General features: G+C 68.0%; 226 protein-coding genes (2 of these 226 only partly in view). 129 read left to right on the top strand and 97 right to left on the bottom strand.

What is annotated here, in order from left to right:
• Positions 1–4 carry the 3' end of an MmpS family transport accessory protein gene (locus ACZYYX_RS19495; protein ID WP_463816242.1) on the top strand. The gene continues 422 nt to the left of window position 1, outside the view, so the window shows 4 of its 426 coding nt (coding positions 423–426); its start codon lies off the left edge, out of view; it ends in the stop codon at positions 2–4.
• On the top strand, positions 1–2,892 hold the full coding sequence (locus tag ACZYYX_RS19490) for an MMPL/RND family transporter (RefSeq protein WP_463816241.1): 2,892 nt from the start codon (positions 1–3) through the stop codon (positions 2,890–2,892). The genes ACZYYX_RS19495 and ACZYYX_RS19490 overlap by 4 nt, the downstream gene beginning before the upstream one ends.
• A gap of 47 nt (positions 2,893–2,939) precedes the next feature.
• A complete protein-coding gene (locus tag ACZYYX_RS19485) occupies positions 2,940–3,383 on the top strand; it encodes a DUF5078 domain-containing protein (protein WP_463816513.1) in 444 nt (147 codons plus the stop codon).
• Positions 3,384–3,432: 49 nt separating this feature from the next.
• Positions 3,433–4,263, top strand: a complete 831-nt coding sequence (locus ACZYYX_RS19480) for a helix-turn-helix domain-containing protein (protein ID WP_463816240.1) — start codon at positions 3,433–3,435, stop codon at positions 4,261–4,263.
• On the opposite strand, the gene ACZYYX_RS19475 is transcribed toward ACZYYX_RS19480, so the two are convergent.
• The 3 genes from ACZYYX_RS19475 to ACZYYX_RS19465 all read right to left on the bottom strand — a co-directional run bounded on the left by ACZYYX_RS19475 (position 4,238) and on the right by ACZYYX_RS19465 (position 6,938).
• Complete coding sequence (locus ACZYYX_RS19475) at positions 4,238–5,146, bottom strand: aldo/keto reductase (RefSeq protein ID WP_463816239.1); 909 nt, start codon at positions 5,144–5,146, stop codon at positions 4,238–4,240. The two genes, ACZYYX_RS19480 and ACZYYX_RS19475, sit on opposite strands and share 26 nt — an antisense overlap.
• A 126-nt stretch (positions 5,147–5,272) precedes the next feature.
• The gene (locus ACZYYX_RS19470; protein WP_463816238.1) at positions 5,273–6,193 is read right to left on the bottom strand and encodes an alpha/beta fold hydrolase; all 921 of its coding nucleotides are present in this window, start codon (positions 6,191–6,193) and stop codon (positions 5,273–5,275) included.
• A gap of 118 nt (positions 6,194–6,311) precedes the next feature.
• Complete coding sequence (locus ACZYYX_RS19465) at positions 6,312–6,938, bottom strand: TetR/AcrR family transcriptional regulator (RefSeq protein ID WP_463816237.1); 627 nt, start codon at positions 6,936–6,938, stop codon at positions 6,312–6,314.
• A gap of 97 nt (positions 6,939–7,035) precedes the next feature.
• On the opposite strand from ACZYYX_RS19465, the gene ACZYYX_RS19460 reads away from it, so the two are divergent.
• The 5 genes from ACZYYX_RS19460 (at position 7,036) to ACZYYX_RS19440 (ending at position 12,680) form a co-directional block, all read left to right on the top strand.
• On the top strand, positions 7,036–7,779 hold the full coding sequence (locus ACZYYX_RS19460; protein WP_463816236.1) for an SDR family NAD(P)-dependent oxidoreductase: 744 nt from the start codon (positions 7,036–7,038) through the stop codon (positions 7,777–7,779).
• Between the two features lie 117 nt (positions 7,780–7,896).
• Positions 7,897–8,529, top strand: a complete 633-nt coding sequence (locus ACZYYX_RS19455; RefSeq protein ID WP_463816235.1) for an NADPH-dependent F420 reductase — start codon at positions 7,897–7,899, stop codon at positions 8,527–8,529.
• Positions 8,530–8,549: 20 nt separating this feature from the next.
• Positions 8,550–9,062 (top strand): stage II sporulation protein M, encoded by a 513-nt coding sequence (locus ACZYYX_RS19450; protein WP_463816234.1) that lies wholly within the window; start codon positions 8,550–8,552, stop codon positions 9,060–9,062.
• Between the two features lie 28 nt (positions 9,063–9,090).
• Entirely contained in the window at positions 9,091–10,719 is a 1,629-nt protein-coding gene (locus tag ACZYYX_RS19445; protein ID WP_463816233.1) for a glutamate synthase-related protein, read from the top strand.
• A 29-nt stretch (positions 10,720–10,748) separates the two neighbouring features.
• Entirely contained in the window at positions 10,749–12,680 is a 1,932-nt protein-coding gene (locus ACZYYX_RS19440; protein WP_463816232.1) for a thiamine pyrophosphate-binding protein, read from the top strand.
• Here the strand turns inward: ACZYYX_RS19440 and ACZYYX_RS19435 are convergent.
• Positions 12,677–15,484, bottom strand: a complete 2,808-nt coding sequence (locus ACZYYX_RS19435; protein ID WP_463816231.1) for an ATP-binding protein — start codon at positions 15,482–15,484, stop codon at positions 12,677–12,679. The genes ACZYYX_RS19440 and ACZYYX_RS19435 overlap by 4 nt on opposite strands.
• 170 nt (positions 15,485–15,654) lie before the next feature.
• On the opposite strand from ACZYYX_RS19435, the gene ACZYYX_RS19430 reads away from it, so the two are divergent.
• The 6 genes from ACZYYX_RS19430 (at position 15,655) to ACZYYX_RS19405 (ending at position 20,012) form a co-directional block, all read left to right on the top strand.
• Positions 15,655–16,215, top strand: coding sequence for a TetR/AcrR family transcriptional regulator (locus ACZYYX_RS19430; protein ID WP_463816230.1), 561 nt, complete (start codon positions 15,655–15,657; stop codon positions 16,213–16,215).
• Between the two features lie 190 nt (positions 16,216–16,405).
• Entirely contained in the window at positions 16,406–17,098 is a 693-nt protein-coding gene (locus ACZYYX_RS19425) for a cutinase family protein (RefSeq protein WP_463816229.1), read from the top strand.
• Between the two features lie 69 nt (positions 17,099–17,167).
• Positions 17,168–18,136, top strand: a complete 969-nt coding sequence (locus ACZYYX_RS19420; RefSeq protein ID WP_463816228.1) for a pirin family protein — start codon at positions 17,168–17,170, stop codon at positions 18,134–18,136.
• A gap of 25 nt (positions 18,137–18,161) precedes the next feature.
• Positions 18,162–18,551: a pyridoxamine 5'-phosphate oxidase family protein gene (locus tag ACZYYX_RS19415; protein ID WP_463816227.1), complete on the top strand. Its 390-nt coding sequence runs from the start codon at positions 18,162–18,164 to the stop codon at positions 18,549–18,551.
• Positions 18,552–18,732: 181 nt separating this feature from the next.
• Positions 18,733–19,335, top strand: coding sequence for a TetR/AcrR family transcriptional regulator (locus ACZYYX_RS19410; RefSeq protein WP_463816226.1), 603 nt, complete (start codon positions 18,733–18,735; stop codon positions 19,333–19,335).
• A 194-nt stretch (positions 19,336–19,529) separates the two neighbouring features.
• The gene (locus ACZYYX_RS19405; RefSeq protein WP_463816225.1) at positions 19,530–20,012 is read left to right on the top strand and encodes a Clp protease N-terminal domain-containing protein; all 483 of its coding nucleotides are present in this window, start codon (positions 19,530–19,532) and stop codon (positions 20,010–20,012) included.
• 46 nt (positions 20,013–20,058) lie between these two features.
• Here ACZYYX_RS19405 and ACZYYX_RS19400 read toward each other — a convergent pair whose 3' ends face one another.
• The gene (locus tag ACZYYX_RS19400; protein ID WP_463816224.1) at positions 20,059–20,850 is read right to left on the bottom strand and encodes a phosphodiesterase; all 792 of its coding nucleotides are present in this window, start codon (positions 20,848–20,850) and stop codon (positions 20,059–20,061) included.
• Positions 20,851–20,942: 92 nt separating this feature from the next.
• Between ACZYYX_RS19400 and ACZYYX_RS19395 the strand changes: the two genes are divergently transcribed.
• Both ACZYYX_RS19395 and ACZYYX_RS19390 read left to right on the top strand, forming a co-directional pair.
• Entirely contained in the window at positions 20,943–21,092 is a 150-nt protein-coding gene (locus ACZYYX_RS19395) for a hypothetical protein (RefSeq protein WP_463816223.1), read from the top strand.
• An 85-nt stretch (positions 21,093–21,177) separates the two neighbouring features.
• The gene (locus ACZYYX_RS19390) at positions 21,178–21,585 is read left to right on the top strand and encodes a hypothetical protein (RefSeq protein ID WP_463816222.1); all 408 of its coding nucleotides are present in this window, start codon (positions 21,178–21,180) and stop codon (positions 21,583–21,585) included.
• 78 nt (positions 21,586–21,663) lie between these two features.
• Here ACZYYX_RS19390 and ACZYYX_RS19385 read toward each other — a convergent pair whose 3' ends face one another.
• A complete protein-coding gene (locus ACZYYX_RS19385) occupies positions 21,664–21,993 on the bottom strand; it encodes a hypothetical protein (protein ID WP_463816221.1) in 330 nt (109 codons plus the stop codon).
• Positions 21,994–22,218: 225 nt separating this feature from the next.
• On the opposite strand from ACZYYX_RS19385, the gene ACZYYX_RS19380 reads away from it, so the two are divergent.
• From ACZYYX_RS19380 to ACZYYX_RS19345, 8 genes are all read left to right on the top strand, one after another.
• Positions 22,219–23,511 carry a cytochrome P450 gene (locus ACZYYX_RS19380; protein WP_463816220.1) on the top strand — a complete coding sequence of 431 codons (1,293 nt, stop codon included), beginning with the start codon at positions 22,219–22,221 and terminating at the stop codon, positions 23,509–23,511.
• A 57-nt stretch (positions 23,512–23,568) separates the two neighbouring features.
• Positions 23,569–24,864 (top strand): PucR family transcriptional regulator, encoded by a 1,296-nt coding sequence (locus ACZYYX_RS19375; protein WP_463816219.1) that lies wholly within the window; start codon positions 23,569–23,571, stop codon positions 24,862–24,864.
• A 111-nt stretch (positions 24,865–24,975) separates the two neighbouring features.
• Positions 24,976–25,935 (top strand): fumarylacetoacetate hydrolase family protein, encoded by a 960-nt coding sequence (locus ACZYYX_RS19370; RefSeq protein ID WP_463816218.1) that lies wholly within the window; start codon positions 24,976–24,978, stop codon positions 25,933–25,935.
• Between the two features lie 16 nt (positions 25,936–25,951).
• On the top strand, positions 25,952–26,647 hold the full coding sequence (locus tag ACZYYX_RS19365; RefSeq protein WP_463816217.1) for a VOC family protein: 696 nt from the start codon (positions 25,952–25,954) through the stop codon (positions 26,645–26,647).
• Positions 26,648–26,650: 3 nt separating this feature from the next.
• Positions 26,651–28,468: an FAD-dependent monooxygenase gene (locus ACZYYX_RS19360; protein WP_463816216.1), complete on the top strand. Its 1,818-nt coding sequence runs from the start codon at positions 26,651–26,653 to the stop codon at positions 28,466–28,468.
• 23 nt (positions 28,469–28,491) lie between these two features.
• Complete coding sequence (locus tag ACZYYX_RS19355) at positions 28,492–30,825, top strand: transketolase-like TK C-terminal-containing protein (RefSeq protein WP_463816512.1); 2,334 nt, start codon at positions 28,492–28,494, stop codon at positions 30,823–30,825.
• Positions 30,826–30,989: 164 nt separating this feature from the next.
• Complete coding sequence (locus tag ACZYYX_RS19350) at positions 30,990–32,228, top strand: cytochrome P450 (protein ID WP_463816215.1); 1,239 nt, start codon at positions 30,990–30,992, stop codon at positions 32,226–32,228.
• Between the two features lie 2 nt (positions 32,229–32,230).
• The gene (locus ACZYYX_RS19345; protein ID WP_463816214.1) at positions 32,231–32,428 is read left to right on the top strand and encodes a ferredoxin; all 198 of its coding nucleotides are present in this window, start codon (positions 32,231–32,233) and stop codon (positions 32,426–32,428) included.
• 405 nt (positions 32,429–32,833) lie between these two features.
• Here ACZYYX_RS19345 and ACZYYX_RS19340 read toward each other — a convergent pair whose 3' ends face one another.
• Both ACZYYX_RS19340 and ACZYYX_RS19335 read right to left on the bottom strand, forming a co-directional pair.
• Positions 32,834–33,187 (bottom strand): VOC family protein, encoded by a 354-nt coding sequence (locus ACZYYX_RS19340; protein WP_463816213.1) that lies wholly within the window; start codon positions 33,185–33,187, stop codon positions 32,834–32,836.
• 106 nt (positions 33,188–33,293) lie between these two features.
• On the bottom strand, positions 33,294–35,528 hold the full coding sequence (locus ACZYYX_RS19335; protein WP_463816212.1) for a catalase: 2,235 nt from the start codon (positions 35,526–35,528) through the stop codon (positions 33,294–33,296).
• 108 nt (positions 35,529–35,636) lie between these two features.
• On the opposite strand from ACZYYX_RS19335, the gene ACZYYX_RS19330 reads away from it, so the two are divergent.
• Positions 35,637–36,350 (top strand): helix-turn-helix domain-containing protein, encoded by a 714-nt coding sequence (locus ACZYYX_RS19330; protein WP_463816211.1) that lies wholly within the window; start codon positions 35,637–35,639, stop codon positions 36,348–36,350.
• Here ACZYYX_RS19330 and ACZYYX_RS19325 read toward each other — a convergent pair.
• The 4 genes from ACZYYX_RS19325 to ACZYYX_RS19310 form a co-directional block, all read right to left on the bottom strand.
• Entirely contained in the window at positions 36,287–36,682 is a 396-nt protein-coding gene (locus ACZYYX_RS19325; RefSeq protein WP_463816210.1) for a VOC family protein, read from the bottom strand. The genes ACZYYX_RS19330 and ACZYYX_RS19325 overlap by 64 nt on opposite strands.
• A gap of 74 nt (positions 36,683–36,756) precedes the next feature.
• On the bottom strand, positions 36,757–37,779 hold the full coding sequence (locus ACZYYX_RS19320; RefSeq protein ID WP_463816209.1) for an LLM class flavin-dependent oxidoreductase: 1,023 nt from the start codon (positions 37,777–37,779) through the stop codon (positions 36,757–36,759).
• 64 nt (positions 37,780–37,843) lie between these two features.
• Positions 37,844–38,536, bottom strand: a complete 693-nt coding sequence (locus ACZYYX_RS19315; protein ID WP_463816208.1) for a helix-turn-helix transcriptional regulator — start codon at positions 38,534–38,536, stop codon at positions 37,844–37,846.
• Between the two features lie 19 nt (positions 38,537–38,555).
• Positions 38,556–38,960, bottom strand: a complete 405-nt coding sequence (locus ACZYYX_RS19310; protein WP_463816207.1) for a nuclear transport factor 2 family protein — start codon at positions 38,958–38,960, stop codon at positions 38,556–38,558.
• 109 nt (positions 38,961–39,069) lie between these two features.
• Here ACZYYX_RS19310 and ACZYYX_RS19305 point away from each other — a divergent pair, with 109 nt between their 5' ends.
• Together ACZYYX_RS19305 and ACZYYX_RS19300 are read left to right on the top strand one after the other, a co-directional pair.
• Positions 39,070–39,774: a VOC family protein gene (locus ACZYYX_RS19305; RefSeq protein WP_463816206.1), complete on the top strand. Its 705-nt coding sequence runs from the start codon at positions 39,070–39,072 to the stop codon at positions 39,772–39,774.
• A gap of 32 nt (positions 39,775–39,806) precedes the next feature.
• Positions 39,807–40,157, top strand: a complete 351-nt coding sequence (locus ACZYYX_RS19300) for a nuclear transport factor 2 family protein (protein ID WP_463816205.1) — start codon at positions 39,807–39,809, stop codon at positions 40,155–40,157.
• Here ACZYYX_RS19300 and ACZYYX_RS19295 read toward each other — a convergent pair.
• From ACZYYX_RS19295 to ACZYYX_RS19285, 3 genes are all read right to left on the bottom strand, one after another.
• Positions 40,150–41,043, bottom strand: a complete 894-nt coding sequence (locus ACZYYX_RS19295; RefSeq protein WP_463816204.1) for a helix-turn-helix transcriptional regulator — start codon at positions 41,041–41,043, stop codon at positions 40,150–40,152. The genes ACZYYX_RS19300 and ACZYYX_RS19295 overlap by 8 nt on opposite strands.
• 26 nt (positions 41,044–41,069) lie before the next feature.
• A complete protein-coding gene (locus ACZYYX_RS19290; protein ID WP_463816203.1) occupies positions 41,070–41,864 on the bottom strand; it encodes an SDR family oxidoreductase in 795 nt (264 codons plus the stop codon).
• Between the two features lie 122 nt (positions 41,865–41,986).
• Positions 41,987–42,136, bottom strand: a complete 150-nt coding sequence (locus ACZYYX_RS19285) for a hypothetical protein (RefSeq protein WP_463816202.1) — start codon at positions 42,134–42,136, stop codon at positions 41,987–41,989.
• A gap of 164 nt (positions 42,137–42,300) precedes the next feature.
• On the opposite strand from ACZYYX_RS19285, the gene ACZYYX_RS19280 reads away from it, so the two are divergent.
• From ACZYYX_RS19280 to ACZYYX_RS19265, 4 genes are all read left to right on the top strand, one after another.
• Entirely contained in the window at positions 42,301–43,110 is an 810-nt protein-coding gene (locus tag ACZYYX_RS19280) for an LLM class F420-dependent oxidoreductase (RefSeq protein ID WP_463816201.1), read from the top strand.
• A gap of 124 nt (positions 43,111–43,234) precedes the next feature.
• On the top strand, positions 43,235–44,506 hold the full coding sequence (locus ACZYYX_RS19275) for a sensor domain-containing phosphodiesterase (protein WP_463816200.1): 1,272 nt from the start codon (positions 43,235–43,237) through the stop codon (positions 44,504–44,506).
• A gap of 42 nt (positions 44,507–44,548) precedes the next feature.
• Positions 44,549–45,388: a bifunctional hydroxymethylpyrimidine kinase/phosphomethylpyrimidine kinase gene (thiD, locus tag ACZYYX_RS19270; RefSeq protein ID WP_463816199.1), complete on the top strand. Its 840-nt coding sequence runs from the start codon at positions 44,549–44,551 to the stop codon at positions 45,386–45,388.
• 110 nt (positions 45,389–45,498) lie between these two features.
• A complete protein-coding gene (locus tag ACZYYX_RS19265; RefSeq protein ID WP_463816198.1) occupies positions 45,499–46,776 on the top strand; it encodes a S1C family serine protease in 1,278 nt (425 codons plus the stop codon).
• Here ACZYYX_RS19265 and ACZYYX_RS19260 read toward each other — a convergent pair.
• Positions 46,773–47,813 (bottom strand): zinc-dependent alcohol dehydrogenase family protein, encoded by a 1,041-nt coding sequence (locus ACZYYX_RS19260; protein WP_463816197.1) that lies wholly within the window; start codon positions 47,811–47,813, stop codon positions 46,773–46,775. The genes ACZYYX_RS19265 and ACZYYX_RS19260 overlap by 4 nt on opposite strands.
• A 31-nt stretch (positions 47,814–47,844) precedes the next feature.
• A complete protein-coding gene (locus ACZYYX_RS19255; RefSeq protein WP_463816196.1) occupies positions 47,845–48,309 on the bottom strand; it encodes an SRPBCC family protein in 465 nt (154 codons plus the stop codon).
• A gap of 61 nt (positions 48,310–48,370) precedes the next feature.
• On the opposite strand from ACZYYX_RS19255, the gene ACZYYX_RS19250 reads away from it, so the two are divergent.
• The gene (locus ACZYYX_RS19250) at positions 48,371–48,928 is read left to right on the top strand and encodes an FKBP-type peptidyl-prolyl cis-trans isomerase (RefSeq protein ID WP_463816195.1); all 558 of its coding nucleotides are present in this window, start codon (positions 48,371–48,373) and stop codon (positions 48,926–48,928) included.
• 9 nt (positions 48,929–48,937) lie between these two features.
• Here ACZYYX_RS19250 and ACZYYX_RS19245 read toward each other — a convergent pair whose 3' ends face one another.
• The gene (locus ACZYYX_RS19245; RefSeq protein WP_463816194.1) at positions 48,938–49,237 is read right to left on the bottom strand and encodes a DUF1905 domain-containing protein; all 300 of its coding nucleotides are present in this window, start codon (positions 49,235–49,237) and stop codon (positions 48,938–48,940) included.
• Between the two features lie 10 nt (positions 49,238–49,247).
• Positions 49,248–49,979, bottom strand: a complete 732-nt coding sequence (locus ACZYYX_RS19240; RefSeq protein ID WP_463816193.1) for a TetR/AcrR family transcriptional regulator — start codon at positions 49,977–49,979, stop codon at positions 49,248–49,250.
• Between ACZYYX_RS19240 and ACZYYX_RS19235 the strand changes: the two genes are divergently transcribed.
• Positions 49,973–51,982 carry an amidase gene (locus ACZYYX_RS19235; RefSeq protein ID WP_463816192.1) on the top strand — a complete coding sequence of 670 codons (2,010 nt, stop codon included), beginning with the start codon at positions 49,973–49,975 and terminating at the stop codon, positions 51,980–51,982. The genes ACZYYX_RS19240 and ACZYYX_RS19235 overlap by 7 nt on opposite strands.
• A 50-nt stretch (positions 51,983–52,032) precedes the next feature.
• On the top strand, positions 52,033–54,918 hold the full coding sequence (locus ACZYYX_RS19230) for an aminotransferase (RefSeq protein WP_463816191.1): 2,886 nt from the start codon (positions 52,033–52,035) through the stop codon (positions 54,916–54,918).
• Between the two features lie 7 nt (positions 54,919–54,925).
• Here ACZYYX_RS19230 and ACZYYX_RS19225 read toward each other — a convergent pair whose 3' ends face one another.
• On the bottom strand, positions 54,926–55,795 hold the full coding sequence (locus ACZYYX_RS19225; RefSeq protein ID WP_463816190.1) for a MurR/RpiR family transcriptional regulator: 870 nt from the start codon (positions 55,793–55,795) through the stop codon (positions 54,926–54,928).
• Between the two features lie 5 nt (positions 55,796–55,800).
• Positions 55,801–56,595 (bottom strand): class II glutamine amidotransferase, encoded by a 795-nt coding sequence (locus ACZYYX_RS19220; protein WP_463816189.1) that lies wholly within the window; start codon positions 56,593–56,595, stop codon positions 55,801–55,803.
• A 127-nt stretch (positions 56,596–56,722) separates the two neighbouring features.
• Here ACZYYX_RS19220 and ACZYYX_RS19215 point away from each other — a divergent pair, with 127 nt between their 5' ends.
• From ACZYYX_RS19215 to ACZYYX_RS19190, 6 genes are read left to right on the top strand one after another with little or no spacing between them, the layout of a single operon-like run.
• Positions 56,723–58,051 carry a type I glutamate--ammonia ligase gene (locus ACZYYX_RS19215; RefSeq protein WP_463816188.1) on the top strand — a complete coding sequence of 443 codons (1,329 nt, stop codon included), beginning with the start codon at positions 56,723–56,725 and terminating at the stop codon, positions 58,049–58,051.
• A gap of 16 nt (positions 58,052–58,067) precedes the next feature.
• A complete protein-coding gene (locus ACZYYX_RS19210; protein ID WP_463816187.1) occupies positions 58,068–59,570 on the top strand; it encodes an APC family permease in 1,503 nt (500 codons plus the stop codon).
• The gene (locus ACZYYX_RS19205) at positions 59,567–60,874 is read left to right on the top strand and encodes an aspartate aminotransferase family protein (RefSeq protein ID WP_463816186.1); all 1,308 of its coding nucleotides are present in this window, start codon (positions 59,567–59,569) and stop codon (positions 60,872–60,874) included. Before ACZYYX_RS19210 ends, ACZYYX_RS19205 begins: the two co-directional genes overlap by 4 nt.
• On the top strand, positions 60,861–62,036 hold the full coding sequence (locus tag ACZYYX_RS19200) for an amidohydrolase family protein (protein WP_463816185.1): 1,176 nt from the start codon (positions 60,861–60,863) through the stop codon (positions 62,034–62,036). Before ACZYYX_RS19205 ends, ACZYYX_RS19200 begins: the two co-directional genes overlap by 14 nt.
• 5 nt (positions 62,037–62,041) lie before the next feature.
• Positions 62,042–63,496 (top strand): aminotransferase class I/II-fold pyridoxal phosphate-dependent enzyme, encoded by a 1,455-nt coding sequence (locus tag ACZYYX_RS19195; RefSeq protein ID WP_463816184.1) that lies wholly within the window; start codon positions 62,042–62,044, stop codon positions 63,494–63,496.
• A 3-nt stretch (positions 63,497–63,499) separates the two neighbouring features.
• Complete coding sequence (locus tag ACZYYX_RS19190) at positions 63,500–63,979, top strand: P-loop NTPase family protein (RefSeq protein ID WP_463816183.1); 480 nt, start codon at positions 63,500–63,502, stop codon at positions 63,977–63,979.
• On the opposite strand, the gene ACZYYX_RS19185 is transcribed toward ACZYYX_RS19190, so the two are convergent.
• Positions 63,966–64,403 carry a VOC family protein gene (locus ACZYYX_RS19185; RefSeq protein WP_463816182.1) on the bottom strand — a complete coding sequence of 146 codons (438 nt, stop codon included), beginning with the start codon at positions 64,401–64,403 and terminating at the stop codon, positions 63,966–63,968. The two genes, ACZYYX_RS19190 and ACZYYX_RS19185, sit on opposite strands and share 14 nt — an antisense overlap.
• 36 nt (positions 64,404–64,439) lie before the next feature.
• On the opposite strand from ACZYYX_RS19185, the gene ACZYYX_RS19180 reads away from it, so the two are divergent.
• Positions 64,440–65,210: a hypothetical protein gene (locus ACZYYX_RS19180; RefSeq protein ID WP_463816181.1), complete on the top strand. Its 771-nt coding sequence runs from the start codon at positions 64,440–64,442 to the stop codon at positions 65,208–65,210.
• On the opposite strand, the gene ACZYYX_RS19175 is transcribed toward ACZYYX_RS19180, so the two are convergent.
• On the bottom strand, positions 65,197–65,814 hold the full coding sequence (locus ACZYYX_RS19175; RefSeq protein WP_463816180.1) for a dihydrofolate reductase family protein: 618 nt from the start codon (positions 65,812–65,814) through the stop codon (positions 65,197–65,199). The genes ACZYYX_RS19180 and ACZYYX_RS19175 overlap by 14 nt on opposite strands.
• A gap of 138 nt (positions 65,815–65,952) precedes the next feature.
• Between ACZYYX_RS19175 and ACZYYX_RS19170 the strand changes: the two genes are divergently transcribed.
• A complete protein-coding gene (locus ACZYYX_RS19170; RefSeq protein WP_463816179.1) occupies positions 65,953–67,137 on the top strand; it encodes a lycopene cyclase family protein in 1,185 nt (394 codons plus the stop codon).
• Between the two features lie 6 nt (positions 67,138–67,143).
• Here the strand turns inward: ACZYYX_RS19170 and ACZYYX_RS19165 are convergent, their stop codons facing one another.
• Positions 67,144–68,586, bottom strand: a complete 1,443-nt coding sequence (locus ACZYYX_RS19165; RefSeq protein WP_463816178.1) for an HNH endonuclease signature motif containing protein — start codon at positions 68,584–68,586, stop codon at positions 67,144–67,146.
• A 266-nt stretch (positions 68,587–68,852) separates the two neighbouring features.
• The gene (locus ACZYYX_RS19160; RefSeq protein ID WP_463816177.1) at positions 68,853–69,650 is read right to left on the bottom strand and encodes a YhjD/YihY/BrkB family envelope integrity protein; all 798 of its coding nucleotides are present in this window, start codon (positions 69,648–69,650) and stop codon (positions 68,853–68,855) included.
• Positions 69,651–69,653: 3 nt separating this feature from the next.
• Between ACZYYX_RS19160 and ACZYYX_RS19155 the strand changes: the two genes are divergently transcribed.
• Entirely contained in the window at positions 69,654–70,385 is a 732-nt protein-coding gene (locus tag ACZYYX_RS19155; protein WP_463816176.1) for a CDP-alcohol phosphatidyltransferase family protein, read from the top strand.
• Here the strand turns inward: ACZYYX_RS19155 and ACZYYX_RS19150 are convergent.
• Together ACZYYX_RS19150 and ACZYYX_RS19145 are read right to left on the bottom strand one after the other, a co-directional pair.
• The gene (locus tag ACZYYX_RS19150; RefSeq protein WP_463816174.1) at positions 70,288–71,832 is read right to left on the bottom strand and encodes a phytoene desaturase family protein; all 1,545 of its coding nucleotides are present in this window, start codon (positions 71,830–71,832) and stop codon (positions 70,288–70,290) included. The two genes, ACZYYX_RS19155 and ACZYYX_RS19150, sit on opposite strands and share 98 nt — an antisense overlap.
• Positions 71,829–72,962: a glycosyltransferase family 2 protein gene (locus ACZYYX_RS19145; RefSeq protein ID WP_463816172.1), complete on the bottom strand. Its 1,134-nt coding sequence runs from the start codon at positions 72,960–72,962 to the stop codon at positions 71,829–71,831. Before ACZYYX_RS19145 ends, ACZYYX_RS19150 begins: the two co-directional genes overlap by 4 nt.
• 73 nt (positions 72,963–73,035) lie before the next feature.
• On the opposite strand from ACZYYX_RS19145, the gene ACZYYX_RS19140 reads away from it, so the two are divergent.
• The 3 genes from ACZYYX_RS19140 (at position 73,036) to ACZYYX_RS19130 (ending at position 76,560) form a co-directional block, all read left to right on the top strand.
• Complete coding sequence (locus tag ACZYYX_RS19140; RefSeq protein ID WP_463816171.1) at positions 73,036–73,875, top strand: carotenoid biosynthesis protein; 840 nt, start codon at positions 73,036–73,038, stop codon at positions 73,873–73,875.
• Positions 73,868–75,418: an FAD-dependent oxidoreductase gene (locus ACZYYX_RS19135; protein ID WP_463816170.1), complete on the top strand. Its 1,551-nt coding sequence runs from the start codon at positions 73,868–73,870 to the stop codon at positions 75,416–75,418. The genes ACZYYX_RS19140 and ACZYYX_RS19135 overlap by 8 nt, the downstream gene beginning before the upstream one ends.
• A 182-nt stretch (positions 75,419–75,600) precedes the next feature.
• Positions 75,601–76,560 carry an esterase family protein gene (locus ACZYYX_RS19130; protein ID WP_463816169.1) on the top strand — a complete coding sequence of 320 codons (960 nt, stop codon included), beginning with the start codon at positions 75,601–75,603 and terminating at the stop codon, positions 76,558–76,560.
• A gap of 48 nt (positions 76,561–76,608) precedes the next feature.
• Here ACZYYX_RS19130 and ACZYYX_RS19125 read toward each other — a convergent pair whose 3' ends face one another.
• Together ACZYYX_RS19125 and ACZYYX_RS19120 are read right to left on the bottom strand one after the other, a co-directional pair.
• Positions 76,609–76,890, bottom strand: coding sequence for a hypothetical protein (locus tag ACZYYX_RS19125; protein ID WP_463816167.1), 282 nt, complete (start codon positions 76,888–76,890; stop codon positions 76,609–76,611).
• A 72-nt stretch (positions 76,891–76,962) separates the two neighbouring features.
• The gene (locus tag ACZYYX_RS19120; protein ID WP_463816166.1) at positions 76,963–77,229 is read right to left on the bottom strand and encodes a hypothetical protein; all 267 of its coding nucleotides are present in this window, start codon (positions 77,227–77,229) and stop codon (positions 76,963–76,965) included.
• Between the two features lie 129 nt (positions 77,230–77,358).
• On the opposite strand from ACZYYX_RS19120, the gene ACZYYX_RS19115 reads away from it, so the two are divergent.
• A complete protein-coding gene (locus tag ACZYYX_RS19115) occupies positions 77,359–77,703 on the top strand; it encodes a DUF3253 domain-containing protein (protein ID WP_463816165.1) in 345 nt (114 codons plus the stop codon).
• 4 nt (positions 77,704–77,707) lie between these two features.
• Entirely contained in the window at positions 77,708–78,253 is a 546-nt protein-coding gene (locus ACZYYX_RS19110) for a class I SAM-dependent methyltransferase (protein ID WP_463816164.1), read from the top strand.
• Here ACZYYX_RS19110 and ACZYYX_RS19105 read toward each other — a convergent pair.
• A complete protein-coding gene (locus tag ACZYYX_RS19105; protein WP_463816163.1) occupies positions 78,236–78,619 on the bottom strand; it encodes a SpoIIAA family protein in 384 nt (127 codons plus the stop codon). The two genes, ACZYYX_RS19110 and ACZYYX_RS19105, sit on opposite strands and share 18 nt — an antisense overlap.
• 83 nt (positions 78,620–78,702) lie before the next feature.
• Here ACZYYX_RS19105 and ACZYYX_RS19100 point away from each other — a divergent pair, with 83 nt between their 5' ends.
• Complete coding sequence (locus tag ACZYYX_RS19100; protein WP_463816162.1) at positions 78,703–79,098, top strand: tautomerase family protein; 396 nt, start codon at positions 78,703–78,705, stop codon at positions 79,096–79,098.
• Between the two features lie 27 nt (positions 79,099–79,125).
• Here the strand turns inward: ACZYYX_RS19100 and ACZYYX_RS19095 are convergent, their stop codons facing one another.
• On the bottom strand, positions 79,126–80,007 hold the full coding sequence (locus ACZYYX_RS19095) for a TIGR03854 family LLM class F420-dependent oxidoreductase (protein ID WP_463816161.1): 882 nt from the start codon (positions 80,005–80,007) through the stop codon (positions 79,126–79,128).
• Between the two features lie 65 nt (positions 80,008–80,072).
• On the opposite strand from ACZYYX_RS19095, the gene ACZYYX_RS19090 reads away from it, so the two are divergent.
• On the top strand, positions 80,073–80,825 hold the full coding sequence (locus ACZYYX_RS19090) for an alpha/beta hydrolase family protein (RefSeq protein ID WP_463816160.1): 753 nt from the start codon (positions 80,073–80,075) through the stop codon (positions 80,823–80,825).
• Between the two features lie 51 nt (positions 80,826–80,876).
• Here the strand turns inward: ACZYYX_RS19090 and ACZYYX_RS19085 are convergent, their stop codons facing one another.
• Complete coding sequence (locus ACZYYX_RS19085; protein WP_463816159.1) at positions 80,877–82,265, bottom strand: hypothetical protein; 1,389 nt, start codon at positions 82,263–82,265, stop codon at positions 80,877–80,879.
• A 197-nt stretch (positions 82,266–82,462) separates the two neighbouring features.
• Between ACZYYX_RS19085 and ACZYYX_RS19080 the strand changes: the two genes are divergently transcribed.
• On the top strand, positions 82,463–82,900 hold the full coding sequence (locus ACZYYX_RS19080; RefSeq protein WP_463816158.1) for an MOSC domain-containing protein: 438 nt from the start codon (positions 82,463–82,465) through the stop codon (positions 82,898–82,900).
• A 3-nt stretch (positions 82,901–82,903) separates the two neighbouring features.
• On the opposite strand, the gene ACZYYX_RS19075 is transcribed toward ACZYYX_RS19080, so the two are convergent.
• Entirely contained in the window at positions 82,904–83,407 is a 504-nt protein-coding gene (locus tag ACZYYX_RS19075; RefSeq protein ID WP_463816157.1) for a hypothetical protein, read from the bottom strand.
• Positions 83,408–83,586: 179 nt separating this feature from the next.
• Between ACZYYX_RS19075 and ACZYYX_RS19070 the strand changes: the two genes are divergently transcribed.
• A complete protein-coding gene (locus ACZYYX_RS19070; RefSeq protein ID WP_463816511.1) occupies positions 83,587–84,117 on the top strand; it encodes a YdcF family protein in 531 nt (176 codons plus the stop codon).
• A gap of 13 nt (positions 84,118–84,130) precedes the next feature.
• Here ACZYYX_RS19070 and ACZYYX_RS19065 read toward each other — a convergent pair whose 3' ends face one another.
• From ACZYYX_RS19065 to ACZYYX_RS19050, 4 genes are all read right to left on the bottom strand, one after another.
• Entirely contained in the window at positions 84,131–85,948 is a 1,818-nt protein-coding gene (locus ACZYYX_RS19065) for a fatty acyl-AMP ligase (protein WP_463816156.1), read from the bottom strand.
• Positions 85,949–86,003: 55 nt separating this feature from the next.
• Entirely contained in the window at positions 86,004–86,624 is a 621-nt protein-coding gene (gene ripD / locus ACZYYX_RS19060; RefSeq protein ID WP_463816155.1) for an NlpC/P60 family peptidoglycan-binding protein RipD, read from the bottom strand.
• 198 nt (positions 86,625–86,822) lie between these two features.
• Positions 86,823–87,320 carry a thiol peroxidase gene (tpx, locus tag ACZYYX_RS19055; protein ID WP_463816154.1) on the bottom strand — a complete coding sequence of 166 codons (498 nt, stop codon included), beginning with the start codon at positions 87,318–87,320 and terminating at the stop codon, positions 86,823–86,825.
• A gap of 42 nt (positions 87,321–87,362) precedes the next feature.
• Positions 87,363–88,052 (bottom strand): DUF899 domain-containing protein, encoded by a 690-nt coding sequence (locus ACZYYX_RS19050; RefSeq protein ID WP_463816153.1) that lies wholly within the window; start codon positions 88,050–88,052, stop codon positions 87,363–87,365.
• Between the two features lie 87 nt (positions 88,053–88,139).
• On the opposite strand from ACZYYX_RS19050, the gene tenA reads away from it, so the two are divergent.
• Genes tenA through aceA form a run of 5 tightly spaced genes read left to right on the top strand, consistent with a single transcriptional unit; the run spans position 88,140 to position 94,341 of the window.
• Complete coding sequence (tenA, locus tag ACZYYX_RS19045) at positions 88,140–88,874, top strand: thiaminase II (RefSeq protein WP_463816152.1); 735 nt, start codon at positions 88,140–88,142, stop codon at positions 88,872–88,874.
• Between the two features lie 50 nt (positions 88,875–88,924).
• On the top strand, positions 88,925–90,160 hold the full coding sequence (locus tag ACZYYX_RS19040) for a GTP cyclohydrolase II (RefSeq protein WP_463816151.1): 1,236 nt from the start codon (positions 88,925–88,927) through the stop codon (positions 90,158–90,160).
• Positions 90,157–91,374: a URC4/urg3 family protein gene (locus ACZYYX_RS19035; RefSeq protein ID WP_463816150.1), complete on the top strand. Its 1,218-nt coding sequence runs from the start codon at positions 90,157–90,159 to the stop codon at positions 91,372–91,374. The genes ACZYYX_RS19040 and ACZYYX_RS19035 overlap by 4 nt, the downstream gene beginning before the upstream one ends.
• Entirely contained in the window at positions 91,375–92,016 is a 642-nt protein-coding gene (gene upp / locus ACZYYX_RS19030) for a uracil phosphoribosyltransferase (protein WP_463816149.1), read from the top strand. It begins immediately after the preceding gene.
• A 36-nt stretch (positions 92,017–92,052) separates the two neighbouring features.
• Complete coding sequence (gene aceA / locus ACZYYX_RS19025) at positions 92,053–94,341, top strand: isocitrate lyase ICL2 (RefSeq protein WP_463816148.1); 2,289 nt, start codon at positions 92,053–92,055, stop codon at positions 94,339–94,341.
• A gap of 4 nt (positions 94,342–94,345) precedes the next feature.
• Here the strand turns inward: aceA and ACZYYX_RS19020 are convergent, their stop codons facing one another.
• Positions 94,346–95,128 (bottom strand): O-succinylbenzoate-CoA synthase, encoded by a 783-nt coding sequence (locus ACZYYX_RS19020; RefSeq protein ID WP_463816147.1) that lies wholly within the window; start codon positions 95,126–95,128, stop codon positions 94,346–94,348.
• Positions 95,129–95,163: 35 nt separating this feature from the next.
• Between ACZYYX_RS19020 and ACZYYX_RS19015 the strand changes: the two genes are divergently transcribed.
• Positions 95,164–95,901: a glutamine amidotransferase gene (locus ACZYYX_RS19015; protein WP_463816146.1), complete on the top strand. Its 738-nt coding sequence runs from the start codon at positions 95,164–95,166 to the stop codon at positions 95,899–95,901.
• Here ACZYYX_RS19015 and ACZYYX_RS19010 read toward each other — a convergent pair.
• From ACZYYX_RS19010 to ACZYYX_RS19000, 3 genes are all read right to left on the bottom strand, one after another.
• The gene (locus ACZYYX_RS19010; protein WP_463816145.1) at positions 95,898–96,191 is read right to left on the bottom strand and encodes a Dabb family protein; all 294 of its coding nucleotides are present in this window, start codon (positions 96,189–96,191) and stop codon (positions 95,898–95,900) included. The two genes, ACZYYX_RS19015 and ACZYYX_RS19010, sit on opposite strands and share 4 nt — an antisense overlap.
• A 20-nt stretch (positions 96,192–96,211) precedes the next feature.
• Positions 96,212–96,901, bottom strand: coding sequence for an Rv0518 family GDSL lipase (locus tag ACZYYX_RS19005; protein ID WP_463816144.1), 690 nt, complete (start codon positions 96,899–96,901; stop codon positions 96,212–96,214).
• 65 nt (positions 96,902–96,966) lie between these two features.
• Positions 96,967–98,178 carry an acyltransferase family protein gene (locus tag ACZYYX_RS19000; RefSeq protein WP_463816143.1) on the bottom strand — a complete coding sequence of 404 codons (1,212 nt, stop codon included), beginning with the start codon at positions 98,176–98,178 and terminating at the stop codon, positions 96,967–96,969.
• Between the two features lie 262 nt (positions 98,179–98,440).
• On the opposite strand from ACZYYX_RS19000, the gene ACZYYX_RS18995 reads away from it, so the two are divergent.
• From ACZYYX_RS18995 to yaaA, 6 genes are all read left to right on the top strand, one after another.
• Entirely contained in the window at positions 98,441–99,613 is a 1,173-nt protein-coding gene (locus ACZYYX_RS18995) for a PP2C family protein-serine/threonine phosphatase (protein ID WP_463816510.1), read from the top strand.
• Complete coding sequence (locus ACZYYX_RS18990) at positions 99,610–101,220, top strand: sensor histidine kinase (RefSeq protein ID WP_463816142.1); 1,611 nt, start codon at positions 99,610–99,612, stop codon at positions 101,218–101,220. The genes ACZYYX_RS18995 and ACZYYX_RS18990 overlap by 4 nt, the downstream gene beginning before the upstream one ends.
• Positions 101,217–101,657 (top strand): response regulator, encoded by a 441-nt coding sequence (locus tag ACZYYX_RS18985; protein WP_046364196.1) that lies wholly within the window; start codon positions 101,217–101,219, stop codon positions 101,655–101,657. Before ACZYYX_RS18990 ends, ACZYYX_RS18985 begins: the two co-directional genes overlap by 4 nt.
• 2 nt (positions 101,658–101,659) lie before the next feature.
• Positions 101,660–102,802, top strand: coding sequence for an alkaline phosphatase family protein (locus tag ACZYYX_RS18980; RefSeq protein WP_463816141.1), 1,143 nt, complete (start codon positions 101,660–101,662; stop codon positions 102,800–102,802).
• Positions 102,803–102,963: 161 nt separating this feature from the next.
• A complete protein-coding gene (locus ACZYYX_RS18975) occupies positions 102,964–103,494 on the top strand; it encodes an NlpC/P60 family protein (RefSeq protein WP_463816140.1) in 531 nt (176 codons plus the stop codon).
• Positions 103,495–103,518: 24 nt separating this feature from the next.
• Positions 103,519–104,265: a peroxide stress protein YaaA gene (gene yaaA, locus ACZYYX_RS18970; RefSeq protein WP_463816139.1), complete on the top strand. Its 747-nt coding sequence runs from the start codon at positions 103,519–103,521 to the stop codon at positions 104,263–104,265.
• 28 nt (positions 104,266–104,293) lie between these two features.
• On the opposite strand, the gene ACZYYX_RS18965 is transcribed toward yaaA, so the two are convergent.
• Positions 104,294–104,791 carry a hypothetical protein gene (locus ACZYYX_RS18965; RefSeq protein WP_463816138.1) on the bottom strand — a complete coding sequence of 166 codons (498 nt, stop codon included), beginning with the start codon at positions 104,789–104,791 and terminating at the stop codon, positions 104,294–104,296.
• A 127-nt stretch (positions 104,792–104,918) separates the two neighbouring features.
• On the opposite strand from ACZYYX_RS18965, the gene ACZYYX_RS18960 reads away from it, so the two are divergent.
• From ACZYYX_RS18960 to ACZYYX_RS18945, 4 genes are read left to right on the top strand one after another with little or no spacing between them, the layout of a single operon-like run.
• Positions 104,919–105,170, top strand: coding sequence for a hypothetical protein (locus ACZYYX_RS18960; protein WP_463816137.1), 252 nt, complete (start codon positions 104,919–104,921; stop codon positions 105,168–105,170).
• Positions 105,167–105,505 (top strand): hypothetical protein, encoded by a 339-nt coding sequence (locus tag ACZYYX_RS18955; protein WP_463816136.1) that lies wholly within the window; start codon positions 105,167–105,169, stop codon positions 105,503–105,505. Before ACZYYX_RS18960 ends, ACZYYX_RS18955 begins: the two co-directional genes overlap by 4 nt.
• 47 nt (positions 105,506–105,552) lie before the next feature.
• Positions 105,553–107,019 carry an amidase gene (locus ACZYYX_RS18950; RefSeq protein ID WP_463816135.1) on the top strand — a complete coding sequence of 489 codons (1,467 nt, stop codon included), beginning with the start codon at positions 105,553–105,555 and terminating at the stop codon, positions 107,017–107,019.
• A 31-nt stretch (positions 107,020–107,050) separates the two neighbouring features.
• Entirely contained in the window at positions 107,051–107,977 is a 927-nt protein-coding gene (locus ACZYYX_RS18945) for an alpha/beta fold hydrolase (protein ID WP_463816134.1), read from the top strand.
• Here ACZYYX_RS18945 and ACZYYX_RS18940 read toward each other — a convergent pair whose 3' ends face one another.
• Genes ACZYYX_RS18940 through ACZYYX_RS18925 form a run of 4 tightly spaced genes read right to left on the bottom strand, consistent with a single transcriptional unit; the run spans position 107,978 to position 113,072 of the window.
• On the bottom strand, positions 107,978–108,202 hold the full coding sequence (locus ACZYYX_RS18940; protein ID WP_463816133.1) for a hypothetical protein: 225 nt from the start codon (positions 108,200–108,202) through the stop codon (positions 107,978–107,980).
• A gap of 10 nt (positions 108,203–108,212) precedes the next feature.
• On the bottom strand, positions 108,213–109,481 hold the full coding sequence (locus ACZYYX_RS18935; protein WP_463816132.1) for a competence/damage-inducible protein A: 1,269 nt from the start codon (positions 109,479–109,481) through the stop codon (positions 108,213–108,215).
• Positions 109,482–109,503: 22 nt separating this feature from the next.
• Entirely contained in the window at positions 109,504–112,287 is a 2,784-nt protein-coding gene (locus ACZYYX_RS18930; RefSeq protein ID WP_463816131.1) for a glycoside hydrolase family 2 protein, read from the bottom strand.
• 38 nt (positions 112,288–112,325) lie between these two features.
• The gene (locus tag ACZYYX_RS18925) at positions 112,326–113,072 is read right to left on the bottom strand and encodes a glucose 1-dehydrogenase (RefSeq protein ID WP_463816130.1); all 747 of its coding nucleotides are present in this window, start codon (positions 113,070–113,072) and stop codon (positions 112,326–112,328) included.
• A gap of 80 nt (positions 113,073–113,152) precedes the next feature.
• Here ACZYYX_RS18925 and ACZYYX_RS18920 point away from each other — a divergent pair, with 80 nt between their 5' ends.
• Positions 113,153–114,226, top strand: a complete 1,074-nt coding sequence (locus ACZYYX_RS18920; RefSeq protein WP_463816129.1) for an NAD(P)H-dependent amine dehydrogenase family protein — start codon at positions 113,153–113,155, stop codon at positions 114,224–114,226.
• Positions 114,227–114,229: 3 nt separating this feature from the next.
• On the opposite strand, the gene ACZYYX_RS18915 is transcribed toward ACZYYX_RS18920, so the two are convergent.
• A complete protein-coding gene (locus ACZYYX_RS18915) occupies positions 114,230–114,676 on the bottom strand; it encodes an ATP-binding protein (protein ID WP_463816128.1) in 447 nt (148 codons plus the stop codon).
• Between the two features lie 45 nt (positions 114,677–114,721).
• The gene (locus ACZYYX_RS18910) at positions 114,722–115,108 is read right to left on the bottom strand and encodes an STAS domain-containing protein (protein ID WP_463816127.1); all 387 of its coding nucleotides are present in this window, start codon (positions 115,106–115,108) and stop codon (positions 114,722–114,724) included.
• Between the two features lie 201 nt (positions 115,109–115,309).
• On the opposite strand from ACZYYX_RS18910, the gene ACZYYX_RS18905 reads away from it, so the two are divergent.
• The 4 genes from ACZYYX_RS18905 (at position 115,310) to ACZYYX_RS18890 (ending at position 120,170) form a co-directional block, all read left to right on the top strand.
• The gene (locus tag ACZYYX_RS18905) at positions 115,310–116,065 is read left to right on the top strand and encodes an HAD family hydrolase (protein ID WP_463816126.1); all 756 of its coding nucleotides are present in this window, start codon (positions 115,310–115,312) and stop codon (positions 116,063–116,065) included.
• Positions 116,066–116,118: 53 nt separating this feature from the next.
• Positions 116,119–117,252, top strand: coding sequence for a nitronate monooxygenase (locus ACZYYX_RS18900; protein ID WP_463816125.1), 1,134 nt, complete (start codon positions 116,119–116,121; stop codon positions 117,250–117,252).
• 78 nt (positions 117,253–117,330) lie between these two features.
• Positions 117,331–117,924, top strand: a complete 594-nt coding sequence (locus tag ACZYYX_RS18895; protein ID WP_463816124.1) for a TetR/AcrR family transcriptional regulator — start codon at positions 117,331–117,333, stop codon at positions 117,922–117,924.
• Positions 117,921–120,170, top strand: coding sequence for a molybdopterin-dependent oxidoreductase (locus ACZYYX_RS18890; RefSeq protein ID WP_463816123.1), 2,250 nt, complete (start codon positions 117,921–117,923; stop codon positions 120,168–120,170). Before ACZYYX_RS18895 ends, ACZYYX_RS18890 begins: the two co-directional genes overlap by 4 nt.
• A 44-nt stretch (positions 120,171–120,214) precedes the next feature.
• Here the strand turns inward: ACZYYX_RS18890 and ACZYYX_RS18885 are convergent, their stop codons facing one another.
• Positions 120,215–120,715, bottom strand: coding sequence for a hypothetical protein (locus ACZYYX_RS18885; protein WP_463816122.1), 501 nt, complete (start codon positions 120,713–120,715; stop codon positions 120,215–120,217).
• A gap of 172 nt (positions 120,716–120,887) precedes the next feature.
• Between ACZYYX_RS18885 and ACZYYX_RS18880 the strand changes: the two genes are divergently transcribed.
• Complete coding sequence (locus tag ACZYYX_RS18880) at positions 120,888–122,144, top strand: cytochrome P450 (RefSeq protein WP_463816121.1); 1,257 nt, start codon at positions 120,888–120,890, stop codon at positions 122,142–122,144.
• Here ACZYYX_RS18880 and ACZYYX_RS18875 read toward each other — a convergent pair.
• The gene (locus ACZYYX_RS18875; RefSeq protein WP_463816120.1) at positions 122,111–123,433 is read right to left on the bottom strand and encodes an FAD-dependent oxidoreductase; all 1,323 of its coding nucleotides are present in this window, start codon (positions 123,431–123,433) and stop codon (positions 122,111–122,113) included. The genes ACZYYX_RS18880 and ACZYYX_RS18875 overlap by 34 nt on opposite strands.
• Before the next feature lie 56 nt (positions 123,434–123,489).
• Between ACZYYX_RS18875 and ACZYYX_RS18870 the strand changes: the two genes are divergently transcribed.
• A complete protein-coding gene (locus tag ACZYYX_RS18870; protein WP_463816118.1) occupies positions 123,490–124,134 on the top strand; it encodes a TetR/AcrR family transcriptional regulator in 645 nt (214 codons plus the stop codon).
• Here the strand turns inward: ACZYYX_RS18870 and ACZYYX_RS18865 are convergent.
• Entirely contained in the window at positions 124,131–124,415 is a 285-nt protein-coding gene (locus ACZYYX_RS18865; RefSeq protein ID WP_463816116.1) for a hypothetical protein, read from the bottom strand. The genes ACZYYX_RS18870 and ACZYYX_RS18865 overlap by 4 nt on opposite strands.
• Positions 124,416–124,500: 85 nt before the next feature.
• Between ACZYYX_RS18865 and ACZYYX_RS18860 the strand changes: the two genes are divergently transcribed.
• Positions 124,501–125,277, top strand: coding sequence for an MmyB family transcriptional regulator (locus ACZYYX_RS18860; RefSeq protein ID WP_463816115.1), 777 nt, complete (start codon positions 124,501–124,503; stop codon positions 125,275–125,277).
• A 65-nt stretch (positions 125,278–125,342) separates the two neighbouring features.
• A complete protein-coding gene (locus ACZYYX_RS18855; RefSeq protein ID WP_463816114.1) occupies positions 125,343–125,768 on the top strand; it encodes a lipoprotein LpqH in 426 nt (141 codons plus the stop codon).
• Here the strand turns inward: ACZYYX_RS18855 and ACZYYX_RS18850 are convergent.
• From ACZYYX_RS18850 to ACZYYX_RS18830, 5 genes are all read right to left on the bottom strand, one after another.
• Positions 125,753–125,917: a hypothetical protein gene (locus tag ACZYYX_RS18850; RefSeq protein WP_463816113.1), complete on the bottom strand. Its 165-nt coding sequence runs from the start codon at positions 125,915–125,917 to the stop codon at positions 125,753–125,755. The two genes, ACZYYX_RS18855 and ACZYYX_RS18850, sit on opposite strands and share 16 nt — an antisense overlap.
• 75 nt (positions 125,918–125,992) lie before the next feature.
• Entirely contained in the window at positions 125,993–126,730 is a 738-nt protein-coding gene (locus ACZYYX_RS18845; protein ID WP_463816509.1) for a L,D-transpeptidase, read from the bottom strand.
• A 116-nt stretch (positions 126,731–126,846) separates the two neighbouring features.
• Positions 126,847–127,455: a Pr6Pr family membrane protein gene (locus ACZYYX_RS18840; RefSeq protein WP_463816112.1), complete on the bottom strand. Its 609-nt coding sequence runs from the start codon at positions 127,453–127,455 to the stop codon at positions 126,847–126,849.
• 4 nt (positions 127,456–127,459) lie between these two features.
• Entirely contained in the window at positions 127,460–128,665 is a 1,206-nt protein-coding gene (locus ACZYYX_RS18835) for a DUF7159 family protein (protein WP_463816111.1), read from the bottom strand.
• A gap of 57 nt (positions 128,666–128,722) precedes the next feature.
• Positions 128,723–129,670, bottom strand: coding sequence for a threonine ammonia-lyase (locus ACZYYX_RS18830; RefSeq protein ID WP_463816110.1), 948 nt, complete (start codon positions 129,668–129,670; stop codon positions 128,723–128,725).
• A gap of 35 nt (positions 129,671–129,705) precedes the next feature.
• On the opposite strand from ACZYYX_RS18830, the gene ACZYYX_RS18825 reads away from it, so the two are divergent.
• Entirely contained in the window at positions 129,706–130,137 is a 432-nt protein-coding gene (locus ACZYYX_RS18825; RefSeq protein ID WP_463816109.1) for an acyl-CoA thioesterase, read from the top strand.
• Between the two features lie 16 nt (positions 130,138–130,153).
• Positions 130,154–131,209: an agmatinase gene (gene speB / locus ACZYYX_RS18820; RefSeq protein ID WP_463816108.1), complete on the top strand. Its 1,056-nt coding sequence runs from the start codon at positions 130,154–130,156 to the stop codon at positions 131,207–131,209.
• On the opposite strand, the gene ACZYYX_RS18815 is transcribed toward speB, so the two are convergent.
• Entirely contained in the window at positions 131,210–132,094 is an 885-nt protein-coding gene (locus ACZYYX_RS18815; protein ID WP_463816107.1) for a cyclopropane mycolic acid synthase family methyltransferase, read from the bottom strand.
• Between the two features lie 207 nt (positions 132,095–132,301).
• On the opposite strand from ACZYYX_RS18815, the gene ACZYYX_RS18810 reads away from it, so the two are divergent.
• From ACZYYX_RS18810 to ACZYYX_RS18800, 3 genes are all read left to right on the top strand, one after another.
• Entirely contained in the window at positions 132,302–132,511 is a 210-nt protein-coding gene (locus tag ACZYYX_RS18810) for a hypothetical protein (protein WP_463816106.1), read from the top strand.
• 74 nt (positions 132,512–132,585) lie between these two features.
• A complete protein-coding gene (locus ACZYYX_RS18805) occupies positions 132,586–132,981 on the top strand; it encodes a hypothetical protein (RefSeq protein ID WP_463816105.1) in 396 nt (131 codons plus the stop codon).
• A gap of 17 nt (positions 132,982–132,998) precedes the next feature.
• On the top strand, positions 132,999–134,303 hold the full coding sequence (locus ACZYYX_RS18800) for a cytochrome P450 (RefSeq protein ID WP_463816104.1): 1,305 nt from the start codon (positions 132,999–133,001) through the stop codon (positions 134,301–134,303).
• Here the strand turns inward: ACZYYX_RS18800 and ACZYYX_RS18795 are convergent, their stop codons facing one another.
• The 3 genes from ACZYYX_RS18795 to ACZYYX_RS18785 all read right to left on the bottom strand — a co-directional run bounded on the left by ACZYYX_RS18795 (position 134,304) and on the right by ACZYYX_RS18785 (position 137,031).
• Positions 134,304–134,810, bottom strand: a complete 507-nt coding sequence (locus ACZYYX_RS18795; protein ID WP_463816103.1) for a hypothetical protein — start codon at positions 134,808–134,810, stop codon at positions 134,304–134,306.
• Positions 134,811–134,899: 89 nt separating this feature from the next.
• Entirely contained in the window at positions 134,900–136,006 is a 1,107-nt protein-coding gene (locus tag ACZYYX_RS18790; RefSeq protein WP_463816102.1) for a glycosyltransferase, read from the bottom strand.
• 92 nt (positions 136,007–136,098) lie between these two features.
• Positions 136,099–137,031 carry a dienelactone hydrolase family protein gene (locus tag ACZYYX_RS18785; protein ID WP_463816101.1) on the bottom strand — a complete coding sequence of 311 codons (933 nt, stop codon included), beginning with the start codon at positions 137,029–137,031 and terminating at the stop codon, positions 136,099–136,101.
• A gap of 106 nt (positions 137,032–137,137) precedes the next feature.
• Here ACZYYX_RS18785 and ACZYYX_RS18780 point away from each other — a divergent pair, with 106 nt between their 5' ends.
• Together ACZYYX_RS18780 and ACZYYX_RS18775 are read left to right on the top strand one after the other, a co-directional pair.
• The gene (locus ACZYYX_RS18780; RefSeq protein ID WP_463816508.1) at positions 137,138–138,928 is read left to right on the top strand and encodes an N-acyl-D-amino-acid deacylase family protein; all 1,791 of its coding nucleotides are present in this window, start codon (positions 137,138–137,140) and stop codon (positions 138,926–138,928) included.
• Positions 138,918–139,361 (top strand): nuclear transport factor 2 family protein, encoded by a 444-nt coding sequence (locus ACZYYX_RS18775; RefSeq protein ID WP_463816100.1) that lies wholly within the window; start codon positions 138,918–138,920, stop codon positions 139,359–139,361. The genes ACZYYX_RS18780 and ACZYYX_RS18775 overlap by 11 nt, the downstream gene beginning before the upstream one ends.
• A 4-nt stretch (positions 139,362–139,365) precedes the next feature.
• On the opposite strand, the gene ACZYYX_RS18770 is transcribed toward ACZYYX_RS18775, so the two are convergent.
• Genes ACZYYX_RS18770 through bfr form a run of 5 tightly spaced genes read right to left on the bottom strand, consistent with a single transcriptional unit; the run spans position 139,366 to position 142,635 of the window.
• Positions 139,366–139,851, bottom strand: a complete 486-nt coding sequence (locus tag ACZYYX_RS18770; protein ID WP_463816099.1) for an SRPBCC family protein — start codon at positions 139,849–139,851, stop codon at positions 139,366–139,368.
• A gap of 2 nt (positions 139,852–139,853) precedes the next feature.
• Positions 139,854–140,210: an ArsR/SmtB family transcription factor gene (locus ACZYYX_RS18765; RefSeq protein WP_463816098.1), complete on the bottom strand. Its 357-nt coding sequence runs from the start codon at positions 140,208–140,210 to the stop codon at positions 139,854–139,856.
• Positions 140,211–140,259: 49 nt separating this feature from the next.
• Positions 140,260–141,612 (bottom strand): type I glutamate--ammonia ligase, encoded by a 1,353-nt coding sequence (locus tag ACZYYX_RS18760; protein WP_463816097.1) that lies wholly within the window; start codon positions 141,610–141,612, stop codon positions 140,260–140,262.
• Positions 141,613–141,641: 29 nt separating this feature from the next.
• On the bottom strand, positions 141,642–142,124 hold the full coding sequence (locus ACZYYX_RS18755) for a carboxymuconolactone decarboxylase family protein (protein ID WP_463816096.1): 483 nt from the start codon (positions 142,122–142,124) through the stop codon (positions 141,642–141,644).
• 19 nt (positions 142,125–142,143) lie between these two features.
• The gene (gene bfr, locus ACZYYX_RS18750) at positions 142,144–142,635 is read right to left on the bottom strand and encodes a bacterioferritin (RefSeq protein WP_463816507.1); all 492 of its coding nucleotides are present in this window, start codon (positions 142,633–142,635) and stop codon (positions 142,144–142,146) included.
• A gap of 212 nt (positions 142,636–142,847) precedes the next feature.
• Here bfr and ACZYYX_RS18745 point away from each other — a divergent pair, with 212 nt between their 5' ends.
• Positions 142,848–143,048: a (2Fe-2S)-binding protein gene (locus tag ACZYYX_RS18745; RefSeq protein ID WP_463816095.1), complete on the top strand. Its 201-nt coding sequence runs from the start codon at positions 142,848–142,850 to the stop codon at positions 143,046–143,048.
• Here the strand turns inward: ACZYYX_RS18745 and ACZYYX_RS18740 are convergent.
• Together ACZYYX_RS18740 and ACZYYX_RS18735 are read right to left on the bottom strand one after the other, a co-directional pair.
• On the bottom strand, positions 143,032–143,781 hold the full coding sequence (locus ACZYYX_RS18740; protein ID WP_463816094.1) for an enoyl-CoA hydratase/isomerase family protein: 750 nt from the start codon (positions 143,779–143,781) through the stop codon (positions 143,032–143,034). The genes ACZYYX_RS18745 and ACZYYX_RS18740 overlap by 17 nt on opposite strands.
• A complete protein-coding gene (locus ACZYYX_RS18735; RefSeq protein ID WP_463816093.1) occupies positions 143,778–144,488 on the bottom strand; it encodes an EthD domain-containing protein in 711 nt (236 codons plus the stop codon). Before ACZYYX_RS18735 ends, ACZYYX_RS18740 begins: the two co-directional genes overlap by 4 nt.
• A 32-nt stretch (positions 144,489–144,520) precedes the next feature.
• On the opposite strand from ACZYYX_RS18735, the gene ACZYYX_RS18730 reads away from it, so the two are divergent.
• From ACZYYX_RS18730 to ACZYYX_RS18700, 7 genes are all read left to right on the top strand, one after another.
• Positions 144,521–146,497: an FUSC family protein gene (locus ACZYYX_RS18730; protein WP_463816092.1), complete on the top strand. Its 1,977-nt coding sequence runs from the start codon at positions 144,521–144,523 to the stop codon at positions 146,495–146,497.
• A gap of 84 nt (positions 146,498–146,581) precedes the next feature.
• Positions 146,582–148,060 carry an FAD-dependent monooxygenase gene (locus tag ACZYYX_RS18725; protein WP_463816091.1) on the top strand — a complete coding sequence of 493 codons (1,479 nt, stop codon included), beginning with the start codon at positions 146,582–146,584 and terminating at the stop codon, positions 148,058–148,060.
• A 32-nt stretch (positions 148,061–148,092) separates the two neighbouring features.
• On the top strand, positions 148,093–149,463 hold the full coding sequence (locus ACZYYX_RS18720) for an HNH endonuclease signature motif containing protein (RefSeq protein ID WP_463816090.1): 1,371 nt from the start codon (positions 148,093–148,095) through the stop codon (positions 149,461–149,463).
• 80 nt (positions 149,464–149,543) lie between these two features.
• Positions 149,544–150,227, top strand: a complete 684-nt coding sequence (locus ACZYYX_RS18715) for a GntR family transcriptional regulator (protein WP_463816089.1) — start codon at positions 149,544–149,546, stop codon at positions 150,225–150,227.
• Positions 150,228–150,303: 76 nt separating this feature from the next.
• Positions 150,304–151,704, top strand: a complete 1,401-nt coding sequence (locus ACZYYX_RS18710) for an allophanate hydrolase (RefSeq protein ID WP_463816088.1) — start codon at positions 150,304–150,306, stop codon at positions 151,702–151,704.
• A complete protein-coding gene (locus tag ACZYYX_RS18705) occupies positions 151,701–152,390 on the top strand; it encodes a cysteine hydrolase family protein (RefSeq protein WP_463816087.1) in 690 nt (229 codons plus the stop codon). The genes ACZYYX_RS18710 and ACZYYX_RS18705 overlap by 4 nt, the downstream gene beginning before the upstream one ends.
• A gap of 9 nt (positions 152,391–152,399) precedes the next feature.
• Positions 152,400–153,995 (top strand): SulP family inorganic anion transporter, encoded by a 1,596-nt coding sequence (locus tag ACZYYX_RS18700; RefSeq protein WP_463816086.1) that lies wholly within the window; start codon positions 152,400–152,402, stop codon positions 153,993–153,995.
• On the opposite strand, the gene ACZYYX_RS18695 is transcribed toward ACZYYX_RS18700, so the two are convergent.
• Positions 153,989–154,393 carry a cupin domain-containing protein gene (locus tag ACZYYX_RS18695; protein WP_463816085.1) on the bottom strand — a complete coding sequence of 135 codons (405 nt, stop codon included), beginning with the start codon at positions 154,391–154,393 and terminating at the stop codon, positions 153,989–153,991. The two genes, ACZYYX_RS18700 and ACZYYX_RS18695, sit on opposite strands and share 7 nt — an antisense overlap.
• A 38-nt stretch (positions 154,394–154,431) precedes the next feature.
• On the opposite strand from ACZYYX_RS18695, the gene ACZYYX_RS18690 reads away from it, so the two are divergent.
• Genes ACZYYX_RS18690 through ACZYYX_RS18680 form a run of 3 tightly spaced genes read left to right on the top strand, consistent with a single transcriptional unit; the run spans position 154,432 to position 157,892 of the window.
• Positions 154,432–156,093, top strand: a complete 1,662-nt coding sequence (locus ACZYYX_RS18690) for a tetratricopeptide repeat protein (protein WP_463816084.1) — start codon at positions 154,432–154,434, stop codon at positions 156,091–156,093.
• A gap of 9 nt (positions 156,094–156,102) precedes the next feature.
• Positions 156,103–156,582, top strand: a complete 480-nt coding sequence (locus ACZYYX_RS18685) for a nucleoside deaminase (RefSeq protein ID WP_463816083.1) — start codon at positions 156,103–156,105, stop codon at positions 156,580–156,582.
• On the top strand, positions 156,579–157,892 hold the full coding sequence (locus ACZYYX_RS18680) for an alpha-amylase family protein (protein WP_463816082.1): 1,314 nt from the start codon (positions 156,579–156,581) through the stop codon (positions 157,890–157,892). The genes ACZYYX_RS18685 and ACZYYX_RS18680 overlap by 4 nt, the downstream gene beginning before the upstream one ends.
• Positions 157,893–157,911: 19 nt before the next feature.
• On the opposite strand, the gene ACZYYX_RS18675 is transcribed toward ACZYYX_RS18680, so the two are convergent.
• Positions 157,912–158,355 carry a DUF1810 domain-containing protein gene (locus ACZYYX_RS18675; RefSeq protein ID WP_463816081.1) on the bottom strand — a complete coding sequence of 148 codons (444 nt, stop codon included), beginning with the start codon at positions 158,353–158,355 and terminating at the stop codon, positions 157,912–157,914.
• A 192-nt stretch (positions 158,356–158,547) separates the two neighbouring features.
• Between ACZYYX_RS18675 and ACZYYX_RS18670 the strand changes: the two genes are divergently transcribed.
• Together ACZYYX_RS18670 and ACZYYX_RS18665 are read left to right on the top strand one after the other, a co-directional pair.
• Positions 158,548–159,543: an esterase family protein gene (locus tag ACZYYX_RS18670; protein ID WP_463816080.1), complete on the top strand. Its 996-nt coding sequence runs from the start codon at positions 158,548–158,550 to the stop codon at positions 159,541–159,543.
• 168 nt (positions 159,544–159,711) lie between these two features.
• Positions 159,712–159,843, top strand: a complete 132-nt coding sequence (locus ACZYYX_RS18665; RefSeq protein WP_463816079.1) for a hypothetical protein — start codon at positions 159,712–159,714, stop codon at positions 159,841–159,843.
• Between the two features lie 6 nt (positions 159,844–159,849).
• Here ACZYYX_RS18665 and ACZYYX_RS18660 read toward each other — a convergent pair whose 3' ends face one another.
• Complete coding sequence (locus ACZYYX_RS18660; RefSeq protein ID WP_463816078.1) at positions 159,850–160,587, bottom strand: SDR family oxidoreductase; 738 nt, start codon at positions 160,585–160,587, stop codon at positions 159,850–159,852.
• On the bottom strand, positions 160,584–161,507 hold the full coding sequence (locus ACZYYX_RS18655) for an NADP-dependent oxidoreductase (RefSeq protein ID WP_463816077.1): 924 nt from the start codon (positions 161,505–161,507) through the stop codon (positions 160,584–160,586). The genes ACZYYX_RS18660 and ACZYYX_RS18655 overlap by 4 nt, the downstream gene beginning before the upstream one ends.
• 62 nt (positions 161,508–161,569) lie before the next feature.
• Here ACZYYX_RS18655 and ACZYYX_RS18650 point away from each other — a divergent pair, with 62 nt between their 5' ends.
• The 7 genes from ACZYYX_RS18650 to ACZYYX_RS18620 all read left to right on the top strand — a co-directional run bounded on the left by ACZYYX_RS18650 (position 161,570) and on the right by ACZYYX_RS18620 (position 168,271).
• Positions 161,570–162,040, top strand: coding sequence for a nucleoside deaminase (locus ACZYYX_RS18650; RefSeq protein WP_463816076.1), 471 nt, complete (start codon positions 161,570–161,572; stop codon positions 162,038–162,040).
• Between the two features lie 118 nt (positions 162,041–162,158).
• Positions 162,159–164,480, top strand: coding sequence for an endopeptidase La (gene lon / locus ACZYYX_RS18645; RefSeq protein WP_463816075.1), 2,322 nt, complete (start codon positions 162,159–162,161; stop codon positions 164,478–164,480).
• An 86-nt stretch (positions 164,481–164,566) separates the two neighbouring features.
• Entirely contained in the window at positions 164,567–165,592 is a 1,026-nt protein-coding gene (locus tag ACZYYX_RS18640; protein WP_463816074.1) for an LLM class flavin-dependent oxidoreductase, read from the top strand.
• Between the two features lie 30 nt (positions 165,593–165,622).
• Complete coding sequence (locus ACZYYX_RS18635; RefSeq protein WP_463816073.1) at positions 165,623–165,982, top strand: TfoX/Sxy family protein; 360 nt, start codon at positions 165,623–165,625, stop codon at positions 165,980–165,982.
• 9 nt (positions 165,983–165,991) lie between these two features.
• A complete protein-coding gene (locus tag ACZYYX_RS18630; RefSeq protein WP_463816072.1) occupies positions 165,992–166,624 on the top strand; it encodes an HhH-GDP family DNA glycosylase in 633 nt (210 codons plus the stop codon).
• 40 nt (positions 166,625–166,664) lie between these two features.
• Positions 166,665–167,258: a hypothetical protein gene (locus ACZYYX_RS18625; protein ID WP_463816071.1), complete on the top strand. Its 594-nt coding sequence runs from the start codon at positions 166,665–166,667 to the stop codon at positions 167,256–167,258.
• A gap of 14 nt (positions 167,259–167,272) precedes the next feature.
• Positions 167,273–168,271, top strand: coding sequence for a malate dehydrogenase (locus tag ACZYYX_RS18620; RefSeq protein WP_463816070.1), 999 nt, complete (start codon positions 167,273–167,275; stop codon positions 168,269–168,271).
• Here ACZYYX_RS18620 and ACZYYX_RS18615 read toward each other — a convergent pair whose 3' ends face one another.
• Together ACZYYX_RS18615 and ACZYYX_RS18610 are read right to left on the bottom strand one after the other, a co-directional pair.
• Complete coding sequence (locus tag ACZYYX_RS18615) at positions 168,272–169,747, bottom strand: acetyl-CoA acetyltransferase (protein ID WP_463816069.1); 1,476 nt, start codon at positions 169,745–169,747, stop codon at positions 168,272–168,274.
• Positions 169,748–169,750: 3 nt separating this feature from the next.
• Positions 169,751–172,096, bottom strand: a complete 2,346-nt coding sequence (locus tag ACZYYX_RS18610) for a CaiB/BaiF CoA transferase family protein (protein WP_463816068.1) — start codon at positions 172,094–172,096, stop codon at positions 169,751–169,753.
• Between the two features lie 136 nt (positions 172,097–172,232).
• Between ACZYYX_RS18610 and ACZYYX_RS18605 the strand changes: the two genes are divergently transcribed.
• Together ACZYYX_RS18605 and ACZYYX_RS18600 are read left to right on the top strand one after the other, a co-directional pair.
• Positions 172,233–174,695: a phosphoketolase family protein gene (locus ACZYYX_RS18605; protein ID WP_463816067.1), complete on the top strand. Its 2,463-nt coding sequence runs from the start codon at positions 172,233–172,235 to the stop codon at positions 174,693–174,695.
• 42 nt (positions 174,696–174,737) lie between these two features.
• Positions 174,738–175,505: a lysostaphin resistance A-like protein gene (locus tag ACZYYX_RS18600; RefSeq protein WP_463816066.1), complete on the top strand. Its 768-nt coding sequence runs from the start codon at positions 174,738–174,740 to the stop codon at positions 175,503–175,505.
• 26 nt (positions 175,506–175,531) lie between these two features.
• On the opposite strand, the gene ACZYYX_RS18595 is transcribed toward ACZYYX_RS18600, so the two are convergent.
• Positions 175,532–175,843 carry a GlsB/YeaQ/YmgE family stress response membrane protein gene (locus ACZYYX_RS18595; RefSeq protein ID WP_463816065.1) on the bottom strand — a complete coding sequence of 104 codons (312 nt, stop codon included), beginning with the start codon at positions 175,841–175,843 and terminating at the stop codon, positions 175,532–175,534.
• Between the two features lie 116 nt (positions 175,844–175,959).
• Positions 175,960–176,967 carry an APA family fibronectin-binding glycoprotein gene (locus ACZYYX_RS18590; RefSeq protein ID WP_463816064.1) on the bottom strand — a complete coding sequence of 336 codons (1,008 nt, stop codon included), beginning with the start codon at positions 176,965–176,967 and terminating at the stop codon, positions 175,960–175,962.
• A 319-nt stretch (positions 176,968–177,286) separates the two neighbouring features.
• On the opposite strand from ACZYYX_RS18590, the gene ACZYYX_RS18585 reads away from it, so the two are divergent.
• From ACZYYX_RS18585 to ACZYYX_RS18575, 3 genes are all read left to right on the top strand, one after another.
• The gene (locus ACZYYX_RS18585; protein ID WP_463816506.1) at positions 177,287–177,958 is read left to right on the top strand and encodes an SDR family oxidoreductase; all 672 of its coding nucleotides are present in this window, start codon (positions 177,287–177,289) and stop codon (positions 177,956–177,958) included.
• Positions 177,959–178,060: 102 nt separating this feature from the next.
• Positions 178,061–178,990, top strand: coding sequence for an LLM class F420-dependent oxidoreductase (locus ACZYYX_RS18580; protein ID WP_463816063.1), 930 nt, complete (start codon positions 178,061–178,063; stop codon positions 178,988–178,990).
• 122 nt (positions 178,991–179,112) lie between these two features.
• The gene (locus ACZYYX_RS18575; protein ID WP_463816062.1) at positions 179,113–180,480 is read left to right on the top strand and encodes an NAD(P)/FAD-dependent oxidoreductase; all 1,368 of its coding nucleotides are present in this window, start codon (positions 179,113–179,115) and stop codon (positions 180,478–180,480) included.
• Here the strand turns inward: ACZYYX_RS18575 and ACZYYX_RS18570 are convergent.
• The 9 genes from ACZYYX_RS18570 to ACZYYX_RS18530 form a co-directional block, all read right to left on the bottom strand.
• The gene (locus tag ACZYYX_RS18570) at positions 180,477–181,334 is read right to left on the bottom strand and encodes an LLM class flavin-dependent oxidoreductase (protein WP_463816061.1); all 858 of its coding nucleotides are present in this window, start codon (positions 181,332–181,334) and stop codon (positions 180,477–180,479) included. The genes ACZYYX_RS18575 and ACZYYX_RS18570 overlap by 4 nt on opposite strands.
• Positions 181,331–181,957 (bottom strand): urease accessory protein UreD, encoded by a 627-nt coding sequence (locus tag ACZYYX_RS18565; RefSeq protein ID WP_463816060.1) that lies wholly within the window; start codon positions 181,955–181,957, stop codon positions 181,331–181,333. Before ACZYYX_RS18565 ends, ACZYYX_RS18570 begins: the two co-directional genes overlap by 4 nt.
• Positions 181,958–182,644 (bottom strand): urease accessory protein UreG, encoded by a 687-nt coding sequence (ureG, locus tag ACZYYX_RS18560; protein WP_463816059.1) that lies wholly within the window; start codon positions 182,642–182,644, stop codon positions 181,958–181,960. It abuts the gene before it with no gap.
• A gap of 15 nt (positions 182,645–182,659) precedes the next feature.
• Positions 182,660–183,298 carry an urease accessory protein UreF gene (locus tag ACZYYX_RS18555; protein WP_463816058.1) on the bottom strand — a complete coding sequence of 213 codons (639 nt, stop codon included), beginning with the start codon at positions 183,296–183,298 and terminating at the stop codon, positions 182,660–182,662.
• Positions 183,298–185,019 (bottom strand): urease subunit alpha, encoded by a 1,722-nt coding sequence (locus ACZYYX_RS18550; protein ID WP_463816057.1) that lies wholly within the window; start codon positions 185,017–185,019, stop codon positions 183,298–183,300. Before ACZYYX_RS18550 ends, ACZYYX_RS18555 begins: the two co-directional genes overlap by 1 nt.
• Before the next feature lie 101 nt (positions 185,020–185,120).
• Positions 185,121–185,435, bottom strand: coding sequence for an urease subunit beta (locus tag ACZYYX_RS18545; RefSeq protein WP_463816056.1), 315 nt, complete (start codon positions 185,433–185,435; stop codon positions 185,121–185,123).
• Positions 185,432–185,734, bottom strand: coding sequence for an urease subunit gamma (locus ACZYYX_RS18540; protein ID WP_463816055.1), 303 nt, complete (start codon positions 185,732–185,734; stop codon positions 185,432–185,434). Before ACZYYX_RS18540 ends, ACZYYX_RS18545 begins: the two co-directional genes overlap by 4 nt.
• 52 nt (positions 185,735–185,786) lie before the next feature.
• On the bottom strand, positions 185,787–186,197 hold the full coding sequence (locus tag ACZYYX_RS18535) for a PaaI family thioesterase (RefSeq protein ID WP_463816054.1): 411 nt from the start codon (positions 186,195–186,197) through the stop codon (positions 185,787–185,789).
• Positions 186,198–186,350: 153 nt separating this feature from the next.
• Positions 186,351–187,112, bottom strand: coding sequence for an iron reductase (locus tag ACZYYX_RS18530; RefSeq protein WP_463816053.1), 762 nt, complete (start codon positions 187,110–187,112; stop codon positions 186,351–186,353).
• A 210-nt stretch (positions 187,113–187,322) separates the two neighbouring features.
• On the opposite strand from ACZYYX_RS18530, the gene ACZYYX_RS18525 reads away from it, so the two are divergent.
• The 4 genes from ACZYYX_RS18525 (at position 187,323) to ACZYYX_RS18510 (ending at position 191,738) form a co-directional block, all read left to right on the top strand.
• On the top strand, positions 187,323–187,739 hold the full coding sequence (locus ACZYYX_RS18525; protein ID WP_463816052.1) for a BlaI/MecI/CopY family transcriptional regulator: 417 nt from the start codon (positions 187,323–187,325) through the stop codon (positions 187,737–187,739).
• Positions 187,740–187,753: 14 nt separating this feature from the next.
• Positions 187,754–188,689, top strand: coding sequence for a M56 family metallopeptidase (locus ACZYYX_RS18520; protein WP_463816051.1), 936 nt, complete (start codon positions 187,754–187,756; stop codon positions 188,687–188,689).
• A gap of 44 nt (positions 188,690–188,733) precedes the next feature.
• Positions 188,734–190,194, top strand: coding sequence for an NADP-dependent phosphogluconate dehydrogenase (gene gndA / locus ACZYYX_RS18515; protein ID WP_463816050.1), 1,461 nt, complete (start codon positions 188,734–188,736; stop codon positions 190,192–190,194).
• A 98-nt stretch (positions 190,195–190,292) separates the two neighbouring features.
• Positions 190,293–191,738: a GuaB1 family IMP dehydrogenase-related protein gene (locus ACZYYX_RS18510; RefSeq protein ID WP_463816049.1), complete on the top strand. Its 1,446-nt coding sequence runs from the start codon at positions 190,293–190,295 to the stop codon at positions 191,736–191,738.
• Here ACZYYX_RS18510 and ACZYYX_RS18505 read toward each other — a convergent pair.
• From ACZYYX_RS18505 to ACZYYX_RS18495, 3 genes are all read right to left on the bottom strand, one after another.
• The gene (locus tag ACZYYX_RS18505; RefSeq protein WP_463816048.1) at positions 191,691–192,758 is read right to left on the bottom strand and encodes an ABC transporter ATP-binding protein; all 1,068 of its coding nucleotides are present in this window, start codon (positions 192,756–192,758) and stop codon (positions 191,691–191,693) included. The genes ACZYYX_RS18510 and ACZYYX_RS18505 overlap by 48 nt on opposite strands.
• A complete protein-coding gene (locus ACZYYX_RS18500; RefSeq protein ID WP_463816505.1) occupies positions 192,751–194,136 on the bottom strand; it encodes an ABC transporter permease in 1,386 nt (461 codons plus the stop codon). Before ACZYYX_RS18500 ends, ACZYYX_RS18505 begins: the two co-directional genes overlap by 8 nt.
• A gap of 143 nt (positions 194,137–194,279) precedes the next feature.
• Entirely contained in the window at positions 194,280–195,284 is a 1,005-nt protein-coding gene (locus ACZYYX_RS18495) for an iron ABC transporter substrate-binding protein (protein ID WP_463816047.1), read from the bottom strand.
• Positions 195,285–195,665: 381 nt separating this feature from the next.
• Here ACZYYX_RS18495 and ACZYYX_RS18490 point away from each other — a divergent pair, with 381 nt between their 5' ends.
• The 7 genes from ACZYYX_RS18490 (at position 195,666) to ACZYYX_RS18460 (ending at position 206,233) form a co-directional block, all read left to right on the top strand.
• Positions 195,666–197,036: a hemolysin family protein gene (locus ACZYYX_RS18490; RefSeq protein ID WP_463816046.1), complete on the top strand. Its 1,371-nt coding sequence runs from the start codon at positions 195,666–195,668 to the stop codon at positions 197,034–197,036.
• Positions 197,036–198,097: a hemolysin family protein gene (locus ACZYYX_RS18485; RefSeq protein WP_463816045.1), complete on the top strand. Its 1,062-nt coding sequence runs from the start codon at positions 197,036–197,038 to the stop codon at positions 198,095–198,097. Before ACZYYX_RS18490 ends, ACZYYX_RS18485 begins: the two co-directional genes overlap by 1 nt.
• Positions 198,090–199,004 carry a 3-methyladenine DNA glycosylase gene (locus tag ACZYYX_RS18480; RefSeq protein WP_463816044.1) on the top strand — a complete coding sequence of 305 codons (915 nt, stop codon included), beginning with the start codon at positions 198,090–198,092 and terminating at the stop codon, positions 199,002–199,004. Before ACZYYX_RS18485 ends, ACZYYX_RS18480 begins: the two co-directional genes overlap by 8 nt.
• Before the next feature lie 68 nt (positions 199,005–199,072).
• The gene (locus ACZYYX_RS18475) at positions 199,073–201,271 is read left to right on the top strand and encodes a malate synthase G (protein WP_463816043.1); all 2,199 of its coding nucleotides are present in this window, start codon (positions 199,073–199,075) and stop codon (positions 201,269–201,271) included.
• A gap of 45 nt (positions 201,272–201,316) precedes the next feature.
• Positions 201,317–203,242, top strand: a complete 1,926-nt coding sequence (locus tag ACZYYX_RS18470) for a vWA domain-containing protein (protein WP_463816042.1) — start codon at positions 201,317–201,319, stop codon at positions 203,240–203,242.
• A gap of 40 nt (positions 203,243–203,282) precedes the next feature.
• On the top strand, positions 203,283–204,887 hold the full coding sequence (locus ACZYYX_RS18465) for a peroxidase family protein (protein ID WP_463816041.1): 1,605 nt from the start codon (positions 203,283–203,285) through the stop codon (positions 204,885–204,887).
• A 167-nt stretch (positions 204,888–205,054) separates the two neighbouring features.
• Positions 205,055–206,233: an alkane 1-monooxygenase gene (locus ACZYYX_RS18460; RefSeq protein WP_463816504.1), complete on the top strand. Its 1,179-nt coding sequence runs from the start codon at positions 205,055–205,057 to the stop codon at positions 206,231–206,233.
• Here ACZYYX_RS18460 and ACZYYX_RS18455 read toward each other — a convergent pair.
• The 3 genes from ACZYYX_RS18455 to ACZYYX_RS18445 form a co-directional block, all read right to left on the bottom strand.
• The gene (locus tag ACZYYX_RS18455; RefSeq protein WP_463816040.1) at positions 206,216–207,061 is read right to left on the bottom strand and encodes an SDR family NAD(P)-dependent oxidoreductase; all 846 of its coding nucleotides are present in this window, start codon (positions 207,059–207,061) and stop codon (positions 206,216–206,218) included. The genes ACZYYX_RS18460 and ACZYYX_RS18455 overlap by 18 nt on opposite strands.
• A 29-nt stretch (positions 207,062–207,090) precedes the next feature.
• On the bottom strand, positions 207,091–208,422 hold the full coding sequence (locus tag ACZYYX_RS18450; protein WP_463816039.1) for a PE-PPE domain-containing protein: 1,332 nt from the start codon (positions 208,420–208,422) through the stop codon (positions 207,091–207,093).
• A gap of 958 nt (positions 208,423–209,380) precedes the next feature.
• Positions 209,381–209,566, bottom strand: coding sequence for a hypothetical protein (locus tag ACZYYX_RS18445; protein WP_463816038.1), 186 nt, complete (start codon positions 209,564–209,566; stop codon positions 209,381–209,383).
• Between ACZYYX_RS18445 and ACZYYX_RS18440 the strand changes: the two genes are divergently transcribed.
• The 5 genes from ACZYYX_RS18440 to ACZYYX_RS18420 all read left to right on the top strand — a co-directional run bounded on the left by ACZYYX_RS18440 (position 209,565) and on the right by ACZYYX_RS18420 (position 215,291).
• Positions 209,565–210,632 (top strand): PE-PPE domain-containing protein, encoded by a 1,068-nt coding sequence (locus tag ACZYYX_RS18440; RefSeq protein ID WP_463816037.1) that lies wholly within the window; start codon positions 209,565–209,567, stop codon positions 210,630–210,632. The two genes, ACZYYX_RS18445 and ACZYYX_RS18440, sit on opposite strands and share 2 nt — an antisense overlap.
• Positions 210,633–210,837: 205 nt before the next feature.
• Positions 210,838–212,319 carry a flavin-containing monooxygenase gene (locus ACZYYX_RS18435; RefSeq protein WP_463816036.1) on the top strand — a complete coding sequence of 494 codons (1,482 nt, stop codon included), beginning with the start codon at positions 210,838–210,840 and terminating at the stop codon, positions 212,317–212,319.
• 59 nt (positions 212,320–212,378) lie between these two features.
• On the top strand, positions 212,379–213,041 hold the full coding sequence (locus ACZYYX_RS18430) for a cutinase family protein (RefSeq protein WP_463816035.1): 663 nt from the start codon (positions 212,379–212,381) through the stop codon (positions 213,039–213,041).
• 234 nt (positions 213,042–213,275) lie between these two features.
• Positions 213,276–214,439 carry a PE-PPE domain-containing protein gene (locus ACZYYX_RS18425; RefSeq protein WP_463816034.1) on the top strand — a complete coding sequence of 388 codons (1,164 nt, stop codon included), beginning with the start codon at positions 213,276–213,278 and terminating at the stop codon, positions 214,437–214,439.
• Positions 214,440–214,466: 27 nt separating this feature from the next.
• On the top strand, positions 214,467–215,291 hold the full coding sequence (locus ACZYYX_RS18420) for a class I SAM-dependent methyltransferase (RefSeq protein WP_463816033.1): 825 nt from the start codon (positions 214,467–214,469) through the stop codon (positions 215,289–215,291).
• Here ACZYYX_RS18420 and ACZYYX_RS18415 read toward each other — a convergent pair.
• The 4 genes from ACZYYX_RS18415 to ACZYYX_RS18400 form a co-directional block, all read right to left on the bottom strand.
• Positions 215,288–216,658: a cytochrome P450 gene (locus tag ACZYYX_RS18415; protein ID WP_463816032.1), complete on the bottom strand. Its 1,371-nt coding sequence runs from the start codon at positions 216,656–216,658 to the stop codon at positions 215,288–215,290. The two genes, ACZYYX_RS18420 and ACZYYX_RS18415, sit on opposite strands and share 4 nt — an antisense overlap.
• Before the next feature lie 25 nt (positions 216,659–216,683).
• The gene (locus tag ACZYYX_RS18410; protein WP_463816031.1) at positions 216,684–218,168 is read right to left on the bottom strand and encodes a flavin-containing monooxygenase; all 1,485 of its coding nucleotides are present in this window, start codon (positions 218,166–218,168) and stop codon (positions 216,684–216,686) included.
• Between the two features lie 56 nt (positions 218,169–218,224).
• Positions 218,225–219,730, bottom strand: coding sequence for a cell envelope integrity TolA family protein (locus ACZYYX_RS18405; RefSeq protein WP_463816030.1), 1,506 nt, complete (start codon positions 219,728–219,730; stop codon positions 218,225–218,227).
• A gap of 346 nt (positions 219,731–220,076) precedes the next feature.
• Entirely contained in the window at positions 220,077–220,859 is a 783-nt protein-coding gene (locus tag ACZYYX_RS18400) for an alpha/beta hydrolase (protein WP_463816029.1), read from the bottom strand.
• Between the two features lie 84 nt (positions 220,860–220,943).
• On the opposite strand from ACZYYX_RS18400, the gene ACZYYX_RS18395 reads away from it, so the two are divergent.
• The 3 genes from ACZYYX_RS18395 (at position 220,944) to ACZYYX_RS18385 (ending at position 224,443) form a co-directional block, all read left to right on the top strand.
• On the top strand, positions 220,944–222,125 hold the full coding sequence (locus ACZYYX_RS18395) for an LLM class flavin-dependent oxidoreductase (protein WP_463816028.1): 1,182 nt from the start codon (positions 220,944–220,946) through the stop codon (positions 222,123–222,125).
• Between the two features lie 326 nt (positions 222,126–222,451).
• Positions 222,452–223,753: a hypothetical protein gene (locus ACZYYX_RS18390; RefSeq protein WP_463816027.1), complete on the top strand. Its 1,302-nt coding sequence runs from the start codon at positions 222,452–222,454 to the stop codon at positions 223,751–223,753.
• A 48-nt stretch (positions 223,754–223,801) separates the two neighbouring features.
• A complete protein-coding gene (locus tag ACZYYX_RS18385) occupies positions 223,802–224,443 on the top strand; it encodes a LysE family translocator (protein ID WP_463816026.1) in 642 nt (213 codons plus the stop codon).
• 16 nt (positions 224,444–224,459) lie between these two features.
• Here ACZYYX_RS18385 and ACZYYX_RS18380 read toward each other — a convergent pair whose 3' ends face one another.
• The 3 genes in view from ACZYYX_RS18380 to ACZYYX_RS18370 are tightly spaced (at most 2 nt apart) and all read right to left on the bottom strand, a layout consistent with a single transcriptional unit that may run on beyond the window.
• Entirely contained in the window at positions 224,460–225,170 is a 711-nt protein-coding gene (locus ACZYYX_RS18380) for a nitroreductase family protein (protein WP_463816025.1), read from the bottom strand.
• 2 nt (positions 225,171–225,172) lie between these two features.
• The gene (locus ACZYYX_RS18375) at positions 225,173–225,682 is read right to left on the bottom strand and encodes a DUF2505 domain-containing protein (RefSeq protein ID WP_463816024.1); all 510 of its coding nucleotides are present in this window, start codon (positions 225,680–225,682) and stop codon (positions 225,173–225,175) included.
• Positions 225,683–225,684: 2 nt separating this feature from the next.
• On the bottom strand, positions 225,685–226,335 hold the 3' portion of the coding sequence (locus ACZYYX_RS18370; RefSeq protein WP_463816023.1) for a flavodoxin family protein. Its footprint extends 24 nt past the window's final position; 651 of the gene's 675 nt are visible here — the last part of the coding sequence; the start codon falls outside the window, past its right edge — the gene reads right to left on this strand; the stop codon is at positions 225,685–225,687.

Raw genomic sequence — 226,335 nt, 5'->3', positions numbered from 1 at the left:
ATGACAACGGATACGGATACCGACGAGGCGCGCACCGATGTGCTGCCTCGGCACGCGGCCGTCAAGCGCCCGGTGCTGCCACGTGTCATCCGGATGTTCGCCATCCCCATCGTGCTGGGCTGGATCGCCATCGTCGGCTTGCTCAACACCGTCGTGCCGCAGCTCGAGGAGGTCGGCAAGCTCCGCGCCGTCTCGATGAGCCCCAACGATGCACCCTCGCTGATCGCGACCAAGCACGTGGGCCAGAAGTTCGAGGAGTACGACACCAGCAGTTCGGTGATGATCGTCCTGGAGGGCGACAACAAGCTGGGTCCGGATGCACACACCTATTACGACGAGATCGTCCGTAAGCTCGACGCCGATTCCACGCATGTGCAGCACGTGCAGGACTTCTGGGGCGACACGCTCACCGCCGCAGGCGCTCAGAGCATCGACGGCAAAGCGTCCTATGTGCAGGTCTACATCGCCGGTGATCAGGGCGAGGCGCTGGCGAACGAGTCGGTGCAGGCCGTTCGCGACATCGTCGACCAGACGCAGGCACCGCCGGGCGTCAAGGCGTACGTCACCGGGCCTGCTGCGCTGACCACCGACCAGAACATCGTCGGCGACGCCAGCATGAAAACCATCGAGGGCGTGACGATAGGCATCATCATCGTGATGCTGCTGATCGTCTACCGGTCGGTCGTCACGATGCTGGTCACGATGTCGATGGTCATCGTCGGACTGCTGTCGGCGCGCGGCATCGTGTCCTTCCTCGGGTTCCATGACGTCTTCGGACTGACCACCTTCGCGACGAGCATGGTGGTGACGCTGGCCATCGCCGCCGCGACCGATTACGCGATCTTCCTGATCGGCCGATATCAGGAAGCCCGCCGTTCCGGCATGGACAAAGAGTCCGCCTACTACGACATGTTCCACGGCACCGCCCACGTGGTGCTCGCATCCGGCATGACGATCGCCGGCGCGACACTGTGCCTGCACTTCACCCGGTTGCCGTACTTCCAGAGCATGGGCATCCCGCTGGCGGTCGGCATGTCTATCGTGGTCGCGGCCGCACTCACGCTAGGCCCAGCACTGATATCGATCGTGACCCGCTTCGGAAAAGTGCTGGACCCCAAAGGCAAAGGACGTGCCAGGGGCTGGCGCCGGCTCGGTGCAGCCACGGTCCGCTGGCCGGGCGCCATCCTCATCATGGCGATGGTGACGTGCCTGGTCGGCCTGCTGGCACTGCCCGGGTACCACACCACCTACAACGATCGGATCTACCTGCCCGGTGACGTGCCCGCCAACATCGGTTACGCCGCTGCTGACCGGCATTTCTCCGACGCCAAGATGAACCCCGATCTGGTGATGGTCGAAGCTGATCACGACATGCGCAATCCGGCAGACTTCCTGGTCATCGAGAAGATCGCCAAAGCGCTTGTCGGCGTGCATGGTGTCGCGTCAGTCACCACGATCACCCGCCCGGACGGCAAGCCGATCAAGCACGCTTCGCTCGCCTACACAGTGAGCCAGAGTGGCAACGGCCAGATCATGAACAACGATTTCCAGCAGAAGGTTCTGGACAACACCCTGCAGCAGGCCAACGAGATGCAGGTGACCATCGATTCGATGACCAAGATGCAGGGCATCACGCTGGAGCTCGCCGATGTGACGCGCCGGATGGCCGACAAGATGAAGGACACGTCTGCCAACCTCAACGAAGTCCGGGACCATCTGGCTGATTTCGACGACCAGTTCCGGCCGTTGCGCAACTACTTCTACTGGGAGCCGCACTGCTACGACATCCCGATGTGCTGGGCTCTGCGGTCGATCTTCGACAGCCTCGACGGCATCAGCACGATGTCCGACGACTTCAGCGAACTGGTCCCCGACATCGAGCGGATGGCGCAGCTGACGCCGCAGATGGCCGCTCTGATGCCGGCGATGATCCAGACGATGAAGAACCAGAAGCAGATGATGCTCAACCAGTACCAGGCGCAGAAGATGCAGCAGGATCAGAACATCGCCATGCAGGAGGACAGCACGGCGATGGGCGAGGCGTACGACACCGCACGCAACGACGACACCTTCTACCTGCCGCCGGAAGCCTTTCAGACCGCGGATTTCCAGCGCGGTATGAAACTCATGATGTCGCCGGATGGAAAAGCAGTGCGATTCACCGTCTTCCATCAAGGTGACCCCCTGACCGAGGTCGGCACGGCACGCATCGAGCCGATGCGCGTCGCCGCCGCGGACGCCATCAAGGGCACTCCGTTGGAAGGGTCGACGGTCTATGTCGGTGGCAGCGCGGCGATGTACAAGGACATGCAGCAGGGTGCCAACTACGACTTGCTGATCGCTGCCGTCGCTTCGCTGATCCTGATCTTCCTGATCATGGTGATCCTCACCCGGGCCGTGGCGGCGGCTGCCGTCATCGTCGGCACCGTCGTCTTGAGTCTGGGCACCTCGTTCGGGCTGTCAGTCCTGGTGTGGCAACACATCATCGGTATCCCTCTGAGTTGGATGGTGCTGCCGATGACGGTGATCGTTCTGCTCGCGGTCGGGGCGGACTACAACCTCCTGCTGGTGTCACGCATGAAGGAGGAGATCCATGCCGGGGTGAAGACCGGCATCATCCGGTCGATGGCCGGCACCGGATCCGTCGTCACTGCAGCTGGATTCGTCTTCGCGTTCACGATGATCGGCATGATCGTCAGCGACATGATCGTCATCGGACAGGTGGGCAGCACCATCGGTATGGGCCTGCTCTTCGACACCCTGATCGTGCGGTCGCTGATGACCCCGTCGATCGCGGCGCTGATGGGCAAGTGGTTCTGGTGGCCGACACATGTGCGCCCGCGGCCCAAGCCGAAACCCTGGCCACGCGTCGCGCGGGAGGTGACGGTGTGAGAGACACTGATCACGCTGTAACGAGCGCGCGGGACCTCCGATGGGTGATGCGGGCAGTGATGTTGATCCTGGCAGCGGCGATGGTGGCGGCGTTGGCTGCGCCGAGGGCTCTCGCTGATTCCACCGATGACTATCCGATTCCGAGTCGCATCATCCACACCACTTGCGACGTCGAGCAGTACCTGGCCGCGGCGCGCGACACCAGCCCTGTGTACTTCGAGCGGTACATGATCGACCGGAGCAACCGGCCGGCCGACATCCAGCAGATGGCCTTCGATCGCATCCACTGGTTCTTCTCGCTCGATCCGGTCGGACGTCGCCAGTACTCCGAAGACACCGCGACCAACGTGTATTACGAGCAGGTCGCCACACGGTGGGGCAACTGGGCCAAGATCTTCTTCAACAACAAGGGCGTCGTCGCCCACGCCACCGATGTCTGCATGAACTACCCCAAGGGCGACATGTCGGTGTGGAACTGGGTCGCTCGCTGAAGACGGGTGCCGCCTTGCCAGCTCCAGGGTGGCGGCGCAGGATGACTCCATGGCAGATCGATCGGCGGAGCTTTCGTCGTTCTTGCGGGCGAGGCGCGAAGCGGTCACGCCCCAGGCCGCCGGCCTCGTCCCCGGCGACGGTCGACGAGTTCCGGGCCTGCGGCGAGAGGAGCTGGCGCTCCTCGCCGGACTGAGCACCGACTACTACCGAAGGCTCGAACAAGGCCGCGAGCACCGGCCGTCGCTACAAGTGCTCCGTGCCCTCGCGCGAGCGCTGCTGCTCGATGCCCATGCGACTGCCTACCTCATCTCGCTTGTCCATCCCATCCCTGACGCGATGCCGGCTCGCGCGACAGCCGTGTCGGCAGGGGTCCGGCTTCTGCTCGATTCCGGCCTGAGAGTGCCGGCATTCGTCGTCGATGTCGGCCTCAACATCCTTGCGATCAATGCGGCCGGTCGTGCCATGTACAGCGGTTTCGGCGACACGGACAACTTGGCCCACATGGTGTTTCTCGACCCTGCGGCCGGAGACTTCTACAGAGATTGGCACCACGTCGCGACACAGGTCGTCGGCAACCTCCGTTCTGGCCTGACCCGGTTCCCGAACGACCGCCGTGTGGCCGAGGTGGTCGATGAGATCTCCACTCGCAGCTCGGCGTTCGCGGAGCTATGGGCAACCCACGACGTTCGCCCGCGCGCCAGCGAGGACAAGGTTTTTCACCATCCGCAGGTCGGCGAACTCCACCTCCACTTCGAGGCGCTCGAGGTAGCCGATGCGCCCGATCAGCGCCTGTTCGTCTACTGTGCGCTCGAGAACGGCCCGTCTCCCGACGCTGTCGCCCTGCTGCAATCGCTCACGACGCAGGCCGCATCGGCGTAGCAGCGCTGAGTTGGTCGATCTCTTCGGGTGTCAACTGCACGCCAGCGGCAGCCAGGTTCTCTTCCAGGTGGGCGCGACGCGATGTGCCGGGAATGGGGAGCATCACCGGTGAGGCCTGCAACAACCACGCGATCGCCACCTGGCCCACCGTGCATCGGTGCGCCCGAGCGATGTCGGCGAGAGCTTGGTGAGCCGCGGCGAGGCCACCCTGGGCCACCGGCGCCCACGGAATGAAGGCGAGACCGTCGCGTTCGCAGACTGCAAGGATGTCGTCGGCGCTGCGGTCGATGACGTTGAATCTACTTTGAACGCTGACGATCTCGGTGATCTCTCGCGCCTCGTCCAGCTGCTCCACGGTGCATTGCGACATGCCGATGTCACGGATCTTGCCCTCATCCTGAAGCGCCTTGAGCTCACCGATCTGGTCTGCCAACGGCACTTTGGGATCGACCCGGTGCAGCTGCAGTAGGTCGATCTGATCGACCCCCAAGCGGCGCATGCTCATCAGTACTTGCTGCCGCAGGTATTCGGGTCGTCCGACCGGTGGCCACGCCGCCGGGCCGAGGCGCTTCGGACCAGAGTCGGTGTCGATGACATCGGGTCCGTTTCGCGTCAGGCCCGCCTTCGTCGCGATCACGACGTCATCGGGGTACGGGTGCAGGGCCTCGCGCAGGATCTGCTCCGCGACGTGCGGTCCGTAGGAGTCGGCGGTGTCGATGAACTGCACGCCGAGGTCGACCGCCCGACGGGCCACGGCGATGCACTCGTCGCGGTCTTGGGGTTCACCCCAGATTCCGCGGCCCGTGAATCTCATCGACCCGAAACCCAAGCGCGACACCTCCTTTCCGGCGATTCTGATCGTCTGCGGGTTCATCTTCACCATGGCGACTTCCTCACTTTCTCTGCGTCTCTTCGTGATTCGCAGCGCCTCGGACTTCCGCCCGGATCTGCGTCACCGAGACCACGCTAAGAGCCATCCGGGGGTTTTCGGGGGGAGCGTTACACCCCCTCACTGCGGGAATGAGCCGGCTAGCCCCCGGGCCGCGGTGTCGAACTCGCAGAACATCCTGGTGAAGTACTCGGGCTGCTCCTCGGCAACCCAATGGCCGCAGTCTGGAACGAGATTTTCGGTCACCGAATCGGCGACCTCTTCACACATCGCTCGGAAGTGGCTGCCCAGGGGCCCGGAAGCACCTCCCGAGGCCAGTACCGGGACAGCGAGCTTGCCGTGTTGTCGCAGCGCTGCGCGATTGTCCTCGGCATCGCGGTCCAGTTCTCGGTAGGTCTCACACATCGCGCGCATGGCACCCGGAGCTTCGAACGCCCGGGCGTACACGTCCAGGTCGTCGTTCGAGATCGCATCCGGTTGATAGGTCAGTTCCTCGAAGAACCGGTTGATGTACCACCGTTCACGTCCGTGCGTGAGGTACACCGCGATGTCGGGGTTGGCGTGAAAGGAGAACTGCCACGCCGACTTCTGAGTCACGCGCCAGTCGTAGTAGGCAGTGCCCGGCAGTGGAGCTTCCATGAAGGTGACGCTTGCGACGTCATCGCGATACCGCAATGCGTAACCCAGAGCCAGAGTCGACCCGAGATCGTGGCCGACAAGGGAGACAGGCTCGGCCACGCCGAGGGTCTCGCGCACGAGACCGTGAATGTCACCGGCCATGGTCCATTTGTCGTAGCCGTCACGAGGTTTGTCGGACGCGCCGGCACCGCGATAGTCGGGCATGATCACCCGGTAGCCGGCGGCGGCCAACGGCATCATCACTTTGCGCCACTCGTATCGCGTCTGGGGCGCACCGTGGAGAAGCACCACGGTCTTGGTGGGTTCCGGCGGCGTGACGACCGTGTAGCCGATGCGAACCGCAACATCCGTGCCGACCCAGGCCCGACCATGGTGGATATTGACATCGCGCGCTGTGGTCATGGTGGCCAGTGTTGTCGAGGCGTCCCCGCGCATGGGGGGAACACGTCGCCCCCCCGGCGCGCTTGACTCGACGCTAGGGCCGGGTCGCGATAGTCGAGAGCCACGCCGGGGGTCTACGTCAGCGGCCACCCGGATCAGCAGGTCCGCGGCTGAGTAACAGCGCGAGGCCATTGAGTGCCACGTCGACAGCGGCGTCGAGCCGGGGCTGCGACACTCCCCCGGCCGCATCCACCGCGAGCCCCTGTCCGATCGTGACGGCGAATCCGGCAAGCGAGGCGGGGTCGATGTCGGACGCATCCTGCGCTGCGGCAAGTGCTTTCGCAATGACGTCTTCGATTCCGTGTCGATAGTCGGCGAGCAATTGCGGTATCCGTGCGTTGTTCGGGCCACAGGAGATGCCGCCCTGGATGGACAGGCACCCCAGCGCGTCGCCGGCCCGCACCGCCGTCGCGGTGTCGCGCAGATAGGACTCGAGGATGTCGTAGGCGCGGGGTTGAGACAGCAACTGACTCAAGTGCCCGTGGTAACGCTGTCCGTAACGTTCGAGGGCGCGAGCGAAGAGTTCTTCCTTGCTGCCGAACACGGCATACAAGCTCGGCTTGTTGATGCCCATGGCCTCGGTGAGCTCCGCCAGTGATGCCCCTTCGTATCCGCGACGCCAGAACACCTCGATCGCGGCATCGAGCGCCGCCGTTGTGTCGAAGGCCCGCGGCCGGCCCCCAGCGTGCCGTTGCGCTGCGCCCATTTGCCGATTGTAGCCTCGCGACGCGCCACCTATACCGAACGGTACAAAACTGCTATGGTCGCGCTGTAACCGATCGGTACAAAACTGGAGGATCATCATGCCCCGCCTGACAGGGAAGAACGCGCTCGTGACTGGAGCGACATCCGGAATCGGGCTCGCCGCAGCGCGAGCACTCGCGCAGGAGGGCGCTCATGTCTTCCTCGTCGGGCGGCGCCAGGACGCCCTCGACGACGCCGTCGCCGGCATCGGCACCACCCAGGCGACCGCCATCCGTGCCGATGTGACCGTGCCTGCGGATCTGGATCGTGTCGCCGCCATCGTCGATGCCACTGGACGCCGTCTCGACGTCGTGTTCGCCAATGCGGGCATCAACGAGTTCGCGACACTGGGCGCTCTCACCTGGGAGCACCACAGGAAGATCTTCGACACCAACGTCGGCGGAGTGACCTTCGCCGTCCAGGCCACGCTCCCCCTGCTGCGTGACGGTGCGTCGATCATCTTGTGCGGTTCCAACGGTGACGTGAAAGCGGCCCCGGGAGCGAGCGTGTACGCGGCGTCCAAGGCCGCGATCCGGTCTCTGGCGCGCAGCTGGGCCGCAGAACTCGTCGAGCGCGGAATCCGCGTCAACGTCATTGCCCCGGGACTCACCCAGACACCCGGTCTGGCCGATCTCTTCTCCGAATCCGGCGACGCTCTGGACGATTTGACCGCCACCGTGCCCATGAAGCGCCGTGCCAGCCCTGAGGAGATCGCCACCGTGATCGCGTTCCTCGCCTCCGACGACAGCTCCTTCATGACGGGCTCAGAGGTCTACGTCGACGGCGGGGTCAGCCAGTTCTGATTAAGGGATGTCTACCGACGCGAACAGAGTCCGGCGCAGCGAGTCTTGTGATGCGCAGAAGGTGGCCCCTTCCGGCCTTCCCGCCACACCTACATCATCGAGATTGAGGCAATCAGTATGAGCAGCATCAGCATCATCGGTCTGGGCCACATGGCCACCGCCCTGGCCGGACGGGCACTCCGTGCCGGCAACACCGTCGAGATCCTGGGGCGTGATCCCGAGAAGGCGAAGGCGTTGGCGGGCACGCTCGGCGGCGCCACCGTCGGGACATTCGGTGAGCTCCCGGCAGGAGACATCGTGGTTCTCGCCGTGCCCTACGCGAGCGCCGCAGCTGCGGTCGGCGCCTTCGGCGACGCACTGGCCGGCAAGATCCTCGTCGACATCACGAACCCATTCGCCCCTGATCTGTCGGGCCTCGTCACCCCCGACGGCAGCTCCGGTGCGCAAGAAACCGCGAAAGCCGCTCCCGCAGATACACGTATCGTCAAAGGATTCAACACCGTGTTCGCCGAGATCCTCGCGACTCCCCCGGCCGCGGATCGACCGCTCAGCGTCTTCCTTGCCGGCGACGACGCACAGGCGAAAGCAGAAGTGTCGGCGTTCGCCGAGAGCATGGGATTCCGTCCCCTGGACGCCGGTCCCTTGTCGATGGCACGAGCCCTGGAGTACGCCGGTCTGTTGGAACTCAACCTCAAGACCCACGGGCTCGAGCAGACCGACTTCGTGCTCGGTATCACCGTCGTGAACTGACCCCGCATATTCGGCACATCATGACTGCACTCGGCATCGTGCGCACCAACGTCCGTGCCTACCTCGTCCTGAACGCGCTCGCATACGGCGTCTGCGCTGTCGGCTTCGCCGCCGGATTGCTGTTCCCCTCCCTCAACGAGGCCGAGGTATCACGATTACACGACGACGGCACAGTGGATCTCGTGCAGTCGCTGATCCGGAATCCGTGGCTGTTCGCTGTGACGATTCTCGGGGTGAACACCGTGACGATCGGCGCTGCGACCATCGTTCTCCCGTCGATGATCGTGCCCTTCGCCGGCATCGTGTTGTTCGCCTCGTGGGCGCTCACCACGGGTGTGACCCTCGTTCCGTCCACCGACGCCGGCTGGCCGCGCGCTGTGGGAGCCGCCAACCGCCGAAGTGCTTATGTCACAGGTCTGCGCCAGCTCGGCTGGCAGTCCTTGGCAGCCATCGTCTTGCTCGTCGCGGGCGCAGTGTACGAAGCGTTCTCCCTGCGCTACTTCGTGCATCCATTGATTCAGTGGCTGCAATGAACACCCTCTCGATCAACAAAGGATTCTCGTGAAAGCCGTTGAGCCCAGGGCAACACCCGTGGTGTCCTTCACCGACCTGACGTCCGAGCGGCCATTTCCCGTCGTGGTCGATGGTGTGGACATCGCCCTGGTACGACGGGGCGAGAACGTGTCGGCGCTGTCAGGGCGGTGCCTCCATCGTGGGGTGCTCCTGAGCGATGGGCACATCGACGGCGATGTGCTCGTCTGCGGGGTCCACGGCTGGCGCTACGATGCCACCACGGGAATCTCGCCAGTGAACCCGTCGGCCGCTCTCACCACGTTTCCGGCGTGGGTGTCAGACGGAGTCGTGTACGTCGATGCGACGGCGGTCGCTGACTTTCGACGAAAAGGTGCGGTGATCTACAACGACGACGGATACCAGGGTCGGTGGATCACGCCGGCCGACTCCGCTGAGGAGCCCTTCGTCACCCAGATCCATGAGGTTGCGGCACACGGGCTCGACAGGGTCGGCCATCACGGACCCATGGCAGCCATGGGTGTGCCCAGGGATCAGCTACCGACATGGGAGTCGATACAGCTCGTGACCGGGCAGCTGGCGCGAATGCCGTTGCTCGAGGCCGAACCGGTCGACACGGCAACCGTGATCGGTCCGGGAGCCAGACGGCCACTGCGGCTGGACATTCCGTTGTTCGTCAGCGATATGAGCTTTGGGGCGCTATCCGAGGAGGCCAAGGTCGCTCTGTCCGCGGGGGCGCAACTGGCGGGCACCGGGATCTGCTCCGGCGAGGGAGGCATGCTTCCAGACGAGCAACGGCGCAACTCGCGGTACCTCTACGAACTGGCCTCGGCCCGCTTCGGGTGGAACGTCGACCACCTGCAGAAGGTGCAGGCCTTCCACTTCAAGGGCGGCCAGGGCGCGAAGACCGGAACAGGCGGTCACCTACCCGGAAGCAAGGTCATCGGCAAGATCGCCGAAGTGCGGGGCCTTCCCGAGGGCACCGCGGCGATCTCCCCGGCCCGCTTCCCCGACTGGACCTCGGTCGACCGATTCCGTGATTTCGCCACGCTCGTCCGCGAGGAGTCGGGCGGAATCCCCGTCGGTTACAAGATGAGTGCCCAACAGATCGAACGCGACATCGACGCAGCGCTCACCATCGGCGTCGACTACATCATCCTCGACGGTCGCGGCGGTGGGACCGGTGCCGCGCCACTGTTGTTCCGCGACAACATCTCCGTCCCTACGATCCCTGCGCTCGCCAGGGCTCGTAAACATTTGATCGCATGCTCAGCCGACGACGTCACGCTCGCCGTCACCGGGGGTATCCGCACAGCGGCGGACATGGTCAAGGCACTCGCGCTGGGGGCTGACGCCATCGGATTGGCCACTTCGGCGCTGCAGGCCATCGGCTGCGTGGGCATGCGCGCCTGCAACACCAACGCCTGCCCCGTGGGGATCGCCACCCAGCAGCCCCACCTGCGGGCGCGGTTGCCCGTCGACCGCGCCGCTGCGCGGCTGAACCGCTTTCTGCAATCGACCGTGGAGCTGATGACGGTCCTCGCCCGAGCGTGCGGTCACCGACGCCTCTCCGATTTCACCGTCGAGGATCTGGTCACGTTCGATCGCGACCTCGCCTATCTCAGTGGGGTCCCCTACGCGGGGGTGATGCCGCTGTGAGTATCGGTGGGCACGAGAAGGACCGGGACATGCACTGGCACAGGGCAATTTCCACCGACTCTCTCGACGAAGGAGAAGTGACGGTGTGCCCGGTCGGTGTGAAGTCCGTCGCGCTCACGAAGCTGCGGGGTGAGTACGGCGCGATCGACAACCGCTGCCCGCACCAAGGCGGTCCCCTGGGCCAGGGAACCCTGGAGAACGGCAAGATCCGATGCCCCTGGCATGGCTTCGATTTCGATCCGTTCACCGGCGAGGCGGCCGGCGGACCGGATTTCAACGTTGCCACTTATCCCGTCGAGGTCCGCGGTGACGGCGTCTACGTAGGCACGCCCCCGCCCACACCACATGTTCGCACAGTCAGCGACGCGCTCGTCGAGACAATGACGAACTGGGGTGTCGACACAGTTTTCGGAATGGTCGGGCACTCGAATCTCGGTATGGCGGAGGCGCTGCGTCGCGCTGAGGCCGAGAACAAGCTTCGCTACATCGGCATCCGCCACGAAGGGACGGCGGCGTTCGCGGCATCGGCCTACGGAAAGCTGACCGGCCGGCCCGCCGCGTGCTTCGGCATTGCGGGGCCAGGTTCCACGAACCTGCTGACCGGGCTCTACGACGCGAAGGCCGACCGCGCTCCGGTACTTGCCTTGTCGGGCAACGTGGACTCCTCCGTCGCCGGCAAGGGCGCCTTCCAGGACATCGATCTCCTCGCCGCCTTCGCCGACGTCGCGACGTACTCGACCATGGTCCGCTCGGGCTCCGATCATGCGGAACTGATGGCGCTGGCACTCAAACACGCCATCCTGGGCCGGGGAGTCGGCCACCTCGTGCTACCCGATGAGGTCCAGGTGCTCCCGGCGCCGGATCAGCCCGCCGTCGGCCCCGCCGGGCGCATGCCGGACCTCAGCATGGGCCCGCCCGCAGAGGCGCTCGCTGACGCACTCGATCTCATCGCAGCGGCGAACCGGCCGGTGATCGTCGTCGGATACGGCGCCAAAGTGGATATGGCACAGGTGATCTCGTTGGCGGACCGGATGCACGCACCGGTCGTCACCACGTTCAAGGCCAAGGGGCAGATTTCCGACAGGCATCCGCTGGCCTGCGGCGTTCTCGGCCGCTCCGGGACTCCCGTGGCATCCTGGATGATGAACAAGGCCGACCTTCTGCTGGTGTTCGGCGCATCGTTTTCCAACCACAGTGGTATTTCGCCCTACAAGCCGACGGTGCAGGTCGACACCGATCCGCTGATGCTCGGCCGGTTCCGTCCCGTCACGGTTCCCATCCTCGGCGATGTCGGTGTCACCGCACGCGCGTTGACAGAAGCGCTCCGCGTTGGGCCGGCAATCGTCGACCAGCGTCAGGAGATCGCCGAACGCTGGGCTGTGTGGCGTGTGGAAAAGGCTCGACGGGCGGCGGTGGTGCCGGCCGTCGGACGCGTGTCGGCGGCCAGGATATTCCACGAACTGAGCCGGGTGACACCCGAAAATGCCATCTTGACAGTCGATGTGGGCAATCACGCGTATTCCTTCGGACGGTACTTCGAAGCGACGACGCAGGACGTTCTCATGTCCGGCTATCTCGGCTCGATCGGCTTCGGCTTCCCCGCTGCCCTGGGCGCGAGTGCGGCGGCACCGGGCCGTCCGGTCGTCGCCATCACCGGCGACGGCGGATTCGGCCAGTACCTGGCGGATTTCACCACGGCGGTGAAGTACGACATGAACATCACCCACATCCTGCTCAACAACGGGGAGCTCGCGAAGATCAGCGAGGAGCAGCGCAGCGCCGAGTACGCGGTGTGGCAGACGTCGCTGCTGAACCCGAACTTTTCGGCGTTCGCGCGCGACTGCGGTGCCCACGGCACGCGTGTGACCGATTCATCTGACGTCCGGTCGGCCATCGAGGAGGCGCTGAGCCGGCCGGGAACGGCCTTGGTGGAGATCATGACCGACCCCGCGTCGCATTAGATCGGCAGCTCCCTGAGTTGTCGGCGCGACGTGATTCCCAGTTTTCGGAAGATGTTTCGAAGGTGGGCTTCGATCGTGCGGGGGCTCAAGAAGAGTTGTGCACCGACCTCTCGGGAGGTCGCTCCGGTCGCGACCAGGCGTGCGATGGTCAGTTCTTGAGCGGTGAGGGCGTCGGTGGGTTGGGCGCTCCGTTTGCGCGGATGTTCGCCGGTAGCACGCAGTTCGCGGGCGGCACGAGCGGCGAGCGGCTCTGCGCCCATATCGGCGAGGAAGTTGTGTGCGATGCGGAGTTGTTCGCGTGCCTCGTGGCGGCGACCCGCGCGGCGCAGCCATTCGCCGAAGACGAGGTGAGTGCGGGCGAGGAAGACGCGCATGCGGCAGTTCTGCAGTCGCTCGATCGCTTCGCGGTAGTGCCCTTCTGCGTCGGGTGATTCGGTGGTGAGCGCGCGGGCGTGTGCGGCGACACCGAGCGCCCATTCGGTACCGCTGGCGCGCGCTCTCGCGCTGAGTTCTTCCATCGCGCCCGAGGCGGTGCCGGGATCGCCTGCACGCGAAGCAGCCTCGACCAACTCGTAGAGCGCCAGTCCGCGGATCGACAGTTCATACGTGTCGCACGCTTGCGAGGCCGCCTTCTGCGCCGCCGGATAGTTGCCGCGACCGTTGTGGAGCACTGCCATGGCAAGGGTGGACACCGTGGCTTCGATCCCCCGCGTGCGCTCTGGCCTCCGTGAGTCCCGGGTATCGCGACCGGTGGTCGCCGCCACATCCAGTCCGCGCCACGCGTCCAGGTAGGTATGGGCGTAGGTCAGAGGCATAGCGCCAGACGCCTGCGATATCGCGGCGGCCTCGTCGGAGAACTCGGTGGCACGGGCGAGCTCACCGGTGTAGACCCACGCGAAAGCCGATACGACCAAGGCTGCGGGCAGTGTTGCGAGCGCGCCGACGTCGCGCGCTCGTCGCACGTATCGGTCGGCCAACTCGATGGCCAACTCGTCCTCGAACAGCGCTATCGCTGTTCGAGTGGCCAGCCACAACCAGTTGCCGGCGTCCCCGACTCCGACGGTCTCGACCGGGAACTCGTGATCGCGGAATGCCTCCAGCGCTTCCCGCAGGATGGCGGCACCGGCTTCGTATCCACTCACGTGGACGGTCACGAGGCCGCCGAGTAACAGGTCTGCCGGTCCGTGCGGCGCAGGTGCTGCCTGGACGGCGTCGGCGATCTCGACCAGCGCGGTGTCCAGAGCCAAGCTGCCTGTGATCGTCGCTGCATCGAAGGCCTGCAGGTAAGTCTCGCGAGCGAGCGACGGATCCAGCGGCGTCAGCATCCGTGCCGCGCCCATGAGAATTCCCGGAACCTCGCTGCCGTGGCCGAGATGGAACGTGATCTGTGCGCGAAGCAGCTCCAGACGTGCGCGCTGTAGCTCGTTGAGGTGCTGTGCGTCAACGCTTTCCAGCACGCCAAGCGCAGCTTCGGGTGCCCCGGCGCAGTGGGTGGCATTGGCGGCATCCAACGCACGTCTGGCACGGTTCGCGGGGTCCATGGTCAGATCGGTCGACCTCTGAAGAAACGCGGCCGCGGCGCCGAAGCCGCCGCGGGCCAGCGCACGGTCGGCGCAGCGCTCCAGGTCGGCGGCAGCGTGTTCATCGGTGCCGAGCACTGATTGCGCGTAGTGCCACGCGCGGCGGTCAGGGTCGACCTGCGGGTCGGTCGTCGAGGCCAGAGCGGCATGAGCCTGACGGTGTTCGGGTGCTGTCGCGGCGCGGTAGACCGCCGAGCGCACCAAGGGATGGCGAAATCGGATGTGAGTGTCGATCTCGAATAGCCCCGCAGCTTCCGCGGGTGCTGCTGCTTCGCGACCGATCCCCACGTGCTTGGCTGCGCGCCAGAGCAGTGCCGCATCGCCGGTCGGGTCCGCGGCGGCTACCAACAGGAGCTGTCGCGTCTGCGCCGGAAGGTTGTTCGAGCGCTGTTGGTAGGTGTCCTCGATCCGTCGCGGAACGCTTCGGAGGTCAGCGGATTCGAATCCACCGGCAAGGTGCACGCCGGAGGGCAGCTCCAACAGTGCCAGCGGGTTGCCGCGGGCCTCAGCGACGATGCGTTCGCGGACCCCTGGATCGAGCGATGGTCCGACTGCGGTGGCCAGCAACGCCCGCGCGTCGGTGTCTCCGAGCCCCTCCAAGCGCATCTCGGGCAATCCGGCCAACGGGTCGGCGCCGCTGTCACCGGAGTCGCGCACGGCGAACACGAAGGCCAGCCGATCGGCTGCCACTCGGCGCGCCACGAACGAGAGGACCTGCGCTGACGCTTGATCCAGCCACTGTGCGTCGTCGACGAGGCAGAGCATCGGTCCCCCGTCGGCGAGGACGTTGAGGACGGCGAGCGCCACCAGGAATCGGTCCGGCGGGTCGCCGGTGACGCGGCCGAGCGCAACGTCGAGAGCGGTGCGCTGTGGATCCGGAAGAGACTCTGCGCCGTCGATCAGCGTCGCGCACAATTGGTGCAGACCGGCGAAAGCGAACTGTGCCTCCGCCTCCACTCCGAGTGACGATTCCACCCGAATCCCCGCCGAGATCGCGCGGTTTCGCGCGTAATGGAGCAGCGCGGACTTTCCGATTCCCGCTTCACCGCGCAGAACCAGCACGCCGCTGCGTCCCTCCGACGCCTCGGCCACGAGCCGATCGATGGTTGTGCACTCCAGACGCCGGCCCAGGAGATCCGCGTCGATCCGCTCTGCCGTGGCCCCCGCGGGGAACGGTTGCTGGTTCGGAGTCGCTTCGCCCGGATCGACCAGTGGAACGGACAAGGCTGGCTTCCTTCCTTCGCGGGCGCCATATCCCCGCGGAGCCATGGTCATCAGGCCGCGATGGGCGACGCCTCGCCCCCTCACAAACCGTAGGAGACGACCTGCGATTCGTCAATACGGACCGCTCCGTATCGCAATAACGGCGTGTTGTCTCGTTTACGGTGAGGACCATGCCCGCCAACCGCAGTGAGCAATCGCGTCGGGCCATCCTCGATGCCTCCGTCTCGATGATCGGAGAACTCGGCTACGACAACATCTCGATCGAAGCCATCGCCCGACGGGCCGGCGTGAGCAAGCAGACGATCTACCGCTGGTGGCCGTCCAAAGGTGCGGTGATTCTCGAAGCTGCTACCGAAAGCCTCGGCGCCGTCGTCACCATTCCCGACACCGGCGACCTCGTAGCCGACCTGCGCACCCAACTCACCGCCATCCTGGATCTCATTTCCACGACGGGCTTCGGACCTGCGTATCGTTGCCTCATCGCCGCCGGCCAGTCTGACCCCGGCCTTCTGCACGCGCTTTTCCAGCAGATCATCGAGCCCAACATCGAGGACTTTCGCGCCCGCACCGGTTTGGCGCAACAGCGCGGTGAGCTGCGTGCCGACGCCGATTGGCAGACCATGCGCGACATCCTCTACGGGGTGATCGAGTACCGGCTGATTCACGCCATGCCCTTGGAACCCGCCCACATCGACGGGGTGCTGTCGATCGTGTTTCAGGGAGTGCGTTGAGGTGATGGCACCCGGAACCGGGTTGTATAAGGGAATCTCACCGACGCGAACGTGACAGCGGTGCTGCAACCCTCATCGCACAGACCAGCCGATTGTGTCGACGGGAAACCGTGACCCGAGCACAGGATGTGTCGCGATGACGAGATCGACATGTGAACAACTCTTTTCACCCCGACCGGAGCGGACCGCAGTGCGCCTGCCGCTCTGTGCGATGGCCGTCGGCGCTGCGATCGCGGCACTGTTCAGCAGTACGACCGCGGGTCAGGCCCACGGTGACCCGGCGTCTGTCGCCGTCACAGCGTGCGCCGACGTCGAGGTCGTCTTCGCTCGAGGCACGTTCGAGAGTCCGGGAGTGGGCAAAGTGGGCGAACCGTTCGTCGCGGCACTGCGTCAACGTCTTCCGAACCGCGAGGTGGCCGTCTATGCCGTCAACTACCCGGCGTCACTGGAATTCGGTCGCGCTGTCGACGGCATCCTCGATGCCGACGGGTACCTGGCCCACCTCGTGGCCACGTGCCCCGCGACCGAGATCGTCCTCGGTGGCTACTCACAGGGCGCCGCCGTCACCGGTTACCTCACCAGCGCAACAGTTCCCGCCGGATCTGCGCTGACTCCCCTACCTCAGGACATTGCCCGGAAGATCGCGGCCGTGGTTCTGTTCGGCACACCCTCACCGGGGCTGCTCGGGATGCTGCACCACGGCGCCCCTCCCGTCGACATCGGCCCCGCCTTTGCCGCGAAGACGCTCAGCCTCTGCGCCCCAGGGGATCCGGTCTGCGAGCCGGGCGGCCTCGACCGCAACGCCCACAGCGCCTACGCGGTCAACGGCATGGCCGACGAGGCCGCCGACTTCAGCGTCGCCCTTCTGCGTGTCAGCCCGTAATCGTCGCGAGAGCCTGTCCCCCGAATCGTTCGAACCCAGAGCTTCAGTCAACCTTCAAGGAGGCCACCGATGCCAGCCATCACCGCAGACACACTCACACTGCCCCGAATCCCTCTTCCTGACCCCGCTACAACCACACAGCGACCAGTGGAATCCGTGACCACCGCGCCGAGCGCGTGGGAGGGTGAGGGGTTTCCCGTGCGGCGCGTGTTCGCCTGGGTGTCACCTGAGGCGTTGGATCCGTTCATCCACATGGACGAGATCGGCGCAATCGATTGGGCCGCAGGCGAACCCAAGGGAACACCATGGCACCCCCACCGTGGGTTCGAGACGGTCACCTACATCATCGACGGAGCGTTCGAACACACGGACTCTCACGGCGGCGGCGGAACGATCACGAACGGCGACACCCAGTGGATGACCGCAGGGAGCGGGATCCTGCACATCGAGCAGCCGCCGGAAGGCCTCGTCGTGTCCGGCGGGCTGTTCCACGGTGCGCAGCTGTGGGTCAACCTGCCGCGAGCGAACAAGTTCGTCAGCCCCAGATATCAGGACATTCGTGCTCAGCAGGCCGAGCTCCTGTCATCGGCGGACGGCGGCGCGCTCCTGAGAGTGATCGCTGGAGACATTGCCGGTCACACGGGGCCGGGCATCACCTACACGCCGATCACCTACGTGCATGCCACCATCAGTCCCGGCGCGCGCCTGACAATTCCATGGCAGGCCGATTTCAACTGCCTGGCCTACGTGCTCGCCGGTAACGGCACCGTCGGCACTGCGGCGCAACCGATCCAGAAGGGTCAACTCGCTGTCTTCGGCGCCGGGGACTCCTTCACGATGGCTGCGCGGGCACGGCAGCGCTCCGCGGAGCCGAACTTGGACGTGCTACTGCTTGGCGGTCGGCCGATCCGGGAGCCCATCGTCCACGTGGGCCCGTTCGTCATGAACACTCTCGCAGAGGTCTACCAGGCCCAGCGGGACTATCAGGCGGGTCGGTTCGGTGCCATCCCGTCCGAGCACCTGCCCCGCCCCGAGTGACGATTGGGAAGGTAGGGCATACACCTTGGCAACACACACGTTCCACGCTCTGTTGCGCCGGGACACGCACGTCTTCATCACCACGATCATGAGTGACGGCTCGCCGCACACCACGATGACATGGGTGGACACCGACGGCGAACACGCACTCGTCAACATCCCTGCCGGAACACTCAAAGCGCGCAATGTTCTTCGTGATCCCAGGGTTAGCCTGGCCATCGCCGATCCAGACAACCCGCGGCACTACTTCGCCGCGCGCGCAACAGTGGTGGCCATCGTCGAGGACCATGGCATGGTCCACTTCGACCAACTCGCGAGGAAATATCTGGGCACGTCGTTGGCCGAACTCGGTGGGCCCGTTCACACCAGGCTTATCGTGACGATCCGAGTGGACTCGATTCACGAGGCTCCATGACCTCCGGCATTGATCCCCAGACTGGCCGATCGCGAATCTCCGTGTGGACGTCGACGAGCGACTGGCTGGGAGCGACAGCGGGTCGACCGGTTCGCCGTGGGGCTCGCCGTCCGCCGCGTGACCCCGGTACGTAGCGAACACGAACTCGCACACGCGCGCCGGATGCTATATATGAGCCGAGATGGCGGATGACAGCGGCGGCGGCTTTACGAGTCACGAGCGCATTCGTGATGCGGCACTCGAGTTGTTCTCCAGACACGGGGCTTCATCCGTGACGTTGCGCGATGTCGCCCAGACTGCCGGCGTGTCCGTGGGTTTGGTGCAGCACTACTTCGGCTCCAAGGACCGACTCATCGAGGCCATCGACGGCCACGTGTTGACCGTCGTCGCCACAGGTCTGTCGGCGGCGTTGCCTGAGTCGGCGCCACAGGCGGTGGACGAACTCGGCCAGAGGGTGCACTCCCTGATCGCGAAGCACCTGCGCGAGGTGGACTATTTCGCGCAGATGATCGTGACGCACTCCGACGCCGGATCGGCATTCTTCGATGCGATGGTCGAGATCATCAGGAGCCATTGGCAAAACGTTGCTGATTCCAGCGAACACGGAGCCGAACTCGATGTCACCTGGGCAGCCCTGAATCCCCTCATGCTGGCGCTGGGTGCCATCATCCTACGTCGACACATCGACCGCCAACTTCCCGGACCGTTCACTACCGAAGCGCAACTGACCCGTTGGGAAACTGCCGTTAATCGCCTGCTCAGCCGCGGTCAACTGCCCGACTGAGACTGCTCGTCCGGCCTGGAGGAACAGCCGGCCCCGAGGGCTGCTCCGCAGAATCCGCACCCGCATTCGAGTGCGCGACGAGCCTCATGGCGCGCCAAACCGTGCCGCCAAAGCAATACGGCGATATTGTTGCTGAAGGCCCCGCGATGCGCCGAGTCGGCGTGCACCACGACGGGGTGGAACGAGGTCTTCGCATGCAACAAGCTCTCAGCAGGTCATCACTGCCGCCGGACGACATCACGATCGCAGATCTCGCTTGGGCGCTGTCGTGCCTCGACCCTGCGGCAGAGCTGGCCGTGAATCGCGCACATGACGAGGCGCACCACCGTCACAGCGACCACATCGGCAGCCTTCACCTGCTGCTGGCGCTCGTGACCGACGACGCTGACCCTGTCGTGGGTGCTCTGCGATCCCGGGGAATCGATCTTCAGAAAATGTTCGCGGACATCGATCACGCATTGGGGTCACGTCAGGACCCGCGGTTCGTCCACCTCATGTACGGCCCCAACGCCAAGGCCATCATTTTTCACGCCGCTCGTCGCGCCCAGAACAGCTCCGGCGCCCACGCCTCGCCCCTGCACCTGTGGTGGGCGCTGAGCCGAAGTCCCCACTCCCGCGCAGGAGCACTGCTCTTCAGCCTGGATCAGCTCGACTATGTGCAACGACGAACCCATTAGCCCATCTGCAGTCGATGTGGCGAATGTCGTTCTCTCTGAGTGGTCGTCAGGCGAAGGGATACGGGCCGTCGTAGTCGCCGATGTGGCTGCTGTGGCTGATCAGTCCGTGTCGGGCGTCCCACAGATGCAGCATGCATGCGCGGGGTCCGACGTGACTGCTGGGCTCCGCGCCTGCCAGGTTCAGATCGATCTGCGTCACAGTGCTCGGACTGGTGCAGATCACTGTGTTCGCCCATCGCTTGACCATCGGTCGATGCACGTGTCCGCAGAGCACGATCTCGATGTTGTCGAAACGCTTTACCACTGAACGCAATTCGCCTCCTTCGACATAGCGGTACTCGTCCATGTAGGAAATCCCGCTGACGAACGGGGGGTGGTGCAGCATCAGGATCGTCGGTGTGATCGCGTCATGGGCGAGCACCTCGCCGAGCCATTCGAGTCCATCACGATCGATGTGGCCGTGGTGTTCGCCAGGCAGGGTGGAGTCGAGTCCGATGACCCGCACCGGATAGTCATCGACGCAGTAGTGAAGCGGTCCGGATCGCGGAAGATAGGTGTGGTCTGAGAACGCCGTTCGAAGGTTCTCGCGGTCGTCGTGATTTCCCGGGATGACCAGGTACGGAATGGTGAGTGTCGCCAGGATGCGCCTCAGGGTTGCGTACTCCTCCGGCTGGCCCTCGTCGACTAGATCGCCGGTAAGCAGCACCAGATCCGGTCGGCGGTCCATGGCGAGCAGGTGATCGATGGCCTCGACGAGCGCCTGGTTCGAGTCGGTCACGCCGTGATACAGGACTCCGGGCGGACGGACGTGCAGGTCGGAGAGCTGAGCTATCAGCACGTCAGTCTCCCGGCGTTTCCTTTCACCGCGCAAGGATGACGCGTCGGACTGCATTCCGCCTCTCGGGCTCGTCGAAGGTGGACAATGGCGACATGTCCGCCGCAGTCTGGATCGTCATCGGGGTGATCGCTGTCGGCACCGTCGCGGCGGGTTTGGTGCGGATGCGGGCGTGGCTACAGAAGCCGGTTCCGCCGGAGGTCATCGAAGCCGCCCACCGCGACGACGACAAAGACGCCACCTAGTTCCCGTCGGGCGACAGCTCTCCCGATATCGCACCTCGGACCGTTCGCTCTGCGCCGCCGCCTCGATGCTGCCAGAGTTAGGGGAATGTCGGGTCTACGAGCCGTCTCCGCGGTCTGTGGGCGGCGGCTGTGCGCGGCAGTTGCCGCCGGCTCTGCAGTCCTTCACGCGATGATGGTCGTCCACGCACGCAGCTCAGCGCTGGCTGTGCTCATCGTCGCGATGGCCGGAGCGTGTCTGTTCTGCGCCTACGAGATGTGGCGAGCCTGCGGCCCCCGGACATGGGCCGTGGTGGCCGTCATGAATCTGGGCATGATCGCTGTGCACTGGTCCACGCCCGTTCATCACCACGGCACCCCGGTGATGCTCCCCGACCAGTCCATGCCCGCGCTCATGGGGCTGACGACGGTTGTGTCCCTGACTGAGGCCGTTATCGCCGCCTCGGTGCTCTACGCGATCACGCGACGACGGGACCCGTCAGTTTTCGGTAGGTAGCCCACGTCGTTCACTCGAGCCCGAGTGCAGCTGCCCCGTACAGCACGGTGCTGGTGTTCAGCCGGGTCGGGTGGGACGTCAGCATCTGTTGGACGAAATCGGCGGCGGTCGGCTCGCTGGCCAGGACTCGATCCGCATGTCGAGGTAGTCGATCGTCTCCGTCAGGACACGGGCATCGTTCGGCGCGTCGGGGCGCCGATGCGAGGCCACGACGATGTCCGGTTGCCACGCTTGCACTTCCCTGATCGTGTCGATCCACTGCCTGCGTTCCTCGTGTTCGCGGCTGCCCATCAGCGCGCAATGCACGTCGTTGTAGGCGATGTCGCCGACGACGGCGGCATTGAGTTCTGGCAGGCGAACGTACGACGAAGTGGCGTGATCGGATTGCCCCGCGGCAACGACGATCACGTCGTGGCCCTCCAATCCCAGCCGATCGCCGGGGAGGATCTCAGGAGAAGAATCCGGTCGCCGAACCCCATCGTGCGCTCTCGGATCGCCGCGTAGAGAGACCCTTTCCCGACCTCATCTTCACGGCTTTGGCGGATCGTCCGTGTGGTTCCCGATACTGTTTCACGCCGTTCCGTTTGGACTGTGATCCATGTGGATGGAACCTGAGTCTCCTATCCTGAACGGATGACCGCCCGACAACGCCTGCATTGGTTGACACTGCACGGCGTGATCCGCGCGCTGACCACACTCGGTGCCCGCCGCGGGGACCTTCAGGGGCGACTGATCGCAGATCCCGCCGCCCGCGCCAACCCGGGCGAATTCTCCGACGAGATCCGCCGTCACGGCAGGGTCGTTCGGGCCCGCGCGGCGTGGCTGACGGCAGATCACGCCGTCGCCCATCAGGTGCTGCGATCCGACGATTTCGCGGTGACGGCGAGCGGGAAGTCGCTGCCCGCGTTCCTGGGCAGGATCGAGGAGCGCCTGCGCGTCAGCGGTCGCGTCCACCCCCTGCTCCCGCCGTCCCTGCTGTCGGTGGAGCCGCCCGACCACACCCGCTACCGCCGCACCGTCTCGTCGGTCTTCACCGCCCGCGCCGTGTCTGCTCTCGAAGAACGCATCGAGTCGGCTGCCAAGGTTCTGGTCGACGAGATCGCCGAGGGGCCGGGAGTCGTGGACATCGTCGACCGGTATTGCTCACGGCTGCCGGTCACGGTTATCGGCGACATCCTCGGCGTGCCGGAGGAGGATCGCCCCAAGATCCTCGAATTCGGGGAACTCGCGGCTCCCAGCCTCGACGTCGGCCTGTCCTGGCCCCAGTATCTTCGCGTCGAAGAGGGCTTGGAGGGATTCACCGAGTGGCTGACCGATCACATCCGCCAGTTGCGGCAGGCCCCAGGTGACGACCTGATGAGTCAGCTCATCGAGGCGACCGATGAGGGCGCGCGCCTCGACGACCAGGAGCTCCTTGCCACCGCTGGGCTGGTATTGGCTGCGGGTTTCGAGACCACGGTGAATCTCCTCGGAAGCGGCATCGATCTTCTGCTGCGCCACCCCGACCAACTCGAACTGCTGCGTGAACGGCCGGAATTGTGGCCCAACGCCGTCGAAGAGATCTTGCGGTTCGAGTCTCCCGTGCAACTGACGGCGCGCCATGCCGTGCAGGACACCGAGGTGGCGGGCCGAACGATCCGGGCCGGCGACGCGATGGTGCTGCACTTGGCGGGCGCCAACCGAGATCCTGAGGTGTTCTCCTCCCCCCACACCTTCGACGTGACGCGCGACAACGCCGGACGGCACCTCTCGTTCTCCGGCGGCCGGCATTTCTGTCTCGGTGCAGCCCTCGCCAGGTCGGAGGGAGCCGTCGGCCTGCGCGCGTTCTTCGCGCGCCATCCGCACTCCGAGCTGACCGGTGGCGGCCGACGCCGCGACACCCGCGTGCTGCGCGGATGGGCGACGCTACCGGTCAGCCTTGCCTAGGAAGCGTCCGCTGGATCGGCGGCCGCCGACCGCCGGAACGTCGGCACGTACCCGGCGATGAGACCCTGGTTCGCCGAGCTGGAAGCCTCGGCACCCGAGGCATTCCCCGCGAACTCCGTGTTGCCTGAGCGCGCCCAGATGCTCGCCGCGCAGTTGGGTCCCGGTCCGGTCGGCTGGGCTGTCGAACTGGGCGCATTCATGGCGGCGCGCGTCACCACCGCGATCCCGGAGCTGGCAGTGGACGTGATCGCCAGCGAGGTCGCAAAAGGGTGCGAAGCCGTGGCACTCGGTGCGCTGTCGTTGATCGCGCTTGACGACGACGTGTCTTTCGCGCAGATGCCCGAAATCCTCGCGGGGCCCACGGAGGTCGTGGCGCGCGGCATCGGCATCGAGCACATGCTCCGCAGCATTCATCTCGCCCATTCCACCGCGGTCGGCGTGCTGCTCGACGCTGCCGAACGTGTGGTACCGGAGGCGCAACGGTTCACCGAGATGCGGCGCATCAACGAGGCGCTGTTGGGCATCGTCGACGTCCTCACCACGCGCATGGCCGAGGAGTACACGCGCGCGCACGAGGAATGGATAGCGGGTTCGGCAGCTCTGCGCACCCAGATCGTCGAGGACCTGCTGGCCGGCAACGCTGTGCCCATGGACCGTGCCACCCGCATTCTCGGCTACGACCTGACTCGCTGGCATCTCGGAATCGTCGTGTGGACCGGGGCTGCGGCAACCGCGGAACCGACGCACCTGAAAGCCGTTGCGGCGCAGATGCTCTCCGCCGCCGGGTGTGCGTCGACCCTCGTACTCCCCGTAGGCGCGCAGCGGGTGTGGGCGTGGGGCTCGCGGACATCGACACCGCCTGAGCCCGTCATCCCCGCGATCTCACCGCCGCCGGGCGTTCGTGTCGCAATCGGAACGGCAGGGTCCGGTGTCGACGGTTTTCGGCAGAGTCACCGACGGGCCGCGGAGGCAGCGCGGCTCGGCTCGATGTCCACACGGCAGGACTGGGCGTTCCGTTATGAAGACGTCGACATCGTCGCGATGCTCAGCGCCGACCTGCCCGCCGCCCGGGAGTTCGTTCTGCGCGAACTGGGAGAACTGGCCGGCAGCGCCGATTCGACCAGAACAGTGCGTCACACGCTCAAGTGCTACCTCGATCGGGACCGGAGCCTGGCCGGTGCCGCAGCCGACCTCCAGATCGCGCGCAACACCGTCGCCTACCGGGTGCAACGCGCTGAACAACTCCGAGGTCAGCCCGCAACGGTGCGACGACTCCAGCTGCACGCCGCGCTCGCCCTTGCCGAAGAACTCGGTGACGCGGTGCTGCGGCCGGCGCCACACCCCTTGGACTGAGAGCTCAGCCTGCCCCGCCGAATCTGGATTCGAGCACAGGATTCGCCGGGTTGACGCGCAGTTGACTGGTCGTCGAGCCGGTCGAACGACCGGCAGACCCGGGAGTTGTCGATGGTCGTCCACCTCGTCCGATACGAGCTCGACAAGCGCGCTTCGTGGGGAGTACTCGACGGTGGTCACATCGCACCGCTGAGCGGTGACTACCCGCGCACCGCCGACCTGATCCGCCACGGCGAATCGGATTGGACGGCAGCGGCTTCGCGGCCCGCCGAGGTGAACGTGGCCGATGTCGCCCTGCTCTCCCCCGTCACCGTTCCGTGCCGGGTGATGTGCCAGGGCGCCAACTACCGTCAGCATGCCATCGAGTCCGGGATGGACCCCGACGCGCGCGAGTTCAATCTGTTCTTCGACAAGACCGACGCGGCCGTCACCGGACCGTGTGACCCGGTCACGCGGCCCGCTCATGTGAGCCTGCTCGACTACGAGATCGAACTCGCGCTGGTTCTGCGCGGTGGAGTCGACGCACCGGTCACCGTCACCGCCGAGAATCTGCACGAGTACGTCTTCGGAGTCACCATCGCCAACGACCTCTCCGCCAGAGACGTTCAGCTGCCGCAGGGACAATTCCTCAAGGGCAAGAGCTATCGCGGATTCTGCCCCCTGGGGCCGGTGCTGGCGGTGCTGGAGCCGGAAGACTTCCCGCTGTTGGACGATCTCGAGTTGCGACTGGAGGTCAACGGTTCGTTACGCCAGACCGACAACACCGCGAACATGCTCTACAAGCCCGCCGAAACGCTGCGCGAGCTGAGCGAATTCTGCAACTCCGACCCCGGAGACGTTCTGCTGACCGGCACCCCGCACGGCATCGTGGCGGGCTCGCCGCCGGCCGTGGTCCGACGCCTGGCCACCGCACTGCTTCCCGAGAACAAGCTATGGGCCGCATTCGTCAAGATGAACCAGCGCAAGCCGTATCTACGGCCCGGAGATGTCGTGACCGCCTCCATCCGCAACGCCGCCGGAACACTCGACCTGGGCACCCAGCGCACCACCATCACCGCCGCCAATCGCTGACAGGAGAACTCGAATCATGAGCGCGACACCTCATCCCTTGCAACATCCGTCGCAACCTGCCAAGGACGAAGACGACACCGTCCACGCGCCGGACCTCGACGAGCTGCCCGACCGCCTGGTGCCCGACTTCATCGCGCACTGGGTGGTCAAGACCGCGCGAAGCGCCGAGATGATCGAGTGGTACGGCCATGTCTTCGGCGCCCGTGTTGTTCACGAAGACAGTCAGATCGCCTTTCTCACATGGGATCACGAGAGCCACCGATTGGCATTGGTGAAACTCCCCCCACCGCTGCGTTATGTCTTCCCTCTGTCCCGGTGGCGCCGCAAGACCTACGGCATCGACCACCTGGCCTTCACCTTCGTCACGGTGGAGAAGTTGCTGCTGACCTACGAACGCCTCAAGGGCGTCGGCATCACCCCGGTGTGGGCCATCAATCACGGGCCCACGACCAGCCTCTACTACGAAGACCCCGAGGGGATCCGGCTGGAATTCCAGACCGAGAACTTCCCCACGGCGCAGCAGACGGCGGATTACTTCAACAGCAGGGACTTCGACGACAACCCGATCGGCACCAACATCGACCCGGACTATCTGCTCGAGCAGCTTCGCGGCGGTGCCGACCGACAGCAGCTCCTCACCCGGGGCGCCGGCACCCGTCCCGGCACCAAGCAGCGGTCCAACAAGCGCGCCATCACCTGGAAGACGCTGTGACACATGGCCAATGAACCAGTAATCATCGTCGGTGCCGGCGCCGCGGGGTCCACGATGGCGCTACTGCTGGCTCGCTACGGCGTCTCCAGCACGCTCATCGAAGAGCGTCACGACACGCGCCTTCACCCGGCTGCGCACGTCATCAACGCACGGACCTTGGAAATCTGGAATCAGGCCTCCCCTGCCTTGGGCGCCGCCCTGAACACGATCACACCACCGATCGACAGCGTCAACATCATCCGCTGGTGCACCGACGTCCGTTCTGATCCGATCGGGGAGATCGATCTGCTCTCCCAACCGGACCGACTCGCCGAGGTTCGCACCCACAGCCCCCATCTCATCTCGCACATCGGTCAACATCTGCTCATGCCGCAGCTGTGGAACGCCGTGGACAACGAGCCCCTCATCGATTTCCGCCGCGGCACCCGCGCGGAACTGGCCGGCAGAAGGGTGATTCTGCGGTCGGCGGGCAGCGATCCTGTTGTCGCCGTGCCCCGAATCGTCGTCGCCGCGGACGGCGCGAACAGCTCGTTGCGCGACGCCGCCGGTATCACCATGACCGGACCTGTCCTGGCCAATATGGGAAGTGTGTTCTTCCACGCACCCGGCCTCTACCCGACTGGCACGAGCCGACCGCTACTGAGCTGGATCTACCATCCGCGCTTCAGCGGGGTGATGATCGCCCACGCGGACGACGACTACGTGTTGATGACTCCGTATCTGCATGCCAGTCAGGCGATCGCGAGTGCGAGTCGTCGATACTGGAACGCGATCCTTCCCGACGTGATCGGATCCGAGGACTACCGAATTCGTTCGACCGGAACCTGGACCATGACCAAGCAGATCGCCGACCGATTCCGCCGGGGGCCGCTCCTCCTCGTCGGAGACGCCGCGCACCGATTCCCCCACACGGGTGGCTTCGGGCTCAACAGCGGCGTTCAGGACGCTCACAACCTCGCCTGGAAGGTTGCCGCTGTGCTGTGCGACGACGCACCGGACTCCTTGCTCGACACCTATGAGGCCGAACGACGGCCCGTCATCGAGCGGTTCGCCACGCAGAGCACCCACAACCACTTCACTCTCGACCAGGTCACCGCACCCCTGGGAATCACCAACCGATCGCTGCACCGCGCGACCGAGCTCATCGGCAAGCTGCCCTTGAACTGGGTCCCCCATCGGGTGATCGCGCGTGTCGCGGACGCACTGACCACGGCTCAGACGTCGCGAACTCGGCGTCTGCTCAAGGAGAACGCGCGCAGCACGCGACTGCGACGTCGGATGGCGGAGGCGATACCCGGGCAGGAAGAACACTTCGTGGCCAGCGGTCTGGAGTTCGGCTATGCCTACCGGAGTGCGCTGATCGACACCGCGGAAGGACCGTGTCCCGAAGGAGACGTCGCCCTGTACCACCCGACCACGCACCCGGGTGCGCGCCTACCACACGCGATCATCACCGACGAGAACGCGGCCGAATGGTCGACTCACGACAGGATCAGGCCGCGAGGACTCACACTGTTCACCGCCGACCCACACGGCTGGGCCGAGGCCCTCGCCGGCGCACCAGTATCCGCGCCGCTGTCGATCGTCGCCGTGGTCCGCACCGAGGCCGAAGGCCGCGCCGTCGACCTGCTCGAGGTCGGCGAGCACGGCGCCGTCGTGGTGCGACCCGATGGGCACGTGGTGTGGCGCTCCCGCACCGGCCCGACGTCGGTCGACGCACTCCGGACGTTTGTCGAGCGCTCGTGGAGTGAGGTCTACCCCCATGCGAGCACCCATTCCGGAGAACACTCCGCCGAGACCGAAGGACAGGTGACACAGTGACGCTCGCCCATCCGCCCGCGTCCGTGCCCGCTGCCACGGATCCGGCATTCGTGTCGGACCTCGACGAGATCGCCACGCGTGTCCTGTGGTTGTCGACGGCAATGGTGCACCACGCCAATCGGATACGCCCGAACCCGAGTGGCTTGAAAGTCGGTGGCCATCAGGCGTCGTCTGCGTCGATCGTGGGCATCATGACCTCGCTGTACTTCGGGCAACTCGAGGCCGGAGACAGGGTGTCGGTGAAACCCCATGCCTCCCCAGTGCTCCACAGCATCAATTACCTGCTCGGGTTACTCGACGAGCGCCACATGACCACCCTGCGAGAGTTCGGTGGGCTGCAGAGTTACCCGAGCCGGACCAAAGACCCCGACCCGGTCGACTATTCGACGGGGTCGGTGGGTATCGGAGCTACCGCGCCGATTTGGGCCACCTTTGCTCGACGCTATGTCGAAACTGCTTTCGGTGGAGCCGCATCCGGCCGCCAGTACTCTCTCGTCGGCGACGCGGAACTCGATGAGGGCGCGATCTGGGAAGCAGTACTGGATCCGGTGGTGCCGGAACTCGGCGAGATCGTCTGGATCGTCGACATGAATCGCCAGTCCCTGGACCGAGTGGTTCCCCACATCGCCTCGGGACGACTGGAGGCGATGTTCGCGGCCGCGGGATGGCAGGTCATCACCGTGAAGTTCGGAACTCTGCTCGAGACGTTGTTCAGCCGCCCGGGCGGCGACGACCTGCGCTCCCGCATCCTGACCATGCCCAATCCCGAATACCAACGCCTGCTGCGGTGTTCGGCCGAAGAACTGCGCACCAGGTTGCCCGGCGACGGGAAGGAATCGGCCGGAGTGGCCGCGGTGATCGCCGACCTCGACGATGCCACCCTCGTTCGGGCGATCGCCAATCTCGGCGGCCACGACCTCACGACGATGCTGGACGCCTACCAGCAGATCGACGACACCCGCCCCACAGTCATCCTCGCCTACACCATCAAGGGTTATGGCCTGCCCGTTCAAGGACATCCCCAGAACCACTCGTCGCTTCTGACCGACGAACAGTTCGCCGAGCTGGCTCACACCGTGGGCGAGGATCCGCAGCAGCCCTTTCGCCGGTTCGATCCTCAGTCGGCACACGGCCGGCTGTGCCGGCGGGTCGCCGAACGCTTACGTCGGGAGGACGTTCGCCGCGTCGAACCACCACGGGTGCCGACTGACATCGGGCGCACCCCGCCGGCACTGTCCAATACCCAGAGTGCACTGGGACGTACGCTGCTCGACCTCACCCGCGACGCGCCGGACGTGGCACGGCGCGTGGTCACTGTGAGCCCGGATGTCAGCTCGAGCACCAACCTGGCGGGCTGGCTGAACAAGGTGGGCGTGTGGTCGCCGTCGGAGCGGCCGGATTGGTTCGCCGATGACGCCGACACCATCATGCACTGGCGTGAACGACCGACGGGCCAACACATGGAGCTCGGCATCGCCGAGGTCAATCTGGTCGGCCTACTGGGCGAGCTGGGTGCCACGTGGAGCCGATGGGGTCAACCCCTGTTTCCCATCGGCGTGCTCTACGACCCGTTCGTCGAACGCGCACTGGAACCCTGGTCCTTCGGGATCTACGCCGGTGGGCAGTCCATCCTGGTCGGCACCCCGTCCGGGGTCACGCTGGCTGCCGAAGGTGGCGCGCACCAGTCGATCACGACGCCGTCCATCGGTCTCGAGCAGCCTGGCTGCATCAGTTACGAGCCGGCTTTCGCCACAGAAGTCGAGTGGATCCTGCTGCATTGCATCGCCCATCTGGGCAGACCCGACGGAACATCGTCCTACCTACGGCTGTCCACTCGTCCGGTGCGTCAGGAGTTGGCCGGAATTCCTTCAGATCCCGCCGCCCGGGACCGCCGTCGCCGCCATGTCCTCGCCGGTGCGTACACCTTGCGTCCGGCCGTCACGCCCGCCGTCTGCATCGCGGCCGTGGGTGCCTTGGTCACCGAAGCCGTGGACGCTGCGAACCGGCTCGCGGATCTGGGCGTCGAGGCAGAAGTCGTCTGCGTGACGAGCCCCGACCTGCTCTACCGCGCCCTTCGTGCTCGCGATGGGCTGGCCGAGGAGCCAGCGTGGATTCTGGATCAGGTCTTCCCGGCCGAGCGAGCCGCACCGATGGTCACGGTGCTCGACGGGCACCCTCACACCTTGGCATTTCTCGCGACGATCAATCGGGTGCGGTGTAAGTCGTTGGGAGTCAGCTCATTCGGGCAGGTCGGGGACCTCGAATCCGTGTACCGCTATCACGGCATCGACACCGACAGCATCGTCGTTGCGGCGCTCGATCTGTGCGCCCACCTCGGTGGAAAGACAGGGACATGAGCGCGGGGCTGCCGTCGTTGCATCCGAGGGCAACCCGGTGCGACATCCCTGGTCTGCAGTCCAGGACATGACTGGCACGTTCCCTGTTTGCTGAGACGGTGACCCGAGAACAGCGCGACGAACACGCCACGCGGTGCCCGCACTCGCTTGCGTCGCTTACGGAAATGCAATCAGCGCACTCACTTTCGAGCCAGCCCCTACCTGTCTACGACCGCGATGTCTTCTCGGCGTCGGCGATCGCGGATCCGTACCCGCACTATGCGGCACTGCGTGAGCTCGGTTCTGTGGTGTGGTTGAGCAGGCACCGGATGTACGCCGCTGCGCGCTACGATTCGGTGCGCGCCGCACTCGCCGATGACGATTCGTTTCGGTCAGGGAATGCGGTTGCGATGACCCGCCTCGCCCAGCTGACCGGTCGCAAGACGACCATCGTCAGTGACGGCGAGCCACATCGAGCGCGCCGCGCGTTGGTCACCGCACGCCTGACACCGCGGGCTCTGAGGTCGCTGAAGCCCGATATCGAGTCGATGGCTGCTGACATCGTCGACAGTGCGATCCGAAAGGGTCGAGTCGACGGTGTGGCCGACATGGCCCTGGCGATGCCGATGACCGTCGTGCCCGACATGATGGGATGGCCGGCCCGAGGTCGGGACAATCTGCTGTCCTGGGGAGTCGCCGCCTTCGACTACGCCGGGCCGGCCAACAGGCTGTTCCTGCGGTCCCTGCCCGGGGTCATCGCAATGCGGCTGTTCGTCGCGAGGTTGGTGCGCACGGGCGACGTCGCGCCCGGTGGCATCGCCGACGAACTGCTGCAGGCCGTCGAGACCGGCGCCCTGACGAAGTCCCAGTGCGCCTTGCTGCTGATCGATGTGCTTGCACCCTCGATCGACACCACCGCCAGCATCATCGCCGCTGCTGTGCAGCTCTTCGCCGACCATCCCGAGCAGTTCGAAGACCTGCGCCGCGACCGCACGCTGATGTCGAACGCCGTGAACGAGGTGGTTCGGCACGCGTCCCCGTTGCGGGCCTTCACTCGACGCGTGAACGGTGCGACCTCGCTTGCGGGCCACGTCATCCCGGGTGGTTCGCAACTGCTGGTCCTCTTCGCTTCGGCGAACCGCGACGGAGCCGTGTTCGGTGAGGCGGACAGGTTCGACATTCACCGCGACACGACAGGACAACTCGGCTTCGGGCACGGGACCCACACCTGCGGCGGTCAGGGCCTGGCCCGGATGGAGACCGCGGCGATCCTGTCGGCGTTGTGTGACCGGGTCGAGCGAATCCGTCGCATCGGCCCTGGGGTACGAGCGATCAACAACATCATCTACCGCTGGGAATCGCTGCCGGTGGAACTCATCCCACGGCGACCGAAGGCCGCCTCATCTCAAAAGAAGGAGAGCTGATCGTGCACATCGACGTCGCATGGGATCTCTGTGAGGGCCACGGCCTGTGCACCGAACGGGCCCCGGAGTTATTCGAACTGGACGACGACGGTCAGCTGATGTTCAGCCACGAGAACGAGTCGATTCCCGATCATCTCCAGAATCACGCCGCGTCGGCGGTCACGGCCTGCCCGCTCGCCGCGTTGCGGGCACGGGACTGACGTCCAGCGTCCTCGCGAAAGACGGCAACGCTGACGGTTGGCCGGTGCACGCTTCCGACGACATGACGCCGCGGCTCGTCCTTGAGAGCGCTCGGGTGAGCGGACCGCGCTGGCCGACGGTCTCCGACAACTGATCAGCGCGTTCGACAATCCCGACTTCGTCGATGTGGTGATCCACGCATATCGCCACAACTTCGGTACAGCACAGGGTGATCCGCGGTATGCGTTCATTCGCGTGTCACTCGCGCGCCGGCCGGTCATCCCCCTGCCCGTCAGGACCCTGGACGGGGTGCACGATCCCATCACACTGGGCGGGACCGCGGATCACGTGCTGACTGTGGCCGGGTGGTCGGGTGTCACGTAACGACCCGCGCTTCGGGGGACCTCGAGCTGAACTGTAGGTGCCTAGGACGGCGGCTCGTACACCTGAAGATCGTTGCCCTCTGAGTCCCTGAAGGAGGCAATCCGGCCCCACGGGTGATCGCTGATGTCACCGACGAACGACACACCTTCGGCCTTCAATCGCGACACCTCATCGTCGATACTGCCGTCTGGCTGGAACGTCAGCAGCGCGCCACCACCGCCGTCCGCTCCGGTCGACTCGCGAGCGTTGAGGCCGATCATCAACCCGTTGGCGTCCAACTCGGACCACTCGTCCGTCTCTTTCTTCACCTCGAGACCGAGGGTGTCGCTGTAGAAGCTCAACGCGCGCTTCATGTCCTTGACCGGTAACCACACCGTTGCCACGCCTGACGCCATGTCCTGCACCTCCGTTTATCGTTCACTGACCCCCGTGCGATACCCCCTGACAGCGCCGTGAGTCCCTGCCATTTCTGACATCTCGACTCATCGGCGCCGTCCGGGTTCAGACTGCGACGTCGCGGCTCCACACCCGGTGCTCGCCGAGACTCTCGATCAGTGAGGCGGCGAGCGCTGAGGCCTCGGACCCGCTCAACACACCCTCAGCGCCGTCGGTCACCCCAGCTCGCGTCAGCAGGTCTGTGCCCTGCGGCAGGACCGCGATGCCCTTGAAGTGCCGGAACACCTCGTCGACGAGGATCTTGGCCTGGACAGTGCCGGGCGAGCCGGCGACGACCAGGGCATCGAATTCGATCGACCGCGCGGTCGCATACGTGCGAGTGATCGGTACGCTGCCGCCATCGTGGGCCAGCGTGCCGCCGTGCGGCGCGATCACCAGGGGTACCAGCTTCGCCGCCCCGAGCGCGTCGACCACGGTCGAGACGTCGCTGACGTCGGAGTCGGGACCGACGAGTATGCCGATGTTGCGGCCTTCCACCGGCCACTGCCGGCCCACCTGACTCACCGCCGGGCTCAGCACAGTCGGCTCGGCGGGCGGCACGGTGGGTGCCGGCGGCTCGAGACCCAGCCCCGCGGCGACCGTCGCGCACAGCTCGGTGTCGATGTTCGCCAGCACCGCCAGCTGCCGCTCCTTGACCGCCTGCTCGTAGCACTTGCCCAGTTCGAACGTGTACGCGTCGGCCACATGGGCCTGCTCGACAGGACTGAGGCTGCGGTAGAACATCGTCACCTGGCTGAAGTGGTCATCGTAGGAGGCCGGGGCCGCACGGACTTTCGTCGATTCGGTCACCACGGCGGGCGCCTCGATGAACGCGCCGGTATCGGCGCCGGCGAAGAACGGGCATCCGCCGTCGAGTGAATTCGGGTGGTAGGGCGCAACGCCCGGATGCACGCCGTGTTGGTGGAAACCGTCGCGGAGCATGTCGTTGACGGGTGCGTGCGGACGGTTGATCGGGATCTGCCCGAAGTTCGGGCCGCCCAGCCGGCTGAGTTGAGTGTCCAGGTACGAGAAGAGTCGAGCCTGCAGCAGCGGATCGTCGGTGACGTCGATACCCGGAACGAGGTGTCCGGGATGGAAAGCCACCTGCTCGGTCTCGGCAAAGTAGTTGGTGGGATTGCGATTCAGCTCCATGGTCCCGATCACCTGAACCGGCGCCAGTTCTTCGGGCACCAGCTTGGTGGGGTCGAGCAGGTCGATGCCCTCGAACATCTGATCCGGGGTGTCCGGCATGACCTGCACACCGAGCTCCCACTGGGGGTACGCGCCCTTCTCGATAGCATCGGCGAGGTCGCGGCGGTGGAGATCGGGATCCATTCCGGCCGCGATTTGCGCCTCCTCCCACACGAGCGAGTGCACACCGAGGCGCGGCTTCCAGTGGAACTTGACCAGAGAGGTCGAACCATCTGGACCCGTGAGCCGGAACGTGTGGACGCCGAAGCCCTCCATCATGCGATAGGACCGCGGAATTCCTCGGTCGGACATGTTCCACATGGTGTGCGCCTGGGCTTCGGTGTGAAGGGACACGAAGTCCCAGAAGGTGTCGTGCGCGCTCTGGGCCTGAGGTATCTCGCGATCGGGGTGGGGTTTGGCGGCATGGACGACGTCGGGGAATTTGATGCCGTCCTGGATGAAGAACACGGGAATGTTGTTGCCGACGAGGTCGAACGTGCCCTCGTCGGTGTAGAACTTCGTCGCGAAACCGCGGGTGTCGCGGACGGTGTCCGCTGATCCGCGAGACCCAAGCACCGTCGAGAAGCGCACGAAGACATCGGTTTTCGCGCCCGACGTCAGGAAGCCAGCGGCAGTGATCTTTTCGGCGGCGCCGTTGGCCTGGAACACGCCGTGTGCGGCCGCGCCGCGGGCGTGGACCGCGCGCTCCGGGATTCGCTCGTGATCGAAGTGGGTGATCTTCTCCCGCAGGTGATGGTCCTGCAGGAGTGTCGGCCCCCGCCGTCCGGCCTTCAGAGAGTGGTCGGTGTCGTACAGGCGCGCGCCCTGGGCCGTGGTGAGGTACTCCCCCTGCTGTCCGCGGGCGGTCTGACCGCCACCGACGGCCGTGCCTGTCGCAGTCCGGAGATCGGGTCCGCCCTGATCCGGCTTCGGCGGTAGCGGCTCGCGCGCAGATGTCGGCTCATCGAAGGGAGCCGGCTCCGGTCCCGGTGCGCCGGGAATGTAGCTCGGACTGTGCTGCTGCATCCGTTCGGCGACCTCTACCACTTTGTCTTTCGCGTCCTTGACGACGCTCTTGATGGTTTCCTTGGCTCCGCGGTCTGCGGCCATTGCGCCCCCTCTGTCGTGGGCGGGCACCACTGCATGTGCCCACTCAGGTCGACCGCCCGGCTTCCCGCTCCGGTGCCGCCTAAACGCCGGGTCGCTAACCTGACGGTGATGAGTTACTCCGAGTTCGCGGCACCAGTGCCGCTCGAGAATCTTGCGGAGTGCCGGTGGGTGGCCGAAGCTGCCGGCGCGGCACGCATCCTGCCCGACGGATGTATGGATCTCATCGAGATGGATGGCGACGTGGTGATCGCCGGACCGGACGCCACCGCTCATGTCACCGGTCACCGCAGTGCGGGCGCCACCGGAATCCGGTTCCGCCCTGGTGCGTTACCCCGCCTGCTCGGGATTCCCGCTTCTGAATTCGTCGGCGCCCGTGTGGTACTCAGCGATGTGCGATATGACGTTCCGCGCGGCACGATGCTGGATGTGGCGACGCATCTGCTGACCCGAGATGCCGTCGCCGACACCGCGCCGTGGCCGGCGGCACAACTGGCCCATGTCACGGCTCGGTTCGCTGCAGGTGCGTCGGCCACGTCGGTGGCACAGGAGATCGGCTGCTCGACACGGACGTTGCACCGGCACTGCACGGCTGTGTACGGATACGGCCCATCGACGCTGCGGCGCATCCTGCGGTTCCGTGCAGCGGTCCACAAGCTGAGAGCCGGTGATACGGCCGCGGACGTGGCGCAGGTGAGCGGGTACGCAGATCAGGCGCACCTCTCGCGGGAGATGCGCGAGTTCGCGGGCGTCTCCGTTCGTCAGTTTGTCAGTGCCGCAAACAAATCGACCGAGGTTCCGTCGGGATCCAGCACCGTCGCATAGCGCTGCCCCCACGGGGCGTCGAACGGCTCCAACGATGCGGGATGTCCGGCTGCGGTCAGCCGGCTGAACACCGCATCGACGTCTGCAGGCCGGTCGAATCCGAACGCGAGGGCGACGCGCCCCGCCGACGTCGGCGGGGCCCACCCGGGGTGCATGCCCGCGATCGTGTCCTCCGTGTCGAGCATCAGACGGTTCCCACCGGGAAGTTCGATGTCGATGTGAGGGCCGTCGCCGGCAGGGACGACCAGACCGACCAAGCGGTAGAAACGGACGGACGTGTCCAGGTCGGCGGTCACGATCTCGACGGCGGCAGCAAGGGGGCGAATGTGCATACGCGTGACGTTAGATCGCCGTCACACCACTGTCTTGAACGAATCGGACATGACAGCGGCGCCCCTCGAATCCGTCACCGCCACCCGAGTTCTGGCGCGACATGGGTGAGCACGCTCTCGATCACGTGCGCGTTGTAGTCGACGCCGAGCTGATTGGGGACCGTCAGCAGCAGAGTGTCAGCCGCGGCGATCGCCTCGTCCTCGGCGAGCTGGGAAATGAGCTTGTCGGGCTCGCCCGCATAGGTTTTACCGAAGCGGGCTTTGCCGCCGTCGAGAAACCCGACCTCGTCGGCGCTGTTGCGGTTGTGCCAGAACAGTTGCTTGTCCAGGTCGTTGACGATCGGAAAGATGCTGCGGCTCACCGAGACACGCGGTTCGCGCTGGTGACCTGCCGCGCGCCATGCGTCCCGGAAACGCTGAATCTGCTCGGCCTGCAGCTGATGGAAGGGCACGCCCGTGTCTTCGGTCAGCAGCGTGGAGCTCATCAGGTTCATCCCCTGCTGGGCCGTCCACTCCGCAGTGGATCGACTGCCTGCACCCCACCAGATCCGTTCTCGCAAACCGGGCGAGTGCGGCTCGACTCTCAGGAGACCGGGCGGGTTCGGGAACATGGGGCGGGGATTGGGGTGCGCGAACCCTTCCCCCTTCAAGACCTCGAGGAATACCCGCGTGTGTTCGCGCGCCATCGCGGCGCCGTCGGTGTCGTCATCGCCGGGTTGGTAGCCGAAGTAGCGGTAGCCGTCGATCACCTGCTCGGGCGATCCACGGCTGATGCCGAGTTGGAGTCTGCCGCCGGAAATCAGATCAGCAGCACCTGCGTCCTCGGCCATGTAGAGCGGATTCTCGTATCGCATGTCGATGATGCCGGTGCCGAGTTCGATGCGATCGGTGCGGGCAGCCGCTGCGGCGAGCAACGGGAACGGCGAGCCGAGCTGCCTGGCGAAGTGGTGCACGCGGAAGTACGCACCATCGGCACCCACCTCTTCGGCGGCCACTGCGAGTTCGACCGACTGCAGCAGGGCGTCCGCTGCGGAGCGCACCTTCGAGTGAGGGCTGTCTGACCAGTGCCCGAAGGACAAGAAGCCGATCTTTTTCACAGCTCCCTCAACCACCTCGAGACGGGCCCAATTCCCCGGCGGTGTGCTGCCCAGCCCCGCACACTCACCCGAGCCGACGAGTGCGCCACCGCGACAGGTCGGCATCGAGCACCGCAGGATCCCGTTCGGAAAAGACTTCGTCGGTGATCTCCAGGTGCCGGATACGGTCGAGGTGGAAACCTCTGATGCCTTTGCGCAAGCGACACCACCCGACGAATACCCAGGCATCACCACCGCGTAGCAGCCCCATCGCCTCGACGTCCCGCTTGGTGCGAGTGTGTCCGTCTTCGGCGACGTATTCGAGCCGAACCACCCTGCGGGCGGCGATCGCTTCGGGAACGAGCGCGATCGCCGCCTCCGTCGGAGGTTCGGCGTCGATGACGAACATCGATGCCAACGCCTCGTCGACCGGCGCCAACTGATCCTCTCTGCTGATCGCGAGGACCTTCGCCCGAGCCCGCCGGGCCGCCGCACCGTACGGCGAGGTCTCGAGGAGGGCGAGCCCAGCCAGCGCCGCCAACGACTCCGTGACCGTCAGATTCAACGGAGGTAGGGAGTGTTCGCGAAGGATCGAGTATCCGCCCGAAGCCCCGCGATCGGCATAGATCGGGACGCCCGCCAGCTGAAGTGACTGGATGTCACGCTCGATCGTGCGCTTGGACACCGCGAATTCCTCAGCGAGCCGTGCAGCAGACATCGGTCGGCGTGATCCCCGCATGAGGTCGACCAGCGCGTACAACCGCTCCGCCCGCCTCATGACGCAAGTCTCCCCGATCTCAGGCGCGGTGCGGCCGCGTTCCGCCCACCGACCACACCTGTCTGATCAACCCGTCGTCCGTGAAGTCGAAGACATCGACCCCTCCGGCACGGACGTCTCCGGTTCGCACGTCCCACAGCAGTCGCCCGTGCGCACCGTCCACGGCCCGGCTCACCTCGGTGAAGACCACGTCTGGATGGCGCCCGCGATACACATCGAGGTATCGGGCGAAGCTCTCCGCGCCGAGGACGTCGTCACCCGGGTTCGAGCCGTCGATCTCGGAGTTCAGGAAGTGAATCCGGAAATCGTCACTGCAGATGCGGCGGGCGATCTCGCCGCCGCTGTTCCACATCGTCAGCCACACTGCGAGCGCCGCATCCGCGGTCGCTTCGATCGTCGTCATCGTGATTGCGTTCTCGGTCATACCGACAGCATCGGGCAGCCCCGCGACAACGGTATGTCGGCATTCGAAGAGAAACCACATCTGCTGCAGCACTGCCGAGTCCAGGCAGGGGAAGCGCTACCGTCGGGGCGTGGGCGTCGACCGCATGACCGTGGTGGTGGAATCACGGAATCCGCAGCTGCTGGGCGAGTTCTGGGCGCAACTGCTCGGGTGCCGTCTCCGCGCCGACGCCGGTAGCTGCGTGATAGAGGTCGCCCACCGCACTGTCCTCCTGTTCCTCCCGTCGGCGGCGTTGCACCACGAACCCCACCGCCAGCACCTGGACGTGGCCTCGGCATCGCTGACACACCAGGCAGCGTTGGTCGCGCGAGCACTGGCCCTGGGCGCCCAGCATGTCGACATCGGTCAGGGTGACGTGCCGTGGCGTGTGATGGCCGATCCCGAAGGCAACCTTTTCTGCGTCCTGGAACCGCGCGAGGAGTATCTCGACTCCGGTCCTCTCGCGGCGGTCGTCACGCAGGCGAGGCAACCGCAGACCGTCGGCCGGTTCTGGGCTGCGCTCGTCGACGCACCGGTGACCGGGAGCGATTCCGAGCTCACGTCCGTGCAGTGCGGCTCGTCCGGGCCGGCGTTGGAGTTCGTCAGGCACTCGAATCCCCCAGACGGAAGAGGTCGCCTCCACCTGCGGTTGGCACTCACGGGTCGGCCTCCCGATCCGTCGGCCCGAACCGATGCGGTGGACCCCTGCCCCCTCTGCGGAGGCTCGTATGAGGCTGCGACCGACCCGGAGCAGAACCATCTCTGCGTGTCCGGTCGCCAACCGGAAAAGCAGTAGACGGCGCCATCTTCGGCTCGTTAGCGTGCCGCATGGGGATCGATGCCGAGACGTTCAGCCAGCAGTGGGTCGACGCGTGGAACGCTCACGACGTGGACGCAGTCCTCGACCACTTCGACGACGCGGTCGTGTTCACCTCGCCGGTCGCCGCGCAGGTGCTCCCGGCGACCGGCGGCCGGGTCGAAGGCAAAGCGGCGTTACACGACTACTGGGTCCGTGCGCTGAGTCTGCGCCCCGATCTGCATTTCACCCTCGAGGCCGTCTACCAAGGCGTCGACGTCATCGTCATCAACTACCGAAACCAGCGGGGCGGGCTCGTCAACGAAGTCCTGCGCTTCGCCGGCGATTTCGTCATCGAGGGGCACGGAACGTATCTCATCTGACAGGTGCGCCGATTCCTGTCGCGGCAGACTGCCCGCGAGCCCATGCAGCCAATTCCGCAATCTTCGCCGCTGCTTCTCCGACAGCCGGCACCGTGTAGACATTCAACTGCAGTCCCGGATCGCTGGGCAGATCCATGGATTCGTAGTTCAACTCGAGCCGGCCCACCACCGGATGGTTCACGCGTTTGGACCCCGAGCCGTGCAGCCGGACATCCTGCGAAGCCCACTGCTGCCGAAACACCGCACTGCCGGCGGATAATTCGCCGATCAGCGCATCGAGCTGCCCGTCGTGTGGATTGCGCCCGTACTCCAACCTCAGCACCGCCGCCATGTTGTGCACCACCTTGTCGTAGTCGACGAAGAACTTCTGTGCCTCAACGGAGTCCAGGTACACGAAGCGGGCGGTGTTGGCGGGTCGTCGGGGATCGGACAGAACCGGCGAATACAGCGCGCGCCCGAGATCGTTCATCGCGAGCACATCGTGGCGAGCATTGCGGATCCACGCCGGGGCGCCGGTAAAGGCGGCGAGCATCTCGTGCAGCTCCGGACGTACGGAGACGCACGATGACGGCAGGGACCGATCACCCGGTGTTCCCGATCGGCGCGCGAGGCGGAACAGGTGCTCGTGCTCCGCGGCGTCGAGTTGCAGCGCCGTGGCGAGCGCCTCGAGGACACCGTCGGAGGTTCCGGCCAGACTCCCGCGCTCGATGCGTACGTAGTACTCGACCGAGACGCCCGCGAGCATCGCGACCTCCTCCCGTCGCAGGCCTTTCACACGACGGCGACGCCCGTACGCAGACAAGCCGGCCGTCTCCGGAGCAATGCGGGCTCGGCGCGACGTCAAGAACTCTCGGATCTCGGCGCGTAGATCCAGGCTGACCTCCATCCGCCCCACTGTAGGTCCGAAGGACGTCACGCCGTCGTCGCGATGCCTCCGTCGACGGGGATGACAGCACCGGTCAGGTAGGCGCCTGCCCTGCTCGCGAGAAACACCGCGACGCCCGCCATGTCGTCGTCGCGACCGATGCGGCGCAGCGGAGCCGACGCCGCGATCGACTCCCCCAGTGCATCCAGCGTTTCGGCCATCATGGCCGACGGGAACGGTCCCGGGGCCACCGCGTTCACCGTGATGTGCTGTGGCCCCAATTCGAGGGCGAGCGCCCGGGTCAGCTGATGCAGAGCGGCCTTGCTACTGGAGTAGGAGTAATTGGGCCGACGTGGGACGTGGATGGCGGCGATGCTGCCGATGTTGATGATCCGTGCAGGATCGTCGGCGGTCCCGGCGCTCCGAAGTGCCGGTAGGAGACCCTGCACCAGCCAGAACGGGGCCTTGAGGTTGAGATCGATGACCGTGTCCCAGGCAGCGTCGGGGAAACTGTCCAGCGGTTCATCCCACAGGGCGCCCGCGTTGTTGACGAGGATGTCGAGTCGTCCGCCTTCCGCAGTGACGATGTCGACCAGCCGCGTGCACTCCTCGTGCATCGACAGATCGGCTGGCACGGCGCTCACCTCGCCGAATGCGGACAGGTCCGCCTCCGCACGAGCGCATGCGTCGTCGCTACGGGAACTGACGACGACCGCGGCGCCCGCCTGAAGCAGGCCGCGCGCGATCATCAGACCGATGCCCTTCGTACCCCCCGTGACAAGCGCGCGCTTGCCCGTCAGATCGAAGAGATCGTGATGCGCCGAGAACTGGTTGATGACCACGTGTCGCCTTTCCGCGCTTGCCGGCACCGCTGGATCGATGCCGCTTCGCACGCTAGGCGGTAGGCCAGACGTCAGGCAGATGCCCGCGATACGGGTACTGCCAGGCCCCCTCTTGGTGCGGGTCAGCGTTGCTCGTTGGCATCCCCCGGGTGGGGAACGTTGTTCTCGTCGACGTAAGCGGAGTGCTCGGTGTCGACCCCCTCGTGATCGCGCGGCCCGTCATTGGAGCCTGCCGGCTCGACGGCGTCGGCAGCGTCGCTGGGCATCGTCATGTTCGCGGAGTCCTCTCTGGGGGCAAGATCGCCGACTCGGCGATTCGTGCCAGAGTGCCCAGTCTGTGCGGCGCTGAACCCGCATCGCCGCTCGGGTCGGAATAAACGAGCCGGCTTCGGAATTGGCTCAAGAGTCGCCCCCCTCCCCCGACTCAGGAGCACCCATGACCCGTCCCGTCCGTGTAGCCGTACAGATTCAGCCCGGCGGAACGCCTGACTACCGCAGCTGGCGCGATGCCGTGGTCGCTGCCGACGATCTCGGGGTCGACGTGATCTTCGGCTACGACCACTTCCACCGCCCGGTGATGGACGCCCTGGTCGACGGCAAGCCCGTGCTGTCCGAGGTGCAACCCGACGTCGCCAACTTCGAGGGATGGACGGCGCTGGCGTCGTGGGGCGAGATCACCTCGCATGCCGACATCGGGCTGCTCGTGACCGGCGTGGGTTACCGCAACCCTGACCTGCTGGCGGACATGGCGCGCACGGTCGATCACATCAGCGGCGGTCGTCTCATCCTCGGCCTCGGCGCCGGCTGGTACGAAAAGGACTACACCACTTACGGATACGACTTCGGCACCTTCGGATCCCGTTTCGACCTGTTCGACGAGAGCCTGATCCGCATCGAGAATCGGCTCGCCGCGCTGATCCCGCCGCCCGTGCGCAAGCTGCCGATCCTCATCGGCGGCACGGGACCCAAGCGCTCTCTCCCCGCCGTCGCCCGTCATGCCGACATCTGGCACGCATTCGCCGAACTCGACACGTTCCGCCGGCTCAGCGACCGGGTCGACGAGCTGGCCGCAACGTTCGGCCGCAGCGGCGCGGACATCGAACGCTCGACGCTCTGGCAGAACAGGCACACCGCGGACAGCTTCCGCGAGGCCGGTGTCACGTTGTTCCAGACCGAGCTCACCGCCGACGACGGCTACGACCTCGGTCCGCTCAAAGACGTGCTCGCCTGGCGCGACGACAAGTGATTCGCGTATCGGCACACCTGGCGAGCGCTCGCTGATACGTTGGCTGCAGCCAGCGCAAGCTGCGGGGAGGAAGTCAGAAATGGGCATCAGCCACGAGAATTGCGGACGTCGCTAGGGTCCGACGTTGCAGAATCTCGTCGCGGCGATCAACGCGTCCATCGATCCTTCAGCGCTCATGCAGAGGATCGCCGAGCAGATGTGCCTCCTCACGCCCAAAGCCGACGGAGCGGCGGTCAGTCTGTTGACGCCCGAGGACCGGTTCGTGGTCGTCTCGGCGCACGGTCTGGTCGCACCGCTACTGGGGCTGACTCTGCCCCGGGAGGGAACGTTCCAGGGGCGGGCCATCGAAACCGGGCGTCCGCAGATCAGTCTCGACCCGCTGGCGGACCCTGATCTGACAGACGAGGTCCGCACCATCGGTGCGCGCCTCGGTATCGGGTCCCTCGTCGTGATCCCGCTCCTGCACCGTGGCAACGGGATCGGGGCACTGAGTCTCACAGCTGTCGACACGTGTCGATTCACCGAACGCGACATCTCGGCGATGGAGGCGACCGCCCGCTTCATCTCGGCTCTGATCGGGTCACACACCGAACTCGCGTCGATGCTCGACGACTTCCTCGGCGATCCCCACCACGAGGGTCGCGACCTGGCCGCACAGTTCCTGGCGTCCGTTCTGCTGCCCGACATGGCGCGTGAGGATGCGCTGCACCAGCACGTGAACGACCTGCTGGCGGCGCCGTCGCCGCTTCGGGCCGCATACCAGCCGATCGTGAACCTGGCGTCGGAATCCGTCGTGGGATTCGAGGGTCTGTGTCGTTTCCCCAGCGGCGCAGAACGGTCCCCTGCCTACTGGTTCGATGTCGCCCGCCGTCTCGGACGCGGTGTTCCCCTCGAATTGGCTGCGCTGTCCACGGTGCTCGCGGAGGTCGGAAGTGTCCCTCCCGACTGCTTCCTCGCCGTGAACGCCAGTCCCTCGACGGCTATGGACGCCCGGTTGCACGATGCCTTGCTGGCTGTGGGTGCGCCGCTGGTGCTGGAGATCACCGAGCACGAGCCGTTTCCTGATGGCCTGGCTGACGCTCTGAAGCCATTGCGGGACAGAGGTATTCGTTTGGCGATCGACGACGCCGGAGCCGGTTACGCCAGCTTCAAGCAGATGCTGCAGCTGCGGCCGGACATCATCAAGATCGATGGATCGCTCACGTCGGGTATCGACCGCGATCCGGCCAAACGTGCCCTGGTGATCGCCATCGTCCGGCTCTGCGCAGAGATGGGCGCCATGACGATCGCCGAGGCGATCGAGAAACACGACGAACAGGCGACCTTGTCAGAACTCGGCGTCACGTGGGGTCAGGGCTATCTCTTCGGCCAACCGGGAGCGCTTCGCCCGTCGTAGATCAGCGTCCCGGCGCCGAACAGCCATTTACAATCACCCGTGATGACGAACCGTCTCCCGCTGACTTCGCCCGGACAGACGCCGCGCCGCGTGATGACGATCGCGGGTTCGGACTCCGGTGGCAGCGCCGGCCTGCAAGCCGACATGCGCACGTTCGCGATGCTGGGTGTGCACGGCTGCGCTGCGGTGACGGCTGTGACGGTGCAGAACTCGTTGGGTGTCAGAGCTTTTCACGAGATCCCAGTAGAGGTGGTCGCCGCCCAGATCAGCGCAGTGGCCTCCGACATCGGGATCGAAGCAGCGAAGACGGGCATGCTCGCCTCGACGGCGATCATCCAGGCGATCGTGGCCACCTGGACGGCCGAGAAGCTTACCGGCACAGTCCCTTTCGTGGTCGATCCGGTGTGCGCATCCAATGCCGGTGAGCCGTTGCTGCACCCCAGTGCGCTCGATGCGATGCGCGACGAACTGATTCCGTTGGCCACGCTGGTCACGCCGAACCTCGACGAAGTACGACTTCTGGTGGGCATCGATGTCACCGACGCCGACACCCAGCGCGCCGCGGCCCGGGCGTTGCATGCGCTGGGACCGCAGTGGGCTCTGGTCAAAGGCGGCCACCTCCGAACCTCCCACGTGAGCTCGGACCTGCTCTTCGACGGTTCGGAATTCCACGAGTTCGCTGCTGCCCGGGTGGACACCCGAGACGACCACGGCGCCGGCGACACCCTCGGCGCGGCGATCACGGCGGCGTTGGCACACGGCTATTCGGTTCCCGACTCGGTCGCGTTCGGCAAAATGTGGGTGACCGAGTGCATCCGCGAGGCCTACCCCCTCGGTCACGGCCTCGGTCCCGTCAACGGGATGGCCAGCCTCTACCGCTGAGCGCAACCTTCTCGGTGTTTGCTGAGCGTGCTCTCAGTCGGGTCTCAGTTGCGGTGGGCAGGTTGGAGACAACCGACCTTTCATGCCCATCTTCGAAGGGAACACCACCGATGGCGACCACGCCCCCACCTGCCCCGCACAGTCACGACTGGGCGCGCGGAAGCTGGCCTGCCCCCCACACCCCGGTGCCCGGCAGCCCGACACCGTGGCCGCAACCGCCCGCACCAGGTGGGCCGCACATGCCGCGCCGAAACCGGCAGTCGCGCACCCCGCGTGCTCTGGTACTCGCGGGCGCGGCGGCTGTGGCCATCGCCGGCGGCGGCATCGGCGCGGCGGCTGCGGTAGCCGTGAACGACCACCAGCAGTCCGCCGCTACGACACCAGCAGCGATTCCTGCCCAGCCGGTGAAACCCGCTGCCAACGCCGCGCCGGGCTCGGTGGAGGCTGTCGCCGCCAAGGTGATGCCCAGTGTCGTCAAGTTGCAGATCGTCGCAGGTCAGGGGATGGCCGAAGGATCGGGCATCGTGCTGAGCCCCGATGGACTGATCTTGACCAACAACCACGTGGTCGCGCCTGTCGCTGCGGGCGGCACGGGTGCGCAGCCCGCGGCTTTCGACGGAGGCGAATCCCCGGCGACGGTCACGTTCTCCGACGGCCGCAGCGTGCCGTTCACCGTCGTGGGCACTGATCCCACCGGTGACCTGGCTGTTGTGCGCGCCCAAGGCGTCAGCGGCCTCACGCCGATCACGATCGGCTCCTCGAAGGGCGTCAAGATCGGCCAGGAGGTCGTCGCCATCGGATCTCCGCTCGGCTTGCAGGGCACGGTCACCAAAGGCATCGTCAGCGCCCTGAACCGGCCGGTGGCCGCCGGTGACGGCGAGGGCAGCTCCCCCGTCGTTCTCGATGCCCTGCAAACCGATGCCGCCATCAATCCCGGCAACTCGGGCGGCCCGCTGGTGGATATGAACGGCGACCTGATCGGCGTGAATTCGGCCGGCGCCAGCATGGGGTCCGGATCCGGCGGCGGCTCGATCGGACTCGGGTTCGCGATCCCGTCCGACCAGGCCAAGCGCATCGCCGACGAGTTGATCTCCTCCGGAAAGGCCAGCCACGGCTCGCTGGGAGTGCAACTGGGCACCGACACGGGTGGCGACACGGGTGGCTCAGACGGCGCGGCCGTCGCACAGGTGGCCGCCGGAAGCCCCGCCGCTGCGGCCGGTCTGTCCAGCGGAGCGGTGATCACGAAAATCAACGACCAGGTCATCGACGGGCCGGAGGCACTGGCTGCGGCCGTGCGCTCCAAGGCGCCGGGTGACCAGGTGTCTGTCACCTATCGCGACGACAGCGGCGCGACGCGGACCGCACAGGTCACGCTGGGTTCGGCTTAACGTCGAACGTTCGGCTCGATGATCGTGATGCCGGCCGGCGACGCGCTGTCGACGGCAGGCAGGGCCTCCGCTGCTTGCTCGAGGCTGATGGTGCGTTCGATCAGGTCCTGCGGTCGCAGGTCGCCGTGTTCGATCATCGCCACCATCGGCGGGTAATCCGCCGCCGCCATTCCGTGGCTGCCCAGCACGGAGAGCTCCCACGCGATCACCCGATCCATGGGAAGGCGTGGATGCCCGTCGACAGCAGGCAGCAAGCCGACCTGCACGTGACGACCCCGTCGGCGAAGGCTGAGGATGGACAGCGCGCACGCCGATTCGGAGCCCACCGCGTCTACTCCCACATGACTTCCGCCGCCAGTGATCTCGTGAATCCGTGCCGCTGTCTCGGCGCCGTCGGCGAGCGTGTGATCAGCACCGAGAGCCGTGGCGGCGACCAGTGCGCGGGCAGTGCGGTCGACCGCAATCACGTTGGCGCCCAGCGCTTTGCCGATCATCACCGCGCTCAAGCCGACCCCTCCGGCGCCGACGACCGTCAGCCACTGTCCGCGCTCGACACCGCCCACGGCTGTCAGAGCGCGGTATGCGGTCGCGAATCGGCATCCCAGTCCGGCCGCGGCAGCGAAAGAGACAGAGTCGGGAAGTCGCACGAGGTTGGTGTCGGCGGCGGGCAGCGCGACGTACTGCGCGAACGATCCCCAGTAGGTGAACCCGGGCTGCTCCTGGTGCGGGCACACCTGTGAGTTCCCGGATCGACACCACGTGCAGATTCCGCACCCGCACACGAACGGCACAGTCACCCGGTCGCCCACCCCCCAGCAGCGCACGTCCGGGCCGACCGCCTGCACGACGCCCGCCAGCTCATGGCCGGGAACGTGCGGGAGCGTCAGATGCTCGTGTCCTGCCCAGGCGTGCCAGTCGCTGCGGCACAAGCCGGTGGCCCGCACCGCGACGACGACGCCGTCGGGTCGCGGACTCGGATCGGGGACGGTCCGGACCGAGAGCGGGCCGCCGATACTGTCCATCACCAGTGCGCGCATCAACCCAGTCTGACGTGGGCCGGCGGACGGCTCAGGACGAGGTTTCGGCCGCCAGCCGAGAGAGGGTGTCGCTGAGCTGATCCTCGGTCACCAACGGGAACTTGACCTTCTTCAGCAGATCCTTGTCGGTGACCTTGGACCAGTCGTAGGTATGGCGTACCAGTGTCGCGTTGGGTCCCTGAGCCTCGATCTCCCACAACCATTCCCAGCCGGGAGGCTCGGTGCCGGCGGGAGCGGTCTGCCATGCCAGCAACTTGTCTTTGGCGTAACCGGTGACATGGTTGTCGGTCTTGTACTCGCCACCCATGTGATCGCCGGCCATGTTCATCGTGAACACGTCGCCGACCTTCTGGATGCGGTCGGCATGGTCGACACTGCGGATGAATCCGGAGCCGTCAAGGGCCGCATGCCGATGTGGATTGGACAGGACGTCGAAGACAGCGTCGGCGGACGCGTCGATGGTCCGTTCCACTATCACCTTGTTGTCGTCGCTCATGTGTTCCTCATTGCCCAGACCCACCACGTCCTCAAACCTGCGGGCCGGTAGCGTGGCACGAATGCTTCTGCGCCGTCTGCCGTCCTCGCTCGCTGTCGCCGTCTGTGTCGGGTCGACCCTGGCCCTGACCGCCTGCGGTTCCTCTGAGGCTCAGGCAGCAGCGTGTCCGACAGCCGCTCCGAGCAGCGCCACCGCCGCCGAATGGACCCTCCCCGGTGCCACCGGCAGTGTCGCCGTCACCGGCTCGACCGACTCCACGGCTCCGCTCGTCACTGTGACCCCGCCGTTCACCGTCGCCGAAACTCAGGTGCACACGCTGCAGGCCGGGTCCGGTGCCGTCGTCGGCGACGACGCGACGGTGTCCGTCTGCTACCAGGGTGTCAACGGACGCGACGGCTCCGTGTTCGACAGCAGCTACCAGCGCGGCACCCCCGTCGACTTCCCGCTCAACGGCGTGGTGCCGGGCTTCCAGAAGGCCATCGCCGGTCAACGCGTCGGCTCGACCGTCGCCGTGGCGATGACGTCGGCGGACGGCTACCCCAATGGTCAGCCCGCCGCCGGCATCCTTCCCGGTGACTCCCTGGTCTTCGCGATCAAGATCCTCGACGCCACCGCCTGAGCCGGCGCGTCAGTTCGTCCTAGCGGTTCCCACCCGTAATCGGATCTGCACCCGATCGCCGTCGTCGACGTCCTCGGCACGACGCAACGCCACCTTCAGCGGGACCAGGTAGACGTCGTCGCGCGGGATCAGCGACGTCGTCACCTCGGTGCTCCCGATGCGCACCTGCGCCGGGATGACACCCCACCCGTAGGTCAGTTCGCTCGACTGCGCGTGCAGGAAATCGTCGACGTCCGGCGGGGTTTCGACGAAAAAGTACGGTGCCGGGCCGCGCCATTGGAAGACGTCGGCATCGAACTCCCACTCCACGCCGATCAGACTAGGACGTCGGAGGTCTCGCCGAGGCCACCAGCATCGCCAGCCCACGCTCGAATGCCCGTGTCGCGACAGGGTCGGCGACGTCGTGGTCGGCCAGCGTCGCGTAGGCGGCAGTGAAGCGGGGGAACCGTTCCTCCTGCCCGGTCGGGTCGAACAGCACGGTGGGGCCGGACATGTCGAGCACGCTGCCGAGGATGAACGATTCGAACGCGGTCAGCAGCGGAAGGATCTCGTCGGTCGGCCAGCCGGCCGCCTCGGCCGCGACCACGAAATCCTCGTACTCGGCGAGCAGGACCGGTGCGGAGGCCCGGGTGGTCATCAGCAGGGGGATGGCGCGGGGGTGGCGCGCGAACGCGACGCGGTAGGAGCGAGCCCACTCGAGAAGGCCCTCCTCCCACGGCCGCTCGCGCAGCGGTCGCGAGTCGATGTGCGCCGATACCAGGGCGCGGACGTCTTCGATCATGGCGGCCCGGTCCGGTACGTGGTTGTACAGCGACGTCGGATTGACGTTCAGCTTCTGCGCCACCCGCCGCATGCTGGCTCCGTCGGTGCCATGACGATCGATGAGCGCCAGGGCGGTGCGGGCGATCAGGTCCCTGTGGAGAAGCGGACGAGATGGTCGAGCGATGGCGTTCTCCTCTCGGGCCGGAACGACGAATCCGCCCCGAGCATAAACCGACAGTGTATGTTTTATCGCGTGTCGGTCGAATACACAGTGCCCACCACATGACATCCGGTGATTTCACGGTCGTCGATGCCGACCTCGGGGTCTTGCGCAGCGCTCTGGAGCGCGGGGCTGTGACGAGCGTCGAGCTCGTCGCGCGGTACCTCAACAGGATCGGCCACTACGACCGCTCCGGAATCCTGCTCAATGCGGTTCCGGTACTCAATCCCGAAGCCTTCGACGAGGCGCGAGCCTCAGACTTGCGCCGGGCGCGTGGACAGACCCTCGGGCCAATGGACGGCATCCCGTTCACCGCCAAGGCCAGTTTCAAGGTTCGCGGTTTGCCGGTGACCGCCGGTTCGCCGGCGTTCGCCGATCTCGTCGCCGATGACGACGCGTTCGCGGTGGGCCGACTGCGCTCGGCTGGGGCCATCTGCCTCGGGCTGACCAATATGCCCCCGATGGCGGCCGGCGGCATGCAACGCGGGCTGTACGGTCGCGCCGAAAGTCCCTACAGCGCAGATTATTTGACCTCTGCCTTCGGTTCGGGATCGTCGAACGGCTCGGGAACCGCCACCGCGGCGAGCTTCGGCGCCTTCGGCCTGGCCGAGGAGACCTGGTCATCAGGGCGTGCTCCCGCGTCGAACAATGCGCTCGTCGCTTACACCCCGTCGCGGGGCATGATTTCCATCCGTGGTAACTGGCCGCTGGTGCCGACGATGGACGTCGTTGTCCCCCACGCGCGTTCGGTGGACGATCTGCTCCAGCTCCTCGACGTCGTCGTCGACGACGATGCGGTGCGCGACGGGGACCTCTGGAGGATGCAGGAATGGGTCGACATCCCTGCCGCCTCGGCCGTGCGACCGCCATCGTTCACCGACCTCGCAGCGCTGCCCATGCAGGGGTTACGCCTGGCGGTGCCCCGGCTCTACATCAACGGCGATCCCGACAGCGCTTTCCCGATCCGCACCCGCGACTCGGTGATGACACTGTGGCGATCCATGCGCGACGACCTGGTCGCTGCCGGCGCCGAGATCGTCGAGACCGACTTCCCCGTCGTGGAGAACTACGAAGGGCTGCATCCGGATTCGCGCACCATGGTCGAACGCGGTCTGGTTCCAGCCGAGTTCCTCGAACGCGAGGTGTGGGATCTGTCGATGTGGGCTTTCGATGCCTTCCTCCGGTCGGTGGACGGTTCGGGGCCTGATGATCTCGCAGCCGCGGACGGGCCGCTCATCTTCCCCGCACCGACAGGAGCCCTGCCGGACCAGTACGGAGTCTTCCCGTTCGACATCGCCTACGACCTCGCGGAGTACGTCGATCGGGCTCGCGCCGGCGTCGTGCCCTTCGACAGGATCCCCTCGGTGGAAGCGGGAATGCGGGGCCTGGAGGAGACCCGGCGTGTCGACTTCGAGAACTGGTTGTCCGACAACGGCTTCGACGCTGTCATCTTCCCTGCGGCAGCCGACGTCGGCCGAGCCGACGCCGATGTCGACGCCGGCTCGGCCGAGATCGCCTGGCGCAACGGTGTCTGGGTGTCCAACGGCAACCTGGTGCCCCGACACCTCGGCATTCCGACGGTCACCGTGCCGATGGGCACGATGGAGGACACGGGCATGCCGGTCGGTCTGACGGTCGCGGGTGCGGCGTACTCGGACACGACGCTGCTGCGACTGGCCCTCTCGGTCGAGGGGCTTCGGACGCGCCGCACTCCCCCGCCGCGCACCCCGGCGTTGCCCGACGAGGGAGTGTTCGAGAAGCCGTGCCGCCCGGGCGGCGGTGAACTGCGCATCCACGTGTCGGACGTGACGACCCACCGCGACGTCGACGGCCGCATCATGCTGAACTTCCACGTGGACGCTGACGGCGACTCCGCTCTGCAGATCACCGCGTTCGTCGACGGCGAGCGGGTGCCTGTGAACGAGGGCACGTGTGTGGTGCCCGTCGGTCGACACGACCGCGCGCACAGCGAATGGCGCCCGCCCTACGGCCCACTGATCGTCGCCGTCGCTCGATGCAATGACGGAGCCGTCGCGGGTGCGATGGCGACCACCGTAGGCTCACCGCTCTGAAACCCCATCGTCGCCTCAGGCGGCGACACCCCGTCGAGACGAGGCATCTGATGATCGAGACCGAGGTGTTCGACTTCTTCGCACACGCCGAGTTGCCCGCCCCGGGTCTCGCCGTCGACGAGGTCCGCCGTCATCTGCAGGAGTCCTTTTCCGCGACCTGCGACCTCAAAGAGCTGGGGAGTCAGCAGGATCAGAACTTTCTGCTCACCGATCCGGACACCGGCGAGCCGATCGGCGTGCTCAAGCTGACCAACCCTGCCTTCAGCGAATCGGAGATCGACCTGCAGAGTCTGGCCGCCGACACCGTTGCCGAGCGCGAGCCGAGCCTGCGTGTTCCCCGCGTCGTCCTCGGGTCCGGCGGCCCCATGTCCGCATGGTGGGACACCACCGCCGGTCGCCTGCACGCACGTGTTCTCGAGTTCGTGGGCGGCACGACGCTGACGGGATCGGGCTACCTCTCCCCCGCGACCGTTGCACGTATGGGCGAGCTCGCGGCGAAGGTCAGCGTGGCGCTGTCCGGCCTGACGCACCCCGCGTCAGGCCGCGTGCTGCAGTGGGATCTGCGCCACGCCGACCGGGTGATCGATACGCTGCTGCGCGACGAACCGGACTCTCGCATCCGCGATCTCGCCGTCTCCGTCGCTGACGCCGCCCGCAGCCATCTCGCGCCCGTCGCATCCCGACTTCCCCTGCAGCTCGGGCATTTCGACCTGACCGACGACAACGTCGTCGTCCCGCACGGGCCCTGCGCACTGCCGGACGGCATCATCGATTTCGGCGATGTCAGCGAATCATGGGCGGTCGGCGAAATCGCCGTGACCGTCTCGTCGCTGCTACACCACGATGGGCTGAGCCCGGTCGACGCGCTGCCCGCCATCGGCGCGTTCCATGCGCGGCGCCCCCTGACCGAGGACGAGGTCGACGCGCTCTGGCCGCTGGTCGCGCTGCGCGGCGTGGTGTTGGTGCTCAGCGGTCGGCAGCAGGTCCGCATCGATGCACAGAACGCCTACGCCGATTCCGCGCTCGATCGCGAACTCCTCATCCTCGAGCAGGCGATATCTGTTCCTTTCCCGGTGATGAACACGCTGATCCGCGACGCGGTGGACATGCCGGTCCGCCCCGGGCCGGTGTGGAGCGCAGGGCCACTGATCGCCGGCCTCGCCGGTGCGACGGTTCTCGACGTCGGCACGACGGCCGTGATCAACGACGAGGGACGGTGGACCGACGAGGCCACGCTGGGCCAGGTTGCGCTGGCCGCGCTCTCCGAAGGCGCTCCCGCCGCGGTGATTCCGGCGTGGCGCCCGCGGCTCACCGGTGCGCCGATGCGTACCCCCGCCGTCCCCATGACCGTGCCCACCGCGCTCACTGTCTGGCTGGCGCACGACACCTCCCTCGACATCCCTGCGGGCGCGCGACTGGAGGACACCGACGACGGGGTCGTGGTCTCGACGGCTGACCACCATGTGGTGCGCGTGACGGGCTTCTCTCCCAACGGAAGTGCACTGCCGGCGCGCACGCCGATCGAGATCCAGCACACCCGCGCGAACCAGGACCCGGTCCCGCTGCTGGTCGACGCCCGCTCCGCCGGCGGTTGGCGCCGCATGGCCGGTGACCCGGCTCCCCTGATCGGACTGCCACCGCAGGCGGGCGAGCGGCGCGACGACACGCTCGTGCGCCGACACCGGGTACTCGCCGACGTACAGGAGCATTACTACGCCGAGCCTCCCCGCATCGAGCGCGGCTGGCGTGAATACCTCGCCGACACCGACGGCCGGGTATACCTGGACATGGTCAACAACGTCGCGTCCGTCGGGCACGCCCACCCACAGGTGGTGGAGGCGGCCAACAGGCAGATGCGACTGCTGAACACCAACTCGCGGTTCAACTACGGCGTGATCACCGAGTTCGCCGAACGGGTCTCGGCCACGCTGCCCGACGAACTCGACACCGTCTTCTTCGTCAATTCCGGTTCCGAGGCAACCGATCTCGCGATTCGGATCGCGATGGCCGCCACCGGCCGCCCGGACATCGTGGCGATGCGGGAGGCCTACCACGGCTGGACCTTCGCCAGCGACGCGGTGTCCACGTCGATCGCGGACAACCCGAACGCGCTGGCCACGCGGCCGGCTTGGGTGCACACCGTCGACGCCGCGAACGGCTATCGCGGAGTGCATCGCGGCGCCGACGCCGACAGGTATGCACCAGAGGCCGTGTCGGTGATCGATGCGCTCGCCGATGCGGGCACACCGCCCGCGGGATTCATCTGCGAATCCTTCTTCGGCAACGCCGGCGGCGTCGCATTGCCCGACGGATACCTCGATCAGGTGTACACGGCGGTGCGCCGGCACGGCGGCATCGCGATCGCGGACGAGGTGCAGGTCGGCTATGGGCGTCTCGGCGAATGGTTCTGGGGATTCCAGCAGCAGGCGGTCGTGCCCGACGTCGTGGCCGTCGCGAAATCGGTGGGCGCCGGACAACCGATCGGCATCGTCGTCACCCGCCGAGCGATCGCGGCCCGCTACCGGACCCAGGGGTACTTCTTCTCCTCCACGGGCGGCTCACCGGTGTCGTCGGCGATCGGCCTCGCTGTCCTGGATGTGATCCAGCGAGAGGGCCTGCAGGAGAACGCCCGTGTCGTCGGCGCGCATCTGAAGAATCGGTTGGCTCAGCTCGCCGAGTCGCATCCGATCGTCGGAACCGTGCACGGCTCGGGTCTCTACCTCGGGCTCGAATTCATCCGCGACAGAGAGACACTGGAGCCTGCCACCGAAGAGACGGCGGCGATCTGCGACCGCCTTCTGACGCTGGGGGTGATCATGCAACCCACCGGTGACTACCTGAATGTGCTGAAGATCAAGCCGCCCCTGTGCGTGTCGCGCGAATCGGCGGATTATTTCGTGGACAGCCTCGACCGTGTCCTCACGACGGGCTGGTGACGGCGGGTCAGGTTTGATCCAGCACTTCGCCTCGCCGCCGCTCTTCCCACAGCGCCATGCGCGTGCGCGCCGGCTCGCCGATCGCGTCCATCACCAGCGGGATCAAGAGTTCGGTGAGCAGGAAGCCTGCCGACATGCTCTGGTACACCGTGCCGACCGTGCTCGAGGCGGCCAGCACGACTTCGGCGTCGGGCGCCACCGGGCAGGCCATGTCGTCGGTGATGAGCAGCAGCGTCGCCCCGGCCCGATGAACGTCGTCGGCGAGTTCTGCGGCGCTGCGGTGATAACGGTGATAGTCGAAGAGCACCACCACATCTCGCCGGCTGAGGTCCATGATCGTGCCGAGATCGCTGCCCTTCGGATCCGAGAGCAACCGCACACCCGGCCGCAACTGCTCCAGATGTGCCGCCAGATAGACGGCCAAGAGGTGGGAGAACCGGCCGCCGTGAAGATGCAGTGGCCGCGTGATGTCGGCCATCAGCGTCACCGCGGCCTCGAGCGTCGTCACCGGCAGCTGCGCCAGCGTCTGCTCGGCGCGCTCGTTCTGCGCACGCGCCTGATGCAGTAGCCGCTCGAGGTGACTCCCGGCAGGGGGAGGCGCATCGGCGAGCCGGGTCAGTGGCCCGCTCGACTGCCGGGTGAGTTCTGCACGCAGTGCCACCTGCAGGCCGGCGAACCCGTCGTAGCCCAGTGACTGCGCGAAGCGCAGCACCGTCGGCGGGCTCACCTCAGCTCGTTCGGCGAGCCGGGCGGCGCTGCTCAGGCCGGCGCTCGGATAGTCGGCCAGCAGTGCTCTGCCCACCCGACGTTCTGCACGGCTCAGCCCGGCCAACGCGGCACTGGTCCGCGCTGCCACCGACTCGCTGTGTTCGGTCATGCAGGTCAATCTGCCATGATCGGCCGCACCGTCATCGACAGATCGTCGAGCACGACCTCCGCCACGCTCTCGGGGGGCAGCGGCAGCCACGGCAGATCGCCGAAACCGGTGGAGCCGATGACCACCGTCCCGTCGTCGAGGCGGGCAACGCGCAACGAAAAGTAGTCCTCCAGATGCTCGGCGGGTAGATCGGTTGCGCTGATCTCCTCGATGTCCTCGTCCAGCAACACACTTCGGGCATGCGCGTGCACCGCGATGAGTCGACCCTCCCCCAGCACCAGCGCGTTGAGGCTGGCATCGGGATAGATGCCGCGCAACTGGGCGACCGCCCGCCGCACGGCCTCGGCGAGATCGGGGGCCGTTGGCCGGTGCTGGCGAATCAGTGCGAAGTAGCGCTCGCTGTCGGTGCTGCCCTGCAACGCGGCCACCATCGAGGGGTCCAGCAGCTGGTCGAGCGCGGCGATCGGCTTGATCGAGCCGTTGTGGGCCATCGCCAGCCCATCGGCCCCGAAGGGGTGAGAATTCTCCGGCCTGACCGCCAAGCCATTGGTCGCCCACCGCAGGTGGACCACTGACGCGCGCGCCGACTCCTTGACCGCCGTGCCGAACCGGGGATCGCCGATCGCGCTGTCGGGTGAAACCTCGACTCGCGGAACGTCATCGGGCTCGATCACAGAGGCCACGCCCCAGCCGTCGCCGTGGATCTTCGTCAGCGCGAGGAAGTCGGTGAGTACCGCCTCGCCCACGACGTCGGCCACCGAGGTCGGTTCGGCCGACGCAACGCCCAACAGCCGGCACATCGGCATCCCCGTTCGTCGAATCTAATGAATCGATCATAAACAGACAAAGTTAAAGACTCTGAAACATTTATGACATAGCGTGAACGTGACCGCCACCGCCTGAGGAGTTCCGAGGAGTTCGTTGCCCATGGAGGACCCCGACCTGACCGCCTACGTCGACGCTCTGCGTGAGGAGGGCGTCGCCATCGTCGCGGGCTCGGTCACGGACCTCGCCGGCGTGACTCGAGCGAAATACGTGCCGACGTCACGGCTCGGGGCGTTCACCCGTTCCGGGATGGGGGTGTCCCCGTCCTGGAGCGTGTTCTGTGTGGACAGCGGTATCGCCTTCACACCGACGATCGGGGTCGCCGGTGATCTCCGGATCCGGATCGACCAGAACGAGGTGCGGGTGGTCGAGAACGGGGTGGGTTGGGCGCCGGGCACTTTGACCGATCAGCAGGGTCGACCGGCACCCCTGTGCACGCGGACCCGGCTCGTCATGGCCGAGCAGGCAGCCGCCGAGCATGGCCTGCAGGTGCGCATGGGTGCAGAACTGGAATGCACGATGCTGGCCGCCGATGCCGGCCCCGCGACCACCGAGCCGTGGTCGCCCTACGGAATCAGGACATCACTCGACCGGTCGGGATTCCTGGTCGATCTCGCCGTGAGCGCTCAGCGCGCCGGCCTGTCCGTCGAGCAGCTGCACACCGAGTACGGACACGACCAGCTCGAGATGTCCCTGGCCCCAGACACGCCCGTGGCCGCAGTGGACGCCGTCATCCTGGCGCGGATCGTGCTCAGCCGCGTCGCCGCCCGCCACGGTCTACGAATCTCGTTCTCGCCGGTGCCTTTCGACGGCGCAGCCGGCAACGGGGCGCACCTGCATCTCTCACTGTCCGATGCGCAGGGGCCGGTGCTGTCGGGAGGTAGCGGTCCCCACGGCCTGCGCACATCCGGCGGGCACGCCATTGCCGGGGTCATCGACACCCTGCCGGATCTGATCGGCGTCTATGCCGGCTCGGTCGTCTCGCCGCTGCGGCTCAAGCCCGGCAACTGGGCGGGCGCCACCGCATGCTGGGGACTCGAAAACCGGGAAGCAGCCGTCCGATTCGTCGCCGCCACACCCGGTAATCCGCACGGCGCGAACATCGAGTGCAAGCTCATCGATCCGAGCGCGAACCCTTACCTGGCCGCCGCCGCGTTTCTGGGCAGCGCACTCCGCGGGATCGATCGCGCCCTTGACCTGCCGGAGGAGATCCCGGAGAACCCGGCACACTCGGACATCGAGACCCGACCGCTACCGCTGGCCCAGCGGGAGGCGCTCGACGCGATGGAGACCTCTCAGGTCGCCGCCGAGCTGCTGGGCGCCGACGTCGTGGACGCACTTCTGGCCGTACGTCGATACGAGCAGAAGACCTATGGAGACCAATCGCCGGAACAGATCTGCGACGCCGTCCGGCTCGCCTGGACCTGCTGAGATGAAGGAGACATCCGTGACCGCAGGAACATCTGATGCGCCCGATCAGATCCCGCACCGCCGACTCCCGTTCTGGGTGGCGCTCGCGTTGTCCGTCGCGCTCGTCGGCCCGACACTGGCCATGTCGGGCAACGGCCAGGGATTGATCGGGACCGTCGGCAAATCGATCCCGCTGGTGTTCCTCATCGGCCTGGTCGGCGTCTCCCTGGTCGGGTACAGCTTCGTGCGCCTGACACGGCACCTGAACCACGCCGGATCGGCCTATGGGCTGGTGGGCGGCACGATCGGTCCGCGCACCGGATTCTTCTCCGGCTTCGCAATGCTGGGAGCCTACTGGGGTTTCTCGATCGGGACGCTCGCGCTGACCGCGGCGTTCGTGAACTCCTTCATCGCCGCGCTGCAGCCCGGCGTCGACGATCCCTACCAGGTGCCCTGGCTGATCATCGTCGTCATCGGCGCGGTCATCTCGTTCCTGTTGTCTGGCCGTGACATTCAGCTCCTCGCCAAGATCCTGCTGGCGATCGAGGGCATCGGCATCCTGGCGATGATCGTGCTCGTGATCGCCATCTTCGCCAAGGGTGGCGCGCCCACCACGGGGATCGACTTCTCGGTCTTCTCGTTCTCCGGTGGCGACGTCTCCGGATCCGCGGTGCTCGCCGGTGTAGTGGCCGCGTTCCTGTCGTGGGCGGGTTTCGAGGCGTGTGCCTCCATGGGTGAGGAGACCGACGACCCGAAACGCAACATCCCCCGCGCACTGGCCGGGACGCTGATCCTCACCGGGGTGCTGTTCGTCGTGGTGATGTTCGCCCAGGTCGTCGGATTCGGCACCGACGCAGCAGGTTTGGAAGCCTTCCAGAGTTCGGGTAACACCCTCGGCGACCTCGGCGGAAGCTACATCGGGCAATGGTTCTCCCTGGTCATCATCTTCACCGCGGTCGTCTCCGCATTCGGTTGCCACCTCGCCACCTCGGCGACCTCGGGTCGGATGCTCTACGCCTTCGGACGTGACGGCTTCGGCCCGAAAGCGCTGGCGCACATCCACGCCGACACCGGCGGCCCTCGGCGTGCCACCTGGCTGGTCGTCGTCGTCGCTCTCGTCGTCGACCTGATCTGCGGCGCCACCGGCTGGCCCGACATGGGCACCGGCAACGACGCGATCGACGCGTACTTCCTGTTCGCCGTCGCGGGCTCGGTGTGTCTGATGGTGTGCTATCTGCTCGTCGAACTCGCCGCCGCCTACTTCATGGGAGCGCCGGAGTTCATGCCGGTGCACAACGGCACGGGCAAGATCGCGGGCTTGGTCCTGCCCCTGCTCGGCGCGCTCGTGATCGTCACCGTGCTGTGGTTCAACGTCAAAGACGCCGAAAGCTGGTCAGCTGCACCCCTGCTCGGCCTGTACTGGTGTGCACTCGGTCTCGTCATCGCGATCGCCCTGTCGGGGATCGCCAAACGTGTCGGTGAATCGCTGGCGATGGAACTGAACATGACGCCCACCGCTGATTCGACCCGGTCGGCGTGAGCACGCTCTACGCCCGCGATGAGGCCGTCATCGCCGGCATCGAGAAGCTGCGCTTCTTCCCGCTGGAAGTGGAGTCCGGGCACGGCTGCATCCTCGTCACCCCCGACGGCCGCGAACTGCTGGATCTGTCGGCCACATGGACGGCCTCCGGGCTGGGACACGGCCATCCCGCCATCGTCGACGCGGTCAGCCGTGCCATTCGCACCGCACCCGGTTCGGGGGGACTTTCTGCGGTTCACCCCGACTCCGTCGGCCTGGCCGAGGACCTGCTCGCCCTGGTGCCCGGCAGCGGCGAGCGGCGGGTCTACCTCGGCCACGCCGGGTCCGACGCCAATGACGTCGCGCTGCGTGCGTGCCGGCACGCCACCGGACGGCCGACCGTGGTGGCCTTCGAGCACAGCTACCACGGCGGCGTCGGTGTCGCGATGGGTGTGTCCGGCGTGCACGTCGACGCGGGTGTGCCCGCCGATCCGGAGGCAGTGTTCCTGCCGTATCCGAACCCGTTCCGGCCCGGCCCGCAGGGTATCGACGCCGATGTCGCGAACTGCCTTTCGCTGGCCGAACAGCACCTCGCGGGCGGACGGGTGGCCTGCCTGATCGTCGAGCCCATCCTGTCCGACGGCGGGCTCGTCGTGCCGCCGGACGGGTTTCTCGCCCAGCTGCATCAGATCTGTCGGCGCCACGACGTCCCGCTGATCTGCGACGAAGTCAAGATGGGACTGGGCAGGCCCGGCACTCTGCACGCGTTCGAGCACGACGGTGTCGTGCCCGACATCGTCACCTTCGGCAAGGTACTCGGCGGTGGGCTCCCCCTGTCCGCCGCGGTCGGGCCGGCCGCGATCCTGGACGAGCCCCCGGCCGCCGCGCTCCTGACCACCGCGGGCAACCCGGTGTGCACCGCGGCCGGACGCGCCGTGCTCACAACGGTGGTGGAGGACGGGCTCATCGAGAACGCAGCGACGGTGGGTGCGATGCTGGCCGGCGCCCTGCGCGACCTCGCGGACATGCCCGGCGGCGACCGCATCGGCGACGTTCGCGGTCGTGGGCTGGCCATCGGGCTGGAGCTCGTCGATCCTGCTACCGGTGACCGGGACCCCCGGCTGGCCGCCGCGGTGGTCTACCGTGCCTGGGAGTTGGGTGCGGTCGTTTACTACGTCGGTGGGAACGTCCTGGAGATCACCCCGCCGTTGGTGCTGACCGAAGCGCAGGCAGCAACGGCGGCAGACATCCTCGGGACAGCCATCGCCGATGCGGCTGCAGGGAGGGTCGACGCCGAGGAGGTCGCGAAGTATGCCGGGTGGTGAGCTGGACGACGTGTTCGGGGGAATCGAGGCGTCGGTTCCCGAGGGACTCGCCGACCACCTGCGCACGGTGTCACTGATCGACCACCATGTGCACGGCACGTTCAGTGCGGACATCGACCGAGCGACGTTCGAGTTCTCCATCAACGAGGGGTCCAACGACCCGGTGCCGCCGTGGATGACGAACTTCGACTCGCCGCTCGGGCTGTCGATACGACGTTGGTGCGCACCACTTCTCGGACTGCCAGCGAGAGTCGACGGGGAGACGTACTGGAGGCGGCGCTGTGAGTTCGGTGCCGACGAGCTGGCCGCCACGATGCTGCGTGCCGCCGGCGTCTCGCACTGGATCGTCGACACCGGGTTCAAGGGCGACCAGATCACCACCCACCGTCGACTGGCCGAGCTCGCGTCGGGACGAACGTCGGAGATCGTGCGGCTGGAACGGGTCGCCGAGGATCTCCTCGACGGCGGCACCTCCGCGCAGGACTACCCCGACGCGATGCGCGCGGCGCTCGCGGGCGCATCGGCCGATCCGACCGTGGTGGGCGCCAAGACCATCGTGGCCTACCGGACCGGATTCGACATCGACTGGACCCGCCCCAGCGACGCCGACGTCGTCACCCACGCGCAGGCACTGGCGGCGCGCCCCGGTCCCACACGCGTCGACGATCCGACACTCATCGCGTTCGGCGTGCACGAGGCCGCCGCCCACGGACTCCCTGTGCAGGTGCACGTCGGGTTCGGTGACCGCGATCTCGATCTGCACCGGTGCGACCCGTTGCTGTTGCTGCCGCTGCTGCGGATCATGCCACCGGTGCCGGTTCTGCTGCTGCACTGTTACCCCTTCCACCGCCACGCCGGTTATCTGGCACAGGCGTTCGACCACGTGAACTTCGACGTCGGCCTGGCGATCAACTACCTGGGTACGCGGTCCACCGGCCTGGTCGCCGAGGCGCTGGAAGTTGCCCCGTTCGCCAAGCAGCTCTACTCCTCGGACGCGTTCGGTCCGCCCGAGCTGCATGTGCTGGGCTCGGTCCTGTGGCGGCGCGCCGTGGGTGTGGTGTTGGGCGACTGGATCCGGTCCGGTGACTGCGCCGAATCCGACGCGATCCGCATCGTCGACATGATCGGTATGACCAACGCGCGACGCGTCTACGGGCTTTGACGGCGATGAGCAGTGACCACAGCCGGGCGCCCCTGTTCGAGTCGCTGCGGTCGTTTGTCGAGCGCGATCAGGCGCCGTTCTACTCCCCCGGTCACAAAGGGGGCCGCACGTTCGATCCGTGGTTCCGGGCTAACATCGCTGCCCTCGACCTGAACAACCTGCCCGACACCGACACCCTGCACTGCCCCGAGGGGCCGATCCTCGCGGCGGAGCAGTTGATCGCCGACGCCTGGGGCGTACCGCAGAGTTTCGTGATGGTCCAGGGCTCCACCGGTGGCAACATCGCCGTGGCGCTGACCGCGCTGCACCCTGACGAACCGGTGCTCGTCGCGCGCAACGCCCACAAATCGGTGCTTGCCGGGCTCGTCCAGGTCGGCGCCCGACCGATCTGGCTGGAACCGCGTTGGGACGATCGGTTCGGCGTCGCCCACGGGCTCGACCTCGCCGTCGTCGAAAAGGCACTCGCCGAGACCGATGCGCGCGCGCTGTGGGTGTTGCATCCCACGTACTACGGCACCACCGGCGACATCGTCGCCCTCGCGGCGCTGTGCCGGGAGCGTGGAGTGCGTCTGCTGGTCGACGGAGCGCACTCTCCACATTTCGCCTTTCACCCCGAATTGCCCACCAGTGCAGAGTGTTCGGGTGCCGCAGCCACGGTGCAGTCGGTGCACAAGATTCTCTCCGGGTTGAGTCAGGCCGCGGTGCTGCACGTCGACACGGCGCAGCTCGACGAGGCGTCGGTGCGGCGCTCGCTGCAACTCGTCCAGACGACGAGCCCGCACTTCGCGATCATGGCGTCGATCGACCTGGCGCGCCGGCAGATGGTCACCGACGGGCGAGCCTTGCTGGACGACGCGCTGGGCCGGGCGCGTGTCGCTGCGGACAAGCTCCTGCGTGTTCCGGGGTTGACAGTGCTGCGACCGCAGGACCTGGCCGGGGCCGGCACGGGACTTCACCAATTGGACGAGACCAAGCTGTTGATCGGTGTAGCCGGTCTCGACGCCGACGCCCGCGAGATCCTCTCGCGGCTCAACCGGGTGCATGGCGTGCAGCCCGAACTCGCCGGAACCGGACATGTGCTCTGCATCAGCACGATCGGAAACACTGATGCCGATTTCGACCGGCTCACAACCGCTTTCGCCGAAGTCTCCGGGCATTTCGGACAGCGGCACGGCGAGGTCGCCGGTACGTGGACCGGCGACCTGCTGGCCGTGCGGCCGGAGGTGGTGCTCACCCCACGCGAGGCCTTCTTCGCTGCCCGATCGACTATCGCGCTGGCCGAGTCCGTCGGCCGTATCGCCGCCGAGGCCATCACCCCGTATCCGCCCGGCATCCCGCTGGTGATGCCCGGTGAGCGGCTCAGCGCCGAGGTGATCGGTCTGCTGAGTTCGCTTCGGGCGGCGGGCAATCCGATCAGCGCCTCGGACCCGACGCTGGACTACGTGACGACGGTGCGCTGAGCGGTGCCGGTACGCGCCGCGGTCCTGATCACCGGAATGTCGGGCGCCGGCAAGACCACGGCACTGAACGGCCTGGCGCTGCGCGGCTTCGCCACCGTCGACACCGACGACGGACCGTGGATCGAACTCGTCGACAGCGAACCGTTGTGGCGTGAGCCACCCATCGATGCGCTGCTCGAAAGGCCGCGTACAACAGCACTTTTCGTGGCGGGCACAGTGGCCAACCAGGGTGTGTTCTACGAGCGCTTCGATGCCGTCGTCTTACTGAGCGCGCCCAGCGCGATCACCTTCGAGCGCATCGCGACCCGAACCGACAATCGCTTCGGCAAGAACGAGTCCGAGCGTCGACAGATCGCGCGTGATATTGCCGAGGTGGAACCGCTTCTGCGGCAGGCGGCGACGCACGAGATCGTCACGGTGTGTCCTCCCGAGGAGGTCGTCGACAGACTGGTCGCGATCGCGGCCGCGGTCACCCGCCGGTGAGTTCCTGGGCGAGCATCACGAGGATGCCGCTGGGGCCTCGGACATAGGTCAGTTTGTAGACGTCCTGATAGGTCGCCACACCGCGGAGGGGATGGCACCCGTGCCGCGCCGCGATGGCGAGCGCCTCGTCGAGATCGTCGACGGAGAATGCCACGCGGTGCATGCCGATCTCGTGGGGCAGCGTCGGCTCTGTCGCGATCGCGATCGGGTGGATGTACTCGAACAGTTCGAGCCTGCCGTGCCCGTCGGGTGTCTGCAGCATTGCGATCATCGCGTGGTTGCCGTCGAGACCGACCGCTGTATCCGCCCACTCGCCGCTGACGGTGTCGCGACCGATGAGCGACAGACCCAGGTCGGTGAAGAACGCGATGGCCGCATCGAGATCGGACACCGCAATGCCGACGTTTTCGAGCCTGATCGCCATGGTAGGCATGCTACGACGACCGGGAAGGGAGAGTGCGTGCGCCGCATCGTGATCCTGGGCGGTCTCGCACTGATCCTCCTTGCGGCGTTTGCTGTCGTGCCGGCGCTGCTGGTCGGTGGCGGACTGGCCACGGTGAGCGACAACGCGCCCCTCACCCGCGCGTTCGCCATCGAACTCACCGCGTTCTGGAATGCACAGGCATCCGGTGTGACGCCCGGGCTCGCCGATCTGATCGACCTCTGGCGACGGTGGCACGCCCTCAAAGTACTGATCTCTCTGCTGTTCACCGCGACGATGCTCGCGCTGTCCGCGGCGTTGTGGAGGCAGTCTCTCGTGGCCGGGGCGTCCTGCGCGCGACGCTGGGGCGGCGGCGCGGCCGCTGTGGCGGCAAGCCTGCTGATACTGGGCGGACTCGTCGCGGTGGCCGCCAACATCCAGGCGACCGCGGCACCCCTGTCTGCGCTGTTGCCGCTGCTGCCCTCCGATCCGCCTCCCGGCGATCTCCGGATGGCCATGAGTCAGATCCACGACGGACTTGCCCACGCCGACAGCGCTTTTGCCGGTAAGCCGGCGCTCGTGGTGATGATGGACAGTCAGCGCACGTATCTCACAGCACTCGCGCTCACGGTCACCGTGATGGCGATCGGCTGTGCAGTATGCACCGGGTACGCCGCGCGCCGACTCCCGCGCGGTGCCGGGGTCGCCGGGGCGACGGTGACCGCTGCCTTCGTGGCCGCCGCGGTGGCGGCGTGGATGCCGGTCGCCGACCCCGTCGAGTCGCTGCTGGGTGTCTTCAGCGTCGGGTGACTCCGAATCGGAGGTGGACCACTCCCGGCGCCTCGAGCACCCGCTCGAGCCGCAGGTCGGGAGTGCCGAGCGGGAAGCCGTCGAACAGTCGCTCCCCGGAGCCGAGCAGGACCGGGTTCAGTTGCAGGTCGATTTCGTCCACCAGACCGGCGCTGATGGCCTGCCGCGCGCACGACGCACCGCCCGCGATCGAGATGGCCCGATCGCCCGCGGCCGCCTCGGCCTGCGCGTATGCCGCCTCGATCCCCTCGGTTACGAAATGGAACGTGGTGCCACCACCCATCTCGATTGGGTCGTGTGCATGATGCGTCAGCACGTACACCGGACAGTGATATGGCGGCTCATCTCCCCACCACCCCCGCCATCCGGAATCGTCCCAGGGGCCGCGAATCGGGCCGAACATGTTGCGGCCCATGATCACTGCGCCCATTCCGTCCATCATGTCGGACACCACCTGCCGATTGGCCGGGTAATCCTTCTCCGGTCCGAGGTGCCATCCGTGCAACCGTTCACCACCGATCCCGAGTGGATGGTCCCGGCCCTGGTGCGGGCCGGCGACGAAGCCGTCAGCGGAGATCGACATCGACAGATGAGTTCGGGGCACGGCTCCTCCGATCAGAGTGCGGGCAGTCGCCATAGTGACTCACACGGCGGGCTGAACTCATCGTCACCGGGGAAATCTCGCCGACGCGTCACCCGTTGCGGCTGACAGCGCGGTGGCCGGACCGGCACGATGGGACCAATGGACGTGTGCGTGGTCGGGGCCGGCCCGGCGGGAGTGGCACTGGCCGGGGCGTGTCAACGCCTCGGCCTGACCACGGGCCTGGTCGACGTGGCACCTGAGCGGCCCTGGACGGCGACCTACGGCATGTGGGCCCCCGAATTGCCGCCCGAGCTGCCGGCCGAGGTCGTCGCCGCACGCGCGGCGGGCAGGGTGGTCGCGCTGACCGACCGGCTCCTGGGCTGGGAGTACGCCGTCCTCGACGTCCCCGCCCTGCAGTCCCATCTCGTAGGCGGCCTGACCGGAGTGCGCGTGCAGTCGGGTCGCGTTGTCGGGTCCCCGCAGCCCGGCGTCGTGGCGCTCGCCGACGGCGCGGAGATCCGGGCTTCGGTCGTCGTCGACGCCGGCGGCCAGGCCCGACCGCTGAACACGCGGCGCAGAGGACGGGAACGCGCCGCCCAGACCGCCTACGGGATGTTCCTCGACGAACAGACCGCGGCGCCGCTGATCGCCCCGGGTGAAGCTCTGTTCATGGACTGGCGCCAGGAACACGGCGAAGACGGCTGGCCGACGTTTCTGTACGTGATCCCCCTGGGCGGCGGCCGCGTGCTGGTCGAGGAGACGTCGCTGGCCCGGCGGCCGGGCCTGCCGCTGCCCGTCCTTCATCGCCGCCTCAGCGCCCGCCTGGCCCGCTACGGCATCGCCCCGCCCGCCGACGCGCCCGTGGAGCGGGTGGCATTCACCGTGGACCATCCGCGACACCGTGCTCCCGGTGTCCTGGGGTTCGGTGCCGCCGCGCCGCTGATCCACCCGGCGACCGGCTTCAGCCTCGCCGCGGCGCTGCGCCTCGCGCCGCAGGTGGCCTCGGTGGTCGCGACCCACTTGCCACGCGGAACCGATCGCGCGATCGCCGCCGCCCGCGACACCGTGTGGCCGCGCAGCGCCCGGATCGTCCACCATCTGCGCCGCGTCGGGCTGGAAGCACTGCTTCGGATGCCGCCCGCCGACGTGCCCGCATTCTTCGAACAGTTCTTCGAGCTTCCCGAGCGGCACCGCTGGACGTACCTGACCGCGCGCGACGACGTCGCGGGCAACGTCGCCGCGCTGACCCATCTCTTCCGGGAGTCCAATCGACAGCTGCGCGGTCACCTCGTCAGGCCCGCGCTGCTGCCCCCACTGCCGAGCAACGAGCGCGTCCTCAACTAGCGGCCCTCAGGCAACTTGGTTGTCGGGTGGTGCGGGTCCGCCGGGTTCTGCGGGGTCGACGGCTTTTCCCGATACTTCCTCCTGTTCGGGTGGGCGGAGGAGGCGTTCGGGGGTGTGGTGGGTGTTGACCCGGGTTTGTCCGGTGTCTAGGTCCGGTGGTGGGGTCCATTCGACTTCATGGCGGGCGTTCATCGACGTGGTCCAGCCGCCGGGTGCGACGGCGCGGTTGTCGGGCGGGCAGGCCAGGCCGAGGTCGTCGATGTTGGTCAGCCCGCCCGCGGCCCAATCCTGTGTGACGTGGTGGACCTGGCAGCCGTACGCCCCGACCGGGCAGCCGGGTTTCGTGCAGCCACCCTCGCGGCCGATCAGCATGATCCGCTGGGCTGGTGATGCGGTGCGGCGGGTGCGGAACAAGTCGAGCGCCGCGCCGGTGGCGCGGTCAAAGATCGCCAGGTAGTGGGACGCGTGCGCCCCCATCCGGATCACGTCCTTGATCGGGAGGCGGGTGCCACCGCCGGTGACCCCGATCCCGGCGCAGGACTCGAGGTCCTGCAGCGTCGTGCGGACGATCACCGTGACCGGTAACCCGTTGAGCTGACCTAACTCCCCGCTCATCAGGGCGATGCGTCCGACCGCGAGTAGGGCGTCGTGTTGGCGTTGGGCCAGGCTGCGGTGATCGTTGTCGATCTGCGCCTGCGTCGGTGTGCCGGAGATACACGGTTCGGGGTCGTCGGGGTTGCACATCCCGGGGGCGGCGTACTTGGCGAAGATCGCCTCCCACACCGCCGCAGCCTCCGGCGTCAAATCCGCCCACCACGCCGTCATCCCGTCCCGACACTGCCGAGACTTCTTCAAACCCCGCTTACGGACACGTTCCGCATCGTCGGGTTCAGGGCCGTCTTGGTCGAGCAGGAACAGGGTCAGATCTGCGGCGTCGCGGGTTTCTTTGGGGCCGGCCCCGACGGCGGTGCGCACGAGCTGGACTTCGAACTGCTCGCGGGTGGCGGTGTCGCAGAAGCCGGGGAGTTTGTCGATGGCTTTGCGGATCTCGGTGACATGCTCGCCGGTGATCAAGCCCTGTTCTTGCGCGATGGCGGTCGCGGGCAGCACCGGCGGCAAGGGGGGTCCGGTGATGGGTTGACGGGGTGCCAGCAGCGCCGCGTCGGTCAACCGACGGTGTGCTTCCGGGCCACTGATGCGGTAGCGGATGGCGAGGACGTCTTTCCAGTTCTTGGCGCCCATCTTCTGCGGGGTGGTCTCGATCTGCAGCCGCGCCAGGCCGCGATTGCGGGCCGCCGGCAGCCGACACCCGGCTGCTTCGATCTCGTCGAGCAGCTCGACCACGTCCGCGGCGGTCGCGAGGTCCAGATCGGCAGCGAGCACGCCGTCGACCGCGGCCCGTAGGACCGCCACCGCCTCCCGCACGCCAACCATACTTCGAACATACATTCGACCACCGACAAATCTTGATGTCGCTCGACGTCACCTCTGAAGACATCGTTGACGGTTCGGAGAATCATGTTGGTTTCACTGCTGCCGTGCGCGGTGCCGATCTTCTGCACCAAGCACGGCGTCTCTCGATTCCTCGTCGAGCACACCTGCCTCGAATCCGGTGTCAGCTGCGGCGGCAACGGCCGACCCCGCAGCGCGCGCCCCAACCGTCATCGAAGGTCCTGAACACATCGCACCCAGCGTCAGCTGTCCCGCTGAGACGACTAGTTCATCTGGTCGAGCACGACCGTGGCCCGGAACCCGCACAGCACCAGGATGTGCATGATGTAGAGCCACAGCGCCAGCGCGGTCACCGCGCCCACGATGGGCAGGCCGCCGAACGGCGCGGACCACGGGATCGGGATCGCGAGGAACAACACGAAGCCCTGCAGGAAGCCCGACAGGATCGACCCGGTGGCGAACGCGCCGATCGCCAACGCACGCCAGCCGATACGGCCGGGCCCGATGAGCCCGAACACTCCGAGCAACGCCGTCGACACGGTGACCCACACGATGTGGAAGGCCACGACCACTCCCCACACCAGCGACCACCCACCCGCTGTGTACAGCGGGGCGATATAGGGAGCCGACAGCAGCACGGCCAGGACCAGGAACGGCGCCACCGCCGCCACACCCAGCAGGCCGGCCCGCCCCCGCCACCCCGTCAGCGAATCCGGCTCCGCCGACATCTGCACGAACGCGCGGCGCAGCCCCTCCCCGTACAGACTCGCGGGGAACAGCACGACCAGCGCCTGGACCCATGACATGGACAGCGCCACCCGGGTCAGGGTGCGCAGCGCCTCCGGCGTGCCATGCCCGCCCGGCAGCCCGTCGATCGCCGCCGTCATGGCCGTGGTGACCGTGTCATGGCCCGCCAGCGCGCCGACGGCCCACAGCGCCGCGAGCGCCAGCGGCACCAGACCGATGACCCCGAAGTACGTGGCGCCGGCCGCCCACAACGCGAGATCGCTGCCCGGAAACGTCGTTCGAACGCCTGCGGCGAACTGCCGCAATCGACTCACGGCATGTCCTCCTCCGGTCGCGGGCTGCGCTGGCAGGCTGACACCATGTGCCCTGACATACCCGCCAGACCCGGCGGCGACGACGCGGGGTGGTCGCATCTGCATGGCGGTGTGCAGCCGTCGCCCGTGGTGCGCGGCTGGTTGCGCATCATGCGTGCGCTGTCCGCCGGGCCTGTCTCCCGCGTTCCGCCGGACGTGCTGTCGCTGGCCGGCGTGCTCGCCCTGGCCGCGGCCTGGGCCGTTGTCGTCGTGCTGGGGTGGCCGGGTGTGGTCGTTCCCCTGGTGCTGATCGCCGGAGTGCTGGACGGACTCGACGGCGCCGTCGCGCTGGGCACCGGCCGGGCCCGCCCGATGGGCGCGCTCGTCGACTCGGTGGCCGACCGCATCGGTGATCTGCTGCTCGGCGCTGTGCTGTACGGGCTGGGCGCTCCGCTGGGCTGGGTGCTCGCCGCGGTGACGTCGGTGCTCCTGCTCGAGTACGTGCGGGCCCGTGCCCAGGCGATCGGGATGCCGGGTGTCGGCGCAGTCACCGTCGCCGAGCGCCCGACCCGCCTCATCGTGGTCGCGGTGGCGGCGGGCGCGGTGGCGGTGTTGCCCGGTGGGACGCCGGGGCCGGGCTGGCAGTGGGCAGCAGTGTTCACGATCGCGTGGATCGCGGTCGGCGTGGTCGGGATGGCCCAGCTGCTCCACGGGATTCGCCGGTCGATGCCTGCGACGTTCCCGCCGGACCGATGAGACCCGCCACGATCTCGGCCGACATCAACACCAGGGGGATGCCGCCGCCGGGGTGAGCCGACCCCCCGACCAGGAACAGGCCGGGGATCGGGCTGCGATTGGCAGGGCGGCGCAGCGCGGCCCGCGGACCGTGGGAAGCGGTGCCGTAGATCGCGCCGCCGGGAGCGCCGGTGCGGCGTTCCAGGTCGGCCGGCGTGATGACCTCGACGAAACGCAGCCGGGGCCGGACGTCCACACCGCGTTCGGCCAGGACGTCCAGGACGTGCTCGGCGTAGGTGTCGGCCAGGCCGTCGGCGTCCCAGTCGATACCACCCGCCGGATCGTGGGCCGGAGCGTTGACCAGGACGAACCATCCCTCGGCATCGTCGCCCGGCCGCAGCGCCGGGTCGTCAGGGGCGTGCACGTACACCGTCGGATCGGCGACCGGATGCGGCCGCCGGCCGAAGATCGCATCGAACTCGGCGCCGTAGTCGCGGGGAAAGAAGATGCGGTGCGCCGCGCCCGGCTCTCGACCGGACAGTCCGAGCATCATCACGAAGCCGGCCATCGAGCGCGGGGTTCTGCGCAACCGCCTGGTCAACCGAGCCGGCGCAGGCACCAGCCTGCCGTACAGCTCGCCGGCGTCGGCGTCGCTGACCACCACATCAGCGGTCACCGTCGTGCCGCCGCAGCGCACGCCGTACACCCGGCCGCCGCCCGTCATCACCTCGTCCACCGGACAGTCGGTCCGGATCTCGACGCCGAGCTCGGCGCAGCGCCAGGCAACCGTCTCGACGATCCGACGCAGCCCCCCGGAGACGTACCAGGCGCCGAACTCCTGCTCGACGAACGAGGTGACCGCCAGGACCGACGGGGTGCGCCTCGGATCCGAGCCGGAATAGGTCGCGTAGCGGTTCAACCACATCCGCAACCTGGGATCGGCGAACGCGGCGCGACCCAGCCCGTCGATGGTCCGCCACGGAGCGACCGCCTTCAGATCGGCCGGCCGCACGCTCATCCGCACCAGTGCGGGCAGCGAAATCGGTTGCCGCAGCACGGGATCACCCACGAGCTCCCACAGCCGCCGGGATCGCTCGTGAAGACGGCGCCAGGACTCCCCCGCGTCCAGGCCCAACGCCTCGTCGATCGCAGGCCCCACCTCAGTCGGGTCGTGAGGCAGCGTCAACTCGGTGCCGTCGGCGAAGCGGTAGGCGCACGCCGGGTCCACACGCTCCACGGGCAGCTCGGACGGACCGCCTGTGGCGGCGAACAGCTCGCTCAGCAGGCCTGGCATCGTCAGCAGGGACGGTCCGGTGTCGAAGGTGAAGCCGTCGCGCTGGAACATCCCCAGCTTGCCGCCGACGGTCGAGGCGGCCTCACACACGGTGACCTGATGACCGAGCGCGGCGAGCCGGGCGGCGGCGGCCAATCCGCCCAGGCCGGCCCCGATCACCACCACGCGGCTCATACGACCCGGCCCTTCCACCGGAGGGTCCCACGCCGTCGGCCCATCCACGACGAGCCCAGCAACCCCAGCAGAGCCACCACCGACGCCGGATGGCCGGCGGCGTCGAGCAGATCCCCCGCGCCGCCGCGCCCACACCATCGGCGTACCGGGATCCGACCCGCGACGGCCGCTGCGTAGCCGAGCGCTCCGACCCGCGAACCGGTCACGGCCGCCGCAGGCGGCACGACGTACACCAGACACAGGGCAGCCCCGACGGCCGCGGCGCCGAGGGGAGATCCGAACGCGGCCCACAGCGACTTCCGGTAGCCGGCGCTGAGTTCGCGGCCGGTGGCATACATCTGACAGGTGGCGACGCCGGACCCGTCGGCGACGCCGGTGCGTCCCCCGCTGATCCGCACCGCCCGCGCGAGCCCGATGTCATCGAGTACTGCGTCGGCCACCGCGGCCCAGCCGCCCGCGCGGGCCAGCGCCTCGGCGCGCATCGCCAGGAACTGTCCGTTGGCGACCGCCATGGATGGCCGCCGCGACCGTTCGGCGAATCGCAACGGCACCGTCGTCAACCACGACCAGGCCAGCAGCGGCTGTACGAGGTGTCCCAGCACGCCCGCGGCGACCTGACGCGGCCACACGCTGACGAGATCCGGGGCCTGGGGTCCCAGCAGCATCGCCGCCGCACCCGCGACAGCGGTCGGCGCGAGCACCACATCGGCGTCGACGTAGACCAGGACGTCGCCGCGCGCCGCGGCGGCCAGCTGCGCACACGCGTGCGGCTTGCCCAGCCAGCCACGCGGCAGCGCAGACCCGGTCAGGACCTTCACCCGGGGATCGTCACCGGCGGCACGCCGGACGACGTCGGCCGTACCGTCGGTCGACCCGTCGTCGAGCACCAGGATCTCGGCGTCCGGCAGACCGCGCTGCGCCAGCACCGAGCAGATGGTGGGTGCGATCCGGTGCGCCTCGTCGCGGGCCGGAATCAGCACCGACACGGTCGCCACCACCGGGTTCGGCCGCTCGTCCGGCCGGCGCAGCAGACGCAGATTCACCAGCTCATGCAGGGTGCCCAGGCAGGCGAGCGCCGATCCGACCGCCGTCGCGGCGCGTAGGATTTCGACAAGGCGCGCATCGGGCACCTGCAAACTCTACGCAGTTCGGCGATGGCGCAGCGCCGGCGGCACGGGCCGTACGGCCAGACAGACTCTCGAGGTGGAGGTTCTGCCGGTGGCGGTTGCGGTACGCAGCGCCGACACTGCCGCGGTGCGCTGGCGCCCGGTGGTGTGGGCGCTGGTGATCTCCGCCGTCGTCGTGCAGATCGTCTATCCGTTGATGCCCGAGGCGTGGCGCACCCCGGTGACGGTGTGCAGTGTGGCGATCTTCTTCCTCGCCTCGCTGGCCGACGTGGGGCGCGTCCACGGGCCGCGCGGGGCGCTCACCCTGGCAGCCGTCGCGGGCGGTGGCGGTCTGGTCGCCGAAGCGATCGGCGTCTCGACCGGGATTCCGTTCGGGGACTACACCTACACCGGCACGCTGGGCCCCGAGGTGCTCGGCGTTCCGGTGATCGTGCCGATGGCGTGGGTGATGATGGCCTGGCCGGCGCTGATCGTCGGGCGCACCCTGGCCCGGCGGGGACCGGCCGTCGTCGCCGTCGCCGCGTATGCGCTGACTGCCTGGGACGTCTTTCTCGACCCGCAGATGGTCGCGGCGGGTCACTGGAGGTGGTTCGACGCCACCCACACGCTGCCCCTGATACCCGAGATTCCGTCGACGAATTACGCTGGCTGGCTGCTTGTTTCGACCGTGATGATGGTGGTCCTGCATGCGGTGCTGCCCTCGCGTGAGGAGTCGTCGTACTCCGGTCCCGCCGCAGCGCTCTACCTGTGGGTGTACTTCTCGTCGGTGCTGGCGCACGCGGTGTTCTTCGGTCTGCCCGGCTCGGCGATCACCGGCGGGCTGCTGATGGGGGTGGTTGCGCTGCCGTTCGCGGCCCGCGTGTTCGGCCATATCCGTGCCGACCGATCGACGGCGAGGAGCCGCACTGATGAGTGATGTCCTGACCAGTCGCGCCGCACCGTTGCGCATGCGGCCGCGCCGTCTCGTGGTGCCGGATCCGTTGCAGCCCAAGCAGGTACCCGCCGGCAGCGAGGCTGTCGTCGTCGGCGGGGGAATCGCCGGCGTCTCGGCCGCGGTGGTGCTCGCTGAGCGCGGTGTCGCGGTGACTCTGCTCGAGGCGGCAGGCCATCTGGGCGGCAGGCTGGGCGCGTGGCCGGAGCGCCTGCCCGACGGTGCCGACCAGATCATCGAGCATGGCTTCCATGCCTTCTTCCGGCACTACTACACCTGGCGGGCGATTCTGCGGCGCGCCGACCCGACGCTCTCGTTTCTCGCGCCGGTGAAGAGCTACCCGGTGATCTCCGCCGAATGGCCCGCCGAAGACCTCTCCGGGCTGCCCGCCGCTCCCCCGCTCAACCTGCTGGCTCTGGCGGTGCGCTCGAAGAGTCTGACGCGCCGGGAACTGCTGCGGGCCGACGCCGACACCGGCCGGGCGCTGCTGGCCTATGACCGCGCGAGCACCTATGCCGAATTCGACGCCGTCGACGCCGCGGCATTCCTCGACGGGTTCGGGATGACCGAGCGCAGTCGCAGCATGCTGTTCGAAGCCTTCGCGCGGTCCTTCTTCTGCAATCAGGGCCAGCTGTCGGCCGCCGAGCTGATCGCGATGTTCCACTACTACTTTTTGGGCAACCCGGAGGGCATCGGCTTCGACGTCCCGTCCACCGATTACGCCACCGCGATCTGGGATCCCCTGCGACGTCATCTGCAGCAGCACGGCGCGGAGGTTCAGATGGGCACCGGGTGCGTCTCCGTCGAACCGCAGGGCCACGGTTGGCGGATCGCCACTACGACGGGAGTGATCGACACCCGCCACGTGATCATGGCGCTCGATCCCGGGGCGCTCAAAGGTGTCCTCAGTCGATCGCCCGGCGCCGCGCAGGCCGCCCCGCGGCTGGCGCAATCTTGCGAGAATCTCTCGGTGGCACCACCTTTCGCTGTCAGTCGAATCTGGTACGACCGTGACGTGGCCGTGGACCGGGCGCCGTTCTGCGCCGTCAGTGGACAGCCGACTCTCGACTCGATCGCCGTGTACTCACGCATCGAGGAGCCGAGTGTGCAGTGGGCGCGCGCCACCGGCGGGTCGATCGTGGAACTGCACTCCTACTCGTGCCGGTTGCCGGACGCCGCGACCGCCGCGACGGCGCTGCGCAAGGAATTGGAAAGCCTGTGGCCAGAAACCTCCGCGGCGCGGATTCTGCACACCCACGACCGACTCGAAGCCACCGCGCCGGCGTTCCCGCCCGGCTCGGCGGGCACCCGGCCCACGGTGCGCACCGACGCGCGGGGCCTGCGGGTGGCCGGCGACTACGTCGACACCCCCTATCTGTCGGGGCTCATGGAACGCTCCGCGATGTCGGGCGTGCTCGCGGCCAATGACGTGCTCGCCGAACTCGGGGCGGCGGCGGAACCGATCCTCGGTGTGCCGCAGCGCGGCTTGCTCGCGGGGGTGCCGCAGTTCGGTCGCAAGCCCAAGTAGCCCGCTCACCACAATCTGTGACGAAATTGTCAGGCCGGTAACGCCGATACGTCACGTGACGAACTAGTCCACGCGGGCGCGGTGTGAAGCAACAGCATCGCCACGGCTTCCAGGCCGACCGTTGACAGTTCCCGTGACGCGCGCCGTGACGGCGCGTGGTGGAGAGGACGGCACACACAACCATGAAGTACTTGCTCGCATTGAGACGCCGGCTGATCGCCGGCGCGATGGTGGCGCTGCTGCTGCCGGGGCTCGTTGCCGTCGTCGGCGGATCAGCGACTGCCGCGGCCTACTCCCGGCCCGGACTGCCCGTCGAGACGCTGATGGTGCCCTCGGCGGCGATGGGTCGCGACATCCCGGTCAAGTTCCAGGGCGGCGGGCCCAAGGCGGTCTATCTGCTCGACGGACTGCGCGCCCGAGACGACAACAGCGGCTGGGACATCGAGACCGCGGCCTTCGAGAACTACTACCAGTCCGGTCTGTCGGTGGTCATGCCCGTCGGCGGCATGTCCAGCTTCTACACCAACTGGCAAGGTCCCGCAGTCGGCAACGGGCAGACGTACAACTACCAGTGGGAGACGTTCCTGACCTCGGAGCTGCCCGCCTACCTCGCGGCCAACAAGGGCATCTCCACGACCGGCAACGCCGTCGTCGGCCTGTCGATGTCGGGCAGTGCCGCGCTGATCCTCGCCGCCTACCACCCCGGCCAATTCAGTTACGCCGCATCACTATCGGGCTTCCTCAACCTCTCGCAGGGCATCTGGCCGACGCTGGTCGGCTTCGCGATGCGCGACGCGGGCGGCTTTGACGCCACCGCGATGTGGGGGCCCGGCGGCGGGCCGGCGTGGCAGCGCAACGACCCGACCCTGCAGGCGGGACGGCTCGTGGGCAACGGCACGCGGCTGTGGATCTACACCGGCAACGGACGCCCGGGTGACCTCGGCGGCGGCGGTGACATCCCCGGTCAGGTGCTGGAGAGCATCACCGGCGACAGCAACCGGGCCTTCCAGAAGGCCTACACGGCTGACGGCGGACGCAACGCGACGTTCAACTTCCCGGCCAACGGAACGCACGGCTGGGGTTATTGGGGGGCACAGCTGAACGCGATGAAGCCCGACATCCAGCGCACCCTCGGCGCCTGATCAATTAACGCGTCCGGCCGCAACGAATCATGTTGCGGCCGGTTCGCGCTATTCGGGTGCCGGCACCGGGGTCTCCCAGCGGGCGCGGCGCTCGTCGTCGGACTGCTCCCACCATGGCGGTGAACCGCGTTCCCCGAGAGCCACTTTGGCCGCCTGCACGCCCGCCCGCGATGCGGCTTCCTCTGGCGTGCCGCGGGTGCGTCGCACTTCCCGGCGCCACGCCATCAAGACGCGGGTCAGCTCGTCGCGGCGCTGTTCGGGGATGGCGGGATCGGTGGCCCGCCATCGTCTGCCCTTGATGACGATGTAGTGCTCGGCGTCGGCGCTCATGGGCACTCAGGGTCACTCATGACACACGGCCGCCGCGGACCCGGTGGATCCGCGGCGGCCGTTGCACATCGATCAGTAGGTCGGAACGAAGACGCCATTCAGCCATACACCCCAGTGCTGCCAGCCCTCGTCCCACACCTGCGGGTTGCCGGCGGCCCAGGTGGGATCGACGGGCTTGGGCGGGGCCCATGCCGGGGCGGTTCCCGTATTCGGCCCGGCGGGCGGAACCGGCGGCGGTGTCCAGCCGGGCTGCGCGACCGCAGAACCGGCGACACCCAACGCACCGGCGGTGAGGCCGCCGAACACGGCTGCGCTGGCAAGAACCTGAGTCAACTTCATCGGTGAAACTCCCCTTTCGGGCCTGGTCGGCCCACGGTCGTTGAGTACTGCTAAGTACTAACCGGTCCGTGTCGCGGATAAACGCACGGTGTGGCACACCTCACAGCGTCGGGCTGCTTCACTGGACCTGTGTCCGACCGCCTCCGCACCGAACTCGAGACGATCGCCGACGGCCCGGGCCCGCACGCCGGTACCGCCCGCGCCGCGTTGGGTGATGGTCCGCTCGAGCAGCGACTCGACGCGGCGATCCGCGCGCTGGCCGGACACCGCGGAGCCACCAGCAGCACCTGTCCCTCGGACGCCGCCCGCGCTGTCGGCGGCGCGGACTGGCGGGCCTCGATGGACACCGCCCGCGACATCTCCCGCCGCCTCGCCCGGCGCGGCCTGGTCGAGATCACCCAGCGCGGTGAGGTCCTCGACCCTGACGGCGACTGGCGCGGCCCGATCCGTATCCGCGCGGCGGACCTACCATGACGGCGTGTCCGACGACGACCGTCTCCGGTGGGAGGAGCGCTACCGATCGCTGCCCCCGGGAGACGACGGTGCCGTCGGCCTCCCCGCGCCCTTTCACCCGTTCGCCGACGTGATGCCTCGGCGCGGTCGTGCGCTCGATCTCGCGTGCGGGCGCGGCGGCGCCGCGGTGTGGCTGGCGCAGCGGGGGGTGACCGTCCACGCCTACGACATCTCCCCCGCCGCGGTGGATGCGGCGCGGGCACTGGCCGACACGAGCGGCGTTCTGCCGAGCTGCCACGTCGCGGTAGCCGACCTCGACGACGGTCTGCCCCTCGGTGAGCCGGCGGATGTGTTGCTGTGCAGCATGTTTCGCGCACCTGCGCTGTACCGATCGATGATCGAGCGGGTGGTGCGCGGCGGGCTGATGGCCGTCAGCGTGCTCAGCGAGGTCGGCGCGGGACCCGGCCGCTATCGCGCACCGGCCGGAGAACTCACCCGGGCGTTCGCCGCTCTCGACGTGATCGCCGCCGGCGAGGGAGACGGACGCGCGTGGCTACTGGGCCGGCGCTGACCCGGCCGCCCAGCTGACCGCCGCGTCCAGCGCGGAGAGGGAGAACAGCGCAGCCTCGCCGGGTACCAGCCAGGCAAAGGCGTGCAGCGCGTGGATCACCCAGTCCTTGTCGGTGACCACGGCGATCCGGCGGAACGCGCCATGGTGATGCCTCAGCACATCGAGCCCGAGCCGGAGGTCCTCGGCCAGGCCGCCCGGGCCGAACCCCTCGTAGTCGTCGGCGATCACCTCGACGAGCCGGATCTCCCCCGTCGCGAGCATCTCCTCCACCGAGGGCTGGAACTCCCGCAGATCGGCACCGTCGAGGCGGCCGGACACCCGGAATCCCGCGACGCCCGGCGGCAGGTCCGACAGCATCTCGATCATGGTTCGCAGTGTGGCACGCGCGGCTGATCCGCTGCGCCGAAATCCAGCTGACCGTCAGCCGGACCGTGTGTGAGGATGCTGCGATGCCCAGCACTGTGATCGAAGTTCGGCAGCGATACCGCGTCGATGAGGAGATCGCGATCATCGACGCCGTACACGAAGCCCTGGTGGTGGCGTTCCAGATTCCCCGGGAAGACAAGCACGTTCGGCTCGTCAGTCACGAGCCGCGTCGGTTCGCGCACAATCCCACGTTGGCTCAGCCGGAGCTGTACACGTTCGTGGCCGTCGACTGCTTTGCCGGTCGCTCGGTGCAGGCCAAGCGCAGGTTGTATCAGGAGATCGTGAATCGCCTGAGCGCGTTGGGCATCCCGCCTGATCACGTGACCATCGTCGTGCGTGACAGCGCGCTCGAAAACTGGGGCATTCGTGGTGGCAGGGCTGCCTGTGATGTGGACCTGGGCTTCCCCGTCACCGTCTGACGATCGTGCTCGCGTTGTCGTGCGAGATCAGTTCTGCCGCGGCAGAAGCTCTTCGACGAACCTGTCCAGGAACTCACCCGTGTCGGCCGAGCCGAGTGGGCGGATGACGAACTTCGTCAGGCCCGCGTCGATGTAGCCGTCGAGCATCGCATGCAGCGAAGTCCAGTCGCGAGCTAAGAGTTCCGCGGCGTCGACGTCGGGCCGTCGAGCGTGGACCGCCGCCCGCACCGCATCAGGCAGATCGCCGGCGCCGACCGCCACGTTGATGCCGAAGTGGTCGTCGGGGACGTGCCGGCCGGCCTTGGCGGCGGCCGCGCGGATCTCCTCCACCGCGCCCCGGGTCTCGTCAGGGGTGAGGAAGCTGCCCAACCATCCGTCGGCGTAGGTCCCGATGCGCCGATACCCCGCCGCCGAGGAGCCGCCCAGCCACACATCCAGTCGCGCAGCGGGTTTCGGAGTGATCGCGGCGTCGCGCACCGAGAAGAACTCCCCGGTGAACGTCACTGAGTCCTCCCGTAGCACACGGCGCAGCAGCGTCAACGACTCGTCGAACACCGCACCGCGCTTGCCCTCGGGCACGACGAACAGATCGCGCTCGGCCGGCAGTGCCGAGCGCAACCCGAACACGGGTAACACCCTTTTGGGCGCCAGCGTCGCCAGCGACAGCAGCTGTTTGGCGACCAGCACCGGGTGCCGGCCGGGAAGCACCGCGACCGACGTTCCCACCTTGAGGTGCTCGGTGCGCGCCAGCGCGACAGCCATGCCGACGGTCGGGTCGATCGCCGGCGAGTACACGAGCTCGGAAAACCACAGGGAATCGACCCCCTCGGCTTCGAGTCGGTCGACGACATCGCCCAACCCGTCGGGGCCTACATCCGTGCCCAGGCTGACTCCGAACCGCACCTTCATCGCCACATCTGCTCCCGTCGCTCCTCACCAGGATGCGCCACGGGGAGAACTGAGAGGATGACGGCGTGGCAGAACGCGTGAAGTTCCCCAGCAGCAGCGGTCCGGCGTTGGCCGGCCTGATCGACACCCCGGACGGCGAGATCCGCGGCTGGGGCGTCTTCGCACACGGCTTCACGCTGGGCAAGGACTGCCCGGCCGCCAGCCGCATGTGCAAGCAACTGGCCAGCGAGGGCATCGGGATGCTGCGCTTCGACAACCTCGGCCTGGGCCACTCCGAGGGTGACTGGGGTGACGGATCGTTCTCCCACAAGGTCGCCGACACCGTGCGCGCGGTCGAATTCATGAACGACTCCGGGCGCGAGGTACGTCTGCTGGTCGGTCACTCCTTCGGCGGTTCCGCCGCGATTGCGGCGGCCCACGAGTGCCCGACGGTGACCGCGGTGGCCAGTGTCGGCGCGCCGTTCCAGCCCGCCCATGTGGAGCACATCTACGACGCACTGGTCGAACGCATCGAATCCGACGGGGAGGCACCGCTTCTCATCGGTGGCAAGGCGCTCACACTGCGGCGGCACTTCATCGAGGACGTCCGCGACGCTGACCTGCGCGAGCGCATCAAGACGCTGCGGCGCGCACTGCTGGTCATGCATTCGCCCACCGACAACACCGTCGGCATCGGCAATGCCAGCGACATCTTCCGCGCCGCGCGGCACCCCCGCAGCTTCGTGTCGCTGGAGGGTGCCGACCATCTGCTGACCGAGAAGAATCAGGCCGCCCGCGCGGCCCGGATCATCAGCGCCTGGGCCGACCCCTACCTGTGAGCGTGGCTGCGGGTGGGCTGCGCGTCGCGGCGCAACCCACCCGCGCCGCACTCAGTCCTCGGAACCGCCCTTGCCCGAGTCGCTGCTCTTGCTGGCGCTCGTGCTGCTGCTCGACTCGGTGGCCTTCGGCTTCTTCGAGAGGCTGTCGGTCACCTTCGAGACGCTCGCGTTGATCGAGTCGCGCACCTGCTTGATCGCCGTGCTCGTCGCGGTGGGCTTGCGGTGCTTGGGTCCCGACGTGGTGCTCGTGTTGCCTGTGGTGTCGGAGACGGCCTCGTCCGCGGCGGAGGTCTTCACCTCGGCGGGAGTAACGGCCTTCTCGTCGGTCTTCGTCTCAGGCGTGGCCTCGGGCGCGGCGGTCTTCTCGTCGGCGGCCAGCGTCGTGGCAGTCGAGCTGTCGGGATCGGTGAACACCGGTCCCGGAATCGGCTTGTTGTCCGGGTTGGGCACGAACGGCGCGCACACGGTGCACTGCGTGCCGAGGACGAACGGGTTGAAGTCGGTGTTGATGCCGTTGGCGAGGCTCGTCAGGCTCCCTGCCACGAATTGCGGTGTCACCGGCTTGATCTCGGAGAAGTCGGGCGTCTTGGTGAGGCTGTTGTAGAAGCTGGTGAACGGCGCTGTCGGGTCGAGCTTCACGGTCTCACCGGACCACGGCACCTCGGGACCGTCCTCGTCCTTGACGTAGCACTGGCCGTCCGCGCTGCACGTGATGCCGGCACGGGTTTCGGGATACGTGTAGCCATCGGGCGAAAACAGCGACACCACGTGACGAAGATCAAACATTTTGCTGAGAATTGCCTCGGGATGGTCACACGCGCCGGGGCCGGTTCCGGTGCACCCGACGTCCATGGGTAGCTGTGAGGCCGCGATCGCCGCGACCATGTTGCCCAGGGGCACCGACAGCGCCGGGAACGGCACGAGCACGTTGGTCAGCGCCTGATACCGCGACGGATCCGCCGGGTCGGTGCCCAGGATGTTGGTCTGGCTGTACACCCACCAGTTGCCGGTGTAGCGGAGGTTGCGACCGAGGCCGACGACGCTGCCCTCCGGTTGGGTCAGCGTCACCCCCTCGTAGGTGGGCTGGAAGCTGAAGTCACCGTTGGGATCGGAACCGAGCGCGACGTTGCCTTCGCCGAGGGCGTTGAAGAAGTTGTACGGCGTATTGGCAAGTGCGATAAAAAGGTTCGCCGGAATGTTGAGAATGTTCGTGCTGTCTGTGGTGGTCGCGAACGGGGCCGCCGAGGGGAGGCTCGTCGTCGGGGGCGCGCACAGGGCGCTCGTGCTGCCCGCGGCGCAACTCTGCGTGGCGGCGACCAACCCCACGTCATAGCTCTTCATCTGCAGGTCGAGGTTCGGGGTGACCGGTGTGGCGGAGATGACTCCGGCCCCCATCAGGGCTACGCCGGCAGTGACATAAGAACGTGCGGTAGTGCGCATGACGCGACCCCTCCATGTTGCTGTGTGGCCCCGACCGCGTGAAACGTATCCAGAATGTGATGAATTGTCCACCGAAACGCGAGGAATTGTTTGTGTCGATCGATTTGCTGACGGGCACGTCAGTTAATTCGGCCACCACATGTGAGCAAATTCTTACGCCATTCCGTCAGCTCCGGCGATGAGTAGGCTCGCCAGTCGTGCACATCCTTGCGATCCACGTGGCGCCCGGCCGGCGCATCCCGACGCGGTCAGTGGAGTCGGTGATTGCCGAAGAGGGCAAGGGATTGGTGGGCGATCGGTACCACGGCACCCGCCACCGGCACGTGACACTTCAGTCCCGAGAAGCGCTCGACGCTGCCGCCGCTCAACTCGGCCGACCTGTCGATTCCGGCGCGACGCGCCGCAACATCACCGTCGACCGCGGAGACGTCCCCACCAAGCCCGGCACCCGGATCCGCATCGGCGACGTCGATCTGGAGGTGGTGCGACTCAGCGCCCCGTGCCGGCTGCTCGACGACTGGATCGGTCCCGGTGCCGCTGCTGCGATGTCACGGCGCGGCGGGTCGGTCTGTCGGCTCCTGAGTTCAGGAACCTTGCGCGTGGGCGACGAGGTGACGGTGCAGCCGGTGCAGTGACCGTCAGCTCCCGTCGCCGCCGACCTCGGCAGGCAGTGGGGGCGGAAGCGGGGTGGTCGACGTCTTGGGTGTCTGGGCATTGGGTGTCTGCGGCGCGGCGGCGCTGCCCGGCCGGTGGAAATCGAGCATCTCTTCGTCGCGGATGACCTTCTCGGCGGCACTGATGACCAGCGCGTCGGAGGTCACCATGTACTCGATGCCGTCCCGGGTGGCGGTGAAGGCACCGTCAGCGGACTGAGTCGCCGGAGCGATCAGTTTGGCGCCGTCGCGCACCCTTACCCCGCGGTACTCGAGTTCCCCGTCAGTGCCCTTGCAGATCGCCACACGTGAGCCCGACGTGCTGCCGAACACGACCACGGTCGCCGGCGCAGCGCACCGCGCGGTGGAATCGACATATCCCTGACTGTCCGATGGAGGGGTCGAGGCGGCCGACGGAGCGGCGGCGAGCAGGGCTGCAGCGCCGGCGGTCACGGCCAGCGCCGCTCGGATGCGAATGTGGGAAGACATCGAGGAAGACATCATCTTCCACCAGACCACGTCCGCGTCGATCGCGCCAACAACGACGGCGGATACTCCCGCATCGTTGAGTCTTCGAGACCGGACCGTAATACGCGGCGGCTGTGCGGCGATGAACAATCGTGACCCAATCCGGTACCGCGGCGCGGCTGGTGTACGCGCTCACGGCCATGCTCGCGGTGCTCGTCGGTGTGGCGCCCGCTGCACAGGCGGCCCCTCCCCTTGCGGCCAAGGACTTCTCGAAGCCGGCCATCGTGATCCTGGGATACGGACTCAAGGACAACGGCACCATGCGGCCGATCCTCTACACCCGCGTGCTCACCGGGCTCGCGGTGGCGCAGATGTTCCCGCAGTCGCCGGTCATCGTGACGGGCGGCAATCCGCACAACGGACGCACCGAGGCCGGCGAGATGCGCAAGACGCTGCGCGTTCTCGGGCTGCCCGACGACAGGATCATCGTCGAAGATCGCGCCAACAGCACCGTGCAGAACGCGCAGTTCTCGGTGCCGTTGGCCCGCGACGCCGGCGCCTCGGGCATCATCCTGGTCACGTCGTCGTCACACCAGGACCGCGCGGACGGCAACTTCGCCGATGCCGGTGGCAATGTGCTTGCCACGGTGAGCTTTCCGGACAGCAATCCCAAGACCAACGTGACGCAGTTCGTCAGGGACGTGCTGAGTCCGTTCGTCTCTGTGACGTGACGGTGGCGGTCACCTAGTCGAAAGTGCCGGCGAGGTATGCATCGCGGCATGCTCGCCGTGCCAACTTGCCACTGGTGGTGCGCGGGATCGTCCCGGCAGGGACGATACGGACGTCACTCACCGTCGCTCGATGACGTTGCCGGACAGTGTCGGTGACGGCTTCGGCGGCGACAGCCGGATCGCTGCGCCCGCTGCCCGTCGCACGCTCGGCGACGATGACCAGGCGATCGCCTACCGCGAACGCCGCGACGTAACCTCGGCGCACCATCGGTGAGGCGTCCGCAGCGGTCGACTCCAGATCCAGCGGCGAGTAGCGCTGCTCGCCGAGCACCACGACATCGGCGATCCGGCCGACGATGTACAGCTCGCCGTCGAGATGGAACCCGAGATCGCCGGTGCGCAGCCAGGGTCGACCAAGGTCAGCACCCGTGGCGTGGCTGCCGTCATCGAGGCGAGACACCAGGCGCGTGCCGAAGGTGCGGCGTGTCTCGTCGGCGCGGTTCCAGTAGCCGCGGCCGACGTTGTCCCCCTGTAGCCAGGGCTCGCCCACTTGTCCGTCGGGGACCTCACTTTCGGTGTCCGGATCGACGATGGCGCACCACTGGCTGCGGGCGACCTGCCCGCATGACACGTGTGCCACCGCGCGCTCGTGGCCGGGCGGGACCGGAATCGCGACGCCGCGGGCCAGCTCGTCACGATCGACGTGGAGTACACGCGGGGCGGCTGTGGGCGCTGTCGTCGCGACGAGCAGTGTCGCCTCGGCGATCCCGTACGAGGGTTTGAACGCGGTGGGAGGCAGGCCGAACGGGGAGAACGACGCGGTGAAAGCATCGATGGCGTCGAGGCTGACCGGTTCGGAGCCGATGATCAACACGACGTTGGCGAGGTCGACGGCCGAGTCGGCGGCAGGAACGCCCCGAGCCGCGGTCCACTCGTAGGCGAAATTGGGAGCGGCGGTGACCACGCGGCCGGCCGCTGACCCGGCCGACAGCGCCTCCACCCAGCGAAGGGGCCTGCGCAGGAACGCCGTCGGCGACATCAGTGTCGAATGGCCGCCGTAGACAGCCGGGAACCCGATCATCGACAGACCCATGTCGTGGTAGAGGGGCAGCCAGCTGACCCCGTGGGTGTTGCGGTCCAGCAGGTCGATCGACAGGATCATCTGCACCAGGTTGGTGCCGACCGCCCGGTGGGTGATCTCGACACCGACCGGCGCGCGGGTGGCGCCACCCGTGTACTGCAGATGCGAGACGTCGTCGACGTCGAGCCTGGTCGGGACGAACTCGGTTGCCGCGCCGTCCGGTACGTCGTCGACGGTGACGATCGGCGGCCGGTTCAGACCCGTCATCTGATCGAGGAACGCCACCACGGATTCCCGCGCGGCGCGCGTCGTCAGAATCGCGGCGGGGCGTGAATCGTGTAGTGCGACGTCGAGACGTTCGGCGTGGCCCGGCAGTTCGGGCGCGAACAGGGGGACCGCGATCGTGCCGGCCTTGATCGCGGCGAAAAACCCGGTGATGTAGTCGATTCCCTGCGGTGCGAGCACCGCGACGCGCTCCCCCGCGGCCGTCAGGCTCTGCAGCTGGGCGGCGATCGCGGCCATCCGCACACCGAGCCGGCTCCACGTGATGTCGCGGGTCGTCGTGGCGGGACCGGAGAAGTCGAGGTAGCGGTAGGCGACCTCGTCACCGACATGGGCGATGTTGCGGTCGATCAGCGAGACGAAGGTGGTGCCGTCGGGCAGATCGATGTGACCGTCGGCGGCCAGACAGTCCTCGATCTGCAGCAGCCCTGACTCGATCGGGACGCGCCGTCCGGCTCGAAGGCTCATGCCCGCATCCTAGAAGGCCTGGACGCGGGCATGAATCCCTCTGTGGCGCAATCGGTCAGGCGATGATGCGAACCAGGTAGGGGGTCATGTCCTTGGTTCGTACCTCGGACACGGCGACGCCGGAATCGGTGGTCTCCACCATCTTTCCGTTGCCGATGAACAGTGCGACGCTCTGGGTACCGTCCGGGCCGTAGAACAGCAGGTCACCCGGCAGCGCCAGCGACGGCATCACCTTCTGGCCGACCTTGTACATCTCGCCAGAAGAGCGCGGCAACTTCACGCCCACTCCGGCGTAGGAGTAGACCATCAGACCGGATGCGTCGAAGCCCACCACCTCGACCCGAGGAGCCGGTGCCGGTGTCGGAACGGCAGCGGGCAGGTTGAGCCCGGGAGTGGTCAGGTCGAGGGCGGAGGCATCCGAGGCCGCCTGATCCGGCTGTGCCGGATCGGCGGGCGCGGCGGCCGTGCCCTTGCTGGGCCCGGACGCGCCGCCACCGCCGTAGGCGAAGGGGACGCCGCGCTGGGACAGCGCGCGGGCGATGACGATCTCGACGGCCTTCTGGTTGGTGGCCGAGCGCGTGGGCTGAGCGCCCGCGAGGCCGGGCGCCGCGACCATCAGGGCCAGGCTCAGCGCGAACCCGAGAACCAGGACGACAAACCCACGAACCGCTCGCATGGCACTTCCACCGCTTTCTGTCAGCACCGCCGAGGCGCTGATCTCATCGACACCAGATCACAACAGTCACTATGACCACTTCTACACCACCTGAGCGGGTGTTTTTACGTCGTCGCAGGACTGCGAATCAATCAGATGCCCGACCGGGATCGAACGGTGACCTATGCCGGCGCGTCGGCCTCTAGGGTGTGTCGCGCATCACGCGCCCAGGGCAGCCAGCGCAGCGTCGTAATCGGGCTCCTGGCCGATCTCGGGCACCAGTTCGGTGTAGGAGACGGTGCCATCGGCGCCGACCACCACGACCGCGCGCGCCAGCAGGCCGGCCATCGGGCCGTCAGTGATCGTGACGCCGTAGTCGTCGCCGAAGCTGTCCCGGAACGCCGAGGCCGGGGTCACGTTCTCGATGTCCTCGGCGCCGCAGAATCGCTTCTGGGCGAACGGCAGATCGTTCGACACGCAGAGCACGGTGCCACCCGCCGCGGCCGCGCGCTCGTTGAACGTGCGCACGCTGGCCGCACACACCGGGGTGTCGACGGAGGGAAAGATGTTCAGCAGCAGGGGCTTGCCGCGGAACTGATCGTCGCCGACGGTGCCGAGATCGGTTCCGACGAGCGTGAACCCGGGTGCCGACGATCCGACAGCGGGAAGCTCTCCAACGGTGTTGATCGGGTTTCCACGCAAAGTTATCTGTGCCATGCGCACAGTGTGCCAAGCGGCGACGGTTTCGTCGCGCCCGGGTCAGGCCTCCGGATCGCCGTAGATGCGCGCGATGTCGGGCGAATCCAGCCACCCCGAATACGTCGGGCGCTGAGGCCAGCCCTGCGGTGAGTCCTGCCAGACCTCCTGGCGGCCCCACGGCAGGATGTCGAGCAACGCGAACGAGTGGCTCAACTGCTCGGTGCCCCGGCCGTTGGTGTGCCAGGTGCGATAGACGCGGTCCCCGTCCCGCACGAACACGTTGACCCCGAAACCCGTTCCCGGCGCGGCGTCGACGTCGGCGGCGAACGAACTCTGCGACGATGAGTACCACTCCATCTGGTTCCCGACCCGCTTTTTGTAGGCCAGCGCCTCCTCGATCGGGCCCGCAGTGACGATGACGAACCGGGCGTCGTAACTGTCGAGGAAATCCAAGCGGGTGAACTGCGAGGTGAACCCGGTACAGCCGCCGCACTGCCACGTCTGGCCGTCGCTCCACATGTGGTTGTAGACGATGAGTTGGCTTCGTCCGTCGAAGATGTCGGCGAGCCGGACCGGGCCGTCGGCTCCGATCAACGTGTAATCACCCATCTCGACCATCGGCAGCCGACGGCGCTGCGCGGCGATCGCGTCGAGTTCGCGGGTGGCGGCCTTCTCGCGGGCGCGCAGCTCGTCGAGCTCCGCGCGCCACGTGGCGGAGTCGACGACGGGGGGAAGGGCGGACTGGCTCATTCGGACCATCCTGTCAACGGTGGGGCAACGGGTCGTCAGTTTTGACCGGACGGGCACACAGAATTCATCGCTGACAGGATGATCGGCATGACATTGCGCATCGGGGTCGCGCCCCGCATCGGTTCTGGCCGCACCGATTCCTGGAGCTCACGACTGTGGCGCGACATCGCCCCGATCTTCGACGCGATCACCGCCCACCCCTTTCTCACCGGGCTGACCGACGGCACCCTCGACCCCGCGGCCTTCGCCCACTATGTGGCACAGGACGTCCACTACCTGCGGGCTTACGCCCGGGCGCTGGCGGTCGTCGGCGCCAAGGCGGGCACGCTCGCCGATACCGCGATGTTCGCCCGGCACGCGGCCGAGGTCTTCGACGTCGAGCTCGAACTGCATTCTGCGCTGCTGCCCGTGCTCGGTCTGTCCGCCGAGGCGGTGGACGCCGTCCCCGTCGCCCCGACCACGCAGGCCTACAACAGCTACCTGATCGCGACGGTCTACGAGGGCTCGTTCGCCGACGGGCTCGCCGCGGTGTTGCCCTGCTACTGGATCTACGCCGAGGTGGGTGCTGAGCTGGCCCAGCGGGGCTCGACCGACCCGCGATACCAACGCTGGATCGACAGCTACGGCGGCGACGAGTTCGCCGCGACCGTCTCCGAGGTCATCGCGCTCGCCGACCGGGTGGGGCCCACGCTCACCGAGGCCGACGAAGCCGCCGCCCGCGCGCATTTCGTGACCACCTCCCGCTACGAATGGATGTTCTTCGACGCCGCGCACCGGCATGAGACGTGGCCGCAGGCGATCGCGGGCGCATCCGCCACGTAGTGGCTAAGCTGGCGGATTCTCTGGTCGGACCGAGCAAACGGAGGACACCGATGCCCACCGGACACGTCCGACTGACGTCGCACAGCGGGGGGATCGACGCGCCCGCTCTGCACTGGGGCGCGAAGACGGCCGCCGAGCGCGGTCCGATCGTCGGTACCACCGCCCGTGCGCACCGCAACGTGATCGGCGCGCACAGTGGCGCCTACGGCGTCTACCGGGCGCTGGCCGTCGCCGCGGGCAAGCTGTCCCCCGACCACCGCGCCGACCTGACCGACACAGCGCCGACCGATCGCATCGGCCCGTTCCCGCAGTGGACGGACCCGACGACCATCGTCAGTCTGGACCCGTGGGGGGCGATGGTCACCGAGGCGTTCGCCGACCAGATCGCCGCAGGCATCGACATCAGGCCCACCATCGCGGTGACCAAAGCGCAGGTCATCCTGCCCGAGATCGCCGATGCGCTCGCGAAAGGCCGGCTGATCCCTGACGGGCGCATCCTGCTCGGGACCGGCGCGGCGCAGGTCACCAAGGCCGCCGTCGAACCGGTGTGGCACCTGCCCGGTGTCGCCGCACGCTTCGGATGCAGCGAAAACGATTTGCGCCGTGTGCTTTTCGAAGAGACCGGCGGCATGTATCCCGAACTGGTGACGCGTCCGGACCTCGAGGTGTTCCTGCCTCCGATCGGCGGTCAGACGGTGTACATCTTCGGCGACCCCCAGCACTTGGCCGACCCGACCGTCGAGCTTACCGCGCGGGTGCACGACGAGTGCAACGGCTCGGACGTCTTCGGCTCCGACATCTGCACCTGCCGGCCGTACCTGACCCACGCCATCGAGGAGTGCATCATGGGCGCCCAGCGCGGCGGGGTCGGGCTGGTCGCGTACTCCCGCAAGGAAGGTCGCGCGCTGGGCGAGGTGACCAAGTTCCTCGTGTACAACGCGCGCAAACGCCAGGTCGGCGGTGACACCGCAGACCAGTACTTCACTCGCACCGAATGCGTTGCGGGCGTGCAGGACATGCGTTTCCAGGAGTTGATGCCCGATGTCCTGCACTGGTTCGGGGTGACGAAGATCCACCGGTTGGTGTCGATGAGCAACATGAAGTACGACGCGATCACCGGTGCGGGCATCGCCGTGGGCGAACGTGTCTCCATTCCCGACGAGCTGATCCCCGCCGATGCCCGCGTCGAGATCGACGCGAAGATGGCCGCCGGCTACTACACGCCCGGTGAGGTTCCCGACGCCGAAGAACTCAAGCAAGTCAAAGGCAGGGGGCTGCAGGGGTGACGGCCCCGGCCGAGGCCGCTGAGGCTGCGGAGGTGCTGCGCACCACGACGGCGGTGCGGACACGGTCGGCGTCGCTGCTCGACCGTGCCCGGGCGGGTGACTCCCGCTGGTTCACCGTCGACGACGGCGCCCTCCAGCGCGTCGCCGACGACGTCGCTGCGCTGACCCGCAGCCGGTTTCCCGATCTGGACATCCCGCCGCACAGCCGCTGGCGGCATTTCGCCGCCGGCGGTGTCGACCGCACCGGCCAGCTCACGCATCTGCTCGGTGACGTGCCGGACAGCGACCGCGCCCGGGCCATGATCGACCTCACCGTGGTGAGCGTGCTGCTCGACGCCGGGGCCGGTGCGCAGTGGGCGTTCGTCGAGAACGGAGTGCGCTACCACCGCTCGGAGGGCCTCGCGGTGGCCAGCTGGCACGGCTTCACGGCGGGCGCGTTCTCCAGCGATCCGGACCACCTGCTGCAGGTCGATGCTGACGCGCTGCGCGGCCTGACCGACGACGATCTCGCCAGCGTCCTGCAGGTGTCCGCCGACAATCCGCTCGTCGGCCTGTCCGGCCGGGTTGCGCTGATGCGCAGTCTCGGCGCCGCGCTCGCCGACCAACCCGATGTGTTCGGTCCGCACGGCAGGCCCGGCGGCCTGTTCGACGCCTCCTCGTCCTCCTCCGGCACAGTGGACGCCCACGACCTGCTGGTCCTGCTGCTCACCTCGCTATCGCGAATCTGGCCGTCGCACAACGTCATCGACGGTGAACCACTCGGCGACTGCTGGCGCCACGACGCGGTGGCGGGTCCCGGCGCGACCGCGGGCTGGCTTCCGTTTCACAAGCTCTCGCAGTGGCTCACCTATTCACTGATCGAGCCGCTGCAGTGGGCCGGTGTGACGGTGACCGGGATCGACGCGCTGACCGGGCTGCCCGAGTACCGCAACGGCGGCCTGTTACTGGACGGCGCCGTAGTGCGGCTGCGCGATCCCGCGGTCGCCGCTCGACCGTGGACGCCCGCCGACGAACTGGTGGTCGAATGGCGTGGGTTGACCGTGGCCCTGCTCGACGAGATCGCCCCGCTGGTGCGTGAGCGGCTCGGGGTCGAGGAGTTGCCGCTCGCGTGCGTGCTGGAAGGCGGTACATGGGCGGCCGGGCGGGAATCCGCGCAGCGGTTACGCGGCGGGCTGCCCCCGCTGAACGTGGTCAGTGACGGGACGGTGTTCTAGATGACTTCCTCTGTGTCCGGGGTGCACCTGGTCGACCATCCGCTGGTCCAGCACAAGATCACGCTCATGCGGCGCCGCGACGCGTCGACGAACACCTTCCGTCGCCTGGTACGCGAGGTGTCGGCCCTGATGGCCTACGAGGTGCTACGTGACCTCGCCGTGCACGAGGTCGAGGTCGACACTCCGATGGAGACCACCACCGGCACTGTCATCGACGGCAAGAAGGTGGTGTTCGTTTCGGTGCTGCGGGCGGGCACCGGAATCCTCGACGGCATGCTCGACGTGGTGCCCTCGGCTCGCGTCGGCCACATCGGGCTCTACCGCGAGCCGAAAAGCCAAGTCACCGTGGAGTATTACTTCAAGATGCCGAGCGATCTGGCCGAGCGCGACGTCGTGGTGCTCGATCCGCTTCTCGCCACCGGACACTCGGCGGTCGCGGCAGTCGAGCGGGTCCGCGAGCTCCACCCCACATCGGTCAAATTCGTCTGCCTGGTCACCTGTCCGGAGGGGATCGCGGCGATGACGAAGGCGCACCCCGACGTGCCGATCTTCACCGCCGCCATCGATCGGGAGCTCGACAGCAACGGCTACATCCTGCCCGGCCTCGGCGACATCGGCGACCGCATCTTCGGCACCAAATAGCTCCCCGCCCGCTCATGCCCGGCTCTAGGGTGGGTCATGGCCATCACCGAAGCTGACCTCGCGCCCCAGACCCCGTTCGAGCGCGATGTCGTCGACACCCAGCGCTATTTCGACAGTCCCCGTTTCGAGGGCATCATCCGCCTCTACACCGCACGTCAGGTCGCCGAGCAGCGCGGCACGATCCCCGCCGACTACCCGGTGGCGCGCGAGGCCGCCACCGCGTTCCACCCCCACCTGCGCGAGCTGTTCGCCCAGGGCAAGAGCATCACCACCTTCGGCCCCTACTCCCCCGGCCAGGCCGTGGTGATGAAGCGGATGGGCATCGAAGGCATCTACCTCGGCGGCTGGGCCACCTCGGCGAAGGGGTCGATCAGCGAGGACCCGGGACCTGATCTGGCCAGCTATCCGCTCAGCCAGGTGCCCGAGGAGGCTGCCGGCATCGTGCGCGCGTTGTTGACTGCCGACCGCAACCAGCAGTATCTGCGGCTGCAGATGACTCCCGAACAGCGGGCGGCCACCCCGGAATACGACTACCGGCCGTTCATCATCGCCGATGCCGACACCGGCCATGGCGGAGATCCTCACGTGCGCAACCTGATTCGTCGCTTCGTCGAGAACGGAGTGCCCGGATACCACATCGAGGACCAGCGCCCGGGAACCAAGAAGTGCGGCCACCAGGGTGGCAAGGTGCTGGTGCCGTCGGACGAGCAGATCAAGCGGCTCAACACCGCTCGCTTCCAGCTCGACATCATGCGGGTGCCCGGCATCATCGTCGCGCGCACCGACGCCGAGGCGGCCAACCTGATCGACAGCCGGGCCGACGAACGCGATCAGCCGTTCCTGCTCGGCGTCACCAATCTCAGGATTCCGTCGTACAAGTCGTGCTTCCTGGCGATGGTGCGTCGCTTCTACGACAAGGGCGTGACCGAGCTGAACGGTCACCTGCTCTACGCGCTGCCCGACGGCGAGTACGCCACCGCCGAGGCCTGGCTGGGCCGCCACGGCGTGTTGGAGGTCATCGACCAGACCGCGGCCGCATGGCAGGACGGGGCAGAGCAATCCCTTGACGCGGCGTTCGACACCGTCGAGTCCCGCTTCGTCGATGCCTGGCAGGACGACGCCGGCCTCGACACCTACGCCGGCGCGGTCGCCGACCTGCTGGAATTCCGGGAGCGCGAAGGCGAGTCGGCGGCGATGAGCGCCGGTCAGTGGCGCGAGTTCGCCGAACGCGCACCGCTCTACATCGCGCGGGAGAAAGCCAAGGAACTCGGTGCCGACGCGGCGTGGGACTGCGAACGGGCCAAGACGCCCGAGGGGTACTACCAGGTGCGCGGCGGCATCCCCTACGCGATCGCGAAGTCCCTGGCCGCCGCCCCGTTCGCCGACATCCTGTGGATGGAGACCAAGACCGCTGACCTGGCCGACGCCAAGCAGTTCGCCGACGCCATCCATGCGGTCTATCCGGACAAGATGCTCGCCTACAACCTCTCGCCGTCGTTCAATTGGGACACCACCGGGATGACCGACGAGGAGATGCGCGCGTTCCCCGAGGAGATCGGGAAGATGGGGTTCGTCTTCAACTTCATCACCTACGGCGGCCATCAGGTCGACGGCGTGGCGTCCGAGGAGTTCGCGACGTCGCTACGCCAGGAGGGCATGCTGGCCCTGGCGCGGTTGCAGCGCAAGATGCGCCTCGTCGAATCGCCGTATCGCACACCGCAAACGCTCGTCGGTGGCCCGCGCTCCGACGCCGCGCTGGCGGCCTCGTCCGGGCGGACGGCGACCACGAAGTCGATGGGCAAGGGCTCCACGCAGCACCAGCACCTGGTGCAGACCGAGGTGCCCAAGAAGCTGCTCGAGGACTGGCTGGCGCTGTGGAGTGCGCACAACGAACTGCCGGAGAAGCTGCGCGTGCAGCTGCGTCCTCGACGGGCCGGCTCGGACGTGCTGGATCTGCAGATCCTGGGTGACGGGGAGGAGCCGCTGGCCAACGTCGTGGTCGACCCGATCAAGGATCGGCACGGCCGCAGCATCCTGACGGTGCGCGATCAGAACACGTTCGCCGAGCAGTTGCGGCAGAAGCGGTTGATGGACGTGATCCATCTGTGGCTGATCCACCGCTTCAAGGCCGAGATCGTCTACTACGTCACGCCCACCGAGGACAACATCTATCAGACCGAGAAGATGAAGAGCCACGGCATCTTCAGCGACGTCTACCAGGAGGTCGGCGAGATCATCGTCGCCGACGTGAACCAGCCGCGGATCGACGAGCTACTCAACCCCGACCGCGAGGCCTTGACGCGGCTGATCAGCAAGCAGGACTGACGCCCTACAGCAGCGCGGCGGCGCGGCGCAGCAGGTCGCGCCACTGCGCGACGATCGCGGTGTCGGTGACGCGGAACTGCGCGAGGCGGGTCGCGTCGGGCCCGGCAGGCATCGGCGCGGCGGGAAGGTGACCGTCGCAGGGCACCAGCGACCGCGCGCTCGACACCACGTCACCGTCGCGCAGCCACTGCGGGACGGGACCGCAGGGGTAGGGCAGGTCGGGCAGCGCGGCGGCGAGTGCGACGTCGGCGGCGACCCCGATGCTGGTGGTTCCGCTGAACGCCACCAGCACCGGCATTGCGAGCCGCTCGGCGCGGCGCATCGCGCGACGAACTCCGCCGAGAGGCCCGCACCGCAGTGCGACGACATCGGCGCAGTCCGGATCCGCGGTGAGGACGTCGGCGTCGACGGCGACCGGGACGTCGACACGGGCCCGGATCGCGGAGGCCTGCTGGGCGCTGCAGTCGACGAGATGGGCCACGTCCAGACCGGCCCCCTGGATGCGTGCGACCGCCGTGTCGACAGCGTCGGCTTCGTCGCACCCGACGGACACCGGCGGGCGGGCGGCATCGACGGGCACCCGCCCGCGCAGCGCGTCGGGCCAGCCGACCGTGCTCGGCTCCATGGCCGCGGTCAGCCAGCGCGCCGCCACCTCGTCGGAAGCCCCAGGGGGCGGGCTGAATTCACCCCAGCCCTGCGGGCCCTCCACCAGAACCCCGAACCGCGGGCCGCCGGCGGCGGGGATCGCGAACACGGGTGCGTCGTCGAGATCGATCAGAGTTCTCACTGCTCGACAAGCTAGCCCGTGACTACGCTGGATCGGTGGCCGGTGCCCCATTCCTGCTGTTGTCGATCCGTGGCGAGGACGACGCTGCTGCCGACGAGTACGCATCGGTGATGCGGTTCGCCGGGCTCGACGAGCGGAGCCTGCACCGCATCGGGCTCACCCATCGACCGCTCGGCGAGCTGGACCTGGACGACTGGTCGGGCATCATCCTCGGCGGCGGGCCCTTCACGGTCAGCGACGATCCGGCCACGAAATCGCCGGTGCAACAGCGCGTCGAGGACGAACTCGCCGACCTGATGGCCGCCGTCATCGCCGCGGACTTCCCGTTCCTGGGCTGCTGCTACGGCATCGGCATCGTCGGCGCCGCGGTCGCGGCGCGCATCGACCGCTCGCACAGTGAGCCCGTCGGGCCGCTGACCGTCGAACTGACCGACGACGGGCGCGCCGATCCCCTGTTCGCCGGTCTGCCCGACACCTTCGACGCGTTCGGCGGACACAAGGAGGCAGCCTCGGTCCTGCCCGATCACGTCACCCGGCTGGCCCGCTCTCCTGACTGTCCCGTCCAGGCGTTCCGGGTCGGCGCCAACGTCTACGCCACGCAGTTCCATCCGGAGCTCGACGTCGACGGGTTGTGCACTCGCATCGACGCCTACAAGAACGACGGCTACTTCGCGCCCGAAACCGCGGAGGCGCTCAAGAATGCCGCGCGCGCCCGCAGGGTCACCCACCCGATGGCGATCCTGCGCGCCTTTGCGGCCAGGTACGCCCGCTAGCCGGGCGGAAGCTCCATCTGCGCCCGCGCGATCTGCTCGACCATCGGGGCCAGGCGAGCCCGCAGCGCATTGTGCTCGGCGTCGGCGTCATACGCGCGGTAGGAGTCGATGTCGGCGAAGTCGGCGACGATGACGAAATCCCAATTGCCCTCGCGCAGGCCCGCATCGGTCCCCGCCGAGTACGCCACCGTGCCAGGGCAGTTCAGCTCCCGCAGGCCCTGCTGGATCTGCGCGAGTTCGGCGGCGTCGTAACCGTCTTTGAGCTTGGCAAGCACCACGTTGCGGATCACTCGCGCACCGTAACAGCTCCTCAGTAGGGCGCGAGCTGAGTACCGATGAGCGGCGCGATCTTGTCCGCCATGTAGGCGTGGCCCGCGTCGGTGGGGTGCACACCGTCCGCCCCGATGAGGTCGGGCCGGCCGACGAACCACCGGGCGGCGATCGGGTCGACGAACGTCGCGCCGGCGAGTTGGGCCTGGTAGCCCAGCATGTCGCGAATCCTCAGGATCTCCGGCGGCGGATCGGCCGTCGGCCACGGGGGGCCGATGACCAGCATCTTCGCCGACCGGGCGATCTGGCGGGCCAGATTCAACGTGCCGTACATCGCGATCGACAGCCGCGTCGGTTCGACCTTCATGTCGTTTCGCGACCCGAAGAACACGACCAGCGTGTCGTTGGGTTTGACCGCCCGCACCGTCAGGTCCTCGAAGACGCTGCCGCGGTTGCCGCGCGTGCAGTACCCGGCGCCGCCTTCCGCGGCGACGGTGGGCGTGACCGGGATACCGTGATCGCTGAGCGCCTGCCACACCTGCGGAGCCCAGCCCTGCGGCCCGTTACCGCCCTGATCGCTTCCCGTCGTGTAGGAATCACCGATCACCGCGACCCGGTTGATCGCATAGTCGAGGGTGCGCACCTGGCGATGAGTGACCGTCGGGGCGGGCGCGCTGAAGGCGCCGAACAGCAAGGCGGCAGCGAGGATCCACGTCAGCGCACGACTCACTGGACCAGCCTAGGGTCGGTCCGGCCGGGCGCGCGCGCCGACGCGCCGCGCATCACGATCGCGCCTCATCCCGCCCTCGCAGTGACCGTCTGCAGCCGGCCCTGCGGCGAACCCGAGAGGCTGGCCGGCGGTCTGCGGGGCTCGATCATCCGACGCATCCAGCGGCGTGCCGGCTCCTCGACGACGTGGTAGAGCAGCGCGGCCAGCAGCCCGGACAGCAGGACGAGGCCCATCACGGTGAACTTCGCCGACCAGCTGGGGACCAGGGTGATCGCGAACTGCTGGACCGCCCAGTTCCACATCGTGTGCACGATCTCGTGGACCATGTACAGCCCGAACGAGATGTGACCGAGGTAGACCATCACGGACGTGGACAGGAACGCGGGCAGCGTTCCTGCGCCGATGGCCAGCGTGATGACCAGCGGGACGAACAACACGTCGATGAGCCCGCCGGCGTCGAGCATGTCCTGGGGCGGATACGCGTCGAGGAGGTAGAGCCCGCCGACGATCGCGGCGCCCAGACCCAGCGCGGCGACGCCGGCGGCACGCCGGCCGCGGTCGGTGAGCTGTAACCGGCGCACCGCAGCGCAGGCCAGCGCCCCGGCGGTGAACTGCATGATGATGCGGGGCAGCCAGCTCCACGGCGTGTAGAAGACGCCATGGGCGAGCAGCAGCAGCGTGGGCGCCAGCGCGGCCGCGACCGCCAGCCACATCAAGCCGCGCGCCCGGGTCACCGCCGCGATGCGGAACACCACCAGGACCAGCCCGCCGAACAGCAGGTAGGCCAGCCACTCGGCGCTGATCGACCAGGCCGGGCCGTCCCAACTCGAACCGTCGAAGAACGGCTGGAACCACAGCTGCACGAGGAACACTTGTTTGAGCCAACTCAACGCGTTCAGTGATGCGATGACGTCCGGCGGAAGCGGGAACCGTCCCACGTAGAGGGTGAACACCGCGAACGCCGCGGCCAGGTGCATGGTCACCAGGTACACGGGCCAGACGCGCGCGAGCCGCAGCCACAGGAACCGCAGCGTGGCGCGCGTCGACCAGGATTCACCCATGCGGTCGAGATAGTTCCACGTCAACACGAACCCGCTGAGGATGAAGAACAGGTCGACACCCTGGGCTCCGGCGTTCAGGATCGGCGCCAGCGCGTTGCGCACCCCGGGGGACGCCTCGGCCAGCAGCGGCCGGAAGTGGAACAGCACCACCCACAGCGCGGCCACGATGCGCAGCCCCGACAGGGCCCTGATCTCACCGGTGCGCACACGACTCATTTCGGTCTCGACGAACCACCTCGAAAAACGTCGAAGCGGTGACGACGGCGTCGATCCTCGGGGCAACGTGACAGGTCGCCTCCCCGGAGGTGAAAACACCGGCGACCGGACGCAGGTTACCAGCGCAAGCTGATGTAGAGGCCTCGCAACGCCGCCGCAGCCCGCCTATGAAGATCCTGTGACGGCCCGGGTAATGTCTTGCGAATTGTCAATCGAAGATGTCAGCGTGCGTGACGAGCCGCACGGAGAAGCACCGGGTCAGCTGACTGTCCCGGGCGACGGGGGGCCGCTGCAGGTCCTGCTCGTCGAGGACGATCGCGGCGACGCCGTCCTGGTCGAAGAGCTGATCGCCGACGCCGGCGTCGACATGCATGTCGTGTGGGCCGAGTCGATGGCCGACGCCGAGAAGGCGATCGACGGGTCGCGGCCCGACTGCGTACTGCTGGATCTGCATCTGCACGACACCGAGGGAGTGGCGGGACTGGCGCGCATCACCGCCCGGGACGCGACCGTTCCGGTCGTGGTGCTGACCGGTCTGAACGACGAACACGTCGCGTCGGCGGCCGTCGCCTCCGGCGCACAGGACTATCTGGTCAAGGGTCGAGTCGATCCGGAGACCTTGCGGCGCGCCGTGCTCTACGCGATCGAACGCAAACGCGCGGAACTGACCGCGGTCGACCTGCATGCCACGCGGTCTCGCGAGCGAGAGAACGCCCGGCTGGAGCGGGGGCTGCTGCCTTCGCCGCTGCTGCTCGACGACCCCGGCGTCAGCATCGTCACCCAGTACCGTCCGAGCCGGCAGAACGCACTGCTCGGCGGAGACTTCTTCGACATCGTCCAGACGCCGGACCGCACCGTGCACGTGATGATCGGTGATGTCGCCGGACACGGACCCGACGAGGCCGCACTCGGGGTGGCCTTGCGGATCGCCTGGCGGGCGCTGACCTTCGCCGGGCTGCGCGGCGCGGAGCGCATGCGTCAACTCGAGCGCATCCTTCGCGCCGAAAGGGCAGGCAAAGGCACCTTCGCCACCGTTCTCAGCCTGGCGCTGCCCCTGGACGGGTCGGCGCTCACCGCAGTGCGGGCCGGCCACCCCGGCATGCTGCTGCATGGCGGTGGCACGGTCGAGTGGGTCGAGCCCGCCGGCGGGCCCGCGCTCGGACTGCGGGTCGGCGACTGGACGCCTCAGCTGATGGAGCTGCCGCCGGGCAAGGGGCTCGTACTGCTCACCGACGGTTTGTTCGAGGGGCATGTCGGTCGCGGGAACGAACGGCTGGGTGAGGACGGGCTGCTGGAACTCGCTCGTTCGCTGGCACACCTGCCCGGGCCGCAGTTCGTCGACGGGCTGATCGACGCTGTCGAGCAGCGTGCGCACGCGCAGGGCGGGATCGCCGACGACATCGCGGTGGTACGAGTGGAAAGGACGTCTCGATGAGCCCCGACCAGCGCGGAATGCGCGCCCTGACCGTCGAAGGCTGGCAGTACCTGGTGCTGTCGATCATGGCGCTCGTCGTGCTCGTCGGCGCCATCACGACCGCGGTACTGCTCAACCGCACCGACCGGGTGTCCGGCCAGCTCACCAACAACGTGGGGCCAGCGCGGGTGGCCGCCTACCAGTTGCAGGCGGCGCTGCGCGATCAGGAGACCGCGGTCCGCGGATACGTGATCTCCTCCGATCCCCAATTCCTCCAGCCCTACGACCTCGGGCGTGAGACGGAATCGACGGCATCGGCCGACCTGCGCCAGTTCGAACAGAAACGGCCCGACCTGCTCGCCGATCTGGATGACATCGAGCAGGCCGCCGGGTCGTGGCGGGACAGCTATGCCGAACCCGTCATCGCAGCGGTGCAGCCCGGGGTGCGCAACGCTGTCTCCCCCGCCCTCACCGAGGTCGGCAAAACCGAGTTCGACCGGTTGCGCATGCTCTTCGACCAGCAGAACCTGCACCTCGCTCAGGCGCGCACCGACGGTATCGCCGAACTCGAGTCGATCAGCGCGTGGCGCAACGGGGTGCTGCTCGCGATGCTGGGCGCGTTCGGAGTGACGATGGTGGTGCTGGCGATCGTGCTGCGGCGTGCCCTGGTGCGACCGCTGCGGCGGCTGGCCGAGGCGTGCCGCCGGGTCGCCGAGGGGAGCTTCGGCGAACAGATCGTGCCGCAGGGCCCGCGCGACATCCGGTTGATCGCGATCGACGTCGACAACATGCGCCGGCGGATCGTCGACGAACTGGAGTCATCAAGAGCGGCCACCGAGGCGCTCGACGAGCAGACCGAAGAGCTGCGCCGCTCCAACGCCGAGCTGGAACAGTTCGCCTACGTGGCGTCCCACGACCTGCAGGAGCCGCTGCGCAAGGTCGCGTCGTTCTGTCAGCTGCTCGAGAAGCGCTACGGCGACAAGCTCGACGAACGCGGCACCGAATACATCGCATTCGCCGTCGACGGCGCCAAACGCATGCAGGTGCTGATCAACGATCTGCTGACGTTCTCCCGGGTGGGACGTCTGGGCGCCACCGAGACTGCAGTCGATCTCGACACGGTCGTCGACGCCGCACTGGCGAATGTGGCCACCGCGATCGAGGAGACCAGCGCGCAGATCGAACGGCCGGCCGCCGGTCTGCCGACGATCTCGGGGGATCCGACCCTGCTGACCATGCTGTGGCAGAACCTCATCGGCAACGCCGTGAAGTTCCGCCGCGAGGGCGTGACGCCGCGGGTGGTGATCGAGTGCGGCCCCCCGGATTCCGGCCAATGGTCGTTCTCGGTGAGCGACAACGGGATCGGCATCGCCGCGGAGTTCTCCGAGAAGGTCTTCGTCATCTTCCAGCGGTTACACGGCCGCGATGCTTACACCGGGACCGGCATCGGTCTGGCATTGTGCAAGAAGATCGTCGAACACCACGGCGGGACGATCTGGATCGACAACGACTACACCGACGGCACCCGCTTCCGGTTCACATTGCCGAGCCGCCGTTCGGACAAGGCAGTGGATTCCGACGCCGCGGTCTCCGGTGCAGCACCCCTGATGGAAGGATCGTCGTCATGACCCCCGCTGAACGTGCCATCGACGTGCTGCTCATCGAGGACGATCCGGGGGATGAGTTGATCACCCGGGAAGCGTTCGAGCACAACAAGATCAAGAACAATCTGCATGTCGCTCACGATGGCGAGGAGGGACTGGACTTCCTTTACCGGCGGGGCAAGTACGAAGGCGCGCCGCGGCCGGATCTGGTGCTGCTCGACCTGAATCTGCCCAAATACGACGGACGTCAGCTCCTGGAGACCATCAAGTCCGACCCCGAGCTCAACCACATCCCGGTGGTGGTGCTGACGACATCCTCGGCCGAGGAAGACATCCTGCGCAGCTACAAGCTGCACGCCAACGCCTACGTGACCAAGCCCGTCGATCTCGACCAGTTCATGAACGCGGTTCGGCAGATCGACGAGTTCTTCGTCCAGGTGGTCCGGCTCCCCCACTCGTAGAGGTGGACCTGCCCCGGCCCGATCCGCAGGCGGCTCACCTCGCCGACGTGGCACCGTCGCTGCTCGCGGCGATGGGTGTCGCCGGGTTCTCGTCAAGGCTCACGGGCAGCGTCGACGTCGGTGAGGCGGCGGGCGCATGCCTGCTGCTGATCGACGGGCTCGGTGCCGAGCTGCTCGACGCCCATCTCGACGACGCACCGTTCCTGGCGTCACTGCGCGGGCCGACCCTGACCGCCGGCTATCCGGCGACGACGGCGGCGGGGCTCGCTGCGGTGGGCACTGGATGCCGTTCCGGAGAGCACGGCGTAGTGGGCATGACCTTCCGGCTGCCGGACGTCGGTGTCCTCAATGCGCTGCGCTGGCGTCCGCACCCCTGGGGTGAGGATCTGCGGGGGCGGGCGGTGCCCGAGCACGTGCAGCCGCGGGACACGATGTTCGAGCGGGCTGCCTCGGCCGGGGTGTCGGTGCGCGTGATCTCGGGAGCCGAGTTCGCGGGTTCCGGTCTGACCCGGGCGGTGCTGCGGGGCGGCGACTACGTCGGAGTGCACGCGATCGGTGATCTCGTCGCAGCGGTCAGCGCGACACTGGCCGGCCGTGGCTTCTGCTATGCCTACCACGCCGACCTCGACCTCGTCGGCCATCTGCACGGTCCGGGAAGTGCGGCGTGGCGGTTTCAGCTGCGCCAGGTGGACCGGATGGTGGAGTCGATCGTCGGGGCACTGCCGGCAGGCGGGCTGCTGGCGGTTGTCGCCGATCACGGCATGGTGAGGCTGGGTGACGACACCGTGGATGCCGATGCCGAGCCGCTGCTTCACGACGGGGTGGCCGCGATCGGTGGCGAGGTGCGGGCCCGTCATGTGTACGCCGAACCCGGTGCGTCCGACGACGTGCTGGCCGCGTGGCGGGGCGTGCTCGGCGAACGGGCCTGGGTCGTCAGCCGAGACGAAGCCGTGGCGGCGGGCTGGTTCGGCTCACGGGTGAGCGATGAGGCGATGGTTCGCCTCGGCGATGTGTTGGTTGCGGCACAGGGGGCCTCCGGTGTGGTGCGGCGCACAGTGGAGCCGATCGAATCCTCACTGATGGGTCAGCACGGCTCCTTCACGGCTGCAGAACAGCTGATTCCGCTGCTCATCGCCCGGGGTTAGCCGAATCCTGTTGATTAACAGCATCTTTCCTGGGTCTCTGCTGATCACGAAAAGGGCCGCGCCGCACACATTTTCGTGACAATCACGGTACGAATTGGCGTAATGTGCCCGCTGTCACACAATTTGGCCGTATTAGAGACCCGCTGCTAGCGTCCGGCCGCATGTATGAACTCGCCACACTTTTGACGCTCGTCAACCAGGTGTCGGGAACTCCGTACATCCGAGGCGGAGACTCACCGGCCGGAACGGACTGCTCGGGCCTGGTCTCCTGGGTGACCAACGCGGCCACCGGTCGACCCGTCTTCGGCGACCGCTTCAACACCGGCAACATCGAAGGCGCGCTGAAGGCGCGCGGATTCCAGGACGGAACCCAGCCCGGAGCCCTCGTGGTCGGGTGGAACGGCGGCCACGCCGCGGTGACCCTTCCTGACGGCACCCCGGTCTCTTCCGGGGAGGGCGGTCGCGGTGTCCAGGTCGGCGGTGGCGGCGCCTACCAGAGCCAGTTCACCCACCACATGTTCCTGCCCGCGCCGGCGGCTGCCGACGTGCCCCCGCCCGTCGATCCGCAGCTGACGCCGCCGATGGCCCCGCCGCCGCCTGCCCCCGTGGTGCTGATGGGCTCCGAAGCGCCGCTGCCTCCCCCGCCGCCGGCCGACCCGGTGCTGCCTCCCCCGCCGCCGCCGGCGGGATGATCCGGTGGCGCTACCGTCACTGCCGTGATCGTGCTGTTGCCACCGTCGGAGACCAAACGTGGCGGCGGTGACGGACCGGCTCTGAGCCTGGACTCGTTGAGTTCACCGGTGCTGAGTCCGGTCCGCGCCGAGCTCGTCGACCAACTCGTCGCACTGGCCGCCGACCCGGCGCGGAGCCGCGCGGCGCTGGGCCTGTCCGCGAGCCAGGACAGCGAGATCGACCGCAACGCGGCGCTGTGGTCCGCGCCCACGATGCCCGCTTTGCATCGCTATACCGGTGTCCTCTACGACGCACTGGACGTCACGTCGTTACGCGGCACGGCGGCGTCGCGCGCCACCGCGCGTTTGATGGTCGTCTCGGCGCTGTTCGGGGTCGTGCGGGCCTATGACCCGATTCCCGCCTACCGCCTCTCGGCGGGTTCCAAGTTGCCGGGCCGGCCGACGCTGGCGGCCGTGTGGCGGCCGGCCCTGGAGCCGGTGCTCGCAGAGCTCGCCGGCGGTGACCTGATCGTCGACCTGCGCTCCGGGGCCTATGCCAACTTGGGCAAGGTGCCCGGCGCGGTCACCGTCGACGTGGTCGCCGAACACGATGACGGGCGTCGAACCGTCGTCAGCCACTTCAACAAGGCACACAAGGGACAGCTTGCCCGTGCACTCGCGACGAGCAGGTCAGATCCCGCCGACGCCGCCGCGGTGGCGGCAATCGCCCGGCGTGCCGGGATGCGCGTCGAGCGTCGAGGCGACCACATCACCGTCGTGGTGGCCGCCTGATCCCTTGTCGGGCAGCCGATGTCAGGTGTCAGGCAGCCGATGACAGGTTCGCGACCAGATCGGTCGTGTAGAACTCGCCCGGCTTCTGACTGTTCGTGCCGGGCCGGGTCAGCGCCAACCACGCACCGGTGGCCCCGGGCATCAGCGGCCCGCGCACCGTGGTGTGGCCGGAACCCACTCCGTCGGTGAACAGCGTCGTCGCGGTGACGCCCGGCGCGCCCGCGCCGCAGCCCGCCGCCGAGGACCGGGGCATCTGGATCAGCCGGAGGTCATAGGGCGTGTTGGGCAGACCGGTGAAGAACTCGACGTCGGCGACCACCTCACCGCCCTGGACTCGCAGATGGGCCGACGGGCGACCGTAGCCGCTGCCGCCCACGTACTTGATCTGGGTGAAGTCGCAGCGGCGCAGCTTCTCGGAGAACGGCATGCTGACCGTCGTCCCTTCGGCCGCCGCCGCGCCGGCGAACAGGGGCGCGGCGATGAGCAGTGCTGCGGTCGCGACCGCGGCTCGTGTCGATCGGGACATCAGGTCACCTCACAGAGGAATCAACAGGAAATCTACAGCTTCGTCAAGGTTAGTTGTTCTCAGTTTCTTCTGGCCATCCGGACGGGGCGTTGACGTGCGGGTGTGTCGAAGGTGACACTGTCGGCCGATGGCGGCTCTGTGGGTGTACGTACGCGTGCAGCTGATGATGTTCGTGTTCGGGATCGTCGGCCCGATCTTCCTGTTCGTGTACTTCGCCGCGCAGCCCGACCAGACGATCCGCTGGATGTACTGGTGGGGGTTGACCATCACCGTGGGCGACATCCTGCTCGCGCTCTCGCTGACCGACACCGTCCTGCGCAAAGACCGCGAGCTGGCGGCCCAGCGAGCTGCCCGGCGGGCTGGTGAGGAGGCGCCGTGACGCATCCGGCGCCACGCTCACGCGCAGATCTGGCGACTTCGATCGTCCTGCTGGTTGTGACCGTGCTCATCGGGGCCGTCGGAGCGGTGCTGGGTCTCTTCTCGCTGGCATTCCTGGACCACTGCCCGCCCGTGACGTGCAGTGTGGACGGCGCGGTCACCGCCGTGTTCACCGCGCTCGCCGCCGCCGCGATGATCGGGGTGATCGGCCTGGTGCTGACGGTGTTGGCGCTGGTCCGGCGCGCAAGTGCCTGGCCGTACGCGCTCGCGACCCTCTGCCTGTGCGCACTGAGCCTGTTCCTCGGGATGCTGCGCTATGGCGCCGCGGTGAGCTGAGCCCGTCCGGTTGCCGCGGCGTGCCATCGGCCGGAAGGATTCGGCGCATGGACGCAAGCACAGCGGTCGAACTCGCCGACATCGACGCCGTCGGCCAGGCGGCCCTGGTCGCCGCGGGTGAGCTGAGCGCCACCGAACTGCTGGACGCCGCGATCATCCGCCTCGACGCGGGGCGTGCGCTGAACGCGGTGATCACCGACCTCGCCGACCGCGGTCGGGCCAGCGCCGCCGCCCTCGACGCGTCCGGTGTGCTGCGTGGCGGGCAGGCAGGCCCACTGGCCGGGGTCCCGTTCCTGCTCAAAGACCTCGGCGCATCGCTGGCCGGCGCTCCCGAAGCGATGGGCTGCCGCGCGCTACGCACCCACATCGCATCCGACACCGCCTGGATCGTGGCGCGCTACTCCGACGCCGGTCTGGTGATCTTCGGCAAGACCAACACCCCCGAGTGGGGCAACCACTGCACCACGGAACCGACGTTGTTCGGCGCGACCGCCAATCCGTGGGCGCCCGGAATCACCCCTGGTGGCTCCAGCGGGGGCTCCGCGGCTGCCGTCGCCGCCGGCATCGTGCCCGCCGCGTCGGGGGGTGACGGCACCGGATCGATCCGCGTCCCTGCGGCCTGCTGCGGTCTGGTCGGACTCAAGCCGCGGCGCGGGCGTACCTCGTTCGCGCCGGGGGCCGGTCACGGCTTGGAGGGTCTGGTCAACGAGCACGCCCTCACCCGCACCGTGCGCGACAGCGCGGCATTGCTCGACGCCGTGACCGGAACCGGCGTCGGCGATCCCTACTCGGCGCCGCTGCCGGCCGAGCCCTTCCTCCGCGCCATCGCGAATCCGCCTGCGCCGCAACGCATCGTGGTGGCGACGGGATCCCCGTTTCCCGGGCCGATGACCGATCCCGCCGTCGTCTCGGCCGTCGAACGCACGGCGGCGGTACTGGCCGACCTGGGCCACCGCGTCGAGCCGGGCGCGCCCACGATCGATGCCGAGGCCGTCGCCGACGCGATCGCCGTCCTGCACACCGTCAGCAACGTCGAACTGTTCGAGACGGCGCGCGCACATCTGGGTCGCGAGCCGCGTGAGGACGAGTTCGAGCCGAGTTCCTGGGTGATGATCCAGGAGGGTTTCCACACGACCGGCGTCGCCTATGCCGGGGCCATCGCCGCGATCCACGCCCAGACGCGTCGCTTCGCCACGCAGATGCTCGACCACGACGTGTTGCTCGTGCCCACACTGCTGACTCCCCCGCCGCCGTACGGGCTGCTCGATCAGCCCCGGGGCAGCACGCGCGCGTTCTTCGACGTCGAGTTCGCGACCACCGGCTGGACGTCGCTGGCGAATGTGACCGGCTGGGCGGCGATTTCGCTGCCGCTGGGTATGACGGCCGACGGCCTGCCGATCGGTGTGCAGCTGATGGCGCCCGACGAGGCGGTCTTGCTCGCGGTCGCCGCACAGCTGGAAACGGCCGTCGGGTGGGCCGATCGCCGCCCACCGGGATGGGTCAGCGGGGTCTGAGGTGTTTCTCCGGCATGCGACACTGTCGCGCATGTCCGACGACATCACCCGTCCCAAGCTCGAGGGCAACGTCGCCGTCGGCCCGGAAGGCTCGGGCCGGCGCCTCGGCTTCGCCGAGTTCGGCGACCCTCAAGGCAAGCCGATCCTCTGGCTGCACGGCACACCGGGCGCGCGCCGACAGATTCCGTGTGAAGCGCGGCTCTACGCGGAGCGCAACGGCATTCGGCTGATCGGCATCGACCGGCCCGGAATCGGTTCCTCCACGCCCTACGCCTACGGACGGGTGATCGACTTCGCCGAGGACCTTCGCATGCTGGCCGATGTTCTCGGAGTCGGCAAGATGATGGTGATCGGGCTGTCCGGCGGCGGACCGTACGCGCTGGGTGTCGCCGCCACGATGCCCGATCGCGTCGTCGCGGCCGCTGTCCTCGGCGGGGTGGCTCCGACCAAGGGACCCGATGCCATCGACGGCGGGGTGATGGGCACGGTCGGGGTGCCCGCCGCGCCCCTGCTCGAACACGTCGGCGGCACGTTGAGCCTGGTGGCCGCCGGCTTGATCCGGCTGATCAAGCCTGTCGCCGAACCGATTGCCTCGCTCTACGGCGCGCTCTCCCCGGAGGGTGATCGCCGGCTGCTGGCCCGGCCGGAGTTCAAGGCGATGTTCATCGACGACCTGCTCAACGGCAGCCGCAAGCAACTCGCGGCACCGTTCGCCGACGTCGTGGTGTTCGCCCGCGACTGGGGCTTCCGGCTCTCCGACGTCACAGTGCCGGTGCGCTGGTGGCACGGCGACAAGGACCACATCGTGCCGTTCGCGCACGGCCAGCACGTGGTGTCCCGGCTGCCCGACGCCGAGCTCTACACCCTCTCGGGTGAGAGCCACCTGGGTGGGCTCGGCGAGGCCGAGGCGATCCTCACCTCGATGACCGCGCTGTGGGACGCCGACGAAGACCGTTGATCAGCGCCTGAGCCAGCTCTGCACCGTCGGCAGCTCACGGCTGTAGGACGTCAAGAGGTCGTCGTGGAAGAGCGTGCCGCCGTTGAGGGCGCTGTCGTCTTGCCACACGATGTGGACGCGGATATCGCCCTTGGCGAAGTAGTCGTTGCGCTCGGCCCTGCGCTGCGTCCAGCCGGTCTCCTGGGCGAGCGCCGAGACCGCCTGCCGCTCGTCGGTGTCAACCATGGTCCACACCCTAGCGGGGTGCGCGCAGCGCCCTGCGCAGCATGTGCATCGCGATCGTGGTCGAGCGGTCTCGCACGTCCGATCGTCCGCCGGGCAGCACGGTGGTCCGCGTCAGCGTCGCGCCGTCGGCCAGGGCCACCGTGAAGCAGACCGTGCCCACCGGTTTTGCCTCGGTGCCGCCACCGGGCCCCGCGACGCCGGTGATGGCCACCGCGGTGTCGGCGCCGAAGCGGGCCAGTGCGCCGCGGGCCATCGCCTCGGCGACAGGTTCGGACACCGCGCCGTGCTGGTCGATCAGTGCGGGGTCGACGCCGAGCACTTCGGCCTTCGCGCTGTTCGCGTAGGCGACGGCGCCGCCGCACACGTAGGCCGACGACCCGGGACGCTCGGTGAGTCGCGCGGCCAGCAGACCGCCGGTGCAGCTCTCGGCGGTCGCGATCCTGCGGCCGGCCAGCAGTGCAGCCACCTGGTCGTCGATCAGGGCGCCGTCGGTGGAGAAGATCTCCTGCGCGTGCCGGTCCGACAGCGTCGCGAGAAGTGCGTCGTAGACGGGTGCGTCCTGCGGCTCGAATCGGGTGACGATCTCCAGCTCACCCCGGCGCAGACAGGTCGTGATCTCGAGCCGATCGAACCCGTCGACGTTGCGCTGCGCTTCGCGCAAAGTTTCGGCCAGCCCGGACTCGGGCAGCCCGAACATTCGCACCGTCTCCTGCTGGTAGTACGTGCGGCCCGCCAGCGCGTCGACGATGGCGTCGGTGGCCACCGCCGCCCGCCACATCGGCTGCAGCTCACGGGGCGGACCGGGCAGCACCACCACCGTCGGCCGGCCGGGGACGACGACGCCGGGCGCGGTCCCGACCGGAGGCAGGATCGTCGCGCCTGCGGGTACCAGGGCCTGCTTGCGGTTGGCGGCGTGAACGGCCTCGGCGTCCACTTCGGGGTAGCGGGCCATCAGGCCGTCGACGATGCCGCGAATCGTGGCTTCCAGCTCGGCGTCGAGCACCAACTCGCGGTCGCAGAAGCGGGCCACCACCTCGACGGTCATGTCGTCGGCGGTCGGGCCGAGGCCGCCGCTGGTGATGATCAGATCGACGTCCTGATCGGCGAGGAACCTCAGCTGCGCCTCGATGTCGCCGGGACGGTCGCCGCACAGCGTGATGTGCGCCAGTTCGACGCCGAGTTCGAGGAGGCGATCAGCGAGGTACGGACCGTTCTGATCGGCCACCCGCCCGGTGAGGACCTCGGTTCCGGTGATGACGATGCCCGCCCGTGCGCTCACACCTTGAGACAGTACGCATGGGTCAGCGGACCGGAACGGTGACCGGTGCGGTGTTGTAGCCGGTGACGCGGACCCAGTCCGCGCGCGGCGTGTCCGCCAGCGGTTGCCCGCGGATCTCGACGGTCTCCCCGCCGTAGACGGTGACGTAGTTGTCGGTGTAGGTGATCGGCAGGATCTCGTCGGCGTCGGGTGTCGGCGTGAGCTCCGCGCGGGCGAAGAACGCGACTCCCCGACCGGGATTGTGCAGTCGGATCGTCACCCCGTCTGCGTCTCGGCGCGCGGCGACGTCGAGCCTGCCGCGCGGCATGGTGTTCAACGCAGTCATGTCGGCCCAGCGGGCGGGCCGCAGCTCGAACGCCTGGTCGTTGCTCGGCTCCCCGACGTCGTCGCGGCGCTGGGACTGCCAGTAGGTGCTGTCGGTGACGAGATGCTCTGTGGCATCGAGCAATTCGACGCGGACGAAGAACACCGGGGAATCCGGTGCGACGCGCGGCAGCCACAGCGCCGTCGCGGTCCCTCCGGAGGCGACGTCGACGGGCGGGCTCTTGCGGTCCTCCCGCACGCGGCCCGCCACGTCGTACACCCGGACCCGCACCCGCAGGTCACGCTGATCAGCCTGGGTCTGGTTGACCACGGTCAGAGCGGCGCGGCTGTGGTCTCCGGTGGCGTAGGCGTCGAACACCGCCGACAGCGGGCGCAGACCGGTCTTGGCGCCGAAGTAGGCCCCACCCGGGCGCAGGTAGTAGTCGAAGAGGTGCCCGAAGAACGACGGCCAGTGGTTGTTCAGCATCCAGTAGATCGTCATCTTGTGCGTGTCCCAGCCGCCCGCGGCGAATGCCTCGAACTGCGCACGCGTCGATTCATAGTGCGCCAGTTGGGCTTTGGCGGTGAACATCTCGGCACTCGTGGACGTGCCGTAGCGCCGGTCGATCGCGCGCCGGATCGTGGTCAACGACGAATTGCTGGTGTTCGCGCCCGCGTGGAAGGACCAGGTGTCGTTGATCGGCCACAGCTTGTCGGGCGGGATGAAGCGGCGCAGGCTGGCCATCGGCGGGATGTGTTCGTTGTCGCCCTGCTCGGCGTTTGCGCCCCGTGCTGCTCCGTATTTGCCGGCGAACCAGTAGCTGGGCGGTCGCCAGCTGTACGGCCCGGCCATATGGATGCCGTCCCACGCGACCGCGCCGTCGGCGTCCCGGGCGAAACTGGACACCGTGTCGACCACGGCGTTCGGCCAGTGCAACTGCTGCAGTATCCGGCGGTAGTCGGCCAGCAGGTCCGGCGGCGGCGTGCCGTCACTGCCGTTGGCCCACACGAAAGCCGAAGGGTGCGAACGCAACATGGTGATCTGCGAGGTCAGGCTGTCGCGGGCGACGCGGTTGTCCTCGGCGTCCCACTGCGACCACTTCTCCCACTGGTTGCAGCACATCCACCCCAGCATCAGTGGGATTCCGAGTTCGTCGGCCATCTGCACCATCCGCTCGCCCGGGAACTTGCCCTCCAGGCGCAGCATGTTCAGCCCCAGGTCGCGCACGTAGCGCAACGTGGCGGCGTCGCGCGCCGGGTCGTCGGCGAACAGCAGATCGGGCGAGTAGGCGGCGCCGCGCACCGGGAAATCGCGGCCGTTGACGGTCAGATAGAAGTTGCCGCCGGCGCCGAGCTCGGGGTGGCTGGTGTCGTCGTCCCGGTGCTGGGTGACGGTGCGGATGCCGAAACGCTGTGTGCGGGTGTCGGAATCGTGCCCGAAGCGACGGAACTCGGTGCGCAGATCGTAGAGCGCGGGTTCGCCCATCGTGTACGGCCACCACAGGTCGGGGTGGTCGAGCTTCAGTTGCGGGTACCGATCGGCGGCGAAGCTCACCTCCCGGGTCTCCCCCGGCGCCAACGTCACTCGTGCCTCAACAGCCACGTCGGGCTTTCCCGCCCTGGTGATGGTCACGCGCATCAGACCGCGCACGGTGGCCGGCGAGTAGTTGCGGACCGTCGTGTAGACCGTCAGTGTCGCCGAATCCGTGCGCGGCAGCGGCAGATCGGAGCGCACGGCGCTCTCACCGAGGGAGACGTCCTGCGACATCTGCAGCGTCACGGGTTTCCAGATGCCGGCGTTGCGATCCGGCACGAAGGAGTTGTTCACCGGCAACGCACCTGGTTGTTCGCGATATCCCAGGTAGCGCCAGTTGATCCAGTCGTACCAGCTGTCGGCGAGCTCCACGCCGTCGACGTCTTGGCGCGCCTGCTCGGGAGTCACCTTGACGGCCAACACATTCGCGCCGCCGCGGTGTATCCACGGAGTCGCGTCGATCTGGTGTGCGGCGTGCATGCCGACGACGTCGTCGGAGCCGGCGATGCGGTGCCCGTTCAGCCAGATCTCCGCGCGGTAGTTGATGCCTGGAAAATCGAGGAGATACGTCGTGTGTCCGCCGGGTGCGTCAAAGGTGGTGCGGTACCACCAGTCCTGCCGGTACAGGTCCCAGGGCACCTCGTCGCGCAGCCGGGTGCCGACGTAGAGGTCGGGATAGCTGCCGTCGGCCCGCAGTGTCTGCAGCACCGTGGCGGGCATGCGGGCGATCGGGTGCCACCCGGCCTGCTCGCTTCCCGGGGACGAGAGGGCCGCTCCGTCGTCGCCGGCGACGCGGGCCGAGGCCAGGCTCCACCCCTGGGCCAGCTCGACGCGTGAGGGGTCGGGAGTGGGGCGGGCGAAGTCCGGGAAGTCGGCGACACCGAGCACCGCCACCAGGGCCGCCAACAGGACGACGATCAGCGTCGTGCGTGTGCCGCGACGACGCTGGGCCTCACCTGCGCGGTCCATCGACGACGGTGGCCGGCACCGACTTGGCGCGCGTGGTGCTACTTGTGCGGGACGTCGTTGACCAGACCGCCGTCCATGACGAACTCGGCCCCGGTCGAGTACCGCGATTCGTCACTGGCCAAGAACACCACGAAAGTGGCGACCTCGTCGGGCTGGCCGGGCCGGCCGAGCGGAATTCGCAGCATGTCGTCAGGGAAGAACTTGGTCATCGGGGTGCGGATGAAGCCGGGGTGCACGGAGTTCACGCGGATGTTGTGGGGACCGAGTTCCAGCGCCGCCGACTTCGTCAGCCCGCGCACCGCCCACTTCGAGGCCACGTACGGGTGCACCATCACCGCGCCGCGCAGCCCCTCGATCGAGGAGATGTTGATGATCGAACCGCCGCCGGCGGCTTTCATCGACTCGACGGAGGCCTGCATGCCGAGGAACGTCCCGGTCAGGTTCACGTCGATGACCCTCTGCCACTTGTCCATGTCGAACTCGCCGATCTTGCCGAGTGCGACGGTGCCGGCGTTGTTCACCAACACGTTCAGCGTGCCGAACGCGTCGAGCGCGGTGGCCACCGCGGCATCCCACTGGTCGGCCTGGGTGACGTCGAGATGTACATAGCGAATGGAGTCGGGGGTCTGGGCATTGATCTCTTCGGCCAGCGCCTGACCCTTCTCGTCGAGGATGTCGCCGATCACGACCTTGGCCCCTTCGGCGATCAGCGCCCGGGCGTCCTCGGCGCCCATCCCCTGCGCGCCGCCACTGATCAGTGCCACTTTTCCGTCCACGCGTCCCATGGGGCGACAGGCTACCGCACCACCCCCTGCGCAATTAGAACCTGTTCCAATTCGGCATCCGACCACGCATACTGGCCGCCATGGCGATTCGAGTGGCACAGATCGGCACCGGCAACTGCGGCAGCCTGACGCTGCGTCAGCTGATCGAGGACCCGCGCTTCGAGCTGACCGGCGTCTGGGTGTCCTCGGCCGACAAGCTCGGCAAGGATGCCGCGGAACTCGCCCGCCTCGGCGGTACCACGGGAATCCGTGCCATCGGCGACCTCTCGGCGATCATCGCCGACGCGCCCGACTGCGTCGTCTACTGCGCGATGGGCGACATCCGGCCCAAGGAGGCGCTGGCGGACGTCCGCGCCTTGCTCGAGGCCGGGATCAACGTCGTCGGCTCGTCACCTGGATTTCTGGCCTATCCCTGGGGCGTCATCGGTGAGCGGGCAATCGAGCGGGTGGAATCCGTTGCCCGGCAGGGCGATGCCACGGTGTTCGTCACTGGTGTCGACCCAGGCTTCGTCACCGACCTGCTGCCGCTGGCACTGGCGGGCACCTGCCAGCGTGTCAGCCAGATCCGGACGATGGAGATCGCGGACTACGCCACCTACGACGGTGCGACCGTGATGTTCGACGTGATGGGATTCGGGAACGAGATCGGTGACCTGCCCTTCCTGTACCAACCCGGCGTGCTGAGCGCCGCCTGGGGCGTGGCGATCCACCAACTCGCTGCCGGGCTCGGCGTGACGATCGACGAGATCACCGACACCGTCGAGCAGGAGCCGGCGCCCGAGGATTTCGACGTGGCGGTCGGCACGATCAAGAAGGGCACTGTCGCGGCGGTGCGCTTCCAGATCGAAGGCCTCGTCGGATCCGAGCCCGTCATCGTCGTCGAACACATCACCCGGCTGCGTGGCGATCTGCGGCTCGACTGGGCGCAGCCGGCCCAGGGCGGCGGGTCCTACCGGGTGGAGATCACCGGAGAGCCGTCCTACGCGATGGACATCTGCCCGACCAGTCGCAACGGCGATCACAACTACGCGGCGATCCTTGCTGCCGCCGGCCGGATCGTGAACGCGATTCCCGCGGTGGTGGCCGCTGAGGCCGGCATCCGCACGACACTCGATCTGCCGCTGGTCACCGGTGCCGGCACCTACCGCAGATAGGGATCAGCGACGGGTGACGCCGTGCCACTCCAGGCGGACATGCGTGCCGTGGGTTGACGGCTCGATGACCGACCTGTCGGACAGGGTCTCCATCAGCGGGATACCGCGGCCGCGGGTCCGTGGCACCGGGTCCGTCTGCGGCGTCCGCCACGTGCCCCGGTCCTTGATGTCCACGGCGAGGGTCTCACGCTGGGCGTCATAGAGAGCGCAGATGTCGATGGTGCCGGGTCGTTCGACGAGCCGGTAGGCGAACTCCGCCGAGTTGGCCAGGGCCTCGTTGATGGCCAGCACCAGATCGCTGCAGCGTTCCTCGTCGAGGTCGAAGTAGCGGTTCAGCCAGGCGGCGAATTCACGGCGCGCCATAGCCACCGTTCCGGCGTCGGCGTCGAGGCCGAACCGCTCGAAACGTTCTGCATTGGCTACCTCAGCCGGCGGCATGGAATCGATCATGGCAGTCGGTGGCTACCCGAAGACGCACGTTTCTACGCGGCTTTCCTACGTGTCACGTGCGGCGAGCGCTTCGTCCAGGTTCGGGTAGAGGCTGACGATCTCGGCGATGCCCACCAATTTCAGCGGCCGACTGGTCGCCGGACCGTCGGCTACCACGCTGAATGACACGTCAGCGCCGGCTCTGTCGTGTGCGGCGACCAGAACGCCCATGCCGGCCGAGGCCAGGAATTCCACCTTCGTGAAATCGATCACCACGGCGGACGGCTTCTGTGCCAGAGCGGCATCGATGGCCGACTCGAGCTGCGGTGAGGTGAGCATGTCGACGACACCGGAGACCGCCACGATGGCCACGCCATCGACCCATCGTTCGGTCACGTCGCAGTTCGACGCCCCTGATGAGGCGGTTGCGCCTTCGCCTGCTTGCTCGTCCAAGGTTCACCTTCCATGTCAGGCCGCTGTCCGCCCACTGCCAGAGCGCAGACTCCCGTCCACCTCTCGCACAGGCTGCTTCCTGAACCCGGCTACCAAACTACCGTGGCCGTTTGCGGCGACCGGCACAGATTAAACCAGGAGTGTCGGCGTGGTCCGTAGCATGGCGAATCAACGGCGACACCGGCCGAACGCGAGGAGACCGTGACCGCACTCCCCACCGACCTGCTGGCGGCGATCGCGGCGAGCCCGCAGGGTCCTCACGTCGGTGCGTTCTTCGATCTGGACGGGACGCTGGTCGACGGTTTCACCGCCACCGCGCACGCCGGGGATCGCATCCGTCGCAGGCAGGCCAGGCTCGGCGAGGTGACCGGCGTGATCGAGGCGGCCATGCGGTACCGGTTCGGCCGGGTCGACTTCGCCAAGCTCCTCGAGCGTGCCGCCGGGTACCTTCGCGGTGAGTCGCTGACAGAACTCGACGACATCGGCGAGCGGCTGTTCCGCGAGCGCGTCCGGTCGCGGCTTTTCCCCACCATGCACGATGTGGTCCTCGCGCATCAGAGCCGCGGCCACACGGTGGTGATGTGCTCGTCGGCGCTGACGATTCACGCCGAGCCGGTGGCGCGGTTCCTGGAGATCGAGCACGTGGTGTGCAACCACTTCGAGGTGGACGCCGACGGCCGCCTCACGGGCCGGATTCGACGGCCGGTGATCTGGGGTCGGCGCAAGGCCGACGCGGTCGTGACGCTCTGCGAACAGAGCGACATCGATCTGGCCGACAGCTGGTTCTACGCCGACGGCAACGAGGACATCGCCCTGATGTCGTTGGTGGGACAGCCACGCCCGGTCAACCCCCGCCGCGAGCTGGCGGCCCGTGCTGTGATCGAGGGGTGGCCGGTGTTGCGGGTCACCACTCCGGGCCGGGGAAACCACGACGGCCTCCGCGGTGTACTAAAGTAGAACACGTTCTAATTTCCGACGCGTTCGGCCCATGAGCCCACCAGGAGCGGACTATGCATACTCCCCTGTGCGACCAACTCGGCATCGAGTTCCCGATCTTCGCCTTCACCCACTGCCGCGACGTGGTGGTCGCAGTGAGCAAGGCCGGCGGCTTCGGCGTGCTCGGGGCGGTCGGCTTCACCCCCGAGCAGCTCGAAATCGAGCTGAACTGGATCGACGAGCACATCGGCGACCATCCCTACGGCGTCGACATCGTGATCCCGAACAAATACGAGGGCTCCGACGCCGCGGACATGGACCCCGAGGTGCTGAAGAAGACGCTCAACGACCTGGTGCCCCAGGAGCACATCGAGTTCGCGAAGAGGATCCTGTCCGAGCACGGGGTGCCCGTCGAGCACAGTGATGACGACGCCCTGCAGCTGCTCGGCTGGACCGAGGCGACGGCCACCCCGCAGGTCGAGGTGGCGCTGCAGCACCCGAAGGTGACGATGATCGCCAACGCCCTCGGTACCCCGCCGGCCGACATGATCGCCCGCATTCACGAGCAGGGTCGCGTCGTGGCGGCACTCTGTGGATCTCCCTACCAGGCCCGCAAGCACGCCGACGCCGGCGTCGACATCATCATCGCCCAGGGCGGCGAGGCCGGCGGGCACTGTGGCGACATCGGCTCGATCGTGCTGTGGCCGCAGGTCGTCAAGGAGGTCGCACCCGTTCCGGTGCTGGCCGCAGGCGGTATCGGCAGCGGCCAGCAGATCGCCGCGGCGCTGGCGCTGGGCGCACAGGGCGCCTGGACCGGTTCGCAGTGGGTGATGGTCGAAGAGTCCGAGCACACGCCGGTACAGCACGCCGCATACGCGAAGGCGACCAGCCGGGACACGGTGCGCAGCCGGTCCTTCACCGGCAAGCCGGCGCGGATGCTCAAGAACGACTGGACCGAGGCGTGGGAGAACCCGGAGAACCCCCAGCCGCTCGGTATGCCGTTGCAGTACATGGTGTCGGGTATGGCGGTGGCCGCGACGCACAAGTACCCCAACGAGTCGGTCGACGTCGCCTTCAATCCCGTCGGTCAGGTCGTCGGCCAGTTCACCAAGGTCGAGAAGACCGCAACTGTGATCGAACGCTGGGTGCAGGAGTACCTCGAGGCGACGGGCCGCCTCTCCGAACTGAACGAGGCCGCCGCCGTCTAGCGATTTCGGCGTGGTTGTCGTCGCCCACCGACGACAATCACGCCCAATTCGCGCCAGCGGTTATGTATGGTTGCATACATGACGAGTCCCCGTGAGCGCATGGTCGTCTCGGCTGCGTTGCTGATCCGGGAGCGCGGCGCCCAGTCCACCGCAATCGCCGACGTGCTCGAACACAGCGGCGCACCCCGCGGGTCGGCCTACCACTACTTCCCCGGCGGACGCACCCAACTGCTCTGCGAGGCCGTCGATTACGCCGCCGACTACATGGCCAGCCACCTCGACGCTGCACCGTCATGTCTCGACGCGCTGGAGGAGCTGTTCTCCCGGCAGGCCCAACTGCTGCGCGACAGCGACTTTCGTGCGGGCTGCCCCGTGGTCGCGGTGGCCGTCGAAGCCGGCGACCCCGGTGCGGCAGAGCGGCCCGTCCTCGACCGCGCCGCTGCGGCGTTCTCCCGGTGGCGCGAGGCGCTTGCCACCCGATTGCGTGCCGACGGCGTCGCAGGCGACCGCGCCGACGACCTCGCCGTGTTCACACTGTCGGCGTTCGAGGGGGCGATCGTCATCGCGCGGGCCCAGCGCGACGACGAAGCGCTGCGCCGGGCACAGACCCTCCTCGCGGAGATGATTCGCGCGGCACTACCCGCCGCCACGAGAGAGCGAGCGACGCCATGACCGACACGACCGCTGATTGGCAGCCGACCGCCTGCATCTTGTGCGAATGCAACTGCGGCATCGTCGTCCAGGTCGAGGAGCGCAAGCTCGCCCGCATCCGCGGAGACAAGAACCATCCGGCATCGCAGGGCTACACGTGCAACAAGGCGCTGCGGCTGGATCACTATCAAAACCAGCGCAACCGGCTGACCTCGCCGATGCGTCGCCGGCCAGACGGCACCTACGAGGACATCGACTGGGACACCGCGATATCGGAGATCGCCGCCGGTTTCGCCGCGGTCGCCGACACCCACGGTGGCGACAAGATCCTCTACTACGGAGGCGGCGGGCAGGGAAACCACCTCGGCGGCGCATACAGCGGCGCCTTCCTCAAGGCGCTCGGCTCCTACCACCGGTCCAATGCGCTGGCCCAGGAGAAGACCGGCGAACACTGGGTCGACGCCCACTTCTACGGCGGCCACACCCGCGGCGAGTTCGATCATGCCGAGGTGTCGGTGTTCGTGGGCAAGAACCCGTGGATGTCGCAGAGCTTTCCGCGTGCGCGCGTGGTGCTCAACGAGATCGCCAGGGACCCGGCGCGTTCGATGATCGTGATCGATCCCGTGCTCACCGACACCGCGAAGATGGCGGATTTCCACCTGCGCGTGCGCCCCGGTGCCGACGCCTGGTGCCTGGCCGCGCTCGCGGCGCTGCTGGTGCAGGAAAACCTTTGCGACGAAGCCTTTCTCGCAGAGCACGTCAGCGGCGCCGACGAGGTGCGCGCCGTGCTCGCGCAGGTGCCCGTGGCCGACTACGCCGCGCGTTGCGGGGTCGACGAGCAGCTGCTGCGGGACGCGGCCCGCCGCATCGCCCGCGCCGACAGCGTCGCGGTGTTCGAAGACCTCGGCGTGCAGCAGTCGGTGAACAGCACGCTGTGCTCGTATCTGAACAAGATGCTGTGGTTACTGACCGGCAACTTCGCCAAACCGGGCTCCCAGCATCTGCATTCGTCGTTCGCGCCCCTGTTCAGACCCGGCGGTGTCGGCCGCACGCCGGTCACCGGTGCGCCGATCATCGGCGGCTTGATGCCGAGCAACGTGGTGCCGGACGAGATCCTCACCGACCACCCCGAGCGTTTCCGCGCGCTGATCGTGGAGAGCAGCAACCCAGCGCATTCGATCGCGGACTCGCGAGCCGTGCGCGCGGCGTTCGAGAGCCTGGAACTGCTCGTCGTCATCGACGTGGCGATGACCGAAACGGCGCGGCTGGCGCACTACGTGCTGCCCGCCGCCAGCCAGTTCGAGAAGGCCGAAGCCACGTTCTTCAATCTCGAGTTCCCGCGCAACACCTTTCACCTCCGCCATCGGTTGATGGAGCCGTTGGAGGGCACACTGCCCGAACCCGAGATCTGGGCCCGTCTCACCCGCGCACTCGGCGTCGTCGACGAAGCCGAGCTCGCACCGCTGCGCGAGGCCGCCGAGCGCGGTCTCGACGAGTTCGCGGCGGCGTTCCTGGCTGCCGTCGGCGCGAATCCGGGCCTGGCCAAGGTACTTCCGTTCGTGCTGTACGAGACGCTGGGTGCGACGCTGCCCGACGGCCTGGCCGGCGCGGCCGCTCTGTGGGGGCTGGCGCAGAAGACCGCCATGACCTATCCGGATGCGGTGCGGCGCGCCGGCCACGTCGACGGCAACGCGCTGTTCGAGGCCATCCTCACCGGGCGCTCGGGGATCACCTTCACCGTGCACGAGTACGAGGACGACTTCACTCTGATCACACATCCGGACCGCAGGATCGCGATCGCGATACCCGAGATGCTGGCCGAAGTGGAGAAGCTGGCCTCAGAACCCGTGCAACTCACCTCATCGGAGTTCCCGTTCGTGCTCTCGGCCGGAGAGCGTCGCGCCTTCACCGCCAACGACATCCTGCGCGATCCCAGTTGGCGTACCCGGGATGCGCAGGGGGCACTGCGGGTCAATCCGGCGGACGCGGCCGCGTTGGGGTTGACCGACGGCGGCCCGGCTCGCATCACCACCGCAGCGGGCACGGCCGAGGCCGTCGTCGAGATCAGCGACGCGATGCTGCCCGGGCACGCCTCACTGCCCAACGGGTTCGGGGTGGACTACGTCGACGCCGAAGGCGACACCGTGGCGCCCGGAGTCGCACCCAACGCGCTCACGTCGAGTCGATGGCGCGACGCCTATGCGGGCACTCCGTTGCACAAGCACGTGCCTGCGCGCATCGAGGCGATGGTGGCCACCGCGCTTTAGGAGGCCAGCGCTTTAGGAGGCCAGCGCTTTAAGGGGCCAGCGCTCTAGGGTGACAGCGGAGCCGGAACAGGCGCAGGTGCCGGTGCGGCCGGCGCCGGCGGGGTGGGCTGCATGCCGGGCGTCGCCGACATCGGGCGCTGCGTGAGCAGGAGCAGAGCATCCGAGCCTGACACCTCCTGGGTCTGCATCGAATGCCAGAGGTCACGCAGATACCCCAGACGGGTCTGCGGTGCCGGGGTCTCGGTGGTGCCCGGGGGCAGGTTCTCGGGGCTGGACAGGTGCGGCACCTCGGCGGGCGGCGCTGCAGCGACATCGGGTGCGCCACCGGCCAGTGCTTGGACCGGCGCTCCCGGCACCGCGGCCTGATCCGGCGGCAGCTGGACAGGGGCAGGAACCGGGGCCGGTGGCGGAACCGCGGGACCGGGATCGGCGGCCGCGGTGGGCGCACACACCAGCAGCCCCGCGATCGCGGCGGCGCCCACAGCAGAAGCGGTCCTGACCTGCCATCCGATCATCACCGGTTCCCCCTTCGGAGGTGCGGCCACGATGCAGGCCGCCTTGGGATCATTGTCACCCTGTGCTTCTCCCCCGGAGTCACATTCGTTACAGCTCACTTCGATCGAACTCCGCGAAGTCGGCGCCCCGAGCCCTGCCGGTGGTGTAGGTATCGAATACGAGCGCCCCATGACGGCCTTCATCACGGCAAGGAGCCACAGTATGCCGACTCCGGTCTTCCCCCCTGGATTCGACTTCACCGATCCGGATCTCAACTGCGAGCGACTTCCGGTCGAGGAGCTGGCCGCGCTGCGGCGCGCCGCACCCATCTGGTGGAACGAGCAGACCTCAGGCGGCGCCGGCCCGTTCGGCGACGGCGGCTACTGGGTGGTCACCAAACACCGGGACGTCAAGGAGATCTCGAAACGCAGCGACGTCTTCTCCAGCCTGGAGAAGACCGCGCTCCCCCGCTATCCAGAGGGCTCGACGGGCGAGCAGATCGAGACCGGCAAGTTCGTGCTGCTCAACATGGACGCCCCGCACCACACCCATCTGCGCAAGATCGTCTCCCGCGGCTTCACCCCGCGCGCGGTGGAACGCCTGCGCGCCGACCTCGACACCCGCGCGCAGGACATCGCCAAGACCGCGGCGGCCGCAGGCGCGGGCGACTTCGTCGAACAGGTCTCGTGCGAACTCCCGCTGCAGGCCATCGCCGGGCTGCTCGGCGTGCCGATCGAGGACCGCAAGAAGCTCTTCGACTGGTCCAACCAGATGGTCAGTGACGACGACCCAGAGTTCGCGCACTACGACAACCGCAATGCCGCAACGGAATTGATCATGTACGCGATGCAACTCGCGGCCCAGCGCGCGGAACAGCCGGGCGAGGACATCGTCACCAAGCTGGTGGAAGCCGACGTGGACGGCCACAAACTCTCCGACGACGAGTTCGGGTTCTTCATGGTGTTGCTCGCCGTCGCGGGCAATGAGACGACCCGCAACTCGATCACCCACGGCATGATCGCGTTCACCGAGCATCCCGACCAGTGGGAGCTGTTCAAGGCGCAGCGCCCAGTCACCGCGGTCGACGAGATCGTGCGTTGGGCGACGCCGGTGACCTCGTTCCAGCGCACCGCGCTGTGCGACTACGAACTGTCCGGCGTGCCGATCAAGAAGGGCCAGCGGGTCGTGATGTCCTATCGCTCGGCCAACTTCGACGAAGAGGTGTTCTCCGACCCCTATTCGTTCGACATCCTGCGCGACCCGAATCCGCACGTCGGCTTCGGCGGCACCGGGGCGCACTACTGCATCGGCGCCAACCTGGCCCGCATGACCATCGAGTTGATGTTCAACGCCATCGCCGACCACCTGCCGGACCTGCAGTCCATCGGGACGCCGCAACGTCTCCGCTCCGGATGGCTGAACGGCATCAAGCACTGGCAGGTCGACTACACCGGCACGGGCTGCCCGGTCGCCCACTGAGCGCAGAGCTCGCCGAGCTCCGCCCGGGTGGGTCCAGCGGCCGTCGGCGGCTGCCACCCCGACGCGTAGACCGCGCGGGCCCGGCACTGTAGGCGGTCGAGGCTGGCCGGTAACGCCTGCATCCGGTCGTAGCCGGCGACATCGGCGCGCAGCGACCGGTCCGCGGCTGCTGCGGCCACGACGAGGTCTGAGGGCAGCGCGCGGCTCAGGTCCACCGCACCACCAGCCCATCGACGAAGTCGATCCCCGTCGGAGCGCACGTGGTCGAGGAACCAGGGGCGGATGTGGGCGCGGCACCACTCGTCGAACCGGACGGCCACTGTTCCGGCGTCAGTCGGCGAGTGTTGCAGTAGATCGATCAGCGTACGTGCCTGCCGGAACGCCAGCGTGATGCCGCGGCCGGCCAATGGCGTGGTGGTGCAGACGGAGTCGCCGACGGCGAGAAGTCCCGGCAGTACCGGTCTCCCGGCGCCGTCGACCTGGGTGCGATAGGTGTTGTGCAGTCGGCCGCCGGGCAACACGGGGGTGAGTGGGTGAGCTCGCTCGATCCAGTCGGCCAGCAGCGGGATTGCCCGTGCGGCGGCCTCGAACACGTCAGGCTGGCGCAGCAGTTTCAGGCGGGGGTCGGTGCCGTCGTGGGTGATCGTGACGGAGAACGTCCCGGCATCGTGCAGGAACGCGACGGCGAAGTAGCCGGCCAAGCTCAAGGACAGCCCGACCGGGGCGTTGATCGGTCCCGGGTCGGCGCCGACGAGTCGGTACTGGCGGGTGACATAGGTGGCGCCGCACGGGACCTGATCACCCACGGCGCCGAGGTGACGCAGGATGCGCCCGCTGCGGCCGGACGCGTCGATCACCAGGTCGGCGGACACCGCCGTGCCGTCGACGTCGATCCCGACCGCACGATCCCCGTCCCTCAGAACCCGGTCGACGTGGCCGGTGACCAGCGTCAGTCCTGGTTGGCGCCGGGCGATCGTCCACAGCACCCGTTCGAGAACCTCCCGCCGGCACCGCATGGCGATCGCGGTGCCGTCCTCGCCGGTGACGACGGCGGCTCCGACGCTGCGCAATGACACCAGCGCGTCGGGGATCTCGCTGTCGAGCAGTTCCACCACGGGCCCACGAAATGTGTGAGCGTGCGCGAACTGCATCACGCCCCGGCGCCGCCATGTGATGCCGGGGATGGGCCCGGGATCACGATCGACGACGACCACCCTTCGCCCTCGACGGGCCAGCGCGATCGCGGTGAACAATCCCGTCGGCCCGGCGCCGATGATGACTGTGGCCACAACACCCTCACTTAAGGTAACTTGCGGTGTAATGAATACATTAACGGTCACCCATAATGGATGAATCTGTCAAGCGGGGATACCGCTCCCCTCTGCGCAGCGCTCAGGCCGCGGCCACGCGACGCCGCATCGTCGCAGCAGCCGCCGACCTCTTCGTCGCGGCGGGCTTCGCCGCCACCTCGGTGGACGCAATCGCGGCCGCAGCGGAGGTCAGCAGGAAGACGGTGTTCACCGCGGTCGGCGGGAAGGCAGAGCTCCTGGCGCTGGCGTTGGATTGGGCGGTGGCAGGCGACGATGCACCGGTGCCGCTGACAGAGCGCTCGGAGATGATCGCGCTACTCGCGATGCAGGATCCGGTCGCGATCCTGCACCAGTGGGCTCGCATGCTCACCGACATCGACTCGCGGGTCGCAGAGCTGTTCATAGTCCTGGAGAACGCGGCGAGCGTCGACGACGCGGCGCAGGCCCTGTTCGATCGGATGGCCGATCAGCGCCGCGCGGGGGCCAGAGCCGTTGTCGCGGCGGTCGGCGCAGCAGGCGGGCTTCGCAACGACCTGCGCCGTTCCGAGGCCGTCGATCTGGCCGCGTTGTTCACCGAGCCGATGCTCTACAGCCGACTCGTGACACATCGTGGCTGGCCGCGGCGGACATTCGAGGCGTGGCTGGCTGCCACACTGTGCGATCAGCTGCTGACGCGCTAGCTCGGATAGTCGATGACCGAGCGCCAGTAGTCATCACCGAGCTCGCCGCCCGCCCGCAGCACGATGGCCAGCCCGGTCGCCATGGCCAGCCCCAGAACGCCGAGCCACAGGCCGGCCACTGCGATCAGCACCCACAACCCCGCCGTCACCGCAGGCCACGGCGACACCGCGGCGAGCACGGGCGCGAAGAAGAACCCCGTGCCCAGGTACCACGCCGAGCCGGCTCGATCGCAAACCAGGACGATGCGCAGCCAGCGGGGCGTGGCGGTCATCTCGGACATGCCTCCACGATTCGCGCCTGGGGTAAAGGGCGCAATTACCTCCGAGGTAGTGGCGCCGACTACCGGTCGGGGCCAGACTCGAGTGATGGCGGTACGGGACGCGCCACCTGCCACGGTGGGCGCGATGGTGCGGCGTTGGCGTATGCGACGCCGCCTGAGCCAGCTCGAGCTCGCACTGGAAGCAGACGTCTCGGCGCGCCATGTCAGCTTCGTCGAGACGGGCCGTGCGACACCCAGCCGGACGATGGTGTTGCGGCTGGCCGATGTCCTCGACGTGCCTCGGCGCGAGCAGAATCGAATGCTGATGGCCGCCGGACACGCACCGGCCTACACCGAGCGGCCCCTTGACGCTCCCGATATGGCGTCCGTGCATGCCGGCGTGGCGCGGGTGCTCGAGGCCTACGACCCGTACCCGTGCGTCGTCGTGAACCGGGTCTGGGACCTGCTGCGCGCCAACGCCGGTGCCGGCGTGCTGCTCGCAGGCGTCGCGCCGCACCTGCTGGATCGGCCCAATGCCCTGCGTATCGCCCTGCATCCCGAGGGACTCGCACCGCGCATCCGCAACCTGGGCCAGTGGCGCGCCCATCTGATCGCGCGGCTGCACCGGGAGGCGGCGGCCGACGACACCGGGAACCTCTCCGCACTGCTCGACGAGATCAGCGGCTACCCGGGCGGAGACGATCGATCCCTCGACCTCGGCGGGGTGGCGGTGCCGCTGGATCTCGTCACACCTGACGGCGTCGAACTCCGGTTGCTCTCGACGGTCACGACGTTCGGAACCGCGCTGGACCTCACCGCCGCGGAGCTCAGCATCGAGGCGTTCCTGCCCGCTGACGCCGCCACAGCGCGGGCATTGGGGTGACGCCTCGCGCGGATTGCGCGGGAAGTCCCCGGGCAACGGCTCATCACCGCATAGAGTCGGGCGCCATGGAGACTCGACATCTCGCCGCGATCGTCGCCGTCGGCGGAGCCGTCCTGGGGTTGACGGCGTGCTCATCACCCGAGCCTGCACTCGGCGGCACAACGGCAACCGTTGCGATCGACGGCAACGATGCCGGGGGCGCTTTTCCGGTGACGTGCCGGCAGACGGGCTTCACCTGGTACATCCAGACGGCGGGCAAGGACAAGGGCTTCACCGCCGTGCTGGCGATGGACGGGCCGCCCAAGGCCGAATCCGTCGAATTCCGAGACGTCGCAGGCTTTTCCGGCAACTTCTGGAAGGGCAACATGGGAAATGCCGAGGTGACCGGTCAGCAGGGGCGGTACACGATCACCGGCACCGCGGACGGCAACTTCACCGCGACGCCGAGCGACGACGCCAAGGCGAAGTTCCGTATTCAGACCAACTGCTGAGCGAGTCTTTCTTCATAGCGGGCGATCTCGACGAGGTTGTCGTGCGCCTCGACGCTGACCTCCTCGCCGCTCATCATCCGCAGCATGGGTGAGTCCCCGATCTGGGACACATCCGCCAGGTTGGCTGTCGCGTGTGCGTGATCGCGCATGATCGCACCTCCGTCGTCGATGACAGAGGATTACCCCGCCGGCGGCCGACGAATATGACGGTGTGGTGACCCCCGTCAGGCCTGGACGACGATGGGATCGCCGACGCTGACGGTGTCGAAGTACCACGCGGCGTTGTCCGGGCTGAGGTTGATGCAGCCGTGGCTGACGTTCGCGTAGCCCTGCGAGCCCACTGACCACGGGGCGGAGTGCACGTAGACACCGCCCCAGGTGACGCGGACGGCGTCGGCGACGGTCAGCTTGTAGCCCTCGGGGTCCGACAGCGGGATGCCGATCGTCCGCGAATCCATGACCACGGACTTCTGCTTCTCCAGCGCGGTGAAGCTCCCGATCGGCGTGGTGTGCTTCGGCTTGCCCATCGACGCGGGCATTTCCCGTGCGACGACGCCGTCGATGCTCACGGTGAACGTGTGCGCGTCGAGGTCCGCGACCCCTACGACCGAGGAGCCGGTCTGGAAACTGGTGGCGAATCCTCCCACCGAGACGTCGATGGGTGCGTGCGCCGGGAAGAACTGCGTGGGGGTCCACTGCATGGTCCGGTCGTCGAGCCACGAGAACGTGCCCTGGGCCGGCCCGCCGTCCGACGGCCGCACCGCGAAGGAACTCTCGACGGCGCTGCGGTCGGGTACCGCGGCGGTGAACGTCACCGTGACGGGATGGGCCACGCCGACGGTCTCACCGGGCGACGGCGACATCTCGCTGATCGTCGACGGAAGGGTCGGTACCGCGGTGCCGATGGCTCCGACCGCTGACGGTCCTACCGAGAGGCCGGTCATGACGACCACCGATCCCATCACTGCCGCGATGCGGACGATGGAGGATCGGAGTCGGTTGTGTTCACGTGAGGCGCTCGCCACGGTGCCATCCTAGGTAATCGACGGGTTTGACCCCTGTTGACCGACTATCGCGGTCACGAGGGTGAACGTTTCACTCCACCGCCGACGGCCAGCAACGCATATCCCAGCGCCAGCACGCCGACGGCCAGCGCCGCGACGTTGGCGGCGACCGCGCCTGCGCCGACGCTGTCGACATCGAGGAAGAAGTAGGGCGCACGCCGGCCCAGGTCGTTGAGCACCAGCAGCGCCACCACCAGATACGCCGCCGGGAACGCGAGCCAGGCGACCGGATGCCACCACGCCAGCGTCGACCTCGTCGGCACTGTTGCCGGTTCGGGGCGCCGCCCCACCAGGATCCAGTCGCACAGGGCGAGCACCGGTACGACGCAGTGCAGCAGCAGGTTCGCGACGGTGTAGCCCATGCTGCGCTCGACCAGGAACAGGTTCCACACCACTCCGGCCATGACCAGGTACAGAACGACCGCCCCGCGCAGCCCGGCGCGGCTGTCGGCCCGCGGTCGGACCAGCGTCCAGAGGTAGTAGGCGGCCGCGGCGATGTTGACCTGGTAGGTGAACGTCACCAGGCGCCACCACAGACCACGCTCGGAGGTCACGCCGACGACGAGCAGTGCCGCTGCAACGGCCAGGACTATCCCGACGCGAAGGCCGATACGCAGGGTCACGTCCTCAGGGTAGAGGCGGTGGCGGCGGAGGAGCCGGCTCGACGACCGGCGGCTGCTCGTCGCGTACCCCGGCCAACCGATCGCGGATGCGCTGCAGCAGGCCCGGCTGCTGCTCGGGCACCGGTGGTGGTGCAACGACCGGCGGCGGTGGCGGCGGCACCGCGTCGACCGGCGGCACCGCGTCGACCGGCAGCGGGTCGGTGCTCTCGATCGGCGCCGGCTCCGGCGCCGGAGCGTCCTCGACCGGGGCGGGCTCAGGCGCCGGCTCCGCCGTGGCGGGGGCTTCTTCTACGGGCGGCGGAGCGACGGGAGGCGGCGGCGGGGCGATCGGCGCGACCGGGGCGGCCGGGGCGGCCGGGGTCACGGTCGTTGCGGCCGGTCGCACCGGCGGGGCGGGCCGAACGGGGACGAACTGCAGACCCAGCGCTGCGGAGACCGACACGACGAATGCGACCAGGCCGCCGGCCAGCATCGCTGCCGGACCCACGCGCCGCAGCCGCTCCGACGTGCGCTGCGGCGCAGGCGGCGCCTGTGTCTGCGCGAAATCGTCGTCGATCCACCAGCCGTCGGCGCTGGGGGCGCAGGCCAGCGCCGCTCCCCGTGCCAGCGCCAGTTGGGCTTCGGCGGGCGAGAACACCGGCACGGCCAACGCGTCCTCGAGCACGGGCGCGATCCCGTCGAGGTCCTCGGCCGAGCCGACGAGCACCAGCGCCTCGGGTTCCCAGTCCGCGCGGGCGAAGACCGCGCTCAGCCACCCGATCAGGTCTTCCTCGGTGATCACGGAGCTGTTGACGGCGGTCTGCACCGCGCCGTCGTCCGGCGTGACGACCAGAGCGATCAGCTGTCCCGGCTCCACGACGCACACCGCGGTGGTGTGGTAGCCCATCACCTCGGCGATCCCGCGGGCCAGCGCATCGGTGGCCTCGGAGAGCTGCACGGGCACGATGGTGTGGCCGGACTCGGTGAGCTCTTTGAGCAGCAGTGACGCCTCGGTCCGCGCGTCGTCGCTCCAGGTCATGCCGATGGACTGCACGCGCTGACCGCGCTGCGCAGCCAGCGCCTCGGTGCGTCGCACGGCTTCGGCGGCCTGCTGCGACGTCGCCACCTCGACACCGGTGCCGGTCATCGCCTCGCCGTCGGCGTCCTGCCCGTGCACCAGGACCAGTCCGACAGCCGACGACGTCACCGACAGCCCGAGTACTGCGTCCACGAACCACTCCTTCGTCGCGGCGACCTTACCCGCAGTACCTCCGGTGACGCATGTCCGTCAGGCGAGGGTCTGGGCCAGTAAACGCGGTTCGATGTTGCCGCCGGACAGGATCACCACGGTCGGACCCGGTGGCGTGGTGTGCCGGCGGTACGCCGCGAGCGCGACGGCCCCGCTGGGTTCGGCGACCAGATGGCCCCGCTGGGCGAATTCGCGGACGGCGGAGAGTATGTCGTCCTCTGTGACGGTGAGCACGTCGTCGAGGACGTGGCGCAGATGCGTGAACGTCAGCTCGGACGGCTGCGAACGCAGTCCGTCGGCGACGGTCCGGTTGCGCTTGGTGACCGGCCAATCCACGCGCTCGCCGGTCCGTAGCCCCTCGGCGGCATCGGCGGCCAGCTCGGGTTCCACGCCGAGCACCACCGCCGTCGGGCACAGCGCCTTGATCGCCACCCCGATACCCGAGGACAGTCCGCCCCCGCTGACCGGAACCAGCACCGTGGCCACATCCGGGAGGTCCTCGGCGATCTCCAGACCGATCGTGCCCTGACCGGCGATGATGTCGCGGTGGTCGAACGGCGGGATCATCACCCCACCGGTTTCGGCGACCACCTCGGCAGCGACGGCCTCGCGTTGGCCCGCCCCGCACAGCACCACACGAGCCCCGTGCGCCCGGGTCGCGGCCACCTTCACCTCGGGCGTCTCTTCCGGCATCACTATGTGCGCCCGAAGACCGAACGTGGCTGCGGCGTAGGCGACGGCCTGGGCGTGGTTGCCGCTGCTGTAGGCGACCACGTCGGTGACCGACCCGGGCTGTGCCATCACGGCGGTGAGCGCGTTGAACGCGCCGCGCACCTTGAACGCGCCGATCGCCTGCAGGTTCTCGGGCTTGACCCACAGCGGGCGCTCGGGGTCGCCCCACGGCGCGGGTATCAGCGGAGTCCGCACGACGTGGGTGCGGATGCGCTGCGCGGCAACGCGGATGTCGTCGATCGTCACGAGCTGCATGGCTCGAGTCTGCCTCACCCTTACAGTCGTCGATGATGGCCGGATACGCGCTGCCCGTGGTGCCCCGCTACGCAGAGATCGATCAGCAGGGCGTGGTGTTCAACGGCCACTACCTCACCTGGTTCGACGAGGCGTGCACCGGATTTCTCGACCACTGCGGTGTCGTTTACGCCGAGATGATCGCGGGCGGCTACGACTTCCAGGTCGTGCACAGCGAGATCGACTTCGCCGCCCCGGTGCGCTGGCGCGACGTCGTGCGGGTCAGCGCAGCCTGCGCCAGGGTGGGCACCACGAGCTTCACGATCGAGTTCGCGGTGCGCCGCCGTGCAGCCGCAGACCCCGAGGACGCGGAGCAGGTCGCGGTGCGCGGAGCCAACACCTATGTCGTGGTGTCGACCGACGACTGGGCCAAGCGGCCCGTGCCGGACGAGCTGCGCACCGCGTTGACGGGCCGCGGCATCGCCTGACCGGTACGGTCCTCGCATGGGCCACGGTCACGATCACGGACATCAGCGCGATCTTCCGCCCGGCATGGTCGAGCAGTTGGAACTCGCCTACGCGGGGGTGGCGTCGTTCGGGCACCGCCCGTTCCTCACCGAGACCAGCCAGCTCGACTCCTGGAAACCCGACGTCGCGATCGTCGGCGCGCCGTTCGACATCGCGACCACCAACCGTCCCGGTGCTCGGTTCGGTCCGCGGGCCATCCGTGCCACGGCCTACGAGCCGGGGACCTATCACATGGACCTGGGCCTGGAGATCTTCGACTGGCTCGAGGTCGTCGACTTCGGTGACGCGTACTGCCCGCACGGGCAGACCGAGGTGTCGCACCAGAACATCAAGGACCGAGTGGCCGCGATCGCCAGCCGCGGCATCGTGCCGGTGATCCTGGGCGGTGACCATTCGATCACGTGGCCCGCCGCGACCGCGGTCGCCGATGTGCACGGATACGGCAACGTCGGCATCGTGCACTTCGACGCCCACGCCGACACCGCCGACGAGATCGAGGGCAACCTGGCCAGCCACGGCACCCCGATGCGCCGGCTCATCGAGTCGGGTGCGGTGCCCGGCTCGCACTTCGTGCAGGTCGGTCTGCGCGGTTACTGGCCACCGCAGGACACGTTCGAGTGGATGCAAGAGCAGAAGATGACCTGGCACACGATGCAGGAGATCTGGGAGCGTGGCTTCAAGGCGGTGATGGCCGACGCGGTCGGCGAGGCGCTGGCCAAGGCGGACAAGCTCTACGTCTCGGTCGACATCGATGTGCTCGATCCGGCGCACGCACCGGGCACCGGGACCCCGGAGCCGGGCGGTATCACCAGCGCGGATCTGCTCCGGATGGTGCGCCAGCTCTGCTACGAGCACGACGTGGCCGGCGTGGACGTCGTCGAGGTGGCGCCCGCCTACGACCACGCCGAGCTGACGGTCAACGCCGCCCACCGGGTGGTGTTCGAGGCGCTCGCCGGCATGGCTGCCCGGCGCCGCGATGCCGCCGGCGGCGAGCCGGGACAACCGGCGAAGTCGTACCTGAAGCCGAGCTGATCAGGCTTTGGTCAGGGTGAACTGGCAGATGTCGGTGTAGCCGTCACGGAACAGATCGGCGCAGCCGGTCAGGTACTTCATGTACCGCTCGTAGACCTCGTCGGACTGGATCGCGATGGCCTGGTCCTTGTTGGACTCCAGCGCGGCGGCCCACAGATCCAGCGTGCGCGCGTAGTGCAGCCGCAGCGGCTGGACCAGCCCGACTCCGAAACCGGCCTTGGTCGCGTGCGTCTTGACCTTGACCGGCTGCGGCAGGTCACCACCGGGGAAGATCTCGTCCATGATGAACTTGAAGAATCTGATCTTGGTCATCGTGACCGGCAGGTTCCTGGCCGCGAACTCGTCGTCGTCGGGCTTGACGATGGTGTGCAGCATCATCACGCCGTCGGCGGGCAGCACGTCGTGGGCCCGGCTGAAGAACTCGTCGTAACGATCACGGCCGAAGTGCTCGAACGCACCGATCGACACGATGCGGTCCACCGGCTCGTGGAACTGCTCCCACCCCTGCAGCAGCACGCGCTTGCTGCGCGGGCTGTCGAGTCCGTCGAGCACCTTCTGTACGTGGGCCTGCTGGTTGCGGCTCAGCGTCAGGCCGATGACGTTGACGTCGTACTTCTCGACGGCTCGCTTGATCGTCGCGCCCCAGCCGCAGCCGATGTCGAGCAGCGTCATGCCGGGCTCGAGGCCGAGCTTGCCCAGCGACAGGTCGATCTTGGCCAGCTGAGCTTCCTCGAGGGTCATGTCGTCACGCTCGAAGTAGGCACAGCTGTAGGTCTGCGTGGGATCCAGGAACAACCGGTAGAAGTCGTCCGAGAGGTCGTAGTGCGACTGGACGTCCTCGAAATGCGGAGTCAGGTCCTGGGTTCCGTTGGTGGTGTCTGGCAAATCACTGACCTTTGAATCTCGAGTGCTTGCGAGGTGGCCCCACCGTCTTCGAGGGCCTGTCTCGTCCGGGGCGGAAGTTGCTACGCACAGTACCCGAGCAGGCTGGACCAACGTGAATCGCCGGGCGGGCATGTCCGCCCCCGCGCCGGGCGAACTATCGTGGGGAGACCGCCGAACCCGCCCATCGACTCTCGGAGGTATTCCACCGTGACGACACCCCAGGACGATCCGTTCGACGATGCTCCCGAGGCCGACGTGGCTGAGCAGCGCGTGCCGATCGACCCCGCCGATGACGCCGCTGACGGGGCCTGGCGAGATGCCGACCGGGTGGCCGGCGAGCGGGACTGGCAGGCCAGCGAGGCCGACCTGATCGAGCAGACGATCGACGTCCCGATCGACGACGACTTCGACCGCTGACCCCCCGACGGCTCGTCAGAGACTCGACACACACGCCGCGGTTGCGCCGTCGGCAAGTCGGGTAACTCGCTGACGTGAGTGACGCGAGTGATGCCACGGTCGAGGCCGTCGGCAAGGTGACCGAAGCGCTCGAGTGGGTGGAACGTGCTCGCGGACACCTGTATTCGTTCCACCAGCTGATGGGCCACGCCGACCTGCTCCTCGGGGAGGCGTGCGACGCGCTGCGCGAGGCGGGTCACGACGATGTCGCCCAGCGCATCGAGACCGAACTCGTGGGCCGCAACGTGCTCGAGGGGCGGTGGACCTTCCAGGTCGTCGAGGAGTTCGACGACAGCTACTGGCAGGTCGTTCGCGACCACGAGAAGCGCGTCCGCGACGACCTGGTCGGCGGGCAACGCCACCTGCACGAGGCGCGAATGAAGGAGGACCGTCGCACACATGGCCGAAAGGGTCATGAAGCGCGGCCCTGACGCTACGCTCGGGTCACATGAGCAGCCCCGAACTCGGCACGACACTCGGGGATCTCACCCGGGTGAACGGAACTCCCCCACCGGACATCGCCCTTGGCGACGTCGACCTGGGGTCGTGGGATTTCTGGGGGCTCGACGACGACATCCGTGACGGAGCGTTCGCCACGCTGCGCCGGGAGGCGCCCATCCGGTTCTTCGAGGCCTTCGTCGCCGACCCGGATGCGGAGGTGGCCGGTCACTGGGCGCTCACCCGCTACGACGACGTGTTCTACGCCAGCAGGCATCCCGAGATCTTCAGCTCGGCGCTCGGTATCGTGATCGGGGATCAATCCCCGGAGCTGGCCGAGTATTTCGGCTCGATGATCGCGATGGACGATCCCCGCCACACTCGGCTGCGCAACATCGTCCGCAGTGCGTTCACCCCGAAAGTGCTTGCGCTGATCGAAGATTCCGTGCGGGCGCGGGCGGCGCGGCTGGTGGCCGACATGGTGGCGAACCACCCCGACGGCCGGGCTGATCTGGTCGCCGAGTTCTCCGGGCCGCTCCCGCTGCAGATCATCTGCGACATGATGGGCATCCCTGAATCCGATCATCAGCGAGTCTTCCACTGGACCAACGTGATCCTGGGTTTCGGGGATCCCGACATCGCCACCGACTTCGAGGAGTTCGTCTCGGTCGCGATGGCGATCGGGGCGTACGCCACCGCACTGGCCGAGGACCGGCGCGAGCATCCCGCCGACGATCTGACCACCGCCCTGGTCGCCGCCGAACTCGACGGCGAACGGCTCACCTCGGCCGAGGTGGCGTCCTTCTTCATCCTGCTCGTCGTGGCAGGCAACGAGACGACGCGCAACGCGATCAGTCACGGTGTGTTGGCGCTCAGCCGCTTCCCGGCACAGCGCGACCTGTGGTGGGCCGATTACGCGGGCATCGCCCCGACCGCGGTCGAGGAGATCGTGCGCTGGGCGTCACCGGTGGCCTACATGCGACGGACCGCGACCCGCGACGTGGAACTCGGTGGGGTGCGGATCGCCGCCGGCGACAAGGTGAGCCTGTGGTACGGCTCCGCCAACCGCGACGAGTCCAAGTTCGCCGACCCGTGGACGTTCGACGTGCGCCGCCACCCGAACCCGCACGTCGGGTTCGGCGGCGGCGGGGCGCACTTCTGCCTGGGGGCCAATCTGGCCCGCCGCGAGATCACCGTCGCGTTCGAGGAGCTGCACCGCGCCGTGCCCGATCTGCGCGCCGTCGGTGAACCCGACCGGCTGCAGTCGGCGTTCATCCACGGCATCAAGCGGCTACCGGTGGTCTGGGCCGTCTGATCAGTTCCTGGTGACGTCGGGAGCGACGCGATGGGTGTCGCGTCCGGTGTCACGGGCGACATCAGGGTCGACGGTGCCGTGATGGCTGTCCTGGCTGCTGTGGCGTCCGCCGGCGACCGCGCCGTTGTCCTCGGCGGAGACGTCAGTGTCTGACCGGCGGACTCGCGGGTCGAGCTTGTCGGCATGCTCGCGGCGCTCGTCGAGATGCTGCTGGGAGCTGGTCAGCGCGTCGCGACGGCCCGCCGCGGTATCCGCCAGGCGCGCGGCTTCGGCGGCTTTGGCCTCGGCCTCGGCCTGCGCGGCTCGGGCTTTCGCCTCGGTCTCTTCCACCAGCGTGGCCTGGCGCTGCACGCGCTGGCTGTCGTGCTGGACTTCCTCGCGGATCCGGTCGGCTTCGGCGGCGCGGCGCTTGTTCCGGGACTTGCGTGCGAGGACCACGATCAGGGCGATGACGACGATCGCGGCGACGGCGGCCACCACGATCCAGACTGTGTTGTTGCTGTCCATGACGGCTCCTCGGCTCATGCGGGGCCGTTCGGCGTTGACGACCCCATCAATATGCGCTCGGATGCCCGGGTGGTTACGGAGCTAAACCGCTAGTGCAGACGCAGTGCACTGAGCATGCCGGCTGCCGACCGCGGCCAGGTGAAGTCCTCGGCCCGGCGGCGGGCGCTGCGCCTGCGCTGCTCTTCCGGCCGGCTGATCACGGAGGCGACGGCGCGCGCGATGGCGCGTGGATCGTTGTCCGCGACAGCCCCGCTGTCCTGGGTGAGGATCTCGGTGAGCGCCGAGGTCCGCGACACCACGGCGGGCGTTCCGCAGGCGAGCGCTTCGAGCGCGGCGAGTCCGAAGGTCTCGTGCGGGCCCGGGGCAAGGGCCACGTCGGCGCTGGCGAGGATCGTCGCCACGGTGTCGCGACACCCCACGAATCCGGTGAAGTCGACCGGAAGACCCCGCGCCTGCCGTTGCAGGCGAGCCCGCAGCGGCCCGTCACCGACCACCACCAGACGGGCATCGACTCCCGAATCACGCAGCGCAGCAACAGCATCGATGCTCTGGTGCGGATGCTTCTCCATCGAGAGGCGGCCGCAGTGCACCAGCAGCGTCTGTCCGGGTCCGGCCCAGCGCGCCCGCATGGCTGTGGAGCGGTGGCGCGGATGGAACTGGTCGAGGTCGACGCCGAGGGGCACCGTCACCAGGTTCGTCACGCCGATGCGGTCGAATTCCTCGCGCGCGAACGTGGTCGTGCATACCACCACGTCGTAGGTGGCGGCCGTCCGGCGGTTTGCGGCGTTGGCCACCGCGCGCGCCCACCGCGTGGGCAGGACCTGGCCCACGAGCCGGTCGAGCCGTTCGTGGGAGATCATCGCCGTGGACACGCCGTGACGGCGGCCCCACGGCCCCAGCGAGCGGAGCGTCAGCCGGTCGGACACCTCCAACGCATCGGGGCGCAGCGCATCGAGCAACGCCGTGACGGGGCGCGGAGACACCGCGCGGTAGCCCCCGGTGAACGGAATCTCGAACGCGGGCAGCGTGATTCGTATGACGCCGCTCGCGGTGGCCGTCCATTCACGCCGGGGGCCGGGCACGACGAGGAACACGTCGTGCCCCGCCGCGCGGTACTCCGCGCCGAGCCGGTCGACCGCGGTGCGCAGGCCTCCGGATCGGGGCCCGTAGAAGTTGGCCACCTGGACGACCCGCATGGTGGCATCAGAGCGTGCCCGGGTGTGCGGAAGTCGACGGCGGGGTGGCGCGGCGCCGAACACCCGGTGGCGGCCCCTGGCAACCGGCGGGATCAGCCGACGTGGACCACGAGCCAGTCCAGCGTGCGGCGCCATGCGTCGTCGGCCGCCGTCTGGTCGAACCGTTCACCCGTGTCGTTGAAGAACGCGTGGTTGGCACCCGGCTCGGTGACGAGTTCGTGCACCAGCCCGGCCTTCTCGAGGGCGGCACGGGCGACCGGTTCGGTGGCGTTGACGCGCTGGTCGAGCGCTCCGTAGAAGCCGAGCACCGCCACCCCGGCGGACTTCGAGAAGTCGGGGTCATCGGGGGTGGGACCATAGAAGGGGAACGCCGCGGCCAGCTGCGGGACCCCGCTGTCGAGGAGGCGCCACACCAGTCCCCCGCCCATGCAGAACCCGATGGCGGCGAGCTTGCGCCCGGGGGTGCGTCGCGCCACCTCGGCGATCCCGGACTGCAGGTCGGCCACCATGTCGGCCGGCGGGCGCTCCCCGAGCGCGGCGGTGGCCGCCGCGGGGTCGGTGAACGTGGCGGTGCCGCCGCGACCCGACAGCAGGTCGACGGCGAGGCTCGAGTACCCGGCGCCGGCGAGCCGGCCGGCGACCGATCGCACCCAGTCGGTGAGCCCTTTGTTCTCGTGGATGACCAGGATGCCCCCGCGCGCGTCGGCGGCCTCTGCCCACGCACCCTGCAGCGCTCCGGCGGGGCCGGCCCAGGTCACCGGCGTGGTGGGCAGCGCCCCGGCCTGCCCGGGAGGCTGCCGTGGGGCAGGCGAGGCGGATGCGGGTGTGCCGGAGGAGCCTGACGGGCTCGACGAGCTGGCCGGGGCAGTGCGAGCGTTGTCGGCACAGGCCGCGATCAGCGCCGATGCGCCGGCCGCGCTCACCCCCAGCAGGGCCAGCCGACGCAGTGCCTCGCGTCGCGAGAGCAGGCCCTCGACGTGATCGGTGGCGATTTCTTCGGCGATGTAGCGCTGCAGCGGCGTCACCTTCTCGATTATGCGCCGTGGGTTCGGTAGACAATCCGAAAAAAGTGTTCACGATGTCGTTGACACGTGTCGTGTCGACCTGTTCGATGGGGACGTGAGCAGCGCTGTGACGTACGACACGATCATCCGCAACGGACGTTGGTTCGACGGCACCGGAGCTCCGTCGGCCGTGCGCACCATCGCGATCAAAGACGGTCACGTCGCAGCCATCACCGAGGACGACCTCGCCGGGGCCGAGTGTGCCCAGGTGATCGATGCGGATGGCAAGTGGGTGCTGCCCGGCATGCTCGACATCCACACCCACTACGACGTCGAGGTGCTGAGCGGGCCTGCGCTGTCGGAGTCGCTGCGCCACGGCGTCACCACGGTGCTCCTCGGCTCCTGTTCGCTGTCGACCGTCTATGTCGACGGCGGTGACGCCGGCGACATCTTCGGCCGGGTGGAGGCCATCCCTCGCGAGCACGTGGTGGCCGCGATCGAGCAGCACAAGACCTGGCGAAACGGCGAGGAGTACATCGCAGCGCTCGAGGACCGACCGCTGGGGCCCAACGTCGCGGCGTTCATCGGTCACTCGGACATGCGTGCCGCGGTCATGGGTCTGGACCGCGCCACCCGCTCCGAGGAGCGCCCAAGCGCAGCCGAGCAGGCCCAGATGGAGCGCATGCTCGCCGAGGCGCTACGCGCCGGATTCGTCGGAATGTCCTCGCAGCAACTGCTTTTCGACAAGCTCGACGGTGAGGTGTGCCGGTCGCGGACCCTGCCCTCGACCTACGCCAAGCCGCGGGAGCTGCGCCGGCTCAAGGCGCTGCTGCGGCGCGCGGGCCGAGTCTTGCAGTCCGGACCCGACATCGAGAACCCGTTCAACATCGGTTCGCAGGCATTCCAGTCCCTGGGCATCGTCCGCAACCCCCTCAAGACAAGCCTGCTCTCGGCCGCCGACGTCAAGTCCAACCCGGTGGCGGTCAAGATCCTCGGTCCGCTCGCCCGGCTGGTCAACGGCCTGGGTGGCGACTTCCGCTGGCAGCACCTGCCCGTGCCGTTCGAGGTGTACGCCGACGGCATCGATCTGGTGATCTTCGAGGAGTTCGGCGCCGGAGCGGCCGCCCTGCACCTGCGCGACGAGGTGGAGCGCAACGCACTGCTGCGCGACGAGAACTACCGGCGCCGGTTCCGCCGCGACTACGACGCGAAGTTCGGCATGCGGGTCTGGCATCGGGACTTCTTCGACGCCGAGATCGTGGACTGCCCCGACGCCTCGGTGATCGGCAAGTCGTTCGGTCAGGTCGGGCGGGATCGCGGCGGGCTGCATCCGGTGGATGCGTTCCTCGACCTGGTACTCGACCACGGCACGGCGCTGCGGTGGCGGACCACGATCTCCAACCATCGGCCCGAGGTGCTCAAAGCGCTGGCGCGCGATCCCGGTGTGCAGATGGGGTTCTCCGACGCCGGTGCCCACCTGCGCAACATGGCGTTCTACAACATGGGGTTGCGGTTGTTGCGGCACGTCCGCGACGCCGAACGGGCGGGCACGCCGTTCATGAGCATCGAGGCTGCGGTGCACCGGCTCACCGGTGAACTGGCCGACTGGTACCGCATCGACGCCGGGCATCTGCGGATCGGCGACCGTGCCGACGTCGTGGTCATCGATCCCGAGCGGCTCGACGAGTCACTGGACCGCTACGCCGAATCGCCGGTCGAGCAGTATGGCGGGCTCCCCCGAATGGTCAACCGCAACGACGAGACGGTGCTCGCGGTGCTGGTCGGTGGGCGCGCGGTGTTCCGCGACGGAGAGCTCACCGACCTCGTCGGGACGCAACGCACCGGCCGGTTCCTACGCGCCGCGCACCGCGTCCGGGCCCTGTCGGCGGCGCCCGATGAGTTGACTCGTGTCGGCTGAGCAGACCGTCGCAGCCCTGTGGACTGCGCTTTCTGCGCGCGACTGGGACGGCGTCATGACTCATCTGAGCGCCGACTGCATCTACCTCGACGTGCCGGTCGGCCCGGCCGCTGCCGCGCGCGGACCGGTCGACATCGTCAAGAGGCTGAAGATCGGCCTGCAGCCCCTGGCGTCCTACGAGAACTTCCCTGGCCTGATGGTCAGCAACGGCAGCGACGTGATGTACGAACATCACGAGCAATGGCATTGGCCGACAGGCGAATCCGCGGTCCTGCCATTCGTCACGGTGCACCGGGTGACAGACGGCAAGGTCTCGCTGTGGAAGGACTACTGGGACATGAGCGCGCTCGCTAACCATGCTCCGCCGAGCTGGCTGGAAGACTTCGCGACCGCGGACATGTCCTGGGTGTTCGACGCCACCGGCATGGTGTGACGCGTCAGGCTCCGAGCAGGCCGTCGATCTGATTGGTGGCCGCTGTGGCGCCTTCGATCATGCCCATGTCGAGTACCTGCTGCAGCGCCTCGACCGAGGCGTATGTGCTGACGTAGGTCGCGCGGGTGCCTCCGTCGTTGTCGGCGAACGTGAACACGTTCTTCGACACCGGCAGATCGGTTTTGGGGGTGAAGTCGGGTTCGGCGAAACCGTCGTCGAAACTGAACCCGTGCGGCTCGTCGACCGCGGTCACCTCCCAGTAACCGGCGAACTTCTCGCCCTCCGGGCCCGTCATGTAGTAGGTGACACGGCCACCGGGACGCAGATCATGATCAACCACAGTCGCCGGGTATTCCGGTGGCCCCCAGATCTTCTCGAGTTGACGAGGATCGGCGTAGATCTGCCAGATGCGCTCGACGGGCGCGGCGAAGTCGGCGGTGATCGTCAGGCTGCGGGCGTCCAGATCTTGGTGGACATCGGTGACGGGCATGGTCATTCCTCTCGGGTGTTCTCGGATGCTGAGTTCTCGGACGCGATGAGGTCGTCGATGCGGGCGATTCGGCCGCGCCACACCTGTTCCAGCTCGGCGAGCAGCGAGGCCACCGACCGGATCGCGGTGACCTCACCGCTGGCCAGTTGTTCGCGGCCGCGCCGCCGCTTGGTGATCAACCCGGCTCGGTCGAGCACCGCGACGTGCTTCTGCACGGCGGCAAAACTCATGTCGTAATGCGCCGCCAGTGTGGACACCGAGTGCTCGCCCGCCAGAACACGACGCACGATGTCGCGCCGCGTCCGGTCGGCCAATGCATGGAACAACGCGTCTGCGCGGTCCTCATCGAGCACGTCCACCCCCACAACATACAACCGAACGGTTGTATGTTGTCAAGGGCTCACGCGCTCACACACTCCAGGCGAGGCGGAACTTGTCCGCGAGTTCATCGGCGCTCAGGTGGCCATAGGTGGCGTTCTCGTAGCGGCGCACCGCCAGCACCGCGTCCACCACCGGATCGCCCAGGATCGCGCGCAGGGTCGTCGAGCGGTCCAGAGCGTCGAGCACGGTCCGCTGATCGGTGGGCAACACCGTGACGCCGGCGTCTGCGCGCTGCGCCTCCGACAGCGACGACGGATCGACCGCCACCTCCGCTGGCGGGCGAAGGTCCTGCTCGATACCGTCGAGCGCGAGGCCCAGCACGGCGGCCGAGGCCAGATAGGGATTCGCCGACGGGTCGATGATCTTGACCTCGACATTGGCGCCGTACACGTTCGCCGGTCCCGCGGTCATGAAACGCACAGCGGCTTCGCGGTTCTCGGTGCCCCAGCACGCGTAGGCGCCGGCCCAGCTCCCGGGCTGCATCCGCAACCCCGAGACGATGGATCCGCTCAGCACCCCCTGCGCATCCGGGAGGCCGGCGAGCACGCCCGCCACCGCTGACGCGCCCTCATCGGTCATGCCCGCGGGGCCGTCACCGCCAGAGAACAGCGGCGTCTCGTCGCGGACCAGCGAAAAGTGTTGATGCGCGCCCGATCCTACGCTCCCGGCGAACGGCACGGGCGAGAGACTCACGCGTGCACCGTATTTGCGGGCCGCACGACCGATGATGATGCGTATCAGGCTGACCTGGTCCGCGGCGGCGACGGGCGACAGCGGCGCCAGGGAGATCTCGAACTGGTTCGCGCCGTACTCGGGATGGAACTGTTCGATGGCCACCCCGGACGCCGTCGCCGCAGCTGTCACGTCGCGCACGAAGCCCTCGAACTCGAGCACGCCGGCCAGCCCGTATTGGGCCCACAGGTCGGCGGGCAGTGCGGCGCCGTCGGGCCCGACGAGCACGAACTCGATCTCGTGGCCGACCAGCGCCTGCAGACCCGCGTCGGCGAGCCTGTCCTCGATGCGCCGCAGTGTGCCGCGCGTGCAGAACGGATCGACCGTTCCGTCCTGCCTGTGGAAATCGCCAGGCGCCCAGGCGAATCCGTCACCGAGGATGCGGAGCGCGCTGAGATCGATCCGGATTCGCTGGTCCCCGACGACGCCGGTGGCGGGGGTCAACGCGATGCCGGCCTTGTCGATCGTGAACACGTGCCAGACCGGGCTCGCGCCGAGTCCCGGATCGGCAAAGGACCCCATCCGACGCAGCGGAACGGTCTTGGCGTGCATCAGTCCGGCAGGATTGACGACGGTGCCGATCAGCGTGGCGACTCCGTCGGATTCGAGCTGGGCGATCGCCGCGGCGGCGAGCGGTTTGGCGGCCATGCGGCCATTCTGCCGCCGGGCCGGCGCGTTCACAGCGTGATCGCGCAGGCCTGTCCGATGTCGAGGGTGCGCAGCATGCGACCCATCCCGACCCACATCGCGCACGAGATCGCCAGATCGGTGAGCAGTTCGTCGTCGAAGTGCTCCTTGGCCCGGGCCCAGAAGTCCTCGTCGTCACGCAGTGCGGTGTGGTCCGTGGCGAAGCGGTGCGCGAATTCCATCGCGATGCGTTCAGCGTCGCTGTATCCCGGCCACGTCCGCCACTGCGTGGCGTAGTCGTAGAACTCCTCGGTGAGGCCGTTGGCCTCGCCGTCACCGTCGCGCGTGTTCTGGCACGTCACGCATTCGTTGGCGTACGCGATCACGATGCGGGCGGCTTCGCGGGTGCGCATCGGCAGCCGGTTCTTGGTGTACACCGCATTGCTGAACCGGGCCATCGCAGCCCCGAGATCCGGCGATGTCACCGCGAAACCGGTCACGTCGTCGTCGGCGAAATCCCCGATTCGGCTCATGGCCGAATTGTAACGCGTTCTAGTTCGCACCGATGCTGGGCGGACGGGACACGCACTGGGCCAGGTACAGCTCCTCGCCCAGCTTGCCCATCAGCTCGAGCTGCGTCTCGAGATAGTCGATGTGGAGTTCCTCGTCGGCGAGGATCTCCTCGAGCAGAGTCGCCGAGGTGGCGTCACCCTTCTCGCGGCACATCATCACGCCCGGCCTCAGCCGCCCGACCACCTCGTACTCGATGGCGAGGTCGGCTTCGAACTGCTCGCGCACTGTCTGACCCACGCGCAGGGAGAACAGGCGCTGATAGTTGGGCAGACCGTCGAGAAGCAGGATGCGGTCGGTGATCTTCTCCGCATGGACCATCTCTTCGAAGGATTCCTTGCGGGTGTGCTCGGCCAGCTCGGTGAAACCCCAATTGTCCTGCATCTTCGAATGCAGGAAGTACTGGTTGATCGCCGTCAGTTCGCTCGTCAGCTGCTCGTTGAGCAACTTCAAGACGTCGGGATCCCCTTGCATGGTCAGCTCCTCGAGAACGGGTGTGGCGGCGGCACGGGCCATGTGCCGAGCACGTTCAATCTAGTGCACCGAAAACGTCGAGCCACGTAAGTCTGCCCTCATGCGAGAGGTGAGTCTGGACCATCCACGTGGAGTAAGGCTAGACTTCGCTACGGTAGGTAAGGCTAGACTCAGCTTGGTTGTGACTCCGACAGTGAGGATGGGCGTAGCGGATGTTCGTCTGCCTGTGCACCGGCACCACCCACCACGCCGTTGGTGAGCTCGTGGCCAACGGCGCCCGCACATCGCGCGATCTGGCCGAGGCGTGTGGCGCCGGCGGCGACTGCGGCCGTTGCCGCCGCAATCTGCGGGCGATCATCGAGGCACATTTCGCCCAGAAAGTTGTCGCGCCCGCAGTCAGCGTCGCTGGCTGAACTGGTCCAGCGCCGCGGCATTGGCCACTCCCCCGAGCAACTCAGCGAATTCGGCGTTCTCGCGGGCGGTGGCTTCGGCAATTCCCGGTCGATAGCCCTGTGTGATGGTGCGCTTCACCGCCGTCAGGCTCGAAATCGGTCGGGCGGCAAGCACATCGGCGTGCCGACGGGCCTCGGCCATCAACTCCTCGGGTGCGCAGACCTTCCAGGCAATGCCCATCCGGTGCGCCTCTTCGGCGTCCACCCACTCCGAGGACAGCAGCATCCAGGCCGCGTTCTGCCTGCCCATCAGCTGAGGCAGCAGGTAGGACGACGCCGCTTCCGGGGCGACGCCGAGACTGGTGAACGGGCACTTCAGGCGTGCCGTGGACGACATGAACACCAGGTCCGCGTAACCCAGGATCGTGGTCCCGATCCCCACCCCGACGCCGTTGACCGCGCAGATCAGCGGTTTGGTGAGGTCGGCGAGCGCGGTGATCATCGTCGGAAAGTAGCTGCCGCCCGTATAGGAGCCGTCGGCGATGCGCGTCTGCATCTCCTTGAGGTCGTTGCCCGCGCTGAACGCGCGGCCCGCGCCGGTCAGGAGCACCACGGCGACGTCGGGGTCCGCCGACGCCTCGGTTAGCGCCGTGGCGGTGGCGAGGTAGAGCTCCTCGGTGAAAGCATTCAGCGCCTCCGGCCGGTCGAGCACGATCGTGCGTACCCGATTGTCATCGCTGATCTGCAGAGTCACGGTGCCACCGTAGCGAACGGGTCACGGAGCACGTAGCGACTGCTGGGCACGGTGTCGACGTTCTCGTTGGCGCCGAAGGCCGAGGTGCTGGCGATCATTCGCGTCATCCGGTCGGAGAGATCGTCATCGTCGCTCGCGCCGAAGAAGGCATGCAGATCGGTGGCGGCTGCGAGGGGGAAGAGCTCCTCGACGATCGCCGAGATCGGTTCGGCCCCAGCGGTGAGAGCGCGGACCACCGTGTTCTGGGTGTAACCGAACGTCGCCTGTGTGTCGATGGCGACCTGAGTGTGGTGCCGGTGCCATCGGGTCAGCCACGTGGCCTCGTCCATTGCCGCCGGCCGGCGCAGCAGCGCGACGTTGGCCAGGCCCGGCGTCCGTTCTCCGGGAGGGGTGTGCGGGGGCTTGAGCGGAACGGACTCGGTGACCAGATAGGCCGCGAGCGCATCGCTGTGTGCCGTCAGAATCTCTGTGGCAGCGGCAATCTGGCTGCCGTAGTACTGGTCGGTCCAGATGCTGACGACGGCGATCACCGGTGGGCTGAGCGTGGTCAGGGTCATCAACGAGTCCGTGACGGCCGCGTCGCGCACGTTCACGGTCAGCCCGGCGACGCCGGTGCCGGCCACCTGCTCGGCGATATCGGTGCGCAATCGTAGAGCCCACGTCTCGTCGCCGGGCGCGCCACGCAACGTCATCATCACCTTCTCCACTCCGCGACGATAGCCCCGCGCAGAATGGGGAGATGATCACGGGTGAGACGGTGCGCGCGGCACTGCCGGAGGCTGCTCCGGTCCTGCGCAGCGTCGTACTCACCGTCGTCGCCGCGCTGTGTGCGATCCGGTGGGGCCCGGCGGGTTCTGCGACCGCGGTGGCCGGTACGGCATTGGTCGCCGCTGTGGTGGCTCTGCAGCAGGATCCGCGCGGGCGAACCCTGCGGGTGCTGTTCGTCGCGGTGGTGATGGGCGTGGCGATCCTCGTCGGAACCTCGACGTCGGCGTTCTTCGGGGTGTTCGTCGCCGCTGCCGGCCTCTGGTGTGCTCTTGCCGCCCTGCCCTGGGTGTGGGGCACGTATGCCGGGCTCGTCGCCTCCACATCGGGGGCTCTGGTCGTCGCGACAGGACTGACGGCGCCCACGTGGTCCTCGACCTTCGGGGCAGCGGCACTCGCGGTGAGTGCGGGTGCGCTGCAAGCCGCGGTCACCGCGGCGTGGCCGCCACGACGCTGGCGGCTGCAGCGGGAAGCGTTGGCCGCGGCATACCGCTCGCTCGCCGAGGATGCGACGCGACTGGCAACCCGTGCCGAGGAGTCGGTGGCCAGCGCCGAGCCGATGATCGCGTTGCGCGCGGCGTTCACGGCCGACGCGGCGCGTCCGACGCGCCGATCCGCCGGCTACCGCAACTGGTATGTGGTGCCCGGGCGCATCGGCGCCACCCTGGCCGACCTCGCGGCGAGCGCCGAGCCGACCGAGGTGTTGCACGCGTCCGCGGCCACCTTGAACGCCCTGGCCGACCCCGACCGATCGGCACGCGCCACCGTCGACGCCACGCTCGCGCGACTCGAGGCCGCCGCTGCCGCCGCGGATGGCGATGCGGTGCCCGCCGCGCAACGACTGTCCGCCCATCTCCACCTCGCCGCAGCGCGTCGACCGAACGACAGGCTTCACGTCCGACCGGCTGACCTGTGGACACGGGTGCGGGTCGCGGTCGACGGGTTGCGAGAGCACATCGACCGGCACTCCCCCGTGCTGCGGCACGCCGTGCGCCTCGGTGTCGCGGTGGTTCTGGCGTGCCTGCTGGGGCGCGTGATCGCGGTGGGCGACGGAACCTGGATCGCGTTGACGGTGCTGATGGTCTTGCGTCCCGAGACGGCACACACCTACACCCGCTGTGTGGGACGTACCGCCGGGGTGGCGGCGGGGGCGCTGCTGGTCTCCTGCGTCGCCCTTGTGGCGCATGCAGCTCCGGCGGTGTTCGCAGTCCTCGCGGGCGTCTCCGTGGGTGCCGCCTACGCCGCGTCGCGGTACGGGTACGTCGCGGTGGCCGCTGCCGTCGCGGCTACGACGGCGTTCATCCTCGGGATCGACCATGCCGCCGTACTTGTCGACCCGCGCGACGTTCTGGTCGCGACGGCGATCGGCGGTGCGCTGGCCGTGCTCACCCACGTGCTGATGCCCGACGACCCGCTGACTCGGCTCGCGCAGCGGGCCGGGGAACTCCTCAAGGCCGAGATCGATTACGCGGCAACGGTCGTGAAGGTCTATCTGCACGAGATCGACAGCGCGACGGAGGTGCGGGCCACCGCGTGGGAGCGCACGTTCCGGGCTCGGGCGGCGTTCGAGGCCGCCTCCGGCGCGGCGCGTCTGGTCTCGGCGGAGCAGCGCCGCTGGTTGCGGTGCTATCGCACGGTGCTGAACTCGATCACCGGATCGTGCGCGACGCTCGAGGACAATCTGCCGGTCGACGCGTTCCCCCAACCGCACCGACCCTTCGTCCGCGCGGTCGACGAGTACGTCGAGGTGCTGTGCGGCGAACCGGTGACGGCCACCGACCCGTGGAGCGTCGACACCGACGAACTGATCGCCGCCGCCGAGCGCGCACGGCGGTCGGTGCCCGGGCACGAATCGGTCGAGGGTTCGGCCCGCGTCCTGGTCGCCGAGATCGCCGCGATCACCCGTGCGCTGTGCCTGGTCGCCGACACCCCGTGGCCTGCGGCGCGCTGAATCGCTAAGTCAACGCCTGTTGACATTTGCGTCGATCGGTCTACGGTCGAAGTCAACAACTGATGACTTGCCAGAGGAGACCTGATGACCGCACACATTCCCGTCCTCGTCGTCGGCGCAGGGCCCACCGGCCTGGCGGCGGCAATGGAACTCTCCCGACTCGGCGTCGGCGTTCGCATCGTCGACCGCGCACCACATCCGTCGCCGGAGTCGCGGGCCCTGGCCGTGCAGGCGCGCACACTGGAGCTGCTTCGGGTCCGCGGGGTCGGCGAGCAGATGCCGCCGCTGGGGAACGACGTCCGAGCCGCGGCCCTGCATGCCGGGGGCCGGCACCTCGCGCAGGTGGAACTGAGTCGGATGCCCAGCGTGTTCAACGGCATTCTGATGCTCGCCCAGTCGGAGACCGAAGCTCTGCTGGCCGAGCAGCTCGGCCGTCAAGGGGTCAAGGTCGAGCGCGGAGTGGAGGTCACCTCCGTGCGCAATATGGCTGCATCGCAGTCTGTTTCGGCGGTACTGCGATCCGCAGGAGGGTCCGACGAGCGCGTCGAGGCGCAGTACCTGATCGCCGCCGATGGTCCGCACAGCACGATCCGCAAAGCACTGGGCGTGCCGTTCCCCGGGCGCACCCTGCCGCATGACTACGTACTGGCCGACCTGCACATCGCCGGCCCGATGCCGCAGGATCAGGTGTCGATCTTTCTGGCCCGCAACGGTTTTGTCGCCGTCTTTCCGATGGGTTACGGCCGCTTCCGCATGATGGCCACCGACCCCTCTGGTGTGCTGGGTCGGGGATCGACGCCGACGGTCGATCAGATGCAGGAGCTCTACGACCGCACGGTCGGCGTGCCGGCGCGATTGCACGGGGTGAACTGGAGTTCGCAGTTCCGGATCAACAGCCGACTGGTGCCGGATCTGCGCTCAGGCAGAGTGCTGTTCGGCGGTGACGCCGCACATGTGCACAGTCCGGCGGGCGGGCAGGGAATGAACCTGGGCATCCAGGACATGATCAACCTGAGCTGGAAACTCGCGATGGTGCTCGACGGGCGAGCGCACCAGGAACTGCTCGACACCTACTCATCCGAACGGCTACCCGTGATCCGAAAGGTGTTGCGATTCACCGAGATCGGAACCCGGGTGTTCAACTCCACCAATCCCGTGGTGCATGCGGTGCGTATCCGGATGGCGCCGCGGGCGCTGGCGCGCGACGCCGTGCAGAATGCGGCGGCATCGATGTTCGGGCAGCTGTCGGCTGGTTATCGTGGCGACGCGCTGACCGACGGTGCGGGAGGTCTGGGTGCCCTGCGTGCCGGCGACCGCGTGCCGGATGTGGATGGTCTTTATGACGCGCTCGATCTCGGTGCGTTGACGTTGTTCGCAGGCGCCGATGCGGGTGCGGTCGTCGACGTGGCGCGTGCGTGGGACGGAGTGGTGAGCGTGCGCGAAGGGGTGGATACGCAGGGCTGGCTGCTGGTCCGTCCGGACGGCTACCTCGCTGCCGCCGGCGGGCCTGGCGACGGGCCCGTGCTGGAGCGCTGGCTGCGGCGGTGGTTCATGCGCCCCTGAAGTTGTCGGTGGTTCGAACTAGTGTTCGATATATGGATTTGGTGGCGGACGCGGTCGGGGTGATGCGGGGTCAGTTGGCGATCCTGCGCGACGCCTCCGACGCGCTCTCGCACCGCGAGCTGGTGGCACTGCTGGCCGAGGTGACGTCGTTCGTGCGCTCGGTGCCGGCATTGGAGCATCACATCCTGGCCCGGTTGGTGGCTGAGACGGAGCCGCGGCGGCTCGGCGAAGCGTCGTGGAAGAAGGTCCTGACCACCGCACTGCGGGTCTCCGAACGCGACGCCAAACGCCGCCTGACCGAGGCAGCGGCGCTGGGCCCGCGGCAGGCCATCACCGGAGAAGCGTTGCCGCCGGCGTGGGAAGCCACCGCTCGCGCGCAGGCCGCCGGGGCGTTGGATGCTGATCATGTCGCGGTGATCGCGACGTTTCACGACAAGTTGCCGGTGTGGGTCGATGTCGACACCCGCGCGGCCGCGGATCGGCAACTCGCCTCCCTGGGCGCAGGGTTGACCCCGGAGGATCTGCGTAAGGCGGCGGATCGGTTGGCGGCGATGATCGACCAGGACGGCCCCGAACCCACCGACGCCGACCGCGCCCGCCGACGAGGCATCCAGCTCGGTGAGCAGCAGGCCGACGGGATGAGCCGACTGACCGGATGGATCACCCCAGAAGCGCGCGCCACCTACGAAGCCATCCAGGCCAAACTCGCCGCACCGGGGATGTGCAACCCGGACGACGAGACGCCCTGTGTCGACGGCGAACCCGCCCCCGAGCAAGCGCGATCGGACACGCGCAGTGCGGCGCAACGCAATCACGATGCGTGGCTGGCCGTCGGGCGGATGGCGTTGTCCTCCGGGGAGTTGGGGTCGCACAACGGGTTACCCGTGACCGTGATCGTGTCGACGACTCTGCAGGAGTTGGAGAAGGGTGCGGGGGTGGCGGTCACCGGCGGCGGGTCGCTGTTGCCGATGGCGGATCTGATCCGGATGGCCTCCCACGCCCACCACTATCTAGCGGTGTTCGATCAGTACGCCACCCAACCGCTCTACCTCGGCCGCACGAAGAGACTCGCGAGCCCGGCGCAGCGGATCATGCTGCACTCCTCAGCCCGCGGTTGCACGAGACCGGGCTGCAGCGTGCCCGGCTACTGGACCCAGGTCCACCACATCGACGACTGGAAGACCGGCGGCCCCACCGACATCACCAACCTCACCCTCGCGTGCGGGCCCGACAACCGGATGGTCGAGCAGACCGGCTGGACCACCCGCATCAACCAGCGAGGCCAGGCCGAATGGCTCCCCCCACCCGACCTCGACACCGGCGGGCGCCGCAGTGCGCGGACAGTCAATGGCTACCACCACCCCGAACGCCACCTCCTGCCCGACGACGACGATGATCCATAAGTCGACGCGTGCAACAACTTTCACTGCGGGGCAGGGGCTGTCGCTGCGGGTATCGGCAATTGTTCCTACCATTGTGTGCCATGGCAGCGCCGAGCGAAGGTCCGTCGCGGCCGGTGCTGCCCGCGACACTCGTCGAAGTGGCCGGCCACCGGCTGCGCGATGCGATCCTGTCCGGACAGCTCGCGCCCGGCCAGAAAATCGTCGAAGAACAGCTGTGCGCCGACCTCGGTATCAGCAGGGCCCCGCTGCGCGAGGCGCTGCGTCTGCTGGCCCAGCAGGGACTGGTGGAGCACCTCCCGCGGCGCGGATCGCGGGTCACCGAATGGTCCCCCAGCGACATCCTGCAGCTGTTCGAGCTGCGATACGTCCTCGAACGGCACGCGATCGACACCGCGCTCCCCCTGGCGGATCCCGACCGTCAGCTCGAGCCGGTCCGTGCTGCATTGGATCAGATGGTCAGCGCTGAGGATGCGCTCGATCGCGATGACGCCCACCGCGCGTTCCACGCCGCGGTGGTGACCCTGGCCGACAACCGGCAGCTGGACATCGCGCTGGCGCCCATCCTGGTGAAACTGCAGCTGCCGATGGCCAAGAACCTCCGTGCGGAGGCGCACCACGGGGACCCCGCCGACGGCGTGGAGCGGCACCGGGCGATCCTCAAGGCGCTCGAGACCAACGATGCGGGGGTCGTCGCGGCAGCGCTGCGGCAGCACGGCCACCTCGACTACCTGGGACTCGACACGGACGTCAGCGCAGAGCCGTAACACGGCGGCACAGCGCTTACACAAACGACACATTCCCGACCCGCGTTCGCCATGATTCTGTCGACAATCGACAAACATGGAGGAACACCGTGGCCCGTCGATCGGTCCGTCCGTGGCCGAGATCCTGGCCTCCCACGCCAGCGGAACCGGATCGCCCGCCAAGACCGCAGCCCGCGTCGCCGACGCGATCGAGGCCCGCGGAGATGACGGCACCTGGCTGTCCACCGTCCCCCGCCACGAACTGATCGCCGCCGCCGAAGCCATCGAACGCCGGCCAGGCGCCCGCACGCTTCCGCTCTACGGGGTCCCCTTCGGCGTGAAGGACAGCATCGACGTCGCCGGCGTACCGACCACGCTGTCGTGCCCCGACTTCGCCTACGTCGCCGACGCGACCGCACCCGCGGTCCAGCGCCTCCTCGACGCCGGCGCGCTGTACGTGGGCAAAACGAACCTCGACCAGTTCGCGACGGGCCTCAACGGCACCCGCACGCCGTACACCATCCCCCGCAGCGTGTACGGACGCGACATCATCTCCGGCGGTTCCAGTTCCGGATCGGCACTGGCCGTCGCCCTGGGGCAGGTCCCGTTCGCCGTCGCGACCGACACCGCCGGGTCCGGTCGCGTCCCCGCCGCACTCAACGGCGTCGTCGGCGTCAAGCCGTCGCGCGGCCTGATCAGCACCGTCGGACTGGTACCGGCGTGCAAATCGCTCGACTGCCTCACCGTCATGGCCGGATCCGTCGACGACGCCGACCGCGTGCTCGACGTGATGATCGCCCGCGACGACGGCGACCCCTGGTCGCGCGACCGCGGTCCCCGCGTGACGAGCGCACCCCTGCGCGTCGGGCTGCCGCCCGCCGACGACCTGGAGTTCTTCGGCGACGCCGCGATGCGCGCGGCACACCTCGCGTTCCGTGACCAGCTCGCCCGCAAGCACTCGATCGTCGACATCCCCCTCGAGCCCTTCCTCGCCGCCGGTTCCCTGCTCTACCAAGGCCCCTGGGTGGCCGAACGCCTCGTCGAGTTCGGCGACTTCCTCGCCGAGCATCCCGAGTCCATCCACCCCGTGGTGCGCGAGATCTTCGCCAGCGGTCATCGCTACACGGCCGTCGACGCATTCGCCGCCCTGCAGCGCCTACAGGAACTCAAAGCCCAGGTGGGCAGGCTCTGGCAACGCATGGACGTCTTCGTGCTACCCACCATCGGCACCACCTTCACCGTCGGAGAGGTCCAAGCCGCCCCAATCGACACCAACACCGTGCTCGGCCACTACACCCACTTCGGCAACCTGCTCGACCTCTGCGGTGTCGCGGTCCCGGTCGGTGTCACCGAGAACGGAAAGCCCTGCAGCGCGATGCTTCTCGGCGCTGCTCTCACGGACGACACCGTGCTGCACCTCGCTGCGCAGATCCTCGACGAATCACGACCCGTCCGTCATGTCTCCCCCACCTCGATTCCCGCAGAGGAGCTGCTGTGAACCCGATCCCGATCGCAGCGGAACCGTCGCCGTTCCCGCTCATCGCCGGCAAGACCGCCCTGATGCTCATCGACATGCAACGGGACTTCCTGCTGCCCGGTGGTTTCGGGGAGAGCCTCGGCAACGATGTCGGCCGTCTCGCCACCGTCGTCCCGCCGCTGGCGGCGCTGCTGGCCGCGGCGCGCTCGGCCGGCGTGATGGTGATCCACACCCGCGAAGGCCACCAGCCGGACCTGTCGGATTGCCCGCCGGCCAAGCTCCGTCGCGGCGCGCCGTCCCAGCGGATCGGCGACCCGGGGGCCTTCGGCCGCATCCTGATCCGAGGCGAGTACGGCCACGACATCGTCGACGAACTCGCGCCGATCGAGGGCGAGGTGGTGATCGACAAGCCGGGTAAAGGCGCCTTCTACGGAACCGACCTGTCCGACGTACTGACCGACGCGGGAATCACCCAGCTGATCGTCACCGGCGTCACCACCGAGGTATGCGTCCACACCACCACACGCGAGGCCAACGACCGCGGCTACGAGTGCCTCGTGGTGTCCGATTGCGTCGGTTCGTATTTCGACGAGTTCCACCGTGTCGGCCTGCAGATGATCACCGCGCAGGGTGGCATCTTCGGCTGGGTCGCCGATACCGCGGCCGTCATCCCCGCACTCCGACAACTCACCACCACGGCCGCCTGAGGAGATCCGATGAGCACTGACGTCACGACAGGCCCTCAGATGGGGACCCCCGAGGAGAAGTCCGCGCCGCTGCCGTGGTGGTCGCGCGGCGATCTCAACGCGTTCTTCGGCCTTGGCTTCAACATCCTGGTCAACGTGCTGACACTGACCGGCCTGATGATCGGCGTGGTCAAGATTCCCGCCGGTGACGTCCTGGGCACCGTGCTGCCCGCTCTCGGTGTCGCGCTGATCCTCGGTAACCTCTACTACACCTTCCTGGCGCGCCGACTTGCCAAGAGGGAGAACAGATCCGACGTCACCGCACTGCCCTACGGTCCCAGCGTCCCGCACATGTTCATCGTGGTGTTCGTCGTGATGCTGCCCGTCTACCTCAACACCGACGACGCGATGCGGGCCTGGGAGGCCGGACTGGCGTGGGCGTTCATGATCGGCGTGATCGTGATGATCGGTGCGTTCGTCGGCCCCTACATTCGCAGGCTCACTCCGCGGGCGGCCATGCTCGGCACGCTGGCCGGCATCTCGATCACGTTCATCTCCATGCGTCCCGCCGCGCAGATGTGGGAAGCCGCGTGGATCGGTCTGCCCGTCCTGGCGATCATCCTGATCGGCTTCTTCACCGACATGAGACTGCCGTTCGGCATCCCCGTCGGGTTGGCGGCATTGTTGGTGGGCACCGCAATCGGCTGGCTCGGCGGCTACATGTCCGCACCCGATGTCAGCCAGGCCGTGTCCGATATCGCGATCGGTGTCCCGGATCTGCGCATCGACATGCTGGTGTCGGGATTGTCGAATCTCGCACCGCTGCTGGGGACCGCGATTCCGTTGGGCGTCTACAACTTCACCGAAGCGATGAGCAACGTCGAGAGCGCGGCTGCCGCCGGTGACAACTACAACCTGCGCAGCGTGTTGCTCGCCGACGGAGCGGGGGCAGTCGTCGGGTCGGCGTTCGGCTCGCCGTTCCCGCCCGCCGTGTACATCGGACACCCCGGGTGGAAGGACGCCGGCGGTCGGTCGGGCTACTCACTGGCCAGCGGCGTCGTCATCGGAATCCTCTGTTTCCTCGGCCTTTTCGGTGTTCTCGACGCTCTGCTGCCGGTTCCGGCGATCGTGCCGATCTTGCTCTACATCGGTCTGCTGATCGGTGCGCAGGCGTTCCAGGCGGTCCCCCGGTTGCACGCGATCGCAGTCGTGGCCGCGATCCTGCCGAACCTGGCTCAGTGGGCCAGCGGCCTGATCGACAACGCGCTCAACGCCGCCGGCACATCGGCCAGCAAGGTCGGACTGGAGGCGCTGGGCAATGCCGGTGTGGTCTACGACGGACTGCTGACGCTCGGCGAGGGTGCGGTGCTCGTCGGCTTGATCCTGGGCACGATGGTCACGTTCATCCTGGAGAAGAAGTTCCTCTTCGCCGCGATCGCGTCGGCCGTGGGCGCGGTGCTGTCGTTCATCGGCCTCATCCACGCGCCTCAGGTCGCGTGGGCGGCGAATCCTCAGGTGGCACTGGGCTATCTGCTCTTCGGCGTGGTCTGCCTGCTGTATTCATTCCTGCCGGGCGCGAAGGAGCCCGTCGAGGTCGACGAGTCCGACGTCGTCGCCGGTCACTGATCCGGGTCGGCCGCCCCCTCGGCCACGAACGGCACCGACGCGTGCTCGTCCAACACGATGTACATGCGCCGCCACGGGTCATCGCCCTCGAGGCGCCACTGGTGACCGGACCCGGTGGTGTCCTCGGCCAGCAGCACGTCGCCGGGTGAGAGCCGGAACTGCTCGCCGTCGCGGGTGGTGAACAGCAGTGTGCCCGCCAGCGTGACGACCAGCTGGCGGACCGGCGCGGTGTGCCAAGCCAGCGTGCCGCCCGTCGCCGTCTCCTCCACCGTCACCGACGTCGTAGGGACGCTCGCCGACACCAGATCGTCGTTGCGGCCCGGCTGCATGTCCAGGCGGCCGATCTGCACGTGTGATGCATCGTCGGTGCCGGTCCACAGACGTACGCAACGGATCATGGCGTCACCGTAGCCGTCGCTGAATTATCGTGCCGGGTATGAGCGCACCGCCGATCGAGCCGTACTACGACCTCGGCTCCTACCATCGGCCGACTGACACGCCGTCGCCGAACGCGCAGGTCTGGTTCGACCGGGGCATGGTGTGGGCGTACGCGTTCAACCACGACGAGGCGATCGCATGCTTCGAGCGGGCGCTCGCACTCGACCCTGAATTCGCGCTGGCGCGGTGGGGCATCGCCTATGCGATCGGGCCCAACTACAACAAGGCATGGGAGGCGTTCGACCCCGTCGACCTGACCGCATCGGTGGCGCGGGCGCGTTCCGAACTCGCCCACGCCGCCGACGGGCGCGCCAGCGCGGTCGAGCGGGGGCTGATCGACGCGCTGACGGCACGGTTCCCCACCGACGATCCCGGCGATGCCGAGGCGCTGCAGGCTGGCCATGCCGCCTACGCCGACGCGATGACCGCGCTGGCGCAGGCCCATCCCGACGACGTTGACATCGCAGCGCTGACCGCCGACGCGCTGGTCAACATCACTGCGTGGGCCCTGTGGGACACCCGCACCGGGGAGCCGGCGCCGGGATCACGCGTCATCGAGGCCATGCGGATCCTCGACGCGGCCCTCGCCACGCCTGCCGGACGCGCACACCCCGGAATCCTGCATCTGTACGTCCACGCGATGGAGATGTCGAGCTCACCGCAGAAGGCACTGCCCGCCGCCGACCTGCTGAGAGGACTGGTGCCCGACGCGGGCCACCTGCAGCACATGCCCAGCCACATTGACGTGCTGTGCGGCAACTACCACGACTCCGTCATCGCCAATATCGCTGCGGTGCAGGCAGATCGACGCTTCGTCGAACGCTCGGGTCCGCTCAACTTCTACTCGCTCTACCGCGCCCACAATTTACACTTCGTGGTCTACTCGGCGATGTTCGAGGCCAACCTGACCACTGCCCTGTGGGCCGCCGACGAACTGTCGGACCAGCTGACCCCGGAGCTGCTGAGCATCCCGTCACCGCCGATGGCGGATTGGCTGGAGGCGTTCGTGCCGCTGCGCGTGCACGTGCTCGTCCGCTTCGGCCGGTGGGACGACCTGGTCGCCATGCCGCTGCCCGAACACCCCGACCTGTACTGCACGACCACCGCGACCATCCACTACGGACGCGGCGTCGCCTACGCCGCCACCGGACGGCTCACCGAAGCCCACGCCGAGCGGGAGGCGTTCACCCGGGCCTATGCGCGAATCCCGGAGAGCCGCTACCTCTTCAACAACACCAGCCGGGACATCCTGGCGGTCGCGGCGGCCATGCTCGACGGCGAGATCGCCTACCGGGCTGGTGAATTCGACGATGCCTTCGTACACCTGCGCAAGGCGATCGCGCTGGACGACGCCCTTCCCTACGACGAACCGTGGGGCTGGATGCAGCCCACCCGCCACGCCTACGGTGCCCTGCTGCTCGAACAGGGCCGTATCGAGGAGGCGGCCGCCGTCTATGCGGCCGATCTCGGTCTGGACCCGACGCTGGCCCGGCCGTGCCAGCACCCGGGCAATGTGTGGAGCCTGCACGGCTATCACGAGTGTCTGACCCGGCTGGGCCGCGACGCGGAGGCGGCGATCATCGCCCGCCAGCTCGAGCTCGCGGCCGCCCGCGCCGACGTCCCGATCCGCGCCTCGTGTGCCTGTCGCATGGATGCGTAGACTTCGCCTGTGTCTCTGAGCGCGGCGGACGTCGATCACCTGCGCCGCTGCGTGGACCTCGCTCGGCAGGCGCTCGAGGCGGGTGACGAACCGTTCGGCTCGGTCCTGGTCGACGCCGACGGTGACGTGCTCTTCGCCGATCACAACCACGTCGCCGGCGGGGACGCCACCCGGCATCCCGAGCTGGCGATCGCGCTGTGGGCCGTCGAGAATCTCAGCCCGGCGGACCGCGCTGCCGCGACCGTCTACACCAGCGGCGAGCACTGCCCGATGTGTGCCGCCGCCCACGCATGGGTGGGCCTCGGCCGCATCGTCTACGCGGCCTCGTCGGCACAACTGAGCGGCTGGCTGCACGCGTGGGACGCGCCAGCACCGCCGGTCGCCGCGCTGCCGGTGAGCGCCGTCGCGCCGGACGTGCCGGTCGACGGCCCCGCCCTCGAGCTGGCCGACACCATGAAAGCGTTGTACGAGAGGGCGTTTCGCCGATGAGTGAGCCGGACTGGGTCACCCACGCCATCTGGTGGCACCTCTATCCCCTCGGCTTCGTCGGCGCCCACCCGGCCGATCCGCCGCCGGGGCCCGATGAGCATCGACTCCGGCGGATCGTGGACTGGTTCGACTACGCCCGCGACCTCGGCACGTCCGGCATTGCGCTCGGTCCCATCTTCGCGTCGCAGACCCATGGCTACGACACCACCGACCACCACCGCATCGACGGGCGCCTCGGCGACGACGGCGACTTCGACCACCTGGTGACCGAAGCTCACGACCGCGGACTGCGCATCCTGCTCGACGGCGTGTTCAACCACGTCGGCACCGACTTCCCCCGCTACCGTGACGCGCTCGCCGGCGGCGACACGTCCTGGTTCCGGGTGCGGGACGGCGAGTTCGCCACCTTCGAAGGCCACGGCGGCCTGATCGCGCTCAACCACCGCAGTCCCGAGGTCGTCGACTACGTCGTCGACGTGATGTGCCACTGGCTCGAGCGCGGCGCCGACGGATGGCGCCTCGATGCGGCCTACGCGGTGCCCGACCGCTTCTGGGCGCAGGTCCTGCCGCGGGTGCGAGAGCGGCACCCGCAGGCGTGGTTCGTCGGTGAGGTCATCCACGGCGACTACGTGGCACGGGTGAGCGACTCCGGCTTCGACTCGGTGACCCAGTACGAGCTGTGGAAAGCGATCTGGAGCAGCCTCAACGACGCGAACCTGCACGAGCTCGACTGGGCGCTCAAGCGCCACAACGAATTCCTCGACGCGTTCGTGCCGTTGACGTTCATCGGCAACCACGACGTCACCCGCATCGCGAGCCAGCTGGACAATGCCGACCACGTCGACCACGCGCTGGTGATCCTGATGACCACCGGCGGCACCCCGAGCATCTACGCCGGCGACGAGGTCGCTTACCGCGGGATCAAAGAGGAGCGCTTCGGCGGCGACGACGCGGTGCGGCCCGAATTCGGTTCCCCGCTCGAGGGAGTCGGCGCGCACGGGCATCAGGTGCTGGCCGCCCACCAGCATCTGATCGGAGTGCGCCGCCGTCACCCGTGGCTGCACACCGCACGCACCGCACCGCTGCAGGTGACCAACACCGGCTACGTCTACGTCTCCCGAGGCGGCGGTGACATCGACGACGTGCTGCTCGTCGCCCTCAACGTCGCCGACGAACCTCTGCCGGTGTCCTTGCGCGAGTTCGGATTCGGTGCTGCCCAGGTGGTGGCCGGGTCCGGCGCACCGCCGGCGGAGACGATCACCGACACGGCGGTCCCGCCCCACGGGTGGCTCGTCCTCGCGCCGTGCTGATTTTGACCCCGGGCTGATCTCAGCGCAGCAACTCCAGCGTCGCCGCATCCTCCTCGCCGCCGTAGAACGCCTCCACCACGTCGGTGAACACCGATCCCCCACCCGCACGGGCGAACAGCGTCATCGACGAACGCACCTTCAGATCGTCGGGATAGCCGAGGATGTCGCGCGCGGTCCGGCCGCGGTGGGTCAGCAGCAGAAGGGTGCACTCCTGCAGGCGCGGTCCGAGCACCGGATGCTCGAGGTAGGCGGTGGCTTCCTCGAGTGACGACACCCCGAACCGGTGGGCGGCGGCACTGTGCCCCAGGCCGCGCATCTGGGGGAAGACGAACCAGATCCAATGGGTGCGCTTGCGACCCGCGCGCAACTCGGCGAGGACCGTCTCGTAGACCCCGTCCTGGGCGTCGGTGAAGCGCTCGAGGTCGAACGGGTCGGCATCAGCTGGCGTCATGTCTGTCGTCATGTTCCGGCCTCGAGTGTGCCAGAGCGGCGCCGTTGATCACTGCGCCGAGTCGCAATCGTTAGCCAACCGCGACCGCGAATGGCTGTGTCGGGCAGTCGATCGGGGACGCCGACCGTGTTCCATGGCGGATGCACACGACGGCACGTTTGCGCGACATGTGGACTTGTAATGAAAGGTGGGTTGGTTGCCGTTATGAAGTTGAGAGAGAAGTTTCGAGGTCGGTGGGTTCGCCGGATGGCGGCCGTCGCCCTGGCTGTCACCACGCTGCCCGGGCTGATCGGCTTCGTCGGGGGATCGGCGACTGCCAACGCGTTCTCCCGTCCGGGGCTGCCGGTCGAATACCTGGACGTGTTCTCCGCGTCCATGAACCGCAACATCCGCGTGCAGTTCCAGGGCGGCGGCCCGCACGCCGTCTACCTGCTGGACGGCCTTCGCGCGCAGGACGATTACAACGGCTGGGACATCAACACCCCGGCGTTCGAGTGGTACTACCAGTCGGGTCTGTCGACGATCATGCCGGTCGGCGGCCAGTCCAGCTTCTACAGCGACTGGTATCAGCCCTCGCGGGGCAACGGCCAGGACTACACCTACAAGTGGGAGACGTTCCTGACCCAGGAGCTGCCCGCCTGGCTGGAAGCCAACCGCGGCGTGTCGCGGACCGGTAACGCGGTCGTCGGCCTGTCGATGGCGGGTAGCGCGTCGATGACCCTTGCCATCTACCATCCGCAGCAGTTCATCTATGCGGCAAGCCTTTCCGGGTTCCTGAACCCGTCCGAAGGCTGGTGGCCGATGCTGATCGGGCTGGCGATGAACGACGCGGGCGGCTTCAATGCCGAGAGCATGTGGGGACCATCGTCGGACCCCGCGTGGAAGCGCAACGATCCGATGGTCAACATCAATCAGCTGGTGGCCAACAACACTCGGGTCTGGGTGTACTGCGGCACCGGTACCCCGTCGGATCTCGACTCGGGTACGGCCGGGCAGAACCTGATGGCGGCGCAGTTCCTCGAGGGCTTCACCTTGCGGACCAACATCAGCTTCCGCGACAAGTACATCGCGGCCGGCGGCACCAACGGGGTGTTCAACTTCCCCGCGCAGGGCACGCACAGCTGGGGCTACTGGGGGCAGCAGCTCCTGCAGATGAAGCCGGATATCCAGCGGGTGCTCGGAGCTCAAGCCTCCGCGTAAACCCTCACACTCAGAGAGCCTGCCGTTTCCCCCGAGCGGCAGGCTCTCTGCTGTGTGCCGGTCAAAGATGACCAGCATGTGACCACCGCTGAGCAGCCGGGTCTGTTGCGTTTGAGGCGACACCGCCGGGGGGTATCTCGGGGCTGGTCGGATGCGACGGTCGCGCCGATGCCGATAAGCCCTCTGGAGACAGCCGTGATCCCGTTCATCTGCCCCACCTGCGGTTCGGTCGACATCGACATCGATTTCGACTCGGCCGGTTGCGGCTCCTGTGTCACCGGCGCCAAGGACGTCGCCTGAGCGAGGTCAGTTCTGCCGGGTCGGCCGGATCGTGAGGTCACCGATCTCCACGTCGTGCGGCTGCTCGATCGCGAAGGCGATGGCGCGGGCGACCGCATCGGCGGGCAGGCCGAATTCGTCCATCTGAGCTCTGATCTGGGCGGCGAGGGCGGAATCGGTGACCGAGCCGTCCAGCTCGGTGTTCACGAAGCCAGGTGAGATCGACGTGGTCCTCACCACGCCGTCCGTCGACTCCTGACGCAGCGCCTCCATCACGGTGCGCACCGCGTTCTTGGTGGCCGCGTAGACGCCCATCGTGGGAGTGATCTTGATGCCCGCAGTCGACACCGTGGTGACGATGTGCCCGTGCCCCTGTCGGCGGAACACCGGCAACGCGGCGGCGATGCCGTACAGAACGGCGCGAACGTTGACGTCGATCATCGCGTCCCAGCCGGCGACATCCCCGGCGGCCAACTCTCCGATCGTCGCGATGCCGGCGTTGTTCACCAGGACGTCGAGCCTTCCGAACCGGTCGACCGCGGTGTCGACGACGCGTTGCACGTCGTCGGCCACAGTGACGTCGGCAGGAACGGCGACCGCGGCGTGCGGCAACTCGCGCACCAGCGCCTCCAGCCGGTCCGTGCGGCGGGCAGCCAGAACCACCTGCGCACCCCGGGCGGACAGCAGGCGCGCCGTCGCCTCGCCGATGCCGCTGCTTGCGCCCGTGATGGCGACGACCTGGCCGGTGATCGGGTCAGTGGTCACGGGCGTAACACCACCTTGCCGCGGCTGTGGCGGGCGGCCAGTTCTGTGTAGGCGGCGCGCACCTCGTCGAGGGGGTAGACCGCAGCGATGGGCAGGTCCACTTCGCCGCGGGCGATGAGGCCGGCCAGCTCGGCCAGGTCTTCGATGCCCGACTCGGCGCTGCCGACGGACTGGACGCCGAACCGTTCGACCGCCGCGAAGTCGATGATCGTGTCCACGCGCGTGGGTGCCACCCCGAGTTCGGTGACGGCCAGCTCGACGTACCCGCCGCCGAAGAGATCGAGGAACGCGTCGACCCGGCCGTCCGGCGCGGCGGCCCGCAACCGCTGCGCGAGGCCGTCACCGTAGTTGACCGGGATGACGCCGTGGTTGCGGAGCCAGTCGTCGTTGGCCGGGCTCGCGATGCCCAGGACGGTCGCACCGGTGCGCACGGCGAGCTGAACGGCCAGGGTGCCCACACCCCCCGCAGCCGCCGACACCGCAACGGTGTCCCCTGCGGTGAGCCCGAGCGACCGCACCGCCGCGCACGCCGTCGTCCCCGCGACGTTCAGCGATCCCGCCTGCTCCCACGACAGTCCCGCAGGTTTTTCGGTGACCTGGTCCGCCGGAACTACGACGTAGTCTGCCTGACTGGACCGCTCGTGTGAGAAGCCGAGGACTTCGTCGCCCGCGGACACACCGGTCACATCCGGCGCCACCTCGACGACGACACCGGCCACGTCGCTGCCCTGACCGGAGGGGAACGTGGCGGGCCACCGATCGTGCAGAAAACCTTCTCGGATCAGGGCCTCACCGGGGTTGATGCCCGCGGCGCGCACCTCGATCAGCACCCGCCCGGGGCCGGGCACAGGTCGCGGAACGTCACGGACCTCGAGGACATCGATGCCGCCGTAGTGGTCGAATTGGACTGCTCTGCTCATGGGAGCTACGACCCGCGTCGGCCCAGGACTATTCCGCGCTCGAACCGGTTATCAGTCAACTCGTGGATTTCGCGCAGCGCACCGTCGATCTCGCCCGCCAGAACGTGCTCGAGGGAGGTCGGCCCTTCGCCACCGTCATCGCCCGTGACGGGCAGGTGCTGGCCGAAAGTCCGAACCTGGTGGCGCAGACCAACGATCCGACCGCCCACGCCGAGATTCTGGCGATCCGCGCCGCCTGCACAGCCGTCGGGTCGGAGCACCTCACCGGCGCCACCATTTACGTGCTTGCCCACCCGTGCCCGATGTGTCTCGGCTCGCTGTACTACTGCTCCCCCGACGCCGTCGTCTTCCTCACCCAGCGCGACGAGTACGCGCCCTACTACCAGGACAACCGCAAGTATTTCGAACTGGCCACGTTCTACGACGAGTTCGAGAAGTCCTGGCAGGACCGTCGCCTGCCGATGGAGCACCGGCCCCACCCCGACGCCCTCGGCGTCTACCGGCTCTGGCAGGAGCGCGGCCCGGAGGCCTGATCCGCTCCGGATTCAGCTCTGCGCGATGTGGGGCGTCGCGTTGATGATCGGGGCCCGGCGCGGGAACAAAGTCCGGTAACCCAGGGTTGAGCGCATCAGATTCAACTTTGGAGGATTGATGGCTGAAGTTCTGCAAGTTCCGGTCTTGTTCGTCAGCGAGCCGATCGTGCTGCCGGGAATGGTGGTGCCGATCGAACTCGATGACGCCGCCCGGGCCGCCGTCGACGCGGCCCAGGCTAGCAAGACCGGCAAGCTGCTGATTGCGCCCCGGCTGGACGACCGCTACCCCACCTACGGGGTGCTCGCGTCGATCGTGCAGGTGGGCCGGGTTCCCGGTGGCGGCGCAGCGGCGGTGGTGCGCGGTGAGAAGCGCGCTCACATCGGTACTGGCGCCACCGGCCCCGGCACGGCGCTGTGGGTCACCGTCGACGAGGTCGCCGACCCGGAGGTCACCGACGAGACGCGCGCGCTGGCCGCCGAGTACAAGAAGCTGCTGCTGGCGATGCTGCAGCGCCGTGAGGCGTGGCAGATCGTCGACGTGGTCAACAAGATCACCGACCCGTCGGCGCTGGCCGACACAGCGGGCTACGCGTCCTACCTGTCGGATGTGGAGAAGCGCGAACTGCTCGAGACCGAAGACGTGGCCGCCCGGCTGCGGCTGCTGATCGGCTGGACGAGCGATCACCTGGCCGAGACCGAGGTCAACGACAAGATCGCCGAAGACGTGCGCGCTGGAATGGACAAGCAGCAGAAGGAATTCCTGCTGCGTCAGCAGCTCGCCGCGATCCGCAAGGAACTCGGCGAGGGTGAACCCGAAGGGTCCGACGATTATCGGGCTCGTGTTGAGGCGGCCGACCTGCCGGAGAAGGTCCGTGAGGCCGCGCTGCGCGAGGTCGGGAAGCTGGAACGCTCCAGCGACCAGAGCCCCGAGGGCGGCTGGATCCGCACGTGGCTCGACACCGTGCTGGACCTGCCGTGGAACGTCACGACCGAGGATTCGGCGGATCTTGTTGCGGCCCGAGCGATCCTGGACGCCGACCACCACGGGCTGGACGACGTCAAGGACCGGATCGTGGAGTACCTGGCCGTGCGGGCCCGTCGCTCACAGCGCGGCATGGCCCTCGTCGGTGGCCGCGGCTCCGGTGCGGTGATGGTGCTGGCCGGGCCTCCCGGCGTCGGCAAGACGTCGCTGGGTGAGTCCGTCGCGCGGGCACTGGGCCGTGAGTTCGTGCGCGTCGCGCTGGGCGGCGTACGCGACGAGGCCGAGATCCGCGGGCACCGGCGCACCTACGTCGGCGCGCTGCCGGGCCGCATCGTGCGTGCCATCGGCGAAGCGGGATCGATGAATCCCGTTGTGCTGCTGGACGAAATCGACAAGGTCGGCTCGGACTACCGCGGCGACCCGTCGGCAGCCCTGCTGGAGGTGCTGGACCCGGCGCAGAACCACACGTTCCGCGACCACTACCTGGACCTGGATCTGGACCTCTCCGATGTGATGTTCCTGGCGACGGCCAACGTCATCGAGAACATCCCGCAGGCGCTGCTGGACCGCATGGAACTGGTGCAGATCGACGGGTACACCGCCGACGACAAGGTGGCCATCGCACGGAACTACCTGTTGCCGCGTCAGGCCGAGCGCGCCGCGTTGACCGCCGAGGAAGTGACGGTGACCGACGAGGCGCTGCGCAAGATCGCCGCGGACTACACCCGGGAGCCGGGAGTCCGCCAGTTCGAGCGATTGCTGGCCAAGGCGATGCGCAAGGCAACCACCAAGCTGGCTGCCGACCCGTCGCCGATCACGATCGACGAACCGGATCTCGTTGCCTACCTGGGGCGTCCACGCTTCACGCCGGAATCGGCGGAGCGCACCGCGGTGCCGGGTGTCGCGACCGGACTGGCTGTCACCGGCCTCGGCGGCGACGTCCTCTACATCGAGGCCGGCTCGACCGACGGCGAAGCGGGATTGGCGCTGACCGGTCAGCTGGGCGACGTGATGAAGGAATCGGCGCAGATCGCGCTGTCCTACGTCCGCGCGCACGCCGCCGAGTTGGGCGTCGACCCGAAGGCGCTGGACCGCCGCATCCACGTGCACGTGCCTGCGGGTGCGGTGCCCAAGGACGGGCCGTCAGCCGGTGTGACGATGGTGACGGCGCTGGTGTCGATGGCGACCGGACGCAACGTGCGCTCCGATGTCGGCATGACCGGTGAGGTGACGCTGAACGGGCGGGTGCTGCCCATCGGCGGGGTCAAGCAGAAGCTGCTGGCCGCGCAACGGGCGGGGCTCTCGACGGTGTTCATCCCGCAGCGCAACGAGCCCGATCTGGACGACGTGCCTGCCGAGGTGCTCGAGGCGCTGGAGGTCCGGCCGATGACGGATGTGGCCGACATCGTCGCGCTGGCCCTGGAGCCTGCGGTCGAGGCGGTCACGGCGGCGGCCTGACAACCGATAGGCGCGAGCAGACGCGAACTCGCACGGAATCACGCGATCCCGTGCGAGTTTGTGTCTGTTCGGCGGAAGGAGTCCTCATGCCCGTACGTGGTCACCCGCTGCGCAAGCTGGGTTTCCTCACCATCGGACGGTTCGACGTCGACGACCCGGGGCCGGGCATCGAGGAGACCCTCACGGTGATCGACCGAGCCGAGGCGCTCGGCTTCGACAGCGTCTGGCTCCGCGACAGGCATCTGCAGCCCGGCATCTCCTCGCCCGTGGCGATCATGGCGGCCGCCTCGCAGCGCACCAGCCGCATCGAACTCGGCACAGCGGTCATCCCGCTCGGCTTGGAGAATCCGTTCCGGCTCGCCGAGGATCTCGCCACCGTCGACATACTCTCCGGCGGCCGCATCAATCCCGGGGTGTCGGTCGGTACCCCCATGATGTACGACCACTACAAGGCTGCCCTCTATCCGGAATCGTTTGACCTGCAGGACTTTTCGAAAGATCGCGTGTTACGCCTGCTACGCTGCCTGCGCGGCGAGCCGGTCAGTGACTTCGCCGGGACGGTGGGCATCGAACAGTTCACCGACCACATCCAGCCTCACTCGCCCGGCCTGGCCGACCGGGTGTGGTACGGCGGCGGTCTGGCCTCGGCGACGTGGGCCGGGGCGCAGGGGATCAACTATCTGACGAGCTCGGTGGTCAGCATCGAGGGCTCGACGTCGCGGGACTTCGCGACCATCCAGGCCGAGCAGATCGACGCGTTCCGGTCCGCGCACCCCCGGCCCGAGCAGGCGCGAGTGTCCCAGGGCCTCGTCGTCATCCCCACGGACTCGGCCACCGAGGATCAGATCCGCCGCTACCGCGAGTACGCGGCCGGCCGCTTCGAACGAACCACGGCACCGCAGGGAGCGCGCGGCATGCTGTTCTCCCCCGACTACGTCGGAACCTCCGACGAACTGGCCGACCAGCTGTTCGACCACGCCGGCTTCCAGCGCGCCGACGAGGTGGCGTTCGCGCTGCCGTTCAGCTTCGAGGCCGCCGATTATGCGCAGATCATCACCGACATGGCCGAGAGGCTGGGCCCTGCTCTGGGGTGGACCCCGGCCGGCCCTTGAGCTGCGCGCGCTCGCCGGGAGAATGGACCCGTGGCTTACGACACTGATCTCGCCGAGCGGGTCCGGGAACTGATCAGCGCCGAGCGCGGCCTCGACGAGAAGCCGATGTTCGGCGGATTGGCGTTCCTGCTCAACGGCAACATGGCGGTCTGCGTGAGCGGCAAGGGCGGCCTGATGGTGCGGGTACCGCCGGACGAGACCGACGAGCTGCTCGCCGACGACCACGTCGAGCCGATGGTCATGGCCGGCAGGCCCACCCGCGGCTGGGTGCGAGTGAGTGCCGACGGGGTGACGGGCGACGCCGCGCTGCGCGGCTGGGTTCGCCGGGGCATCGACTACGCGACCAGCCTGCCCGCGAAAGAGAAGGTTCGCGTGCCGCGGCGCGGGTAGCCGACTGACATGAGCACAGACGACACCGTGCGCCGCCTCCTGACCGAGGCCGGTGACACCTATGCCGAGCAGGCCGGAATCACGTTGGCCGACAAGCCCATGCCGCTCTTCGAGTTGCTGGTGCTGTGCATGCTGGCCAGCAAGCCGATCGACGCGAACATCGCGATGCGTGCCGCCCGCGAGCTCTTCGGTGAGAAGCTGCGCACCCCCGATGCGGTGTTGGCCGGCGAGCGCCGGACCGTCATCGACGCCTTCGGTCGCGCCGGATACGCCCGCTACGACGAGAGCTCGGCCACCCGTCTCACTCAGATCGCGACTGCGGTCAAGGAGGACTACCACGGCGATCTGCGCGGTCTGGCCGAACGCGCCGCCGGCGATGTCCGCACCGCCAAGGAGCTGCTCGAAGAGTTCACCGGCATCGGCGACACCGGCGCCGACATCTTCCTGCGGGAGATCCAGGACGTCTGGACCTGGGTCCGGCCCTACTTCGATCCGCGCGCTCTCGACGCGGCGAAGGAGCTCGGCCTGCCCGACGATCCCGCCGACTTGGCGCGTCTGGGCGGCGGCGCGTGTGCACCGTTGGCGGCGGCGCTGGTGCGGGTGTCGCTGGACCGGGCCGTACGCGACGCGGTGCTGGGCTGACCCCCGCGGGAGAACCGGGGTGGCATGCTGGGGCACCGACATGACTGTGATCACCCGACTCTGCGTTGCGGCAGCGCTCGCGCTGTCGGTCGCCGCCTGCACCGGGCCGACCGTCATCACCACCGACGACACCGTCGCCGCGCCGGCCGCCCCACCACCTCCGGCTCCCGAGACCACCCGGCCCAGCAACGCCCACCTCGCCAACGCCTTCGCCTACGCCGCCCCGCTCGACGGCGCGACCGTCTACGCCTTCACGACTCCGAGCGGACGCTGGCAGTGCCAGATCACCCCGCGAATGCAGGCCTCGTGCGGAAAAGCGGGCAGCACCGCCAGCGCGATCGGCATCACCGGGGCTCCCGACGAAGTCCCCGGAGCCGACGGCGACACCACCGCACCCACCGCGATCCTCGTGGACCGCAGCGGCGACCCGCAGTTCGCCGCGCTGCCCGCACCCGCTGTTGCCGACCCGCCGGAGTTGCCGTTCAACCGCATCCTGGCCGTCGCCGGGTTCCGCTGCAACGTGCAGGAAGCCTTCGGGGTGTCCTGCCTGTCGGAGCTCTCGGGCAAAGGCTTCACGTTCTCCGCCGACGGATTCACCACCGCCTACACCGACGTGCCCGCCACCGCGCCCTGACTAAGGTGAGCCCCATGTCGGGCCCAACACCAGCTCCAGTCACCGTGACCGTCACCGGAGCCGCAGGCCAGATCGGCTACGCCGCGCTGTTCCGCATCGCGGCCGGGGCGATGCTCGGCCACGACACCCCCGTCGTGCTGCGTCTGCTCGAGCTGCCCGACGCCGTGCGCGCCGCCGAGGGTGTGGTCATGGAACTCGACGACGGCGCCTTCCCCCTGCTCGCGGGCACCGAGATTTACGACGACCCGGTGCGCGCCTTCGACGGCGTCAACGTCGCGCTGCTGATCGGCGCCAAACCCCGCACCAAGGGCATGGAGCGCGCCGATCTGCTGGGCGCTAACGCAGCGATCTTCGCCACCGCGGGCCAGGCCCTGGGCGCCGGCGCCGCTTCCGATGTCCGCGTGCTGGTGGTCGGCAATCCCGCCAACACCAACGCGCTCGTCGCGGCCGCGCATGCCCCCGACATCCCGAAAGATCGCTTCACCGCGCTGACCCGACTCGACCACAACCGCGCCGTCGCCGCGATGGCCCGACACGCGGGAGTACCCGTCACCGAGATCAGCCGAATGACGATCTGGGGCAACCACTCCCCGACCCAATATCCCGACATCTTCCACGCGATCGTCGGTGGCCGCGCCGGCGCCGACTATGCCGCCGACACCCGTTGGCTCACCGACGATTTCATCCCGACGGTGGCGCGGCGCGGCACCGCGATCATCGAGGCACGCGGTGCGAGCTCGGCGGCATCGGCGGCCAACGGCGCCATCGACCACGTCGACGACTGGATCCACGGGACCCCCGACAGGGACTGGACGTCGGTGGCGCTACCGTCGCCCGGCGCATACGGCATCGACGAGGGGCTGGTGTGCTCGTTCCCGTGCCGCTCGGTCGACGGACGCTGGGAGATCGTGGACGGGCTCGACCTCAATCCGTTCTCGCGCAGCAGGATCGACGCCTCGGTCGCCGAACTGCGGGCCGAACGCGACGCTGTCGCCGCGCTTGGCCTGCTGTAGTCACTCCAGCGTCGCGGTGCCGTCGGCGTGCACGCGCACGGCCGCCCCGGCGATGTCGTCGGTGACCGTGGTCCTGGCGGCTTCGGCGTCGGTGATGACCGCCAGCACCCGGTCGTCGCTGGGGGTGCGTACCGCCAGGAACGCCTTTTCGGGTTCACCGTCGCGGTCGAACGGCGTCGTCCACGTCTCCACGGTGCCCACCCCGGTCCAATCCACCACCTCGGTGCGGGTGGGTTCGCGATCCACCTCGTCTTGGACGTTCTCCCAACGGAATTCGCGCTCCGGAGGCTCGGTGCCGTAGACGCCGAAGCTGTGCTTGGTGAGGTAGCCGCCGTTGGCGGTGATCAGGCCGCGCGTTCCCGGGTTCGCGACCAGTTGCTCGGCCATCGTGGCGATGGAGTGCGTGACGTAGTTGTTCCAGGGTCCGCCGGCGAACGTGAGGCCACCAGTGACGGTGAGCGGCCTGCCGGGATCGCCGACCGGAAGGCCGAGTTCAGCCGCGGCCACCTGGACGGCCGACGGGAAGCAGGAGTACACGTCGATCAGATCCATGTCGTCCACACTGGCGCCAGCCAGGTCCAGCGCGCGCCGTCCCGCGATGCGGATCGCCGGCGAGGTGTGGAACTCGGCACGTTCCCCGATGGCATAGGTGTCATGCGCGTCCGCCCCCGCATACGGGAAAACCCAACGCTCCCGCGGAATCTGGAGATACTGCGCCTTCTCCGCGGATGCCACGATCAGGACGGCGCCCTGGTCGACCATGTTGTTCGAGTTCATCAGCTTGGTGTAGGGCCAGCTGATCATCCGGTTCTGCGGCGACGGCTCGTAGATCTCCTCGGCGCTGTAGGCCTGCCGGTTCCACGCATGCCGATTCTGCGCCGCGACAGCCGAGAACTGTGCCCACAGCTCGCCGATACGCTGCCGGTGCGCGTCGGACGACTCCCCCGCCGCGATGCGGACCGCCTGCTCGAACATCGGGTACACGTATGCCGGGCGATCGAGGTGGATCTTCAGGTCGCCGGGCCCGGCCATCGGCATGACCTCGTCCGAGCCGGGCGCCAGCGGCACCGTCTCGTCCTGCTTGGTCCAGTCCGCCTTGGTGCCCGCTGCGCGCATCTTGGTCTTGGTGCGCCACGTCTCGGCACCTGCTATCAGCACGACATCTGCCCGGCTCTGCTGGATGTCCAGGCAGGCGAGGTTCACCAGTGTCTGGGGTACGTTGCCGCCGATCCCGGTGTAGCGCGTGGCGGCCTTCTCCGCGCCGATTCGTTGCGCCACAGCCAGTCCCGCGTCGCGATAGCGCCACGAGAGCAGGTTGACCACCCGTACCGCGTCGACGGCGGCCAGCACCCGCGGATCGGCGGCCTCGCGCGCGGCCGCGACCATCAGGTCGACCGGTTCGGTGTCAGGGTTCTCGGTGCGCTGGTTGACCTGGCCGTAGCCGACGAGGACCGGGGTTCGGGGATCGAGGGTCATGGGTCAACCTTCCTGGTGGTAGTCGAACAGCACACCTGCGGCGAGCAAGGCGTCGATACGCTCGGCCGTCAGACCGAGCACGTCGGTGCAGATCTCGCGGGTGTGCTCGCCCGGCATCGGTGCCGGGCGCAGTGGGGCACGGGGAATGCGACGGTAGGCCGTAGGCGCCGTCTCGGCGGGAATCGGACGCTCCAGCAGCGGATGCACCAGCTCGGTGAACACCTGGCGGTGCACGACCTGCGGATCGGCGGGCACGTCGGCCGCGCGATTCATCGGCGCGGCAGGAATGCCGTTGCACTGCAGCATGTCCGCGACCTCGAGTTTGTCGCGACCGGAGGTCCACGCGCCCAGCGCGGCGATCAGCGCCGATCGCTCCCGGGGCAGGTCCTCGCCCACCAGCGTGGCCAGGGCCGTCCGCTCGGCGTCGCCGGGCACCGAGATCACGCACCACTCGTCGTCGCCCCCGCACGGACAGACCGCATGCACGGTGCCGTCGTCGACGACGGGCACCCCTGCCGCGCGGGCTGATTCGACGACGTATCGGTCGGCCAGCTGATTGATCGCCACCTCGGCCTGCGACAGGTGCACGTGTGCGCTGCCGCCGCCGCGGTCTCGACGGATCAGTGCCGCCAGAGCCGCGACCGCGGTCAGCCGGCCGACCACGTGGTCGGGGAAGATCGTCGTCGCGTCGAAGAACTCGCCGGGCGGGGCGTCCGGGGACGTCCACAGCCGGGTGATGCCGGTGGACGCGCGCACCAGCGGCCCGTAACCCATTTGCGCGCTCCACGGCCCGTGGTCGCCGTAGGCGCTGCTCTCGGCGAGCACGATGTCGGGGTTGATCTCGCGCAGCCGCTCGATCGGGAAGCCCAGGGCGGCAAGCGTTCCGGGCTTGAAGTTGGCGAACACCGCGTCGGAGGTGGCGACCAGGCGGGCGAAGAGTTCCGCCCCCTCAGCATCGCGCAGGTCGAGCCCGAGGCTGTACTCGTTGCGATGGGTCAGCGCCCAGGACCGGCTCAGTGGCATTCCGGCCGGCGCCTGTCGCAGTCCGTCTGGATAGGCCGCACTCTCGATCTTGATCACCTCGGCGCCGAGGTCGGCGAACAGCCGGCCGAGCTCGCCGCCCGCGACGATCACACCGAGATCGAGGATGCGCAGACCGTCGAAGGGATACACCGGCGGGGGCGTCGCCGAAGGGTCCGATGTGGCAGGACGAAGCCACGTGGCGTCATCGGTTGCGGCAGACGGTGCGGGAGAACGGAATCCGAGACGGCCGCCGTCGACGGTGACGGGACCGACGGGGATCGTGAGCGTCGCATCCGGGGTCAGCGGCAGCTCGGCCAACGCTCCGGTGACGTGAAAATGCTCTGCACTCAACGCCTCTGCGGGAGTGCGGACCGCAGCGATCGGCACGCCGCGATCCCGGCCCTGCGCGACGAGCTCGTCCATCGACTGCGATGCGAACCGCGCGGCGATCGCCTCGTTCAGTTCCGCCGAGGCCGCGTATCGCGCGGCGATCGTCTCGAATTCGGGGCCGGCGAAGCGCGGCGGCTCACCCAACCATGCCCACATCCCGCGCCATTGCCGTGGCGACAGTAGGCAGATGCGGACATGGCCGTCGCGGCAGCCGAAGATCGGATAGATCTGCTGATTGCGGGGGCGGCCACGCCACAACGCGGTCGGCGGTTTCAGCCCGACCGCGGCCTGGCCTTCGGAGCCGTACGGCGGATCGAGCGCCTGCAGAACCGCCTCGAACCGGGAAAAGTCGATGAAATCCCCTCTGCCGCTGCGGGTCCGATCGAAGTAGGCAGCGAGCACGGCCCACGCCGCCTGCACCATGCCCGTCGCCGATCCGACGCCGACGGGCGGGAGTACCGGCGTGCCGGCGGTCGGCCCGGTCCGCGACAGCGCCGAGGAAAGTGCGTAGAACACCGCGTCGTTGCCCCGCCAGGATGCCCGCGGCCCGGTCAGCCCGAAGTCGGTGACCGAGAGCACGACCAGATGGTCGAATCGGTCCGCGAGCTCCCGGGCAGACACCCCGAACAACGCTGCGCCACCGGCGATTCCGCTGTCGATCACGATGTCGGCGCCCGCCGCGAGATCGAGCAGACGGTCACGGTCGGAGGCGTCGGCGGGATCCAGCGTCGCGCAGCGCTTGTTGGCGTTGTCCATCGCGAAACCGATTCCCGCACCGGCGATCGTCGGCGCCGCCGACCGTGCCGGACTGCCCCCGGGTGGTTCCACCTTGAGGACGTCGGCACCGAGGTCCGCCAGGATGCGCCCCACCCCGTCGCCCGCACCGGAGGACAGGTCGAGCACGCGCACGGACGTCAGCAGTGCTGCCTCGCCCATCGATCCTGCCTGCCCTTCTCAAGGTGCCCTCGGCGCAAAGATTAACCCGTTGCTCATCGGGTACGGGTTGACGGTCCGCCGATGCCTAGTTGGATGGGGATGAGGGGTGTTGGATGGGGGACATGGGAAGGGGATCATGACGACAGCCTGGACGACCGTGGACCGCCAACCGATCAGCGACGAGACGATCGACAGGCTGGACCGTTGGTGGCGCGCCGCGAACTACCTCTCGGTCGGCCAGATCTACCTGCTGGACAATCCGCTGCTGCGCACCCCGCTGGCGCGCGAGAACGTCAAACCGCGCCTGCTCGGGCACTGGGGCACGACTCCCGGCCTGAACTTCCTCTACGCCCACCTCAACCGGGTGATCACCGAGCGACAGCAGTCCACGATGTACCTGACCGGGCCCGGCCACGGCGGGCCCGGCATCGTGGCCAACGCCTATCTCGACGGCACCTACAGCGAGATCTACTCCGACATCACCGCCGACGCCGAGGGCGTGCGCCGGCTGTTCCGACAGTTCTCCTTCCCTGGCGGCATCCCGTCACACGTCGCACCCGAGACGCCCGGTTCCATCCACGAGGGCGGCGAGCTGGGGTATGTGCTCTCCCACGCCTACGGCGCGGCCTTCGACAACCCCGATCTGCTGGTGGCCGCGGTCGTCGGTGACGGCGAGGCAGAGACCGGACCGCTGGCGACCAGTTGGCATTCCAACAAGCTGGCCAACCCGGCGCACGACGGTGTGGTGCTGCCGATCCTGCACCTCAACGGCTACAAGATCGCCAACCCGACGGTGCTCGCCCGAATCCCGGAGGACGAGCTGCGCAGCCTGCTCATCGGCTACGGGCACGCACCGTACTTCTTCGAGGTGCCCGACGGCCCCTCAGCCGAGGATCACAAGGACGCGCACCGGCGGTTCGCCACGCTGCTCGACGACGTCCTCGACGAGATCGCCGCGATCAAGGCCCGTGCCGCCGACGGCGACGTCGCGCGCCCGGCCTGGCCGATGATCGTGTTCCGCACGCCGAAAGGCTGGACCGGTCCCGCCACCATCGACGGCAAGAAGACCACCGGGTCCTGGCGCGCACACCAGGTGCCGCTGTCCAACGCCCGCGACACCGCCGAACACCTCGCGGTCCTCGGGGACTGGCTGGCCTCCTACCGGCCCGACGAACTGTTCGACGACGACGGCAGGTTGCACGACGACATCGCGGCGCTGGCGCCGACGGGTGCGCTGCGGATGAGTGACAACCCGCACGCCAACGGCGGCCTGCTGCTCAAGGACCTGCGGCTGCCCGACTTCCGCTCCTTCGGGGTGGACGTGCCCGCGCCCGGCGCCACCGTCGCCGAGGCCACCCGCGTGCTGGGACAGTGGCTCACCGAGGTGATCCGGCGCAATCCGGAGAACTTCCGCATCTTCGGTCCCGACGAAACCGCATCGAACCGCCTGCAGGCCGTCTACGACGCAACCGACAAGCAGTGGAACGCCGAGCTGATCGGCCCCGAAGTCGACGAGCACCTGGCGCGCGCCGGGCGGGTGGTCGAGATGCTGTCCGAACACCAGTGCCAGGGCTGGCTCGAGGGCTACCTGCTGACCGGCCGGCACGGCCTGTTCAACTGCTACGAGGCGTTCATCCACATCGTCGACTCGATGCTGAACCAGCACGCCAAGTGGCTGAAGGTCACCGACAAGATCCCGTGGCGCCGACCCATCGCAAGCCTGAACTACCTTCTGTCCAGCCATGTCTGGCGCCAGGACCACAACGGGTTCTCCCACCAGGATCCCGGCTTCATCGATCACGTCGTCAACAAGAGCGCACACGTGGTGCGCGTCTACCTGCCGCCGGACGCCAACACCCTGCTGTCCACCTACGACCACTGCCTGCGCTCGCGCCAGTACGTCAACGTCGTCGTCGCGGGCAAGCAGCCCTCCCCCACCTTCCTGACGATGGAGCAGGCGATCGCGCACTGCACCCGCGGGCTGGGGATCTGGGAGTGGGCAGGCAACGAGGAACTGGGCACCGATCCTGACGTGGTGCTGGCGGCCGCGGGCGACATCCCGACGTTGGAGGCGCTCGCCGCCGCCGACATCCTGCGGCAGCACCTGCCGGACCTCAAGGTCCGGTTCGTCAACGTCGTCGACCTGATGCGGCTGCAGGACGACAAAGAGCATCCGCACGGACTGTCGGATCGGGACTTCGACATGATCTTCACCGCGGACCGCCCGATCATCTTCGCCTACCACGGCTACCCGTGGCTGATCCACCGCCTGACCTACCGACGGACCGGTCACGCCAACCTGCACGTACGCGGCTACAAGGAGGAGGGCACCACCACGACCCCGTTCGACATGGTGATGCTCAACGACCTGGACCGCTACCACCTGGTGATGGACGTGATCGACCGAGTGCCCTCGCTGGGGTCGCGATGCGCCACGCTGCGCCAGCAGATGGCCGACAAGCGCATCGCCGCCCGCGAGTACACCCGCGCTCACGGTGACGACATCGGCGAGGTCAAGGACTGGGTGTGGCCCGCGGCCCGCGAGTCAGGTTTCGGGGTCGCCGGTGCCGACTCCGACACCGGTGGCGACAACGAGTAGCTGACCTGCGCGGATCGCCGGATTCGGTAGTCTGAGCCGGTTATGACTGTCACGACTGGGACCGGCGTGTCCGCTGAGCCGCACCCGCTGGTGGAGCAGCTGGCGGCGTTGCATCACGCCCGCGCCTACGTCGACGTCGGTGTCGTCGTCGTGGTGCTCGCGCTGACGAACCTGATCGCGCACTTCACCACGCCGTGGGCCAATGTCGTCGTGGTCCCGGCCGCCGCGATCGGTCTCGTCGTGCTCGTGCGCTCACGCGGCCTGGGCTGGCATGAACTCGGGCTGGGGCGGGAGCACTGGCGCTCGGGCGCCGGCTACGCGCTGGGCGCCATCGCGGTGGTCGGCACCGTGATCGCGCTCGGGACACTGCTGCCGTGGACCCGGCCGATGTTCTTGAACAACCACTACGCGACACTGTCGGGCGCGCTGCTGGCCTCGATGATCATCATTCCGCTGCAGACCGTGATCCCCGAAGAGCTCGCGTTCCGTGGTGTCCTGCACGGCGCGTTGGACCGAGCCTGGGGATTCCGCGGCGTCGCCGCCGCAGGCTCACTGCTGTTCGGCCTCTGGCACATCGCCACCTCGATGGGCTTGACGGCCAGCAACGTCGGGTTCACCCGCATCTTGGGCGGCGGCCCCTTCGGGGTGATCGTCGGCGTCATCGGTGCCGTCATCGCCACGGCCGCAGCCGGCTTCGTCTTCACCTGGCTGCGCAGGCGCAGCGGCAGCCTGATCGCACCGATCGCGCTGCACTGGTCACTCAACGGGCTGGGGGCGCTCGCCGCGGCGCTGGTCTGGCATCTCAGCTGACCGCGCAGCTGAACCGCTAACGCCCCCTAATTGCGCCGCTGCACCATTCCGACGATCCAGAGCAGGATCACCGAACCGAGGACCGCGGTGAACAGCGTGAACCACCATCCGCCGCCCGCGGTGTCCAGGAAGAAGCTGAGCAGGAAGCCACCGATCAGCGCGCCGACGATACCGATGACGATGTTCATCAGGATGCCCGAGCCCGAGCCTTTGACGATCTTGCCCGCGATCCAGCCGGCGATCGCGCCGATGATGATGTAACCGATCCAACCCACGCTGGTCTGAGTGGTCGAACGCGCCAGATACTCCGTCGCTGCCACGATCTCGGTGGTGGTCATGTCGATCTCCTGCCTGTCGCAGTCAGGCTCGATTGCGGCCGCAAGCGAGCCTGACTCCGGTATAGCCCCGGCAGGTCACGGTTCGGTCAGTCCATCGGACACGATCGAACGACGCATCACGCAGGCGGCAGCATCCCCGGTGCGGTGTTCGGGTCGACCGGTACCGGTGTGCCGACGGCCGGGCGCGGCGGCGGCGCGTTCGGATCCGCGGGAGGCGGCGGGGCGCCCGGGTCCGTAGGAGGCGGCGGCGGCGGAGGCGTCCACGGCCGGATCGAGTTCGCCAGCGTGACGGCCTCGGCCTGCGGGATCGGACTGGTCGCGGTGCCCAGCCAGACGACGAACCAACGCTCGGGGGCACGTTGCCCGCGCGGGGTACCGGGCGCCGTCGGGTTGCCGACCACGCCGGCCCAGATCTGGCCGTTCGGCTTGTTGGTGTCGGTGAACTTCACCTCGTAGGACGACGCCACACCGGTCATGCCGTTCGCGTTGAGCGGGACGGTCTGCTGGTTGATGCGGGTCCCGGGGAAGGGCATGAAGAACTCGCCCATGTCGGAGGCGAGGCGCTGGGCCGCCTTCGTGTTGTCGGTCTCGGCGCCGGCGAACAGCTTCAGATCCAGACGACCGAGCAGCACGCTGGTGTCGTTCGGCGCCGGTGCGTCCGGCGGCGATCCGGCGGGCGGCAGCTTGCTCAGCAGCGCCTGGCCGTAGGACAGCGAGGCCGCGTCGGCCACCTTCCAGCCGGCGGGCACGACGTAGCTGAATCCGCCGGCGGCGTTGTCCACGCGACCCGGCTCGGGGGCGGGCGGCGGCGGGGGCGCCGGGGCGTTCGGATCGACAGGCGGGGCCGGCGGCACCGGTGCATTCGGATCCGCGGGCGGCGCCGGCGGCGCAGGAGCGGGAGCCGGGGCCGGTGCGTTCGGGTCCACCGGCGGAGCTGCCGGTGCGGGCGCACCCGGAGCTGCCGGTGCTGCCGGAGCAGGCGGTGGCGGCGGCGAAGGTGCCGGCTGCGCTGTCGCCACGGCGGGCAACGTCAACGCGGCGACGGTCGCACCGGTCAGGGCGGCGAGCCCGATCGACGTCGACAGGCCTTTCCGGCGGGGTGACGACATGTCTGGATCACGCATGCCGAAGAAACTACCGTGTTACTGCCGTGACGCAAGTGTGTGCAGCTGAGAATGTACCAAATTGTGACATAGCTATCGCGATGATCACCGCAGCACAAGGCTATTTGACGATTTGCTGACACAACGAGCACCCCGGCGCGGGGCTCGGGGTGCGGTGAGCGAGTCGGGCGGCGATCCCCGGCGGGCTCAGGGGTTTGATCGCAGCGCCCCGCGCCACCGTTACCGGCGTGGGCGCGTCGACTGCGGCCGGCTACCTACCCTCCAGTAACATGGGCGGGACTCGCTGGGGTTCAGCGCCGAACACAACAGGAGGCCGATGATGGATGTGCTGATCACGGGATGCGACACCGACCGGGGCCGCGTCATCGCAGAGAATTTCAGCACCGCCGGCCACCGCGTGATCGTCGCCGGTCGGCGAGCCGATGACGTGGAACTGCTGGCCAAAGAACTCGAGACAGACGCGGTGGTCCTCGACACCACCGATCCCGCGTCGATCGCGGCGGCGAACAATCAGCTCCCCGCCCACCTGGACACCGTGATCAACGTGCCGGCTCCGCTGCGGGCTGCCGGGGACCCGCGGTCCTACACCCTGGTCGACCACGCCGCCGAGTGGCGGAGTCTCTTCGACGCCGGCCTGCTCTCCGGTGTCTTGACGGTGCAGACGCTCGGCGACCAACTGCGGTCGGGCGGCTCCATCGTGACCGTGATCGGTGATGCGATGACCGAAGGCAGTGCCGCGGCCGCGGTCAAGGCAGCGGTGTCGTCCTGGACGGCCGGGCAGGCGCACCACTTCGGTGTCCGCGGCATCACCGTCAACGCGGTGGCGATCGGCCGCGGTACCGAGCCCGGATACGCGGGTCTGGGCTCGTCGTCGCCGACCGTGGACGCCGAGATCGCCCGGCTCGCACTGTTCCTCACGACACCGGCGGCCCGGCACATCACGGGACAGACCCTGCATGTCAGCCACGGCGCACTCGCCAATTTCGGCTGAAGGTCAACCGCCCTGAGCGACTGTTTATTCCATCCATTGTCGAGCTTCGCCACCGGCGAAACCATCTAGAACGCCCTGGTCAGACTGCGTAATGTCGGCCGGGTGACGATTCGACTCGGATTGCAGATCAACAACTTCTCCTACGGGACCGGCGTGGGTGAGCTCTTCCCCACCGTCACCGCGCAGGCCAGAGAAGCCGACGAGGCCGGCTTCGATTCGGTGTTCCTGATGGATCACTTCTACCAACTGCCGGGCATCGGCAACTACGACGAACCGATGCTCGAGGCGTACACCGCACTCGGCGCACTCGCTGCCGCCACCCAGAATGTCCAGCTGGGCACGCTGGTCACCGGTAACAGCTACCGCAATCCCACCCTGCTGGCCAAGGCGATCACGACGTTGGACGTGATCAGTGCCGGCCGTGCGATCCTCGGCATCGGCACCGGGTGGTTCGAACTCGAGCACGACCAATTGGGTTACGACTTCGGCACATTCACCGACCGGTTCGACAAGCTCGGTGAGGCGCTGGAGATCATCCTGCCAATGCTCGCCGGCGAGAGGCCCACCGTCGCCGGAAAGTACTACCGGACCCAGGAGGCGCTGGCCAATCCCCGCTTCCGCGACCACATCCCGCTGATGATCGGCGGCAGCGGTGAGAAGAAGACGATTCCCCTGGCGGCCAAGCACTTCGACCACCTCAACGTGATCGCCGGCTTCGACGAGCTCGCCCGCAAGGTGGCCGTGGTCAAGCAGCGCTGCGAGGAGATCGACCGCGATCCGGCCACGCTGGAGACGTCGATGCTGATCGGCGCGCTCACGGGCGACGGCGTGACCCCGGACATGATTCCCGACGATTTCAAGCAGCGGATGGTCGCCGGCAGCGTCGAGGACATCGCCGAGCAGGTCCAATCCAAGGTGCTCGACGCGGGTATCGACGGCGTCATCCTCTTCGTGCCCACACAGACCGTCGGGTACCAGCCGGGCCAGATCACTGCCCTCGGTGAGGCGCTGAAGCCGCTGGTCACGCGGTGAGCCGACGCGGTGGGGTATCTCACCGCGCCGCCCGGAAGCGCGACGGCTAAGGTTCTGGTTGTTCTGAATGGGTAAAGAAGTTCCGTTAAGGACACCCGCGAGAACCGTGCACAGGAGTAGCCATGAGCCATCCCGGAGCCAACGCATCCGATCGCCACAAGGTGGTCATCATCGGATCGGGATTCGGCGGTTTGACTGCAGCCAAGACGCTCAAGAAGGCCGACGTCGACATCAAGTTGATCGCCCGCACCACCCATCACCTGTTCCAGCCGCTGCTGTACCAGGTGGCGACAGGCATCATCTCCGAGGGTGAGATCGCGCCGGCCACCCGCGTGATCCTGCGAGACCAGAAGAACACTCAGGTTCTGCTCGGGGATGTCACGGGGATCGACCTGAAGACCAAGACCGTGCGTTCGGAGCTCCTCGGCCACACCTACGTCACTCCGTTCGACAGCCTGATCGTCGCCGCCGGTGCCGGCCAGTCCTACTTCGGCAACGATCATTTCGCCGAGTGGGCGCCGGGCATGAAGACCATCGACGACGCCCTCGAATTGCGGGGCCGCATCCTCGGTGCCTTCGAGCAGGCCGAACGGTCCAGCGATCCGGCCCGCCGGGAGAAGCTGCTGACCTTCGTCGTTGTCGGCGCGGGGCCAACCGGCGTCGAAATGGCAGGGCAGATCGCCGAATTGGCTGACCAGACGCTCAAAGGCGCGTTCCGCCACATCGATTCGACCAAGGCGCGGGTGATCCTTCTCGACGCGGCCCCGGCAGTCCTGCCCCCGATGGGCGAGAAGCTCGGCAAGAAGGCCCAGGCCCGGCTCGAGAAGATGGGCGTGGAGATCCAGCTCAACGCAATGGTCACCGACGTCGACCGCAACGGCATCACGGTCAAGGACCCCGACGGCAAGATCCGCCGCATCGAGGCGGCCTGCAAGGTGTGGTCGGCGGGCGTGTCGGCCAGCCCCCTGGGGCGGGATCTCGCCGAGCACTCCGGCGTGGAACTCGACCGCGCCGGCCGCGTCAAGGTCCTGCCGGATCTGTCGATCCCCGGCTATCCCAACGTGTTCGTCGTCGGCGACATGGCCGCGGTCGAAGGGGTGCCGGGAATGGCGCAGGGCGCCATCCAGGGCGCCAAGTACGCCGCCAAGGCCATTCTGGCCGGACTCAAGGGCGCCGACCCGTCCGAGCGGGAACCGTTCAGCTACTTCGACAAGGGCTCGATGGCCACGGTGTCGAAGTACAGCGCGGTCGCGAAAGTCGGACCGATCGAATTCAGCGGGTTCATCGCCTGGCTGTCGTGGCTGGTGCTGCACCTGGTCTATCTGGTCGGTTTCCGGACCAAGATCGCCACCCTGCTGTCGTGGACGGTGACGTTCCTGGGCCGCAACCGCGGTCAGCTCACGATCACCGAGCAGCAGGCGTACGCACGAACACGCATCGAGGAACTCGAGGAGATCGCGGCCACCGTGGACCAGAAAGCGGCCAGCTAGAAACCTGCGAGGGACCCGATGAACCCCATCGGGTCAGGCGCTGTGCCGATCGGCTGGAACACCACCGTGTCGATGCCGACGGCGCGGTAGGCGGCTGCGCCGTCGCGAATGGCGTCGAAGGAACCGCCGACTCCGAACTCGGTGTCCGGAATGACGTGCCACCGCCGCGCCTCCTCGACGAGTCGGTCGCCGACGCCCGTCGTCGTCGGGACGCACGCCAGGTACATGACGCGCCGGAACTGCGCCGCATCGCGCCCTGCACTGCCGCGGGCGACGTGTTCGAGCGCGGTGGTGACGCTGGCTGCGGTGTGCTGGCAGTCGAGCAGCACCCCGTCGGCGATCGCCCCGGCCAGCGCCAGCGTCCTGGAGCCGGTGCCGCCGATGAGCACGGGTACCGCCGTGTCGGGAACCCAGTCCAACCGCGCCGCGTCCAAGCGGACGTAGTCGCCGGTCGTGCTGACGGTCTGCCCGGCGAGCAGGTCTCGTAGGGCCGTGACGTATTCGCGTAGGCAGGTCATCGGCGAGGTCACCGCCACTCCGGCCTGACGCATCCAGTCCTGGACGCCGTGCCCGATACCGACCTGCACACGTCCGGGGAACATCGTGGCCAGTGTCGAGATCTCCAGTGCCGTGGCCACCACGCTGCGCAGCGGTGCGGGGAGCACTCCGATGCCCACCACCAGCGACCGGGTCGCCGCCAATGCGACAGCGGCCTGCGCGATCCCGCCCTGCAGGAAGCAGTCCTCCCAGAGCCACACCTCGTCGAAGCCCGCGCGCTCGGCCTGCTCGCAGAACGGGGCCAGCAACCGCGGGTCGCCGTCGGGACGCCACACAACCCCGTCCCGCTGCGTCACAGCCGATCCCCCTGCCAGGTGCTCAGACATCCGCCGCCGGCCAGCGCGAGTACCACCCCCGGGGCATCGATGTCAGTGGCCGGATAGTGGAATTCGGCTTCGTAGGCGCGCGGCGCAGTGATCTCGTCGTCGGCCACGGCGCCGCTGCCCAACTCGATCCGGTGGCGCAGCAGCGCGGCGCCGTCCAGATCGGCCCGCAGCGTGCCCGACCAGAAGCCCTGCCGCTCACCGGATCTGCCGATCTGCACGCGTTCCCGCACCCGCACCGACGCGCCCGCGGACAGCGCCAGCGCGGTCTGCACGACGTGGCGCGACGGGCCGGCCACGATCGTCGGCTCCGGGTCCAGATCCAGCTCGCCCGCGACCTCCACGGTCCAGCACGCGTGCGACTCCGCGGTGGCGGCACCGGGCAGCACCACAGTCGCCGCCACGGTGCACAGCCGGAGCCGGGCGCCCTCCTCCACCACCACACGCATCCGGATCACGTCGCCGCCCAGCGGGGTGGCCGCGGCCGACACCAGGTGCACGGTGTCCGGCCCGGTCCGCCGCACCGCGACGGCGCCCGTGCCTTCCATATGCGGGGAGCGCCCGGGCCGCGCCACGATCAGCACATCGGAGCGCACCTAGACCGCCTGGGTGACCCGCAGCTGCTCGCGCACCCAGTCCAGCACCGGCGTCGCCGCCGGGTCGGCGGTCAGGGAGATCATCGCGAAGGGGCGATCCGCGCGGACTGCACCCGCATCGCGGCGCATCACACCGAGATCGGCGCCGACCATCGGGGCCAGGTCGGTCTTGTTGATCACCAGCAGGTCCGAGAACGTCACGCCGGGACCACCTTTGCGCGGCACCTTGTCCCCTCCCGCCACGTCGATCACGAAGATCTGCACGTCGATCAGGCCCGACGAGAACGTCGCGGTCAGGTTGTCCCCACCGGATTCGACGAGAATCAGATCCAGATCGTCGTGGGCGGCGATCAGGTCGTCGATCGCGTCGAGGTTGGCGGTGATGTCGTCGCGGATCGCGGTGTGCGGGCAACCGCCGGTCTGCACCGCCGCGATGCGGTCGTCCGGCAGTACTGCGTTGCGGCGCAGGAAATCCGCGTCCTCTGTGGTGTAGATGTCGTTGGTCAGCACCGCCAGGGACAACTCGTCCCGAAGCTGACGGCAGAGCGCGGCGACCAGCGCCGTCTTACCCGAGCCGACCGGCCCGCCGACGCCGATACGCAGCGGCTCACCAGGTTGACGTACCCGGCGCGGGCGGTCGGGGCGGTCATGGGAGTGGCCGACGCCGTCGATGAGATGTGGTGGCATGCAAGCTCTTTCCGGTCAGGACGCGAACAGGGGGCGGTCACGGTCGAGGTGGCGCTGGGCGAGAACGTCGAGCAGCGGATCGGACAGGTCGGCCAGACCGTGGGTGGCCTCGGCCGCGGTGTCCTCGCACAGTGGGGCCAGCGCGAACGTCAGCGCCGCGACGTCGCCGGGATCCAACGCCAACAGTCGCTGCGCAGCCGTGGCCGACCCCGTCATCGTGGTGTAGACGATCGACAGCGCGGTGTGCTCGGCGGCGATCCCGCTGACACGCCCGACGACGCCCGCCGCGACCGCCAGGTGCGGCGTGGGTCCGAGTGCGGCCCAGTCGGTGTCCGGCCAGACGCGCCGGGCCAGCCGCACCAGTCCCCTACCCTGTGCCCGTGAGCTCGCGCGAGCGGCGGGCGCCGGTGTGCGCGCATCGGTTTCGGCTTCTCCCGAACCGCCGGCGGCCGAGGAGAGTGCGCCGCCGTGTACTGCTGCCGCCAGGGAAGCTGTGACGAGGCCGGTCGTGCGGATGCGGCGGTGCAGATACGCCCGCAGCGTGGGCAGGTCGACGACCAGGCCGCTGGTCACCGCCTCCTCGACCCCACCGGAGTGCACGTGGCCGCCGGTGGGCAGCCGCGAATCCGCCAGTGCGAGCAGCGTCGTGATCATCAGAACAAGAAGAAGCGTTGCGCCATCGGCAGTTCCGTGGCCGGTTGCTCCTGCCACACCTCCCCGTCGATGTGCACGGTGAACGTGTCGGGATCGACCCGGATGTCGGGCAGGGCGTCGTTGAGCGGCATCTGCGCTTTGCCGATCGAGCGGACGTTCTCCACGGCGACGAGGCGGCGGCGCACCGCGAGACGATCGGCCAGTCCGTCCTCGATCGCCTGTGGCGCGACGAAATGCACCGACGTGGCGGCCGCGGCGGTGGGCGTCGCGCCGAACATGGGGCGTGGCAGCACCGGCTGCGGTGTGGGGATCGAGGCGTTCGCGTCACCCATGGCGGCCCACGCGATCATCCCGCCCTTGAGCACCGCATGCGGCCGCACGCCGAAGAACGCCGGCTCCCACAGCACCAGATCGGCGAGCTTGCCCACCTCTACCGAGCCGATCTCGCGGTCCATGCCGTGGGCGACCGCCGGGCAGATCGTGTACTTGGCGACATAGCGCTGCGCCCGGGTGTTGTCGGCCCGCGTGTCCCCGGGCAGGAAGCCGCGGCGGCGCTTCATCACGTGCGCGGTCTGCCACGTCCGCAGCACCACCTCACCGATGCGGCCCATGGCTTGGGCGTCGCTGCCGATCATCGAGATCGCGCCGATGTCGTGCAGCAGATCCTCCGCTGCGATCGTCGAGGGCCGAATCCGGCTCTCGGCGAACGCCAGATCCTCGGGCACGCTCGGATTCAGGTGGTGGCACACCATGAGCATGTCGAGGTGCTCGTCGAGGGTGTTGACCGTGTGCGGTCGCGTCGGGTTGGTGGAACTGGGCAGCACGTTCGGCTTACCCGCCACCGTGATGATGTCGGGCGCGTGCCCGCCGCCGGCACCTTCGGTGTGGTAGGCGTGGATGGACCGGCCCTTGATCGCGGCCAGCGTGTCCTCGACGAAGCCGGCCTCGTTGAGCGTGTCGGTGTGGATGTTGGCCTGCACGCCGGCGGCCTCGGACACGGTCAGGCAGGCGTCGATCGCCGCCGGGGTGGTGCCCCAGTCCTCGTGCAGCTTGAACCCTGCTGCACCGCCACGCAATTGCTCCCACATGGCCTCGGCACTGACGGTGTTGCCCTTGCCGAGCAGCGCGACGTTGAGCGGCCAGCTGTCGAGCGCTTCCAGCATGCGGGCCAGATGCCAGGACCCGGGCGTGACGGTGGTGGCCTTACTGCCCTCCGCGGGACCGGTACCGCCGGCGACGATGGTGGTGATACCGCCGCCGAGCGCCTCCTCCATGATCTGCGGGCAGATCAGATGGACGTGGCAGTCGATCGCGCCCGCGGTGACGATGCGGCCGTTGCCGGAGATGATCTCGGTGGACGGGCCGACCACCAGGTCGGGATGGACGCCCGACATGATGTCGGGATTGCCCGCCTTGCCGATCGCCACGATGCGGCCGTCGCGGATGCCGATGTCGGCCTTGATGATTCCCCAGTAGTCGAGGATCACGGCCCCGGTGATCACGGTGTCCGGCGCACCGTCGGCGCGGGTGGCACGGGACTGCCCCATCGACTCGCGCAGCACCTTTCCGCCGCCGAACACCGCCTCGTCGCCGGCCAACCCGGGTCCGCCACTGCGGTCCTCGGTGATCTCGACGAACAGATCGGTGTCGGCCAACCGGATGCGATCACCCGTCGTCGGGCCGTAGAGCGCTGCGTAGCGCGCCCGGGACAGTGACGTCATGCTTCGTCCCATCTGCTCTTCGCGCAAGCGCTCATCGCGCGTCCGATCTGCTCTTCGCGCAAGCGCTCATTGCGCGTCCGATCTGCTCTTCGCGCAAGCGCTCATCGCGCATCCAATCTGCCCGGTGGGTCCAGACTCAGGCCGTACACCTCGCGCGTGCCGCGCAGCGGCACCAGACTCACGCGCTGTGCAATGCCCGGTTCGAAGCGGATCGCGGTGCCGGCCGGGATGTCGAACCGGTACCCGTGAGCGGCGGCGCGGTCGAAGTCCAGCGCCGAATTGGCTTGCGGCACATGAACGTGGCTGCCCACCTGCACCGGCCGGTCACCGGTGTTGACGATGTCGAGCTCGAGGCGTTCCGCGCCGGCGTTCAGCTCGATGTCGTCGTCGTCGAAGACGAATTCGCCGGGGATCATGCGATCGGATCGTGGACGGTGACGAGCTTGGTGCCGTCGGGGAACGTCGCCTCGACCTGGACGTCGTGCAGCATCTCGGGAATCCCGTCCATCACCTCGTTGCGGCCGAGCACGGCGCGTCCGCTGACCATCAGCTCGGCGACGGTGCGTCCGTCGCGAGCGCCCTCGAGGATGTGGTCGGTGATCACCGCGACGGCTTCGGGGTGGTTCAACCGCAAGCCGCGCGCCTGGCGGCGACGGGCGAGTTCGGCGGCATAGGAGATCAACAACCGCTCCTGTTCATGCGGTGTCAGGCGCATAGACGGCGATCCTGCCACGACCGGCCGCGCTCAGCAGCGCACACGGGCGGAGCTACTCCTCGGTCATGTTCTGCAGGCGCACCTGGCCGCGGGCGACCAGCCGCCCGCTCTCCTCGGCGCCCTCGGTGATGGTCACCAGCCACAGCTGCTGACGCCGGCCCCGGTGGATGGGTGTCGACCTGGCCGTCACGGTGCCCGAGCGGATGGCGCGCAGGAAGTCGGTGGTGTTGTTGACCCCGACGACGTACCCGCCGCCGTTCTCGGTCAGCCAGACATGGCCGGACACGCTGGCCATGCTCTCGATGACCGCGCAGTAGACCCCGCCGTGCACGATGCCCCAGGGCTGCAGCAGTACATCGGTGATCTCGAGTGTCGCGCGGCCGCCGTCGGAGGACATCTCCTCGTAGCGCAGGCCGAGCACCGTGTCGAAGCCGTCACCGAGTCCTTCGGGAAGATCAGTCACGGATCGTGTCTACACGTCGCCGACAGGACCCGAGCGAACGGGCCCCACGCCATGCGGCGTGGGGCCCGTCCTGTGGTCGGACCGGGGGTCTCTGCAGCCCTCAGGACTCCGGCGCGGTCCGGGTGGTACCCGATCAATATAGGCAAGGCTGCCCTAATTAAGCAAGAGCTTCCTCGCGATCGGTCGGTGGCCCCCGCGCACCGGCAGACCGAAACTCATCAAGGCATCGAGTACGGCCTGGGTGCGGCGCATGCTCACCGCCTCACTGCTGCCGGCCAGCAGAGGGATCTGCGTCGCCGCGCTGACTGCGGCGGCGCCGACGGCGTGCCACATCACCGACACCGGCGTCCCGTCGCCTTCGGCGCAGAGGCGGGTGAACAGTGGACCCAGTGCCCGGTGGCTGCGGTGAGCCACCCACGTCGTCAATGCCGCTTCACTGGGCAGCGCGATGATGCCCTCGCGACGGAGGGAGCGGCGGCCGGCGAACGCCGGATCGTCGGGCAGAGCTCGCAGCGTCGGATCCGCCACGCCCACCCAGTCGATGGTGCCCTCGGAATCCACGTGCACCCAGAGGTTTTCCGGTCCGGTGTCCCAGGCCCGGCCTTCCAGGACCAGCAGCGGAATCACCCGACCGACGACGACGTGGGCGAACGTCGCTGCAAGCTGCTGGGTGACGGTGGCGGGGTTCCCGATCTCGGCCAGCCCGGCTGCGTACATCCGCGGCAGGCGGTCGGTGGTCAGCAGCTCGGCCAGCGGCCACCAGCGGCGCCGGGACAGGTCGCCCATGACCGCGACGCCGTACACCCGCGGACTGTCGGGTTCGAGCTCCCGCAGCCGGCTGGTGGACGCGTGGATCGGCAACGGACGCCTGATCGTCATGCTCGTGATGAGCGGATCGTCGACGAGAACCGACACGGACACCTCCAGTGAGTTAGGTTAGCCTTACTATAACCACGAGGGAAGCCCGCTCCGCAGGAGGTCGTCGCCGTGATCGGACTCACATCACCGCCCGGCACCGGTGTGTGCTCGACCGGCGTTGCCAACGAAAAGCTCGTCGCACTTGATACGACGCGCGGTAGTAATCCCGTAGTAGGCTCACAACCACCGCCGGTAGGAGAGAGGACCATGCCGAAGTTGACACGGCTCGGAGAGCTGGAGCGCTCCGTGATGGACCATCTGTGGTCCGCGGGGGAGCCGCAGACCGTGCGGCAGGTCCACGAGACGCTGTCGTCGGAACGCGACCTCGCGTACACGACGATCATGACCGTGCTGCAGCGGCTGGCCAAGAAGAACCTGGTGGTCCAACACCGCGACGACCGGGCTCACCGCTACGCCCCCACCCACGGGCGCGACGAACTGGTCGCGGGACTGATGGTCGATGCCCTGGACCAGGCCGCGGACTCCGGGAGCCGCGAGGCGGCGCTGGTGCATTTCGTCGAACGCGTCGGCGCCGACGAGGCCGCTGCGCTGCGCCGGGCACTGGCCGAACTCGAGGACAAACACCGCGCAGGGCCACCCGCTGGCGATCACGGCACCACCTGAGAGACACTGACAGCGTGTCCGCGCTGGCCTTCACCATCGTCGCCCTGATGTTGTCGGGGCCGGTGCCTGCATTGCTGGCCCGCGCATCATGGCCATTACGCGCGCCGCGCGCGGCGATCGTGCTCTGGCAGTCCATCGCGCTCGCCGCCGTGCTGTCGTTCTTCTCCGCGGGTATCGCGATCGCGAGCCGGCTGTTCGAGCCCGGTCCCGACGGCAGGCCCACGGCGACGATCGTCACCGCGCTGGACGATCTGGGGTGGCCTCTGTGGACCGCTTACATCGTCGTCTTCGCGCTGACGCTGGTCGTCGGGGCACGGTTGGTCGCTTCCGTCCTGCAGGTGGCCATCGCCACGCGGCGCCGCCGCGCCCACCACCGGATGATCGTCGACCTCGTCGGCGCACACCCGACCCGGCCGATGGCCGCCCACGGGGTCCGCATCCTCGACGTCGCCCAACCGCTGGCCTACTGCCTGCCCGGCGTGCGCAGCCGCGTCGTGGTCAGTGAGGGCGCGCTGAACACGCTGTCGGACAACGAGATCTCGGCAATCCTGTCGCACGAACGGGCACACCTGCGGGCGCGGCACGACCTCGTGCTCGAGATGTTCACCGCGGTGCACGCCGCCTTCCCCCGCATCGTGCGCAGCGCACACGCTCTGAACGCGGTGCGGCTGCTCATCGAGGCGCTCGCCGACGACGCCGCGGTGCGCCACACCGGACCCACTCCCCTGGCGCGCGCACTGGTCGCCTGCGCCGCCGGACACACGCCGCGCGGCGCGCTCGCCGCCGGCGGCCCGACGACGGTGGTGCGGGTGCGTCGCCTGGGCGGCGCCCCGAACAGCCGCGCGCTCGCCGCCGGCGCGTACGTCTGCGCCGCCGCGGTGCTCGTCGTGCCGACGATCGCGCTGGCCGTGCCGTGGCTCACCGAGCTACACCGGCTGTTCACCGCTTGATGCTTGCCTGACCTGACACAACCGCACAACGAAAGGCGCCCTGCATGACCGACTCCGCCAGCTCGACGACAGGCACCGCGCAGATCGGGGTGACCGGCCTTGCAGTGATGGGGTCGAATCTGGCGCGCAACTTCGCCCATCACGGGTACACCGTCGCGCTGCACAACCGCACCACCGCCAAGACCGACGCGCTGCTCGCCGAGCACGGCTCGGAAGGAAAGTTCGTGCGCAGCGAGACGATCGAGGAGTTCCTCGACGCGCTGGAGAAGCCGCGCCGCGTGATCATCATGGTCAAGGCCGGCGACCCGACCGACGCCGTGATCGACGAGCTCGCCGACGCGATGGAGGAAGGCGACATCATCATCGACGGCGGCAATGCGCTCTACACCGACACGATCCGCCGGGAGAAGGCGATCCGGGAGCGCGGCCTGCACTTCGTCGGCGCCGGCATCAGTGGCGGTGAGGAGGGTGCGCTCAACGGCCCGTCGATCATGCCGGGCGGGCCCGCGGAGTCCTACAAGAGCCTCGGCCCGCTGCTCGAGGAGATCTCCGCCCACGTCGACGGCGTGCCGTGCTGCACCCACATCGGCCCCGACGGCGCGGGCCACTTCGTGAAGATGGTGCACAACGGCATCGAGTACTCCGACATGCAGCTCATCGGCGAGGCCTATCAGCTGCTTCGTGACGGGCTGGGCATGAGCGCACCCGAGATCGCGGATGTGTTCGCCGACTGGAACACCGGCGATCTGGACAGCTTCCTGATCGAGATCACCGCGACCGTGCTGCGTCAGACCGACACCGAGACCGGTAAGCCGTTGGTCGACGTCATCCTCGACGAGGCCGAGCAGAAGGGCACCGGCCGGTGGACGGTCAAGTCGGCGCTAGACCTGGGCGTGCCGGTCACCGGCATCGCCGAGGCGGTGTTCGCGCGTGCCCTGTCCGGATCGGTCGCCCAACGCAAGGCCACCAGCGATCTGGCCTCCGGCGCCCTCGGCGAAAAGCCCTCTGACGCAGAACAATTCATCGACGACGTCAGCAAGGCCCTGTATGCGTCGAAGATCATCGCCTACGCCCAGGGCTTCAACCAGATCCAGGCGGGTAGCGCCGAGTACGACTGGAACATCACCCCGGGCGACATGGCCAGGATCTGGCGCGGCGGCTGCATCATCCGGGCCAAGTTCCTCAACCGGATCACCGATGCGTTCGACGAGAACCCCGATCTACCGACCTTGATCGCCGCGCCGTACTTCCGCGAGGCGATCGAGGCCGGCATCGACAGCTGGCGCCGCGTCGTGGTGAAGGCCACCGAGCTGGGCATCCCGATCCCGGGCTTCTCGTCGGCACTGTCCTACTACGACGCGCTGCGCACCGAGCGGCTGCCCGCGGCGCTGACCCAGGGGCTGCGCGATTTCTTCGGCGCGCACACCTACGGGCGCATCGACGCTGACCCCGCAAAGCGCTTCCACACGCTCTGGAGTGGGGACCGCAGCCAGATCGAGGCCTGATCCCTGCGCGAGCAGACGCAAACTCGCGTGTTTCGGGCCTCCAGAGCCCGAGTTCGCGTCTGCTCGCCGGGGAAAGTGACCGCACTAGACTCGTCGGCGTGAAGTTCCTCGAGGGCCACCGGCCGCCGTACGACCTGACCTACAACGACGTCTTCATCGTTCCGGGCCGCACACAGGTCGCCTCGCGTTTCGACGTCGACCTGTCCACCATCGACGGCTCCGGCACCACGATCCCAGTCGTGGTGGCCAACATGACCGCGGTGGCCGGCCGGCGGATGGCCGAGACCATCGCCCGCCGCGGAGGCATCGTCGTCCTGCCCCAGGACCTGCCGCTCTCGGTGGTCCAGCAGACCGTCGAGTTCGTCAAGAGCCGCGACACCGTCGTCGACACGCCGGTCACCCTCTCCCCCGACGACTCCGTCTCCGATGCGTGCGCGCTGATCAACAAGCGGGCGCACGGCGCTGCTGTCGTCGTCGCCGACGGCCGCCCGGTCGGCCTGGTCACCGAATCCGCCTGCACCGGCGTCGACCGCTTCACCCGAGTGCGCGACGTCGCGATATCGGACTTCGTCACCGCGCCGGTGGGCACCGACCCGCGCAAGGTCTTCGACCTGCTCGACCACGCACCGCAGAAGGGCGCCGACGTCGCGGTGCTCACCGATGGTGACGGCGCCCTGGCCGGCGTGCTCACCCGCACCGGTGCCGTGCGCGCCGGCATCTACGCCCCCGCCCTCGACGCCCAGGGCCGGCTGCGCATCGCCGCCGCGGTCGGCATCAACGGTGACGTGGCGGCCAAGGCCCGCGGTCTGGCCGACGCGGGCGCCGACCTGCTGGTCATCGACACCGCCCACGGCCACCAGGCCAAGATGCTCGACGCGATCGCCGCCGTCGCCGCACTCGACCTCGGGCTGCCGCTGGTGGCGGGCAACGTCGTCTCCGCCGAGGCCACGCGGGACCTGATCGCCGCGGGCGCGTCGATCGTCAAGGTCGGCGTCGGTCCCGGCGCGATGTGCACGACCAGGATGATGACCGGCGTCGGTCGCCCGCAGTTCTCGGCCGTCGTCGAATGTGCCGCGGCAGCAAAGGAACTCGGCGGTCACGTGTGGGCCGACGGCGGTGTGCGCCATCCCCGCGACGTCGCACTGGCGCTGGCCGCGGGTGCGTCGAACGTGATGATCGGCTCGTGGTTCGCCGGCACCTACGAATCCCCCGGCGACCTGCTGCACGACCGCGACGACAGGCCCTACAAGGAGAGCTACGGCATGGCGTCCAAGCGTGCGGTCGCGGCGCGCACCGCGGCGGACAGCGCCTTCGACCGTGCGCGCAAGGGTCTGTTCGAGGAGGGCATCTCGACCTCGCGGATGAACCTCGACCCGGCGCGCGGCGGCGTGGAGGACCTGCTCGACCACATCACCTCCGGCGTGCGCAGCACCTGCACCTACGTCGGCGCGCGCACATTGCCCGAACTGCACGACAAGGTGGTGCTCGGGGTGCAGTCAGCCGCCGGCTTCGCCGAGGGTCATCCCCTGCCGACCGGATGGTGACGGGTAGGCGAGCACCTGCCCGCAGACCTCGACGGTGACATCGGCGCCGGGCGCGACGTCGACCCGGCCGGGGGTGCGCATCCGCACCGCGGCGCCGTCGGGGAGCGCGAGGTCCACGGCCGTGTCCGGGCCGTAGAAGCGGCACGCCGTCACCCGGGCGGGCGCACCGGAGCCCAGGCGCAGTTGCTCGGGTCGCAACACCACGACCGCGGGGCCGTCGGGCACCCGCAGCAGCGCGGGCAGCGGCCCCAGCGCCGTGCCGACCACGCCCGCCGCCGCAGTGCCGGGCACCTCCACCGTCGCGCCGACGAATCGGGCTGCCGCGAGTGTGGCCGGACGTTGATACAGCTCGGCCGAACTGCCGTGCTGAGCGACGGAACCGTCGATGAGCAGGGCCACCGAGTCCGCCAGTGACAGTGCCTCGGTCTGATCGTGGGTGACCAGGATCGATGTCGTCGCGGTGTCCCGCAGGATCGTCGCGATGTCCTCACGAACCCGGGTGCGCAGCCCGGCGTCCAGCGCCGCGAACGGCTCGTCGAGCAGCAGGACACGCGGCCGGGCCGCCAGCGCGCGAGCCAGCGCCACCCGCTGCTGCTGCCCCCCGGAGATCTCGTGCGGGCGGGCGTCGGCGAGCCCGCCCAGGCCGACCACCTCGAGCCAGTGCTCGGTCCGCTCACCCCGCGGCATCCCGAACGCCACGTTGGCACCGACGCTGAGGTGCGGGAAAAGCGCACCCTCCTGCGGCATCAGGCCGACGCGGCGCCGATGCACGGGCACCGGCGCGGACCCACCGGCCACCAGCCGGCCGGCGATGCGGACCGTGCCTGCGTCGGGGTCGGCGAAGCCGGCGAGGATGCGCAGCAGCGTCGTCTTGCCGCAGCCCGACGGGCCCAGCACTGCGGTCATCGTGCCCTCGGGGACCACCAGATCCACCCCGGCGAGCACGCGCCGCGCCCCGAAGGACTTCTCGATGCCGTGCGCGGCCACACCGGCTTCCGGCTCGGGAACGGTGTCAGTCACCGCGCACACTCCACGCGCCCAGCAGCGCCGTCGGCACGGCGGCGAAGAGCAGCAGCGCGGCGGCGTAGGGGGCCGCGGCGGCGTAGTCACTCACCGAGCTGTAGCCCCACAACCTGGTGGCCAGTGTGTCGGTGCCGGTCGGATGCAGCAGCAGCGTCACCGGCAGCTCCTTCATGCACGTCAGCAGCACCATCGCCGCGCCCGCCGCGATACCCGGCAGCGCCACCCGCGCCGTCACCGCGGTGAACGCGCGCACCGGCGGGCGACCCAGCGACCGTGCCACCTCCTCCAGCCGGATGGGCGCGGACTCGATCGCCGCACGCACCGAACCGACGGCCAACGGCACGAACAACACCGTATAGGCCAGGATCAGCAGCGGTTCACGCTGGTAGATCGGTCGCAGCAGCAGCACCCCCAGCGACACCATCGAGATCGCGATCACGATCGCCGGTAGACCGTGGGCCACGTAGCTCGCACCCTCCAACGCCCGTGTGGCGCGGTCGCGGTGCCGGGCGGCCAGCACCCCGAGCGGCAGCGCCGCGAGCGTCGACACGACCGCCGCGGCAGCCGACAACCACAGCGTCGCCCCCAGAGCCGACATCCACAGCTCGCCGTCCCAGCGGGTTCCCGCGGTCCTCAGCCAGTCCGCGAGCTCTGCTCCGGGCACGACGACCGCGGCGGCCAGCACCGCGACGGGCACGAGCAGCGCCGGCCCCTGCCACCGGCCGAGCCGGCTGACCGGCGCGGGTCGCGGCGCGCCTGAGCCGACGCGCGAGGCTGCCGCGCGTCCGCGCGCCGCGTGCTCGGCGACCACCAGGGCCACCGCGAACACCAGCAGCACCAGCGACAGCACCGCCGCCCGGGACGGATTGAACCCTGAGCGGTAGGCGCCGTAGATCACCCACGTGAACGCCTCGAAGCGCATCGCGGCCACCGCCCCGAAGTCGCTGAGTACGTAGAGCGCCACCAGCAGCGCACCCGCGGCGATCGCCGCGCGCGCCTGGCGCAGCGTCACACCGAACAGCACCGCCCAGCCGCCCCGGCCCAGCGACCGGGCCACCTCCTCCTGCGCTGGATCGACCCGGGCCAGCGCCGCCGTCGTCGTCAGCAGCACCAGCGGATAGCTCACCAGCGTCAGCACCAGCACCGCGCCCCAGAACCCGGCGATCGACGGCACTGCCGACACCCACAGGTACGCCAGCAGATAACTCGGCATCGCCAGCGGCAGCGTCAGTGCGACGCTCCAGATCCGCCGCGCCGCAAGGTCGGTGCGGGTGAGCAGGACTGCCAGCGTCACCCCCAGCAGCACGCACGCTGCCGTCACGGTGACCACCAACAGCACCGACCGCCCGATCAACGCCACGGTGCGCGGCTGCATCACCTCGTCGACGACGGCGGTCCAACCTCGCGACAGCGCGCGATCACCCAGATAGACCAGCGGGATCAGAGTCGCCGCAGCCACCACCGCCGCCGCGGCGAGCAGCAGCGCCGGCGGGCGGGCCGCCCGGACCGAGCCCGCCGTCAATTGGTGAGTAGGCCGGTCTTGACCAGGAGTTCCTGCGTGGTCTCGATGTCGTCGAGCTGAGACAGATCGACCGCAGGAGGCTGCAGCTCACTGAGCGGCGGCATCTGCGACGACGGCGCGACGCCGGCGGCCAGCGGGTACTCCTCGGTCTCCTGAGCGAAGTACTTCTGCGCGGACTCGCCCACGAGATAGGACGCAAACCGTTGTGCGCCTTGCGGATTCGGGGCTGCCTTCAACACGCCGACACCCGCGACGTTGACCAGGCCGCCGGGGTCGCCGGCTGCCATGAACTTGTTCTGGGCCGTCACCGCGTCGGCGCCCTTGGCGTCGATGAGTTCGTAGAGGTAGTAGTGGTTGACCAGACCCAGCGGCACCTGACCGGCGTCCACGGCGTCGCGTACGGCGACGTTGTTCTCATAGGGCTTGGGATCCTGGGCCTTGAACGCGCGCAGCCACTGCTCGGCACCGTCGTCGCCACGCACGACCCGCAGCCCGGTGACGAACGCCTGCCACGACGCGTTGCTCGGGGCGAACGCGATCTTGCCCTTCCACTCCGGCGCGAGCAGTCCGTCGATGGTGTCCGGCGGCGTGGGCACCAGCGTCGGGTTGTAGACCACGACACGCGCGCGGCCGGACACGCCGACCCAGGTGCCGTCGGCGGCCGCGTACTGCGCGGGCACCGCCTTCAGGGTCTCGGCGTCGACAGGGGCAAGCAGTCCGGCCTTCGACACCGCGCCGAGCGCACCGGCGTCCTGGGAGAGGAACACATCAGCCGGGGATTTGTCACCCTCGGTGATCAGTTGAGCGGCCATCTCCCCGGAGCCGGCGTAGCGCGCCTCCACCTCGATGCCGGTTTCGTCCGTGAACTGTGTGAGCAACGGGGCCACCAACTCCTCGCTGCGGCCCGAGTAGACGACCACCTTGTCCGCGTCATCGGAGGTGTTCGACGACCCGCAGGCTGTCAACGCCACGAGCGCGGCGACGGTGGCGAGCGCCCCCACCCACCGGGAGGGTTTCGTGACCGAGTGAGTGAGCGGCTGAGTGCGCGACTGCGTGAGCGACTGCGTGAGCGACAACGGGGGGGTCCGCCTTTCCTGATCGTTGGCTGTGAACTTACCATTATCTAAGGCGAGCCTAACCAGACCGATCGCCCGGCTCGGGAGGCGCGGACGAGTCAGTTAGCATGGACAGGCATTCATTTGCCATGTCGTTTGTCACTGCGCCGAAAGGGATCAGGTGCCGCAGGCACTGGATGGACGCCCATCCGAGCCGGCCACATTCGCCGAGCGGCCCGACCGGGAGCCGGCAGAGACCGAGCCTTCCCCTAGTCGGCCGGGCCCAGGGTCCGGCTCTGCGCGTCACGCCGCACGGGGCGGTCGTCGGTGACCGTCGCAACCTCTCTTCTCTCGCTGTTGGCGATCGTGGTGCTCACCGCGGGCACGGCGATCTTCGTCGCCGCCGAGTTCTCGCTGACCGCGCTCGAACGCAGCACCGTCGACGCCAACGCCCGCTCCGGTAACCGCCGCGACCAGATGGTGCAGCGCGCACACCGCACACTGTCGACTCAGCTCTCCGGGGCGCAGGTCGGCATCTCGATCACCACCCTGGCCACCGGCTTCCTCGCCGAACCCGTCGTGGCCCGATTGATCGAACCTGGCTTGGCGGCCCTGTCCCTACCGAAGAGCGCCGCCACCACGCTGGCGCTGGTCCTGGCGATCCTGATCGCGACCTCGGTGTCCATGGTGTTCGGCGAGCTCGTGCCCAAGAACCTCGCTGTGGCCCGCGCCGTGGGGACCGCGCGCTGGTCGGCGCCGCTGCAGCTGATGTTCTCGTTCCTGTTCACGCCGCTGATCCGGCTGACCAACGGCACCGCGAACTGGATCCTGCGCCGCCTCGGCATCGAGCCCGCCGAGGAGTTGCGCTCCGCCCGCTCCCCGCAGGAGCTGGTGTCACTCGTCCGATCCTCCGCCGAGAGCGGATCGCTCGATCCCGTGACCGCGGTGCTCGTCGACCGGTCCCTCCAGTTCGGTGATCGCACCGCCGAGGAGCTGATGACGCCGCGCTCGAAGATCGACACCCTCGACGCCGACGACACCGTGCTCGACCTCAGCCAGGCAGCAGTCCGCACCGGACACTCCCGCTTCCCGGTGATCCGCGGCGACCTGGACGAAACCATCGGCGTCGTCCACGTCAAGCAGGTGTTCGCCGTGCCGCACGGCCAGCGGGCCACCACGAAGTTGTCCGACATCGTGCAGTCGGTGGCGCGAGTGCCCTCGACCCTCGACGGCGACGCCGTGATGTCGGAGGTACGGGCCAATGGGTTGGCCACCGCGCTGGTCGTCGACGAATACGGCGGCACGGCAGGCATGGTCACCGTCGAGGACCTGATCGAGGAGATCGTCGGCGACGTCCGTGACGAACACGACGTCGAGCCACCCGATGTCGTCCACGCCGGCGGCAACTGGCAGGTCTCCGGGCTGCTGCGCATCGACGAAGTCGCCGAGAACACCGAATTCCGCGCGCCCGAGGGCGATTACGAGACGATCGGCGGCTTGGTCCTCGAACAGCTCGGCCACATTCCCGCGGAGGGAGATTCGGTGGAGCTCATCGCATTCGACCCCGATGGTCCGATCGACGACCCGATCCGGTGGCTGGCGACCGTGGTGAAGATGGACGGCCGACGCATCGACCAACTGGAGCTGACGAAGCTCGGCCGCGCGGACGACACGACCGAGACCGGGGAGGACGCCTGATGGGTGACGTCTTCGGCGTGCTGCTCACCTTCGTGCTGCTGGCCGCCAACGCCTTCTTCGTGGCCTCGGAGTTCGCGCTGATCTCGGCGCGTCGGGACAGGCTCGAGGCGCTCGCCGAGCAGGGCAAGAACAGCGCGGTCACGGTGATCAGGGCAGGCGAGAACCTGTCGCTGATGCTGGCAGGCGCTCAACTCGGCATCACGGTGTGTTCGATTTTGTTGGGCCGCGTCGCCGAACCGGCAGTGGCGCACCTGTTGGAGAAGCCGTTCGAACTGCTGGGCATCCCGATCGCGCTGCTGCACACCGTCTCGTTCTTGGTGGCGCTGTCCATCGTCGTGACGCTGCACGTCCTACTCGGGGAGATGGTGCCGAAGAACATCGCGATCGCCGGCCCGGAATCGACGGCGATGCTGTTGATCCCGATCTATCTGGTGTGGATCCGTGCCGCCCGCCCGTTCATCGCGTTCTACAACTGGTGTGCCAACACGACCCTGAGGGCGTTCGGTGTGGAACCGAGGGACGAGCTGGACGTCACGGTGTCGACGGTCGAGCTGTCGGACATGATCGCCGAATCGCTGTCGGAGGGTCTGCTCGATCCCGAGGAGCACACCCGGCTGACCCGCGCCCTGCAGATCCGTAATCGGGTGGTCAACGACGTCGCGCTGCCGCTGCACCAGATTCGCGCGGTCCCCGCAGCACATTCCGGGGCGGGACCGACGATCGGCGCGCTCGAGCAGGCCCTCAAGGAGACCGGATACTCCCGCTTCCCCGTCGCCGACCCCTCCGGCGCGTACGCGGGCTACCTGCACATCAAAGACGTGCTGCCGCTGCTAGACGGCCCGAACGATGATTCGATGGTGCTGGAGTCGTCGATGGTGCGCCCGCTGCCCCAGGTGCCTGCCTCGATGCCGCTCCCCGATGCGCTGACCCGGCTGCGCCGCACCAACAGCCACCTCGCCCTGGTCACCGCCCCCGACGGCACGATCACCGCGATGGTCGCCCTCGAAGACCTCGTCGAAGACCTGGTCGGAACGGTCCGCGACGGCACCCACCGTGTCTGATTCCGCCGTCCGACCGACTCCTGAGCTCGTCGACTGGCAGGACCGGGCCGACGCCCACCGTTGGCGGGCCGACGCCCTGCTCGCCCCACACGTCGAGCGCCGACACACCGGCCGGCCCCACCCAGTGTTCGACTTCCTGTTCACCTACTACCGGCTGCGCCCGCGGCATCTGCGCGTCTGGCATCCCGGCTACGGCGTCGTGCTGACCGGTGCGGGGGCCGACGCCTACCTCACCCGGGCCGGGTACGAGCGCAGCGGTGACGGGGTGACTGTCAGTCGTGACCATCTGGTGACGCGTTCGGACACCGTGAGGTTCATCGCGGATCTGCTCACGGCGACGGCGGCGCGGGCCCCGCGGTTCAGCTGCTTCGGCATGCACGAATGGGCAATGGTCTATCGCACCAAGCAGGTGCGACACGACGCCGTGCCGCTGCGCCTGGGGGCTGCCGGTACGGACGCCGTCGTCGAATCGATGCCGTTGCGCTGCAGCCACTTCGACGCCTATCGCTTCTTCACTCCGGCGGCAGCGCCGCGAAACGTCCGGCCGCTGTCGCGGGCCACGCAGATCGCCGAGGAGCAGCCGGGCTGCGTGCATGCCGGCATGGACCTCTACAAGTGGGCGGCCAAACTCGGGCCTCTGATCGAATCCTCCCTGCTGCTGGATTGTTTCGCTCTGGCCGTCGACGCCCGGATCCTGGACATGAGGGCCAGCCCGTACGACCTGCGCGACTACGGTTTTGCCCCCATCCCGATCGAAACACCCGCCGGCCGAGCGCAATATGCTGCAGCGCAGGAGGACATCAGCGTGCGCGCCGCACCGCTGCGCACTCGCCTCGTCGACGCCTGCGTCGCGCTCGCCGACGAGGTGGCGCTCACCGGCACGGGTGGGGCGTTTACCGGCGGGTAAGCTGGATCGACGGATTTCACGACAGGCAGAGCGCGTCTCGACGCGTGTATGCCGCCGAGGGAGGAATCATGACCGAACGTGTGACGGTGGGTAACCTGCGCGTCGCCCCGGTGCTGTACGACTTCATCACCAACGAGGCGCTCGCGGGTACCGGAATCGATCCCGACACGTTCTGGTCAGGCGTCGACAAGGTGGTCGCCGACCTCACCCCCAAGAACCAGGAACTGTTGGCTCGCCGTGACGAGCTGCAGGCCCAGATCGACCGGTGGCATCGCGCCCGCATCATCGGCGGTTTCGACCCCGAGGAGTACAAGCAGTTCCTCACCGACATCGGCTACCTCGAACCCGAGCCGGGCGACTTCTCGATCACCACCGCCGGCGTCGACGACGAGATCACCAGCACCGCCGGTCCCCAGCTGGTGGTGCCGGTGCTCAACGCACGCTTTGCCCTCAACGCGGCGAACGCCCGGTGGGGCTCGCTGTACGACGCGCTGTACGGCACCGACGTGATCTCGACCGATGACGGCGCGGAGCCCGGCGGCTCCTACAACCCCGTGCGCGGCGACAAGGTCATTGCCTACGCCCGCACGTTCCTCGACGGTGCCGCGCCGCTGGCGGAGGGCTCGTGGGCCGACATCGCCGGGCTGGCGATCGCCGACGGTGCGGTGACCGCCCGCCTGGACGACGGCGGAACCGTCGGGTTGGAGGACCCGGCGCAGTTCACCGGCTACCTCGGTGAGCCGGACGCTCCGACGGCGGTGCTGCTGATCAACAATGGCCTGCACATCGAGATCCTCATCGACGCCGACTCCCCCATCGGGTCGACCGACAAGGCCGGGATCAAGGACGTCGTGCTCGAATCGGCGATCACCACGATCATGGATTTCGAGGACTCCGTGGCTGCCGTCGACGCCGACGACAAGGTGCTGGGCTATCGGAACTGGCTCGGGCTGAACCGCGGCGATCTGTCCGAAGAAGTCAGCAAGGGTGGCAAGACTTTCACCCGCGTGCTCAACGACGACCGCACCTTCACCGGTCCGGACGGCGAGCAGATCACGCTGCCCGGTCGCAGCCTGCTGTTCGTGCGCAACGTCGGCCATCTGATGACCAACGACGCAATCACCGACTCTGACGGTGCCGAGGTGCCCGAGGGTATCCAGGACGCGCTGTTCACCAGCCTCATCGGGATCCACGGGTTGAAGGCCGGAGACGACGGCTCCACCTCTCATGGCCCGCTGCTCAACAGCCGCACCGGGTCGATCTACATCGTGAAGCCCAAGATGCACGGGCCTGACGAGGTCGCCTTCACCTGCGAGCTGTTCAGCCGGGTCGAGGACGTGCTCGGCTTGCCGCAGAACACCATCAAGGTCGGCATCATGGACGAGGAACGGCGCACCACGCTGAACCTCAAGGCCTGCATCAAAGCCGCCGCCGACCGCGTGGTCTTCATCAACACCGGCTTCCTGGACCGCACGGGCGACGAGATCCACACGTCCATGGAGGCGGGCCCGATGATCCGCAAGGGTGCGATGAAGTCGACCGCGTGGATCTCGGCGTACGAGAACCAGAACGTCGACATCGGTCTGGAGACCGGCTTCTCGGGCAAGGCGCAGATCGGCAAGGGCATGTGGGCCATGACCGAGCTGATGGCCGACATGGTCGAGCAGAAGATCGGCCAGCCCAAGGCCGGCGCCACCACCGCCTGGGTGCCCTCGCCGACGGCAGCGACCCTGCATGCCATGCATTACCACGCGGTGGACGTGTTCGAGGTGCAGAAGGAACTCGAAGGCACGAGGCGCGCGACCGCGGACGAACTGCTGACGATCCCGCTGGCCAAGGAGCTCGCGTGGGCATCCGACGAGATCCGCGAAGAAGTCGACAACAACTGTCAGTCGATCCTCGGCTACGTCGTGCGCTGGATCGATGCCGGCGTCGGCTGCTCCAAGGTGCCCGACATCCATGACGTCGCGCTGATGGAAGATCGCGCGACGCTGCGGATCTCCAGCCAGCTGCTGGCGAACTGGTTGCGCCACGGTGTGATCACCGCCGACGACGTCAAGGCCAGCCTGCGGCGGATGGCCGCCGTGGTCGACGAGCAGAACGCCGACGATCCCGACTTCCGGCCGATGGCGCCCGACCCCGAGGGCAGCATCGCGTTCCAGGCGGCGCAGGAGCTGATCCTCGAGGGCGGCGCGCAACCCAACGGCTACACCGAGCCGATCCTGCATCGCCGCCGGCGCGAGTTCAAAGCCGCCAACGCGCACTGATCCCGACGACAGACCAGGGCAACGACAAGGCAGGTACAGGACGACTTGGGTAGACACAGCCTTCCCGATCCCGACGACTCGGACTCCACCAGACGGCAGGGACCGGCGCCCGACGAGTCGCAGACCGAACGCTTCGACGCTGCACAGCGCCACGAAGGACAGGGCCACGAAGGACAGGGCCCGGACGGAACGCGCCCTGATGCAACACAGCGCAGCGGCGGGTGGGACAACGGCGAATGGACCGGTAGCCACCGGGCCATCACCCCGGGTCGCAGGAAGATCTCCGTCAGCGTCATCGTCGCTCTGATCAGCGTCGTGGTGATCGTCGGCGCCGTGATCCTGTGGCGGTTCTTCGGCGACGCGCTGTCCAGCCGCTCTGATGCGGCCGCAGCCCGCTGTGTCGAGGGTGAGTTGGCCGTCGCGGTAGTGGCTGACCCGGCGATCGCCGAGCCCGTCACCGCGCTGGCTCAGCGGTACAACGACACCGCTGAGCCCGTCGGCGACAAATGCGTCAAGGTCAACGTCACCTCAGCCGACTCCGATCAGGTGTTCAACGGCCTGTCCGGGGACTGGCCGGCCGACCTGGGACAGCGTCCTGCTCTCTGGATCCCCGCCAGCTCCGCGTCGGAGGCCCGGCTGGAGGCCAAGACCGGGCCGCGCACCGTCAGCGACAGCCGCTCCCTGGTCACCTCGCCGGTCGTGGTGGCCACCTCGCCGCAGCTGCAGGGCGCCCTGAAGGACCAGAACTGGGGCACCGTGCCCCGGCTGCAGAGCGACCCGGCCGGTCTGGACGGCCTGGGACTGCAGGGATGGGGTGGACTGCGGCTCGCCCTCCCCCTGGGGCAGGACAGCGACGCGTCCTACCTGGCTGCCGAGGCGGTCGCCGCCGAAGCCGCGCCCTCGGGTTCTCCGCCCAGCGCCGGGCTCGGCGCGATCAGCACTCTGATGGCCGCCGCGCCCAAGACCGACGACGCGAACGCCGGCACGGCGCTCGACGCGCTGGTCAACGCCGACGATCCGGAGACCGCGCCGGTGCGCGCCGTGGTGACCACCGAGCAACGGCTGTTCCAGAAGGCAGCGGACACCCCCGATGCCAAGGCCAAGCTGGCCGCGTGGCTGCCCACAGGTCCCACCGCCGTCGCCGACTTCCCCACCGTGTTGCTCTCCGGCGATTGGCTGGCCCAGGACCAGATCTCGGCGGCCAGTGAGTTCGCCCGCTTCATGCGCAAGCCCGACCAGCTCGCCGATTTCGCCAAAGCCGGGTTCCGGGTGGAGGGTCAGCAGCCGCCGGCCAGCGACGTCGTGAGTTTCGGGCCGATCGGCACACCCGTCGACCTCGGCGACAACGCGCTGCGAGCCACCATCGCCGACACCCTGTCCAGCCCGGCGCAGAGCCCGACGGTCACCGTGATGCTCGACCAGTCGATGCCGACGGACGAAGGCGGAAAGGCGCGGCTGAGCAACGTCGCTGACGCGCTGAAGGCGCGTCTGCAGGTGCTGCCGCCCGACTCCGGGGTGGGGCTGTGGACGTTCGACGGGGTGGCCGGACGGTCAGAAGTGGCGCTGGGAGCGCTGTCGGACCAGGTGAACGGTCAGCCCCGCTCGGCTGCGCTGACCTCGGCGCTGGACGGGCAGACACCATCGGGCGGCGGTGCCGTTTCCTTCACGACGCTGCGCCTGGTGTACACCGATGCGTCGGCCAAATACCGCCAGGGACAGAAGAATTCGGTGCTCGTGATCACGGCCGGCCCGCACACCGACCAGTCCCTGGGTGACGACGGGCTGCGACAGTACATCAGCGGAGCCTTCGACCCGGCGAAACCGGTGGCGGTCAACGTGATCGACTTCGGCGACGACCCCGACCGGTCGACCTGGGAGGCCGTCTCCCAGACGACCGGCGGCACCTACCAGAACCTGTCCAGCTCGTCGGGCCCGGACCTGGCGTCGGCCATCGCGACCATGCTGGGCTGAGAACCTCCGCCAGCCGCGTTCTGGTCGTATATTGACGTCCGTGACCGGGGGGTTCTGGCGCAAGAACGGCGTCTCACGCGGTGTCCGGATCCTGGCCACCACACACTTCACGCTGTTCTGGCGTGCGCTCAGTGTGACGCCCGGGGTCGGCACAATGGTGAACCGCTGGCTCATCAACTCGCTGATCTACACGATGCAGACCCGCCCCGGCGCGTTGAGCACCAAGCAGGACTGGACCTCGTGGGAGTCGCTGCACGACCGCACCTACAGCCAGCGGCACCTGCCGCCGCTGCCCGCGTACGCAGCCGGCCTCCCCGCTCCGGACACCGTGGCCCAGGTGTTCGCCCGCCCGGGGCCGCGATGCCCCGACTCGCCGAAGTCGACGCTGCTCTTCCCGATCTTCGCGCAGTGGTTCGTCGACGGATTCCTCCGAACGGATCCACGAGACGACACCAAGAACACCTCGACACACGACATCGACCTGAGCCAGCTCTACGGCCAGGAAGACACGGTGACCGAACTGCTCCGCGAGCGCCGCGGTGGCCGGCTCAAGAGCCAGACAATCCTCGGCGGGGAGTTCCCGCCCTACCTGTGCGATGCCGACGGCCACGTGAAGCCGGAGTTCGAGGAACTGGAGATCATCTTCCGGGGTAAGGACCTCGAGGGGACGGACGCCAAGGCCGTGCGCGGCGGCGCGGTGCCCGATGCGCTGACGTCGAAGCTCTTCGCGCTCGGCATCCCGCGGGGCAACATCCACTACGGCTTCGTGATGATGAGCACGCTGTTCCTGCGCGAGCACAACCGCATCGCCGGGCTGATCAGCGACCAGCACCCTGGTTGGAGCGACGACCGGGTGTTCGACACCACCCGCAACACGCTGACCGTGGTGCTGCTCAACATCGTCATCGAGGACTACATCAACCACATCACGCCGATCAAGTTCCCGCTGTCCGTCGAACCGGGTATCGGCGCGCACGAGCGGTGGTACCGGCAGAACTGGATGTCTGTCGAATTCAACCTGTTGTATCGGTGGCACTCCCTGGTGCCCACCGAGGTCACGGTCGGCGGCCAGCGGCAGCGCTTCGCCGACTTGTGGTGGGACACCCGCCCGGTCACCGAGCACGGGTTGTCCGCGCTGTTCGACGAGGCGTCGCGGCAGCCCTGTAGCACGATCGCCGTCGGCAACACCGATCCGAGCCTGCTCGCGATCGAGGAGAAGTCGATCGCGATCGGCCGGCACACCGCGCTGCAGCCCTACAACGCCTACCGGAAAGCGTGTGGCTTCCCTGAGCTGCAGAGCATCGACGACCTGACCTCGGATCGGCGGGTGCGTGAGGCGCTGAAGACGTGCTACGGCCCCGACGGGATGGACCGTGTCGAGCTGTTCGTGGGGCTGTTCGCCGAAGACATCCGGCGCGGCAGCACGCTACCCCCACTGATGAGTGCGATGGTGGCAGTGGACGCGTTCTCGCAGGCGCTGACCAACCCATTGCTGGACCCCGGCGTGTACGGTGAAGCGACATTCTCCGAGGTCGGGTGCCAGGTGATCGACTCGACGACGACCCTGTCGGACGTGGTGCTGCGCAACATCTCCGGAGAGGCGCCCGCGCCGCGGGTCAGCCTGGCCCGGCGCCGCTGGCGCTGACCGGCGAGCAACTGCTCGAAAGGGTGTGGCGACGTGTTCGACACGCACCGCTTCGCTCGCCTGATTGCTCAGTGACGAGCAACAATGGTATGACGGCGTTACCCGATCGACGTATGGGGATGCGAAGATCAGCTAACAGTTCGGTGATGAGGGGGAGCAAGCGCACGATGCCGACCCGACAGTCCGGCCAGACCGGACCCACTGCTGCGCCCCGCGACTGGCGGGACCGCAAGCGCTACGTCTGGCTGCTCGGAATAGTGATCCCGATCCTGGTGCCCGCCTCGTGGGGGGCTGTGCTGCTGACCGGCTCGGGGCTGTTCTGGTGGTCGGGACCGTGCCTGATGCTGATCGTCATCCCCGTGCTGGACTTCCTCGTCGGTGCCGATTCGGAGAACCCGCCGGACAGTGTGCTCGCCTATCTGGAACAGGACCGCTACTACCGGTGGGCCACCTACCTGTATCTGCCCGCCCAGTACCTGTCGCTGGTGCTGGCGTGCTGGTTCTGGACCGGCGGTGGCGGGGTGACGATGACGCCGCCCGACAAGGTCGGTTTGATGTTGACGGTCGGTGGTATCGGCGGTGTCGCGATCAACACCGCCCACGAACTCGGCCATCAGAGGGCCCGCTCGGAGCGCTGGCTCAGCAAGGTCGCGCTCGCCCAGACGGGCTACGGCCACTTCTTCGTCGAACACAACCGTGGTCACCACGCGCGCGTGGCCACCCCGGAGGATCCGGCCAGCGCGCGCCTCGCCGAGAGCGTGTACGCCTTCTACTGGCGTTCGATCCTGGGCAGCCTGCGCTCGGCCTGGTCGCTGGAGAGCCGGCGGCTGCGACGGCACGGGCAGAAAGTGTGGACGCTGCACAACGACGTGCTCAACGCGTGGTTGATGACGGTCGCGCTGTTCGGCGCGCTGACCGCCGGGTTCGGGATCGGGGTGGCGCCCTGGCTGATCGGCCAGGCGCTGCTGGGCGTCTTCCTGCTGGAGACCATCAACTATCTGGAGCACTACGGGCTACGCCGCCAGCGCCGGCGCGACGGATGCTACGAGCCGGTGCGACCGTCGCACAGCTGGAACAGCAACTCGGTGATCTCGAACGTCTTCCTGTTCCACCTGCAGCGGCACTCCGATCACCATGCCAACCCGCACCGCCGCTACCAGGCGCTCAAGCACGCCGACGAGGCGCCCCAGCTACCGGCCGGCTATGCGTCGATGGTGGTCCTCGCGCTGTTCCCGCCGCTGTGGCGGTGGGTCATGGACCGTCGCGTGCGGGAGCACTACCGCGGGGACATCCGGCTGGCCGCGTTGCGGCCGCGTCACGAGCAACGGCTACTGCGGGGGGCCTGAGGCCACCTCGCGAGTGCGCTTGAGGGCCATCGCCGCTGTCTTCATGGACAGCGTGGGCGACAGACGCTCCAGGTACCACAGGGCCTTCCACCATCGCGGCACGACGATGATCGCCTGATTGCGCCGTACGCCGCGCAAGGCCTGGGAGGCGAACTGATCCGGTTCGATGGGGCGCAACGCCTCGCCGAGCTTGATCAGGCTCTCCCGGCTCAGGGTGCGGTTGCGGCCGTACTCGCCGCCGGAGAGGATCGGCGTCCGCACCACCCCCGGGCACAGCACCGACACCTGGACACCGTGCGCCGCTGCCTCCACCCTCAAGGTCTTCGACAGCGCGACGACGGCGTGCTTGGTGGCCGAGTAACCGGCCTGGGCCGAGGTGGTGATGAGGCCCGCCATCGATGCCGTGTTCACGATGTGGCCGCTGCCCTGGGCGATCATCCTCGGGTAGGCGGCCTGCACACCGTGGACGACGCCGCGCAGGTTGACGTCGATGATGTCGGTCCAGTCGTCCAACGTGAGCGCGTCGACCTCACCGCCGATGCCGATACCGGCGTTGTTGAACAGGAAATCGAGACGGCCGCTGGTTCGTACGGTCTCGTCGACGGCGGCCTCGAATGCGGCTGGGTCGCGGACGTCGAGGGCCAGCGCGTGAGCGGTGGCCCCGGAGCCGCGCAGGCGCCGCGCGAGGTTCTCAGCCGCCTCGACCTGACGATCGGCGATCCACACGTGGGCACCTTCGGCGGCCAGGGCTTCCGAGAGGGCGGCCCCGATTCCCGACGCACCGCCGGTGATGAAAGCGACCTTGCCCGCCAGACCCTGTGATGCCACCTTCGGAAGGATAGCGGTCGGCCGCTGCGTCAGTTCCCCGAGTCGGCGCCGCCCCCGGCGGACGAGGATGCCTTGTCGCCCTTGCCTGCCTTCTCGGTCTTGTCGGTCTTGTCGGTCTTCTCCGTCTTGTCGGCCTTGTCCGTCTTGTCAGCTGTGCCGGTCTTGTCGGCTTTCTCGGCCTTCTCGCCCGCCATGGCCTTCAGGAACCCTCGCAACGGCATGCGGTGCTTGCCGCCCTGCGCTGCCGCGCCGTCGGTGTCGCTGCTCACGGCCGCCGCGTCGGTGGACTCGACGTCCGGGGCGGCTTCAGAGCTGGTCTCAGAGCCCGCATCCGGGGCGTGCACGGTCGGAGGGTCGCTCGGCGCGCTGTCGGGTTTCGTCGAGGCCTGTTCGACGACAGATTCCGCGGCCTCGGCGGTGTCTGTGTTGTCGGTGGCCGCTGAGCGGATCAGCGGGCGGGCCTGGGGTGAGGCGACGGTATCGGTCGCACCCGCCGCCAGTTCACCCTGAGTGGGCTTGCCCTCCAACCAGGTTCGGTTGTACGCGCTGTCGACGATCGCCCGCAACTTCGGCTCGATGTCGGCGACCAATGAACCCAATCCCATGTCGTAGAAGCCCTGCAGCAGCGGGAGATGCTCGGTCGGTGCGTAGACGTAGGTCGTCTTGCCTTCTTTCCAGACGATGTTGTCCGGGTTGTCCAGATCGACCTCGTCATAACGCAAGTGCACATAGACGAACGCGGCGACGCCGTTGGCGACTGCGAGCAGATTGAACGGGTTCGTCGGGAAGTCGGCGATCGGATCGTATTCGGCGGCGACGTCGACGATGTCGTACTGCGTGTTCGTCGGTGTCCGCAGCAGATCACCCCAGAACCAGCCATTCACCCCGCCGTACTTGCGTCCGCCGTTGCCGAGCAGCACGAACGAGAGCTGGTCGGGCGTCGGGGCGTCTTTGTCGTCGGCGTGATCCTTCAACCACACCGATGCGATGCGGGCGCCGCCGCTGTAGGCGTACACGATCTTGGGATCGGTACCGACGTCGTGAATCGCCCGGTCGAGACGATTGACGTTCTCGGTGACACCGAACTCGATCGGGCCGTAGGGCTGAATCCAGTCGTAGGGGACCTCACGGCACACCTTGGGGGCATCACAGAGCACTCCCCCGAGATTGTCGGCCATGTCCCAGGGCGTCGGACCGTGATGCAGCACCGTGGCAGGCCCCGGCGGGATCAACGACGAGGCTGTCGACGTGGCTGCGGCGGCAGCCGCGGCGGGCATCGTCCCGCCACCGAACGTCAGTGGGAGGGTCGCCGCGATCGGCAATGCCGCTGCGGTCACCACTGCCTTGGTCGTTCGTTTCACGCCATATTCCTTCCGAAGTGACGACCGTGCGGTCGTCAGATGACGGGACAAGTAACCGGGGTAAAGAGGTGGAGCCGAGTGGTCGAGCGACGGGAGCGCCAGCGTTGCGTGACCATTGCCTGAGGGCCACGACTGTGCTTCTGCGCTGACGGGGTCAGCGCGTCGACCGCCGCGGACGTTACCGTATGCAAGTACTTTTCGCGTGCCTACATAGCAAACTCACGGGAAGTGAAATCTGGCCACTGGCTGCATATTGGGCGATCGTGGCTATCCAGGTCTCACCGTCTGCCCGAGGGCGGCGCGGTAACGCAGCCGTCAATGGCGCCTCTGGACCACGGCTGTAGGTGGGTCAAAATAATTGGTGGACAACATCTTCGGCAGATCGCCGACGTGCCGGCGGCGCACGCGGAAGGCCGGTGGCGGGATGGCCGGCAATCGCGCGACTCGTTGCTAGCTGGCAGAGCGTGTCACTTGGGTTTGCTCTGGGTCCTCAAGTTCTTACTCGAAAGTCAGATGGTTCATCCGTGGGCGTATCGGTAACCCCAAAGGTGCGCCTCCGCGAGCACGCAATGTTCACTGGCTGGCCACCTCGGCTTCCGGGTGTGCTGTGGGTGATGGTACAGACCAAAAATTTTTTTTAGCCACTTGGGTGTCAGCAACATCTCAGCGACAAACTCTACGAATACAGAGAAACACTTAATAACACGCATGTAAGATTAGCTGATAGAACAGGAGTACACCTGTGCGCCCAGAGAGTGTCCAGTACAGAGTCATATCAACATCGGATCTCGGCGGACCGTGGCTTGTCACTGAGATCGCCAGGTGAAATTCTCTACTAATGTAGAGAACCTATAAAGTATAGGTAACAGCAATAGATACGCACTTTGCCTTTATTGCAAAAAAGTGGAATGTCGCGTTTTTGCTACGAACTTGTTGACGGACGCGCAATATGCTCTTGTCACGCCGAGAACGGCGAGTCGACAATCGTTTCAATTCGGGGAGATGTCATGAAGAACACCATTCGCAAAGCCGGTGTTGCCTGTGGCACCGCTTTTGCCTCAATCGCGATAGCGCTGACCACCGCAACGGGAGCCAGTGCCGTGAGCACTGCGGTGATCATCGGCGGTATCAAGATCAAGTCCATGGATGACACGTTGATGAAGCCGCTGCTCGAAGGCGCGTTCAAAAACGACGTTCGAACGTCGGTCACGTGGCCGGCCGAGGCCGGTCCGTACTCGGGCAAGGGTGACATGACACTCGGCGCGTCGATTCGCATCGGCATCCCGAACCTGGACGCAGCGATCGACACCGCCGTCGGCAATCTCCAGGCTCCCGGCGACAAGGTCACGGTCGTCGGACTGTCGGCCGGCTCGCTCGTCGTCAACGAGGTGATGCGCCAATGGATGGAAGAGGGCACCATGCCCGATCCCTCGAAGGTGACGTTCATCGTCGTCGAGGACTCCAGCCGCCAGGAACTGATCAAGGACGCCAAGTACAGCTCGAAGTACGACTACACCTACCAGCCGCCGCCCGTCACGCCGTTCAACGTCGTCGTGATCACCGGTGAGTACGACGGCATGGCCGACATGCCCGACCGCCCGTGGAACTTCCTGGCGATGGCCAACGCGATGGCCGGCTCGATCGTCGTGCACGTTCCCGTCATGTACACGACCTCGATGGCAGAGCTGGAAGCGCTCAAGGGGACGATGTACTACGAGAAGACGGTCAACGCCCAGGGCGGTGTCACCGAGCACTACCTGGTGCCCACCACCACGCTGCCGCTGGTGCAGCTGATGCCGTGGCTCAAGCCCAAGGAGGCCGAACTCAAGGCGAAGATCCAAAAGGGCTACAGCCGCTACGATGCCGCCCCCGCAGTCAAGGCGGCCGCGCTCACCGCACCCGAAGTCACGGCTGCCGCAGAGTCGTCGGATTCCGGCAGCACGACCGGTGAGGAAGCCTCTGCCGGACAGGCCCAGCCGGAACCGAAGGTGACGGCTCAGGATCGTCGCGACGCACGGGCCGAGGCCCGGGCAGAGGCCAAGGCCCAGCGGGCCGAGGCGAAGGCGGCTCGCGCCGAGGCCAGGGCCACGGCCAAGGCGGAGGCGGCCGCCAAGCGTGAAGCACGAAAGGCAGCCCGCCAGCAGGCTGCGACGGACGATGCGTCGTCCGATGGACCAGGGTCGTCTGAGTCCTCCGGCTCCTCGGAGTAAGCCCTCCCCGGAACTCGAGGCTGCCTGAAGCTTTCAGACACCCGCCCGAAGCCCCGTCCGACTGGTCGGGGCTTCGTGGTGTCTGCAGCAGTGTGTCAACAGCACAGTGTGTCTGCGGAGCGGTGTGACGGCCAGCGCGCCGCCCGGCGACGGCCTAAACTGCTGTGGCCGATGACCTATTTGCTGTGAGGTAGCGTTGATCTCCATGGATTCCCCGCAGTACGACGCGATCGTCGTGGGCGCCGGATTCGGCGGAATGGGTGCCGCGATCCAGCTCAAGAAGATGGGTTACGACGACATCCTGATCGTCGATCGCGAGGACGACCTGGGCGGCACGTGGCACGTCAACCACTACCCCGGGTTGGCCGTCGACATCCCGTCGCCGACCTACTCCTACTGGTTCGAGCCCAACCCGCGGTGGTCCCGGCTCTACGCCCCGGGCTCGGAACTCAAGGAGTACGCCGACCACGTCGCCGACAAGTACGACGTGCGCAAGCACATGCGGTTCAACGCGTCGGTCGACGGTGCGCGGTGGGACGAAGAGAACCAGTTCTGGCAGGTCGCACTGTCCGACGGGGAGACCCTGACCGGACGGTTCCTGGTCGCCGCGACCGGGTACCTGTCGCAGCCCCGCAATCCTGACATCCCTGGCATCGAGGACTTCACCGGTCGCATCATCCACAGCATGGACTGGGACGACGACTACTCCCCCGCCGGTGAGCGGATCGGCCTGATCGGTACCGGCGCGACGGCGGTGCAGCTGATCCCCGAGCTGTCGAAGACCGCGGCGGAGGTGACGGTGTATCAACGCACGCCGATCCACGTGGTTCCGAAGATGGACTTCGCGATCCCACCGGTCGTCCGTCGACTGTTTGCCCGTATCCCCCTGCTGCAGCGCCTGTTCCGCTTGACCACGGATGCCAACCTCGAGGTGATGATGATCCTGTCGGTCATCAACTACAAGTATTTCCGGCAGCTCAACGTGTTCGCGTCCTACCTGTCGCAATTCCATCGGTTCATGTCGATCCGGGACAAGGGCCTACGGGCGAAGTTGACCCCCGACTACGACTTCGGCTGCAAGCGCCCCACCTATTCGAACTCCTACTACCGCACGCTCGCCAAACCGCATGTGCACCTACAGACCGCCGGCATCGAACGCATCGTGTCCGACGGGATCGTGGCCAACGACGGCACGAAGGCGACCATCGACACGCTGGTGCTGTGCACCGGCTTCGACATCTGGGAAGCCAACATCCCGGCCATCGAATTGATCGGCCGCGACGCCCGCAACCTCGGGAAGTGGTGGCGCGACAACGGCTTCCAGTCCTATCAGGGAGTGACGGTGCCCGCGTTCCCCAACCTCTTCATGCTGGCCGGGCCGTATGCCTCCAGCGGTCTGTCGTACTTCAACACCATGGAGTACCAGATGCGGCACATGCACCGGCTGTTCGGTGAACTGCAACGCCGGCGCGCACAGGTCTTCGAGGTCACCGAGGAGGCCAATGTCGCCTTCCGGGAACGGATGGCGGCGAAGTTGGGCAAGACGGTCTTCCGGCAGGGTGACTGCGCACGGTCGCGGTCGTACTACTTCAGCCCCAGTGGGGAGACGCTGGTGCGGCCGGCATCGACGAACGAAACCAACCGCGAGAACGAAAGTTTCCCGCTCAGTCACTACGCCTTCAGCTGACGCCGCAGGTCAGGCCAGCTTTTCCCGGTTCCTGTGAACCTGGTGGCTAGCATGGCTACATGAATGTGCGGCGTGCCAAGAGTGTTCTCGCAGCGGTGATTCTGGCGCCGATGGCGCTGCTGACGGGGCTTGCCGGCGCCCCGGCGGCGCAGGCGCAGCCCTGCCCAGACATCGAAGTGATCTTCGCGCGGGGCACCGGCGCCGACCCCGGCCTCGGGTTCGTCGGCGACGCCTTCGTCGACCAGCTGCGGTCCAAAGTCGGCGGTCGGTCCGTGGGCGCCTACGCTGTCAACTATCCGGCGGGCTTCGACTTCGACGAATCAGCCCCCGCCGGTGCCGCGGATGCCACCGCCCGCGTGCAGTGGATGGCCGACAACTGCCCATCGACCAGGCTGGTGCTCGGCGGCATGTCCCAGGGTGCGGGCGTCATCGATCTCATCACCGTGGACCCGCAACCTCTGGGCCACTACACGCCGACCCCGCTGCCCGCGCATCTCTCCGACCACATCGCCGCCATCGCAGTGTTCGGCAATCCGCTGCGCGATGTCAAGGGCGGCGGCCCCCTGCCCGCCATGAGCAGCACGTACGGCCCGCGCAGCATCGACATGTGCGCCCTCGACGATCTGTTCTGTTCCAAGGGGTTGAGCCTGCCGGCGCATTTCGCCTACGTGGACAACGGGATGGTCGCGCAGGCGGCCGACTTCGTCGCCGGCAAACTCTGAGTCGCGAGCAAACTCGCCACCCACCTGGGAGCATTCCCAAACCTGTTTCGGTCGGCAATCGCTGACAAGTCATATCTGACGGTCGGGTCGATTCCGTAAACTCACAGCTGAAGATCCCTATTACCGGCTGTGCGGCGCGTAGGGTGTGTGCTACGCAGCAAATTGCAGCGCCGGGGAGGGCACATGCGTTTCAGCACAAGGTCAGCTAAGCGTTCGACACACCGTTGGGTCGCGGTGGTCGCAGCTGCTGTGGTGCTCCCGGCGACACTCGGCATGCCCAGCCTGATCGCGGCACCCGAGGCGGCCGCCGCCGTGCCCGATCAACTCAAAGTGGTGACCCTGGCGTTGTATCCGGGACACAACAGCGACGACCACGACGGCATCATGTGCACCGGAACGCGTACGTGCAACCCGGTGGCCTATCCGTACCTCGACCGGTACACCGGGTCAGACGACCTGCAGGCTGCTCTTGCGGCCACCGACTTCACCCAGCCGATGGTGGTGTTCGGATACAGCCAGGGCGCGCGCGTGATCGGTCAATGGCTCGAGGACCGCGCCGGGACCGAAGGGGTGCCAACCCCGGCACAGCTGAGCTTCGTCCTCATCGGCAATCCCGACCGCAAGTACGGCGGAACGCACAGGCGGCTCGGCTCGGTCACGCCGGCCACCGACTACGGCATCATCGACGTGACACAGCAGTACGACCGGGCCTCGGACTGGCCGGACAACCCGATGAACCTGTTGGCGTTCCTGAACGCGAACGCGGGGCTGACCAACATCCATGTCAACTACGACGACATCGACATCTACGATCCGGCCAATTACGTCTGGAAAGAGGGCAACACGATCTATGTCTTCGTTCCGACGGAGAACATCCCACTGCTCGACCCGTTGCGCAAGATGGGCCTCGACAAGCTCGCTGACGAACTCAATGGTCCGCTGAAGGCGAAGATCGAAAAGGGTTACGACCGCTCGTATCTGCCGGAATCCCCCGGTTGGCCCCCGGACCTGCTCCCCCCGATCGTGCCGCCGAACCCCGAGCCCGAACCGCAGCCGCAGACGCGAGCAGCGACCCCGCTGGCGAGCGCGCTGGCCACAGCGCGAGACGCGCGGAAGGCGCGCGCGGCCGAGGTGGCTGCCGACGCGGCGGTGGACGCCGCGGTGAACGTGGTGAAGGCACCCGTCATCGAGGACGAGCCGGCAGTGGCCGACGTCGACGCCACGGCCACGACGCCCGACACGGACGCGGCGCAGGAGTCGACCACGAAGAAGAACGCCGCCGATCGCGCGGCCACACGCAAACGGCCCTTCGCGCGGCTCTTCGAGCGACACACCCGCTCGTCGAACGCGTCGTCGGACACAGCAGCAGGCGGGGACAGCGCATCCGGACAGGAGTGAGGACACCCGCTGTGCTTGGCTGATGTCATGGACGTCAGCCACCTCGCACCGCTCGAACAGACCGCCCTGCTGACCGAATACTGCCGCGCCCTCGACCAGCGCACGGCCCGGCCGATCCTGAAAGACCCGTGGGCCACCGAGACCGTCGGCGCCATCGACTACGACTTCACCACCTTGGCCGCCACGCCCAGCGTGGTGCCACTGGTGGCGCTGCGCGCCAAGATGATCGACGAGATCATCAGCGCGTTCCTGTCCGAGCACCCCGACGCCGTCGTGGTCGATCTGGGGGCCGGCCTGTCCTCGGCAGTGCACCGGGTCGACCCCACTCCTGGTGTCGACTGGTACAGCGTCGACCGGCCCGCCGTGTTGACGCTGCGCGCCGCTGTACTTCCGGCCCACCCGGCCGACCATCCCGTCCCCGCAGATCTGACCGCGCGGGGCTGGGCCGAGCAGATTCCGGCCGACCGGCCCGCCATGGTGTTCGCCGACGGGTTGATCGCATTCCTCGGCGAAGCCGAAGTGCAGGCGTTGCTCTCCGACGTGACAACACATTTCGGCACGGGTGTGCTCGCGTTCAACGACTACGGGCCGGTGAGCCGGGCCAACCGGCTGCTGGGCCGACTGGCGACCTCACGCAAGACGAACTCGCCCCACAACCAGTGGAACTTCCCCGGATTCGCCGATGCCCGCCGGCCGGAGTCCTGGGCCGCGCTGACCCTGCGTCGAGAACAGAGCGTGATGCAGCGGCCCGAAGCCGCGGCGTTCCCTCGCGGACTGCGGCTGGCGGCGCGGCTGTCCCACCGCATCCCGTCGATCGCCCGCAAGGCGCGAGTGCTGTCCTACCGGTTCTAGCGGGCCTCGCCGTTGCCCGCCGAGACCGAATCCGCGGCGCGCGGTCCCGCCGGTGTACGGCGGTGCACGACCACGCGGCCGCCCTGCGCCGGAGTGACGGTGACACCCCGGCTGTGCGGCTTCTCGTCGGGTGCGCTGGTCGGCTCGATACGGAACTCACGCAGGATGGTGCGCAGCGTGACCTCCATCTCCATCGTCGCGAACGAGGCTCCGATGCAGCGCATCATGCCGCCGCCGAAGGGGATCCACGCGAACGGGTTGGGCGGCTTGCCGACGAAGCGGTCCGGGTCGAAGCGGTCGGCGTCGGGGAAGCTGCTCTCCGCGGCCATCGCGAGCTGGGTGCTCGCCAGGATGGTGGCACCCTCGGGAATGACCCACTCGCCCAGCTGAATCCGGGTGCGAGCCCGGCGCAGCGCGGCGGTCAGCACCGGGCGGGTGCGCTGGGACTCGGCGATGGTGGCCAACAGCAATTCGTTGCCACCCGCGTCGACCTCGTCGGTCAGCCGTACCAGCAGATCAGGATGGCGACGAATGCGCTCGATGGTCCACGCCAGCTGCGTCGAGGTGGTCTCGTGACCGGCCACCAACATGGTGAGCAGTTCGTCGACGATGTAGCTGTCGGGAAGCGGTGAGCCGTCGTCGTAGCGGGCCTGCAGTAGCAGCGACAGCACGTCGCCGCGGTCGGCGAAATCCGGATCCGAACGAGCCTGGCTCATCACGGATTTCAGCAACTCGTCCATTCGGCGCCGGTAGCCGGCGAACTTCCCGCCCGGGCTCCAGGGCCCCATGTCCTTGCGCACGATCGACGGCATCAGCGCGATCTTCGACCCGAACTCGACGGCCTTGGGCATCAGCTCACGCATCTCGTCGAGTTCGGCTCCCTCGGCGCCGAACACGGTACGCAGGATCGTGTTGAGCGTGATGCGCATCATCGGGTCGACGGTCGGGAACTCGACCCCCTCGGCCCAGGTGCCGATCTCACGCAGCACCTCCTGCTCGGTCACGGTCTCGTAGGCGCGCATGTTCTTGCCGTTGAACGGCGGCAGCAGAAGCTTGCGCCGGGCGAGCAGCTCGTCACCCTCGAGGTTGAAGATCGAGCCGGGGCCGAGCACGTCGCCGCCCAGGTTGTTCTGCGGCCGGCCGATCAACTCTCGACTGCTGCTGAACAGTTCCTTGACCAGTGCGGGATCACTGATCACCACCGTGGTGCCGAACACCGGCACCCGCAGCGTGAACGTGGAGCCGTACCGGCGACCCAGCGCCGCGATCGATCCGTAGCGGGCCGCGAGTACGGCCGCGCCCTGAACCAGGCTGGGTACGGGCGGGCCCGGCGGCAGCTTGACCGGATCTGTGGTTGCCGCTGTCATGGTGTCACCTCGTTGTCTGGGGGCGTCAGGCTATCTGGTAATCGCTGAGCGGGAAGTGCTCCTGCTCCTTGACGGCCTGTCGAATGGACGTGGGCCGGAACAGCGGCGCCTCGCCGGACTTGTTGAACCAGTATGACCGCGAGTTGGTGCAGTCGCCGAGCCGGAACACCGAATCGTCGAGCAGTGTCAGCATGCGGTCGAGGAATCGGTCGTTGGCTTCCTCTGTGACCTCGAACGCCCGGCCACCGCTGCGCTGCAGTTCACCGAACAGTCGCTTCATGTGCCGCATCTGGTACTCGACGGTGTCGAACCACGACATGCCCACCCAGGCGTACGGGCTGGCCTGGTTGATCATGTTGGGGAACAGCGGCACCGTCATGCCCTCGTAGGCCTGGAACCCGTTCTCCCGCCACCACTTTCCGAGATCGCGACCCTCCCGGCCGATCACCGGGATCGCCGGCAGATTGGATTCCCACACGTCGAAACCGGTGGCGAGAACCAGGGTGTCGACGGTGCGTTTGACTCCGTCGCTGGTGACGATGCCGTCGGGGTCGATGCGCTCGATGCCCGCGGTCTCGAGGTGCACGTGCGTCTTGTTCAGCGCTCGGTAGTACACGTTCGACAGCGTCGGACGTTTGCAGCCGAAGTCGTAGTTCGGGGTGAGCTTGCGCCGCAGCTCCCTGTCCCGGATCGACAGGAAGCGGTGCAGGGCCCCGATGGCCGCCGCCGCGCTGTTCACCGGCCGGAACTGCCGGAACTTCCACATCGCGATGGTCACCATGAGGTCCATGAACAGGTCGCTGGACATCCGCAGAACCCGTTGTGCTGCAGGGAATCTCGCGAAAATCCGCTGCGCGGTGGGGCCGAAGGTGAGGTCGAACTTCGGCATCACCCAGATCGGGGTGCGCTGGTACACGGTCAGCTCGGCGACGTCCTCGGCGAGCTTGGGGATCAGCTGGACGCCGGTCGACCCGGTCCCGATGATCGCCGCCTTCTTGCCTCGCAGCGAGTACTCGTCGTTCCACTCCTGGGCATGCAGCACCGTCCCGGCGAAGTCCTCGATACCGGGGATGTCGGGCTTCTTCGGCTGGCTCAGGTAACCGGTGGCCAGGATGAGGAACTGCGCACGCAGCGTCTCCCCGCCCTGCAGGGACACCTGCCAGGTCTGCGACTCCTCGTCCCAGCGGGCACCGTCGACGGTGGTGTTGAAGCGCATGTAGCGCCGCAGGTCGTACTTGTCGGCGACGTGGTCGGCGTAGGTCTTGAGCTCAGCGCCGGGAGCGTAGAGCCGCGACCAGTACGGGTTGGGTTCGAACCAGTACGAATACGTCGTGGACGGAACATCGACCGTCAGGCCCGGATAGCGGTTGACATGCCAGGTACCGCCGAGATCGTCCTCCCGGTCGAGGATGACGATCCGGCGGTACCCCAGCCTGTTGAGCTGGATCGCGGCGCCCATTCCGCCGAATCCCGCACCGACGATGACAGCGTCGTATTGCTCGGTACTCACGTGGCGATACTACGGGTTTTCACAGGAGCGTTCGTACGGGCGACCGCAGCCCGCTCCTACTTGCTGTCACCGCCATCGGACTTGTCCGCACCGGCCTTGGCGCCCGAACCGTTACCGCCGGCATCCCGCTTGCCGAACTTCGGCGCCTTCTTGGCAGGCTTCGCGTCGTCCGACGAATTCGCACCTGCGGCATCGGCTTTCGGCGCATCGGCTTGCGCGTCAGCGCCGGCCTTGCGGTCCTTGCCGAACGACCATTTCTTGGTGGGCTTGGCGGTGTCGTCCGAGGCCTTGCCGTCGTCGGTCTTGTCGACGACGGGAGTGACCTCGGGGGCGGGGGTCTGCGTGACCGCGCCCTTGTCGTCACCCTTTTCGCCGGCCTCGCCCTTGTCGGCGTCCGCAACCTTGCCCTGGTTGAACTTGTCGGTCAGGTTTTGGATCGCGGTGGCCAGGAAGTCGTTCTTCTTGGCCGGCTTGACCGCGTCAGTGGAGGTGTCCTTGGCGGGCTCCTCGACCTCGGGCGTGGTCTTGGCTGCCAGAAGCGTGGTCGCCGTCGACGTCTCGTCAGGCAGTTGCCCGATCCAGTGGCCGTTCTCGTCGTAGTTCTTCTTGAACTTCGGCGGCACGTAGCTGTTCGGCGGGATGTCGTCGCCCGGCTTCCAGTCCACCGGCATGAACGGGTCTGCCTTGTTGCAATCCGGGCAGAGCACCTTCGCGAAGGGGCGCAGGACGTAGGCCGACAGCGACATCTGCGGGTTCCACAGCGTGCTCTGCGGCACGAAGGGGTACCAGCTCTTCCACAGCGCCGACGTCAGGCGGACCGTGGTGTCCCAGATCTCCTTACCGGAGGGGAAGTCAACCGCCTCGGGATCATTGAGCAGGTAATCCCAGGTCGCATTCCAGCCGGCGTTGGGATCGAGTTTGACGGTCTCGCCTGACCAGTTGGTGGGCAAGCCGGTCTCGCCGAGCTCTTGGCCCCAGTAGGTCTCGTTGGCGCTGATCGGATTGATCACCTCGGGGAACGTGTAGCCGTTGCCGAGGTAGAACTCCCACGGCGCCACCGTGAACATGTGGCTCAGAATGCTGCCCGGGTCGGGGCACGGCGGGAAGCCGGAGCAGCCCGCGTCCATCGGCAGGTTCGCGGCGAGGAAGTAGAACGTCGCGATGCCCGCCTGCTCCGAGTACGGCTTGAAGGGCAGGAGCATGTCCACGAAGCCCTTGGTCATTTCCTCGTTCGGCGGATCCCACCCGAGGACATTGACGTCGCTGTAGACCCACCAGCTCTTGCTCTCTTCCATCGCGGCCGAGAAACGGTTGATGCCGTCGATCTCGGCCTGCGGGATGCTCAGCACCGCGTTGAAGAGATTGGGAATGATGTTGGCGTAGGACTGTCCCGGCTTCAGGCCGGTGCTCGCCGCAACCAGGTCGACGTCCATCGATGTGATGGTCCGTTCCTGGGCGGCGCTCACTGCGGCCTCGACCGGCAGTACCGACCCCGCCGCGATCAACGTGGCCCCGACAAGCGCTACGCCTGTCGTGACGTACGGCCGCAACGCTGATTGCATCTGTGCATCCCTCTCGTCGGACGTGCTCGGGGGTCTCGCGTAACGGGTCACGACGAGATCACGATGACAGTACAGAAGTGTGATGCAGGTGTCCAGCTATTGGAGAATTGCTGCGCCGTCACATGTGTCCACGAAGATGTGGGTGTTCCGCCTGCCTGGCGCACTCGGCGCGCTTTTCGTCATGCGCGCCCCGCATCACCGAAATGTCATGGCTGACCAGGCTTTGCGAATGTCGGCAGCGTCAATATGCGCAGGCGTCAGATCCTCGTCAGCAATGTGAAAGCGCAAACAAGCGTTCGTGGCGTCGGGGTGACAATGCTTTGCCGGAGGCCGGTCCCCGCCTCGGTCAGAGCCCCTCGGCGGCCAACCAGGTGGCGATGCGCACAGCTACCGCCTCCCACCCCGGCTCCAGCATCATGTTGTGCCCCATTCGCGGGAAGAATTCGGGCTCGGTGCGGTAGGCCCGCGCGGTCGCCACCACCTCGGCATGGCTGACGGCGCCGTCGTCGGCGGCCCCCAGCACCAGCATCTGCGTCTGGATCCGGTCCGGATGCGGCCGGTTGACGATCCCGTCGGTACCCGACCGGGCGCTCTCCTCACCCAACCGCTCGGCGTAGCGCAGCACCAGCTCCTCGGGGGTGTGCGGCGAGAAGAAACGCTCCCGGGCCAGCTCAGGAGTGCTGACGTACGGCAGCGTCCGGCGCGTCACCGACATCTTCGCGAAGTGCCAGGGGTGGCGTCGCAACCAGCGCAGCCCCGAGCGCAGGTAGCCCTGCGGGGGCATCGACGCCATCAGTACCGCGGCGGGCGCGTCGTGCGACTCCAGGTACTTCTGCACCACGAAGCCGCCCATGGAGTGTCCGATCAGCACCGGTGGCGTCGCCAGACCGCCGGCAACGGCCGCGACATCGGCTTCGAAGTCGTCGAAGGTGCAGTCGTTGAGGGGTTTGTCGGTGCCGCTGCCGCCGTGGCCGCGCAGGCTCAGCGCCAGCGCTCGATAGCCGCGTTCCGCGAACCAGCCCAGGAAGTGCTCGTCCCAGCACCACGCTGCGTGCCAAGCACCGTGGACGAACAGCAAGGGGGTGGGATGGTCGGCGCTCGCCTGCCCCCGGTCGACAACCTCGAGCAATGGTCTCCTCGGTTTCGGGCGGGTGGGTGGAGCAGCGCAGCGGGCGGGCAGGTGGGCAGCGCCCCTGATAGTACGGTTTCTCCTATGAGGTCGAGCGCCCGACGAGGCGGAACATCCACCGGTGGGCTGCGATTCGGCCTGCTCGACGGGATCGTCAACACCCGCTTCTCGCCGACGGCGGCCACCCGGTTCGCCGGCGCCACCGTGGCTCTCAACGGCGGCGACTCGCTGTGGGTGGGCGATCACCTGAACTCGCTGATCCCCCGCTCGCTGGCCACCCCCGAGCACCTCGGCGTCGGGGCCAAGTTGGTGCCGAAGGTCGACGCGATCCTCGAACCGTGGACGATGCTCGGCCACCTGGCCGCGCGCAACCGGTTCACCCGCCTGCGGCTGGGCGTCTGCGTCACCGATGCCAGCCGGCGCAATCCCGCGGTCACGGCGCAGGCCGCGGCGACGCTGCACCTGCTCACCAAAGGTCGCGCCATGCTCGGCATCGGGGTCGGGGAACGTGAGGGCAACGAGCCCTACGGCGTCCCGTGGGAACGGCCGGTGGCCCGCTTCGAGGAGGCCGTGGCGACGATCCGTGCGCTGTGGAACTCCGGTGGCGAGCCGATCACCCGAGACTCGGAGTTCTTTCCGCTGCACAACGCGGTGTTCGACCTGCCGCCCTACCGCGGCACCTGGCCGGAGATGTGGGTGGCCGCGCAGGGGCCCAGGATGCTGCGCATCACCGGCCGGCATGCCGACGGGTGGGTGCCCTTCACCGTGTCCCGGCCCGCCGACTACTCCCGCGCGCTGACCACCGTGCGCGACGTGGCAACCGATGCAGGTCGCGACCCCGACGCGATCGTCCCCGCGCTCAACCGCGCCGTCGTGGTGGGCCGCACGCGCGATGACGTGGACGAAGCCCTCGACGGGGTCATTCTGAAGTCGTCGGCGCTGGCCGCACCTGCCGAAACGTGGGCCCGGCACGGTGCCGTGCACCCGCTGGGTGCGGACTTCTCCGGCGTGCAGGACCTGGTCCCCCAGACGATCGACTACGAGAGCGCGCTGGCCTACACGAAGGCGGTGCCGCCGTCGTTGATGCGGGAGATCACGTTCAGTGGCACCGCCGACGACGTGCTGGACCAGATCGCGGAGTGGCGCGATCACGGGCTGCGGTACCTGCTCGTGCTGAACGCGAGCCAGCTCAATCCGCGGTTGCGCAAGGCGGTCGCGGCGAGCGGGCCGTTCGGGACCGTGCTGCGGGGGCTCAGGAAGCTCTGACCCACCCTGCCGTCAGCGAGTTAGCTGACTTCGCCAGAGCGTCAGTTTTCGTTACATTGCTGTGCGCGGTCAGCGTGACGTGGGCGGGACCGGCGCTGCCGCCGCATATTTGCCGGCGAGTCAATTTTGCCGCGGCTGATGTCGAGGTCAGCGGCGTCTGCCGGCAGCCGGCGGCTGCGCCGAACTCACCGGAGAGCTTTTCGCAGTCTTTGCACACGGCGGTACTGTGACCGTCTATCGTTGCTTTGCTACGGTCGCATTCGTCCGCCGCATACGGGGAGCGGGTTTGCAGGCGACCGTCACGTCCGACCACAGAAGGATTCCCGATGCACACAGCTCTGCGTCCGTACGCCACCGCTGGCGTCGCGCTGGTGGGGGCCAGCCTCATCGCCGTCAGTCCCGTCGCTCCGACTCCGCACACGACCGTGGTCCGTGACGTCGACGTCGCACTGACGGGCTCACTGGCCAACATTCCGGCCAACGCGTTCATGGCCGCCCTCAACACCCCGGCCAACATGGTGTTCGGCATCCAGCGGTTCGCGGACGCGATGGCAGCCAGCGGCAGCTGGGAAGTCTCGCAACCCAACAACGTGTGGGGCTGGGATCCGGCGAACCCGGAGATGCTCGAGGGCTTCGTCGACATGCTGGTGCCGTTCCCGGCGCTGTCGCGCCCGCTCGGAGAGCACCTGAACTGGTGGGCCGCAGCAAATCTCCCCATGCACGAGGGTTGTGCGTTCGAGTGCACCGACCCCATCGGCATGCTGCAGTCGATGTTCACGGTGCCGATGTGGAAGTTCTACTCCCCCGAGGGCTACACCTTCGGTGAGGTCATCAATCCCGTCGACGGCAAGCCCACCGAGTGGTCCGGCCAGACGATCAAGCTCGACCGGTTCGAGGTCATCAAATCCGTCGCCGACTACTTCACCGGTGAGCCCCAGGCTTTCCGGCCGGTCACGATGTACGACTTCGTCACCGCCAGCGCCAATCTCGCTGCCGCACTGCAGGTCACCGGGCACGTCCCGGACTGGCTGGCCGTGCGCGAGATCGAGACGTTCGTGAAGCTGTTCGTGCCCAAGCCCGAGAACCCCGCCGTCGAGGACAAGGACTACCCGGACAACCCGACGGGCTGGCCCGGGGGCGCTCCCGAGACCGAGACCAGCCGTGTGGTCAGCCTCGACACCGTGACTGCGCCGCCGTCGCCGGAGGCGCAGGCCCCGGCGCGCACCGCCACCGGGCTGTTCGGCAAGAAGACCGCGCAGGTGACCGACGTTGCACAGACGACGGAGAAGGCCACGGGCGCTGACGAGGCGACCGGCGACACCGACGCGGCCGAGCTGGCTGACGCCGCTCCGTCCACCGAAAAGCCCACCGAAAAGCCCACCGACAAGCCCACCGGGACAAAGGATCGCACCGGGTCGTTCAGCGTGGCCTCGACGGTGGAGAACCTGCAGAAGAAGTTCGCCGCCGCCACCGAGAAGACCACCGAGAAAGCCACCGAGAAAGCCACCGACAGGGCGGCAGACAGGGCTTCGTCGCGCACAGCGGACCGCGCGGCGAAGTCGAGCGCTTCCTCATCCGATTCGGGCTCGGCGAAGACCTCGAAGAAGGACTCCGGCGACAACGAGTAGGTGGAAAAGCCGGTGGAGAGTGCGACCGTCGGCGGTTAATCTACGCCGATGCCATCCTGGGAGGCGCTCGCGGCGTTCGCCGTCGCGTCGGTCATCATCATCGCCATTCCTGGACCGAGCGTGCTGTTCGTCATCGGCCGGTCCCTCTCGTCAGGTCGGCGCGCCGGACTGCTGAGCGTGGTGGGCAACGAGCTCGGAGCCCTCCCGCTGGTAGCCGCCGTCGCCCTTGGCGTGGGAACCGTGGTGGCACAGTCGATCCTGCTGTTCACGGTGATCAAGCTCGCAGGTGCTGCGTACCTGGTGTGCCTCGGCGTCCAGGCGATCCGGCAGCGACGGGACCACGCCGTCGTGGCGGCCTCCGGCCAACCACCCGCCTCGTCATGGGAGAGCCTGCGCCACGGCTTCGTCGTGGGCGTGACCAATCCCAAGACCATCGTGTTCTTCGTCGCAGCGCTGCCGCAGTTCGTCGACATCCACGCCGGCAACGTGGCCACCCAGATGATGGTCCTCGGGCTCGTCTTCACCCTCATCGCCTGGGCGTGCGACACCGTGTGGGCGCTGGCCGCGGGGACCGCCCGCGCGTGGTTCGCGACCTCTGGTGACCGCTTGGCAGCGCTCCGCGCGGCCGGCGGCACCATGATGATCGGACTGGCCGGCGCACTTGCGCTGACGAGCAACAAGGCGGCCTGAGAGCTACCCCCGGTGCTCAACGCGTGCGGGGACCGAACCAGGCGCGGTTGCCGAACCGGTCGAGGTGCACCACCTCGTCCACCGGCCTGCGCGTGGTCGGGCCGTAGCGGCCCTTGGGCCAGCCCAGCGGCACCACCGCACACGGCGTGACGTCCATCGGCAGCCCGAGGATGCGCCGCGCGGACGTGAGGTTCCACAGCGGGAGCGTGATCAGCGAGGCGCCGAGCCCCATCGAGCGGGCCGCCAGCAGCAGGTTCTGCACGCTGGGGTAGATCGATCCGAAGAACGCCGATGCCGCCGCGTGCGGCATCGGCACGAACGGCACCTTGCCCTCGCGCGCGCCGAGTCGCAGGCACGCGATCACCAGCACCGGAATCTCGGTGAAGTGCTCCAGCTGCCATTCGATGGCCTTGACGCTTTTGGCCATCTCCTCGTCATACGACGCGATGTCGGCAATGGACGTGCGGTGAAAAGCGCGCCACGCCAACCGGTATCGACGCTGCAACTTCCTCTTGACGCGCTGGTCCTTGACCACCACGAATTCCCAGTTCTGCCCGTTGGCGCCCGTCGGGGCCCGCAACGCGAGCTCGATGCACTTGAGCACGATCGCGTCGTCGACCGGGTCGGGGCGCACCCGACGGATCGCCCGCTGGGTCATCATCGCCTCGACGAGCGACATGTCCAGCCGGGCCAGCGCGTCATCGGCGCTCGGGATGGGTTCGGGCATGCTCACGCCTCCCGTGCGATCCATGATGCCGTGAACTGCTGCATCTGCGGGACGTCGCGGGCGATCAGGTCGGCGACGTAGCGTTCGATGCGGCCCCCCATCACCGGGATCCGGACCTCGACCGTGCCGCGCACCCGCAACCGCGACCCCGTCGGAATCGCCTGCAGCACCATGGTTCCCGACCCGGAGCTGGGCACCCCGCGAGCGGTGATGCCGAATTCGCCGTGCACCTCTGCTGCGTCGGCACCCGGCCGCCACGACTCCCTGCGCGTGATCGAGGTGTCCCCGGGCAGCATGCGCCCGATCTGCCCGGGCAGCATGTCCTGGCGCAGATCCTGCGTGGTCTGAACGACGACGGCGCCGTCGGGCTCGACGGTCAGCGAATCCAACGTCATCGAATCGCCACCGTAGGCGGCCAGCCGGGCCAGCCAGTAGTCCCTGGTGCCGAAGGCGGCGAGCACGTCGGCGACCTCGGCGCTCGCCTCGGCACTCACGTCGAACGGGCGCGCCACGGTTAGCGACGCTCCGATGATGCGCGACCGAACACCTTGTCGGCGACCCGGCCGGCGAACCGCCGCGCCTCCTCGAGGTGTTCGTCGTTGATGTTCGTCGGGGGCAGCTTCATGCCGAGGTAGCGCTCCTTGTACTCCCCCGACCCCAGGTAGCTGGTCAGCGACAGCATGGACGGCAGCTCCCCACCGGGGTAGGTGAAGTGGATCCCGTCGACGTAGCGGCCGCCCTTCTTCTCGGCCAGCTTGCGGACCCCGGCGAGGTTCTTGCGCCACTTGCGCCGGCACACCACGAACACCGCAAATCGCTTGCCGTCCAACACCGGCCGCGCCTCATGCGACATCAGGAACGTGCGCAGCGGCATCGACACGGTGTCCCACCACGTCGGCGAACCGATGCAGATCAGGTCGTAGGAACCGGTGCGCACCGCGTCGGGGGTGCGGATGTCGCCGGTGCGCTTGAGCGTCTGCGCAGGCAGCATACCGAGAAACTCCGGCCACACCCGCTGCATCGGGAAGCGGGAGAACCGCTCGGCGTAGCGGGGATCGGTGAACTCGATCGGCGCCTCGGTCACGTCGTAGCCGCGGGCACGGAACACCTCGGCCGCGGCGTCGAGCACCTTTTTGGCCTGCCCGGTGTAGCTGTAGTAGAGCAA

This window comes from Mycobacterium sp. IDUB_1 (assembly GCF_055419625.1).
The sequence above is the reverse complement of the archived record's forward strand: the minus strand, read 5'-3'. Positions and strand labels throughout refer to the sequence as shown.

What these genes read in the sequence shown, in the direction of transcription:
- ACZYYX_RS19490 (WP_463816241.1), top strand. Translation starts at nt 1, where the DNA reads ATGACAACGGATACGGATACCGACGAGGCGCGCACCGATGTGCTGCCT.
- ACZYYX_RS19485 (WP_463816513.1), top strand. Translation starts at nt 2,940, where the DNA reads ATGCGGGCAGTGATGTTGATCCTGGCAGCGGCGATGGTGGCGGCGTTG.
- ACZYYX_RS19480 (WP_463816240.1), top strand. Translation starts at nt 3,433, where the DNA reads ATGGCAGATCGATCGGCGGAGCTTTCGTCGTTCTTGCGGGCGAGGCGC.
- ACZYYX_RS19475 (WP_463816239.1), bottom strand. Translation starts at nt 5,146, where the DNA reads ATGGTGAAGATGAACCCGCAGACGATCAGAATCGCCGGAAAGGAGGTG.
- ACZYYX_RS19470 (WP_463816238.1), bottom strand. Translation starts at nt 6,193, where the DNA reads ATGACCACAGCGCGCGATGTCAATATCCACCATGGTCGGGCCTGGGTC.
- ACZYYX_RS19465 (WP_463816237.1), bottom strand. Translation starts at nt 6,938, where the DNA reads ATGGGCGCAGCGCAACGGCACGCTGGGGGCCGGCCGCGGGCCTTCGAC.
- ACZYYX_RS19460 (WP_463816236.1), top strand. Translation starts at nt 7,036, where the DNA reads ATGCCCCGCCTGACAGGGAAGAACGCGCTCGTGACTGGAGCGACATCC.
- ACZYYX_RS19455 (WP_463816235.1), top strand. Translation starts at nt 7,897, where the DNA reads ATGAGCAGCATCAGCATCATCGGTCTGGGCCACATGGCCACCGCCCTG.
- ACZYYX_RS19450 (WP_463816234.1), top strand. Translation starts at nt 8,550, where the DNA reads ATGACTGCACTCGGCATCGTGCGCACCAACGTCCGTGCCTACCTCGTC.
- ACZYYX_RS19440 (WP_463816232.1), top strand. Translation starts at nt 10,749, where the DNA reads ATGCACTGGCACAGGGCAATTTCCACCGACTCTCTCGACGAAGGAGAA.
- ACZYYX_RS19430 (WP_463816230.1), top strand. Translation starts at nt 15,655, where the DNA reads ATGCCCGCCAACCGCAGTGAGCAATCGCGTCGGGCCATCCTCGATGCC.
- ACZYYX_RS19420 (WP_463816228.1), top strand. Translation starts at nt 17,168, where the DNA reads ATGCCAGCCATCACCGCAGACACACTCACACTGCCCCGAATCCCTCTT.
- ACZYYX_RS19410 (WP_463816226.1), top strand. Translation starts at nt 18,733, where the DNA reads ATGGCGGATGACAGCGGCGGCGGCTTTACGAGTCACGAGCGCATTCGT.
- ACZYYX_RS19405 (WP_463816225.1), top strand. Translation starts at nt 19,530, where the DNA reads ATGCAACAAGCTCTCAGCAGGTCATCACTGCCGCCGGACGACATCACG.
- ACZYYX_RS19395 (WP_463816223.1), top strand. Translation starts at nt 20,943, where the DNA reads ATGTCCGCCGCAGTCTGGATCGTCATCGGGGTGATCGCTGTCGGCACC.
- ACZYYX_RS19390 (WP_463816222.1), top strand. Translation starts at nt 21,178, where the DNA reads ATGTCGGGTCTACGAGCCGTCTCCGCGGTCTGTGGGCGGCGGCTGTGC.
- ACZYYX_RS19380 (WP_463816220.1), top strand. Translation starts at nt 22,219, where the DNA reads ATGACCGCCCGACAACGCCTGCATTGGTTGACACTGCACGGCGTGATC.
- ACZYYX_RS19375 (WP_463816219.1), top strand. Translation starts at nt 23,569, where the DNA reads ATGAGACCCTGGTTCGCCGAGCTGGAAGCCTCGGCACCCGAGGCATTC.
- ACZYYX_RS19370 (WP_463816218.1), top strand. Translation starts at nt 24,976, where the DNA reads ATGGTCGTCCACCTCGTCCGATACGAGCTCGACAAGCGCGCTTCGTGG.
- ACZYYX_RS19365 (WP_463816217.1), top strand. Translation starts at nt 25,952, where the DNA reads ATGAGCGCGACACCTCATCCCTTGCAACATCCGTCGCAACCTGCCAAG.
- ACZYYX_RS19360 (WP_463816216.1), top strand. Translation starts at nt 26,651, where the DNA reads ATGGCCAATGAACCAGTAATCATCGTCGGTGCCGGCGCCGCGGGGTCC.
- ACZYYX_RS19350 (WP_463816215.1), top strand. Translation starts at nt 30,990, where the DNA reads ATGCAATCAGCGCACTCACTTTCGAGCCAGCCCCTACCTGTCTACGAC.
- ACZYYX_RS19340 (WP_463816213.1), bottom strand. Translation starts at nt 33,187, where the DNA reads ATGGCGTCAGGCGTGGCAACGGTGTGGTTACCGGTCAAGGACATGAAG.
- ACZYYX_RS19335 (WP_463816212.1), bottom strand. Translation starts at nt 35,528, where the DNA reads ATGGCCGCAGACCGCGGAGCCAAGGAAACCATCAAGAGCGTCGTCAAG.
- ACZYYX_RS19330 (WP_463816211.1), top strand. Translation starts at nt 35,637, where the DNA reads ATGAGTTACTCCGAGTTCGCGGCACCAGTGCCGCTCGAGAATCTTGCG.
- ACZYYX_RS19325 (WP_463816210.1), bottom strand. Translation starts at nt 36,682, where the DNA reads ATGCACATTCGCCCCCTTGCTGCCGCCGTCGAGATCGTGACCGCCGAC.
- ACZYYX_RS19315 (WP_463816208.1), bottom strand. Translation starts at nt 38,536, where the DNA reads ATGAGGCGGGCGGAGCGGTTGTACGCGCTGGTCGACCTCATGCGGGGA.
- ACZYYX_RS19310 (WP_463816207.1), bottom strand. Translation starts at nt 38,960, where the DNA reads ATGACCGAGAACGCAATCACGATGACGACGATCGAAGCGACCGCGGAT.
- ACZYYX_RS19300 (WP_463816205.1), top strand. Translation starts at nt 39,807, where the DNA reads ATGGGGATCGATGCCGAGACGTTCAGCCAGCAGTGGGTCGACGCGTGG.
- ACZYYX_RS19295 (WP_463816204.1), bottom strand. Translation starts at nt 41,043, where the DNA reads ATGGAGGTCAGCCTGGATCTACGCGCCGAGATCCGAGAGTTCTTGACG.
- ACZYYX_RS19285 (WP_463816202.1), bottom strand. Translation starts at nt 42,136, where the DNA reads ATGACGATGCCCAGCGACGCTGCCGACGCCGTCGAGCCGGCAGGCTCC.
- ACZYYX_RS19280 (WP_463816201.1), top strand. Translation starts at nt 42,301, where the DNA reads ATGACCCGTCCCGTCCGTGTAGCCGTACAGATTCAGCCCGGCGGAACG.
- thiD (WP_463816199.1), top strand. Translation starts at nt 44,549, where the DNA reads ATGACGAACCGTCTCCCGCTGACTTCGCCCGGACAGACGCCGCGCCGC.
- ACZYYX_RS19265 (WP_463816198.1), top strand. Translation starts at nt 45,499, where the DNA reads ATGGCGACCACGCCCCCACCTGCCCCGCACAGTCACGACTGGGCGCGC.
- ACZYYX_RS19260 (WP_463816197.1), bottom strand. Translation starts at nt 47,813, where the DNA reads ATGCGCGCACTGGTGATGGACAGTATCGGCGGCCCGCTCTCGGTCCGG.
- ACZYYX_RS19255 (WP_463816196.1), bottom strand. Translation starts at nt 48,309, where the DNA reads ATGAGCGACGACAACAAGGTGATAGTGGAACGGACCATCGACGCGTCC.
- ACZYYX_RS19250 (WP_463816195.1), top strand. Translation starts at nt 48,371, where the DNA reads ATGCTTCTGCGCCGTCTGCCGTCCTCGCTCGCTGTCGCCGTCTGTGTC.
- ACZYYX_RS19235 (WP_463816192.1), top strand. Translation starts at nt 49,973, where the DNA reads ATGACATCCGGTGATTTCACGGTCGTCGATGCCGACCTCGGGGTCTTG.
- ACZYYX_RS19240 (WP_463816193.1), bottom strand. Translation starts at nt 49,979, where the DNA reads ATGTCATGTGGTGGGCACTGTGTATTCGACCGACACGCGATAAAACAT.
- ACZYYX_RS19230 (WP_463816191.1), top strand. Translation starts at nt 52,033, where the DNA reads ATGATCGAGACCGAGGTGTTCGACTTCTTCGCACACGCCGAGTTGCCC.
- ACZYYX_RS19225 (WP_463816190.1), bottom strand. Translation starts at nt 55,795, where the DNA reads ATGACCGAACACAGCGAGTCGGTGGCAGCGCGGACCAGTGCCGCGTTG.
- ACZYYX_RS19220 (WP_463816189.1), bottom strand. Translation starts at nt 56,595, where the DNA reads ATGTGCCGGCTGTTGGGCGTTGCGTCGGCCGAACCGACCTCGGTGGCC.
- ACZYYX_RS19215 (WP_463816188.1), top strand. Translation starts at nt 56,723, where the DNA reads ATGGAGGACCCCGACCTGACCGCCTACGTCGACGCTCTGCGTGAGGAG.
- ACZYYX_RS19200 (WP_463816185.1), top strand. Translation starts at nt 60,861, where the DNA reads ATGCCGGGTGGTGAGCTGGACGACGTGTTCGGGGGAATCGAGGCGTCG.
- ACZYYX_RS19195 (WP_463816184.1), top strand. Translation starts at nt 62,042, where the DNA reads ATGAGCAGTGACCACAGCCGGGCGCCCCTGTTCGAGTCGCTGCGGTCG.
- ACZYYX_RS19185 (WP_463816182.1), bottom strand. Translation starts at nt 64,403, where the DNA reads ATGGCGATCAGGCTCGAAAACGTCGGCATTGCGGTGTCCGATCTCGAT.
- ACZYYX_RS19170 (WP_463816179.1), top strand. Translation starts at nt 65,953, where the DNA reads ATGGACGTGTGCGTGGTCGGGGCCGGCCCGGCGGGAGTGGCACTGGCC.
- ACZYYX_RS19165 (WP_463816178.1), bottom strand. Translation starts at nt 68,586, where the DNA reads ATGTATGTTCGAAGTATGGTTGGCGTGCGGGAGGCGGTGGCGGTCCTA.
- ACZYYX_RS19155 (WP_463816176.1), top strand. Translation starts at nt 69,654, where the DNA reads ATGTCCTCCTCCGGTCGCGGGCTGCGCTGGCAGGCTGACACCATGTGC.
- ACZYYX_RS19150 (WP_463816174.1), bottom strand. Translation starts at nt 71,832, where the DNA reads ATGAGCCGCGTGGTGGTGATCGGGGCCGGCCTGGGCGGATTGGCCGCC.
- ACZYYX_RS19135 (WP_463816170.1), top strand. Translation starts at nt 73,868, where the DNA reads ATGAGTGATGTCCTGACCAGTCGCGCCGCACCGTTGCGCATGCGGCCG.
- ACZYYX_RS19130 (WP_463816169.1), top strand. Translation starts at nt 75,601, where the DNA reads ATGAAGTACTTGCTCGCATTGAGACGCCGGCTGATCGCCGGCGCGATG.
- ACZYYX_RS19125 (WP_463816167.1), bottom strand. Translation starts at nt 76,890, where the DNA reads ATGAGCGCCGACGCCGAGCACTACATCGTCATCAAGGGCAGACGATGG.
- ACZYYX_RS19120 (WP_463816166.1), bottom strand. Translation starts at nt 77,229, where the DNA reads ATGAAGTTGACTCAGGTTCTTGCCAGCGCAGCCGTGTTCGGCGGCCTC.
- ACZYYX_RS19105 (WP_463816163.1), bottom strand. Translation starts at nt 78,619, where the DNA reads ATGATCGAGATGCTGTCGGACCTGCCGCCGGGCGTCGCGGGATTCCGG.
- ACZYYX_RS19100 (WP_463816162.1), top strand. Translation starts at nt 78,703, where the DNA reads ATGCCCAGCACTGTGATCGAAGTTCGGCAGCGATACCGCGTCGATGAG.
- ACZYYX_RS19095 (WP_463816161.1), bottom strand. Translation starts at nt 80,007, where the DNA reads ATGAAGGTGCGGTTCGGAGTCAGCCTGGGCACGGATGTAGGCCCCGAC.
- ACZYYX_RS19085 (WP_463816159.1), bottom strand. Translation starts at nt 82,265, where the DNA reads ATGCGCACTACCGCACGTTCTTATGTCACTGCCGGCGTAGCCCTGATG.
- ACZYYX_RS19075 (WP_463816157.1), bottom strand. Translation starts at nt 83,407, where the DNA reads ATGTCTTCCCACATTCGCATCCGAGCGGCGCTGGCCGTGACCGCCGGC.
- ACZYYX_RS19070 (WP_463816511.1), top strand. Translation starts at nt 83,587, where the DNA reads ATGCTCGCGGTGCTCGTCGGTGTGGCGCCCGCTGCACAGGCGGCCCCT.
- ACZYYX_RS19065 (WP_463816156.1), bottom strand. Translation starts at nt 85,948, where the DNA reads ATGAGCCTTCGAGCCGGACGGCGCGTCCCGATCGAGTCAGGGCTGCTG.
- ripD (WP_463816155.1), bottom strand. Translation starts at nt 86,624, where the DNA reads ATGCGAGCGGTTCGTGGGTTTGTCGTCCTGGTTCTCGGGTTCGCGCTG.
- tpx (WP_463816154.1), bottom strand. Translation starts at nt 87,320, where the DNA reads ATGGCACAGATAACTTTGCGTGGAAACCCGATCAACACCGTTGGAGAG.
- ACZYYX_RS19050 (WP_463816153.1), bottom strand. Translation starts at nt 88,052, where the DNA reads ATGAGCCAGTCCGCCCTTCCCCCCGTCGTCGACTCCGCCACGTGGCGC.
- tenA (WP_463816152.1), top strand. Translation starts at nt 88,140, where the DNA reads ATGACATTGCGCATCGGGGTCGCGCCCCGCATCGGTTCTGGCCGCACC.
- ACZYYX_RS19040 (WP_463816151.1), top strand. Translation starts at nt 88,925, where the DNA reads ATGCCCACCGGACACGTCCGACTGACGTCGCACAGCGGGGGGATCGAC.
- upp (WP_463816149.1), top strand. Translation starts at nt 91,375, where the DNA reads ATGACTTCCTCTGTGTCCGGGGTGCACCTGGTCGACCATCCGCTGGTC.
- aceA (WP_463816148.1), top strand. Translation starts at nt 92,053, where the DNA reads ATGGCCATCACCGAAGCTGACCTCGCGCCCCAGACCCCGTTCGAGCGC.
- ACZYYX_RS19000 (WP_463816143.1), bottom strand. Translation starts at nt 98,178, where the DNA reads ATGAGTCGTGTGCGCACCGGTGAGATCAGGGCCCTGTCGGGGCTGCGC.
- ACZYYX_RS18990 (WP_463816142.1), top strand. Translation starts at nt 99,610, where the DNA reads ATGAGCCCCGACCAGCGCGGAATGCGCGCCCTGACCGTCGAAGGCTGG.
- ACZYYX_RS18985 (WP_046364196.1), top strand. Translation starts at nt 101,217, where the DNA reads ATGACCCCCGCTGAACGTGCCATCGACGTGCTGCTCATCGAGGACGAT.
- ACZYYX_RS18975 (WP_463816140.1), top strand. Translation starts at nt 102,964, where the DNA reads ATGTATGAACTCGCCACACTTTTGACGCTCGTCAACCAGGTGTCGGGA.
- ACZYYX_RS18965 (WP_463816138.1), bottom strand. Translation starts at nt 104,791, where the DNA reads ATGTCCCGATCGACACGAGCCGCGGTCGCGACCGCAGCACTGCTCATC.
- ACZYYX_RS18960 (WP_463816137.1), top strand. Translation starts at nt 104,919, where the DNA reads ATGGCGGCTCTGTGGGTGTACGTACGCGTGCAGCTGATGATGTTCGTG.
- ACZYYX_RS18950 (WP_463816135.1), top strand. Translation starts at nt 105,553, where the DNA reads ATGGACGCAAGCACAGCGGTCGAACTCGCCGACATCGACGCCGTCGGC.
- ACZYYX_RS18945 (WP_463816134.1), top strand. Translation starts at nt 107,051, where the DNA reads ATGTCCGACGACATCACCCGTCCCAAGCTCGAGGGCAACGTCGCCGTC.
- ACZYYX_RS18940 (WP_463816133.1), bottom strand. Translation starts at nt 108,202, where the DNA reads ATGGTTGACACCGACGAGCGGCAGGCGGTCTCGGCGCTCGCCCAGGAG.
- ACZYYX_RS18930 (WP_463816131.1), bottom strand. Translation starts at nt 112,287, where the DNA reads ATGGACCGCGCAGGTGAGGCCCAGCGTCGTCGCGGCACACGCACGACG.
- ACZYYX_RS18925 (WP_463816130.1), bottom strand. Translation starts at nt 113,072, where the DNA reads ATGGGACGCGTGGACGGAAAAGTGGCACTGATCAGTGGCGGCGCGCAG.
- ACZYYX_RS18920 (WP_463816129.1), top strand. Translation starts at nt 113,153, where the DNA reads ATGGCGATTCGAGTGGCACAGATCGGCACCGGCAACTGCGGCAGCCTG.
- ACZYYX_RS18915 (WP_463816128.1), bottom strand. Translation starts at nt 114,676, where the DNA reads ATGATCGATTCCATGCCGCCGGCTGAGGTAGCCAATGCAGAACGTTTC.
- ACZYYX_RS18900 (WP_463816125.1), top strand. Translation starts at nt 116,119, where the DNA reads ATGCATACTCCCCTGTGCGACCAACTCGGCATCGAGTTCCCGATCTTC.
- ACZYYX_RS18895 (WP_463816124.1), top strand. Translation starts at nt 117,331, where the DNA reads ATGACGAGTCCCCGTGAGCGCATGGTCGTCTCGGCTGCGTTGCTGATC.
- ACZYYX_RS18890 (WP_463816123.1), top strand. Translation starts at nt 117,921, where the DNA reads ATGACCGACACGACCGCTGATTGGCAGCCGACCGCCTGCATCTTGTGC.
- ACZYYX_RS18880 (WP_463816121.1), top strand. Translation starts at nt 120,888, where the DNA reads ATGCCGACTCCGGTCTTCCCCCCTGGATTCGACTTCACCGATCCGGAT.
- ACZYYX_RS18870 (WP_463816118.1), top strand. Translation starts at nt 123,490, where the DNA reads ATGGATGAATCTGTCAAGCGGGGATACCGCTCCCCTCTGCGCAGCGCT.
- ACZYYX_RS18865 (WP_463816116.1), bottom strand. Translation starts at nt 124,415, where the DNA reads ATGTCCGAGATGACCGCCACGCCCCGCTGGCTGCGCATCGTCCTGGTT.
- ACZYYX_RS18860 (WP_463816115.1), top strand. Translation starts at nt 124,501, where the DNA reads ATGGCGGTACGGGACGCGCCACCTGCCACGGTGGGCGCGATGGTGCGG.
- ACZYYX_RS18855 (WP_463816114.1), top strand. Translation starts at nt 125,343, where the DNA reads ATGGAGACTCGACATCTCGCCGCGATCGTCGCCGTCGGCGGAGCCGTC.
- ACZYYX_RS18850 (WP_463816113.1), bottom strand. Translation starts at nt 125,917, where the DNA reads ATGCGCGATCACGCACACGCGACAGCCAACCTGGCGGATGTGTCCCAG.
- ACZYYX_RS18845 (WP_463816509.1), bottom strand. Translation starts at nt 126,730, where the DNA reads ATGGGATCGGTGGTCGTCATGACCGGCCTCTCGGTAGGACCGTCAGCG.
- ACZYYX_RS18830 (WP_463816110.1), bottom strand. Translation starts at nt 129,670, where the DNA reads ATGCAGCTCGTGACGATCGACGACATCCGCGTTGCCGCGCAGCGCATC.
- ACZYYX_RS18825 (WP_463816109.1), top strand. Translation starts at nt 129,706, where the DNA reads ATGGCCGGATACGCGCTGCCCGTGGTGCCCCGCTACGCAGAGATCGAT.
- speB (WP_463816108.1), top strand. Translation starts at nt 130,154, where the DNA reads ATGGGCCACGGTCACGATCACGGACATCAGCGCGATCTTCCGCCCGGC.
- ACZYYX_RS18800 (WP_463816104.1), top strand. Translation starts at nt 132,999, where the DNA reads ATGAGCAGCCCCGAACTCGGCACGACACTCGGGGATCTCACCCGGGTG.
- ACZYYX_RS18795 (WP_463816103.1), bottom strand. Translation starts at nt 134,810, where the DNA reads ATGGACAGCAACAACACAGTCTGGATCGTGGTGGCCGCCGTCGCCGCG.
- ACZYYX_RS18790 (WP_463816102.1), bottom strand. Translation starts at nt 136,006, where the DNA reads ATGCGGGTCGTCCAGGTGGCCAACTTCTACGGGCCCCGATCCGGAGGC.
- ACZYYX_RS18770 (WP_463816099.1), bottom strand. Translation starts at nt 139,851, where the DNA reads ATGCCCGTCACCGATGTCCACCAAGATCTGGACGCCCGCAGCCTGACG.
- ACZYYX_RS18760 (WP_463816097.1), bottom strand. Translation starts at nt 141,612, where the DNA reads ATGGCCGCCAAACCGCTCGCCGCCGCGGCGATCGCCCAGCTCGAATCC.
- ACZYYX_RS18755 (WP_463816096.1), bottom strand. Translation starts at nt 142,124, where the DNA reads ATGAGCCGAATCGGGGATTTCGCCGACGACGACGTGACCGGTTTCGCG.
- bfr (WP_463816507.1), bottom strand. Translation starts at nt 142,635, where the DNA reads ATGCAAGGGGATCCCGACGTCTTGAAGTTGCTCAACGAGCAGCTGACG.
- ACZYYX_RS18745 (WP_463816095.1), top strand. Translation starts at nt 142,848, where the DNA reads ATGTTCGTCTGCCTGTGCACCGGCACCACCCACCACGCCGTTGGTGAG.
- ACZYYX_RS18730 (WP_463816092.1), top strand. Translation starts at nt 144,521, where the DNA reads ATGATCACGGGTGAGACGGTGCGCGCGGCACTGCCGGAGGCTGCTCCG.
- ACZYYX_RS18725 (WP_463816091.1), top strand. Translation starts at nt 146,582, where the DNA reads ATGACCGCACACATTCCCGTCCTCGTCGTCGGCGCAGGGCCCACCGGC.
- ACZYYX_RS18720 (WP_463816090.1), top strand. Translation starts at nt 148,093, where the DNA reads ATGGATTTGGTGGCGGACGCGGTCGGGGTGATGCGGGGTCAGTTGGCG.
- ACZYYX_RS18715 (WP_463816089.1), top strand. Translation starts at nt 149,544, where the DNA reads ATGGCAGCGCCGAGCGAAGGTCCGTCGCGGCCGGTGCTGCCCGCGACA.
- ACZYYX_RS18710 (WP_463816088.1), top strand. Translation starts at nt 150,304, where the DNA reads ATGGAGGAACACCGTGGCCCGTCGATCGGTCCGTCCGTGGCCGAGATC.
- ACZYYX_RS18700 (WP_463816086.1), top strand. Translation starts at nt 152,400, where the DNA reads ATGAGCACTGACGTCACGACAGGCCCTCAGATGGGGACCCCCGAGGAG.
- ACZYYX_RS18695 (WP_463816085.1), bottom strand. Translation starts at nt 154,393, where the DNA reads ATGATCCGTTGCGTACGTCTGTGGACCGGCACCGACGATGCATCACAC.
- ACZYYX_RS18690 (WP_463816084.1), top strand. Translation starts at nt 154,432, where the DNA reads ATGAGCGCACCGCCGATCGAGCCGTACTACGACCTCGGCTCCTACCAT.
- ACZYYX_RS18680 (WP_463816082.1), top strand. Translation starts at nt 156,579, where the DNA reads ATGAGTGAGCCGGACTGGGTCACCCACGCCATCTGGTGGCACCTCTAT.
- ACZYYX_RS18675 (WP_463816081.1), bottom strand. Translation starts at nt 158,355, where the DNA reads ATGACGACAGACATGACGCCAGCTGATGCCGACCCGTTCGACCTCGAG.
- ACZYYX_RS18670 (WP_463816080.1), top strand. Translation starts at nt 158,548, where the DNA reads ATGAAGTTGAGAGAGAAGTTTCGAGGTCGGTGGGTTCGCCGGATGGCG.
- ACZYYX_RS18665 (WP_463816079.1), top strand. Translation starts at nt 159,712, where the DNA reads ATGCCGATAAGCCCTCTGGAGACAGCCGTGATCCCGTTCATCTGCCCC.
- ACZYYX_RS18655 (WP_463816077.1), bottom strand. Translation starts at nt 161,507, where the DNA reads ATGAGCAGAGCAGTCCAATTCGACCACTACGGCGGCATCGATGTCCTC.
- lon (WP_463816075.1), top strand. Translation starts at nt 162,159, where the DNA reads ATGGCTGAAGTTCTGCAAGTTCCGGTCTTGTTCGTCAGCGAGCCGATC.
- ACZYYX_RS18640 (WP_463816074.1), top strand. Translation starts at nt 164,567, where the DNA reads ATGCCCGTACGTGGTCACCCGCTGCGCAAGCTGGGTTTCCTCACCATC.
- ACZYYX_RS18630 (WP_463816072.1), top strand. Translation starts at nt 165,992, where the DNA reads ATGAGCACAGACGACACCGTGCGCCGCCTCCTGACCGAGGCCGGTGAC.
- ACZYYX_RS18625 (WP_463816071.1), top strand. Translation starts at nt 166,665, where the DNA reads ATGACTGTGATCACCCGACTCTGCGTTGCGGCAGCGCTCGCGCTGTCG.
- ACZYYX_RS18620 (WP_463816070.1), top strand. Translation starts at nt 167,273, where the DNA reads ATGTCGGGCCCAACACCAGCTCCAGTCACCGTGACCGTCACCGGAGCC.
- ACZYYX_RS18615 (WP_463816069.1), bottom strand. Translation starts at nt 169,747, where the DNA reads ATGACCCTCGATCCCCGAACCCCGGTCCTCGTCGGCTACGGCCAGGTC.
- ACZYYX_RS18610 (WP_463816068.1), bottom strand. Translation starts at nt 172,096, where the DNA reads ATGGGCGAGGCAGCACTGCTGACGTCCGTGCGCGTGCTCGACCTGTCC.
- ACZYYX_RS18605 (WP_463816067.1), top strand. Translation starts at nt 172,233, where the DNA reads ATGACGACAGCCTGGACGACCGTGGACCGCCAACCGATCAGCGACGAG.
- ACZYYX_RS18600 (WP_463816066.1), top strand. Translation starts at nt 174,738, where the DNA reads ATGACTGTCACGACTGGGACCGGCGTGTCCGCTGAGCCGCACCCGCTG.
- ACZYYX_RS18595 (WP_463816065.1), bottom strand. Translation starts at nt 175,843, where the DNA reads ATGACCACCACCGAGATCGTGGCAGCGACGGAGTATCTGGCGCGTTCG.
- ACZYYX_RS18590 (WP_463816064.1), bottom strand. Translation starts at nt 176,967, where the DNA reads ATGCGTGATCCAGACATGTCGTCACCCCGCCGGAAAGGCCTGTCGACG.
- ACZYYX_RS18585 (WP_463816506.1), top strand. Translation starts at nt 177,287, where the DNA reads ATGGATGTGCTGATCACGGGATGCGACACCGACCGGGGCCGCGTCATC.
- ACZYYX_RS18575 (WP_463816062.1), top strand. Translation starts at nt 179,113, where the DNA reads ATGAGCCATCCCGGAGCCAACGCATCCGATCGCCACAAGGTGGTCATC.
- ureG (WP_463816059.1), bottom strand. Translation starts at nt 182,644, where the DNA reads ATGCCACCACATCTCATCGACGGCGTCGGCCACTCCCATGACCGCCCC.
- ACZYYX_RS18555 (WP_463816058.1), bottom strand. Translation starts at nt 183,298, where the DNA reads ATGATCACGACGCTGCTCGCACTGGCGGATTCGCGGCTGCCCACCGGC.
- ACZYYX_RS18550 (WP_463816057.1), bottom strand. Translation starts at nt 185,019, where the DNA reads ATGACGTCACTGTCCCGGGCGCGCTACGCAGCGCTCTACGGCCCGACG.
- ACZYYX_RS18545 (WP_463816056.1), bottom strand. Translation starts at nt 185,435, where the DNA reads ATGATCCCCGGCGAATTCGTCTTCGACGACGACGACATCGAGCTGAAC.
- ACZYYX_RS18540 (WP_463816055.1), bottom strand. Translation starts at nt 185,734, where the DNA reads ATGCGCCTGACACCGCATGAACAGGAGCGGTTGTTGATCTCCTATGCC.
- ACZYYX_RS18525 (WP_463816052.1), top strand. Translation starts at nt 187,323, where the DNA reads ATGCCGAAGTTGACACGGCTCGGAGAGCTGGAGCGCTCCGTGATGGAC.
- gndA (WP_463816050.1), top strand. Translation starts at nt 188,734, where the DNA reads ATGACCGACTCCGCCAGCTCGACGACAGGCACCGCGCAGATCGGGGTG.
- ACZYYX_RS18500 (WP_463816505.1), bottom strand. Translation starts at nt 194,136, where the DNA reads ATGCAGCCGCGCACCGTGGCGTTGATCGGGCGGTCGGTGCTGTTGGTG.
- ACZYYX_RS18485 (WP_463816045.1), top strand. Translation starts at nt 197,036, where the DNA reads ATGGGTGACGTCTTCGGCGTGCTGCTCACCTTCGTGCTGCTGGCCGCC.
- ACZYYX_RS18475 (WP_463816043.1), top strand. Translation starts at nt 199,073, where the DNA reads ATGACCGAACGTGTGACGGTGGGTAACCTGCGCGTCGCCCCGGTGCTG.
- ACZYYX_RS18460 (WP_463816504.1), top strand. Translation starts at nt 205,055, where the DNA reads ATGCCGACCCGACAGTCCGGCCAGACCGGACCCACTGCTGCGCCCCGC.
- ACZYYX_RS18440 (WP_463816037.1), top strand. Translation starts at nt 209,565, where the DNA reads ATGGATGACACGTTGATGAAGCCGCTGCTCGAAGGCGCGTTCAAAAAC.
- ACZYYX_RS18445 (WP_463816038.1), bottom strand. Translation starts at nt 209,566, where the DNA reads ATGGACTTGATCTTGATACCGCCGATGATCACCGCAGTGCTCACGGCA.
- ACZYYX_RS18435 (WP_463816036.1), top strand. Translation starts at nt 210,838, where the DNA reads ATGGATTCCCCGCAGTACGACGCGATCGTCGTGGGCGCCGGATTCGGC.
- ACZYYX_RS18430 (WP_463816035.1), top strand. Translation starts at nt 212,379, where the DNA reads ATGAATGTGCGGCGTGCCAAGAGTGTTCTCGCAGCGGTGATTCTGGCG.
- ACZYYX_RS18420 (WP_463816033.1), top strand. Translation starts at nt 214,467, where the DNA reads ATGGACGTCAGCCACCTCGCACCGCTCGAACAGACCGCCCTGCTGACC.
- ACZYYX_RS18415 (WP_463816032.1), bottom strand. Translation starts at nt 216,658, where the DNA reads ATGACAGCGGCAACCACAGATCCGGTCAAGCTGCCGCCGGGCCCGCCC.
- ACZYYX_RS18405 (WP_463816030.1), bottom strand. Translation starts at nt 219,730, where the DNA reads ATGCAATCAGCGTTGCGGCCGTACGTCACGACAGGCGTAGCGCTTGTC.
- ACZYYX_RS18395 (WP_463816028.1), top strand. Translation starts at nt 220,944, where the DNA reads ATGAGGTCGAGCGCCCGACGAGGCGGAACATCCACCGGTGGGCTGCGA.
- ACZYYX_RS18390 (WP_463816027.1), top strand. Translation starts at nt 222,452, where the DNA reads ATGCACACAGCTCTGCGTCCGTACGCCACCGCTGGCGTCGCGCTGGTG.
- ACZYYX_RS18385 (WP_463816026.1), top strand. Translation starts at nt 223,802, where the DNA reads ATGCCATCCTGGGAGGCGCTCGCGGCGTTCGCCGTCGCGTCGGTCATC.
- ACZYYX_RS18380 (WP_463816025.1), bottom strand. Translation starts at nt 225,170, where the DNA reads ATGCCCGAACCCATCCCGAGCGCCGATGACGCGCTGGCCCGGCTGGAC.